A 227,676-nucleotide genomic window follows, 5' to 3' on the forward strand; every position below is an offset into this window, starting at 1 on the left:
CGACATGAGCCTCGCCGACATCACGTTCATCGGCGTCGGCGCGATGATCGGCGCGGGCGTCTTCGCGCTGACCGGATTCGCGGCGGGGCTGGCCGGCCCGGCGCTCACGGTGGCGTTCATACTCAACGGGCTGGTGGCGATGTTCACCGCAGTCTCCTACGCCGAGCTCGGGGCGGCGTTCCCCGAGGCGGGCGGCGGCTACCTCTGGGTGAAAGAGGCGCTGGCCGACCCCAACGGCTTCTACGCCGGGTGGATGAGCTGGTTCGCCCACGCCGTCGCCTGTGCGCTCTACGCGGTCACCTTCGGCGTCTTCCTCACCGAGTTCTTCGTGGTGTTCGCCGGCCTGCCCGACGGGTTCGTCCTGTTCGGATTGCTCGACCGCCTGCTCGTCGAGAAACTGCTCGCGGTCGTGATGGTGCTCGCGTTCGCGTACATCAACTACCGCGGGGCCGAGGAGACGGGGAAGGCGGGCGTCGTCGTCACGACCATCAAGATTCTCATCCTCGGCGTCTTCGTGGCGTTCGGCATCCTCGCGACGGTGCGCGAGCCGAACTGGACCGCGACGTTCCTCGACAGTCCGTCGTTCGCGCCGAACGGCCTCGTCGGCGTCATCGGCGCGATGGGCTTCACGTACATCGCCTTCGAGGGCTACGAGATTATCGTCCAGTCGGGCGAGGAGGTCGTCGACCCCGGCACCAACGTCCCGAAGGCGGTGTTCTACTCGATGGCAATCGTGGTCCCCATCTACGTCCTCGTCGCCTTCGCGGCCATCGGCGGCATCGACGTGACCGCCGAACTGGCGAGTCGCGCGGGGCTCACGACCGCCGCGCCGACGTGGCAGGTCCTCGGGAACCTCGGCGAACTCGGCATCATCGAGGCCGCCGGGCAGTTCGTCCCGTACGGCGTCCCGCTACTCCTGTTCGCCGGGCTCGCGGCGACGATGAGCGCGCTCAACGCGACCATCTACTCCTCGTCGCGGGTGTCGTTCGCCATGGGCCGCGACCGCGTCCTCCCGGGCTTCTTCGGGCGCATCCACGGCGACAAGCGGACGCCCCACTGGGCCATCGGCCTCTCGGCGGTCCTCATCGGCCTCATGGCCGTGTTGCTCCCCATCGAGAGCGTCGCCGCCGCCGCCGATATCATGTTCATCTTCCTGTTCATTCAGGTGAACTGGACCGTCGTCAAGATGCGGGCGACCCACCCCGACCTCCCGCGGACGTACGAGATTCCGTACATGCCGTGGCCCCCGCTCATCGGCATCGTCCTCCAGTTCATCCTGACGCCGTTTTTGCTCCTCGAACTCGGGCTGACGCCGGGGCTCGGCGCGGGGTCTGAGGGCTTCGTCGCGCTCGTGACCACGGCCGTCTGGATGGCGCTCGGGCTCGTCGTGTACTACGGCTACTCCGAGGGCAAGGAGGCCGAGAAGCTCGAAGAAGAGACCCCGACCGTCGTGACCGAACGCGCCCCCGAGCGGCGCGAGTCGCAGGTGCTCGTCCCGATTGCCAACCCCGACAACGCGGCGCAGTTGATGCGGACCGCCATCGACGTGGCCCGCGACCGCGACGCAGAGATTCTCGTGATGAGCGCCGTCGAGGTGCCGTCGCAGACGCCGATTTCGGAGGGGCGGCGGTTCGTCGACGAGAAGCGCGAGACCATCTCGTCGGTCATGGAGCTAGCGACCGACGCCGACGTGCCCGTCAGCGGGACGGTCAGGCTGGGCCACGACGCCGGGACGGCCATCCTCAACACCATCGAGGAACACGACAGCGACGTGGTGTTGATGGGCTGGCGCGGCCGGGGTCGCCGCCGCGACTACATCCTCGGGAGCAACGTCGACGAGGTCGTGACCAAGGCCCCCTGCGACGTGCTCGTCGAGCGTATCGGCCCGACGGACGGCGAGGTGGACTCGATTCTCCTGCCGACCGCGGGCGGCCCGCACGCCGAACTCGCCGCCGAGGTGTGCCGCGCCATCGCGCGGACCAACGACGCCGAGATTCACGTGATGAACGTCGTCGCGCCCGGCGCCGACGAGAGCGACCGCGAGGACGCCCAGCGCCGGGTGGATTCGACGGCCGCGGCGGTCGGCGACGACGAGGTCAGGGTGACGACCTCGGTCCGCGAGGGCGAGGACGTGTCGACGGCCATCGTCGCCGCGACCGAGGAGTTCGACCTGACGGTCATCGGGGCGACGAGAGAGGGGCTGCTCCAGCAGCTCGTCTTCGGCGCGATTCCGGAGACGGTCGGCCGCGACGCCGCGAGCACGGTCATCATGGCGAAGCGCGACCTCGGCGTCATCTCGTGGATGACGCGGTGGTTCAAGCGCCGCCGCGACGACTACCACGTCCGGAACGGCGACGAGTGAGCGGTCTCACTCGCGCCACGGGAGCAGTCGCGCCGAGAGCGCGAACAGCGCGACGGCGAAGCCGCAGAGGATAGCGAGGTCGGAGAGCGCGGTCGGGAGCTCGCCGCCGGCGACGGCGGCGCGCACGCCGCGTGCGAAGTAGGTGAGCGGGAGCGCGTCGACCACCGGGCGGAGCGCCGCCGGGAGTCTGGACGCGGGGACGAACGTGTCCGCGAGGAGGACCATCGGGATGCCGACGGCGTTGCTGGCGGCGATGACGCCGTCCTCGGAGTCCGCGAGCGAGCCGATGAGCGAGCCGAGCCCGCAGAACAGGGCGATGCCGACGACGAGAAAGGCGACGACCAGCGCGTCGCCGCCGAGCGAGGGGGCCGCGCCGAGGTCGCCGACGGCGGCGAGGACGCCGACGAGCAGGACGCCCGCGAGGCCGATGAGCGCGACGTTCACGGCCGCGTGCGCGGAGAGCCACTCCAGACGCGACAGCGGCGTCGTCGCCAACTTCTCGAAGCGTCGGGACGCCCGGTTTCGCGCGACGGTGCTCCCGACCCGCGACAGGGGCGTCAACACGACGACGACGCCGAGGTACGCGGGCAGGTAGTACGCGTCCGGGCGGGAGAACAGACCGCCGGTCGCGCCGGTCTTGACGAGGACGCCGAAGATGAGGACGATGAAGACGGGAAAGAAGAACGTGAAGAAGACGGCCGTCCGCCGCCGGAGGAACGCGCGCGTCTCGGCGACGGCCTCCGCGCGGACCCGGCGGGTCGCCTCGGCGAACCCGCGAGCCTGACTGCCGTCGGCCGCCTCTCTCGTCTCGGCCGCCGCGGCCGTCTCGTCCGCTCCGCCCGTCTCGGTCGTCGTCATCGGGTCACCTCAGCGTTCCCGGCGAGGCCCGCCGGACCGGCGCTGGCGATGCAGCCGTGGCCGCGCTCGCTGGCGAGGTTGAGGTACACGTCCTCCAGCGTCGGGCGGACGAGACTCACCTCCTCGTAGGCGATGTCGGCCGCGTCGAGGTGGTCGAGCATCGCGGTCAGGTCGTCGGGACCGGCGTCGAAAAAGCGGTACTCGTAGTCGCCGTACCGGCGGCCGTCGAGGGGCGTCGCGTCGAGGTCGAGCGCGCGGGGGCGCTCGGTCCGGACCGCGAGTCGGGTTTCGCCGCCGAAGCGCTCGACGAGGTCCCGGGGCGGGCCGACGCGGACGAGTTCGCCGTCCGTGAGGAGTCCGACGCGGTCGGCGAGGTGCTCGGCTTCGGCCATGTAGTGCGTGGTGAGCACGACGGCGGTCCCGCCGTCGGCCAGCGAGTCGACGAGGTCCCACACGTCGCGGCGGCCCGCCGGGTCGATGCCGGTGGTCGGCTCGTCCAGAAACAGGAGTTCGGGGTCGTTGACGAGCGCCGCGCCGACGCAGACGCGGCGCTGTTGGCCCCCCGAGAGGTCGGTGTAGGCGGTCGCCGCGTCCCCGGCGTCGAGGCCGACTCGGTCGAGCACCTCGTCGACCGGTCGCGGGTCCGGGTAGAGCCCGGCGTAGTAGGAGACGAGTTCGCGGCCCGTGAGCCGCCGGTGGGGCGAGAACTCCTGGGGGAGCACGCTCATCCGCGAGCGGTCGACCGCGGTCGGCGACTCGCCGAACACCCGAACCGAGCCCTCGGTCGGGACTCGCGTCCCCGTCAGCAGACCGATGAGCGTCGATTTCCCGGCCCCGTTCGGACCGATGAGACCGAACACCTCCCCCTTGCGAACGTCGAGCGACACGTCCCGAACCGCGACGGTGTCGCCGTACTGTTTCCTCACGGCCGTCGCCGTGACCGCCGGGCGCGTCGACTCGGCGGCCGCGTGTCTGGACATACTCGTGTTCGAGTCGGTAGTGACAGGGGCTTAGTCCTTGTCAAATTGGCCGGCTACGTATCGGTGACACAACTATATCAACCGTCGGGGAGACCATATCGTAGACAATGCCAAATCGGCGACACCGGCGGACGGCCCCGACGAACCGCGAACTCCTCTCGGTGACGGACGAGTTGGCTCTCGCGCGGAAGGGGAAACACATCCTCGAACGGCGGCGCGACGGCCTCATCTTCGTCCTCCTCGACCTCTTGGACCGGTGGACCGAACTCCGCCGCGAGACCGACGAGGCGTTCCGGGACGCCGCGGAGCTCCACGTGCAGGGCGCTGAGCGGGAGGGCGAAATCGCGCTTCGCGCGCTGTCGGAGGCGCGGGACTCCCACACGGAGCTCATCGTCTCCGAGACGAAGCTCGTCGGGCTGACCGTCCCGTTTTTCATGAGCACGTCGGCGCGGCGGTCGCTCGACGGGCGGGGGTACGGCGTCCTCGGCACGAGCGCGCTCGACGACGAACTCGTCGGGTCCTACGAGTCGGTCGTGGAGGACGTCGTCAGACTGGCGGAGATGCGGGCGGTCCTCCTGCGCCTCCTCGCGGAGATTCGACGGCTTCGGCTCCGCGTCAACTACCTCACCCAGCGGCTCATCCCGGAGTTGGAGGTGGAGAAACGATACATCCGGCGGTACCTCGACGAGCGCGAACAGGAAGAGCGCTTCCGACAGTTCCGGACCAAACGGCGCAACGAGCGACGGGAAGCAGAACGGCGAGAAGCGGAGCGGCAGGAAAACGAGTACCGAGAAGCCGAGCAACGGGAAGCCGAGCGACGGGAAGCCGAGCGAGGAGCGGAGACGCGACGACGAGACGAACGCGGCCGCGACGACGACTGAAACGGGGCCATCCGTCCGCCAAGCGTAGTCTTATTACCGTCGCGCCACCAGTTTCGTGCAACGAGACAATGTGCAAGGTCGACGTGGCAATCGAACGGTACGGGCTCGCCGCGCCGACCGGCAGGTACGACTCCATCGACGACTATCTGCTGGCGCGGTGGACCGGGGCTGACGGCGGCGAAAGCGAGGGGTACAAGTCGCTCACGACGTGGTTCAACAAGCGACTGCTCGCGCGCGTCTACGAGCGGAACGGTCGCGACGTGACCGACGTGCGCCTCGACGCGGAGTACGAGGCCCTCGTCGGCGACGACGACCTCGACTACGGCGACGTGGCCGCCGACCTCGCCACCGACGGCATCGACGCCGACGAGCTGACGGGCGCGATGGCGTCGTGGAGCACGATGCGACGCCACCTCAACGACTGTCTCGACGGCGAGAAGCCGACCGTCGAGGCGTCCTCGGACTGGGAGCGAAACAGCGTCGACATCGCGCGCGAGACGGTCAGACAGAAAGCCGAGTCGGCGCTCGCGTCCCTGGGGAAGAAAGGGCGACTCGCCGGAGCCGGAGACGCCGGCGTCGACGTGCAGGTGAAGGTGTCCTGCGCGGAGTGCCCGACGCGGGTCCCGCTCGAAGACGCGCTCGACCGCGGGTTCGTCTGTCAGGAGCACCACGTCGGTGCCGACGAGATGGCCGAGGAGGCCGTCCGCGAGACCGGCGTCGCGCCCGACGGCGGGGCCGACTCGGGCGGGCGGCTCCGGGCGGTGCTCCCCATCGGTGCGCTCTCCAGCGCCGGCCTCGCGCTCGGCGAGTTCTCCGGGGCGGCGCTCGAACTCGTCGCGGCCGTCGGAATGGCATGAGCTGGCGGCTCGACGTGGAGAACGTCGCCGGGATTCGGCGCGGGAGCGCGACGCTCGAACCGGGGTTGAACGCCGTCCGCGCGAGCAACTGGCAGGGGAAATCGAGCTTCCTCGCCGCGATAGCGACCGCCCTCGGGACGGCGTCGCCGCTGACCGAGGGCGCGACCGAGGGGCGCGTCTCGCTTTCGACCGACGAACGGGAGTGCGCGGTCGAGTTGACCCGAGACGGGGGGCGCGTCCGGACGACCGGGGAGCCGTATCTGTCCGACGAGGCCGACCGCGTCTGCGCCGACCTGTTCGCGTTCCTCGGCGAGGAAAACGAGATTCGGCGGGCCGTCCGCGAGGGCGACGACCTCGAACCCCTCCTGACGCGACCGCTCGACTTCGAGGACATCGACGCGAACATCGCCGAGGCGCGCCGCGAGCGCGACCGGGTCGACGAGGCGCTCTCCGAGGCCGAAGACGCCGCCGACCGCCTGCCGACGCTCGTCTCGCGGGTGTCGGAACTCGAAGCCGAGGTCGAGGAGTTGGAGGCGAAGCGCGCGGCGTCCGCGGACGCCGCCGGCGGGGACGAGACGCGCGAGGCGCTCAGCGACGCCCGCGCGGAGCGCTCCCGCGTCCAGAGCCGAATCGACCGGCTCGAATCGACCGCCGAGCGGGTGCGAGAACAACTCGAATCGAGCCGCGAGGAACTCGACGGACTCGACGTGGAAGACGACGAGGAACTGGCGCGCGAACTCGACGCGGCGAAGCGGGAACTCCACCGACAGGAACGCGATATCGAACTCCTGCGTGGCGTCTACGACGCGAACCGCCGCGTCGTGGCCGAAGACCGGACCGAACTGCTGACCGACGTGACACACGGCATCGTCGACGACGAACTCGCGTGTTGGGTCTGCGGTGCCGAGACGGACGCGTCGTCGGTGACCGAGCGGCTCGACGAGCTCGCCGAGCGTATCGAACGCCGAACCACGGCGGCCGAAGCCAGCCGAGAGCGCGTCGAGGAACTCACCGAGCGCGTCGAGACGCGCGAGAAGCGACGGCGGCGCGAACGGGAGCTTCGGACCGAAGTTCGGGAGCTACGCGAGCGCCGGTCGGACCTCGAACGCCGCCTCGACGACGCGCGCGAACGCGACGCCGAACTCGCCGAGCGCATCGACGACCTCCGCGAACGAATCGAATCAGACGTCGGACAGGTGACCGATATCGAAAGCGATCTGAAGTACGCGAAAGCGCGTCTCGACGACGCGAAATCAGAGCTCGAATCTGTAGAGACAAAAGCCGAAACGCTCGAATCACTGCGTTCACAGCGACAGTCGCTCACCGAGGAGATAACCCGTCTCCGGCGGCGGAAACAAGAGGTAAAGAAAGAGACACAAGACGCGTTCGACGCCTCGATTCGGGATATCGTCCCGCTGTTCGAGACGGGGTTCGAGAGCGCGCGGCTGACGAGCGAGTTCGAACTGGTCGTCGCCCGCGACGGGCGCGAGGCGTCGCTCGACGCGCTCAGCGAGGGCGAGGTCGAACTCCTCGGACTGGCGACGGCGCTGGCGGGCTACGAGGCGTTCGACGTGGGAGAGCGCGTGCCGGTCATGCTCGTGGACCGCCTCGGCGGCATCGCCGACGAGAACCTCGGTCGGCTGACCGACTACCTCTCCGGGAGAGCGACGTATCTCGTCATGACGGCGTATCCCGAACACAGCGCCGTCGAGGGCCGCGACATCGACCCCTCGGACTGGTCGGTCGTCTCGGACTCGGCCGCCGCAAAGGGAGCCGAGTAGCCCCCGATTCGACGGCGTTGGGGCGTGTTCGGTACCCGCGGTCCTCACTCCAGCGCGAGCGAGAACCCCCACGTCGCTTCTTGCCGCTCGTCGTCAGACCCCGAGAGCCCGCCGGTGGCGAAGTCCGCCTCGAAGCGGAACTCGCCGACCGGGAGACAGCTCGCTTCTTCTTTCTCGGACTGGGCGACGCCGTAGAGGTCCACCAGTTCCGACCGGGACTCGCCGGGTTCGAGCGAGAGAACCCGGTACTCATCGGTCACGGCGATGTGGTCTTCGAGCCGCCAACAGCCCGCCTCGGCGGGGTACTCGCCGTCCGCGGGGAGGAAGATGAGGTCGTTCGTCGTGTCCGAGACGTACTGGAAGAAGACGGTTCTCCCCTCGCCGACCTCGACCGTCTCGTCGCCGGTGTTCGTCAGCGTGATGCGGACCTGCGGCGGGTGCTCGTCGGTCGCGAGGTCCTCCGTTATCTCGACGTCGTGTTCGACGGGCACGTCGGGCGCGTCGTCGACGCCGACCAGCGAGATTCCGGGGCCGCCGGACGGGCGGGTGCCGCCGGTCCCGTCGTCGGTGCCGTTTCCGTCCGGGAGGTCGTCTGTCGTGTCCGTCGGCTCGTCGGTCGTCGTCTCGCCGTCGGTCGTCGTTCCGTCGTCAGTCGTCGTCTCGCCGTCGGTCGTCGTTCCGTCGTCCGACCCACCGTCGCCGACACAGCCTGCGAGGAGGCCGAACGAGAGGAGGGCGGTCGAACCGAGGAAGGTGCGTCGTGTCAGGGACATACTCGGTAATCGTCGCGGACGGGAATAACCCTACGCGAGAGTCAAATCGCGATTTGAGTCACGGGGCGGCGTCGCGGTGGCGGCGGTAGTGCTCCCACTCCGCGTCGGTGCCGTAGTGGACGACCAAGTCGGTCGCCGTCTGCTCGGCGACGCCCGACGCGCGCCTGAGCGCGGCGGTGTCGCGTTCGAGCACCGCGGCCGCGACGGCGTCCGCGCTCCCGAAGTGGTCGAACAGCGCCCGCGAGACGCGGTCGCCGGCGTTGGGAACCGGCGCGCAGGCCGTCCGGATGCGCGCCCGCTCGGCCCGGTCGTCCACGCGCTCGACCCACGTCTGGGCCCACGCGGCGACCGCCTCGCGCTCGTCGTCCGACGCCGGCGGCTCGAACTCGCGGAGCGAGTCGTCGACGAGGCCGCCGAACCGGGCGGAGACGGAGAGGCCACCCGGATGCGGGAGGACGTGCACGCCCAGCGAGTCGCCGGGGTCGATGCCGACGAGCACCGCGGGGACGGCCTTCTCGAAGCGGAGCGCGAAGTTCGCCGGCCGCGGCTCGCCGGGCGGGTAGATGACCCACTCGTCGCTCGGCAGCTCGACGCGCTCCGGAAGCCAGCCGAGCTCGTCGCTCTCTGAGGGGGCGTCGTCGTCGGTCGCCGGGTCTGTGTCGCGGGTCACGTCGATGTTCTCGGTCACCGGCGTCGCGGAATCGACGCCGTTCGTCGCGTGGAGGGTCCGAGCGGGCGCTGATAATTCACGCGGTTGCGACTGCCGTTCGACCCGGAGTGTCAGTCGCGGCGACCGATTGCGGCCACAACACGCGATTACTCACACCCGGTCGCTCAAGTATGTCGAGCACGAACGCGATTCTATGCCCGTCGTAGAAGTCAATCTCCCGGACGAACTGCTCGTCGAGTTCGAACAGCTCGTCGACGAAGAGTTCATCAGCGAAGAACAGGCCGTCGAGGAGCTCCTCTCGATGGGAATGGACGCCTACGGTGCCCCCGTCGACGACGAGGGCGGCGTCCAGTCGGACTTCGTCCAGAGCGCCCAGAACAACCTCTTCGACACCGCGGGCGACCCCGGCGGCCTCGACGACGACGTGCTCTGAGGCCGCCCGCCGCCTGAGGCGTCGACTCGCTCGGCACCGCGCCGAACTGTTCTTCTGTCGAGAGCGCCTGCCTCGCCGACTCGGCAGGTCATCGAGCGGCGCGGCAGTCTCGCCAACACCCCGGTATGCTGTGGATAACCGACCCGAAACCGTCGAATTTCTCGACTATCAGGAATCGAATCCGGTCCGTCGCGTTCGAACCCACAGGTCGGTCACCGGCGCGACGTTTGCGCGGCGGCGCGGTCCGGTCCCGTCTCGGGCGGACGCCGGCGCGCCGGCCACCGAGTCGGGCGTGGCGAACCCGTCCCCGTCTTCGGCCCCGAATCCGTTAGCGGACCCATACTAATTCGGTCATCGCGCGACGGTTCAGGTATGTCCAAGCGCGCGCACGCCCGGGGTTCGGTACTCGTTCCGTCGGGCAACTACACCTGCGTCCGGTCGCTCGGCGAACGGGGCATCCACACGGTCATGGCCTCCGAACACGACGACACGCCGGCGGCCTCGTCCCGATTCTGCGACGAACTCGTCCGCATCCCCGCCCCGAAAGACGACCTCGTGGCCTACAAGGACGCCCTCGTCGGCATCGCCGCCCGACCGGACGTGAAGACCGTCATCCCGACGCGGCCCGAAGACGGCTACGTCTTCTCGAAGTACCGCGACGAGTTCGAGCGATACGTCGACCTCGTCGTCCCCGACTTCGAGACGCTCCGCCGGGTCCACGACCGAAAGCTCCTCTACGAGGCCGCCGTCGAGGCCGGCGTTCCCATGCCGCGGACCCGCCTGTTCAGCGAAATCGAGTCGTTCGACGAGCCCTCGATTATCAAGCCGCGGTACAACGTCGTCGCCGGCGAGTACGTCGACGGCTACGACCCCCACGAGTACGACATCGTCAAGAGCGTCCACCACGTCCGACCCGGCGACCGCCCGGACAGAGACGAGATATTCGCCGAGATGAAACACGACCCCATCGTACAGGACTACGTCCCGACCGAGGACAAGTTCATGTTCGCGGCGCTGTACGACCACGGCGAACCGCTGGCGACGTTCCAGCACCTCCAGATTCGCGGGAACTCCTACACCGGCGGCGGCGGCGTCTACCGGACCTCGGTGTACGACCCGGAACTCGAATCCGTCGCGCGGAAGCTCCTCGGCCACATCGAGTGGCACGGCCTCGCGTGCATCGAGTACCTCAAGGACGCCGAGACGGGCGAGTTCAAACTCATCGAAATCAACCCCCGGATGTGGCAGTCGCTCCCCTCGACCGTCCGCGCCGGGGCCGACTTCCCGTACTACTACTGGCTGCAGGCGACCGGGCAGAAACACCGCATCGAACCGGGGTACGAACTCGGCGTCGGCACCCACTACCTCTGGGGCGAACTCGGTTACGTGATGAGCGTCCGCCGCGACGACTCGCCGCTCGTCGAGCGCCCGTCGTTCCTCAAGACCGTCTGGGAGGTCGCGTCGTCCATCTACCGCGAGCCGAGATTCGACCTCGCGCGCCTCGACGACCCGGTCCCCTTCGCCCGCTACGTGCACCACGCGCTGTTCAACCGCGGCGACGACGAAGGCGCGGAGGAATCGACCGCCGACCACGACCGCGGCGGCGACGAATCGGAAGAGCCGAGGACCGGCATCACGCTGACGCCGGGACTCAACTTCAGGGGTCGCTGAGCGGACCGCTCTTTTTTCGGTCGGCGCTCGTCAGGAGCACGCCTTCGCACGCTCGTGATACCACCCGCCGAACGCGCCGAGTGGAACGACCAACCAGCCGGCGACGATGACGGCGAAAACCACGCTCACAGGCAGCATGACGGCGATGAAGACCGCTGCCTCTCGGAGGACCATCTCACCGCGGGCGAGGTTCGAGACGCCGACGAGGAGAGCGGGGGCGAACGCGCCGGTAACGAGGCTCCCAAACGCAGTCAACCCGCCGAAAACAGCGCCGTACCACTGACGGTCTTCGTTGGCTCGCAGCCGTCGCCAGAGCAGCGTGCCCACGATAAACGAGGTCGGTATCGCTACCGGGACGGCCACCAGTCCGAGACCGAAGACGAACCCGAGTGTCCCGTTCATCGCGCCGACGAGAGTCAGCAGCCCCGCAGCACCGAACCAGAGGGTGATTGCCAACAACCCGGTTGCAGCCATCGCTATCCCGCCTCCGACGTCGTTTCGCCCGGCGTACGGGAGCCGTCCGGGACCGTACCGATAACAGAGCCGAACCATAGATCGAACTGCGGCGCACATCCCGATAAATGTTATTGCGGATACATTTTTCAGTTTGCAGCGGACCCGAGGGACCGGTATCACGCTGACGCCGGGACTCAACTTCAGGGGCCATTGAGCGGACCGCTCTTTTTTCGGTCGGCGCTCGCCGTGGCGCTGTTGAAACCTAGCGGTACCCCGGTTCGATGCGGTCGACGAGCCCATCGAAATCCGTGTCGAAACTCAACACGGCGTCGATGCCACGCGACTCACACAGAGAGACGATGGTCGCATCGGTGAAGCTGAGGTCGTGGTCCTCGTATCGACGGAGCGTCTCCAGCGACGCCCGGACGTCGTCCGGTTCGACGTGAACCATCTCGAACACGTTCGGAAACGGTTCCTCGCCGAGAATACGACCGGCGACGGTATCCGCTGCCTCGAACGAACCCGTTCGAGCGCGCGTGAGCGTCACCGTCTCGTCGAGGACGTAGTCGTTCGTGTACGGTTGTCCGAACTCCCCGTCGAACAGTTCGTCGAATGCGCTAACCGCCTGGTCGTGCCGGTCGGCATCCGTATCGTGGTGCGCAAAGAACACGCCGGTGTCGACGAAGACGCTCATCCGTACAGCACGTCGTCGATGTCCTCTTCCGTCGTCGTGACGCCGGACGAGACCATCCCGTCGTGGAACCGCTCGCGCTCGGATTCTGAAAGCGGGACGCGCTTCTCGCGGAACGAGTCGATGAGGTCAGCCTTGGACTCGACGGCGTTCTCGACGAGCCGTGCCAAGACTTCCTGCTGCGTCACTCGCGTCCCGGTCTTGAGCCGAATCTCGGCCTGTAACCGTTCGAGACGGGATTTCGTGTCGTCGTCCATCTTTACCGACGTGGCCATGTTCGCTGGTAGAACATACTACTGGGTAAGGTTTGCTACTGTTCTGACCGGTGAGACGGGGAGTTGCTGAACGCGTCCGCTACGTCTTGCACGCACCCTCGGCGAGAGCTGGGACACCCGACCGCGGCGAACTACCGACGAGTGGGAGTTCCGAGAGGCCCTTCGCCGACGCGCGGGCTCACGTCGCGGAACGCGCAGGTCGCGGTGTAGGTCACGTCGTCGAGGGCGAGTTCGACGCCGCGGGTCCGGGTCGGCGGGCCGCTGACGTTGATGCTGGTGTTTTCGATGGAGCAGCCCGACGCGCGGTCGACGAGCACGCCGCCGACTCGACCGTTCGGCAGGTAGATGCAGCTATCGACGATGCGGGAGCCGTTTCGGTTCTTGTCGACGACGACCGCAGAGCCGTAGGGCTGACTCTCGCACGCCCCCGAGATGGTGACGTTTTCGAGGACCATCCCCCACGGCTCGCGCGCGATGTCGGTGTCGACCGGCCCGGCGTGGATGGTCTGGACGCCGGTGTCGTTGACGATGCGGCAGTTACGCATCGTGAAGCCGCCGTGGCTCCCGTAGGTCGGGACGGTGATGATGCCCGGCGAGGAGGGACTCGACCGGAAGATGAAGTCGCAGTCCTCGATGAGGACGCCCGTGTACCCGTGGCCCGTCGAGTCGATGCGGAGGCCCTCGGGGCTGTCGAGTCGGTCCCCCTCGCGCGCGTGCTCGTTGAGGTTGTCCGCGTCGACGATGACGGTCGCGCCCTTGATCCACGAGGTCTTCGTGGGGTGGTCGCCCGCGGAGATGCGCATGTTCGTGTTGTCGTTGTTCTTGAACAGGCCACCCTCGACGCGGAGGACGCCGCGGGTGTGGGTCGCGCGGAACGACGACGACCCGAGCTGTTCGATGTGGCAGTCTATCATCCTGACCTCGCCGACGGACCGCTCGGTGATGCGAATCCCGGCGACGCCGTTCGGATAGCCGGGGAGCGCCGCGCCCTCGCGCATGTAGACGCGGCGGATGACGTTGACCCCCTCGACCGAGGTGCAGTCGAACAACAGCAGTTGGTCGCGCGCGTGGCTGTCGGTGGGGGTGCGGCCGAGCCACTCGACGTCCTCGATGAGCGCGCCGTCGTCGTTGGCGAGCCAGATGTCGGCGCTCGTGGTGTCGTCGTCGGTCTGCTGGATAGAGAAGTTCCGCAGGACGTGGTCTGTCCCGCTCGTGATGCGGAGCATCCGGAACCGCTCGCCGGGGTCCGCCGGGGGGAAGACGAACTGTACGTCCGTGTGCGAGTCGCCGAGGCCGACGAGCCGGAAGTTCGAGACGCCGCGGTCCCAGTCGTGCTCGCGGGTGATGAGGTAGTCGCCCGGCGGGAACTCGATGGCCGTGTCGTCGCCGTACGCCCCGTCGAGGATGTCGTCGACCGGCTCTTGTCCCGTCGGGTCCATCCCGAGGTCTTCGACCGCGTCGAGGACGGTGAGGTCCGGTTCGGGCGTGGGCGTCGACTCGGTTGGCGGCGTCCCGGTCGCCGTCTCGGTCGGCGATTCCTCGTCCGGCGTGTTGCACCCGGCGAGCGCGGCACCGACGCCGACCGCGCCGAGCGTCTTCAGGTAGGTTCTGCGCTTCACCGGCGGGAGACCTCCGCGCGCTCGGGATGTTCTCGGTGGCTGTCCAGCGTCCGTCGTGCATCGGAGTTGAGTCGCCGCGAAGGGCGAGATGAAAGCGGGAGAGAGAGGGACCAACGTCGGTTACACATGTTTCCAGTCAGTTGGACGGGAAAGGTGATTGGTAAACGGTGTGTAACCGCGGCTGACGGCGCGAGGGACGCGGAATCGAGGCTCGCCGGCGGCGGCGAAACGAGGGGGAGAAGACGTTCGAAAAGCCGGCCAAAATCGGCGTATTCGCTGTTCTCGACGTTTCAGTCCGAGACTACTGAAATTACGAGTCGCATTACTATCCACTCGTGACGACAGTTATCCGTATGAATCTGTCACGGCGTTCATATCTTGGACTGAGCGCCGCCGTGCTCAGCGGGTGCGTCGCGAGGGGCGGGGAACCGGCCGGCGCGACCGAGCCGACCGCGACGAGCGAGCCGCCGACGCCGGCGCCGACTCCGACCCCGCGATTCAGCTACGACGACCCCAGCGTCGACGCGGCGGGCGACCCGCTGGCGGTCGCGTTCAACAGCCGAGAGCGGTTCAGAGACGTGGGATGGCTCGTCGACGACTTCGAAGACGAGCGCCTCTGGGGGACGTTCGCGGGACGCTACGCCGTCGAAGAAGACGTCGTCTACTGCGGGTCGCAGTCGCTCCGCCTCGACGCGACGCCCGCCGACGAACGGGTGTGGATTTACCGGACGTTCGACGGCGGCATCGACCTCTCCGATGCGGACCTCTCGCTGGCCGTCAATCTCGTAACGCCCGACACCGAGGGCATCACGGTTCGCCTCGCCGCGCCCGACTACGACAACACGCTGCTTCTCGGCCGCCACGTCTGGGCGGCCGGCTGGCAGCGCCTCGACCTCGGGCCGCGGCGCGTCACCGGGTCGCCGGACCTGTCCAACGTCACCGAGATAAGCATCCAGCTGTACACCGGCGGCGGCACGACGGCGCGGTTCTACGTCGACTCCCTCCGGGCCAAACCGCGCGCCGACGCGGGCAAGGTGATGATTACGTTCGACGACAACACCCGGAGCCAGTACGACACGGCGTATCCGATACTGGAGTCGCACGGCTTCCCCGGCGTCGTCGGCGTCATCCCGTGGACCGTGGGGTCGAGCCACCGCATCCCGCGGTCGGGGATGGACGAGATGGTCGACTCCGGCTGGGACATGGTGAGTCACCCCCAGCGGTCGGACTCGTTCCGCGACCTCTCGCCGGCGGACCAGCGCGCGAGCATCAGGGAGTCGAAGGCGTGGCTCGTCGAAAACGGGTTCGAACGCGGGGCCGACTTCATCATCTGGCCGTACGGCCGGTACGACGAGTCGGCGCTCGACGCCGCGAGCGACTACCACTACCTCGGGTTCGTGACGGTCGGGGGGCCGACAGGTCCGGTGTCCGACCCGCAAATCGTCGGCCGAACCGACGGCGACGACGTGAAGAAGGCGAAGCAGGCGCTCGATTTCGCCGCGCAGTACAACCAGCTCGCGGTGCTCATGTACCACGACGTGACCGGGAAGGGGCGCTCCATCAGCCCGGCGGCGTTCGCCGAGACGATGGACTACGTGGACGAACTCGGGTTGGACGTGGTCACGGCGTCGAGCTACTGGGACTCGATTCGAGATTCCGTCTGAGGCGGCGACTCCCTCGGGACGGAAACGCGGTCGCACAGAAACGCGGTCGGCACGCCGACCCGAGCGCGCCGATATGCTGATTTTCCGGACAGTCGTTCCGAACGTGATTCGGAGTCTGTCAGTCACGTTTCTGAGAACGTTAGACACCCGTTCTAACCGTCAGAAACGCCTGAAATTCGTGTTTTCGTACGTGTTGCTGACGACTAACAAAGACCCGAACGGCCCAATCAGCGGGTCGAAGTATCAATGTTCCTACGCACTCTCCGACTCGATTCGTCGCCGCCGGGAGCGCCGTCTCACGGCGGCGGACCGGCCGGCGCTCGGCGGGCAACACAGGGGTCGCACGCGAGGGGCGATGTATCGCGGTAACGCCGTGGGCGTCGTCGTGCCCGCGTACGACGAGGCGCGGTTCGTCGGCGGCGTCATCGACACGCTCCCCGCGTTCGTCGACCGCGCGTACGTCGTCGACGACTGCTCGACAGACGGGACGTGGGAGGTGATTCGACGGCACGCCGCGCGCGCGAACAAGCGAGTGGCCGCGCCCGTCGTCGCCGCGGCCGACGGCGGCGCGTCGCTCGACAGGCGCGTCGTTCCGATTCGACACCCGGTCAACCGCGGGCGCGGCGCGGCCGTCAAGACCGGCTACGAGCGCGCGCTCGAAGACGGGATGGACGTCGTCGTCGTGATGGACGGCGACGGCCAGATGGACCCGGACATCATGCCCGCCATCATCGACCCCGTCGTCGGCGGAGACGCCGACTACGCCGTCGGCGACCGACTCGCCGCGCGGGACACCCGCCGGGGGATGCCGCCGTGGCGGCTGTTCGGCAACCTCCTGTTGTCGGGCCTGACGCGCATCGCCAGCGGCTACTGGCACATCCGCGACCCGCAGAACGGCTACACGGCCGTCTCGGCGGACGCGCTCGCGGAGCTCGACTTCGACCGGCTGTACGACCAGTACGGCTTCCTGAACGACCTGCTCGTGAACCTGAACGTCGCCGAAAAGCGGGTGGCGACCGTGCCGATGCGCGCGCGCTACGGCGACGAAGAAAGCGGCATCAGGTACTCGACGTTCGTCCCCGGGCTGTCGTTCCTCCTGCTCAGGGACTTCCTCTGGCGGCTCCGCGTGCGGTACCTCGGCGGCGGCGTCCATCCGGTGGCCGTCCTCTACGCGCTCGGCGTCGTGGGCCTCCTCGCCGGCGCGTTCCGGTTGGTCGGTGGGGTCGCGTCGAGGAACCGCGCGAATCGGCGGTCGTTCGCCGGGTCCCTCGCTTCGGCCCTCATCGGGGTCGGGTCGCTCGGGGGCGCGATGCTCCTCGACAGCCGCGAGAACGAACGGTTACGGGTCGCGGCGGAGCCGTCGGCGGCGTTCGAGCGGGGCGCACGGACCGACCCGCGGCCGGCTCGCGGCGGCGGCGGTGTCGACGAGAACGACGAGAGAGAAGAACGCGCCTCCGACGGAATCACAGAGCGCGAGATAACCGGGAGTTAGTCACCTCGTACCCGCGAAAACGGGGGTGTGAGGCGCTCAATAACAACACCCTAGACGCGTCATCTATCCAGTAATGGGGTCCACATCACACAGCAACGGGCGGTTGAATCGGGCACTCGGCGAACTCTCGCTTGACGTGCCCCTCGCGCTGTTCGTCGTCGTTTCGAGTAGTCTCGTCGCGGTTCTCGACGTGGTTCCGATCGCCCAAGCCCTCGTCGGACTCCCCGTACTGCTGTTTCTGCCCGGCTACGCGCTGTTGCTCGCGCTGTTCCCCGCAGGGTCGGCGGGCGCGACCGCCGAGGGCCCGTCGTTCGGTCGGTTCGAGTGGCAACCCGACCTCGGCCTCGGAGAGCGTTTCGCGCTCGCCTTCGGGATGAGCGTCGCGCTGCTGCCGGTCGTCGGACTGGCGCTCCTCTGGACCGGCGTCGGTCTGGACGCCGCGCCCGTCATCGCCGCGCTGTCGGCGGTCGTCGTCGTCGGCCTCGCCGTCGGCGAAGTCCGGCGGCGACGACTCCCCGAGGCGGAGCGGTTCCACGTTCCGATTCGGCGCTGGTGGGCCGACGTGGTCCGGTCGTTCGACCGGCCCTCGCGGGTCGATTCGCTTCTGAACGTCGCGCTCGCCGCCGCCGTCCTCTTGGCCGTCGCGAGCCTGAGCTACGCGCTCGTCGCGCCGGGAACGGGCGAGTCGTATTCGAGCCTGTCGCTTCTCACGCAGGACGCCGGCGGCGAGTTCGTCGCCGCCGACTACCCCGAGGCGCTGACGGTCGGCGAACAGACCGCCCTGTTCGTCTCCGTCGAAAACGTCGAGGGGGAGGCGACGAGCTACACGCTCGTGGCCGAACTCCAGCGCGTCGAGCGGGCGAACGGCGAGACGACGGTCGTCGAACGACAGGCGCTCGGCTCGCGGACGGAGACCGTCGAAGACGGCGAGACGTGGCGGACCCGCCACGGCTTCGCCCCGACGCTGACCGGCGAGGACCTCCGGCTCACGTACTACCTGTACGAGGGCGACGCGCCGTCGGAGCCGAGCACCGACACGGCGTACCGCTCGGCGTACGTCTGGGTCACCGTGACCGAGGAGCCGACCGACGGCGCGGACGCCGGCGACGACGCGGCGTAACTCGGGGGCACGCGGGCGTCGCTTCGTCGCTGAGTGCTCCGTCACGAAGTGTGGCGGTCGCTCGGCTGTCGGGTGGAAAACGAAAAAACCGCGTCGAAATGCGAACGTGGGTGCCTCTGTCGTCTGCGGCGTCACCGCGCGGGCGGCGCGCCGCGTGCTGTGCTGTCGTGTCGTTTTTCCGCCGTCGCCTCAGCCGTCGTTGTCCTCGAACGTCAGCGCCGCGTCGCCGGTCAGGTTCATCTTCGTGATGTCGCCCGAGAACCGGAAGGCGTCGACGTCGTCGGTGACCGAACCCTTCGCCTTGCCGCTGGTGACGCTGTCGGCGCTCTCGGTCGGCCCGACGAGCGGGTCGTTCAGGATGTCGCCGGAGACCATGAAGTCGTACGTCGTCTCCGAGCCGTCGCCCTCGACGACGAGGGTGTTCGGCAGGGAGAACACGGCGGGGTCGACCCGCGTGCCGTTGACGTAGACCTCGGCCTCGCCCTGGAGGAACGACAGCGACGTGATCGTACCCGTGAAGGCGTACACGTCCTCGACGCCCTCGGTGGTCACCCAGCCCGCCGCGGAGCTTTCGGACACGTCGTCCCACTCCTCGATGGTGTCGTCCGAGGCTTCGAGCGTACCGCTGACGGCGACTTCGTACTGCGTCTCGACGCCGGTACCGACGAGGCGCAGTTCGTTCTGGCTGTCGGTGGAGTTGTCGGTCGAATCGGTCGTGGAGTCAGTCGCGGCATCGGTGACCGTGCTCTCGGTCACCTGCTCGCCGTCGACGTAAATCTCGGCCTCGCCCTCGACGAAGCCGAAGGAGGTGACGCTCCCCGCGAAGTTGAACACGTCCTCGACGCCCTCGGTCGTGATCCAGCCCGCCGCGGAGGTGCCGTCGATGGTGTCCCACGACTCGATGGTGTCACCCGAGGCTTCGAGCGCGTCGCTGACGGTGAACTCGTACTGCGTCTGGGTACCCGTGCCGACGAGGCGCAGTTCGTGCGAGAGGTCGGGAGAGTCGGTCGTCGAGTCCGTCGAGCCGTCCGTGCTCGAATCGGTCGTCGCGTCCGTGACCGCGCTCTCGGACACCTGCTCGCCGTTGACGTAAACCTCGGACTCGCCTTCGAGGAACGAGAACGAGTCGACGTCGCCGGAGAACGTGTACGCGTCCTCGACGCCCTCGGTCGTAATCCAGCCGGTCGCGGTGCCGCTTTCGATGTCGTCCCACTCCTCGATGGTTCCGTCCGACGCCTGCAGCGAGTCCGTCACCGTGAACTCGTACTGCGTCGTCGTGCCCGTGCCGACGAGGCGAATCTCGTTCGGGAGGTCTTCGGTCGTCGAGTCCGTCGCGGAGTCGGTCGTCGAGTCCGTCGTGGAGTCTGTCGTCGAATCCGTCGTGGAGTCGGTCGTCGAGTCCGTCGTGGAGTCTGTCGTCGAGTCCGTCGTCGACGAGTCGCCGCCCGTGCTGCTGTCGGCGCTCGGAAGCGGACAGGAGTCGCCGCTCGTGATGTTGCTCGTGTCCACGTCGGCCCCGCTGAACACCGTCGCCTGCCCGGAGACGTTGATGTTCGAGTCCACAATCTCACAGCTCGTGGCGTCGTTGACGAGGACGCCGTCCACGTCGCCGTTCGGGAAGTGGATACAGCTGTTCTGGACGGTCGAGCCGTTGCGGTCGTTGTCGATGCAGACCGCCGCGCCGGACGGCTGGGACCGCGCGCTGCCCGTGATGGAGACGTTTTCGAGGTTCACGCCCCACGGCTTGTCCGCGGTGTCGGTGTCGACGGAGTCGGCGTGAATCGTCTGGACCGACGTGTCGTTCTGGATGCGGCAGTTGCGCAGGGTGAAGCCGCCGTGGCCGCCCCACGTCGGCGACGAGACGATACCGCGCGAGGTGGGACAGGACTTGAAGATGAAGTCGCAGTCCTCGATGAGGACGCCCGCGTACCCGTTGCCGGTGGAGTCGATGCGGAGACCCTCGGGACTGTCGAGGCTGTCGCCGTCGTGGGCGTGCTCGTTGAGGTTGTCCGCGTCCATGATGACGGTCGCGCCCTTGATCCACGAGGTCTTTTCGGGGTGGTCGCCCGCGGAGATGCGCATGTTCGTGTTGTCGTTGTTCTTGAACAGCCCGCCCTCGACGCGGAGGACGCCGCGGGTGTGGGTCGCGCGGAACGACGACGAGCCGCGCTGTTCGATGTGGCAGTCGACGAGGCGAATCTCGCCGACGGAGCCGCCCTGCACGCGGATGCCCGCGACGCCGTCGGGGTAGCCCGGAAGCTCGGCACCCTCGCGCATGTAGACGCGACGGGCGACGTTGACGCCGTCGACGGACGAACAGTCGTACGCGAGGAGCTGGCGGCGAGCGTCGTTGTCGGTGGGGGTGCGGCCGAGCCACTCGACGTCCTCGATGAGGCCGCCGTCGTCGTTTATCATCCAGATGTCCGCCGTGGTGGTGGCGTCGTCGGTCTGCTGGATGGAGAAGTTCTTCAGGACGTGGTGGTCCCCGCTGGTGATTTCGAGGAACCGGTACTTCTCGCCGTTGTTGCCCGACGGGAAGACGAACTGCACGTCCTTGTGAGAGCTTCCGGTGCCGACCATCCCGAAGCGGGACACGTCGTCGTTCCAGTACTGCGTCTCGGTGGCGAGATACTCACCCGGAGGGAATTCGATGAGCGTCCCGCTTTCGTACGCGGAATCGAGTTGGTTGTCTATCGGTTCGTTTCCGTTGGGGTCCATTCCAAGGTCGTCCACCGCGTTGACGACGCGGTCCCATTGGATACCGAAGCGCTCCTCTGGTCCAGACGCAGCCGACGCGACGCCGGCAGAGAGGGCAGTCGATGCGGCCATCGCACCGAGTTTGAGGTAGTTCCGCCTGTTGAGTTGCGATTCGAGGATGGAGTCTGAATCCGCCGCAGATTCGTCGTCGTCTCCATCGGTTAGTCGTGCCATACCCGAGGAAAGCCCTCGTTAAGGTGATAATCATTATTGCGAGGTATGACCGGGTTGGAGACGATTACTTACGGGATTACTTCGGATGGCGGCCAAATCAGTACCAGTTGCATTCCAAAGTCACACCATAAATTCGGAATAGATAGTCTCAACTAAAATTGAACATACCTCGGTTCGACCCCACGAAACAACCGCTTAATCGGTTGTGTTCGAGAAAAATCGCAATCCGGGGGTCGAACCGTATTCGAGCCGTGAATCGGCGCTACCTCGCAGATAATCAACTGTGAACTGGTAATTAATCGCCCACCGAATCTTGCGAGGGCGTTCGTTTCACCGCACCCACATTTACTGACGAGGTTCTGATAGGTTTGATTCACCGTCGAGGTTCAGCTAGCAATGAGAGTCAGTCGAATCGACCCCTCGTCGGACCCGTCGGGGGCGGCCGAGCGCCGGCGTCACCGCGTCACTTCGACATCACCGAGACGAGTTCCCGGAGGGTGTGTTTGACCCGCCAGTCGAAAAGCGTCATGAGCGACGCCGCGCTGAGGACGTAGGCGACGACGCCGACCGCGACGAGCAGTGCGAACTCGACGAGCGGCGACCCGACGCGGTTCTGCGCCGCGAGGACCGCCAGCGCCATCGCGCCGCTGGCCGCGACGGGGTACGAGAGTTCGCGGAGGAACCGCCGATAGGTCGTGCCGAGCGTCCGTTTCATCTCGCGCGCGTAGAGCGGGACCATCGGGAACGCGAGGATGCCCGTGACCGCGAGCGCCGTCCCCTCGATGCCGTAGGCGCTCGTCGCGGGAACGATGACGATGGCGAGCAGGGCGACCCTGAGGAAGCCGAGTTTGGTCTGGACGTCGGGGCGGCCGACGGCGCGCCAGACGGGATTGAACGTCGCGAAGAGCGTCCGGAAGAGCCCGTAGGCGACGAGAATCTGCATGGCGAGCACCATCGGGAGCCAGTCCTCGCCGAGGAACGCGCCGACGAATGCGGGCGCGACGAGGTAGATACCGACCGACATCGGCAGGGCGACGAAGGCGGTGAGCCGGAAGGTGCTGAAGAACGCCTCGCGGAGGGCGCGCTGGTCCTCCTGAAGCTTCGAGTACGTCGAGAACATCACGCTGGAGACGACGACGGCGATTTCGGTCGCCGGCGCGTTGGAGATGCGGTAGGCGAGCTGGTAGTAGCCGAGCGAGGTCGCCGTCAGGAGCCAGCCGACGACCGCGTCGTCGCCCTGTCCGTAGAGGAACTCGACGATGGACGACCCCGTGACCCACTTCCCGTAGCCGATGAGTTCGGCGGCGTACGCGCGGTTCAGCGCGGGGCGCGGACGGTACGGGTGCAGGAAGTAAGTCACGACCGACCTGACGCCGGCGTCGGCGAGGTAGCCGAAGACGAGCGCCCAGACCGTCGGGCTGACCGCGGCGTAGCCGAGCGCGACCACGACGTAGGCGGTCGTCCCGCTGACCCGGTAGGCGAACTCCTTGTGGAACGCGAGGTCCTTCTTGAAGTAGACCATCGCGGGGTTCCGCAGCGCGAGGAAAATCGGGACCAAGGCGATGGCGCGGATGAGGTCCCGCGCGGCCGGCTCGCCGAACAGCGAGGCGAGCGACGGGGCGGCGAGGTAGAGAACCGAACTCATCAGCAGGCCGCGGAGGAGTTCGAGCGTGAACGTCGTGTTCAGGTACTCGTCGACGTCGTCGTCGACGCGCTGGATGAGCGCGGCGTCGATGCCGAGGTTCGTCAGGCTCAGAAGCGCCGAGATGGTGAGCAGCGCGATGCCCATCAGCCCGATGGCCTCGGGGCCGAGCAGTCGCGCGAGGACGATGAACATCACGACCTTCAGCACCCGGTCGAGGACGTTCATCGCCGACACCCACATCCCGCTTTTCACCGTCCGCTCCGTGAGGTCGCCGCCGTCGTCGCCGGGGACGAACCGGCGGCGAATCGTCCGGACGACAGAGCGAATCTTATCTCTCATCGAAAGCACCTCTCGGGCCGCCGTCTCGGCGGCGACTCGGCGTATTCACGAACGGTAACACTCGGCTACACATCGGCTCAGGAGGCGATTAATTATTGACTCGCTACTGGTTCAGCGGGGAGCACGGCTCCCGCGGGCGCGGGAATTAGGCGCTCTTTGACGCCGGCGAGCGAGGGACACCGGCGAGTTCGAAGCCGACGCGAAACGAAACCCGGGTTCGGGGCGGCTACCCGGACACGTAGTAGAGGTCGGCCGCGCCGTTCGACATGACGCGGTTCACGTTCGGTTGGTCCCGGACGGCCGTGATGTTCGCCTCGGAGTACCGGAGTTCGCGGTAGGCGATTACCTCGCGGTCGTGGTCGGTCTTCGAGACCATCAGATACCGCGGGCCGTCGTAGTAACTCGGCAAGTCGGTGAGTGCCTCGTCGGGCGTCGTGAAGCCGAGCGCCGGCGTGGGGCTGTCGGGGAGCGCATCGACGAAGCGGTCGGGGTTCCCGCGGATGCCCACGTACCGAACGTCCTCGTCCGACATCCCGAAGGCGGTGTCGTACGCCCCCATCTGCTGGGCGGGGACGTGGTTCGACGGCAGGTAGATGTACGGCGACGGGAACATCACCATGAGCGTGAGCCCGATGACGAGCGCCGACGCGACGGGCGCGCCCGTCTTGACGGCCGCCCCGTACTTCGACCAGTACTCCGTCCCCGAGAGCCACTCGAAGGCGTAGAACAGCCCGACGCTCCCGACGACGGTCGCGAGAATCATCGCGAAGCCGACGTGGCGGAAAAAGAAGTTCGTCTCCGAGATGACGCCGAGGAGGTGCGCGAAGAAGTACGGCACCAACACGACGAGACTGAACGTCAGCGTCCGCAGGATAGTCCGGCCCTGAGCGGACAGCCGCGGGAGCCGCCCGAAGACGACGCCGAAGAGGACGCCGAGGGTTATCAGGGCGTACACCGCGTTCACGAGGAACAGCTTCACGAACACGTCGAAGATACCGCCGCCGACGGCGGTGACGGAGCCGGTGCGCTGGGAGATGGCCGTCCCGGCCTCGGAACTCCCCGAGAGAATCCCGATCACGCCCTCGACGAACAGGCCGCCGGTCGAGAAGCCGACGGTGTACTGCGTCAGCCAGTAGACGAACGCCGCGGCGAAGACGAGCGTCAGCCCGTACACCGGGCGCTGGTCGGCGACGGCGTCGGGGGTCCGCCAGCGCTGGACGAGCTGGATGGCCGCGGCGACGGCGAACAGCACGAGGTAGTTGACGGCGACCTGCAGGTGGTACGACACCAGCGCGACCGTCCCGATGGCGAACAGGACGGAGACGGGCGTGACGTGGCCGCGCCACCGGCTCTCGACGGCGTCGGTGCCGGAGAACTGGTGCTTGAAGAAGAGGTACAGAAGCACCAGTCCGAGGAACGACGCCAGCGAGTAGGGGAAGAACATGAGCTTGAACCCGTTGAGGTTCACCGGCAGGAACAACAGCGCCGAGAACACCGCGATGAGGACCGCCCGCCGGTCGGGGACGACGAGCGAGACGAGAAGCGGGACGAACACGAGGTAGACGACCGAGACGAAAAACACCACGAGCATCATCGCGGTGGTGAGTTCGACGCCGAGGGCGGCGCTGAACATCCCCGCCGACACGTGGCCGCTCGGGTAGACGATGTCCAGCGGGGTCAGCGACTCGGAGACGAGAGACCTCGCCCACCCGAGGTGCGTCAGCGAGTCGTTGAAACCGTAGAAGTAGTACTCCCTGACGAGCGGGAGGGCGGAGACCGCGGCTATCGCGAGCGCCCCCAGCGCCACTCCGCCGAGCGCGTATCGGCTGTCGGGTTCACGGACGACCACGGCCAGCGAGGACAGGACCGCCACCGCCACGCCGACCCAGAACACCGCCGGGGTCGACTGGTAGATTGAGACCTCGTACGCGCGCGCCGGCGATTCGCGAGCGACGAGGATACCGACGGCTATCGCGAGAAATCCGACGAGGAGGAGCGTTCTCGTGAGCCGCGAATCACGTTGCATCATCGCGTGAGAAGAGGCGAGTAGCGTAGTTTGTTATTGAGCGTGTAATCGTCTCAGAGGGCGTTCTGGGCGTTCTCACTCGATTTCGAATCGTCTCCGCCCGCCAGCCGTCGAGGTGCCGAGACCCGAGGAACCGGGGATTCACGACAGCGAGGCGCGCGCGGACGCGTTCGAGCACGCGATACCGGTCGGTGTCGAGCGCGATGCCGGTCGATGTTCGGGCGTCCGACGTCGCCTCGCGCCGTATAGGTGCGCGATAACAAAACCCGACGCGCGCGGATATCGGGCAACGATGTCACTCACAGCACTCACGCCACGGACCATCGAGCGAATCGGAAGGGAGGGCCGCCGATGACCGGCTTCGTCGGCGGCGCGCTCGACGCGGCGACGCTCGACGCCTGCGCGGCCGAACTCCACCGCGAAGACTGGTACGAGTCGGCGACGCGGTCGACCGGCCGGTTCGGCGTCTCGGTGCTCCACCACGGCGCGAGAGACCCCGCGGGCTGTACCGTCTGGGAGGACGGGCCGCGCGTGGGAGCGATATACGGCGCGGTGACGAACCGCGACGAACTCGGCCTCGACGTAGACGGGCTGTTCCGCCGGCTCCTGGAGGACCCGCACGCCCTCCTCCCCGAGCTCGACGGCTCGTTCCTCGTCGTCGCCGTCGACGGCGAGTCGGAGCGCGTCGTGCTCGCCAGCGACAAACTCGGGACGCGACAGTGCTTCTACGTCGCGGGCGAACCGTTCGCCTTCGGGACCGAGGTCGGCGCGCTGACGACCCTCCTCGACGACCCGCAGGTCGACGAACGCGCCATCAGCGACCTCCTCATGATCGGGCACGTCTGGGGCGACAAGACGCTCGTACAGGGCGTGAAGTTCCTCCCCTCCGGGACGGTCCTCGACTACCGGGCCGACACCGGCCCCGAAATCGAGTCGTACTGGCACCACACGTTCGAACAGAGCCCGGACGACTCCTACCTCGACGACCTCACCGAGGCCTACCGCGAGGTCATCGCCGACATGGCCGACACGATAGACGGCGATATCGGCCTGTGGCTCTCCGGCGGCCTCGACAGCCGCTCGATGGCGGGCGAACTCAGCCGCTACCACGACCTCACGACCTACACCTACGACTCGAACCCCGCCAACGGGAGCAACCTCGAACTCGCCGCGAAGGTCTCGGCGGTGCTCGGCCTCGAAAACAGGCGCGTGCCGGTCAATTCGGACGCGCTCGTCGACTCCCTCGACAAGTCGGTCCAACTGACCAGCGGGATGGTCGGCCTCTCGACGTTCGTCAACCTCGCGAACGTGTTCAACATCGAGGACATGCCCGACGTGCTCATCGAGGGCTGCGGACAGGGCGGGATGATGGGCGACGGCATCGGCCGTGCCGCCGTCGAAGGCAGCAAATCACCCGAGGCCGCGCTCTACCGCGCGAAACACCGCGTCGACGTCGACGACGCCCGCAGGCTCCTGCGGACCGACTTCGACCCGATGACGACCTACCGCGAGGAGGTGCGCAAGAGCGACCAACCGGACCTCTACAGCACCGCGATGGACTGCTACTACCGCAACTACTTCCCGCGGTGCGACTTCGCCAGCAACCCCATCGCCGAGAGCCAAGCCGGCACCCGCGTCCCCTTCAGCGACACCGCGTTCCTCCGGGCCGTGACGCGGATGCCGCTTTCGCACCGCGTCGGCTCGATTCCGTTCACCGACGGGAAGATTCCCGCCGGGACGGCCTACCCGAAGGTCGAACTGGTCCGCCGCCTCGACAGCCGACTCGCGGCCATCCCCTACGAGCGGACGAAAGTCCCCCCGGCGCGCCCGATGTGGCAACACGCCGCCGGCTTCGTCGTCGGCACCTCCGTCGATCGCATCCGCGAGCGCCTCGTCGGCGACGTCCACACCTACGGCGGCCGCTCCACCATCGGCGACTGGTACCGGACGAACCGCGCGCTCCGCGAGCGGGTCGACGACCTGCTCGACTCCGCATGCGAGCGCCCGTACTTCGACGCCGACGAGATTCGCCGCCTCCAGCGCGAGGAGCTCACGGGCGAAGCCGAACACATGAGCGCCATCTCCGGCATCATCACCGGCGAACTCTGGGTCCGCAAGTACATCGACCGCGAAGGCGAACGCGGAACCGCGAGTGTGGCGGAAGCCGAAGACGCACCGCAACCGGCCGACTGAGCCCGGGGGCTCTCGGTGGGGTTTTCTCGAATCGTACCGCTGGTCGCGAGGAGAGGAGCTTCGTTTCCGTCGACCCCCCGGGGGGTTCGGGGGAATTGAGGGTCGACGGAAACGTTCTTTTGAATTCGGTTCGTAAGCGGCATTACGCCCGTGGTTTCGGGACGGTTTCAGACGAACCCTTGTGGGATTGAAGCGCACATGATAGGCTACTAACCCCACCACCATAAACAGTTTCAGACGAACCCTTGTGGGATTGAAGCCATGTTGACGTATCGGCGTCGCGGTACTCCGCGGTGGTTTCAGACGAACCCTTGTGGGATTGAAGCGCCACCGGCCTCGGTCCTGATAAACTCCGTGTCCGGCGTTTCAGACGAACCCTTGTGGGATTGAAGCGGCGTATGTCGTCGGCGACGACCAACCGTTTAACTGCGTTTCAGACGAACCCTTGTGGGATTGAAGCGGAGCTGAAATATCGCATGGAGAATATACCTCTCGTTTCAGACGAACCCTTGTGGGATTGAAGCCGTCGATGTGGGAGTCCGCGAAACTGCCCGAACCGGTTTCAGACGAACCCTTGTGGGATTGAAGCAACTTTCGGTATCGCGGGTCGATTAACAACTTTGGTTTCAGACGAACCCTTGTGGGATTGAAGCTCGGAGTGCCCCTTCCGCGAAGTGACGGCCGCCAGCGGTTTCAGACGAACCCTTGTGGGATTGAAGCCTATCGAACTCGATGCGCGTGTAGGCCGGCCGCGGGTGTTTCAGACGAACCCTTGTGGGATTGAAGCGGTGAGTGTGTTGTCGAAGTCGACGAGGACGCGGTCGTTTCAGACGAACCCTTGTGGGATTGAAGCTCGCCCGGCGCACGCCACGTCGGCGTGCCGGGGAGCGGTTTCAGACGAACCCTTGTGGGATTGAAGCACGGAGACACGGCAAACGGATACATCGGCGACGACCGTTTCAGACGAACCCTTGTGGGATTGAAGCTCGCCCGGCATCGCCTCGACGCCGACCAGTGGCGGGGTTTCAGACGAACCCTTGTGGGATTGAAGCGTTTTTAAGAGCGTCCACGTCCTCGAAACGGACGGTTTCAGACGAACCCTTGTGGGATTGAAGCAACCTCTCGCACTCTATCCTCGCGACGCCGAACGTGTTTCAGACGAACCCTTGTGGGATTGAAGCAGCTCGTCGACGGTCGGACCGGTCGCGTCCGCATCGAGTTTCAGACGAACCCTTGTGGGATTGAAGCCTGTCGTCGGCTCACAGCAACAACCCGACCCACGCGTTTCAGACGAACCCTTGTGGGATTGAAGCTCGAAAATCGACTCATCGCACGGGTAGACCTCGCCCGTTTCAGACGAACCCTTGTGGGATTGAAGCAAACTTGCATTCGGAAGCCTCAACGGCAACTCAAACAACGAGTTTCAGACGAACCCTTGTGGGATTGAAGCGATGAGACGGTCGTCGACTGCATGACTGAGTTCGGGTTTCAGACGAACCCTTGTGGGATTGAAGCGACCGATAAGTGTGAGGCACGCAGTGAACTCACGCCGTTTCAGACGAACCCTTGTGGGATTGAAGCCCGGTGGAAATAGACGCCATCTGTGGGTCGTCGTGTTTCAGACGAACCCTTGTGGGATTGAAGCAACGACTGCCGCTACGTCCTCTGGAATTTCGTGGTTTCAGACGAACCCTTGTGGGATTGAAGCAGCCGACCACGTTCGAGTGGGCTGACCTCGTGAGCGCGTTTCAGACGAACCCTTGTGGGATTGAAGCGTCGGTCGCTCGACCGGCCGGAAAATGCTTGAGCGTTTCAGACGAACCCTTGTGGGATTGAAGCGCGGAGATGAAGGTCAAAACGCACAACGACAAGTCCGTTTCAGACGAACCCTTGTGGGATTAAGCGGAGAAAGCCATCCAATAAGGCGATCACCGAACATTTCAGACGAACTTCAGTTAGCACCGACCCGTCAAATGACGGGAATAACTTTATGTCGATTAGCCAACAATCGTGGAGACAGCAATGAGTACAGAAGGAGGTGTCGGATAACGGTGCGGGTCATGGCTCACTTATCGGCGCGCGCCGACGCCGCGTATCAGAACGATTACCATCACAAGATTCGCGGGCGGATATGGAACGCGCTCGATGGGACGCCCTACGGAGAGCGACACGACTCCGGTGAGCCACCGGGGTTCGCTTACTCGAATCCGTTTCCGCCCCGCGATATGCGGGAAGGTGACGACCGGAAGTTGCTGGTCGCGTCTCCCGACGAGGAACTGCTTGCGAACGTGGCGGCGAATCTGCTCGACGACCGAGAGTTCAACGTCGGTGAGATGCCGTTTCACGTCGACGAAGTGACGTCTCTCGAACCGGACGTGGGCGAACCCGGGACCAGAGGGACGCTCGAAACCGGAACCGGACTCCTCGTTCGAATCCCGCCGTGGCGGTGCGACGAGTACGGCATCGACCACCCCGGCGGCGATACCGCGACGTTCTGGCGACCGGAACACACCACGGCCCCGCTTCGAGAGCAGTTGGAGGCGAACCTCGACCAGAAACACGACCGGTTCGCTCACGACCATCTCCCCGGTCCGAGCGATGTCTCGGGCGACCTGTTCGACGGCTACGAACTATTGAAGACGTTCGCAATTCCGCTGACCGTGACCGAGGGACAGGAGATGACCTACGTCCTGAGCAAGTGGAAATTCGAGTACACCGTGCGCGACGACGACCATCGGAGGCATCTCAACCTCGCGCTCGACTGCGGGCTCGGTGAGCGAAATTCGCTCGGTCTCGGGTTTATGAACGTCACAGAGCGGACGCGCCCGGGTGAGACGAGAGGAGAGGAGCGCGATGCTTTCGCCTAACGAGTTCCGGGACCGCTATCCCGAAACCGAGTTAGCCGACGAACTCCCGGATTCGCCGGTCGGCTCGCTCCGCGATTTACAGTACCTCTACGGGAAACTCTACACGCTCGCCACGACGGGCGGGGGAGAGTACGCCCCGTACCTCACTCCAGACGCGGCACGAGACCTCGTAGACACGGACGATAGTCTGATCGCCGTTCGCGTCGATCTCTCGGGCGACGAGCCACGGTTGGCCGACGACAGTCTCGGACCCGTGCTGGTGACGCGATACACGAGCGATCTGATTCAGCAGGTAGGGCACTCGAAATATCCGGCCGCGCGTGGTATCGACCACAGCGTCACCCACCAAGCCGGGCGAAACAGCGACCCCGAAAAGCTCGCGCGATACGCCAAAGAACGGCTCACCAAATGGGCGACCGACGACGTCGTTGCGGCCGCCGCAAGCGACCACCCGGAGGGGTGGGTTATCGACCGTCTCGCCGAACTCGGGGAGCGCGACGCCGCGCTCGAAGCCATCGAAGAAGCGGTCGTTCGAGCGTTGGGCGGCGAATCCGCGACCGCGCTGTTGACGGTCCAGGTGAAGACCGAACGAGACGGCGCGTATCGTTGGCCCGGCGACATCGCCGCGTTCAACGAGGCGATGCGCCAACGCAAGCTCTCGAAGCTCGTCACGAAGAACAAGGCGGACGATTCGTCGGGCGACGCGACCGACCTCGTGACCGGGCACACCGCCCGGACGGTCGGAACCGCCGAAGACCCACAGAACTACTTCCTCGGCAAGCAGCTCGAAAAGTTTCCGGGACTCGATATCGAACACGCGTGGCGATCCCATCCGATCTCGGAGGACGCCGCGGTGACGGTGATGAACGCCGAGGCGTTCGTCGAGGCGTGTACCTATCGGACGTTCGGTGCCAAGGTGTACTACCTGCCGTATTTCTTCGGACAGCAGACGGCGGAGAGAGTATACCGCCTCTACGAGATGCTGTGTAGTGCAGTCGAGGGAGACGGCGACATGACTCCGGTCGAACGGGCGTACATGAGAGAGCGTGAAGGCGACACGGACGACGCCCGACTCCGATTCTACGTCTCTGCGGTCATGCCGCACCAGATGTCTCGGTACGACGTCTTCGGCGAGACGCTGAACGGTCGCTTGCACTACCCGAAAGAGCTCGCGTTCACCCACAACCAAATCGTCCGAGACGCGTCCGCGTTCAACGCGGACACCGACTGGACGGCACCGCTCCCGAAAAACGACAAGTGGGGGTTGCTGTCGGCGAACGACGAGCAACTCCACGCGGTTTCGACGGGGTGGTACTTCTATCAGACGTTCGCCGAGCGCGATGACGCCGAAGCGGATGCGGACGACCCGCGAATCGAAGCGCTCGTGAGCGTGCTGAGCGGGGACGCGATCGCCGTCGACGTGCTGCTCGAAGAGTACGTCACCCGCATCATCGACGGGGAGTCAGACGACGACTTCGAGGGGTTCCCGTCGTTTCTGGTCGCCAGCCAGTTCGCACAGCTCTGTGCGCTCGCCGATGGTGAGCTCGAACTGTTGAAGACGAGCGACCCCGCGAAAGACCAGATCACCCTCGAACCGACCTACGAGAGATTGACGATGCCAACACTAGACGAGATCCTTATCGCCGACGGGGGCCACCCCGCCGAACAGAAACTCGAATCGTTCATCACCGACACGCCCGCGCTCTCGCCGGCGCACGACGACGAGGAAGACTCCGTGACCGGCGAGCGCCGGGGAGCGTTCCTTCTCGGTGCGCTCGTCGGAGACATCGGAAGTTACCAAGAGTACTCCGAGGACCGGTCCACGACGCTCGTCGACCAGTACCCGGTCAAGTCGATCACGCGAGCGCGAATCAAGAAAGTCACGCAGGAGACCGTCGCCAAGACCCTGACCTACACGCGCCAAGAAAAGAAGAAAGGAAAGAGCTACCCGGGGACGAAAGCCGAACACATCGTCGAACGACTCCGAGAGACGGTCCTCGACCCCGACCCCGACGACTGGGAGATCGACACCGACGACCTCCGCTTCTACTACGCCCTCGGCGTGACCTACGGCATGAACGACCATCCGGACTGGAACCAACAGAACAGCGACGCGAACGACGAACGAACCACCGACGAGGAACACTGAGATGTCAGACACGAACGACGCCGTCACGAATCGCTCGGAAATCGTATTCCTGTACGACGCGGTCGACGCGAACCCGAACGGGAATCCCCTCAGCGGTTCTAATCGACCTCGAATCGACCCGCAGACTCAACAGGCCATCGTCACCGACGTTCGACTGAAGCGCTACCTCCGCGACCAGTTGGACGACGACGGCCACGGCGTCTACATCAGGAACGTCCAGCGCGAGGGGAACCAGTACACGCGGGGCGACCTTCTCGAAGACCGTCTCAAAGACGTCGAACCGGACGAGTACGATCTCGACGACGACGAGGAGTCCGAACGGTTCCGAGACGACGTGTTCGGCGCGTTCCTCGACAGCAGCGTCGACGTGCGTTACTTCGGCGCGACGATGTCCGTCGACACCGACGACGTGTACGCAAAGCACCTCCCCGACCACTTCACCGGCCCCGTGCAGTTCTCGCCGGGGAAGTCGATGCACGCGGTCAACGAAAACGAGGAGTACGACAGCCTCACGAGCGTCATCGCCACGCAGGAAAACAAACAGCAGGGAGGGTTCGACCTCGACGACCACCGGATACAGTACGGACTCATCCGGTTCCACGGACTCGTCGACGAACACGGTGCCGACGACACGAATCTCACCGTCGGCGACGTCGAACGACTCGACACGCTCTGTTGGCGGGCCATCAAGAATCAGACCATAAGCCGAAGCAAAGTCGGCCAAGAACCGCGGCTCTACTGCCGCGTCGAGTACGCCGACGAGAGTTTCCACCTCGGCGGTCTCGACAGGGACCTCGTTCTCGACGACGACCGTTCAAAGCCGGACGAGGAACTCCGGACGGTTCGGGACCTCACCCTCGAAATCGACGGGTTCGTCGACCGACTTGCGGCCGCGAGCGCCCGGATTAACCGGATTCGAATCGTCGCGAGCGACGTCCTCGACGTCTCGTACGACGGAGACGTGGGCAGTGTCGAACTCCTGTACGACGCGCTTCGCGAGGCCGTGGGAGACGACGCCGTCGAGGCCGTCGACGTCTACGAGGAACACACCGAGACGCTTCCGGCCGGCGACGCCGAATAAGATGGGACAGGAATCGTTGGACGAGTGGGCCGATGACGGCGGTGACGGCCGCCCGGACCGCTGTCTGTCGTTCACCGTCAGCGGGCCGTGGGGACACTTTCGGCGGGTCGAGGGGAACGTCGTCAAGCAGACGTACCGAATCATCCCGCGGACGACGGTGGCCGGACTGCTCGCCGCCGTGCTCGGAATCGAACGCGACGGCTACTACGACCTGTTCGCGTCCGGTTCGTCGGCGGTCGCAATCGAGCCGGCTCGGGAGGTTCGAACGCTCAACATGCCGATGAACACGCTGTCGACCGCGAGCGGGAACCTACAGTCGCTCAACGGCCGCGGGAAAATCAGCGTGAAGCTACCGAATCCGACGGCGCTCCGTCAACAACACAACTACGAGGTGCTCGTCGAACCCGCCTACCGGGTCGACGTGTGGCTCGCGGAAACGGCTCGGTACAGAGAGCTTCGGGAGATGCTGGAAGCCGGGAAGTCACACTACGTTCCGAGCCTCGGTCTGTCGGAACACCTCGCGGAAATCGACTATCACGGGGAGTTCGCCGTGGAATCCGTCTCCGGACCCGACCGGGTCGAAGTAGACTCCGCCGTTCCGAACGCGGTGGACGACGTCGTGCTTCGAGAGGGGACGCGGTGTCAGGTGGAAGAATCACCCGCGTTTATGCGAGCGGACTCCGGTGGCCGAACGACGACGGAGTTCACGACGTACGCGTACAACCCTGACGCGGAGCCGCTGGTAATCGATGGCGTCGACGCCGCCGAAGTCGACGGCCGGACCGTGGTGTTCGTCTGATGACTGGTCGGTACTCTCACCCGCCGAACGACGTTCACGACGGCGTTCCGCTGGTCGACCATCTCGGGGATGTCGCCGAACGTGTCGGATACGTCGTTCCGGCCGATGCGAAGACCCCGGCCGGCGAACCGCTCCGAGCGGTCGTCGAGACGCTCGCATACGTGCACGACTTCGGGAAGGCGACGACGTACTTTCAGGACTATCTGTTGCGGTCGAAAGAACCGAGATACGAGCAGTATCGCTACCACGCACCGCTCGGTTCGTTCGCCGCGTACTACGCGCTCAGCGCCCAGAATTTCGAGCCGGAGACCTGTCTCGCCGGCTTCGTCGCGGTCGCAAAACACCACGGTCGACTCCCCGACGTTGCGGCGTACGTCTTCAGCCGGGCGAACCGCCGCGAGAACGTTTCGAGAGGGAACCAAAACAGTGCCGAGCTGCAGCAGGCGGCGATTGCGAAGCAGATCCAAGATATCGACGAGCAAGCGCCGGAACTCGCCCGAGAGGTGTTTCAGAACGCGACCGACGGGAAGGGGTCGTGGTCGGCGTTCCGTGGGTCGTTCGCGGAACTCCTGACGGAAGTCAGGGAGTCGACGGGGTCGAGCGCAACGGCGATCAACCGGGAAACCCTCTCGGAGCGCTGTTACGGGCTCGTATTAGAGTGCTGGGGTTCGCTGGTCCTCGCCGATAAGACGAGCGCCGCAGCGGCCGCGAGCGGTGCCGACGCGTCCGCGGCGACCTACGACGCAGAGAAGCCGACGTTCGAGCGGCTCGACGAGTACATCGGGTCGATAGAGCGAACCGCCGACTCCGACCGACACGGGAGCCGAAGCGAGCGATTGAATTTCCTCCGAGCGAAAGCGAGGGCGTCCGTCCTGTCGAACGTAGAATCGTTCGCCGACGCCGACGGTGGGGTCGCGACGATCACGCTTCCGACAGGGATGGGAAAGACGCTCACCGGCCTGTCAGCGGCTCTCAGCGTTCGCGACCGACTCGGTGGGAAGCGCGTGGTGTACGCGCTCCCGTTTACGAGCATCATCGACCAAGTCGTCGCCGAGGTCGAAGAGATATATCAAGTCGATACGACCGGGCGGTTGCTGACCGCGCACCACCATCTCTCGGAGGCGACAATCGTCGATGAACGCGACGAGGACGCCGACGAAGCGGACGCGAACGACGACGTCGCCGGGATGCTGGCCGAAAGTTGGCGCGCCGGAATGACGGTGACGACGTTCGTCCAACTGCTCGAAAGCCTCGCCGGGCCGGCCAACAGGCAGTCGATGAAGCTCCCGGCGCTTCGGGACAGCGTCGTCGTGTTGGACGAACCGCAGAGTCTCCCGTTGGACTGGTGGAAGTTGGTTCCGCGGCTCGTGAGGATGCTCACCGAACAGTACGGTGCGACGGTTATCGCCATGACCGCCACGCAACCGCAGTTGTTCGACGACGCGACCGAGCTGGTCTCCACACCCGAGACGTACTTCGAGGCGACAGAACGCGTCCAGTACGTACTGGACGATTCAGCGACTCGATACATCGAATCGCGGGAAGAACCCAAATCGTATCCGGAGGCGGCAAGTGCGATAGTCGACGGGACTGCCGGAGGCAGCGGGACCGTGGCCGACGAGGCGAGTGCGGACGGGTCGGTGCTCGCGGTGTGCAACACCATCGACAGCGCCCAAGCGCTGACAACGCACGTCACCGATGCTCTCTCCGACGCGATATCGGTCGGTTCGGTCTACGCCGACGTGCTCGAAAGCGCCGACCGGAATAGTACGGACGTCGAGGTGGAGACAGTCGCAGAGCGAGTCGCCGACGCCGAGGGGCGGCCGGTGCTCCACCTCTCCACACGGTTACGTCCGGTCGACCGGCTTCGACTCATCGAGACCGCGAAGCTGCTCACCGAACGAGGTCGCTCGCTCGTCGTGGTTTCGACCCAGCTCGTCGAAGCCGGCGTCGACATCAGTTTCGACCGCGTCTACAGGGACCTCGCACCGATAGACAGCATCGTCCAAGCCGCCGGACGCTGCAACCGTTCGTTCGAGCGGGACCGCGGCCACGTCGTCGTCTGGTGGCTCGAAGCGCCCGACGAACAGGCGAAGACGCCGTCGGAAGCGGTGTACAATCGAGGAACGGCGCTCCTTCCCGTCGCGACCGAAACGCTCGACGATATCGGTGGGGCCGAAGGCACGATTCCGGAAGCGACTGTTTCGAAAACGGCCGTCGAAGAGTACTACCGGCGGCTCCACGATGAGAAGAACGTCGGCAAAGACGCGTACGTCGAGTACGTGAACGATGCGAGAGCGGACGAACTCGCGGAGTTGTCGCTGATCGAACAGCGGCGGAGCGTGGAGGTCGTCGTCTGTCGGACGACTGAAGAGCGAAAGCGAGTCGAAGCCGTCAGAGCGGCGTGGCAAAACTACGAGTTCGAAACGGTGCGCCGACTCGTGGACAGCCTGAAGGAAGCGAGCGTGTCTGTCCCGATATATCGGAGTGATTCACGGGAAGCACAGGCGCTCAGTGGCCTGGCGCGTCTTCACGAAGACACCGAGACGCGGTGGGTCGACGCGAGAGACGCCCGGCACGACAGCTACTTCGATTCGACGACCGGGCTGGTCACCGAAAGCAGCGTCGACAACCGAATATTATGACGACGAACGGCCCGGTCGACCGACTGCTCGCAACCGCGCGGGGAGCGCCCGTCGACGAGCCGTTTCGCGTAACCGGGGTGATGATGCAGTACTACTACGTCTGCAAGCGGGAACTCTGGTTCGAGAGTCGGAACCTCGAAATCGACCGCGAGAACGCGACCGTCGTGAGAGGAACTCGGGTCGACGAGACTGCGTACGAGGACAAACGGGAGAGCCTCCGCCTCGGAATGATCTCGCTGGACTTGCTCGACGACGGCCGAGTCGTCGAAGTCAAACCCTCGTCGGCGCTCACCGAACCCGCCGAAATGCAACTGTCGTACTATCTGTGGTACCTCGACAGAGTCGCCGACGTGCATCGAGAGGGCGTTCTCGCCCACCCGCGAGAGCGCCGCCGAGAGTCGGTGGAACTCACCGAAGAACGGGTGAAAAAAGTCGAATCATCGATTCGCGCGATTCACGACCTCGTACACCGACCCTCTCCGCCGCCGGCCGAGCGAAAGCCCTTCTGCGATTCGTGTGCGTATCACGACTTCTGTTGGTGCTAACAATGGACAGGAACTATCACGTCTTCTCCGACGGTCGACTCGAACGAAGCGACGACACGCTGAGACTCGTCACCGACGCCGGCGACAAGAGCTACGTCCCGATAGAAAACGCGGAGGCGTTCTTCCTGCACGGACAAATCGACTTCAACACCCGACTGATGTCGTTTCTCAACCAGCGCACGGTCGCGCTCCACGTCTTCGGCTGGGAAGATTACTACGCGGGCTCGGTGATGCCGAAGCGCGGCCAGACCTCCGGGCGAACGGTCGTCGAGCAAGTCCGGGCGTACGAGGACACAGCCCACAGGCGACGGCTCGCGGCGGCAATCGTCTCAGCGAGCATTCACAATATGCGGACGAACGTCGTCTACTACAACAACCGAGACCGAGAGTTAGAGACCGAAATCGCCGATTTGGACGCCGCGTCAGCGCGCGTCGACCAGACACGTCCGATTGACGAGCTCATGGGCGTGGAAGCGACTGCCAGAAAGGCGTACTACCGGAGTTTCAATCGGATTCTCCCCGACGAGTTCCGGTTGGAGCGCCGGGAATACAACCCGCCACCGAACGAGATTAACAGCCTGATTTCGTTCGGCAACGCGCTCGTCTACGCCAACTGCGTCACGGCGATTCGCGCGACTGCACTCGACCCGGCGATCAGCTATCTCCACGAACCCGGAGAGCGTCGCTACTCGCTATCGCTCGATCTCGCCGACCTGTTCAAACCCGTTCTCGCTGATCGCGTGCTGTTTCGCCTCATCAACAGAAACCAGATTACGCCGAGCGATTTCGATACCGAGCTCGGGTCCTGCCTTCTCAACGAAGGCGGTCGGAAAACGTACACGAAAGCGTTCGAAGAGACGCTTGAGCGGACCGTCGACCATCCGAAGCTCAACCGCAAGGTGAGCTACCAGTACCTGCTTCGTCTCGAAGCGTACAAACTGAAAAAGCATCTGCTGACCGGAGAGGAGTACGAACCCTTCGAACGGTGGTGGTGAGATGTACGTCGTGATGGTGTACGACCTCGAAGCCGAACGGACGCACAAAGCGCTCAAACTGGGGCGGCGCTATCTGACGCACGTCCAAAACTCCGTCCTCGAAGGAGAGATCTCCGAAGGTGACCTAGCGACACTTCGGAACGAGGTCGAAGACCTGTTGAAGCCGGGAGAATCCACGATTATCTACGAACTGTCCTCGGACGCGCTGCTCAACCGCTCGGTGTACGGCGACGATCCGACCGAGGAAAAGCGCTTCCTCTGAGTTCCGTCGACCCCCCGGTCAATTCGGGTTACTGACGGTCGACGGAACTTCTTTATCGTAGTCGTCCTTCAGAAGGTCTGTGTCCGTGATATCGGGCATGGTTTCAGACGAACCCTTGTTGGGTTGAAGCATCTCCACGGTACTCGCTTCCACCTTCCACGACGACCGTTTCAGACGAACCCTTGTTGGGTTGAAGCTAACTAATATCGATGCGAAAGGGGCTGAATCATCGGGTTTCAGACGAACCCTTGTTGGGTTGAAGCTCGTTGAGGACGACCGTTGTGGGATCAACTCCAATTGTTTCAGACGAACCCTTGTTGGGTTGAAGCCGTCGCGTCGAACACGACATTACTCGGATAGCGTGTTTCAGACGAACCCTTGTTGGGTTGAAGCCGGCGCCGGTCAAGTTTCCCACCGTCGACTCCTTGTGTTTCAGACGAACCCTTGTTGGGTTGAAGCTCGATATTCGACGCGGTAGCTCCCATAGTTGAGCGTTTCAGACGAACCCTTGTTGGGTTGAAGCGCCAATGAAGGCGACGGAGACGGTGTGTTCATCACCAGTTTCAGACGAACCCTTGTTGGGTTGAAGCCCGCGGCGCTCCCAGCGCTCGGCTTGGGTTTCGACAGTTTCAGACGAACCCTTGTTGGGTTGAAGCGTCTTACCCCACGTTTCGCGCCCGTGCAAACACGGTTTCAGACGAACCCTTGTTGGGTTGAAGCCCGGCGAGTGCCGTCCCGCGCGTCGGGTTCGACGGTTTCAGACGAACCCTTGTTGGGTTGAAGCGCGTGATGGCTTCGACGCCCTCGCCCGACACGTCGTCGTTTCAGACGAACCCTTGTTGGGTTGAAGCGCTCTGGTCGGCCACGAGCTTAGAGAGCGCGGGCCGGTTTCAGACGAACCCTTGTTGGGTTGAAGCATTGAGTGACCTCTGTCGCGGTTGGTTGTGCAACGTGTTTCAGACGAACCCTTGTTGGGTTGAAGCAACCGCGCAACTGAGGGCGGGGATTCGCTTGTGACCGGTTTCAGACGAACCCTTGTTGGGTTGAAGCGCGCGACAATGCGGCCAGCGGTACTGCCGAACCAAGGTTTCAGACGAACCCTTGTTGGGTTGAAGCATGTGTCTGGTTTCCTCACAAAGCAGACAAAACGGGTTTCAGACGAACCCTTGTTGGGTTGAAGCGCGCGGAACTCGTCTTCCGAAGCGCGAACCGAGTTTCAGACGAACCCTTGTGGGGTTGAAGCCAGAACGTCGTTAGCCAGTCCGTCGAATGCCCCAGGTTTCAGACGTACCCGTTGATGGAAACCACTAGAGAGAGCTAGGCAGTCCGTCGTCAGCCGAAACCGACGCGAAAAAGAGACCCTGACGCTACGCCGCCTCGGCGTACATCGCCACCAACTCCTCGGCGTTCGACTGCCACGAGTAGCGCTCTTCGATGGCCGCCCGGTTCGTCCGACCCATGCGGACGGCTTCCTCGGGGTCGGAGACGAGTCGCGCGAGCGCCCGCGCCAGTTCCTCGGCGTCGCCGGGCGTGACGAGAATCCCGCGGTCGTCGGTGATGACCTCGGGGATACTGCCGACGGGCGTGGTCACGATGGCGTTTCCGCCGGCCATGCCTTCGAGCATGGCGATTGGGAGCCCCTCTGCGTACGTCGGAAGGACGAACACGGTCCCGCGGCCGATGAGGTCGCGCTTGTCTTCCTCGGAGAGGAAGCCGAGGTACGAGACGTTGTCGTGGGCGGCGGCGACCGCCTCGGCGCGGTCCGCGTGGGGGCCGCGGCCGCCGATGCTCACCTCGAAGTCGAGGCCGGGCGTGGATTCGAGTATCTCGACGGCGTCGAGGAACTCGCGGATTCCCTTGCGGTCGATGAGGTTCGAGACGAAGACGAGATGGACGGGGTCGGTCGGGTACGTCGGGTCGTACTCCGCGGGTTCGACGGCGTTGGCCATGACGTGGACTTTCTCCTCGCCGGCGAGTCGGGAGACGAGGCCGCGCCAGTACTCCGAGAGGACGACCACGTCGTCGACGGCGTCGAAGACGAGCGACTGGAGTCGGCGGACGGCCCGCGAGTCGGTGGCGAGGAAGTCGTCGAACGACGAGCCGTGGATGTGGAAGACGACGGGGACGCCCCAGACGTACTTCGAAAACAGGGCGAAGAACGCCGCGCGGTAGAACGAGTAGGTGTGCGACGAGTGGACGTGGACGATGTCCGGGCGTCGCTGGAAGGGGAACAGGGCGACGGCGACGAGCGACGAGAGGAGCATCCGCGCGGCGAGTTCGAGCCCCTCGCCTTTCGGCGCGGTGTAGCGCGTGTAGACGCGCACGTCCATCCGGTCTTCGAGGTAGCGACGCTGTTCGGTGATGTATCGGTCGATGCCGCCGGTGCCTTTCGGGCCGACGATGAGGAGTGTTTGCTTGGGCTTCATGGGTTGGTTTTCGGGTCGTGGTCGGGAATCGCGGGCCGGGGAATCGCGGCTTCCGAGTCGCGGGACGCGTCGAGGCGGGCGCGAGCGCGCGCCGGTCGATACGCGAAAATTGGGCGGTTCGGCGGTTAGTTATGGGTCGATTGACCGTCTTCGGGGGAGAGGGGAGTGCCGAGCGGCATCGACTACGCCGGCACGGTGTGTCGCGTCAGCGAGTCGACCCTCTCGACGGAGCCGTAGTTCAGCGCCACCTGGACGATGACGTCGGTGAGGTTCACTTTGTCCGCGAGGAACGCGTCGCGTTTGTCGGCCCAGCGGGCCTTCGCGCCGTCGTCGGCGAGGAGTTCCTCGGCGCGGGCCATCACGTCGTCGAACGACTTGAGGTTGGAGATGAGCCCCTGCCGTTCGAGTTCGACGAAGTTGCCCATGTCGTCGTCGCCGACGAAGGAGTTCGACCGGATGGCGGGCGTCCCGAGGAGCGCCGCCTCGGTGACCATGGTCTGGGTGTCGGCGACGAGCAGGCTCGCCTCGGCGAGCACGTCGTGGACGAGCGCGGGGTGGAAGTCGAACGGGCGGGTGTCGAGGTCGCCGTCGCGGCGTTCTTCGCTCTCGTCGAGGACGAAGACGGTCGCGCGCTCGCCCAGCATCTCGATGAGTTCGCGGCGTCGCTCGGGGGTGAAGCCGCCGTGGCCAACGTCGTGGTGCGAGCCGAACGCGTTGAATCGGACGACGACGAACTTCTCGTCGGGGTCGAGGCCGAGTTCGGCCCGGATGTCCACCGAGGGCTCGTACACGTCGGGGTGGAGATAGGCCGTCTCTTTGAACCCGCGGAACTGGTAGTGGTTGTCCGCGAGGTCCTTCCCGAAGGTGTGGGGCGTCAGAATCGCCTTGGCGAACGGTCGGGAGACGACGTGGTCCAGCGAGGTCGGCTCGGAGTCGAGGAGGAGGACCACGGGCGTCCGCGAGACGGCCCCGGCGTGGGCCGCGTAGCCGCCCATCCCGAAGATGAGGTCCGGCTTGAACCGCCGCACGGCCCGGAAGATGTTGACGTAGTGGAACGGGAGCGATTTGAAAAGCGAGTACTTCGTCGTCCCGCAGGAGCCGTAAATCTCGTGGGGGAGGTCGTAGTATTCGAGGAGGTCCGTGGTACAGCCGTAGTCGCGGCCGAGGACGAGCACGTCGTGACCCATCGCCTGAAGCTCTCTGACGGCGTACTTGTAGAGGTGGACGTGCGCGGGCGTGTTGGTGAAGAACAGGTATCGCATACTCTCTGGACGTTCCACGCGCCCCGCGGGAGTAGTTATACGGCGTCTACCCGCCGCATTCGGGGGAATCGCCGCCCGTTTCCGGCCGCGAAAATCCCTCTGGAGCCGTTACGGTCGCCATAACAAAACCCGGACGAACACTCGGGTTCCCTGACCGGGCGCTCGCGCGCCGTTATCGCCTACACCGCACCCGACGCGGAACATCCGCACCCGACGCGGGCGGAACTCTCGCACCTCCACGACCGACCGCGACGCGCCCCACAACCCAGATGTTTCAGACACGTATCCCCACCACGCCGCGACGAGAAACTGACGACACGGACGCGACCGCCCGGAGCGACCGCTGATGTTCCCGTGGGAACACGCCGCCGTCGGCTACATCATCGTCTCGCTGTGGGCTCGGGCGACCGGCCGGAAGCTCGACGGCTGGGCCGCGCTGGCGGTGCTCGTCGGAACGCAGTTCCCCGACCTCGTCGACAAGCCGCTGGCGTGGTCGTTCGGCGTTCTCCCGAGCGGCATCTCCGCGGCCCACTCGATTCTCGTCTCGGTTCCGGTTTCGATACTCGTCGTGGCCGTCGCGCGGCGCTACCGGGCGGCGACGGTCGGCGTCGCCTTCGCCCTCGGCTACCTCTCGCACATCCCCGCGGACCTGCTGTACAACGGCTTTTTCTTCGGGAACTACGACGTGATTCGGGCGTTCCTCTGGCCGCTGTCCCACGGGAGCGAGTCGTCGATGGGCGGCTTCTTCGCCCAGACGTGGTTCTATCTGCGCCGCTTCGTCGTCTTCCTCGCACGGCCCGAGGCGTGGGTGTTGGTCGCGTTCGAACTCGCGTTGCTCGGCAGCGCCGTCTGGCTCTGGCTCGGCGACGGCGCGCCCGGCGTGGGGCTTCTCAAACGCTCGGTGACCGGAATCCGCCGCGGCGTTACGAAGTGACTGCGGCCGGATTTCGGGCGGCAATCACTCCATAACAAAGCCCTCACCGAGACTGAATTTCGCTAAGGCAGGCAGACTCCCCGCCGACATGATATGAGATTCCAGATTTTCCAGTCGATTCGGTCGTCCGCCGAGTCGACACAGACGGCCGACGGAGCGCGACCGACGCGAGGTGGACGCCGATGAGCGCCGAGGTGGGCGTCGAGTCCCACGTCGACGACGGCGTCACCATCGGCTACGGCGACGGCGACGACCCGGTCATCGGCGACCGGGCGCGAATCCGCGCCGGCACCATCGTCTACGACGACGTGACCATCGGCGACGACTTCGTCACCGGCCACAACGTCCTCGTCCGCGAGCACACGACCATCGGCGACGGGGTCCTCCTCGGGACCGAGACGGTCGTCGACGGCACCACGACCATCGGGTCGCGCGTGAGCATCCAGACGAACGTCTACATCCCCACCAACACCCGCATCGGCGACGACGTGTTCGTCGGGCCGGGCGTGGTGATGACGAACGACCCCTACCCGGTCCGCACCGACGCGGAACTCGTCGGACCGATAATCGAGAACCACGCCTCCATCGGCGCGAACGCGACGCTCCTCCCCGGCGTGACGGTCGGCGAGGGCGCGTTCGTCGCCGCCGGCGCGCTCGTCGTGAACGACGTGCCGCCGCGCACCCTCGCCGTGGGCGTCCCCGCCGTCCACCGCGACCTACCGGAGCAACTGCGGGGAGAAAACAGGATCCGACGATGAGTTCAGACCACATCTCAATCGCCGCACCACAACTCGGCGCGGCCGAACGGGACCGAATCGCAGACGTCCTCGAAAGCGGCATGATAGCCGACGGCCCCGAGGTTCGGGGCTTCGAGCGGGAGTTCGCCGACTACTGCGGCGCCGACCACGGCGTCGCCACCTCCAACGGGACGACGGCGCTTCACGCCGCGCTTCACGCGCTCGGTATCGGTCCCGGCGACCGCGTCCTGACGACGCCCTTCACGTTCATCGCGACGGCCAACGCCGTCGCCTTCGCGGGCGCGGAGGTGGGCTTCGTCGACATCGACCCGCGGACGTACAACATCGACCCCGACGCGCTCGAAGCGCGACTGCGGGCCGGCGAACAGGTGGACGCGGTCATCGCGGTCCACCTCTACGGTCTCCCGGCAGACATGACGCGCCTCGCGGAACTCGCCGAGGAGTACGACTTCCTGCTCGTCGAGGACGCCGCGCAGGCCCACGGCGCGGAAGTCGAGGGACGGCGCGTCGGCTCCCTCGGCGACGCCGCGTGCTTCTCGTTCTACCCGACGAAGAACATGACCACGAGCGAGGGCGGGATGATTACCACCAACCACGCGGACGTCGCAGAGCGCGCCGCCCGGTTCGTTGACCACGGCCGCGTCTCCGGCTACGAACACGCCGAGGTCGGCCACAACTTCCGCATGACGAGCATCGCCGCGGCCATCGGCCGGGTCCAGCTCGAACGCCTCCCCGAGTTCACTCGCGCGAGGCAGGCGAACGCCGCCGCGCTCACGGAGTACCTCGAAGACTCGCCGGTCACGACGCCCCACACGCCGCCGGACCGGACCCACGTCTTCCACCAGTACACCGTCGCCTGCGACGGCGTCGAGCGCGACGCTCTCAAGTCGTACCTCGACGCGAAGGGCATCGCCACGGGCGTCTACTACCCGAAGCCCGTCCACAAGCAACCCGCGTACGAACACCTCGCGGTGTCGGCCCCCGTCGCGGAGGAGGCCGCGAGGCGGGTGCTCTCGCTACCGGTCCACCCCGGGCTCAGCGAGGCCGACGTGGAGCGCGTCGGGACCGCGGTCGCCAACTACGCGGAGGTGGCGAGGTGAGCCGAGAACCCGCCGGACGCCGCACCGACGGCGGACAAGAGCGCCCGGTTCGCGCGGGCGTCGTCGGCGTGGGCTCGATGGGGACCAACCACGCGCGGGTCTACGCGGAGCTTCGCGGCGTCGAACTGGTCGGCGTCGCCGACGCGGACGCGGAGCGCGCCGCCGAGGTCGCCGCCGACTTCGGCACCGACGCGTACGGAGTCAAGGAACTCCTCGACCGCGTGGACGTGGTGACGGTCGCGGTGCCGACGCCCTATCACGAATCGGTCGCCCGGCAGTGCATCGACGCCGGCGTCCACGCGCTCGTCGAGAAACCCTTCGTCGACGACCTCGACGCGGGCGCGGAGCTGGCCGCGCTCGCCGAGGACCGCGGCGTCGTGCTCCAAGTGGGCCACATCGAGCGGTTCAACCCGGCCGTCCGCGCCCTCCCCGACCTCCTCGACGGCGTCGAACCAATCGCCATCACCGCGAATCGACTCGGCCCGCCGCTGAACCGCGAGATGGGCGACGGCGTCGTCATGGACCTCATGATTCACGACATCGACGTGGTGCTCTCGCTCGTCGACGCCGACGTCGACCGCGTGGCCGCGACCGCCACGCCAGACGAGCAGTACGCGACGGCGCAGGTGACCTTCGAGAACGGCGTCATCGCGTCGCTCACGGCGAGTCGGCTCACCCAGCAGAAGACGCGGACCCTCGATATCACCGCGCGCGACCGACTCATCCGGGTCGACTACCTGAACCAGTCGGTCCAGATTTTCCGCCAGTCGCGGCCGGACTACCTCCGGGACAACGGGGGCGTCCGCTACCGCCACGAGGTGGTCATGGAACAGCCGATGATTTCCACCGGCGAGCCGCTGAAGCGCGAGCTACAGGCGTTCGTCGACGCCGCCACCGACGGCGGCCCGGTCCTCGTCTCGCCGGCCGACGGCCTGCGCGCCATCGACCTCGCCCGGCGCATCGAGGCCGACGCCGAATCGACGGTTCGGAGCGTCGAGACCGCTGAGAACGCGGAGGCTGCGGAGACCGCGGAGAGCGCGGAGACCGCGGAGACCGCAGAGACCACGGACTCCTCGGAGGGCCGGCAATGAGCCGCGAGCGACCCGGGCTGTACGGCTCCGACCGCTCGCCCGACGAACAGACGCGGGCCCTGCGCGCCGGCGAGGTCCCCGTCGCGGTGTACGGCCTCGGCAAGATGGGCCTCCCGCTGGCGGCCGTCTACGCCCGCGCGACGGGCAACGTCACCGGCGTCGACATCAGCGAGGACGTGGTCCGCGGCGTCAACGACGGCGAGTGCCACGTGGCGAAGGAACCGGGACTGCCCGAACTAGTCGCCGAGCAAGCCGAACGCGGCGCGCTCCGGGCGACCACCGACGGCGTCGCCGCGGCCGAATCCGCGGCGATTCACGTCATCATCGTCCCGACCCCGCTGACCGACGACCGCGAGCCCGACCTCACGGCGTTCGAGGCCGTCCTCGACAGCATCGCGCAGGGACTCGCTCCCGGCGACCTCGTCGTCGTCGAGTGCACCGTCCCGCCGGGGACGAGCAAGGACCTCGTGGTCCCGTATCTCGCGGACCGAAGCGGCCTCTCGGCCGGCGAGTTCGGCGTGGCGTTCTGCCCCGAGCGGACCTCGTCGGGCCGGGCGCTCCGCGACATCACCGAGTCGCACCCGAAAATCGTCGGCGGCGTCGACGCCGAGAGCACCCGCGTCGCGGCGCTCGTCTACGGCGAGATTACCTCGAACGAGGTGATTCCCGTGCGCGACGCGACGACCGCGGAGGCCGTGAAACTGTTCGAGGGCGTCTACCGCGACGTGAACATCGCGCTCGCCAACGAACTCGCGCGGCTCCGCGACGACCTCGGCATCGACGTGACCGAGGCAATCGACGCGGCCAACACCCAGCCGTACTGCGACATCCACGCGCCCGGCCCGGGCGTCGGCGGCCACTGCATCCCGTGGTATCCGTACTTCATCACGAGCCGAGTCGAGGCCGAGACGCCCCTGCTCCTGACCGCCCGCGAGGTCAACGACAGCATGCCGGCGTTCACCGCGGACAAACTCCGCGACGAACTGGCCGCAGCGGGCCGAGAGATTCGGGGCGCGACCGTCGCCGTCCTCGGCGTCACCTACCGCCCCGGCGTCGCCGAGACGCGCGCGACCCCCGCCGCGGGCGTCATCGACCGACTGAACGACCTCGGCGCGACCGTCCTCGCGGTCGACCCGATGCTCTCCGACGAGGTGGTCGCCTCGTTCGGCGCGACCCCCGTCGCGCTCGCCGACCTGCCGACCCGCGCTATCGACGCGGCCGTAGTCGTCACGCCGCACGAGGAGTTCGACGGCATCGACTGGGCCGCCTTCGACGACCTCGTCGTCGTCGACGGCCGCGGCACCCTCGGCGACATCGGCCACCGCGTGTACGAAATCGGCGGCGGGCCGCGGGGCGGGGCATCCGAGACCGAGGCCGACCCCGAGGTGGCGGCCGACGCGCCGCGCGGAGGGCCGGGGCGATGAGCCGTCTCAAAGTGCTCTCGGTCGTCGGCGCGCGCCCGCAGTTCATCAAGGCGTTCCCCGTCTCCGACGCGCTCAGGCGCGACCACGACGAGGTGCTCGTCCACACCGGCCAGCACTACGACGAGTCGATGTCGGGCGTGTTCTTCGACGAGCTCGACATCCCGGAACCCGACTACAACCTCGGGGTCGGCTCGGGCGGCCACGCCGCCCAGACCGCCGAGATGATGACCCGGCTGGACGCCGTCGTCGCCGACGAAGCGCCCGACGTGGTGCTCGTCTACGGCGACACCAACTCCACGCTCGCGGCGGCGCTCGTGGCCGCGAAGCGCGACCCCGCGCTGGCGCACGTCGAGGCCGGCCTGCGGAGCCACAACTGGGCGATGCCCGAGGAGGTCAACCGCGTGCTCACCGACCACTGCTCGGACCTGCTGTTCGCGCCCTCCGAGTCTGCCGCCGAGACGCTGGCGAGCGAGGGCATCCGCGACGGCGTTTCCGTGACCGGCGACGTGCAGTACGACGCCGTCCTCCGGGTCCGCGAGGCCGCCCGCGAGCGGTCGACGATACTCAACGGACTCGACCTCCGAGACGGCGAGTACGTCCTCGCGACGGTCCACCGCGCCGCCAACACCGACGACCGCGACCGCCTCGAAGGCATCGTGGAGGGGCTGGCGTCGTCGGAACTCCCGGTCGTCTTCCCGGTCCACCCGCGGACCGAGGGGGCGCTCGAAGCCAGCGGCCTCTGGTCGCGGCTCGCCGACGCCGAGAACGTCGTCCTCGTGGAACCGGTCGGCTACCTCGACTTCGTCCGCCTGCTCGACGGCGCGGAGCGCGTCGCCACCGACTCCGGCGGCGTCCAGAAGGAGGCGTTCTACCTCGACACCAGGTGTCTCACGCTCCGCGACGAGACCGAGTGGACCGAGACCGTCGACGCCGGCTGGAACGCCCTCGTCGGCGCGGACGCGACCGCGATTCGGGCGGCGCTGGCCGACGAGAGCCCGCTCCCGGAGAAGCCCTCGCTGTACGGCGACGGGAGCGCCGCCGAGCGAATCGTCGCCGCGCTCTCGGAGTACGAGCATGCGTGAGAAGAAGGGAGACGCAGATGCGCGAGGTGACCCCCGCGTGACCCGCACGGAACCGAGCGAGTCCGGGCCGGGCTTCGCGGTCTGTCTGACCCACGACGTGGACCGCCCGTACAAGACGTATCAGGGGCTGTACTACGCGGCGAAGTCGAATCCGGGCTATCACCTCCGGACGCTCCTCCGCCGGGAGAACCCCTACTGGCAGTTCGAGGAGGTCATGGCGCTCGAACGCGACCTCGGCGTCCGCTCGTCGTTCTACTTCCTCAACGAGCCGAGCCTCCTCGAAACGGGGTCGCTGTCGGACTGGCTCGAACCGAAGAACTGGGTCGAACACCTCGGCCGGTACGACCTCGACTCGGCCTCGGTCGCCACCGCCGTCCGCGACCTCGACGAGGGCGGCTGGGAGGTCGGCATCCACGGCTCGTTCCGGTCGTGCGACGACTTCGACCGCCTCCGGACCGAGAAGCGCGAACTCGAAGCGGTGCTCGGCCACGAGGTCGTCGGCGGCCGCCAGCATCACCTCAAACTCGGGCCGAACACGTGGCGCTACCACCGCGAACTCGGCCTGAAGTACGACGCCAGCCCCGGGTCGAGTTCGGAAAACGGCTTCCAGCACGGCTACCGGCCGTTCAGACCCTTCGACGACGACTTCGTCGTCTTCCCGCTGACGCTGATGGAGGTGTCGCTTCCCGACCCTGGGTCGGCGTTCGACGAGGCGTGGGCCGAGTGCGAGCGCCTCTTGGACGAGGCCGAGGCGAACGACGCCGTGATGACCGTGCTGTGGCACCCGCGGTACTTCAACGAAGACGAGTTCCCCGGCTACCGCCGGCTCTACCGCCGCATCGTCGAGCGGGCGCTCGACCGCGGCGCGTGGGTCGGCCCCGTCGCCGACTACTACCGCGAGTTCCTCGCCGACCGCGAGCGCGGCGGTTCCGGTGATTCCGACGACGACGCGGACGAGAGGGCGACCGACAGCGCGACCACCGACAGCGCGACCCCCGGCGGCGCGGGTCGCTCGCTCTCTCCGTAGAATCCGGCGACGTCGGTCGGTATCGGCCCCATAACAAAGCCGCCAGCGGGCTTCCTCTCGGACAGCCAATACCCCTCAGAGAGGCTATTCTGTATCATGAATCCATCACCGAAGCAGTATCACCGCGACGGCGACGCCGACACGGAGCGACTCCAACGGTACGTCGACGTGCTCGACGACGTGCTCGACTACGCCCGCGAACGCGACTACAAGGGCTGGGACTACGGCGACGGCATGAGCAGCAGGCTCCTGCTTTCGGTCCCCATCGACAACCGCTGGTTCAACCTCGCGGTCCAGGAGTTCATCAAGCGCTCGCCCGTCAACGTCCGCCCGCTGTTCCTCGTGGAGCAACGCCGAAATTTCAAGGGCATCACGCTGTTCGCCATGGCGAACCGGACCCGTGCGCAGTTGGCCGAGTGGTTCGACGGCGACCGCCCGGCGGAGACGTACCGCGAGGACGCGGCGGCGCTGACGGAGTGGCTCGTGGAGAACCAAGCCAAAGGCTACAGCGGCTTCGCCGGCAGTCACCGCCACGTCATCCAGCACATCTCGGGTCGCAACGGCCCGCGGTCGGGGATTCCCCACTCGCCGAACATCGTCTCGACGTCCTACGGCGTCAAGGCGCTCCTCGCCGGGCGGGAGTTCGACCCGGACTACCCGGACATCGCCAAGACCGCCGTGGACGTGCTGCTCGACGACCTCAACTACCGGCCGAAGGACGACGGCGCGGTCATGGACTACTACCTCTCGCACCCGAAAGACAGCTACACGCTCAACGCGCTGGCCATCGGGGCGCGGCTGTTCGTCGAGCTGTACGACCACTTCGGTGACGAGGAGTTGTTGACGCGCGCCGAGAAGGTGTACGACTTCGTCGCGTCGAAGCAGACCGACCGCGGCGGGTGGTACTACCGCGAACCCGCGAGCGCCTCGCACCTCTCGATGGACAACCACCACAACGGCTTCATCGTCGAGTGCTTCCAGCGCTACGAGCAAATCGTCGGCAGCGGTCGGTACGACGACACCCTCGAACGCGGCCTCGACTTCTACGCCCGCGAGCTGTTCGACGAGGACGGCGCGCCCAACTTCGACGAGGAAAACCCCTACCCGCGGGACATCCACGCGACGGCGCAGGGCATCCTCGTGTTCACCTACGCCGGGCAGTACGACCGCGCCGAGCGCGCCATCGACTGGGCGCTCGCGAACATGTACGTCCCGTCCGAGGGTCGGTTCTACTTCCGCAAACACCGCTTTTACACCAAGCGCATGACGCTCATGCGGTGGTGTCAGGCGTGGATGGCCTACGCCATCGCCGAGTACGTGGCCACCAGAATCTCCGGGGAACCGACACACGGCTACGGCATCGACGCCGACGGTATCGAGCGCCTACGGGCGGCGGCAGAGAGTCCCTGACGGCGTGTAGGCCGGCGCGAACGCCGGCTAGTCGCTTCATAACAAATCCCCGTCCTCTCGTCACAGTAGTTCGAGAATGTCTTTTCGAATGATACACGCCGACGCGGCCCGACCGGACCGCGGGTCGATTTACGGGGCCGCCGCGTCCGCCGGTGAGTCGGCTGATTACGGTCTGTTCGGACGGTTTGAACGGGTCTGCCGAGACGGTCGGATCGGGCGGGACGGTCGAGGGGGGCGGGACGGTCCCGCCCCGTGTTGTCGAGGGCCGCGGACGCGGTGCGAACACCTGACGCCTTCCAGCCCATGACCATCGAAATCGCCGAGTTCGACCACGGCGACCGCGACGAGTGGGACACGTACGTCGAGCGGTCGAGTCAGGCCAGCTTCTTCCATCAGTACGAAGCGCTGCGGCTCCAAGCGAAGCACTCGAACTCGACGCTCCACCTGCTCGTCGGCTTCAAGACCGAAGAGCCGGTCGGGCTGTTCCCCGTCTTCGAGATTCGAAAGGGGCTGGTCAAGACGGCGTTCTCGCCGCCACCGCACATCGGCGTCCCGTATCTCGGACCCGTGATGCTCGACGCCGGCAACATCAAGAGCCGGAAGTTCGAGCGCCGCCGCAACCAGTTCATCGACGGCTGTACCGCGTGGATAGACGAACACATCGGCCCGAACTACACGCACGTCCGCGTCGGCGACTACTACACCGACATGCGGACGTTCCTGTGGGGCGGCTGCGACGTGTCGCCGAAGTACACCTACAACGTCGATTTGACCCGCGACGAGGACGAGCTCCTCATGTCGTTCAGCCGGAGCGCCCGCCGGAACATCCGCGACGGCCGAAAGCTCGTCTCCGGCATCGAGGAGGGCGACCGCGACGACATCTGTTCGATCCTCACGCTGGTCAAAGACCGCTACGAGGAACAGGACCTGTCGTTCGACGTACCGCCGCAGTTCGTCACGGACCTGTACGACTCGCTGCCGGCGGGGCAGGTCCGACCCTACGTCTTCCGGTACGACGGGACGTTCGTGAGCGGGATTCTCGCCCTCCAGTACGGGGACACGCTCTACCGCTGGCTCGGCGGCGTCCGGCCCCAGCGGGACTTCGGAATCGACGTCAACGACCTGCTGGACTGGCGAATCATGCGCGACGGCATGGACGCCGGGATGCGCCGCTACGACCTCGTCGGCGCGAACAACCACCGACTCAACCGTTACAAGAGCAAGTACAACCCCGAACTCGTCACGTTCTACCAGATCGAACACGGGGCGCTCCCGGTCAGAACCATCGCACACCTGTACAAGAGCCGCCTCGGTCCCGGCATCGAGATGTTGTCCCGGGGAAACGGGACGAGCCTCTCGTCGCGACTCGTTTCGGGGCTGTTCCACCGATGACGACCCGACCGCCGCACCGACCGACGACCACCAACCCGCACGACCACGACACATGTCACAACTCCGTATCGAAACCCTGAGCCTCGACGAGTGGGGAGCCGCGCTTCCCCCGTCGGGCACCGAAGTCTTCCACACCCCCGCAGTGCTCGCCGCCATCGACGAGCACTTCGACGGCGAGATGCACCTGTTCGGCGTCTTCAAGGGCCAAGAGCCGGTCGCGCTGTTCCCGACGTTCGTCCGCCGGAACCCCCTCGGACGGGTCGTCGTCTCCCCGCCGCCGTCGATGGCGATTCCCTACATCGGCCCGGTGATGATGCCGAACAGCCCGAAACAGAGCGCCTACGAGTCGGTGAACCGCGAGTTCGCCGACCTCGTGGTCGAGGAACTCGGCATCCGCTCGAACCGGACGTTCGTCCGCCTGCTCTGTTCGCCGGCGTACCTCGACCCCCGCCCGTTCGAGTGGACCGGTTTCGCGGTCAAGCCCTCCTTCACCTATCGGCTCGACCTCGACGGGCGCTCGCTCGACGAGATTCAAGCCCAGTTCAGTAGTAGCCTCCGCCGCGAGATTCGGCAGGCGCGCGAACTCGACGTCACCATCGCGGACGAGGGACTCGACGGGGCCCGCGTCGTCTACGACGACGTGGTCTCGCGGTACGACGAGCAGGACGAGCCGTTCGGGATGCCCTGGGAGTTCGTCGAGTCGATGGTCGAGAATCTCGGCGACCGGTGTCGAGTGTACGTCGCCCGCGACCCCGACGGCGAGTACCTCAGCGGCATGATAGTCCCCTTCTCCGCCGAGGTGGGCTACTTCTGGCTCGGCGGCGCTCGCGGGCAGTACGACGGGGTCAGCATCAACAGCCTGCTCCATTGGACTATCATCGAAGATATCGTCGAGGACGAAGCGCTCGCGTCGGTCACGAAGTACGACCTCGTCGGCGCGAACACGGAGCGGCTCTGCAACTACAAGTCGAAGTTCGGCGGCGAGCTCGTCCCGTACTACGTCGTCGAGTCGACCGGCGTCGGGATGAACCTCGCAAAGCGGACCTACCAGCTCCTGAACAAGGGGTCGGAGCGAATCGCCACGAAGTAGGCGGGACGCGAACGCGGACGCGGTCACCGAACGACCGCGCTCACGCCATCTGCTGTGTCTGAATGACGGTCCAGATGTTCTCGGCGTCGTCGGTGATGCCGTACACCCGCCCTTTTCGGCGCTGTTCCGGGACGAGAAGTTCCACGAGCGAACGGTCTCTGAGTTCCTGCAGCGCCCGCGAGACGTGGGCGACCGCGCTCTCGGAGTCGGTGGCGATTTGCGTCGGCGTCGCGGGGCCCTCGGAGAGCCTCTCAAGCACGGAGACGCGGTAGTGAGAGCTGATAACGAAGCCCACGTCGTCCCACGGTACGTCGTCGGTCCCGTCGACGGAACTCACGCAACGCCCACCTCGCTTGGGGAGACGGGTCGATAGGCGGTCGAGTCGGGGCGGTCTCTCGGGGTCGATAGGCGGCGAGCGCCGACGGCGGCCCGGCGGAGGCGACGGTTCGCATCGCTCGGGGCGGTGGCGGCGGTCGTGGCGGACGTGACGGTCGGCGACGAGCGGAGCACTGACAGTAGCGGAGACGTATCTACCGAAAACAGGCGCATTAACGGGAGGTTAACCGCGATGTCGGCGGGTGCCCGGCGTGCCGGCCGCATCGGTTCGATGCGCATTCGTTCGTTAGTACGAACTTAATTACATAAAGTCTCCGTTTGAATTATATTCTCTCGTTCGTGAGAGTCTCGAAGTTTTGAACGTCGCGTTGACAGGAGTTCGGTCGGTGCCGACCCCTGAGAGCGACGACGAGGCTCATATCCGTCTCGCCCGTACGACCGATATGGCACGGAATCGAAGGCTCGGACGACTCGGGGTCGTGACCGTCGGCGGCGCGCTCGCCGTCGGCGTTCTCCTCGCCGCAGTCCGAGCGCGGGCCGACGAGACGGCCGGCCGACTGCTCGATGCGCTCCGACGGGAGCGCGCCGAATCGACTCCTGACGTCGCCGGAACCGAGGCCGCCACGCCAGCGACCGCCTCCCTTCCCGACCCGGTTCAGCGGTATCTCGAACGCGTGCTCCCCGACGAACCCCCTCGGGTTCGGTCGGTTCGGCTCCGCCAGACCGGCGAGTTCAGACTCGGCGACGCGGACTCGCCGTGGAAGTCGATGACGGCGACGCAACACTACACGGTCGACCCGCCGGGGTTCGTCTGGGACGCCCGAATCGACCTCGTGCCGTTCGTGCCGTTCCCGTCGGTTCGGGTCGTCGACGCCTTCGTCGGCGGCGCGGGGACGCTCGAAGCGAGGCTACTCTCCGCGTTCACCGTCGCGGACGCCCCGCCGTCGCCCGAGTTGGACGAGGGCGAACTCGCCCGCTACCTCGCCGAGATGGTCTGGTTTCCGACCGCGTTTCTCCCCGGCCACGGCGTCAGGTGGGAGCCGAGAGACGACCGCTCGGCACGCGCGACGCTCGCCCACCGCGAGTCGACCGCGAGCGTCGTGTTCCACTTCGACGAGAACGACGAGATAGCGCGCGTCACCGCGGACCGGTGGCGCGAGACGGGCGGCGGCGAGTACGAGCGGCGTCCGTGGACGGGACGCTTCAGCGACTACCGCGAAGTGAACGGGATTCGCGTCCCCGCGGCGGCCGAAGTGGCGTGGACCCTCCCGACGGGCGACCTGCCGTACTGGCGGGCGACCATCGACGCCGTGGAGTACGACCCATTTTCGACGGCGGGACAGGGGTCGGCGACGCTGTCGGCTCAGAATCCGGAATAGCTACGGCGACCGGCGGAAACCCTCGACTCGATGACCGACTCCTCGTCTCCGCTTCGAATCCTCCTCACCAACGACGACGGCATCGACGCGCCCGGCATCGCCGCCATGCGCGAGGAACTCACCGCCGTCGGCGACGTGACCGTCGTCGCGCCCGCCGAGAACCAAAGCGGCGTCGGCCGCGCCCGCAACGAACACGCGGTCCGCCGCGACCACCCGTGGGGGTACGCCCTCGAAGGCACCCCCGCGGACTGCGTCGCCTACGGCCTCCGCGGTCTCGACGCCGACTTCGATATCGTCGTCTCCGGTATCAACGACGGCCCGAACGCCGGCAACTACGTCGTCGGCCGGTCGGGCACCGTCGGCGCGGGCGTCGAGGCCGCGTTCCTCGGGACGCCCGCCATCGCCGTCTCCAGCTACCACGCCCGGGACTTCTTCTGCCACCCGCCCGAGGAGTACGACTTCTCCCGCCCCGCGCGGGTCGCCCGCGCCCTGACCGAGCGCGTCTTCGGCACCGACGTGTTCGACGAGGTCGACCTCCTGAACGTCAACGCCCCCGCCGACGTTCCGAGCCCCCGGATGCGCGTGACCCGCCCCTTCGCGGACTACGACCAGCAGGTCGACCACCACGCCGACGCCGGCGCGCTCCCGGACGGCGACCGCGAGCACGACCTCGACGACGGCGAGGTTTACGTCCGCCTGCAGGACGTCTCGTGGCCGGACGCCGTCGGCTTCGAGAACCCGTTCCCGCTCGGCGACGAACACCGCGAGCGCTACCCCGTCGGCAGCGACCGCCGCGCGATGGTCGACGGCGAGGTGAGCGTCTCGCCGCTGGCGGTCCACCACGGCCACGCGACGGACCCGCGGCTGGCGAGCATCGTCGAGAGCCTCTCCGAGCAGGTGGAGTAGCGCGGAGTCGGGCAGAAGAGACCGCGTTACGACCGCGCTAGCTTTCCGGTCTGCGAGAGGTACGCGGCGAGGTCCGACGTGGCTATCATCCCGATGACGCCTTCCTCCTCGTCGACGACCGGCATGTGGTGAAAGCCGTGTTCGGTCATCGACTCCGCGACGGCGAGGATGGAGTCCTGTGCGCCCGCGGTAATCACGTCGGTGGTCATGTACCGCTCGACGGTTGTCTGGGCCTTCGGCTGGCTCTTGGCGACGATATCGACGAAGTCGGTCGTCGTCAGGATGCCTTTCAGTCGGTTCTCCTCGTCGACGACGACGACCGAACTGATGTTGTTGTCGAGAATCAACTGCGCCGCGTCTTCGACGAGCGTGTCCGGGGTGACCGTGTGGAGGGCCGTCGACATCACTCTCGCAACGAATACGTCTTCCATGGTAATTGCTGACAGACAGGGCGGATAAATGTTGGCTTCGCGTACAGTTTGGTCGGGAAATCCACGGGCTCGTCGGAACTCGTTCTCGAAGCGCTATGAGTTCGGGTTCGCAGTCGTCGGGGCGGACGGAAGCCTCGTCGCGGACGGAGCTCTCGGTTCCCACTGCCCCCGCCGCGGGGCTTAATTCCTCGGCGACGTAACCGGGACTATGGGAAGCACACAGACTGCGACGTTCGGCGGCGGCTGTTTCTGGTGCGTCGAAGCCGCGTTCAAGGAACTCGACGGCATCAGCGAGGTCACGTCGGGCTACGCCGGCGGCGAGACTGCGGACCCGACCTACGAGCAGGTCTGCTCGGGGAACACCGGCCACGCCGAGGTCGTGCAGGTCGAGTACGACCCCGCAGTCGTCGGCTACGACGAACTGCTCGACGTGTTCTTCGCGGTCCACGACCCGACCCAACTCAACCGACAGGGGCCGGACGTGGGGACGCAGTACCGCTCTATCGTCCTGTTCCACGACGACGAACAGGAGCGGCAGGCGTCGGCCTACATCGAGGCGCTCGACGAGGAGTACGACGACGACGTCGTCACGGAGTTGGTCCCGCTGGAGACGTTTTACGAGGCCGAGAAGCACCACCAGGACTACTTCGAAAAGAACCCCAACGACGCGTACTGCCAGTTCCACGCGAGCCCGAAAATCGAGAAGGTCCGCGAGAAGTTCGCCGACAAACTCGCCAACTGAACCGAGCGGACTGCCGACCCGACACCACCATGTCCGCAGTATCTGCTGGTCAGCAACGCTGAATTACCGATATTTTTCGGATGGCGGTCGGAATCGGACGGCGTCCGGAAGCGGAGTTCGAGCTGTCGAAACCGGGCGAGCCGTGCGGACGGTGTGAACCGTCGAGACGGTATAGACCGTCGAAGCGGCGCGGAGTGTGCGAACGGCGTAAACCGCGAGGGGAGTTCGAACAGCCCGAGCGGTTCAGACGGCGCGAACACCCCGGACAGTCGAAACTGTCGGCGGTGTTTGCACTGTCAGCGGATTTCGGACTGTCCATGAGTTTTAGAAGTCGAGGACAGCATAGAATTTGTAGAATTTGCAAAAATTGTAGAAAGTGTGGACTGCTCGCGCTGCGAGAGATTCGCCCAGTGTGAGAAATGTACGAACTGCGAGCGCTGTTCGGGAATCGGGCGCTTCGCGCGGGTGAACCCCTCCGAGGTGGCCGGAACGCGGGCGAGGAGCCGATCAATGACCGCGGATAGTCTACAAATTTTACAATTTTTAGAAAGTGTGAAAACTTCAGAGAGTGCAAAATGTAAACACATCTTCAACGGTTCAAAAGTCGTGGATAAAATTATGTGGCATGACGCGGAAGGTCCGTCCGAGCCCTCAAATGTCCGCACAGCTCGCAATTCAGGCAGAGTTTGCACCGCTCAGACAGCAGACACAGCGTATACTGTGTACAAATTGTGGAAATTGCTCGGCGGCGGAGGCCCGATAGATGTCGCGGGCCGTGAGCGTCTCGCTCCAGAAAGGCGGCGTCGGAAAGACGACGATTGCGATCAACCTCGCCGACGCGCTCGCCGCGCGGGGCAACGACGTGCTGCTCGTCGACCTCGACCAGCAGGGGAACGCGACCGAGGGCGTCGGACTGAAAGACGCCTACGAATCGTCGGAGTCGAACATCGGCGACGTGCTGACCGACGACGACCCAATCGACGTACACGAGGTGATACGCGACCGCGAGAGCTTCGACGTGCTTCCCTCCCACGTCGACCTCGACGACATCGAAGACCGCGTCCGGAACTCGACGTTCGGCGTGCTCTGGGTCCGCCGCCGAATCGTCGACCCGCTTCTCGACGACGACTACGACTACATCGTCATCGACTCGCCGCCGAGCCTCGGCCCGCTGTCCGATGCGGCGCTCATCGGAACCGGGAACGTCGTCGTCCCGCTGTTGATGAGCGAGCCGAGCGTGAGCGGCTTCGAGCGGATGTTCGAACAGCAGATCGGCCCGATTCGGCGCGAAGTCGACCTCGACATCCTCGCTATCGTTCCGAACGACCTCACCGGGAACAACGAGGAAAAACGCATCATCCGCGACCTCGAAGACTCCCCCTTCGAACAGTTCATCCCGCCGTTCGCCCGCTCGGAGCTGTTCGACGACACCGATTCCAAGGGACCGGGTATCAGACACCGAATCGCGTTCAGTCGCGCCTGGCGCGACGGGAAGACCCTCCGGGAGTACGACCCCTCGAACGACATGCTCGACCGACTCGACCAGCTTGCGGAAATCGTCGAACGCGGAGGAACCGACGATGCCTAAGGAGAACCGATTCGCCGGCCTCGGCGAGGCGATGGAATCGGAGTCAGAACCCGAGGACGAAGAAACACCGGACGAAGCCGCTCCCGACGAGTCGGAGTCAAAGCGTTCCGAACCGACGGTCGAAGCCGGGCCCGAAACCGAGTCCGAACCGGAGACCGAGTCCGACTCGGACGACGCGGGTGGAGACCCCGACAGCGAGGGAGAACCCGACAGCGAAAGCGTCGACAGCGATGGGCGGAGCGAAGGCGACGAATCTCGTGAGTCGACCGAATCGAACGCGGAAGCAGACGGCGCGGAGCGCGACGACGACGCGGAACAAGCGACAAAATCGGAGGGCGGTCCGGCGTTCGAGTTCGAAGCGACGACCGCGAAGAGCATCTACGTCCGGACCGAGACGCTCGACCGACTGGACGACGCCGAGTTCGAAGTCGAGTCGCTCCTCCGCCGAGAACACGACGTGCGCGACCTGACCGGCCGCGAGTTCCACGACGCACTCGTCCGCGTCGCCGCCGAGTTCCCCGAGGAAATCGCCGACGCCGTCCTCGAAACCCGCGACGAGTGATTCGCAGCGACCGACACCGACGGCGAGAGACCGATTGACGATGGCGCGCGCGGAGAGCAGAGCGAAATCGAGGCCGAGGAAACCGCTCGAACGCCCGAAGAACAGCGGACAACGTGGTGTTCGAGACGGAGGGCTCGGCCCCCGATCGCCGAAACAGCCGGTGACAATTAGTTCCAGAGCCGGGGCGATCAATCGGTCGAACACCGTGGCGTCCGCTGTTGTCGCAAACACGGTATGACGGGGCGATTCCTCACGTCGAAAGACCCGTCACCGAACACCAGTATGTCCGCTGTTGTGCCGATAGCGAGCCACGAAGAGGACCGCTACCGGGACGATAGTCCGCCGTGGACGGGTTGGAACACCACAATGTCCGCTGTTCAGACAAGCGGCGAAAATCGCCGATTTACTGCGGACATCGTGGTGTTCCGAGCGGTCGGGTACTGACAACGAAGGGATGAGTGCGTCCCACCGAACGGGCATTTTGAGGAACGACGAAAGCGACAGTTCTCCCGAAACGTGACGAAAAGGCGTCGTGGACCGGGTACACCACGATGTCCGCAGTAATCCGTGTCGGAGTGGGCTACTGCTCGATGAAGTCGTCGAGCGTGCTCGTCTTCTCTCCGTCGAGGAAGGGTTCGACCGTCTCGTGGACGCCCACGAGTTCGATAGTGTCGCGCATGGCCGAGACGATGAGCCCGACGTCCATATCGAGGGCGTACTCGCGGTACGTCCCGCCGCGTCGTCCCTCGTTTCGCTCGGTGACCGAGACGATGCCGAGCATCGCGAGTTCGCTGAGGTGGTCGCGCATCCGTCGCGGGACGAGGGGGTCGCGGTTGGCGAGTTCGGTAAAGCGAGTGTAGCGGGGGCGAACGTCGCGGGAGCGAATCGGCGTCTCGTCTTCAAGTTCGAGCGTCAAAAGCGAGTAGAGGACGAGGTGGCCGTGTTCGGTCAGGCCGTTGATTCCCTCTTTGATGCGGCCGCGTTCGAGGGCGCGCCGACCGCGCTTGACGTGTTCCTCCTCGATTCGGTCGGTGTCGTCGTCGCGGGCCAAGTCGCCGGCTTTCATCAACAGGTCGATGGACTGGCGGGCGTCCCCGGCGTCTTTCGCGCCGTAAGCGGCACAGAGCGGAATCACCTCGTCGGAGAGGACGCCCTCGCGGAACGCAACCTTGGCGCGCTGTTCGAGGATGGCGCGGAGGTTCTTCGCGTTGTACGCGGGGAAGTGAATCTCCTGTTCGCACAGGGAGCTTTTCACCTTCGGCGAGAGGTCGTCGCGGAACGAGAAGTCGTTCGAGATACCGATGAGGCCGACTTTCGCCGCGTCGAGGTTCCCGTTGGCCCGCGCCCGCGGGAGTTGGTAGAGGATGCTGTCGTCGTTGACGTGGTCGATCTCGTCGAGGACGATGATTATCGTCCCGCCGCAGTCGTCGAGTTCCTGCCAGAGCATCTCGTAGACGGAGCCGAGCGGGTAGCCCGTCGTGCTGATCTGGTTCGACTCCGACCGGAACTCGTTGACGAGACGGGTCGCAATCTGATACGAACTCGTGAGTCCGTCGCAGTTCAGGAAGACGACGGTGAGGTGGATGTCGTCGTAGTGACTCGCGTCTTCGCGGAGGTGACCGAGTAGGTACCTCGACGCGGCGGTCTTGCCGACGCCGGTCTTGCCGTAGAGGAAGATGTTGTTGGGCTGTTCGCCGTTGATAACCGGCTGCAGCGCGGCCTGGAAGGTGCGGAGTTCCTCGTCACGCCCCACGAGTTCCTCGGGTTGGTAATCCTCGCGGAGGGCGTCCCGGTCCCGATAGATCTCGGTGTCCCGCTCGAATAGGGGCATACTACCACGGTTCAACCACTTCATTCATAAAACCACCGTGTCCGGAGTGTCCGCTGTTCTCTCGGTTTATATACTTAGGCGGGAACACACCCCCTCCACTTTGTCCGCTGTTCTGGGAGACGAGGGTAACCGATGGAACAAGTGGACGAAAGTATTTGTTCTGAAATAGAGAAAGATTTATTAGACTATAATTTAAACTAAGTCCGTAATACAGGCAACTATACTAGTTAGATGGAGACTGTTTGAGGATGGTTACTTTCATTCGCCCTAGAACGGGGGTGAAATAACTCGCCCGGTTGGAACCCGACGGGAGAGAGCCGGCTCACGACGACGGGGGGTACCGCTTCACACCGAGAACAGCGGACAAAGTGGTGTGAGTGTTCCCCGCCTCACACCGTCTCGTCTTCACGTTCGCATCCGTCGAGAACAGCGGACAACATGGTGTCTGTGTCAACACTCACCGAACGCTTCTCGACCACTCGTTGACACGGGTCGTCACACAACCGTGGTTAGTTTCGTCCGGTCGAGTCGAACCGACTTCTTCGCTCGTCCTCGACCCCGACGAAAGCTGTTCTCCGTGGCTCTACGAAGCCCCCACGAATCGACAAAAGCGTCTTTTTAGGGGGCTGAAACGGTGAATAACTGCGGACACAGTGGTGTTGTAGGGGAATCATCGAGACCCACGTCACGCCCACCCGCTCTCAGTGACGACCCGATGATGGCCGACTACGAATGCGACCGACCACGAACGAGGTCTCCAGCGGACCTCGAACAGTCCGTGTGGACTGTTATTACGACCCATCCTCCTCTGCTGGCGGCCAATCTATCGAAAACAGCGGACAACGTGGTGTTCAAGGCTACGGTCACCCTGTTTCAATTCCATGACATTTGGTATCACGAGTATCCGATAAGTTATCCGTCTCCGTCCCCGAGCAAGACTGTGAGTGAAAATCAAGGGCGTCGAAACCTTCGAATGCCCAACGACAACGAGCTGTTCGCAGTCGTCACAGAGCACAACGGTGGCAATCACGTCCGAATCCGCTGTGAAGACGGAAAGAACCGTATGGGCCGCATCCCCGGCCGCATGAAGTACCGCACGTGGATCAACGAGGGCGACGTCGTGCTCGTCGAACCGTGGGACTGGCAGGACGAGAAAGCCAACATCGAATGGCGCTACACCGGCGAGGACGCGGACCAGCTCCGGCGCGAAGGCCACATTCAGTAATCATTTTCTCCGAAAGGAGAGTTTATCTCGCCTGACGAACAGCCGCGGCGCTGGGGTCGTCTCGAAGTGGTTTTGCGGGGTCTTACGGTTTCTCTTCGGTAGTTCGGACCCCGTTCCGACGGTGAAGAACAGCGGACATAGTGGTGTTGTTCTCGTCCGGTCAGCGGCGGAGCGTGCCGGGTGTTCGCCTCACTCGAACACGCCTCACTCGAACACGTCGACGAACCGCGGTTCGGAGAGCGTCCACAGGTCGTCCGGCGTGAGTCGGAACACCGCCTCGGGCGTCCCCGCGGCGGCCCAAATCCGGTCGAACGACTCGAACGTCGGGTCCGCGAGGACGGGGCAGTCCGTCGCGTGGCAGGTCGGCGGCACGCCGCCGATGCTCCAGCCGGTCGCGTCCTTCACTTCGCTGGGGTTGGCGCTGCGAACGGCCCCCTGTTCGACGCCGAACTCGGAGCCGAGCGAGCCCTCATCGACGCGGTTGGCACCGCTCGTGAGGACGACAACCGTCTCGTCGCCGACGCGCATGACGATGCTCTTGACGATTTGGCCGACGTCGCAGCCGACGGCCGCGGCCGCGTCGTCGGCCGTCTTGGTTCCCTCCGGAAACTCCTCGATGGTCACTTCGAACCCGTGAGAATCGCGTACTCTGTCGGCGAACTTGCGTGCCGTGGGATGCATGCCCTGCGGTTCCCCCTCGCCGGATATGAACGTTCACTGACGAGGCAGATTCTGCGGGGGAGTCAACGACCTCCCGCGAGCTACGGACGTTCTCGACGACCCTCGCGAGCTACGGAGCTACCATTCCCCGTCGAGTCCGTCGCGAAGCGCCGCCACGTCCGACTCGTCGTTGAAGTTGTGGAACGACGCCCGGACCGCTTTCGGCTCGGGGAGCGTCCGGACGACCACGCCGGCCGACTTGAGACGCTCGACCGCCCCCTCCGGGTCGGCGACTTCGAACGAGACGAGTCCCGATTCGGGGTCGTGCGGGCTCAACAGCCGACCCTCCGGGACGGCTTCGATGAACTGGCTCGCGAGATTTCGAATGTGTCGTTCGGTCCGGTCGAGGCCGACGCGCCCGGCGACGTCGATGGCCTCCCGGAGCGCGACGTGCGGCGCGGGATTGGTCGTTCCGACCTCGAAGCGCTTGGCTCCCGCCGCGAAGTCGAGTCCGTCGGCGTTCGGCTCCGTGACGCCGCGGTAGCCGACGGCGTGCGGTTCGATGTCTTCTGCGGCCTCGCGTCGGACGTAGAGGAAGCCCGCGCCCCACGGCCCGAGTAGCCATTTGTGACCCGCACCGGCGACCACGTCCGCGCCCCAGTCCTCCACATCGACGGGGTACTGGCCGAACGACTGGACCGCGTCGACCACCGACAGCGCGCCGGCGTCGCGGGCGATATCGGCGAGCTCGCGCACGGGGAGCCGCGTCCCGTAGTTCCACGTCAGGGCGCTGAAACAGACGAGTTTGGCGTCGGCGACGGCCTCGGCGTACTGGTCCATATCGAGCCGCCCCGCGTCGCTCTCGACGACGCGGACCTCGACGCCCTCCTGTTCGAGTCGCCGCCACGGGAGGATTCCGGCCGGGTGTTCGAGGTCGGTCCGGACGACCACGTCGCCCGGTTCCCAGTCGAGCGCGGTGGCGATGCGGTTGATGCCGTCGGTGGTGCTCTGGGTCAGCGCCACCTCTTCGGTCTCGGCACCGATGAACGCGGCCACGTCCTCGCGGACGGCCTCGTAGGCGTCGAACGCGGTCGGATAGGGACCGTCGTCGCCCGGCGACTCGTACTCGTGGTATTCGAGGAAGTCGGTCGCGCGCTCCACGATGGGGCGCGGGCTCGGGCCGTGCGCGCCGGTGTTGAGATACGTGACGTCGTCGAGGGCCGGAATCGTCGTTCGGAGTTCGTCGGGTGTCATAGTGCGTTATTGGGTGTCGTCGTGTGAATCATCGGGTGTCATTGCGAGTGATCTTCTCGTCGGTCGCGCCGCGAAGGAGTCGTGTCTGCTGGTGATGCGCCCGTCGAATCAAACGTTCTGGTACCGCTATCGAATTGCCGCAACAGCTCGTCGGGGAGGCGGGCGTACACCTCGGCGTTACCGACGAGCGCCCCGACCGTGGTGAACTCGTCGGCCGCGTGGGCCGTCTCGGTCCCGAGTCCGAACTCGACGGTCGGAACGCCGGCGTTCCGCATCCGTTTCGCGTCGCCGCCGCCGGTCGCGCTCCGGCGGTAGACGCGCCCGCCGGTGACGCTCTCGGCGACCGAGACCACGGCGTTCGCCAGCGGCCCATCGGGGTCTTCGAACGTCCCGACCGACCAGTCCGCGTCCGAAATCTCGACGCCGTCGTGACCGGCGACCACGTCCCGAACGGCGTCGAGCACCGCCGCCGTCTCGACGCCCGCCGTCACGCGAATATCGAGGTTCGCCCGCGCCGCGGCGGGAACGACGTTCACCCGGTCGCCGCCCGAGAGGACGCCCAGATTGGCCGACGGCCGCTCGAACAGCTCTCGCGCCGCGTCCGCGCCGAACCGCGGCGCGTAGTACTCGACGGACTCGTCGACGAGCGCCCGCACCGCGGGGTCGAGGTCGAACCGGACGTCGGCGAGCGTCGATTCGATGTCGCTCACGGCGCGGTAGAGTCGGTGAATCGCGTTCTCGCCGAGCATCGGCCGGGAGCCGTGGGCGGCGGTCCCCGTCGCTTCGAGTTCCAGCCAGATGCTCCCCCGGTCGGCGACGGTCACCGAGTGGCGGTCGCTCTCGCAGGTCGTCTCGCCGATGACGCAGGCGTCCGCGTCGAGCCCGCGCCGGTCGAGAAGCGTCGGCATCCCCGCGCTCCCGGCGACTTCCTCGTCGCTCACGAACGCGAACACGAGGTTCGTCGCCGGCACCGTGTCGGTTTCGACGTGCGCCTTCGCCACCGCGAGCATCGCGGCGACTGCCCCCTTCATGTCGGTCGCGCCGCGCCCGTAAAGCCGGTCGCCGACTCGCTCGCCGAGCGGGTCGCGCGCCCACTCGCCGGCCTCGAACGGGACCGTATCGAGGTGCCCCAGCAGGACGAGCGTCCGGTCTGTCGCACCCGGGAGCGTCGCCACGAGATTCGGTTTCTCGGGGTCCGAGGCGACGCGCTCGGTGTCGATGCCGAGTTCCGAAAAGAACGATTCCAGCCACGACGCGAGTTCCCGCGTGTCTCCCGGCGGGTTCTGCGTGTCGTGGCCGACGAGCGCCACCGCGAGGTCGACGACGTCCTCGCGGTGCTCGCGGAGGGAGGCGACGACGGCTGTCGGCTCGGGTGCGGACATTGGAGCTCTGTCCGAGCGTACGCACCGCGGACGAATAAGTTTGTGCTAGAAATACAATATTGGCGGGGGCGAGATACGGGTACCTCTGCGGAGTAGTTCCGAAAGAAATCGTTAGTCCGAACGGGGGTTGGTGGGGCTCGGTGCCGATTCAGCCAGCCCGCTTAGGCGTTGTAGGTCCATCGCTGCAGGGTCGCGGAGTTGGAGCCGGATTCGGAGGTCCAGACGACGCGGACGGTGTCGCCGTTGGCAAAGCCGTCTTCACCAGAGTCCTTGACGACAACGGACTCACCCGCGCTGATGGTGTCAGAGCCGAGCGTCGACCACTTGTTTGCGTCGCCAGTATCGGTGACGTTGACATCACCAGCGATGGTGACTAAATCGCCGTCAATCTGTGCGCCGCTTTCGTGCGTGATGGTTAGTTCCGTCCCGTCGTAGTCGAACGTGAAACTCGCCTGCGGGGCGGTGTCGCCGACCTGGTCGCCGAGACCGAGGACGAAGGTTCCGATGACGGCCGCGAGGATGACTGTAATCGCGACCATGAGGATGACACCGATGACCGGCGAGACTGCGCGTGATTCCGTGAAGATTCTCTTGATTTGCATATTCGTGTTTCTCCTAGGTGTGCCGGACGAGAGGCGACCGTTGAGAAAAATTCGAATCGGTCCTCGACGCCTGCTTTCCAACCTAACAGATAGTCTGACGTTCTCCGAAGCTATAAACTAGTACTGAGAAGGTGTTTCACGTCTCATGCGTGATTCGTACCAGAATCGGCTGGTGCTGTCGCTCACGGAGTGACGTTCGAAAAATCGAGGTTCGGTTGGCCGTGTCGCCGCGGACCGTTCAGTGCGTGTACGTCTGCAGGGTCGCGGAGTTGGAGCCGGATTCGGAGGTCCAGACGAGGCGCACTTCGTCGCCGTCGTCGAGGGTTTCACCGGTTATAAGGTCAACGACGATGGTCTCTCCGGCGTTCATGTTGTCGTCGGAGCCATCATTCTTCGAAACGGTTGGGGTCGATAAGTCCGACGGGATGACGACGCTCAGTTGGTCGCTGGCGATGGAGTCACCGCTTTCGTGCGTGATCGTGATTTCCTGTGCACCGTCGTAGTCGAAGCTGAAACTCGCCTGCGGGGCGGTGTCGCCGACTTGGTCGCCGAGACCGAGGACGAAGGTGCCGATGACGGCCGCGAGGATGACTGTAATCGCGACCATGAGGATGACGCCGATGACCGGCGAGACTGCGCGTGATTCGCTAAGGAATTTCTTGATATCCATTGTTCTACCCAGGACCGGCCTCAGACCCACCCACCTCGTGCCCACCTGCACGGGACTTCGAGCGGCCACATGTTCCGGCTCCTGTTGGCCTTCCGTATGTTCCGGATATATTTAATTTCGCAGCGACTTACCGGTCTATTCGAGGGGTTAGGGCGCTCCTAACGCCAGAATTCGGGATTTAAGCCGTTCCATCCCATCTGCGTACCATCGGGGGTGCAGCCGGTGACGAACCGGCCCGTTGGCGTTCGGCACGCCCGAATCTGACTCTCCCGCCCGCACGCCACGGCGGTTCGAACCGTCACACCCCGTGTTTCTGCGGACACGGTGGTGTGGGGTCGGGTGGGTCGTCGGCCGCGGCGCGCGCCGCTCGCGGGAGTAGAAAACGGGGAGGCGACCGAAAACGTCGGTGAAGAGCCTACTGCGGGGCGTTCCAGAACCGCGGCGTCGACTCGAAGTCTATCTTCGCGTCGGAGGGCGCGCGCTCGTAGAGTGCGTCGTGGACGGCCTCGTAGGCCGCCCTCGGGCCCTCCTGTGCGAGTTTCGGGTGGTCGCGCGTGTCGAAGACGACGCGCCACGTCCCGTTCGAGAGGTGGAGTCCGAGGATGTACTTCCCGCGGACGTTCACCACCAGTTGGTAGGCGTGCTGGACCGTCTCACCGTCGCGTTCGATGTTGTAGCCGCGGACGGCGACGGCCTGCTGAATCGCCTCTTTCGTTTCGAGTTCGGCGACGAACGATTTGGGGACGGCCCGTCCGGGGAGCGATTCGACGAACGGTTCGCTCACGGTCGCACCACCTCGCGTCGCGCACCTCTCGGTTCCATCGTATCCTACGTGGGCGGCCGAGCGGGTATATGCGATACGGTCTCCGGCGGCGGCACTCCGGCGGCGGCGCGGTTCCGAACGCGCGCCTCGCGCACGTCGCCCCGCGGTCCGAGCGAAGCGCCTTTGAGGCTCTGTGCGCGCAGACGAACCGTGAACACCAACGCCCACCACGTCGGCCTCACCGTTTCCGACCTCGATTCCACGCTCGCGTTCTACCGCGACGTGCTCGACCTGCCGGTCGTCTCCCGCTTCGAAGTCGGCGGCGAGGAGTTCGCAACCGCCGTCTCCGTCGACGGCGCGTCGGCGCGGTTCGCCCACCTCGACGGCGGCGACGTGCGCGTCGAACTCGTCGAGTACGACCCGGTCGGAGCCGACACCGACGAACCGACGCTCAACCGCCCCGGCGCGACCCACCTCGGACTCTCGGTGGACGATGTCGACGCCGCGGTCGCCGACCTCCCGGCCGACGCCGAGACGCTCAGCGAACCGCAGACGACCGAAAGCGGCACGCGAATCGCGTTCGTCCGCGACCCCGAGGGGAACCTCGTCGAACTCCTCGACGCCTGACCCGGCCGCTCCGCTCGCCGGCGTCGTCACCCGGAGATCGACGTTAGGATTGTTCTCATTCAGCAATACTGACTGCGGTCACTCCCCGTTCGGGAACCACGTCCGCGGCCGCTCCGCTCCGACCGGGAGCTTCAGCGTCACGGCGGTTCCCCCTGACGGAGACGCTTCTAACTCCATGCTTCCCCCTGATTTCTTGACGACCCAGTGGACCAGCCACAGGCCCATCCCGGTCCCGTGTTCGAGCGGCGTCTCCTCGCCGCGCTTGATGACTCGCCACTCCTCGTCGGGGATGCCCGGTCCGTCGTCGGCGACTCGCACGACGAGTTTCGAGTCGTCGTCTTCGGTTCGGCACACGTCGATGTCGACCGTCTCGCCGCCGTGTTTGAGCGCGTTCGCGATTAGCTCGTCGAGCGCCGCGCCGACGCGGCTATCGACCCGCGCGTTGAGTCCCGTCTCGATGTCCGTCCGCATCGTCGCTTCCGGATACGTCGCTTCGGCCCTCGACACGGCGTCCTCGACGAGCGTCGAGACGCGCCGCGGCGTCCCCTCGGATTCGAGTGCGTCCGAGACCGTCTGGGCCTTCTCGGAGAGCGCGACGAGTTCGTCCGCCGCTTCGATGATGGCCTCCGCGGCGTCGGTGAGTCCCTCGTCGGCGGCCACGGTCGCGTCTCGGTGAATCAGTTCCGCGTAGCCCTCGATGACGTTCATCCGGTTTCGGAGGTTGTGCCGGAACATCCGGTTGAGGACGACGAGCCGCTGTCTGGTTAGCTCCGATTCGGTGATGTCCGACTGGATGGCGACGTAGCCGTCGATGTCGCCGTCGTGCGTGAGGGGCGCGATGGTCTGTATCGCGGTGTAGAGTTCGCCGTTCTTCCGCCGGTTGATGATTCGCTCTTGCCACGTCTCGCCGGCCTGAATCGTCCGCCACAGTCGCTCGTAGTACGCCTCCGGCATCTCGCCCGAACTGAGCCGCGACACCGGCTCGCCGACCGCCTCCGCGGCGTCGTAGCCGGTTATCTCCTCGAACGCCGGGTTCACGTACGTAATCTCCCCGTCGGGCGTGGTGAGGTAAATCGCGTGACCCGCCTGCTCGACGGTCAGTTCGAACTCGCGGAGTCGGCGCTCCCGACGCCGCTGTGCTGTCACGTCGACGAAGACGCCGACGATTTCGGTGGCCTCGCCGTCGGCGTCGCGGATGACCGCCGTCGAGAGGCGAAATTCCCGGAGGTCGCCGTTCGAGCGCCGTCGCTCGACCGAAACGTCCGAGAGGCCGTCTTCGGCGATGGTCCGCCGGATAATCTCCTCGCTGCTCTCGCTGTTCTCGCCCGCGCTGTAGGGGAGCGGTTCGCCGAGCACGTCGTCGCGTTCCCAGCCGAACGCTTCCGAGGCGGCGTCGTTCCATCTCGTCACGCGTCCGTCGGGCGTAACCGCGATAATCGGGACTGGTGACGCGGCAACCACCGTTCGAAGCTGTTCCAGCGACGACCGAACCGACGCCTGTTGGCGCTCGATTCGTCGGTCCTTTCGGGAGACGAGAAACCAGACGAACGCCGTGGAGACGGCGACGAACGCCAGTCCTTTCACCAGTTCAGCTTCGGATGCGCGCGGCGCGCCCAACGCGACCGACAGGAGTAACTCGCCGCCGAGGATGCCTGCGACCCCGAAACCGAGGTACGCCAGCGCGATGGCGCGGGCGTCGAGACCGTCGAGCGGCGAGTCGTTCATCGTTCGAACGGAGCGCGACCGGAGATATAAACGTGATGCGGCGAACCGCGGTCGATAACGGTGACACCACCCATCGAAAGCCGATTCGGAAGCGCAACCGACATTGGCACCGGGCCGCTAGGGGAGCCAATCACCGTCTCGCGGGAGACGCGCGGCGGCACACCCACGGGCCGCCGAGGTTCGAGATACCATGAAACGACGAGACGCCATCAAGACGCTCGGAATCGGCACTCTCGCGGCTACCGCGGGGTGTCTCGGCGGGTTCGAACGACAGTCGGCGTGGCGCGACCCGCCGCTGGTCGAAGACCGGCCGGCGGCGGTCTATCTGCCCGCCATCACCGAGGGAATGATGATGTACGGCAAGACGACCGCCGGACCGTACGGCGTCGCGCTCACCTACTCGTACCCGCATCGATTCTGGACCGCCGCCAGTTCGGAGCTCCAGAAGACCGTCGTCGAGGCCGACGACTCGATTCACCTCATGGCGTCGCTGTGGGACGCCGAGACGGGGACCGTCCTCCCGCTGGACGCCGGCGTCTCCATCGAGATTCTCCGCGACGGCGACCTCGTGAGCGAGGAGGTCGCCTACCCGATGCTCTCCCAGCAGATGGGGATGCACTACGGGGCGAACTACGTCCTCGACGGCGAAGGCGACTACGAGGCCCGCGTCCGAATCGGCGGCACCTCGCTCTCCCGAACCGGCTCGTTCGCCGGGCGGTTCGAGTCGGCCGAGACGGCGACCTTCGAGTTCGCGTTCGAGACCGACGACCTCTACGACGTGGAGCTGCGACGCCTCGGCGACGAGGCCGGCTCGCGCGGCGCGATTCCGGCGATGGAGATGATGGGCGTCCCGACCGGCAAAGCCCCCGCCGTCGACGACCTGCCCGGTCGTCACCTCGGGCGACAGACAAGCGCCGACGCCCTGTTCGACGCCTTCGTCGTCGACGACGGCTCCCGGTTCGGCGTCGACGGCGCGTACCTCTACGTCTCGGCGCGGACGCCGCACAACGAGTTCGTCCTGCCGATGATGGGTCTCAGAGCCACGCTCGACCGCGGCGGCACCGCGGTCCTCGACGGCGCGCGACTCGCCCGGACGCTCGACCCCGACCTCAGCTACCACTACGGCGCGGGCGTCGAGGGCGTCGAACCCGGCGACGCGCTGACGCTCTCGGTGGACGTGCCCCCGCAGGTCGCGCGCCACGACGGCTACGAGACGGCGTTCATGACGTTCGAACCGATGGAGTTCGATGGTTGAGGCGTCGCTTCGATGTTCTCGACCCTCATCCCGTGCGGACGCCCGCGATGGAAACGTTCAGAAGCCAACCCCACCGAACTTCGAGTGACTCTCGGATGACCACGGACACAGACGCGACGCGCGACCGCCACACCTGCACAGCGTGCGGCGAGGCGTATCCGACCGAGCGACTGCTGGTCCTCCACCGGGGCGCGAGACACCCCGACGCCCTCGACGCCGAGGAGGTCGAGGCGTACCGCGAGGCGTACTACGAGGAGGACGCGGAACTCAAGTCGTTCCGCATCCGGGCGCTCGGCGTCATCGTGCTGCTGTACTTCGGCTTCCTCATGCTGTTTATCGTCTTCGCATCATGACCCGACTCCGACCCATCTCCCTCAGGCGATTCGGCCTCGGTCTCCTCGTGGCGAGTCTGCTGTCGCTCCTCGCGGACCCGGCGGCCGCGAGCAACGCCGCGGTCGGTCTCGCGGGCGCGTCGCAGGACAACCTCGCGGTCCCGCGGTGGCTCTATCTCGCCACCGGCGGCGCGACCGTCGGGGCGTCCGCGCTCCTCGCCAGTTTCGTCACCGACCGGCGGTTCATCGAGCGCGTCCACCTGTGGCGGACCGGCCCCGAAGCGGGCGTCTCCGACGGACTCCTGCGCGCGCTCCGGGCGGTGGGCGGCGTCCTCGGCCTCGCGCTCCTCGCGCTCGCGGTCTACCTCGGCTACACCGGGCCGCAGATTCCGACCGTCAGCTTCGCCGTTATCGTCGTTTTCGCCGGACTCCGAGCCGGCTACACGATGCTCTCGTACCTCGTCGCCGACACGTGGCGCGCGCTGAACCCGTGGCGGACCGTCGTCTCGGCGGTCCCGAACGGCTTCGTCGCCTACCCCGAGCGATTCGGCCGCTGGCCGGCGGTAGCGGGGATTCTCGCGCTCGTCTGGGTCGAGACCGCGACCGCCGTCACGACCCGGCCGTCGGTCCTCGCGACCGCGCTCGTGGTCTACTCGGTCGTCACCCTCGTCGGCGCGGTCGTCGTCGGCGCGGACGCGTGGTTCGACAAGGTAGACCCCGTCTCTGTCTTCCTGCACTTCTACGGCCGGGTCGCGCCGGTTCGCCTCGACGGCGACGGCCTCTCGTTCCGCCTGCCGGGGATGCGACTCGTCACCGACGACGACCTGACGGACCTCGGCGACGTGGCCGTCGCGGTCGTCCTCGTCTGGGAACTCACCTTCAGCGGCTTCGTCACGACCGAGCAGGGCGCGGCGGCCGTCCGGTCGCTGGTGGGCGTCGGCCTCCCGCCGCTTCTCGTCTACGGACTGCTCTACCTCGGCGGCTTCGGGGTCTTCCTCGGCCTCTACGTCCTCGCGGCGCGGGTGACCGCCAGCCGCATCGACACCTTCGAGACGCCGCTCGACCTCGCGGTCAAATTCGCACCCCCGCTTCTCGTCATCGCCGCCGGCTACCACCTCGCGCACTACTTCGGCTTCTTCGTCTCGCTGTCGCCGATGCTCGTCCACGCGCTGTCGTCGCCGCTGTCGTCGCCGGCGAACCCGGTCGTGCTCACGCTCCCCGCGTGGTTCGGCGGTCTGAACGTCGGGTTCGTCCTCCTCGGCCACCTGCTCGCGGTGTGGGTGGCGCACTCGCAGGCCTACCGGACCTTCCCCAGCAGACTGCAGGCCGTCCGGAGTCAGTTCCCCTTCGTCGCGGTGATGATTCTCTACACGATTCTCAGCCTGTGGCTCATCTCGCTGCCGACCGCGTCCCCGCCGTTCCTCTGATTAACAACTAAGCGGAGTCAATTTGTGAATTTACAATATCAAACCCCCCGTTTCTAACAGGTGGATTATTAATCCGTCACCGGCTACTGCCGAGTATGAGCGAACACGACGGACGCGACCCCGACCCCGGTACCGGTGACGAGGCGGACGCGTCCACGGACCCGCAGGAGGGCGACGAATGCGGGTGCGGCGACGCCTGTGAGGTCGAGTCCGCGTCTGCGTCGGGAGCGACCGGCGAGACGGGGACCGGCGACCCCACCGGTGAGTCCACCGGTTCGGCCCGCGCGGAGTTCGGCGTCCCCGATATGGACTGCGCCTCCTGTGCGAGCAAGGTCGAAACGAGCGTCCGGAAACTCGACGGCGTCGGCGACATCGACCCGCGGGTGACGACCGGAAGGCTCGTCGTCGACTACGACCCCGACCGGACCACGCCGGACGACATCCGGAGAAACATCGAGGGCGCGGGCTACGCCGTCGAAGGCGGCCCCTCGACGCGCGAGGTGTCGCTTTCCGTCCCGGACATGGACTGCGCCTCCTGCGCCGGGAAGGTCGAGAACGCGCTCCGGGACGCGCCGGGCGTGCTCTCCTACGAGACGCGCCCGACGGCCGGAACCGCGGTCGTCACGCTCGCGGCCGACGCGGACCTCGATTCGGTCGTCTCGGCCGTCGAATCCGCCGGGTACGAGGTCACCGGGACCGACGGCGACGACGGCGACAACGGTCACGGCCACTCTCACGGCGGTTCCGACGCGGACCGCGAGAGCGTCTGGCGCAGTACGCGCGCGGTCAAAACGTGGGTGAGCGGCGGCTTCCTCGCGGCGGGCATCGCCGCCGAGTACCTGCTCGGGCTGGAACTCGTCGTCGCGAGCGTCCTCGGCGTCTCGTTCACGGTCGCGGAGGTGCTCTACCTCCTCGGGGCCGCGGTCGGCGGGCAGGCCATCCTCCGCAACGGCTACTACTCGGCGAAGAACCGCAGTCTCGACATCGACTTCCTGATGTCGACGGCGATTCTCAGCGCCGTGGCCGCGAGCCTCATCTCCGGGCCGACGAGCCTCTACTTCGAGGCGGCGACGCTCGCGTTCCTCTTCAGCGTCTCCGAACTCCTCGAACGCTACTCGATGGACCGCACGCGCGACTCCCTCCGCGAGCTGATGGACCTCTCTCCCGACGAGGCGACGGTCCTCCGCGACGGCGTGGAGACGGTCGTTCCCGTCGAGGAACTCGAACTCGACGACGTGGTCGCCGTCAAGCCCGGCGAGAAGATTCCCGTCGACGGCACGGTCGTCGCGGGCGACAGCGCGGTCAATCAGGCCCCCATCACCGGCGAGTCCGTCCCGGTCGACAAGGCCGAGGGCGACGAGGTGTTCGCGGGCACCGTCAACGAGGCGGGCTACCTCGAAGTCCGCGTCGAGTCCGCCGCGGGCGACGACACCCTCTCGCGCATCGTCTCGATGGTCGAGGACGCCCAGTCCAACAAGACCGAACGCGAGCAGTTCGTCGAGCGCTTCTCGTCGTACTACACGCCCGTCATGGTCGTCGTCGCGGTCGCGGTCGCGGCGATACCGCCCATCGCGTTCGGCCTCGACTGGGTGACGTGGTTCGTCTACGGCATCACGATGCTCGTGCTCGCCTGCCCCTGCGCCTTCGTCATCTCGACGCCCGTCTCGGTCGTCTCGGGCATCACGTCGGCCGCGAAGAACGGCGTGCTCATCAAGGGCGGCACGCACCTCGAAGCGATGGGGTCGGTCGAGGCCGTCGCCGTGGACAAGACGGGCACGCTGACCAAGGGCGAACTCACCGTCACCGACGTGGTCCCGCTCAACGGCAACTCCGAAGAGGACGTGCTCCGGTGCGCCCGCGGCCTCGAATCCCGGAGCGAACACCCCATCGGCGAGGCCATCGTCTCCCACGCCGAGGGGACGGGCGTCGCCGGCCGCGAGGTCGACGACTTCGAGAGCGTCACCGGCAAGGGCGTCCGCGCCGACCTCGACGGGGTCCCGCACTTCGCCGGCAAGCCCGGCTTCTTCGAGGAGCTCGGCTTCGACCTCGAACACGTCCACGTCACCGGCCCCGGCGAGGAGCTTTCCGAGGACGTCCGACAGCTCTGTGACCGCCACGGCTGTCTCAACCTCGTCGAGGACACGATTCCGCGCCTCCAGTCGGAGGGCAAGACGGTCGTCGTCGTCGGGACCGAAGACGACCTCGAAGGCCTCGTCGCCGTCGCCGACGAGGTTCGCCCCGACGCCCGCGAGACGGTCGCGAAGCTCCGCGAGGCCGGCCTCTCGGTCGTCATGCTCACCGGCGACAACGAGGGGACCGCCCGCGCCATCGCCGAGCAGGTCGGCGTCGACGACTTCCGCGCGGGCCTCCTCCCGGAGGACAAGGTCGCGGCCGTCGAGGGCCTGCTCGACGAGTACGGCTCGGTCGCCATGGTCGGCGACGGCATCAACGACGCCCCCGCGCTCGCCACGGCCACCGTCGGCGTCGCCATGGGCGCGGCCGGCACCGACACCGCCCTCGAAACGGCCGACATCGCCCTCATGGCCGACGACCTCTCGAAGCTCCCGTACCTCTACGAACTCTCCCACCGGGCGAACAACGTCATCCGGCAGAACATCTGGGCGTCGCTCGCCATCAAGGCCGTCCTCGCGGTCGGCGTCCCCTTCGGTTACGTCTCGGTCGCGCTCGCGGTGCTCGCGGGCGACGCCGGGATGACCATGGGCGTGACGGGCAACGCGATGCGACTCGCCCGGATTCGCCCGGACGAGTGAGGCTCGCGGGGCTCGTCGCTCTCCATTCCCCGATTTTCGCTCTCTCGTCGCCCGATTCGCGTATCCGTGCCACTTAGTGGCGTGACACCATCAACGCGTCCGCAGTTCTTGCCACATGAGAATCGGCTGGCTCGGTTTTCCCGACGCCGCGCGTCAGAGATTGGCATGGAAGACGACGAGCGGACGCCACGCCGAGACGCGAGCGAGCGAGCGACGCGCGGTCGAGACGCCAATAGTGATGCCGACCATACCGTCGACACTGCTGACGCCGGCGAGTGCGCCCGCACCCGGAGACGGTTCATCTGGCTCACCGGGACCGCCGCGATGGCGGGGTTGGCGGGCTGTTCGGGCGGCGGTGGCGGCGCGACCGAGACGACGACCGCGACCACGACGCAGTCGTCGGGTTCGACCGGGGGCGTCCCCGAGGCGTACGCGACCGCCACGTCGCTCGACGGCACCCAGCGCAACCCCGACAGCCTCTCGTCGCAGGAGGCCGTCTCGTATCAAGAGGAGCCGAGCGAGGGCAGGCAGTGTTCGACCTGCCGGTACTACATCGAGGACAAAAACGGGGACGGCGCGGGCGCGTGCGCCATCGTCGCGGGCGAGATTTCGCCCGAGGGCTACTGCGTCTCCTACGTCGAGTACGAGGAGTGAATTGACATGGCTCTTTGATTTTTGAGAGCCATTCAAATTAGATGTGTGTTAGAATTATACTGTTCTATATGTTAATATAACTACATCTGTTTAGACTGTGCCTTTTAGTTAGTAATAGTCTGAGTCGCTATCTAACGCTGTACTAACCAATCTGTGGAGATTTCGAATAAAAAGTGGTCCGGAGTAACATTTTAATTGAGCGGTACATCTCCGTTTGTATGGAGTCTTTCCAAGGTATTGGTGATTGGTGGGTTCCTGGCTCCCCGAAGAAAATCAGTGGGGAAGTTAGCTTTTCTCCTGTTGAGGGTGTCACATTAGACCTAAACGGGAAATTGCCCGTTGAGGACGAGGTATCTCAGAGCGTTTCCCGTCAGAGTCTATCAAAGAGTTACCCTATTTTGTATGGCGACCTTGGTCGTGATGGTCCTGTTACTATACATCGTGCCACTATATCTTCTGCTAGCTTTGGCGGTAGCGAATCTGAGTCCTATTCTGCTAACCGAATGTTTGTCGGTGATCACATCTCTGATAGTGAATCTTTTGTTAGACTCAACCTTCATGTGGATGAGATCCCGGATTGGACTGGTGATTCAACTATTAGGCCAATAATTGATAAAAAATCTATAGAAGAATCAACTATTAGGCCAATAATTGATAAAAAATCTATAGAAGAATCAACTATTATAGACGATATTGAAGCAGTATACGCTTCTACTGAATCGAAAGAATATACTGCAGAATTCGAAGAACTACAAGTCAAATTTTCGAACAGTAGTCGCATCTCATCAAAAATTAATTCGGTAGAGATGGAAACAGTAGGTGTTCTCCAGATAGGCTCGGGGAGTAAACTACCTCTCCGAACATTTTTTGAATATGGAAACCACGCTCTGGCGTTTCTATCTTTTGCTGTCGGAACCCGGATCTATCCAGATAAAGCCAAGTTATATACTGATATAGATGAACAGCCGATTAATATCTATTACTCTATCCTCGACCACGGCACAGTTAGATCTCCATCAAAGTCTGAGTATCTATTCCGGCCAGCTGATGTAGACTTTGAGACAGCACTTCGAAGCTGGGTAGATAACCGCGAAACCGCTCCTGAAGTACATGATAATTATAGTCTGCTACTTAACCGTTCTAATCTTCCTCCTCGGCTTCGGTTCCTAATTATTGTGATTGCCCTTGAGGCGTACTATGACACAGAATATCAGAGCGAGACGCACATCCCAGAAGAAGAGTTCAACGATCTAAAATCTGAAATTCTCCAATTACTACCTGATGATAACAACTTACAAAATCAGATGTACGGGTTGCTTGAGAATGTTGCCAATACTCCATCGATCAAATCTAAGTTGACTATTCTCATGGAGTCTGAACAAAACCTAATTGAAGTGTTCTTTAATATCTCCGACTTAGCGTCAGAAGCTCGAAACCAGCGGAACTCCGTTGCACATGGAACCTCAGCCGCCACTCCCAAAGAGTTCTATGCCCTCTCAAAAAAACTTCAATTAGTTTTAGAGGCTATCTTGGCTAGAAGAATTGGAGTCGAAGAAGATGTATTGCTAAGTATGTTAGCATCACGGCATAAAATTGGATGAATACTGGGATATAACTAGATTATTTTAGGACTCCTCGTCCGTCGGCCCGACGGCGCTCTGAATCCGACAGCGGATGGACTCTTCGACGCCGTCGCGCTCGACCGGAACCACCCACTTCTCGCCGCAGCCGAGGACGGTCACCATCTCGCCGTCCTGTCGGTGTTTCACCGAGACGAACACCTCGCCGCGCTCGGGGTCGTAGTCCACGAGCTCGACGAGCACGTCCTCGCCGGCGATGAGGAGGTTCTTCGCGCCGTCCAACTCGGTGACGTACGACTCGGTGTGCCCGGTCGGGTCGGTGACGAACAGTTCGACCACCGGCACGTCCTCGCCGTCGGGGTAGCTCGCCTCGACTTCGATTGCCCCGTCTTCGAGCCGGATACCGTGTATCTCGACCAGCGACGCCGCGACGCCGAAGCTGTCAGCGACCTGCTGACGGAGGTCCCCCAACGGGATTCGAACCGACTCTCGAATCGTTCCCATGCCCGCCCCTACGAACGGGGGGTGTATGAGCGTGTCCGCTAGTCGTCGCCCCAGAGGGCGTCGGCGAGGCGCGACCCCGACGGGACGGCCTCGCGGAAGGCCGCCGAGTCGAACGCGAGCGGCCCGTTGAGGGACAGAAAGCCGAGTTCGCCCTCGGGCGCGCGGTCGAGGTTGGTCAGAAAGGCCACTTTGCGGGCGGCCTCGACGCCCTCGACGGTCGCGTCGGGGTCGACCGACTCGTACAGGGCGGCGTGTTCGCGGACGTGCTCGACGCAGCGTTTCGTCGGCGCGAACAGTAACAGCGCGTGGACGCCCGGCCCCTCGCGGCCGAGTTTCGTCCGGATGGCGTGTTCGTCGTCCTTGTAGAAGTAGCGCTCCATGCGGCGGTACTGGCGGAGTATCTCGTTCGCGCCGGTGGCGTGGCGGACGGCGGCGTCGGCCTTGAGTTCGATGAGGTAATCCACCGGCTCGGGCGTCCGCACCCGGACGTACACGTCGGCGACGCCGCGGTTCCCGTAGTGGTCGTACGGCTCTTCGAGGTGAATCTCCACGTCGTCGAAGGCCGCCCGGAAGTGCTCGACCACCCGCGTCGCCAACTCGTCCTCGCGCATCTGTCGGTCGAGACGAGGCGACCGTCGGGGAAATGTCCCGCGGTTCGGCCGGCGGCGACCCGGTGTATCGGAACACCCATACCGCCGGCGTTCGGTTGGAAAATCGACACATGTCCCTGCCGACTCGCAGACAGGTCCTCCGCGCCGGCGGCGCGTCGCTCGTCGCCGCGCTCGCCGGGTGTTCCGGCGAGGGGTCCAGTTCCAGTTCGGACGTGCCGTCCGGTCCCTCCCCGGACACGCTCGTCACCGACTACGACCAGCTCCAACTCCGAAACGACACCGAGAGCGCGATTTTCCGAGACGCCGCCCGCGACGACGACGGGGCGGGGTCGTCGTACCTCGACGACTTCCTCGTCACCACCGACGAGGAACGCGCAGACGTCGAGTTCGCGGCGGACCCCGACGGAATCGACGAGGCTCGCGCGTTCATCGACGAGACGGATTTCGACGCGCAGACGCTCGTCATCACCCAGCACCGGACGAACGCTTGCCACCGGGTAAAACTGCTGTACGTCACGAACCCGCCGGACAGCGCCGTCCACCTCGACTTCTGTTACCCGCTCCGGCCGGCGTCGGTCGAGTGCTCCGTGGACGACCGCCACGTCGTCGCCTCGCTGGTGCGACTGCCCTACTCGTCGCAGGGCGAGTCGAGTTGGGGACACGGCGGCGGAAGCAGTTGTCACCTCCCGCCGTCGCTCCGAACCGAGACGGAGGACGCCTGAGATGCCCCGAACGCGACGCGACGTGCTCGCCTCGCTCGCCGGGGTCGGCGTCGCCGGACTCGCGGGCTGTACCGCGCTCGATTCGAGCGGGTCCGACTCCGATAGTCCGACGCTCGACCCGGCGACGCTCCGGGAGGTCATGGAACTCGGGTCGCCGGCGTTTCCGGCCCGCGTCCCGGCCCCGATTTCCGAGTCGTTCCTCGAACGGGGCCGCGCTCGCGCCCGCGAACTCCTCGATTCCGTCCCCGAGACGATGTCTCCCGAGGAGGTGCCGAACGAGGCGGTCCGGGAAATCTACGCCGAGGCGTACGCGGACGCCGCCGGAGACCTCGGCCCCTCGGATGCCGACGAGTCGCCCTTCGAGGCGCTTCGGGGACTGCGCTACGTTCGCGGGGCCGCGGCGATGGCGAAGGGGACCTACGACGCCGCCGTCGGCGACCTCACCGAGTCGGACGTGCGTGACGAGGCCGAGGAGGTCCGCGCCGACATCGAGTCGTTCCGGCTCGGCACGCGCTACCTCGGCGACGAACCCGACCGGGCGCTCGTCGTGTACGAGGCCGTCGAGAACCTCGTCGCGGCCGCGGTCCGGTATCTCGACAACGCCGGCGAGTACGGCCGCTACGCCGACAGCGCCCCGCGAGTCGGTGAACTCCTCGACGCAGTGGAGTCGGCACGGGCGTCGCTCGACGGCGCGCGCCACGTCCGCGACCGCTACTTGGCGTCGATTGCCGACCCGATAGAGTTCACCGACGCGTTCGAGTCGACCGCGTCCTCGCTCGCCGGAATCACCGAGGACCGCCGGGCCGAGTACCCCCAGGAGGGGTTCGAATCCGTCGTCGCGGCCGAGGGGTTCGACACCGAGAAACTCGAATCCATGCCGGCCAAAGACCTGCTGGTGGAGACGTTCGTCGAAGTCGAACGCGGGCTTCAGGACGCCCGTGAGGGCCTCCGAAGCGGGCGGTTCGCCACCGCCCTCGTGGGTGTCCACACCGCCGAGACGCACCGCCGCGCGTTCGAGGAGGCCGTCACGGCGGTCAAGCGAGGCCGGTACGACTCCGTCGAGTCCGCGGCCGCGGTCAGGGACGCGAAACTCGGCGCGCTCGAAGCCCTCGAAGCCGCCCGCTCGGACGGGTCGAACCCGCACCTGACGCGTCGCGCGCTGGTCGATATCGCCTACCAGATCGGCCGCGGAGACGGCTACTTCCGCGACGACTACTACGAGGACGGCGACCCTCGGGCCGCGCGAAACGCGCTCGCGCAGTACGCGACCACCGAGTTCGCCGCGCGCGAGACGCCGGGTGCGAGCGCGTGGGTGCTCGGGACGCTCGCGGCCGAGCGCGGCGGCGTCGACCGCTGACGAGTCGATTCTGTCCGTCCCGGCACGTTCACGACCGTCGCCGGCGCGTCCGTGCGCCCGCCCCGCCCGGCCGGGGAAATTACGTGTCGGCGGGCGTACCACTCTCTCACGATGTCTGCCGAACCATTCGTCGTCGGCGGCGGCGACGCCGCCGGACTCTCCGCCGCGAGCAAGTTCGCCCGCGCCGACACCGACCGCGACGTCGTCGTCTTCGAGAGGGGCCGGTGGGTCTCCTACGCCCACTGCGGCACGCCCTACTTCGTCAAAGGCGAGGTCGAGAAGCTCACCGACATGCTCTCGCTGTCGCCCGAGGCGGCCGCCGAGCGCGGCATCGACCTCCGGCGCGAACACGAGGTCGTCGCCGTCGACACCGACGAGCGAGTCGTCACTGTCGAGGGTCCCGATGGGACGTTCGACCAGCCCTACGGCGACCTCCTCGTCGCCACCGGCGCGCGGGCGCTCCGCGACCCGATAGACGGCATCGACCTCGACGGCGCGTTCACGCTCCACGGACTGGACGACGCGGCGGCGATTCGGTCGTTCCTCACCGACCCGGACGAGGCCTCGGTGGCCGACCTCGGCGGCGGCGGGTTCGTCGACGAGGCGCGGGCGGCCCGCTTCGGCGCGATGGAACCGCCCGAGTCGGTCGCCATCGTCGGCGGCGGGTTCGTCGGCGTCGAGATGGCGGAGGCGTTCACCGCCCACGGCCTCGACGTACATCTGTTCCAGCGGTCCGGCCACGTCCTCAAGTCGTTCGGTGACGCCGTGGGCGAGCGGGTCGAAGAACATCTCGAAGCCCACGGCGTCACGCTCCACCTCGGCGCGTCGGTCGAGCGACTCCGCGGCGACGACGCGGACCGGGTCGAGGCCGTCGTCTGCGAGGGCGACGAACTCGCGGTCGACGCCGCGATGGTCGGCATCGGCCTCCGCCCCAACGCGGACCTCGTCGCCGACGCGGTCGACCTCGGCGAGACGGGCGCTATCGCGGTCGACGACTACGGGCGGACGAGCGCGGAGCGCGTCTACGCCGCGGGCGACTGCGCCGAAATCGACCACGTCGTCACCGGCGAGCCGACGTGGAACACGCTCGGCCTGCCCGCGAACCGCGCCGGGCGCGCCATCGGGCAGACCGTCGCCGGCGACCCCGAACCCATCGGGACCGTCGCCGACACCTCGGTCGTGAAGGCGTTCGACCTCGAATGCGGTCGTGCCGGCGTGACGGACCCCGACGAGGCCCGCGACGCCGGCTTCGACCCCGTCTCGGAGACCATCACCGCCGGCTCGCGGTCGGGCTACTACCCCGGCTCCGCCGAGACGACCGTCACGCTCGTCGCCGACCGCGACACCGGCCGACTGCTCGGCGGGACCATCGTCGGGGCCGACCGCGCCGCCGTCAGAATCGACACCGTGGCGACCGCGCTCGCGGCCGAGTTGACCGTCGCCGAGGTGGAGCGCCTCGACCTCGGCTACGCGCCGCCCTTCAGCCCCGTCTGGGACCCGATTCTGACCGCGGCGAAGGTCCTCCGGGGCTCGCTGTAGGCCGCGGCGGTTCGAAATTCGAACCGAACAGAACGACTATTATCGACTGTGTGGTAACGATACGCTCACGTGCTGGATATTCCTCCAACTGAACGCGGGCGTATCGAAACCGAGCCGGCAGAGCCGGCGGAGCCGCCGAGTCGGGCGCGGCCGCGTCGGCGACCGCCGAGCGGAGCGTGGTGTCGGTGAACGGCCGGGTCGCCGCCGGGCTGTTCGTGCTTCTGGGGCTCCTCTGGGGCAGTTCGTTCGTCGCCATCGAAATCGGTCTCGCGTACTTCCCGCCGCTGCAGTTCGCGGGGCTTCGGTTCTTTCTCGCGGGGCTCATCGTCCTCGGCTACGCCGCCGTCTCGACCGACTACTGGCGGCCGCACGGCCGGACCGACTGGACGCTCGTCGGCGTCTCCGGCGGCCTCCTCATCGGCGCGCACCACGCGTTTCTCTACCTCGGACAGGAGCACGTCCCCGGCGCGGTGGCGGCCATCGTCATCAGCCTCGGGCCGGTCCTGACCGCGCTGTTCGCGACCGGCATCCTCGGCGACCGCATCACGCCGCTCGGGGTCCTCGGCTTCGGCTTCGGCTTCATCGGCGTCGGTCTCGTCGCCCGACCGGACCCGAGCGCGCTCCTCTCCAGCGACGTGGTCGGCGTCGCGACCGTCCTCGTCGCCTCGGCGTGCTTCGCCCTCGGTGCCGTCCTGACGCGGCCCTTCTCCTCGGACATCCCGGCGCGGACGCTTCAGGCGTGGGCGATGCTGTTCGGGGCCGCGCTCCTGTCGGTCGCGGGCGTCGCCACCGGCGAGTCGCTCGCCGCCGTCGAGTGGTCCGGCGTCGCCGTCGGCTCCCTGCTCTATCTCGCCGTCGTCAGCGGCGCGGGCGCGTTCCTCATCTACTTCGAACTGCTCGGCCGCTTCGGCCCGACGCAGATAAACCTCATCGGCTACCTCGAACCCGTCTCCGCGACGCTCCTCAGTTGGGCGTTCCTCGGCCAGCTCATCGACTCCGTGACCGCGCTCGGCTTCGTCTCCATCTTCGCCGGCTTCGCGCTCATCAAGCGCCGGGCGCTCGGCGAGTCGCTCGCGAAAGCGCTCGGCGAGGCGGCAGACTGACGGCGAGGGCGCTCGCCTCGCTCCGGCCCGCCTTGACCGACTCTCTGCCCCCGCGAGCCGACGATTCGACGGTTGGACGAACATTCGACGATTGACCGAGTATTCGAGCGTTGGACGCGAATCCGTTTATCCGCCCTTCGCGACGCCTCGACACGATGCGAATCCCGCTTCCGAAACACACCCTCGTCGCGCTGGCGCTCGTCGGCGCGCTCCTGACGACCGTCGTCGCGGCGGGGCTGGTATCGCCCACGCTCCTCCCCGGAACCGACACGCAGACGCCGGCCGCCGGCGACCACGCCGCGGCCCAGTCGAGCGACGCGCCGACGCCGAACCCCGACTTCACGCCCGCGGTCCAGTCGAACGGCGACGGCGACGGTGACGAGGAACACGAAGAGGGCGGCGAGGAACACGAGGAATACGGCGGTGACGAAGAACACGAGGACCGCGACGACGAAGAACACGAAGTCGAACACGAGGGCGATGACGACTGACGTCGTCTCGCGGGCGCGCTCGGCGCTCGGCGAATCCACGGTGACGTTCGACTGCTGCGATACGGCGTTTCTGGTCCGCGCGGTTGGCCGGGGCGCGCCCGCGGCGGCCCGTCGCGCCCGCGACACCGCCTTCGACCTCGAACGAGTGCTCGACGCCTTCGACTCCCGGAGCGCCGTCTCACGGCTCAACCGGACCGGCCGAGTCGACGACGCGACCGTCGCGGCGGTCGTCCGTCGCGGCCTCGACTACCGCGAGCGGACCGACGGCGCTTTCGATATCGGTGCCGGCGCGACCGAGGCCCGAGTCAAGGAGTACATCGCCGGCGAGTCCTCTGCGCGCCCCGGCGGTGACGTCCCCGAGGAGTCGGCGCGGGTCTCCGTCGACGGCACGACCGTCGAGGTCGACGGTCGACTCGACCTCAACGGGCTCGCCAAGGGGTTCATCGTGGACCGAGCCGCCGCGGAACTCGACGGCTTCGCCCGGACCGGCTTCGTCGACGGCGGCGGCGACATCAGCGCCCCGACCGGTCCCGTCGCCGTCGGCTACAGCCGTCTCGCGGCGGTCGGCGACAGGGGCCGGATAGGAGGGTTTCCACCGGGCCGACCGCCGCTGGGTCCGTCGGTCGCCGCGGTGTGGTATCTATCCTGCAATATCCGAATCAAATCCGTAAATTTCGGGCGTTTCGAACCGAATAGCGGCAATGTGGGATTATCCACATTGATACCTTCTGCGAATACTTATCACTTTACTCCCACACGTTTTCGTATGGAAATCGAGCGAAATGAACGGGAGTCCGCGGCCGGAGACGGGGACGTCTCCCGACAGCACGACGCGTATTCAGGCGGTGCCGCAGCGGCGGCGACCGACGAAGTTCTCGACGACGTGGACGACGTGGACGACGCGACCGACGAAATCGGCACGGCCGTCGCCGAACTCTCCCGCGCCTCCGAGAGCGTGGCCGTCAGCGCACAGGAGATAAGCGACCTCGCGGGCGACCAGTCGACCAACATGCAGGAGGTCGCCGGCGAGGTGTCGAACCTGAGCGCCAGCGTCGAGCAGATAGCCTCCAGCGCCGACCAGACGAAGGCGATGAGCGACCAGGCGCGCGACCTCGCCGCCGAGGGTCGAAGCTCCGCCGACAACGCCGCGGACGCGATGGAGACCGTCGACGACGTGACCACCGACGTGTACGACGAAATCACCGACCTCCGCGCGAAGGTCGACCAGATAGACAGCGTCGTCGAGGTGATAAACGACATCGCCGACCAGACGAACCTGCTCGCGCTCAACGCTTCCATCGAGGCCGCCCGCGCCGGGGAGGCGGGGGCCGGCTTCGCCGTCGTCGCCGACGAGGTCAAGAGCCTCGCCGAGCAGTCCCGCGACAGCGTCTCCGAAATCGAGGCGGTCGTCGGCGACATCCAGGAGACGACCGAGACGACCGTCGGCAACATCGAGGAGGCCAACGAGGAGGTCAACGACGGCATCTCGGAGGTCGACGCGGCCGTCTCCGCGCTCCGGAACATCGACGCCGCGGTCGGCGAGGCCGCCGCCGGCGCGGAGGAGGTCGCCCGCGCGACAGACCAGCAGGCCGCGAGCACCGAGGAGGTGGCGAGCCTCGTCGACGAGACCGCTCGGGGCGCGGAGGAGGTCGCCGGCGAAATCGACCAGGTCGCCGCGGCCACCGAAGAGCAGACGGCGAACATCTCGGAGGTCGCGCTCCTCGTCGACCACATCGACGACGAGGTCGACGACCTCGAAGACGAACTCGACGCGGCGGAAGACGGGCTCTCCGCCCGGGGCGCGTAGATGTCGCTCACCGACGCGCCCGACGGCGCGCCCGCGGAGCCGACGCAGGTGCTCGAATTCGAACTCGGCGAGGAGCGGTACTGCGTCGACCTCGACGCAGTCACCGAAATCATCGACCGCAAGTCCGCGCGCTCGCTGCCGGACACGCCGCCGCACGTCGTCGGCGCGATGGACTACCGGGGCGCGACGACGATGCTCGTCGACACGGCCTCGCTCCTCGGCGTGGGCTCGAACCCCGACGCCTCCCGCGTCGTCGTCTTCGACGCCGCCGACGAGGAGGCGACCGTGTTCGGCTGGCTGGTCGACGAGGTCGACCGCGTGACGGAAATCGACCCCGAGACCGTCGACGACGCGCCGTTCGGCGACGAACTCACCCGCGGCGTCGTCAGGAGCGACGACGGCCTCGTCGTCTGGGTCGAGCCGCCGTCGGGCGAGTAGACCGACTGCACCGTACTTTCTTGGGCGCTCCCGCGAACCAGTCTGACGATGGGAACCCGCCGCGACGCCGTCGATAGCTTCGATTCCTTCCGGCAGTTCGTCGGACTCGAACGCGACGTGCTCGTCCTCTCGGTTGCGATGTTCGCGTTCAGCCTCTCGTTCCAGATGACCGGGCGGTACGTCCCGGAGTACCTCCGGGTGCTCGGGGCCGGCGCGACCGTCGTCGGCCTCTACGGGAGCGTCGGCAACCTCATCGGAGCCTTGTACCCGTATCCGGGCGGCGCGCTCTCCGACCGACTCGGGTCGCGCCTCTCGCTCACGCTGTTCGGCACCGTCTCCTCGGCGGGCTTTCTGTTCTGGTTCGTCGCCCCGCAGGTCCCCGAGGTGACGCTCGCGGGCGTCTCGCTCGAACCGTGGCTCTGGATTTTCGTCGGCCTCTTTCTCACGCAGGCGTGGAAGTCGTTCGGCCTCGGCGCGACGTTCGCCATCGTCAAGCAGAGCGTCCCGCCGGAGCGGCTGGCGATGGGCTTCGCGAGCACCGAGATTTTCCGCCGCGTCGGCTTCCTCCTCGGGCCGCTCATCGCGGCCGCGCTGTTGGCGGCGACGGCGACGTTCGTCGAGGGCTTCCGGTACGTCCTCGTCGTCGCCGCGGCGTTCGGTATCGTCGCCACCGTGGCCCAGCACGTCCTCTACGACGCGCGAGAGGACTCGCTGGGCAAGTCGTTCGAGGGGCTTGCACAGCTCCGCGACGACCTCCGGTCGCTACCGGAGACCCTCCGCCCGCTCCTCGTCGCGGATACGCTCGTCCGGTTCGCCAACGGGATGGTGTACGTCTTTTTCGTCATCGTCGTCACGGAGTTCCTCGCCGTCGGCTTCACCGGGTTCGGGGTCTCGCTCCGGCCGGACGCCTTCTTCGGCGTCCTCCTCGGCGTCGAGATGGTCGTCGCGCTCCTGACGAAGCTCCCCGTCTCGAAGCTCGCCGAGCGGACCGGACTCAAACCGGTCGTCGGCCTCGGGTTCGCGGTGTACGCCGTCTTCCCGGTCCTTCTCATCTTCGCGCCGGCGGACCAGTGGGTCGTCGTCGCCCTGTTTGCCTTCTCCGGGCTCCGGTTCGCCGGTCTCCCCGCGCATAAGGCGCTCATCGTCGGCCCGGCGGAGCGCGACGCCGGCGGGCGGGTGACGGGCGCGTACTACCTCCTGCGGAACACCATCGTCATCCCGAGCGCGGCGCTCGGCGGCTGGCTCTACGCGAGAGACCCGACGCTCGCGTTCTCGGTCGCGTCGCTCGTCGGAACCGTCGGCGTGGCCTACTTCGCCCTGCGCGGGAAGGAGTTCGAGGCGTACGCCGGCGGGGCCTGACGCTCGGTTCGGGCATCGGTTCGGTGTCGGGTCGGTCGTCGCTTCGGCGGTCCGTTCGGGTGTTCGTTCGGCGGCCTGCCGGGTAATCGCCCCCGAGGTCGGCTCGGACGAGTCGGCTACCCGCCCCGCCGACTGCTCGTCGCCCGCGGCGTCTCGACCCACGACGCCTCGTTGAGTGAACTGAATCTCCCAATCTCCGGAGTGGGGTGGGCTTCGACGCGATTTTGCGGCACATTACGAGTCGAACCCCGCCGAGACGAGGGGGTCGTCGGCCCCGCTTTGACCACGCAAAGATTCAACTTGAATAACATACATCTTTGTTCATGGACATCGGAATACTCGGCGCTGGCCGACTCGGTGGGACGTTGGCCCAACTCCTCGTGGAGGCGGGCCACGAGGTGGCGATAGCCAACGACAGCGGGGTCGAGTCGATGGCAGACCTCTCGGAGACGCTCGGCCCGCAACTGCGCGCGGTGGAACCGAAGCGAGCGATTCGGTTCGGCGACGTGGTCTTCCTCGCGATTCCGTTCCGAGAGCGCGACTCGCTGCCCGACGCGGACCAGTTCGCGGAGAAGATTGTCGTCGACGCGATGAACCCCTACACGGAGAACTTCCACGTCATCGACCTCGGCGACGACACCTCCTCGGAGCTCGTCGCGGCCCAACTCCCGGACGCGAAACTGGTCAAGTCGTTCAACACCATCCACTGGGAGACGTTACGCGACCTCGGACACCCGGACCTCCCCGAATCGGAGCGTCTCGCGGTGTTCCTCGCCGGCGACGACTCGGACGCCAAGGCGCGCGTCGCCGGCCTCATCCGCGATATCGGCTTCGGCCCCGTCGACGTCGGCGGTCTCGTTCCGGGCGGCGAACTACTGGAACCGGGGTCGGCCCTCTACAAACGCGAAATCACGGTCGAGGAGGCGCGGGAAACCGTCCGAACGCTTCGTGCTCGACAGGGCTGACCGTCGCCTCCGCGAAACTATCACGATTTTTGGTTGTGTATGGTGGCCACCAGATTGCTCTCGCGGATGTACCACTCCCGTATCCGTTCGATTTCGTGACGTTCACGAATTACAACTGTTCACAAATAGCATGGATTTAAGGGGCACCGTCGCACACAGACGCCTGTTAAGCACCCATGATGGTACAGACGAACGACTGGAGGGATTCGCGCGTGACGTACGACGATGCGACCGGGTCGTACCGCGTCGACCGCGATACTTCCGAACTCCTAAGCACGAATATTGTACTGAGTATTGCGGCAATCGAGGGCGTCCGACCGACGCAACTCCCACCGCTCGCACAGACCATCGACCCCGACGCGCTCGAAGCGGTGTTCGACTGTTCTAACGACGCGCTCCTCTCGTTTTCGTACGCGGGCTACCGCGTGACGCTCGACGCCCTCGGTTCTATCGAAGTGGTCCCCATCGGCGACATCCAGCCCCTTCAGTGAGGCGACGCGCCGCGTAACCGCCGACCACTTACCGCTCACTCACCCCGGCGAGCGGCAGCGCAGTCCCGCGGTTCGATGCGCCGGCACTGCGGTCCCCCCGCGCCCGCAGTAGGTGTCGCCTGACCGCCCGTTCGTGACAGTAGGCGAAACATACCAAAACGTCCCGTCACCGTCTCACACGGTATGTTCGGAACGAGTGGAATCAGAGGTCCGGTTGGCCGAACCGTGACCGCCGAACTCGCCCTTCGAATCGGCCGCGCGGTCGGCTGCGACGCCTGTACCGTCGTCGTCGGACAGGACGCTCGACTCAGCGGCGACGTGCTCGCGGACGCCGTGAGCGCCGGCGTCCGCGAGTGCGGGGCGAACGTGGTCCGACTCGGCGTCGCCTCGACACCCACGGTCGCCCGCGCGGTCGGTTGGGCCGGCGCGGACGCCGGCATCGGCATCACCGCGTCTCACAACCCCGCCTCGGACAACGGCCTGAAGCTCTGGACGCCGAGCGGCCGCGCCTTCGACAAGGCCCAGACGCGCGACATCGTCCACCGGCTCAACCGCGACGAGGTGTCGCTCGCCGCGTGGGACGAACACGGCGAAGAGCGCGAGTGGCCCGACGCGGCGGACCGCCACGTGAGCCACCTCGTCTCGTCGTTCGACGACCTCGACGGCGTCTCCGTCGCGTTCGACCTCGGCAACGGCACGGGCCGGGTCTCGGTCGACGCGCTCTACGAACTCGGCGCGACGGTCAACACCATCGACGGCCAGCGGGACGGCCGGTTCCCCGCCCGCAAGAGCGAGCCGAACGCCGAGACGCTCACGGCGCTCCGCCGGACCGTCCCCGCGCTCGACGCGGACGTGGGGCTCGCCCACGACGGCGACGCCGACCGACTCGTCGCGGTAGACGAGACCGGTGCGTACGTCCCCGGCGACGCGCTCCTCGCGCTGTTCGCGCGGGACGCCGTCTCCCCGGGCGACGCCGTCGCCGTCCCCGTCGACACGAGCCTCCTCGTGCAGGACGTGGTCGAGGCCGCCGGCGGGCGCGTCACCTACACGCCGGTCGGCGACGTCCACGTCGCCGAGGCGGTCGCCGAGGCGGGCTACGTCTTCGGCGGCGAGCCCTCCGGCGCGTGGATTTGGCCCGACGAGACGCTCGCGCCCGACGGCCACTACGCGGCGCTCACGCTCGCCGACCTCGTTGCCCGCGGCGCGCCGCTGTCCGAACAGGTCGCCGACCTCGGCGGGGCGGGCTACGCCACCCGCCGCGCGAGCCTCTCGTTCGACGACAAACACCAGGCGATGGACCGCATCGCCCGCGACATCCACGCGACGTACGACGACGTCGACACCATCGACGGCATCCGCGTCGACACCGACGACGGCTGGTTCCTCGTCCGCGCCAGCGGGACCGAACCGCTGGTCCGCATCACCGCGGAGGCCCGCGACGAGGGCGACGCCGACCGCCTGTTCGAGGACGTCCGCTCGCTCGTCGAGGGGGCACGCGTCGTCGCCTGACTCACCGCCGTTTGTCGTCTCCCTCGCGCTCGCGGTGCCGCCGCTTTCGGTCGGTTCGAAAACAACGGACGCTCGGGTCGCTCAGAAGGAGTCGTCGGGGACGCGGACACCGTCGACGTACACCGACACGGCGTCCGTCGACTGGAAGTTGGTGACGTCGCCCGCGAACTGGTAGCGCCGCGAGCCGTCGCTGACGGTCCCCTCGGCCGCGGGACCGACCGTCCCGGTCGTGCTGAGCGCGCCGTTCGGCTGGAGTGGTGAGATGGACCCGCTGACCGTCACTTCGAACGAAGAGACGGAGCCGGTGCCGGCGACGACGAGTGTGTGTCCGTCGGCGTCGACCGACTCGTCGACCTGTTCCGTCGCCGAGCCGACCCCAGAGAACCCCGCGATCGCACCGGCGGCCGATACCGACCCGCACAGCGCGAGGTACTTGCGTCTACCGACGTCGTCGTCAGTCGCCGTTTCTGGGTCCTGCCCGGTGGACCGTTCTCTTACCATGTCTCAGGGGTTGCGGATTATGCCCATAAATGTTGCGATAATTACATTAGTTGGAATACATGAATGTCTATCGATGATATTATTGCCGTTGTTACTGTTCGCATCACCGACGTGTTCTCGCGGTTCGGACAACGTACAAAAACGCCCGAAAGCGTCGACTTATTCTCGAATTAATCCGATTCTTATTCTCGAATTAATCTCCGATTCTCGGTGCTGGAATGCACATATTGGATGTGACATTTTCCACGATAACCGAGTGTAATGAGTTCTGATATATCTCTCCGGGATGTGCGTCGAATCCGTGCCGTCCGCGGCCCGCACGTCGGCTCACACCTCGAAATTTCGCCGGGTGAGACGGGCGAGGGCGGCGTCGAGCGTCACCCCGTCGCGTGGCGTGTCGTCGGTGGTCTCCGGTGGGACAAGCGACGGGGCGCCGACGACCACGGTCGCCGCCGGTCCAGCACCGACGCGGTCGCTGGGTCGACGCAGCTGCGGAAGGAGGAGGGACCGAACGAGACCGCGGGGACCGATGCGGCCACCAGCGACGAGCAGTTCTCGTCTTCGGTTTCTTCCGGGGCGAGCGTCCCACTCTCGCCCGCGGGCGTTCGAACGGACGGTTCGTCTCTCTGCGGGGACGACGGCGTGTTATCCGAGGAACCCGACGCGTCGGTCTTCCCAGTCTCGGCGCTCGACGATGGACTCACGTCCCTTCTCGGACATCTCGTAGAAGTTCGTCCGACGGTCGTGTTGTCCCTTGTTGACGTACCCCTGTTCGACGAGGGCGTCGAGGTTCGGGTAGAGGCGACCGTGGTTCACCTCCCCGACGTCTTTGCTGATCATCTCTTTAATCTCCTGCCCGGACGGGCGCTCTGCGCCGGCGATCACGTACAGCAGGTCGCGCTGGAAGCCAGTCAGTTCGAACATGTAGTCTCGAATCTAAGTATCGCCGTCATCGGGTATTGTTAGCCACCTCTATACTGGACAATTGGGTTCCTTACCGCCGTTGTCGCGAGTTTGCTCACGTTTCGGCCCGAGGGTTTTTCTCGAAACCGTTGAGATATGTAATCATCTCTGAGACCGAGATAACCCCCTCCCGCTGACGGTCTGCGCCCCGGTAACAATCGCGTGAAGATGAGCTTAATATCCGGTAGCGACCGACTCGGTGCCTCCCGGAAACGTCACGATAACAAAGGTCGGGTGTGGTGTAGTACGACCCAACCGGGTAGGGTCCCTCTTCACACCGCGTGCGGGACCACCCCCGCACACGACGATGACAACGCTATCAAAAGACGAGCTATTCCGAATCCTCAGTAACTCCCGGCGGAGGCAGATTCTCTACTTCCTCCATCGGGCGGGCGAGGCGATCTCGCTGAAGGAACTCGCGGCGATGGTCGCCGCACGGGAGAACGGAACGGCGGTCGAAGACGTGACCGACGAAGAGCGACAGCGCGTGTACATCTCGCTGTACCAGACGCATCTCCCGAAACTGGAGAGCGCCGGGTTGGTCGATTACGACGACGAAGAGCGGTCCGTCGAGCTCGTTTCGAACGTCGCAAAGCGGGGGTTCTTCTGGATGCAATCCGAGACGAACGAGCCGTGGAGCCGGTATTACGCGCTCCTCGGCGCGCTCAGTTGGGCGCTCATTCTCGGCCTGTGGGCGGGCCTCCCCGGGTTCGCGCTCGTCTCGTGGAGCGCCGTCGCGGTGTTCGTCTCCGCGGCGCTCCTCGTGTTGGTGTTCGCGCAGTACCGCTCCGAGCGGCGGGCGGGGACATCGGCCGACGCCTTCGAAGCGCTCGTGGAATAACCGCGGAATAATTCGTCTCCTCGCGGCCGTCGCAAACACCCGCTCCGAAGCGCTCGCGTATTCTCAACGGATGCTACTGCTGAATCGACGTATCCGTGAACCTAACTACCAACTGTGTTTTATATATTTCTCAGAACCGAGATAAATGAGAGTGAAAACGGCGTCCCTCGCGGCTCTCTGGTAGGATTCTCTTACTGTCGGAACTATTGAAAGTCTGAGTTAGTATAGATTGTTACAGTCACTTTACTCGCAGATTTTGCAACCCTAACAGTCGGAGAAATCAGAGTGTGGGATTGTCAGACAAGTATATATCCTCGCTTAACCTATTAGCTCACTGACCCTCTGTATCTGGGGCGCGCTTGGTGGGGCGCATCCAAAGGTTGTGGTCTGTGCAAACGCCTCGTGGTCTTCCCTCTCGACCGACCACGTGACACGGTAGCACCCGACCACACAGTGGGGGAGGAAGGAACAATGGTTACCGATTCACTACAAGCCGATACCGGCGTTGTCGACCAGACGACGAATGAACAGCCCGCGGAGACGACTGGTGGGTCTCACGCGCTCGCAGAACAGCAACAACAACCCGAAATCGAAGCGCTCTCGAAGGACGTCGTCTTCGAGATTCTGAAGAACCAACGCCGGCGCGACGCGCTCCGGTACCTCAAGGAGAACGACGGCGAGGCGAAGCTCGGCGACATGGCCGAGTTCATCGCCGCGAAGGAAAACGGCATCGAGATCAAGGCGCTGTCGTCGAGTCAACGAAAGCGCGTGTACATCGGTCTGTACCAGTGTCACCTGCCGAAGATGGACTCGGCGGGCATCGTCGACTTCGAGAAGAACCGCGGTGACATCACGCTTCTCGACACCGCGAAACAGCTCGACCAGTACCTCGACGGCGACATCGTCAGCACCGAGGACGACGAGCAGTCGGCGTCGCTCGCCGCGTCGCCGAAGCGGAACCTCGCTATCGCCGCCGGCGTGGCCGCGACCGTCTCCGCCGGACTGCTCGGCGTCCCCGGACTCGAACAGGTCCCGGCCGCCGGCTGGGCCGTGTTGAGCACCGCGACGCTCATGGCCATCACCGCGATGGAGTCGTACAAGAACCGCCTCGACCTCTGAGTCGGTCGGTTCTCACGCGTCCGCGACGATACCGATTTCCAACGACTGCACCCGGATTTTACTTCGCTCCGCTTTCGAACAGCCGCGGCATTCGGTCCCTCCCTTCTTTCCGCCCGCCGACATCTGCTCTCCTCGACTCCTCCACCGAGGTCAACTCTCCTCGACTCCTCCACCGAGGTCCGTTCTCACCCCGCGGTGTGGTTCGCAGTCCGTGCGACCGACGCGGCGGCTCGCCGCGCCGCGACACTGTCGGGGGAGCGCCCCCAGATTAGGCGCGTCCGAACCGTCTACTCCGCCGATTTCGGACTGCGGTCTCCGCTTGCAACAGTCTCACACGCGACCCTAACGCGAGACCGGTTCGGGGAACGCGCTGTATAACAATCCCCGTCGCCCTCCCTGTTTCCTTCATGACTTACATACCGTCACGGTCACGTTCCGAACGCCTGTCGCTCGCGGGAGGGCGCGAATGAACGACCGCATCACCGAGGCGGTCGTCCTCGCGGGCGGAGAGGGGCGACGGCTTCGCCCGCTCACCACCTTCCAACCGAAGCCGATGCTCCCGGTCGCCAACCGGCCGGTCGTCGAGTACGTCCTCGACGCGCTGTTCGAGTCGGGCATCGAGCGCGCGGTCGTCGTCGTCGGCCACCGCGCCGACCGCATCCAGTCGCACCTCTCTGCGACGTACCCCGACGCGAACATCGAGTTCGTCCACCAGGACACCCGGCTCGGAAGCGGGCACGCGCTCCTCCTCGCCGAGGAGCACGTCTCCGGCCCGTTCGTCGTCTGCAACGGCGACAACGTCATCGACGCCGACATCGTCACGACAGTGCTCGAACGCTTCTCGACGACCGACTCGGTGGCGACCGTCGCGGTCGCCGAGTCGGACACGCCCGAGGAGTACGGCGTCGTCGTCGAGGACAACGGCCGCATCGCCGACATCGACGAACACGCCGTCGACAGCGAGGGCTACCTCGTCAACGCGGGCGTCTACGTCTTCGACGACGCGGTGTTCGAGGCGCTCCGGCTCACCCCGCCGCACGACGGCGAGACGCGGCTTCCCGACGTGATTCACTACCTCGACGGGAACGTCACGTCCGTCCTCGTCAACGGCGGCTGGCTCGACCCCTCGCACCCGTGGGGACTCCTCTCCGTGACGGAGACGCTCCTCGCGCGCAGGCACGGCTCGGCCGTCGCCGGTTCGGCACGAATCCACGAGCGCGCGGTCGTCGGCGACCACGTGGTCGTCGGCGACGACTGCGACGTGGGACCGGGCGCGGTCATCAGCGCCGGCTCGTGCCTCCAGAACAACGTCTCGGTCGGCGCGAACAGCGTCATCGAGCGCTCCATCCTCTCGACCGATGCGCGGGTCGGCGCGGGGGTCGTCCTCCGCGACTCCGTCGTCGGCCCCGGCGCGACCGTCGGCGACGGCGTCGTCTCGCCCGGCGGCCGCGCCGACGTCATCCTCGAAGGCCGGCTCTACACCGACCGCCGCCTCGGGAGCATCATCGGCGACCGCGCCGAGGTGGGCGCGAACGTGACGCTCACGGCGGGCAGCCGCGTCGGCGCGGAGGCCGTCGTCGGGGCCGGCACGGTCTTACACGGCGACGTCCGCGAGCGCGTGGAGGTGACTCACTGATGTGCGGAATCACCGCCTGCATCGGCGCGGACAACTCGGTCGATTCGCTCGTCGACGGGCTCCAGCGGTTGGAGTACCGCGGCTACGACTCGGCCGGCATCGCCGTGAAAAACGGCTCGGGCATCTCGCTGACGAAGCGCGTCGGCGAGGTCTCCGAACTCGTCGCGGCCGTCGAGCAGAACCCCATCGCCGGCGACTACGGCATCGGCCACACCCGCTGGGCGACCCACGGCGGCGTCACCGACGGCAACGCCCACCCCCACACCGACGAGTCGGGCCGCATCGCTGTCGTCCACAACGGCATCATCTCGAACTTCCAGTCGCTCCGAAGCGACCTCGAAGCCCGCGGCCACGTCTTCAGCAGCGAGACCGACACCGAGGTCGTCCCGCACCTCATCGAGGAGAACCTCCGCGACGGCGCGACCCCCGAGGAGGCGTTCCGCGCCGCGGTCGGCAGTCTCTCGGGGAGTTACGCCATCGCGGCCATCATCGGCGACGAGGAGGCCATCTTCGCCACCCGCTCGGGGTCGCCGCTGGTCCTCGGCGTCGGCGACGGCGAGTACTACCTCGCCAGCGACGTGCCCGCGTTCATCCAGCACACGGCGCGCGTCGTCTACCTCCACGACGGCGACTTCGTCGTCACTCGCTCGGACGGCTACGACATCACCGACTCGGCCGGCCGCGCGGTCGACCGCCCCGTCGAACACGTCGAGTGGGACCCCGAGACGGCGACGAAGGGCGGCTACGAGCACTACATGTACAAGGAGATTCACGAACAGCCCGGCGCGCTCCGGCGGACCACCCAGAGCCGGCTGAACACCCACGCCGGCGGCGTCGAACTAGAGGAGTTCCCGCCGGAGTCGTTCGCCGACGTGTCGCAGGTCCACCTCCTCGCGATGGGCACCTCGCACCACGCCGGGATGTACGCGGCGTCGCTGCTCAACTCCCGCGGCATCCCCGCCTACGCGTTCATGGCGGGCGAGTACTCGGTCATCAAACCGCCGGTGACGTCCGACACGCTCGTCGTCGCGGTCAGCCAGTCGGGCGAGACAGCCGACACCCTCGACGCCGTGCGCCGCGCCCGCGCCGCCGGCGCGCGGACCCTCGCGGTCACGAACGTCGTCGGCTCGTCGATAACCCGCGAGTGCGACGACGAACTGCTCATCCGCGCCGGCCCGGAAATCGGCGTCGCGGCCACCAAGACGTTCTCGTCGCAGGTGACGGCGCTGACGCTCCTCACCGAGCGCATCGTCGAGGACGTGACCGGCGCGAAGTCGCCCGAAGCGCGCGACCTGATGGAGGCGCTGTCGCGGCTCCCGGGCGACGTACAGGAGGTGCTCGACACCTCGATGGCCCGCGAGATAGCCATCGAGTACGAGGGCAGCGACGCGTACTTCTTCATCGGCCGCGGGGTCGCCCACCCCGTCGCCCTCGAAGGCGCGCTGAAGTTCAAGGAGATATCCTACGAGCACGCCGAGGGCTTCGCCGCCTCGGAGCTCAAACACGGCCCGCTGGCGCTCGTCACGCCGCTGTCGCCGGTGTTCGCCATCTTCACCGGCCACGAAGACGAGGCGACGCTGAGCAACGTCAAAGAGGTACAGGCCCGCGGCGCGCCGGTCATCGCCATCACGAGCGACCGCTCGGGCGAGGTGACCGAGTTCGCCGACCACGTGCTCAGAATCCCGGACACCCACCCCGACATCGCCGGCGTCCTCGCCAACGTCCAGCTCCAGCTCGTCGCGTACCACGCGGCGGACCTGCTCGAACGACCCATCGACAAGCCGCGCAACCTCGCCAAGTGCGTCACCGTCGAGTGAGCGTCGGCGAGCGGTGCGGCGGGTGCCGCCGCGCACCCGCGTTTCACTCCCATTAATCCGCCGCCGACGTCCGATTTCGGCGGCCCCTCAGTTATTCTCAGGTGTTCGAGACCGTCCGGAGATAAGCGGAGATTATCTCGACTGTAGGCACCGATTACATATTACCCGCCCGCGTCAGGTAACACGCGATGACCAGACGCGACCTCGTGGACGACGTTCTTTCGGCCTCGGACGAGCCCCCCGGACCGCTGACTGACGAGAGCGACGCCGCCGCGACGGACGAGACCGACATCCCCCCGGAGTCGTCCGACGACGACCTCCTCGACGCGCTCGGAGACGACGTCTCCCGGGGCGTGCTGTTGGCGTGCAATCGCGCGCCGATGACCGCGGAGGAACTCGCCGAGAGCTGCGAGGTCTCCGAATCGACCATCTACCGTCGGCTCGAAACGCTTTCGGGCCTCGGGCTGGTCGAGCGGACCCAGCGGGTCGACGCGCCGAGCAAGACGTGCTACGAGACGGTCGTCGACGGCCTCTCGATTCACCTCGGCGACAGCCTCCGCGTCGAGGCGGGACCGAGCAACTACGTCGTCGACGCGATGCGCACGCTTCTGACCGCCATCGACGTCCAACAGCTCGCGTACGACCGCGAGCAAAACAGCGTGGACGTTCGGTTCCGACTGGCCCCGCATCTGCTGGACTCGCTCGTGGAACTGTACGTCAGAGACACGAGTTCGCGCGAGAAGTAGTCGGCCGGCCGCGATACGGGTTGTTCGACCGTCGTCCGCTCACCGCCACGACCCGTCGACTTCGCCGAGGACGAGCGCGAGCGCGTCCTTCGCTCGGCCGACCGCGATGAGTTCGCGGGCGGCCGCGGCGGTGAGCGGGCCGATGGACTGCGAGGACGCGAGTCCGTCGACGATGTTGGGTACTTCGGTCGTGAACCACGAGTCAACGTCCGTGCCGGGTCCGTCGCCGACTTCCGCGGACGACCGAGATCGGGGCGCGTCGGAAATCATACTGAATGTACACGCTCGCGGGGGATAGTTAGGAATCTGTGCGCCCCGGTAACGGCCTCGTAACCCGCCGGGAGTCACTCGGCTTCGCGTACTCTCTCATTGAGTCTCTCATGCCACATTATTGCAAAGAATCATAACCTGTTGTAGCGTTCCTTGGACCGGTAATGTCTCTCAGCGAACTCATCTCCGGCGTCGCCGCCGCGGAGCGAACTCTGACGGTGTTCAATCCGGCCCCCGGCGTCGCCGAGCGACTCGCCGAGCATTTTTCGGACCGAAACGTCTCGGTGGAGTCCGCGAGTTCCGACGAGGGCCCCTCGAACTACGCCGTGCTGGGGACCGGCGACAAATTCCACACGGCCGTCTCGGTCGACGACCTCCTCAGGCCCCCCGAGAACGTCGAACCGGGCTTCGAACGCGACTCGTACGCGCCGATTCTCGACCATCTCGACGAGACGCTGTTTACCTCGTACGACCGTCAGCAGATGCTCAACGCCACCCGCGAAATCGAGGACCGCGCGTGGCGCGTCGGCGCGGGCGAACTTCACTCTGGCTTCCAGTCGGGCGGCAACCTCCGCCCGCAACTCGACACGTACCGCCGTCTCGGCGGCCGCGACGACCTCTCGGTCCACGCGTACATCTACCCGAACGGCGAGGTCCCGCAGGCGGACCAGTTCCAACTCCACCTCGCGCGCACCGACGAGATTCGGAACTCCTGGTTCGTCGCCTACGACGGCAACGGCGTCGGCGACTACAAGTGCGCGCTCGTCGCCGAGGAGCCCGAACCGGGGTTCGGCTTCACCGGCTTCTGGACGTACGACCCCTCGACGGTCGACTACATCGTCAACCACCTCGTCTCGTCGTACTCGATTATCGAATCCGACGGCTCCGGCGACGGCGCTGACGGCCGTCGGCAGATGACCGCTCGACCGAACCCCCGGCGCTGACTCGACCGCGCCGGTTCGCGCCCCGTTCGCAGAATCAATTCGGAGAACTGGGCGCGAATACTTAGGGCCGCCCGCCCGGAACCGGGCGGTATGGTTGACGGAATCCTCCTCGACGCCTCGCACCTGAAAGGCAAGGTCAAGGGCGGTCGCGCCGGGGCCGAAATCGCCGGGATGAGCTACATCGGCTACGAACTCGCGGTCACGGAACGGAGTATCCACGTCTACGGCGACCACTGTAACGCCGACATCCAAGACGAGGAGTTCCGCTATCTCGTCGTCCCCCTCGACTCGGTCCGGGGCATCGAACTGAAGGACCTCTCGGACCGGGGCCGCTGTCTACAGATTCACGGGCCGGACGACGGAGTGACGCTCTTCTCGGAGAACCAGACGAGCCTCTCGAAGAACCTCAAGCGCGTGTTCCTCCTCCTCTCGCGTCTGCTCGCCTGAGCCGACCGGCGCTCCGGTCGAACCGGTCAGCCGGTCAGCCTGTCGGTCCGAAGCCGAATCAGGTAACGTTTCGAAAGCAGGTGTACTAACCGAACCGCTAAAGAGGGCCGGACCCGATGTGTGGGTATGGCCACGGATATGAACCTCGACGACGCCCCCTGTCCCATCATCGACTCGCTGAAGCAGATCGGGTCGCAGTGGCGTCTCATCGTCCTCCACGACCTCCAAGACGGTGAAAAGCGGTTCAACGAGCTGAAGCGCTCGACCGGCGCGAGTTCGCGGACGCTCTCTCGCGTCCTCGACGACCTGCAGGAACACGGCTTCGTCGACCGCCGGATGGAGGAGGACGCGCCGGTCGCGACGTACTACTCGCTGACCGACAAGGGCGTCTCGCTGTGTCCGGTGTTCGACGAGATACAGGAGTGGGCGACCGAGTGGCTCGACGCCGAACGCGAGGAGGAGTCGGCCGAAGCCGAGACGGTTCAGTCGACGGTCTGAACGGCGCTCAGCGCCGCGCTACGCTTCGAGCGGGTCGCCGCCCGCCGTCGCGACGATTTCCGCGTGGACGTCCGCGACGGTGACCGCGTCGAGTTCGTCGAGCATCGCCTGAATCGCCGGTTCGAGCAGTTCGCCGAGCACCGGCTGGATGTGTTCGCCGATAGTGCACTCGTCGTTCGGTTCGTTCGTGTGGAAACAGAACGGCTCGGCGTCTTCCACCGCCTCGTAGATGTCGCGAAGCGTGATGGCGTCCGGCTCGCGCGCCAGCGTGAAGCCGCCGGTCGGGCCGCGCTTGGAATCGACGAGGTCCGCCTCGCGGAGCGAACACAGGAGCTGACGGATGACCACCGGGTTCGTGTTGACGCTCCACGCGAGACGGTCGGAAGACAGCCGCTCGTCGCTCCGCACCGCCAAGTTAGTCAGCACGTGCGTCGCGACGACGAATCGGCTGCTGTTCGACATATACGTTCTTTGGTGCTACGGGCATTTTAGATTTCACGGTGCTGCGCTGATTTCGCCGGATTCGCCGCGGAACTGCCGTTTTTCAACCCCCAGTCCGGAACGGGGGTCCGATGTTCGAATCGGCCGGCAAGAATCGACCGGATGCGGCTCCGAACGGTCGAAAAGTAGACTCGTGAGCGAGAACGGTCCGGACGAGTTGCCCACGCCACGGTCGACTTACTCCTCGTTTCGCTCCGCCCGCGGCTTCGCGCGGCCTCCCCGTTTTTCCTCGCCCGCTCGCGTTCCGACTCCGCGTTCGTTTCTCTCCGTCTCGCCCGCTTCGGTCTCGGTCGCCCGCACGAGCGCGATGACCACGTTGTCGGCGACCTCCGCGGCGAACCTGCGTTCGTCGGTCCGCCACTGTCGCGGCTCTCCGACGTGTTCGTGACAGACGACGCCGACGACCTCGCCGCCCGACCTGACCGTCGCGTCGAGCATCGACGCGATGCCCTTCTGTTCGAGGTAGCCGTCCCGAAGCTCCGCGGTCGCGGGGTCGGTCTGAACGTCGTCGACGCCGAGCGACCGGTTCGCCGCCAGCGCCCCGAAGTACGACGGGTAGTTCGAGGCGGTCAGCGTCGTTCCGCGGTCGTGTCCGCCCGACGCCCGGTCGTACTGGTCGACACAGCGGAGCGTCTCGGCGTCGTCGAACAGCCAGACGCTCGCCCGCTCGACGTTCAGCACCGTCGCCATCGTCTCGGTGATTCGCGGCAGCGCCTCCTCGAACGAGCCCCCGATGACCGCCTCGTCGGTCGCGAGGTCGATGAGCGCCCGCTGTTGGCGCTCGCGTCGCTCCCGCTCGCGGTGCGCCTCGGTCACGTCGCGGAAGACGGCGACGACGCCCTCGACCGTCCCGTCGTCGGTCCTGATGGGCGACATGCTGTCTTCGATGTAGCGCTCGTCGCCGTCGCTCGTCGCGAGCTTCGTTCCCGCGGCGACTTCGACCGCCCCGCCCGCCGCGGCGACGCGCCGCATCGGGTCGACGGGCTCGCCGGTCTCGCCATCGGCGAGCGAGAGCACGTCCGACAGCGGTTCGCCGACGGCGTCGTCGGCGTCGTAGCCGGTTATCTCCTCGGCGGTCCGGTTCAGTTGGACGACCGTCCCGTCGGCGTCGGTGGCGACGACGCCCTCGGCGATGGAGTCGAGGGTGACGCGGAGGTACGCCTCGCGCTCTCGGAGTCGCCGTTCCGCGCGCCGGTGGTCCGTGATGCGGACGAGCGTCTGCCGGAGGACGCCGTACTGCGCCGTCGGGTCGCCGCCCTTCTGGAGGTAGCTGTCCGCGCCGAGGTTCAGCGCCTCGATGGCGACTTCCTCGCGGCTCCGCCCGGTGAAGATGACGAAGGGCACGTCGGAGCCGCGCTCCTCTCGGAGCACCGACAGCAGTTCCAGCCCGGACATCTCCGGCATCTGGTAGTCGGAGACGACCGCGTCGAACGACTCCGACGCGAGCAGTGCCAGCGCCCGCCGCGGCGAGCCGGTCGTCACGACCTCGATTCCGTCGCCCGACGATTCGAGAAACCGCTTCGTCAACGCTAACAGCCCCTCGTCGTCGTCGACGTAGAGCACGCGCCTCGTCGCCGACTCCCCCTCGGTCACGTCCATTACTGTCGTGCCGATTCGCCGTTGTGTCTGATAACTGTTTGGCGACTCACCTACCGACATCGTGGCAGCTGTCTGCTCCGAGGCGGATTCGCGTCAGTCCTCGCCGGCGGTCGCCTCGTCGTCGGTCGCCTCGCCGTCGGTCGCCTCGCCGCCGCCCGTCTCGCCGCCCGCGTCGTTCTCGTCCACGCGGTCGTAGAGGACGGACTCGCCGGGCTTGACCGTCCCGCCGGTCGGGATTCTGACGCCCGCGTTCAGCGAGGCGTTGATGCCGGTTTTCACCCCGTCGCCGAGGACGACGCCGTACTTCCGGCGGCCCGAGGAGACGAGTTCGCCCTTGAGCATCTGCCGGACGGGTTCGCCGTCGTGGCGGAGGTTCGCGACCTTGGTCCCCGCGCCGAAGTTCACGTCGCGGCCGAGGATGCTGTCGCCGACGTACGAGAGGTGGCCGACCGTCGCGCCCTCCATCAGGACGCTGTTTTTCACCTCGACGGCGTGGCCGACCTTGGCGTTCTCGCCGACGAGCGTGTGCCCCCGGACGTAGGCGTTCGGCCCGACGGTGGCCCCGCTGCGGACGAGCACCGGCCCCTCGATGACCACGCCGGAGCGGACTGTCGCGCCCGCCTCGACGACGACCGGCCCGTCGAGTTCGGCCCGCTCGGACACGTCGCCGTCGATTCGCGGTTCGAGCTCGCCGAGTTTCCACTCGTTGGCTTCGAGGAGTTCCCACGGCCGCCCCACGTCGAGCCAGCGGTCGAAGGCGACGCCGCGCACGTCGTAGGCCTCGCAGGTCGCCGCGAGCACGTCGGTCAGTTCGAGTTCGCCGCGGTCGCTCTCGTCCACGTCGAGCCAGCCGTGAGCCTCGGCCGGGAAGACGTACGCGCCGGCGTTGACGAGGTCCGACGGCGGGTCCGCGGGCTTCTCGACGACGCCGGTGACGAAGCCCTCGTCGTCGGTGTCGAGGACGCCGTAGGAACTCGGGTCGGCGACGCGGAACGACCCGACCGCGGGCGTGCCCTCGTACAGCGTCGACAGCGACGGCACGTCGTACAGCGCGTCGCCGTTGAGGACGACGAACGGCTCGTCGGGGTCGAGGTGGGGGGCCGCGGCGCGGACCGCGTCGGCCGTCCCGCGCTGTTCCGACTGGACGGCGAACTCGACGGGGACGCCGCCGCGCTCGTCGCCGAAGTAGTCGCGCACGTCTCCGGCCTCGTAGCCGACGACGAGGGTGATGTCCGTCGCGCCCGCCTCGACGGCCGCGTCGGCGGTGTGCGCGACGAGCGGCCGGTCGGCCACGGGGAGCATCGGCTTCGGTCGGCGGTCCGTGAGCGGACGCATCCGGGTGCCGCGGCCGGCGGCGAGAATGACAGTCTGCATACCTCCCTAAGGGGCTGCGCGGAAGAAATTCCTTCGGTCCGAACGATACCGAGGCGGGGACCAATCGCGGCGCTGTGGGTTGCCTCTGATCCACCTACCGTCGCCGACTTGCGGTGGTGCGGTCGACGCGGCAACCTCCCGTCAATCTTAATATTCGAAAACGTTTACGAACCCAGTTTCGAATTCGGGTCCGAAACTCCACCGTCGCGCGTCGCGGTCGCTCCGGGACGGTTCGAACCACACGGCCCGCGAACGGCGAATACGTTGGGGTTACGATGGGTTGGAGATTCGCACGAGACGCGGCGCCGTGTGTTAGTGAACGGACGAACGCCGGCGGGTAATAGTTTCGTTCCGCGGCGAGGCGAACCGCGTTCGTGGGCGTTATTACCGTCCCACCCTTCGGCTGTGGAGGGTTACGATGGAGATTCGCACAGGACTCTCTTACGGAGACGTATTGCTGGTTCCACAGCGCTCCCCGGTCGACAGCCGGAGCGACGTGGACCTCTCGACCAACGTGACGCCGGGCTTGCGCCTCGACACGCCGCTCGTCAGCGCCGCCATGGACACCGTCACCGAAGCGGACCTCGCAGCGGCGCTCTCCGGGCTCGGCGGCCTCGGCGTCGTCCACCGCTTCCTCGACGTGGACGAGCAGGCCGAACAGGTCCGCCGCGTCGCCGCGGCGGGCGGGACCGTCTCGGGCGCGGTCGGCATCAACGAGGACTACCTCGACCGGACCGAGGCGCTTCTCGACGCCGGCGCGGACGCGATTGTGATGGACATCGCTCACGGCCACATGGAGCGGTGTCTCGACGCGGTCGAGCGGATTCGCGACGAGTTCGACCCCGAAATCGTCGCGGGCAACGTCGTCACGCCGGCGGCCGTCGAAGACCTCTGGGAGGTCGGCGCGGACTGCGTGAAAGTCGGCGTCGGGCCGGGATCACACTGTACGACCCGCGAGGTCGCGGGCGCGGGCTACCCGCAGCTCACGGCCGTCTCGGAGTGCGCCGAGCGGGCGCACGACCTCGGTATCCACGTCATGGCCGACGGGGGGATTCGGACCTCCGGCGACGCCGCGAAGGCGCTCATGGCCGGCGCTGACACCGTCATGATGGGGAGCTTCTTCGCCGGGACCGACGAGGCGCCGGGCCGCGTGGTCGAGGTCGACGGCGAGGCGTACAAGCGCTCCCGCGGGATGGCCTCGACGGAGGCCGCCGACGACCGCGAGGACAAACAGAGCGACGTGGACGCCGGCGAGGGCGTCGAGGCGCTCACGCCCTACAAGGGACCGGTCGAACCGCTCGTCGAGGAGTTCCTCGGTGGGATTCGCTCCGGCGTGAGCTACTGCGGCGGCCACACGCTCGCGGACGCCCGCGAGAAGGCCTCGTTCGTCCGCGTCGCGGCGAGCGCGAAGGAGCGCGAGGGCGCACACGGCGTCGTCTTCGCCGAGGGACCCGTCGAGGTCGACGAGGAGGCCGAACGCGAGTTACAGGCCCCGATGGCCGACTGACGCTGGGCGTCGGGAACCGACCCGCGCCGCGGTACGCTTCGATGCGCCTCGGTACCTCGATGCGGTGCGCCGCGAGACACGGTGAATCACGACGCGACATGACGCGGCCCGCAGCGACGCGTTCGCTCCGGCGTGACCGCGCTGTCGCCTAGCGGCATCGCCGACCCTGCCGCCGCCGGCGGCGATGTCGCGTCCTAACTATTTCAGATTCGAAACTATATCTCCAACAATTTCTCCCTCTGGTAGTTGTGTGGAGTCTACGTACTGCTCCGAACTGAAGCGAACCGTTCCGCGGTCAGACTCGTCACACGCCGAATACTCAGTCTCTCACGTCGCAGCAGGCGTCTGCATTTCGTCCGAACTACCGCGTTAATAGCGCGGAAACTCCCGTTCGAAATGTCGAATCCACACCGGCCGACGCAAGTTCCGACCCGTCGATATCCGACCCCCGAACGCGACTCGCGCCGCCGTTTGCGTTTTAGGATGGGCATACTTATCAGGTTACTTAATGTATACGAATTTGTGACATGTTCGTCGGCAAACCTCCTTCGGAACCGACCGTCTCGCGGGGACGACCGCCCCGGCGTCGCGGGTCGCATGGTTCGGTCCGCTTTCTCGTTACAATCATAATTTTGTAATTCCAGTGCGGCGTTTTTCGGCTCGGATTCGAACGGCTTCGGGGGACGGACCGCGGGCCGACAATTATCGCCCGAAATACACCTGTGACGAACGTTCGTTCCGTATCGATGGATACCTACGAGTAGGTCGCGCGGATGCCGATGACGCGGGCGGCCTGCGTCACCATCTCGGGGACCTCCGTGTGGTACCACTCGCCTTTCATCCGGGTCGTCGGCCCGGAGACGCTGATTGCGCCGAGGATGGTCTCGTCGTCGGAGAGAATCGGCGCGCCGACCGCCCGCATACCGGTGATGCGCTCTTCGTCGTTGAAGGCGTAGCCGCGCTCGCGAATCGTCGCCAACTCGGCTTCGAGGGCGTCGCGGTCGCCTATCGTCTTCGTCGTCAGGCGCGTCAGTTCGCCGTCGAGAATCTCCTTTCGGCGCTTTTCGTCGCAGAAGGCGAGATAGGACTTGCCGACCGACGTGGCGTGGAGGTCGACGGTCGTGCCGATGTGCGAGTCGGTCTGGAGGCCCTGTTCGGACTTCACCTGATAGATGTAGACGCCCCGGCCGTTCTCCTCGACCATCACCTGTCCGCGCTCGCCGACGGCCTCGACGAGGTCGTCCATCTCGCCGATGGACGCGTGATACAGCGCGTGTCGCGTCCGGGCGTGGTCGCCGAGGTCGAGGAACTTCAGACCCAGCGCGTACTCGTCGCCCTGCCTGACGACGTAGCCGAGTCCCGCGAGCGTCTTGAGGTGGTTGTGGGCCGTGCTCTTCGAGATACCGAGGTCGTTCGCTATCTCCGACACCCCGCTCGCGTCGTGGTCTCTGATGTGTTCGACGATGCCGAACGAGGTTTTCGTAGCGCCGATTGACCCCGCGGCATCGCGTCCGTCCGTGTCCATAGTTATCACTGAGAGAGTGAGGTAATAATTGTTGCCGTCTCGTTCGGACGGGCCGAACGAGTGTTCGGATTACTCTCGCGTCAGCGCCGCGACGGTTTCTCGAACCGGCGTCGAACCGACCGACGAGAGCGCGTCGAGCGCCGCGTCCGCGGCGTCGTCGCCGAGGCCGAACGCGAGCAGGTCGCGGTTGCGCGCGTCGAGGTCAGTCGCCGAAAGCGGGTCGCGGTAGTCGCCGCGTGGGTACTCGCGCTCGCCGACGTAGCGGCTTCCGTCGCGGGCGGTCACCTCGACGCGCGCGCCCCAGTCGTCGGGGAACGCCCGCTCGAACGCCTCGTCCGCGTGGAGATGGACGCGCTCCGTGAGCGCTTGGACGGCCTCGTCACCGAGCGCGTCGTCGAGGAAGTCGTCGAGTTCGACGCTCCCGTCGGCGACCCAGCGGGCGAGGACGTACGGCGTCGAGAACTTCGCCGCGGTGAGCGTCTCGGGCCGCGCGTGACTCATATCGACGCCGTTGCGGTAGGTGTACACGTCGATTCGGTCCACGTCGCCGGGCGCGAGGTCGGCCGCGCCGGCGTCCCGAAGCGCGTCGAGCGGGGCGTGGGTGTAGCGACACGACGGGTACGGCTTCTGGTAGGCCTCGGAAATCCACCAGTCGTCGCCGAGCGAGTCGAACAGCGCGGTGAACTCGCCGTCCGCGAGGAGCGTTTCGAACGGGTCGTAGACGCTCTCCATCGCCGCGGGCGACCCGCGGAGGCCGGCGGCGGTCAGCGTCGCGGCGCTCACGCCGGCCTGCGCGGAGAATCCGGCGGTGACGTTCCGCGACGGCGCGCCCTCCGCGAAGGGGTCGTGCATGGAGACGACCGCGAGGTTCAGCGCGGTCCGGACCGTCTCGCGCACCCCGTCGGGCGACTGTCCCGCGCAGACGGCGGCGGTCAGCGCCGGTCCGAGCGTCGTCCACGTCGAGTGCGGGTCGCGGACGAGCCACGGAATCGCCTCGTTCATCCGGGCCTTCATCGCGAAGATGGCGTACTCGAAGCGCGCGCAGAGCTCGTAGGAGCGGACGCAGGCTTCCACGAACGTCTCGCCGTCCACGTCGTGGGCCTCGGCGACGCCGACCGCGCCCGCGACGATGCTCGCGCCCACGTGGCCGCCGCGGTTGTGGCCCTCCTCTATCTCCTGTGTTATCGCGGCCGTCGCGTTCAACAGCGCCGCCTGCGACGGGCCGACGCGGCGGTCGGTCCCGAGGACGGACGCCGGGCCGTCGGCCAGCGCCGCGTCGCGGAAGACGCCCGCGTGTTGCGGGGCGGCCGCCCCCGCGACGGTCGCCGCGAGCACGTCCGCGACGATTCGCTCGCCGTCGGCGCGCACGTCGTCGGGTAGCTCGTCGGTCAGAAAGCCGTGCACCTGTCGTTCCCAGTCTCGGACTGGTTCCTGTGAAATCATGGTCTGAATACGTGGTCGCAGGGCGGCTCAGGCCCGAGTGAGGGCGCAGAGCACGCGGGGGGCGGCGGGTTCGGTCGCCGCGGTCCAGAGGCCGTCGACGCCGCCGTCGCCGATGACGGGCGCGACGAGTCGGTCGAACTTCGCTCGGAGCTCCGATTCGGTGAACGGGTCGCGTTCGCCGCCGCGGGCGGCGCGCACCTCGCGGGCGTACCGTTCGCCATCGACCGTTTCGACGGTGACGCGCGCGCCGCGCTCGTCGGGGGCGCGGGTCGCGAACTCCTCGGTGGCGACCACGTCCACGCGGCGGGCGAACCCGAGCGCGGTCTTCGTCAGCGCCTCGTCGGTGAACGCCTCCTTGCCGGTCTCGCCGGTCGTCAGCGCCGACGCGACGGCGAAGGGAATCGAGAACTTCGCCTGCAGGGCGTTTTCGGGCGCGGGCTCCGACAGCGCGGCCGCGGCGGGGTACGTCTCGACGGTGACCGACTCGACGTCGGCCGCGACGACGCCCGTCTCGTCGACGAGGGGCGCCACGGCGTCGAGGGCGGCGTGGGTGTAGCGGCAGGCCGCGTGGACCTTGAAGTAGCCGCGCTCGATTTCCCAGCGCTCGCCGAGTCCGTCGTCGAGGGCGCTCCGGTCGGGGCCGTCCGCGGCGACGGGTTCGAGGTGTCGGACCACGCCGTCGTCGAGGCCGGTGAACCCGGATTCGGCTTGATCGACCGCGAGCAGCCCCGAGAGGTTGCTCATCCCGACGTAGCCGTTTCTGACGGTCGCGCCCTCGGTGGCCGCCTCGAACCGGGTGTGCTGGGCGTAGTTCGCCGCGATTCGCATCGCGTCGAGCGTCGTCTCGGCGTCGAGGCCGCGGAGTCGGGAGACGGCTGCGGCGGTGCCGACGCCGCCCCACACGCCGTGGGGGTGGAGGCCGTCGGCGAGCGGGACGACCGTCTCGGCGGCGCGGACCGCCGCCTCGTAGCCGGCGACGAACGCCGTCAGGAACTCGTCGCCGCTGCGGTAGGCCGATTCGCCGTCCGCGAGGAGCGCCGGCAGGACGTGAATCGCGGGGTGACCGGCCGCGAAGCGGTGGCCCTCGTCGAGTTCGAGGACGCTCCCGGCGGCCGCGTTGACGAACGCGGCGCGGTACGCGGTGGTCCGCTCGCCCGCGGTCCCCATGATGGTCGATTCGCCGCCGTTCTCGTCGGCCCACCGGCGCGCCAGCGCGGCGACCGCGGGGTCCGACGCGCCGCCCAGCACCGCGCCGATGGTGTCAGCGACGACGAGGGACGCGCGCTCGACGACCGACGCGGGGAGGTCGGTCCGGTCGAGGTCGGCGACGAACGACGCGAGCGATTCGTCCGTCATCTCACACCCCGAGGTACGCCTCGACGACGCCCTCGTCTTCGAGGAGGTCGTCGCCGTCGGCGGTCATGCTGATGCGGCCGTTCTCCATGACGTAGCCCCGGTCGGCCAGCTTGAGCGTCTGCTGGACGTTCTGTTCGACCATGAGCACCGTCATGCCCTGCGCGTGGATGTCCTCGATGACGTCGAACACCTCTTGGACGAGGTGCGGCGCGAGGCCGATGGAGGGCTCGTCGAGGATGAGCAGGTCGGGTTCGCCCATGAGCGCGCGGGCGAGGGTCAGCATCTGCTGTTCCCCGCCGGACATCGTGCCGGCGCGTTGGTTCTTGCGTTCCGCGAGTCGGGGGAACAGCCCCAGCATCTCGTCGAGGTTCTCCTCGCGGTTCGCCTTCGCCTCCTCGGTCTGCGCGCCGAGAAGCAGGTTGTCGATGACGGTCATGTTGGTGAACAGGTCGCGGTTCTCGGGGACCTGCACGATGCCGCGCTCGACGATTTCGTGGGACGCCTTCGAGTGAATCGCCTCGTCGCGGTAGGTTATCTCGCCGCGGCTCGGCGAGAGGATGCCGCAGATGGTTCGCATCGTCGTGGTCTTGCCCGCGCCGTTCGAGCCGATGAGTGCGACGATTTCGCCCTCGTCGACGCGCATGTCGACGCCGTGGAGCACCTCGATGTCGTCGTAGCCGGCGCGGACGCCGCGCAGTTCAAGCATCGACGTCGAACCCCCCGATGTAGGCCTCGATGACGCGGTCGTCTTCGACCACCGTCTCCGGCGCGCCGAAGGCGATGCCCTTCCCCTGGTCCAGCACTTTCACGTAGTCCGAGATGTTCATGATGGCTTTCATGTCGTGTTCGATGATGAGGAGGCTCGTCCCGCGCTCGCGCAGTTGGCGGAACAGGTCGAGCATCTGCTTCGACTCCGACGGGGTGAGCCCCGCCATAATCTCGTCGAGGAGCAGAATCTCCGGGCGCGTCGAGACGGCGCGGGCGAGTTCGAGGCGCTTCTGTGCGCCCACGGTGAGTTCGCCCGCCTCCTCGTCGGCCTTGTCCGCGAGCCCGACGAATTCGAGGTTCTCCATGGCGATTTCGCGCGCCTCGCTCCGGCGGCGCGTGTGTATGTGCGCGCCGACCATCGCGTTCTCGACGACGGTCAGCTCCTCCAGCGGGCGCGTGATTTGGAACGTCCGCGCCAGCCCCGCCCGCGCGACTTTGTGCGCCGGGAGGCCGGAGATGACCTCGCCGTCGAGTCTGACGGTCCCGCTCGTCGGCGGGAACGCCCCGCTGATGCAGTTGAACAGCGTGGTCTTGCCCGCGCCGTTCGGCCCGATGAGGCCGATAATCTCGCCGCGGTTGACGGTCATGTCCACGTCGTCGAGCGCCTGCAGGCCGGAGAAGCGCTTGCCGACGCCCTCGACCGACAGAATCCGCTCGCCCTCGCGCTCGATGTCTGCATCCGGGTCGTCGACGCTCTGCGCGGTCGTCTCGTCCGCCGACATCACTCGCTCACCTCCTCGTCGTCGCGGACGCGCTCCCAGAGGGCGCGCGCCTGACTCGGCCAACTCACGACGCCGCGCGGCGAGTAGATGACGATGGCCACGAGGAACGCGCCGTAGATGATGCGGTCGAGGCCGTTGATGTCGGAGAACGTCGTCCGCGCCACCTCGCTGACCGGCGTGACGATGAACGAGCCGACGATGGGGCCCAGAAGCGTCCCCGGGCCGCCGACGACCGCGGGGAGGAGCAGTTCGACGTTCTTGAACAGCGCGAACACGGTGTCGGGGCGGATGGTGTTGAAGTACATCGACCAGTAGGCACCGCCGAGGGCGGTGAAGAAGGCGCTGACGGCGACGCCGATGAGCTTGTACCGGAAGCTCGGCACGCCGACGCTGGCGGCGGCCCGCTCGTCCTCGCGGATGGCGAAGAAGTACAGCCCGACCCACGAGTTCTTGATGAGCCACGAGACGAGCGTCACGACCAGCAGGAAGCCGACGATGAGGTAGTAGTACGGCAGGTCGCTCTGGAACTGGAAGGCCGCGAGGCCGTACTCGGCGCCGTAGTCGCGCGGGAACGGCTTGAAGTAGCCGTTGGCCCCGTGGAGTTCGGACATGTTGGTGACGACGAAGCGGAGCAGCTCCGCGAACGCCAGCGTCGCCAGCGCGAAGTAGTGGCCCTGCAGGTTGAAGCGGAACGACAGCGCGCCGATGACGAGGCCGTACCCCGCCGCGAGCACGCCGCCGACGAGCATTCCGACCCACGGGTTCACCGCGAAGTCGACGACGAGCGCCTGCGTGGCGTACGCGCCGACGCCGAAGAACGCCGCGTGCCCGAACGAGAACTGCCCGGTGTAGCCGGACATGATGTTCCACGCCTGCGCCGTGTAGGCGTAGATGACCGTGAGGATGAGCATTCGGAGGCTCAGCGTCGCCGCGAGCTCCATCCCGGCGACGTCGATTTCGATGAGCGTCGGGAGCGCCGCGAGCAGGCCGAACAGCGCGACGCCCTTCACGAGCGGGGCGTACCGCCCGTCGTCGAACGTCCGGTAGCGGTCGCGGACCGTCTCGATTGCGCTCACGCCTCAGCACCTCCGAACAGGCCCTCGGGCTTGACGAGGAGCGTCCCGATGAAAAGCAGGAAGATGAGCACCTGCGCGGTGGTCCCGGGGAGGTAGTAGCCGCCGAACACCTGAATCAGCCCGACGATGAGGCCGCCGACGAACGCGCCGGGGAACGAGCCGAGGCCGCCGAGGATGACGATGACGAAGGCGTTGATGAGGTACGTCTCGCCGGTGAAGGGGTCGAACCGCTGGAACAGCGCGATGGAGCCGCCGGCCACGCCGGCCAGCGCCGCGCCGATGCCGAAGGTGAGGTAGTTGATGCGGCGGACGTTGATGCCGACGTAGCGCGCGCCGTCGCGGTTGTCGGCCGTGCCGCGAATCTTCCGGCCGAGGTCGGTCCGGTTCAGGAACGCCCGCACGGCGAGCATCGTCCCGAGCGCGATGACGAGCGCGTAGAACTGCCCGAGCGGGATGAACACGCCGCCGACCTGTATCGACCCGAGCGAGAGTTCGACCTGCTGGGGGTCGGGCGTGAACACGATTTCGATGGCCGACTGGACGATAAAGAGGACGCCCAGCGTGGCGATGAGCTGGTTCTGCTGCGGTGCCTCGATGATGGGTTCGACCGTGAGAATATGGACCACCACCCCGAGGACGAACAGCACGGCGGCGGCGATGGGGATACCGATGAACGGGCTGATACCCGCCGTCTCGGAGACTAACCACACCGAGTACATCCCGACGACGAGGAAGACGCCGTGGGCGAAGTTGATGACGTCCATCACGCCGAATATCATCGTCAGCCCGAGCGCCGTCAGCGCGTAGACGCCCCCGAGCAGGAGGCCGAACGCGAGCAGCTGCAGAAGGACGGGCTCCAGATTGGTGATGTCTGTCAGGAACTGTGCGAACGGGTCGATGAATCGGCCGAGGCCCCCGCCCTGCAGCGGCAGCGGCGCGACCGATGTGACTAGGTGTCCCATGCGGTTTCTACGCTCGGGAATTGTTGGCATCCCCCATAAAAGGTGCTATCGTTCGGGACGGTTCGTTGACGTGACGGCGCGCGCGGGTAGCGGTTAGACCTGCGGTTCGGCCTCCGCGTACTCCTCGGGGTAGACGACTCTGACCGAGAGGTCCTGGACCTGGTTCACCGGGCCGAGCGCGTTGACGTTCTCACCCTGGTCGTCGAACTCGATAGCGCCCATCGCCGAGATGTGGTCCTCGTAGCTGAGGCCCTTGAGCGCCTCGTTGATGTCGTCGGGGTCGACGCTGCCGGCCTCCTCGACCGCCTGGATGACGACCTCCGCCGCGGTGTAGGACATCCCGACCGACGCGGAGAACTCCTGGTCGTAGTTGTCGAGGAACTGCGAGCGCACCTCGGCGGTCTTGTCGACCGTCGGGTTCAGCGCGTAGTTGTTGTCCAGCACGCCGTTTGCGAACTCGCCGATGTCGCTGACGGCGTCGTCGTCGGTGAACGTCGCGGACGCGGACGCGGTCAGGTACGGCGGCCGGTAGTCCTGGTCCTGCAACGCCTGTGCGAGCAGGACGCCGCCGGCGACGTACGTCGTGGCGATGATGGTGTCGGGGTCGGCGCTCCGGAGCCGCGACACCTGCGTGTTGGCGTTCGACGCGCCGAACTCGATGGCCGTCTCCTCGACGATTTCGACGTTCTGCTCGGGGAGGAACTCCCGGAGGCTGTCGCGAATCGCCTGCCCGTAGCTGTTGTTGATGTAGAACAGCCCCGCCGTGTCGATGGTGCCGCCGCCGTCGCGGATGACCGATGGCACGAGGTCCGCGTAGTCGCTCGCCAGCCGGCGCGCCGGGGGCTGGGGCCGGTAGACGTAGTTGAAGTCGCGGCCCTGCAGGATGTTGTCCGCCGCCGCGATGGAGATGACGAAGGGGACGCCCTGTCGCTCCGCGACCTGCGTCGCCGCCGTCGTCACCGGCGAGGAGTAACAGCCGGTGAGCACGTGCGCGCCCTCGCTCAGCAGCTCCTCGCTGACCTGTCCGCCGAGCTCCTGTGCGCCCTGGTTGTCGCCCTCGATGACGGTCACTTCAGCGCCGCCGAGCGACTCGATGCCGCCCTCCTCGTTTTTCCGCATCGCGGCGAGTTTGATGGCGTTGCTCATCCCGACGCCCGTCGCGGCGAGACTGCCCGAAAGCGGGTGGTTCGAACCGATGATGACCTCGTCGACGGACTGCTCGGGCGTCCCCGTCGTGGTGCCCGTCTCGCCGCCGGACCCGCCCGAGTCACCGCCGGAGTCGCCCGACCCACCCGAGTCGCCGCCGTTTCCGGCGTCGTCGCTCGCACAGCCGGCCAGTGTCAGTGCCGCGACGCTCGCGCCCGTTGCTTTGAGGAAGCGCCGCCTGTTGCTCGTCGAAGACTTGAGAGTCTTACCCATGGCAATCGGTATCGAGGTTGGTGCCTACTGTAATAAATGCTATCGTACTCGTGTTGTCACGTTCTGTGGATGTTCCGGTGACGAATCAGTTCCGGACGGCAGTCCGACCCCGGAAACGTGAACTTCGGGCCGTCTCAGAACTCGGAACGCAAAACTCGGGTCGGTGCCCTCGACGCGGCGTCAGTCGAGCGATTCGCGGGCGTGGATACCGGCGAGGCGGCCGTAGCCGAGCGCGGTCGTCAGCCCGTTGCCGGAGAGGTAGCCGCCCGCGCCGTGGCCGCTGATGCCGCAGGCGGTGCCGCCGCCGGCGTAGAGGTTCTCGACGGTGCTTCCGTCGGTCCGGAGGACGCGCCCGTGTTCGTCGACGACGAGGCCGCCCTGCGTGTGGAAGAGCGCGCCGGTGACCTTGGTCCCGTAGAAGGGCGCTTCCAGCGGGGTCGCGCCGTCGACCCGACCGACTTCGTCCGGCTCGCCCGCCGCGGCCGCCTCGTTGTAGTCGGTGACCGTCTCCGCGGCGCGCTCGCCGTCTGCACCGAGTCGCTCCGCGAGGGCCGCGACCGAGTCGGCGGTGTGGTAGGTCCCCCGCTCGATGGCCTCGTCGAAGTCCTCGAACTGCCCGCGGAGCTTCTCGAAGATGCGCTCGTCGAACAGCTGAATCGCCTGTTCGCCGGGCTGTTTCAGCACCGAGATGGCGAACTCGCTGTAGCCGGCGGACTCGTCGCCGAACCGCTCGCCGTCCCGATTCACGAGGATGCCCCCGTTCATCGTGACCGCGTAGGTCGAGAGTACGCCCGTCTGACTCGCCACCGTCGCGTGGCCCTGATAGGCGTCCATGCAGGCGAGTTCGCCGCCGAGTTCCGCGCCGAAGCGGACGCCGTCGCCGGTGTTGCCGTCAGCGCCGAAGTACAGCGCCCGCTCGACGTCTTCCTCGCAGTAGTCGGTGACCATCCCGCGGTTGCCGGCGAAGCCGTCGGTGGCGAGGATGACCCGCTCGGCCTCGATGGCCTCGTCGTGGCCGAGGCCGGCGACGACGCCCCGGACCGCGCCGTCGTCGGCGACGAGCCTCTTCACGGGCGCGTTCGTCAGGAGTTCGATGTTCGGCGTCGACTCGACGCGCTCGACCAGTTCGGCGACGAGGTTCTCGCCGTTTCGACCCTCCGGCGCGTGCATCCGGTACTCGGAGTGTTTGGGGTACTTGAAGTCGTCCACGATGTGGAGCGTGACGTCCCAGTCGTCGACGAGCCAGTGGATGAGGTTCGCGCTCTCCTCGCAGAGGTACCGGACGCGCTCCTCGTCGGCCTCGTAGTCGTTTTTCTCCAGGATGTCGCGCGCCATGTCCGCGGGCGTCTCCTCGATGCCGGCCTCGCGCTGGAGGCGCGTCCCCGCCGCGGGGACCATCCCGGTCGAAAGCGACGTGTTGCCGCCGCACTCGGGCGCTTTCTCCAGCACCGTCACGCGAACGTCGGGGTTCTCGCTGGCCGCGAGCGCGGCGACGAGGCCGGTGCCGCCGCCGCCCGCGACGAGCACGTCCGTGTCGATGTCCCACTCGATGTCGTCGACCGAGACGACTTCGGCGACGCCGTCGCTCGGCGTCCGCCGGGCTAGTTCGTCCATGCACTCTGCTAGGTAGACTCTATCGTAAAACTACCGCCTCCGGCGGCGTCGGCGTCGCCGCGGCCCTCTCGCGTCGTCGCCGTGTCCGTCGGTTTCGTGGGCGCACGTGAGAACAATCCCCCCGTCGCTCCTGCGGCCGCGTCCGCCGTCGCGCCGACTCGAACGTTCAGGAACGACAGATTGTCGGGAACGACGGAGTGAAAAACTATGTGTGTCGAGAACACCCATACCGCATGGACTCGCCACGAGATATCGTCGAGGAGTTCTTCGACCGCATGGAAGACGACCGCAGGAACACCGTCGGCGACCTGTTCGCCGAGGACGCCGTCATCTCCCTGCCGGGGGCGACCTTCGAGGGACCGACCGCGGCCTACGACTTCCTCGCGCACCTCGAACCGCGGTACGAGTGGGCGGCAAAGGAGTTCGACCGCTGGATGGAGGCGGGCGACACCGTCGTGAGCGTCGGGTCGCTCTACGGCGTCGACAACGACGGCGCGGAGTTCTCGGACGTTCGCTACGTCGATATCTACGTCGTCCGCCGGGGGCTCATCGAGCGCCTCGACATCTGGAACGACCTCGCCGTCGACGGCGTCGTCCCGGTCCCGGCCGACGATGCGCCCGCGGTTCCGGCGGAGGAATGAGCGAGCGAACCGGTGTCCTGTTCGCGCTCCGCGACGACCCCTCGCTCGTCGTCCGCGCCGAGGAACTCGGCTACGAGTCGGCGTGGGCCGCCGAGGGACAGGGCAAGACCGCCTTCGGAAAGCTCGAACGCTGGGCCGTCCACACCGACGAAATCGGCCTCGCGACCGGTATCGTCAACGTGTTCTCGCGGACGCCGGCGGCGCTCGCGGCGGCCGCGGCGACCCTCGACGACCACTCCGACGGGCGCGCGATTCTCGGCCTCGGCGTCGCCCACCCCGGCGTCGTCGAGGCGTTCCACGGCGTCCCCTTCGACCGCCCGCTGTCGCGGCTCCACGAGTACGTCGACCTCGTGCGGCGCTACCTCCGGGGCGACGCCGACTCGTTCGACGGGGAGTTCTTCTCGCCCGAGCGCACGAGCTTCTGGGACGCCTTCGAACCCGTCCGCGAGGAGATACCAATCTACAACGGCGCGCTCGGCCCCGCGAACGTCCGGCTGACCGGGCAGGTCGCCGACGGCTGGCTTCCGAACCTGTATCCGCGCCCGCAGTTCGAGGAGGCGCTGGGGTGGCTCGACACCGGCACCGCCCGAAGCGGGCGCGACCGAAGCGACGTGGACGTGGCGATGTACGTCCTCACGGCCGTCCACGACGACCCCGACGAGGCGCGGCGGGCGGCGGCCGAACACGTCGCCTACTACCTGCGGGACGTGCCGGGCTACTACGACCGCGCGGCCGAGCAGGCCGGCTTCGCCGGCGAGGTCGAGGCGGTCCGGGCCGCGCCGACGACCGAGGCCGGAGCGCGCGAACTCTCGGCCGACTTCCTCGACCTCGTGGCCCTGGTCGGCGCGCCCGACGACGTGCGGGGACGGCTCGGCGAACTCCGGGAGATGGGCGTCGACCTCCCGGTCGTCCGCGCGCCCGCCGGCGTCGACCGCGAGTGGGTCGCCCGAACGCTGGAGGTGTTCGCCCCGTAACATGACGCCGGCGGACCGTGCCGTACTTTTATGCTGGATGCCACCGCATCTCAGGCGAAGCGAGTCATGACAGACCGTATCTGGGAGGACCTGCTATCCGAACAGGATAAACAGGTCATCACGAAGGCTGGTTACGACAGGGAGGGCGCCTCGTCGTGGGAGTCCCGCGGCATGGGCGAGAACCCGATGGTTCTCGTCATCGACATGCAGCGGCTCATCGTCGGCGAGAACGTTCCCATCCTCGACGCCATCGAGGAGTACCGCACCGCGATGGGCGACGTCGCGTGGGACGCCATCGAACACATCGACCCGTTCCTCGACTTCGCGCGAGAACAGGGGCTTCCGGTGACGTACACGCGGGTCGTCCCGTCGAGCTACGACGACCCCGACCACCCCGACCTCGACATCGTCGACCCGGTCGCGCCCGAGGCGGGCGACACCGTCGTCGACAAGTCCTACGCGTCGGCGTTCTACGGGACCGACCTGCTCTCGCGGCTCGTCCGCGGGGGCCACGACTCGGTCGTCATCGTCGGCAACTCCACGAGCGGGTGCGTCCGAGCCACCGCGGTCGACGCCAAGCAGAACGGCTTCAGCGTCGTCCTGCCGCAGGAGTGCATCTTCGACCGCATCGAGGCGTCCCACAAAATCGGCCTCCTCGACCTGTGGATGAAGTACGCCGAGGTGCTGGAGACCGAGGCGGTCAAGGAGTGGGTCGAGACGCTATGACTCACGACCTCGTCATCTCGAACGGCACCGTCGTCACGCCCGAACACGGCACCTTCGAAGCCGACGTCGCGGCCGACGGCGAGACCATCTCCGCCGTCGCCGCCCCCGGCACGCTCTCCGGCGAGACGGAAATCGACGCGACGGGCAAGCACGTGCTCCCGGGCGCAATCGACCCGCACACCCACCACGGCATCTACCGCGGGCTGGAGGCGGACGCCGAGTCCGAGTCCAAGTCCGACCTCGTCGGCGGCGTGACCACCATCGGGAACTACTTCCGCCGGGCCGGGGCCTACGAGGACATCATGCCGGGCTACTTCGACGAGGCGGAGCCGAACTACTACCACGATTACTTCTTCTCGCTGGGCCTGCTCTCGATGGAGCACATAGAGGAGATTCCGACTATCATCGACGAGTTCGGCATCACGACGTTCAAGTGGTACATGAACTACAAGGACGCCGCCCGCGAGAAGTTCGGCGTCGACTGCGATATGCACGACGACTTCGGCGATGCGTTCGTCCGGAAACTCGCCGAACAGGACGTGCCGACGACGCTCGGCTACCACTCCGAGAACGTCGAAATCACGAACGCGCTCGCCGGCGGCAACGTCTACGTCACCTCGGAGTCCGACGACACCGACGCCGACGCCGACGAGGGCTACGAGGTGATGGTCGAGGAGTTCCCCGGCTACGCCGAGACCCAGAGCATGGTCGCCGGGGCCGCGCTCGCCAAGGTCCACGGCTACGACGACCGCTTCTACGCGGTCCACATCTCCGCCGGGGGGACCGCAGACGAACTCGCCGCGCTCCACGACGCGGGCTACCGGGCGTGGGGCGAGACGTGTATCCACTACCTCGCGCTCACAACCGAGGAGTGCGACGAGCGCATGAAAGTCAACCCCCCAGTTCGGTCGAAAGCCGACCAAGAGACGCTCTGGGAGCGCCTCGCCGACGGCACCATCTCGACTATCGGGACCGACCACTGCGCCAACCTCGCGGAGAACAAGTTCGGCGAGGGCATCCGCGACAGCCTGCTCGGCTTCCCCTCGACGCCCGTGATGCTCCCGCTCATCCTCTCGGAGGGCGTCAACGAGGGCCGCATCTCGCTGGAGCGCGCCGTCGAGGTGACGAGCACCAACGCGGCGAAGGCGTTCAATCTCTACCCCAAGAAGGGGACAGTCCGGGTCGGAAGCGACGCCGACCTCGCCGTCGTCGACCTCGACGAGACGAAGACGGTCACGCCGGAACTGTTACACAGCGTCAGCGGCTACTCCCCCTACGAGGGCCGAGAGGTCACCGGCTGGCCGACTCAGACCGTCGTGAAGGGCGAACTCGCCTACGACGACGGCGAAATCGTCGGCACGAAAGGGCACGGAACCCACATCGACCGCCCGGTGTGAGCCGGCGGCGACCGACCCGAGCCACGAACGCGGACTGACCGGCCACGCGGAACCGGGCACACGTCCCGACGGGCACGCGGACGCGCACACGCACCACCACACGACCACCACACGCGACACAGAACGAGAAGACACACACGACATGACGAACGACACGAACGGACCACTCGACGGCCTCGTCGTCCTCGAAGCCGGGTCGATGATATCCGGCCCGACCGTCGGCCGCTTCCTGGCCGACTTCGGGGCGACGGTCATCAAAATCGAACACCCGGCGTTCGGCGACCACATCCGCCGCTTCGGTCCACAGAAAGACGGCGTCGGCCTCTGGCACAAGTACCTCTCGCGGAACAAGCAGTCTATCACCCTGAACATCTCCACCGACGAGGGCGCGGCGGTGTTCGAGGACCTCGTGGGCGAGGCCGACCTCCTCATCGAGAACTTCCGGCCCGGCACGCTCGAACGCTGGAATGTCGGCTGGGAGCGCCTCTCCGAGGTCAACGACGACCTCGTGATGCTTCGGATGTCCGGCTTCGGTCAGACCGGCCCGTACGCCGAGCGCCCCGGCTTCGGGACGCTCGCGGAGGCGATGTCCGGCTTCGCCTACCTCAACGGCTTCCCCGACTCGCCTCCGTTGCTCCCGCCGACCGGCCTCGCCGACAACATCGCGGCGCTGTTTTCGACGTTCGCGGTGATGTTCGCGCTCTACCACCGCGACGTCCACGGCGGCGGCGGCCAGTACATCGACACGAGCCTCATCGAACCCATCTTCGGCCTGCTCGGCCCGCAACCGCTCCGCTACGACCAACTCGGCGAAATCGAGTCGCGGTCGGGCAACCGCTCGACCTCGTCGGCCCCGCGGAACGTCTACCGGACGGGCGACGACCGCTGGGTCGCCATCTCCGCGAGCGCCCAACCGCTCGCCGAGCGCACGTTCGACGCCATCGACCGCCCCGACCTGAAAGACGACCCGCGGTTCGAGACCAACGAGGACCGACTGGAACACGTCGACGAACTCGACGCCATCATCCAAGACTGGATGGACGACCACAGCCGCGAGGAGGTTCTCGACGCGTTCGAGGCGGCCGACGCGACGCTCGCGCCCGTCTACAACGTCGAGGACATCCTCAACGACGAGCACTACGCGGCGCGCGAGGCGTTCCTGACGGTCGACGACCCCGACCTCGGCGAGGCGGTCGTCCAGAACGCCTTCCCGAAGTTCTCGGAGACGCCGGGGCGGGTCGACCACCTCGGTCCGTCGCTCGGTGAACACAACGACGCGGTCTACCGCGACCGACTCGGCTACGACGAGTCGGTGCTTTCGGACCTCGAAGCGGAGGACGTGATATGAGCCTCCTCGACTCGCTTCCCGAGCGCGTCCACGTCGTCGAGATGCTCCCCCGCGACGGGTTCCAGCGCCTCGACGAGTTCGTCCCGACCGACGAGAAAGTCGAGATAATCGACGCCCTCTCGGACACCGGCGTCGACGAAATCGAACTCTCCTCTTTCACCCACCCGAAGGCCGTCCCGACCCTGCGGGACGCCGACGAGGTGGCGACGCGAATCACCCGCCGCGACGGCGTGACCTACCGGGCGCTCGTCCCCAACCTCCGGGGCATGGAGCGCGCCGTCGAGGCCGAGGTTGACAAGGTGAACGCGCTCGTCACGGTGAGCGAGACGTACACCGCGAAAAACCAGAACCGCACCCGCGAGGAGGTGCTCGCGGAGATGGACGACATCGTCGACCTCGCCCACGACCACGGCATCGAGGTCGAAGCCGGGATGGGCACGAGCTTCTACTGCCCCTACGAGGGCGCAATCGACCCGGCGGAGACGCTCGCGGTCGTCGACAGCGTCGTCGACTCCGGCGTCGACGAGGTGACGCTGGCGACGACGATGGGCCTCGCGAACCCGGTCGAAATCACGGAGCGCTTCACCGCCGCGTTCGAGGCGCACCCCGGCCTCGACATGGGCCTGCACCTCCACGACACGAACGGGATGAGCCTCGCCAACACGCTGGCCGCGATGGCGGTCGGCGTCGACCGCTTCGACGCCTCGGTCTGCGGCCTCGGCGGCGGCGTCGTCCTCCCGGGCGACATGTCCGGCGTCGGCAACACGCCGACCGAGGACCTCGTCCAGATGCTCGAACGCATGGGCGTCGGCCACGGCGTCGACTTCGGCCGCATCGAGGCGGCCGCTCACGACGTGTCCGACCGACTGGGCCTCGGCCTGACGAGCCACGTCCTCGCGGGCGGCACCGTCGAGGGCGTCCTCGACACCGTCGCCGCCGACGGGGAGGAGAACTGACATGTCCGGCAAGACCCTCGCGGAGAAGTTGCTCTCGGAGAAATCGGGAACCGACGCCCGCGCCGGCGACTACGTCGAAGCCGACGTGGACGTGGCGATGGCCCACGACATCACCGGCCCGCTCGCGTTCCAGACGTTCGACGAGGTGACGGGCGACGACGGCGAGCTGTTCGCGCCCGACCGGACCGTCTTCACCATCGACCACCACGCCCCCGCCGACGGGGTGCAGGCCGCGAACAACCACAACGCGGTCCGCGAGTTCGCGGCGAAACACGGCGCGCACCAGTTCGACGTGGGCGACGGCATCTGCCACGCCGTCCTCGTCGAGGAGGGCTTCGTCGGCCCCGGCGACCTCGTCATCGGCGCGGACTCCCACTCGACGACCTACGGCGGCATCGGCGCGTTCGGGACCGGCGTCGGCTCGACCGACCTCGGAACCGCGCTCGCGACGGGCGAACTCTGGTTCCGCGTCCCGAAGACGCTCCGCTTCGAGGTCGACGGCGAGCTTCAAGACGGCGTCTACGCGAAGGACCTCATCCTCCGCTTTATCGGCGACGTGGGCTTCGACGGCTGTACCTACATGGCAGCCGAGTACGCCGGGAGCGCCGTCGAGTCGCTCCCGATTCACGAGCGCCTCGTCCTCTCGAACATGGCCATCGAGATGGGCGGCAAGGCCGGCCTCGTCGCGCCCGACGAGCGGACCGAGTCGTACCTCGAACGCCAGACCGGGAACGAAATCGACCTCGGCGACGCGTTCGTCTCCGACGACGACGCCGACTACGAGGCGGTCCACACCTACGACGCGGCCGCCCTCGCCCCGCAGGTTTCGAAGCCGTCGAACCCCGAGAACGCGGTGGACGTGACCGAGGTCGCGGGCACCGAGGTCGACCAGCTGTTCGTCGGCACCTGCACGAACGGCCGGTACGAGGACATCAAAATCGTCGCGGACATCCTCGCGGGCGAGACCATCGCCCCGAACGTCCGGATGGTCGTCGTCCCCGCCTCGAAGTCCGTCTACCAGCACATGCTCGGGACGGGCGTCTTCCAGACGCTCACCGACGCCGGCGCGGTCATCCAGAGCGCCGGCTGCGGCCCCTGCGCGGGCTACCATCAGGGCGTCCTCGGCGACGGCGACGTCTGTCTCGCCACGGCGAACCGGAACTTCCCCGGCCGCGAGGGGTCGATGGAGTCGTCGGTCTACCTGTCGAGTCCGGCGACCGTCGGCGCGAGCGCGCTGTACGGCGAAATCACCGACCCCCGCGAGGTCGAGACGAACCGCTACGACGACACGGTGTTCGCGGAGGTGCTGCCATGACGGGAGCCGCCGGCGGTTCCGGCGACGGCCGCCCCGACCCCGCCGAACCCGGTCGCGCGTGGGTCTTCGGCGACAACATCGACACCGACCAGATAACGCCGTCGCGCTTTATCGTCTCGTCGGACCCCGACGAACTCGCCAGCCACGCCTTCGAGGACCTCAGACCCGAGTTCTCGGCGTCGGTCGAGACCGGCGACTTCGTCGTCGCCGGCGAGAACTTCGGGAGCGGGTCGTCGCGGGAGCACTCGCCGCTGTCGCTCGTCGGCGCGGGCGTCTCGGCGGTCGTCGCGCAGTCGTTCGCGCGCATCTTCTTCCGCAACGCCATCAACCTCGGCCTGCCGGTGCTCATCTGCTCCGGCGCGGACGCCATCGAGGACGGCGACGAGATTCACGTCGACCTCGACGCGGGCGTCGTGACGAACCACACGCGAGACGAGACGTACGAGGCGGAGGCGCTCCCCGAGTTCCTCCAGTCGCTCGTCGAACAGGGAGGACTGAAAGCCTACACGAAGGCGAAACTCGACGGCTGAGCGGGCACTCGACTCACGTCATCCGTTCCGCCGCACCGACCGCCGACCGCCGACGCCGACCGAACAGAGGCACCCCCGAACGCCATTCCCAGACGGCTGTTTTCCACGATTTTACGCTCCGAACGACCAGTTACCGCTTCCGCGCGTCCCAGTAGAGGAGTCCGGCGGCGACGACGAGACAGACCGCGAGCCCCGCGAACGCGGCGACGTAGCTCGCGTAGGTGGCGACGATGCCGACGTACGCCGGGCCGACCGCGTTCGCGCCGAGGAACAGCGCCCGCGCGGCCCCGAGGTCGGCCCCGCGGTCGGCGTCGGGCGCGTTGTCCATGATGATGGCGTCCGCGAGGGGGAACTCCGTCTTGTAGCCGGCCGCGAGCGCGACGACGGAGACGTAGATGAGCGGGCGCGCCGCCACGGCCGAGAGGACGGCGAGCGCGCCGGCGGCCACGAGCATCCCGACGACGGCGATTGACTCGCGGCGGAACCGGTCGCTCAGGCCGCCGGCGACGGGTTTGATGGTGATGCCGACGGCGAAGACGATGGCGAACGTCGCGCTCGCCAACTGCTGGTCGAAGCCCTTCGCCTCGATGAGGTAGGTCGGAAAGAAGTTGATGAAGCCGCCGACCATGAAGTAAAACAGCCCGAACGCGAGGAGCGTCCGGCGCTGTTCCGCGCTGGCGAAGAGGCGTCTGAGCGTCCCCGAGACGTGGAGTTCGGGCGACCCCACGGCGTAGCCGTCTCGCGACCAGAGCGCGTAGAGCACCGTGAGTCCCGCGAGGACGACGGCCACCGGGAGGAACGGCGTCCGCCACGTCGCGTAGGTCAGCGCGAGGATGGCGAGCCCCGAGGAGACGAGGCCGCCGAGGTCGGTGCCGGCGGCGTAGACTCCGAGCGCTCGGCCGCGGCGTTCGACGAACAGGTCCGACAGGAGCGCCCGCGAGGGGATGGCGAAAAGCCCCTTCCCGAGTCCCGTGACGACCGCGGCGGCGACGAAGCCCGCGAGACCGCCCGCGAGGCCGAACGTGGCAAAACCGAGGACGAGGATGCCCAGTCCGGGGACGATGAGCGTCGTCCGCGTCCAGCGGTCGGAGTACTCGCCGCCGGGGTACTGGGTGACGGCGTAGACGCCCTGAAACAGCGCCAGCGCGATGCCGGCGGTCGCCTCCGTTATCTGTAACTCCTCGATGATGGTCGGCAACAGCGGCGACAGGAGGAACCGCCCCGTCTGAAGGACCGCCCACGCCAGCGACACGGTGACTAACATCCGACCCGGGTAGCCCGCAAGCAAGCGCTCGTCGGATGTCGGCTGTTGGTTCACACCCTCCGTTCACCCACCTGCTACCAATGGGTTACGATTGCGGAACGTCGGTTCCGGTTGTCGGCGTCGCGGTCTCCCGAGGCGATGAAGTATTAGTAAATAATTAGAAGTTTATATTAGACAAACTCAGAAAAGCCATCGAGAGAATAACTCGTTGAAACGTCTCTATTACTGTACAATTTTTACAAATTCTACAATTTCTAAAAATTGTAGACTTTTAAACTCAATTCAGTTTATCTATGCCCCATTTCAGCGCCCCCCGTCCTCGATAGCCGCCGCACGAATTTTTACCATCTTCCCCCGCGACGGTGCGGGCATGGACGCGACGGCAATCGACCACGTGAACCTCCGCATCCCCGCCGACGGCCTCGACGCCGCGGTCGGGTTCTACCGCGACGCGCTCGGCTTCGACATCGAGAACCGCGAGTTGTTCGAATCGGGCGAAAAGCCCTTCTTCTCCGTCCGATTGACCCCGGTGAGCGTCATCCACCTCCGGCCGGCCGAGAACTTCGAACCGCCGACCGAGACCGCCTTCGACCACGTCGCCATCGAGTTCGCCCACGACATCGACGAACTCCGCGACCATCTCGACGCCGGCGGCGTCGAAATCGACCGCCAACTCGAACCGCTCGGGGCGACGGGCGTCGCGCCCGCGGTGTACGTCACCGACCCGTTCGGCTACACGCTGGAGCTGAAAGCCGCGCCCGACGACGGCTGAGCCTTACAGCACGTACTGCGCGACCGAGTCCATCACTTTTCGCTCCGCCCGGCGCAGGTGTTCCTCGGCGGTGCGCCGCGAGACGCCCATCTCGTCGGCGATGGTCGCGGTCTCGATACCGCGCGGGAGGTCGTAGTAGCCGCCGGCGCGGGCCAGTCGGAGCGCCTCGCGCTGGCGGCCGGTGAGTTCGGGCATCGCGTCGGCGGGTGCTAAAAGCGGGCCGCTCCCGCTGGCGAACGACACCGCGCGCTTGGACTCGACGCTCACGTCGAAGCCGCTGTCCACGAGGTCGCGGAAGCACGCCGTCAGGTCGTCGGCGGAGACGGCGAGCAGGCGACAGACCTTCGCGCCGTCGCGGTAGCGAAGCGGCGGCACGAGCAGTAGCCCGTGTTTCTGCACGTAGCCCTCGATGTGGTCTATCTCGTGGTCCCGGAGGCAGTCGGCGGTGACGACGACCAACTCGTCGCCGCGCTCGACCGACGCCGCCACGCCGACGGTGTCGCCGACGCGGTCGAGCACGTCGCTTCCGACCTCGCCGCTCACGTGGAGCATGTCGCAGTGCTCGTTGCACCACAGTTCGACGCTCGCGGCGTTGCCCGCCGTCGCCGCCGCGTAGGCGCTGTCGTCCCGGATTCGGAGGCTCGCCTCGTACATACTCGGACCGTGGGGCCAGCAGTACATATAAACACCACGCCGCACGGTGGGGGAATCGCTACCCGTCTCGCGCCCGATGTGTGAGGTATGCACGACCAGCAATCGTCGGCGCGCCGGGACCGCCTCGGCGACCCGAGCGACGAGTGGCGCGCGTATCAGGGCGCGCCCACCGGGACGGACATCGAGTGCAAGGGGTGGCGACAGGAGGCGGCGCTCCGGATGCTCAACAACAACCTCGACCCCGAGGTGGCCGAGCGCCCCGAGGACCTCGTCGTCTACGGCGGGACCGGTCGCGCCGCCCGCTCGTGGGACGCCTACGACGCCATCCTCGCCGAACTCCGCGACCTCGACGACGACGAGACGCTCCTCGTCCAGTCGGGCAAGCCGGTCGGGCGCTTTCCGACCCACGAACGCGCCCCGCGCGTCCTCATCGCCAACTCCAACCTCGTCGGCCGCTGGGACGACTGGGAGCACTTCCACGAACTGGAGGCCGAGGGGAAGATCATGTACGGCCAGATGACCGCCGGGTCGTGGGCGTACATCGGCACGCAGGGCATCATTCAGGGCACCTACGAGACGCTGGCCGAACTCGCCCGCCAGCACTACGACGCCGACCTGCGGGGCAAACTCGTCGTCACCGGCGGCCTCGGCGGGATGAGCGGCGCACAGCCCCTCGCGGTGACGATGAACCGCGGGGTCTGTATCGCCGCCGAGGTGCAGGCCGACCGCATCGAGCGCCGGGTCGAGACGGACTACCTGATGGAGTTCGCCGACTCGCTGGACGAGGCGCTCGAAAACGCGAAGGCGGCCATCGACGCGGGCGAACCCTACAGCGTGGGCGTCCAGATGAACGCCGCGGACATGCTCGAAGAACTGCTCGCGCGCGACGAGATTCCCGACGTGGTCACAGACCAGACCAGCGCCCACGACGAACTCGAAGGCTACTACCCGAGCGGCTACACCGCCGACGAGGCCGACCGACTCCGCGAGGACGACCCCGAGAAGTACGTCGAAGCGAGCCTCGACACGATGGAGCGCCACGTCCAGGCCATCCTCGACTTACAGGACGCGGGCGCAATCGCCTTCGAGTACGGCAACAACATCCGCGGGCAGGTCCAAGACCACCGCGGGATGACCACCGCCTTCGACTTCCCCGGCTTCGTCCCGGCGTACATCCGCCCGATGTTCTGCCGCGGGCGCGGGCCGTTCCGGTGGGCCGCGCTCTCCGGCGACTCCGCCGACATCCACCGCACCGACGAGGCGATTCGAGCGCTGTTCCCCGAAAACGAGTCGCTCATGCGCTGGATAGACCTCGCACAGGAGCAGGTGTCGTTCCAGGGGCTCCCCTCGCGCGTCTGCTGGCTCGGCTACGCCACCGACGACGAGGGACTCACGGAGCGCGCCCGGTTCGCGCTGAAGATCAACGACCTCGTCGCCTCGGGCGAGGTCTCCGCGCCGGTCGTCGTCACCCGCGACCACCTCGACGCCGGGTCGGTCGCCAGCCCGTACCGCGAGACCGAGGCGATGCGCGACGGCACCGACGCGGTCGCCGACTGGCCCATCCTGAACGCGCTTCTCAACACGGCCGCGGGCGCGGACATCGTGAGCGTCCACGACGGCGGCGGCGTCGGCATCGGCAACTCGCTGCACGCGAACAACCACGTCGTCCTCGACGGCTCCGACCTCGCGGCTGAGAAGGCCCGCGCCGTCTTCACGACCGACCCCGGCATGGGCGTCGTCCGCCACGCCGACGCCGGCTACGAGGACGCGCTGGACGAGGCGACCCGGTCGAACGTCCGAATCCCGATGCGGGACCACGACGCGGACGACGAACCCGCCGCCCGAGGTGACGAATGAGCCTCACCGACCCGCCCGCGTGGGAAGGGACCTCGTCGGACCCGAACGACGAGCAGTTCGGCCGCGTCGTCTCCCCGGCCGAAATCGAGGACGCGGGCGACTTCCGAGCCGTCCTCGTGGGCGAACCCTACGACGGGGCCGTCATCGGCCGGCGCGGTGCCCGCGAGGCCCCGGCCGCGATTCGGCGCGCCCTCGCCGGCGTCAAGACCCACCACTTCGACGAGGGGCCGGTCGCCGGCGTCGCCGACCTCGGCGACCTCCCGGTCGAGGCGTACAACGACGCGGACGACCCCGAGAACCACGTCGCCGACGTGCAGGCCGTCGTCGCCGACGAGGCCGCGGCCGTCTACGAGCGCGGCGCGCTCCCGGTCTTCCTCGGCGGCGACAACTCCCTGACGGTCGGGAACGTCACGCCGCTTCTCGCCGGCGACGACTCGGTCGGCGTCGTGAGCTTCGACGCCCACCTCGACTGCCGCGAACCCGCCGACGGCCCGACGAGCGGGACGCCCTACCGCCAACTGTTCGACGCCGGCCTCGACCGCCTCGCCGTGGTCGGCGCGCGCCACTTCGAGACCTCGACCGCCTACGCCGACTTCCTGCGCGACTCGGGCGGGACCATCCTCACCGCCGACGAGGTCGGCCGCGGCCCCGTCGAGACGGCCGACTTCGCCCTCGATGCGCTGGCCGCCTGCGACCGCGTCTTCGTCAGCCTCGACGTGGACGTGCTGGACCAGACGGCCGCGCCGGGCGCGAGCGCGCCGACCCCCGGCGGCGTCACCACCCGCGAACTGTTCTCCATGCTCCGCCGCGTCGCGGCCGACCCCCGCGTCGTCGGCTTCGAGGTCGTGGAGTGCGCGCCGCCGCTGGACGACGAGGACGGCCGAACCGTCGGCGCGGCCGCCCGCGCGGTCGCCCACTTCCTCGCGGGGGTGGTGTCCCGTGACTGACGCGGGTTCCGCGGCCGGCCTCACGGTCGTCCACGGCGCGGCCGAACTGGTCGTCGGCCCCGACGAGGGAACCGGCGTCGTCGTCCTCGAAGACGCCGCGTTCGCCGCGCTCGACGGCGAGGTCGTCGCCGTTGGACCCACGGCCGAAGTGCTCGCGGACTACCCCGTCGCGGACGCCGAGACGGCCATCGACGCGACCGGCAAGACGGTCTTGCCGGGCTTCGTCGACCCTCACACCCACGCGCTCTTTGCGGGCGACCGCTCCGACGAGTTCGTGGCGAAGCTCCGCGGCGCGACCTACGAGGAGATTCTCGCCGACGGCGGCGGCATCCTCCGCACCGTCGACGCGGTCCGCGAGGCCACAGACGACGAGTTGGTGGCGAACCTCACCGAGCACCTCGACGCGATGCTCGCCCACGGGACGACGACGGTCGAGGTGAAGACCGGCTACGGCCTCGACACCGAGACCGAACTACGGATGCTCTCGGCCGTCGACGCGGCCGGGTCGGACCACCCGGTGGACGTGATTCCGACGTTCATGGGCGCACACGCCGTCCCCCGCGGCGTGGACGCCGAGGAGTACGCCGAGTCGGTCGTCGCCGACCAACTCCCCGCGGTCGCCGAACAGGGCATCGCCGAGTTCTGCGACGTGTTCTGCGAGCGCGGCGTGTTCACCGCCGAGCAGTCCCGTCGGATTCTCGAAGCGGGCCGCGACCACGGCCTCGCGCCGAAGATTCACGCCGACGAGTTCGCCGCCATCGGCGGCACCGACGTCGCGGCCGCGGTCGGCGCGGCCAGCGCGGACCACCTGCTTCACACCGACGAGGCGGGCCGCGAGACGCTCGTCGACGCCGGCGTCACGCCGGTCATGCTTCCCGGCACGGCGTTCGGCCTCGGAGCCGACTACGCCGACGCCCGCGCCTTCCTCGACGCGGGCCACGAGGTCGCGCTCGCCACCGATTTCAACCCGAACTGCTTCTCCCGAAGCATGAGCTTCGTCGCTACTCTCGCCAGCGTCGGGATGCGAATGACGCCCCACGAGGCGATTCGGGGCGTCACGAGCGCCGCCGCGGGCGCGCTCGACCGCGACGACGGCACGGGCACGCTCCGCGCGGGAGCCCCTGCCGACGCCGTCGTGCTCGACGTGCCGACCGCGTCGCACCTCTCGTACCGGTTCGACACGAACCCCGTTTCGACCGTGCTGAAATCGGGGGTGGTCGCCCGTGAGTGACGCCGCGTCGCTCCCCGAGTCGGTCACGCTCGACGGCGCGTCGCTGGCGCCGGAAGACGTGGCGGCCGTCGCCCGCCACGACGCCCCGGTCGAGCTCGCCGCCGAGTCGCGCGAGCGGATGCGCGAGTCGCGCGAGCGCGTCGAGTCCGTCCTCGACTCCGGCGAACCGGTGTACGGCGTCAACACCGGCTTCGGACACCTCGTGGAGACCCACATCGACCGCGAGGACATCGAGCGCCTCCAGACCAACCTCGTCCGCAGTCACGCCGCCGGCGCGGGCCGCGAACTCGCCCGCGAGGAGGTCAGGTCGATGATGGTCAGCCGGGCCAACACGCTCGCCAAGGGCTTTTCGGGCATTCGGCCCTCGGTGGTCGACCTGCTCGTCTCGATGCTCAACGAGGGGGTTCAGCCGGTCGTCCGCTCCCGCGGGAGCCTCGGCGCGAGCGGCGACCTCGCGCCCCTCGCGCACATGGCGCTCGTCCTCATCGGCGAGGGCGAGGCCCGCGTCGACGGCGAGCGACTCCCGGGCGACGAAGCCCTGCGAGCGGTCGGCTTGGAACCGGTGACGCTCGCCTCCAAGGAGGGCCTCGCGCTCATCAACGGGACGCAACTGACGGTCGGCCTCGCCTCGCTGTTCGTCGTCGACGCCGAGCGAACCGTCGAGGCCGCCGACGCCGCCGGCGCGCTCGCGACCGAGGTCACGATGGGGACGACGGCGAACTGCGACCCCGCAATCCACGAGGTTCGCCCCCACCCCGGTCAGAAAGAGAGCGCGGCCGCGATTCGCCGCCTCACCGCCGGGTCGACCGTCCTCGAATCGCACAAGGACTGCGAGCGCGTGCAGGACGCCTACTCGATTCGCTGTCTCCCGCAGGTCCACGGCGCGGTCAGAGACGCCGTCTCGCACCTCCGCGAGGCCGTCGAGGTCGAACTCAACAGCGTCACCGACAACCCGCTCGTCTTCCCGGCCGGCGCGGTGGACGAGCGCGCGCCCGGCACCGACGCGGCCGCCGTCGTCTCCGCCGGCAACTTCCACGGCGAACCGCTGGCGCTCCGACTCGACTACGCCGCCGGCGCGCTGACAGAACTCGCGGCCATCTCCGAGCGCCGGACCGACCGGATGCTCAATCCCGACGTGCAGGAGTCGTACCTCCCGCCGTTCCTGACCGAACGCAGCGGCCTCCGCTCCGGGTACATGATTGCGCAGTACACCGCCGCGGCGCTCCTCAACGAGTGCCGGTCGCTCGGTCGCCCCTCCATCGACTCGACGCCCGTCAGCGGCGGGCAGGAAGACCACGTGAGCATGAGCGGCCAGAGCGCCCTCAACGCCCGCACGGTCGCCGAGAACGTCGCGACCATCGTCGGCGTCGAACTCCTCTGTGGGTCGCAGGCCGCGGAGTTCCTCGGCGACGGCCTCGAACTCGGCACCGGCACGGGAGCCGTCCGCGACGCGATTCGGTCCGTGGTTCCGCCGCTGGACGAGGACCGCCGCCTCGACGGCGAACTGGAGACCGCGGCCGACCTCGTCCGGTTCGGCGCGATTCGCGCGGCTATCGCGGACGCCGGGCTCTCCGACTGACCGCCGGGCGCGTCGCCGTCGACGCCGTTCGCGCCGCCGCCGACGAGGCCACGAGGTCGCCCCGACGAGATGTCCGCGGTCGCCGACTCAGAGATTGCCGTTGATGATGTCGGCGACGCGCTGTCGGTCGAATAGCTGTTCTTCTTCGGGAATATCGGGATACGGCCCCTCGCTGTACTGGGGCCACGCGCCGAACTGGTCCGGATAGAGCTGTTTGGCGGTCATCTCCAACTGGAACAGATTGAGTATCGGCCCCTGATAGCGGCCGGCCTGCGCGTAGACGCGGTCGTTCCGCACGGCCGAAATCTCGGCACCGACGGGGTCGTCGCGGAGGCCCGCGCGGATGTCGGGCATGCTCGTGTTCGGATGCATCCCGCCGAGCGTGAGAATCACGTCGGGGTCGGCTTCGAGGAGCGTCTCGAAGTCGACGGTCGAGCCGGACTCCACGTCGTCGCCGAACGCGCTGACCGGCTTCAGCGGGCGGGTGTGAGCGGTCAGGAACCCCGGCGTGCTCAGGTTGTACGCGTAGATGGACTCCAGGTCGCTCGGGCCGAGGAGCACGGCGGTCGGGCGGTCGGCCTCCGCGGGGAGGTCCGCCGAAATCGCCGCGAGCAGTTCCTCGCGGACCGCCGCGAGCGCCTCGTACTTCGCCTCCTCCTTGAGCACCTGCGCGACCTTGGCGAATATCTCCCAGAGGCCGTAGTACTCGTAGGCGTCGGCCCACTCGGTCGGCGGCGCTTGGTGGCGCGCGCTGAAACTGTTGCCGAACCACGGGCCGACGTTCTCCTCGATTTCGTCGAGGTCGGCCTGACTCCAACTGCCGAGCGCGGAGACGCTGGCGGGGTCGGCGAGGTGCACGTCGCTGTCGAGTTCGTAGAGCCGCTCTTTCGACGGCTCCCACGACGAGTACAGGCCGGTCCAGTCGAGTTCGACGCCGGGGAGTCGCGGCGTGAACTGGTTCCACAGCGCGTCGTAGTAGTCGGGGGCGTGCATCGAGTTGACGGCGTCGCCGTGGCCGAGCGCGAACGCCATCCCCGCGTGGTGGGTCAGCCGCGTGAAGATGCTCTCGGGGACGCCCTCGAACGTCACGTCGCCCATCGGTGCCATCGACACCGTGTACGAACTGCCGTCGGCCGTCGACTCCGCGGTCGACTCGCTCGTCGCCGTCGATTCGGCGGTCGCGGCGGTGTCCGCCGCGGCCGCGTCCGTCGCCGTCGCGTCCGACTCGGACGAACCGGTACAGCCGGCGAGCAGTCCGCCGGCGGCGACCGAACCGCCGTAGGTCAAGAACTTCCTGCGCGTTGGTCCGTCGCTGTCTGCCATCGTATTTTTAGGCCCGCCTAATACATATAGGCGTACCGATTTAGGCTCGCCAAAACTCCGAAACGGATTTATCCGTTTAGGGTTGCCTAAAACCATGGGCGAAGACTTCACCGACCGGGCGACACCCACGCGGCGCGCGTATCTCAAAAGTGGCGGCGCGCTGCTCGCCGGCGGCCTGCTGGCTGGCTGCGCCGGGGGGAACGACGCGAGCTCGCCGACGGACGCGACAGAGACGGCCGCGACGACGACCGCGACCGAAGCGGCTTCCGACGCGGAGACTGCGGCCGACGGCGACTCCGCCGGGTACGCGGTGTCGATGTCGCCGGCCGGCGACGTGACGTTCGAATCGGTCCCGGAGCGCGTGATGGTGTACAACCTCGTCTACGCCGACGCCGCGGTCGCCTTCGGCCACGGCGACGCGGTGAACTCCCTCGGCTTCGACAGCGACGCCGGCGGCCGGACGCTCGACGCCTACTACGAGCGCCTCGACGGCGTCTCGTTCGACCGGAGCGACCTCGCGCAACTCAACTCGGGGTCGGGGAGCGTCAACATCGACAAGGAGCTCGTCTACGAACTGGACTCCGACCTGCACCTCGTCGACCCGGCGCTCGTGGCCGGATTCGACGGCTGGGACCAGTCGGACGTCGAGGAGATTCGCGAGCGGGTCGGCCCGTGGTTCGGCAACGCTTACAGCCGCACGCACGCCCAGCCGCCCGAGCCGTACGCCGCCGACTACGAGTACTACACGCTCTGGGAAATCGTCGAGAAAGTCGGGCAGGTGTTTCAGGAGGAAGACCGCTTCGCGGCGCTCGAAGCGGTCCACGGCGACCTCCTCGGCACCATTCAGTCGGACCTCCCGCCCGAGTCGGAGCGGCCGACCGTCGGCGTCGTCATCTACATGGACGAGACGTTCTACCCGACGAAAATCGACGCACCCGGCTTCGCGACCTCGCACATCCGCCCGCTCGGGGTCACCGACGCCTTCGCGGCCGGCGACGTGACGTTCGAGACGTCCTACGACTTCGAGACGATGCTCGAAATCGACCCCGACGTACTGCTCCACAGCTACGGTATCGACTCGTACTACGACGTGGCGTCGATTCGCCAGCGCCTCGAAGACCACCCCGTCGGGAGCGAACTCAGCGCGGTCCGGAACGACCGCGTCTATCCCTCGGGGACGCCGGTGCAGGGGCCGATTATGAACCTGTTCCAGCTGGAGATGACGGCGAAACAGCTCTACCCCGACCGGTTCGGCGCGTGGCCGGCGTACACCGGTGGTGCGTATCCCGAGATTCCCGAGGACGAACAGCTGTTCGACCGCGACCGCGTCGCCGACATCGTCACCGGCGACTGAGGCGACCGGCGCTTCGGCGGCCCCCTTACCAGAGTTGGACCGCGGGCGTCCCGCAGTCGTCACAGACGATGGCGTCGTTGTCTTTGTAGCTCCCCGCCACGAGGTCGCCGTCGCAGTAGGTGCAGTCCTCTTCGTCGAACGAATCGAGCAGGTACGCAGATTCGGGCATATCTGACGATTTGGCTCCAGTGGTAAGAACATTTCTACGGTTCGATATATCGCCCGCCGTGACACTCCGGCGGGCGACCGGGTTCGCGGCGTCGACTCGTCGGCGACAGTCGTGACTCGCGGCACGAGACACGCAAAACGGGGGATTGGGGAATGGTGGTGGGTCCCCGGGGAAGCGGTGGTGATGGATTGTCCGGGCGCAGGAAGCTTCCCCGGCCGAGCGTGGGGACGCGTCGAGGGGAACGACGAGTCGGACTTAGTAGCCCAGTTGCTCGCGGATGAGGACGACGGTGGTGCGGCCCTCCTCGACTTCCTGCCGGAAGATGAGTTGCTTCGCAATCATGGACTCGACGCCGTAGGCCTCCTTCGCGCGCTCGTTTTCGAGCGGGTACGCGACGGATTCGAGGCGGTCGAGCGCGTCGTCGAGCGTCGGGACGATTTTGTTGATGCCGCTGACGATGACGACGTTGCTGGCGGCGAAGGGGTACGCGCCGATGCGACTGCCCGAGAGGTCCGCGGCGACGAGGTCGCCCGTCTGCGAGATGGCGTTGATGCCGCCGAGGAAGTAGTCGGCGGTCTGGGAGTCGCGGCGGGCGGCCTGTCGCTCCGCGTCGTCGTCGATGCTCCAAATCTGGTCCGGCAGACTCTCCCAGTCGTGGTCGCCCTCGCTGAGGTAGTCGTCGAACCCGATCTCTTCGAGGGTGGTCGAGTGGCCGTTCATCACGGAGACGCCGGCGGGGATGTGCGACCGCAGGGTTTCGAGCGCCTCGTCGGCCGTGTCGACGACGACGACGTCGAACCCGCTCGCTTCGAGGTTCTCGACGGTCACTTCGATGGCCTCGTCCTCGGGGAGTCGGTCGAGGTCGGCGTCGATGTCGGCGTCGTCTGCGTAGTCGGATTTCTGTTGAGACATGTGTGAGTGTGGTGGTGGAGTTCGGTGGGTGCTCCGACGAACGTGTGTAGCGCCTATTAGGTGTTAAACGCTCGCTGACGGCGGTGTCAGGTGGTTACGGGCGTGTTACCGGCCTCGTCGGAGACGGGTTTACGCGTCGCCGCGTTGGCGACTCCGCCACTCCAGTCCGAGCGCGTCACGGAGCGCCGCCACGTCGAGGTTGTCGGCGACGAGCGCGGCGGCGCGGTCGTAGGGGTCGCCCGACGCGCCGGCGTCCGCGTCGGCTCCGAGCGGGTCCGTCGCCGGCCGGTCGCGCCCGGCCGACTCGTACACGGCGTCCACGAACGCGTTCCGCGGCGAGTCGTTGGCGAACAGGTCGTGGATGTACGTCCCCGCGACCCGCCCGAGCGCCGCGCCGTCGCCCGAAACGGGGCTCGCGTCGCCGACGATGCGGCTGTCGCCCATGTGTATCTCGTAGCCGTCCACGGTCCCCGTCGCGCCGGCCAGCGGTCCCGCGCCGTCGAACTCGACGGCGACGGGTTCGACTCGCTTGTCGTGGGAGAACCGCGTGACCACCGGCAGGAGGCCGAGCCCGTCGACCGTCTCGTCGTCTCCCGAACCCTCGATATCGGCGTTCTCGATGGTCTCGCCGAGCAGTTGGTAGCCGCCGCAGATGCCGACGACCGGGCCGTCGAACGCGGCGAGTTCGTCGCCGAAGCCGGCGTCGCGGAGCGCGAGCAGGTCGTCGACCGTGTTCTTGCTTCCGGGGAGGACCACTCCGTCGATTCCGTCGAGCGTCGCGTCGAGCGGGAGGTAGGCGACCCGGACGCCCGGCGTCTCGGAAAGCGGGCCGAAGTCCGTCGCGTTCGAGATGCGCGGGAGTCGCGGCACGCCGATTGTGACCGCGTTCTCGGCCGCGACGCCGTCGTCGTCGCCGACGGTGGCGCGCTCGCCTTCCGCGGGGAGCGCGAGGCTGTCCTCCTCCGGGAGGCCGGGGTCGTCGTAGGGGAGGACGCCGAGGACGGGCACGCCGGTCCGCTCCTCGATTTCGTCGAGCCCCGGTTCGAGGAGGCTCGGGTCGCCGCGGAACTTCGTGATGACCGCGCCGACGACGCGGTCGCGCACGTCCTCGGGGAGGAGTTCGAGCGTCCCCAGCAGGCTGGCGAAGACGCCGCCGCGCTCGATGTCGGCCGCGAGGAGGATGTCGGCGTCGGCGAAGCGGGCGGTCTCGACGTTCGCCAAATCGCGGTCGTGGAGGTTTATCTCGGCGATGGAGCCGGCCCCCTCGGCGACGACCACGTCCGCCTCGCTCGCCAGCCGACGGTGTGATTCGACCGCCGCCTTGCGGGCGTCCTCCCAGTGGGTCGCGTAGTAGTCGCCGGCGGCGTTGAGCCCGACCGCCCGGCCGTGGACGACCAGTTGCGAGGTGCCGTCGCCGTGGGGCTTGAGCAGGACCGGGTTGTGGTCGGTCGTCGGCGCGACCCGCGCGGCGCGAGCCTGTACGTACTGCGAGACGCCGATTTCGCCGAAATCGTCGCCGGCGGCGGTCGCCACCGCGCGGGCGTTGTTGCTCATGTTCTGGGCCTTGAACGGCGCGACTGAGAGGCCGCGGTCGGCGAACAGGCGACAGAGCCCGGCCGCGACGGTGCTCTTGCCAACGTGGCTCGCGGTCCCCGCGACGAGGAGGGTCGGCGTCGTCATCTGCCGGGAGTCAGGGCCGCGCGGTTCAAAGGTGTTCGTTTCGGCGTCGGGCGGGCGCGGCCCCGTCGCGTCCGGCGGCGCGTTCGACTCCCTCCACGACCTCCCCGTCATACTGTGGTGGTCACGTCGGCTCTGTGAAATGTTGCCGGAAGTGGTGCGTTTAGTTCGCTCGCCCGCCCGGTCTATCATGAATGAAGAAACAGTTACTCGTGACGGACTTCCTCGACCGGGCCCGGACGTACTACGGCGATTACGAGGCCGTCGTCGGCGTCGACGGCGAGCGCTTCACCTACGCGGAGTTCGGCGAGCGGGTGGACAGGTTTTCGGCGGCGCTACAATCCCGCGGCGTCGAGAAGGGCGACCGGGTCGCGGTGCTCGACCCCAACACGCACTGCCACCTCGAAGCGGCCTTCGGCGCGATGCAGTGCGGCGCGCTTCACGTCCCGCTGAACTACCGGCTCACGACGGAGGACTACGAGTACCTGCTTTCGGACTCCGGCGCGAGCGTGGTCTACGCAGACTACCAGTACGCGGGGAAAATCGAGGCCGTCCGCGACGACGTGCCCGCCGAGGTGTTCGTGACGAACGACCCCGCCGCCGTCGACGGCGACTGGCTCGACTTCGAGGCGTTCCTCGACGAGGCCGACGCCGACGACTACGAGCGCCCCGAGATGTCCGAGGACGAACTCATCACCATCAACTACACCTCGGGGACGACCGGCGACCCGAAGGGCGTCTGCCGGACCCACCGCACCGAGTCGCTCCACGCCCAACTGGTGACGATTCACCACCACATCGCCGACGACGACGTGTATCTGTGGACGCTCCCGATGTTCCACGTCAACGGCTGGGGCCACATCTACGCCGTCACCGGCCGCGGGGCGAAACACGTCTGCACCCGCGGGGTCGACGCCGAGCGGGTGTTCGACGCCATCGCCAACGAGGACGTGTCGTTCTTCTGCTGCGCGCCCACCGTGCTGTCCATCCTGCGCGAGTACGCCGAGGAGCACGACCCGGCGTACGCCGGCGACAACCCGGTCCGCGTGACCGCCGCCGGCAGCGCCGCCCCGAGCGCGACGATTCGCCACACCGAATCGGAGTTCGGCTGGGAGTTCACGCAGCTGTACGGTGCGACCGAAACCGGCCCGCTCATCGCCACCTCGGACGCGAACCGGCTCATCCCCGACGAGGGCGGCCTTCGCTTCTCGCTCAAACAGCGGCAGGGCGTCGCGCCGCTCGGGACCGACCTGCGCGTCGTCGACGACGATGGCGAACAGGTCCCGCGCGACGACGCCAGCATCGGCGAGGTGGTCGTCCGCGGCAACCAGGTGATGGAGCAGTACTGGAACAAACCCGACGAGACCCACGACGCGTTCAACGACCGCCTCGAAGGCTGGTACCACACCGGCGACCTCGCGGTCGTCAACGAGGACGGGATGATAGCGATTCAGGACCGCAAGAAGGACATCATCATCTCCGGCGGCGAGAACATCTCCTCGGTCGAACTGGAGGACGCGCTGTTCGACCACGACGCCGTCGGCGACGTGGCGGTCATCCCCGCGCCGTCCGACAAGTGGGGCGAGACGCCCAAGGCGTTCGTCGTCCCCGCGAACGGCGACGTGGAGAACCCCGGCGTCACCGCCGAGGAACTGACCGAGTACACCCGCGACCGCCTCGCCGGCTACAAGGCCATCCGCGAGTTCGAGTTCGTCGAGGAGATTCCCAAGACCGCGACCGGCAAGATTCAGAAGTACGAACTCCGCAAGCGCGAGTGGGACGACGAAGAGCGGATGGTCGGACAGGGGTAGGCCGCGACGGCGCGTCGACCACTCGCTCGCCCGGCCGTCTTCGACTCCCGTCCCTCGAAACTCCGACCGTTCGCCCGCAAGATATTATTGGCTCTCTGAATATCTCCCATTTAACATGTCTCCCCCGAGTTCAGGGGGCACCGCCGCCGGCGCGATTCTCTACGTCGCGGCCGACGGCGTTGTCTCCGATTCGGTCGTCTCGGCGCTCCGGGACGCCTTCGAGCGTCCGGTCGAGCGCGCCGAGAGCGCCGCCGCCGCGCGCGCGGCGCTCGCCGACCGGTCCGTCTCCTGTCTCGTCGCCGCCGCGGACCTCCCCGACGGTCTCGAACTCGATGCGCTCGCCTCGCCGGACGACTCCCCCGCCGGGTTCCCGGTGGTCGTCTACGCCGCCGCCGGAAACGAGGCGTTCGCCGCCCGTGCGGCCTCGGTCGGCGTCGACGACTATCTGGTCCGCGACGACGCCGACGACTCCCACGCGGCGCTCGTCGAGTCGGTCCGGTCGCTCTCCGACCGGGACGAAGCCGGCCGCCGCCCCGAGACCAAAAGCTACCGCGTCATCGTCGAGGCGATGGAAGACGGCGCGTTCGTCCTCGACGAGGACCGCCGCGTCGAGTACGTGAACCCCCGAATCGAGGAGATAACGGGGCACGCCTCCGAGGCGCTCCGCGGCGAGCAGTTCGAGTCGCTCGTCGACGCCGGGCTGTTCCCCGCCGACGAGTACGAGCGCTACCGCGACGCCGTCTCGCGTGTGCTCTCGGAGGGCGTCACCGAGCGCCTCGACGTTCGGTTCGTCGACGCCGACGGCGACCCGCGGCTGTTCGAACTCTCGTTGTCTCCGGCCGGCGACGGCGAGCGAGTGACCGGCGTCGTCGGCATCCCGCGGGACGTGACCGACCGAGAGGTCGCCACCACCCAGCGCGGCGAACTGCTCGAACGCATGACGGACGCCTTCTTCGCCCTCGACGCCGACTGGCGGTTCGTCTACCTCAACGACCGCGCGAGAGACGTCTTCGGCGAGGTCCGAGAGCCCGACCTCGGCGAGTGCATCTGGGACCTGCTCCCCTCGCCCGCCGCCGACACCGAACTGTACGAGAAGTACCACGAGGCGATGCGGACCCAGGAGCCGGTGACGTTCGAGACCTTCTCCGAGCCGTACGACGGCTGGTTCGAGATTCGGGCGTACCCCTCGCCGTCGGGGCTGTCGGTCTACTTCCGCGACGTGACGACGCGGAAGCGCTACCTTCAGGCGCTCGAATCGACCAACCAGCGCCTCGAAACGGTGTTGCAGAACCTGCCGGTCATCCTCTCGGCGTTCGACGCCGAGGGCGTGTTCACCATGTCCGAAGGGGCCGGACTGGAGTCGCTCGGCCGCGAACCCGGCGAGGTGGTCGGTCGCTCCGCGTTCGACCTGTACGACGACACGCCCGCGGCCACCGACGCCATCGCCCGCGGCCTGTCGGGCGAGGCGGTCGACACCAGAATCGAGTACCGCGGCTCGATTTACGACGCCTGGTACCGCCCCGTCTTCGACGACGACGGCGAGGTGTCGGAACTCCTCGGCGTCGCCATCGACGTCACCAACCGCGCGCGGCTCGAAGACGGTCTCCGGTCCCTGCAAGCGGTCACGCAGGACTTCATCCTCACCGAGAGCGTCGAGGAGGTCGCGGCGCTCGCGGCCGACGCCGTCCCCGAACTCGTGACCGACGCCGAGGCCGCCGTCTGGCTCGCCGACGACCACGGTTCCCTGTCGCCGGCCGCCTCGACCGCGGGCCAGTTCGACTCGGAGGCGCGAACCGAGACGTCTCCGGGCGGCTTCGAGTCCGAGACCGTCACCCGGGTCGACGCGGTGGCGTTCGACGACCGGCTTCTTCCCCCCGAATCCGACGCGGCGTCGGTCCTGCGCGTCCCGCTCGGGAGCCACGGCCTCCTCGTCGTCTCGACCGCCGACGCGTTCCTCGACGCCGACGAGGACCTGCTCGAACTCCTCGGGTCGACGGTCACCTCCGCGCTCTCGGGAACCGTCCGCGAACAGGAGCTTCGCAACCGCGAGGCGGACCTCGCGGCGGCCAACGAGCGGCTCGACGACTTCGTCTCCATCGTCGCCCACGACCTCCGTAACCCGCTCGCTGTCGCCACCGGCTACCTCGACCTCGGGATGGAGTCGGGCGAACGGGAACACCTCGAACGCGCCGCCAACGCCGTCGACCGGATGTCCAAGCTGGTCGATGACCTCCTCGACCTCGCCCGCCAGCGGACGCCCGTGCTCGACGCCACGCCCGTCGACCTCGCGCGCGTCGTCGACCACGCGTGGCGCTTCGTCGACACCGGGGACGCGACGCTCGTCCGCGAGGAACTGTTCGTCGTCGACGGCGACGACGGCCGCCTGCTCAGGCTCTTCGAGAACCTGTTTCGGAACTCGGTCGAGCACGGCTCGACGGGCAGTCGGGACTCTCCCGACGACGCCGTAGAACACGGCACGCCCCCCGACGAACCGCTCACCGTCCGCGTCGGCTCGCTCGACGACCGCACCGGCTTCTACGTCGCGGACAACGGCGCCGGAATCCCCGAGAACATCCGCGAGCGGGTGTTCGACCACGGCTACACCACGACGCCGCGGGGAACCGGCTACGGCCTCGCAATCGTCGACGACATCGCCGACGCCCACGGCTGGTCCGTCTCGCTCGGCGAGTCGGCCGAGGGCGGCGCGCGGTTCGAGTTCGTGACCCAACCCGTGCGGGCGGCGACCGGGTCGGCGGAGACCGACGAGTGACACACACGATATCTGTCGCCGAGGGCGCGTCCTCGATACCGGCCGTGCCGAGCCACGGCGCTCTCGACTCGGCCGGAAAGTGACGACTCGGCTTCACGATGCCGCGCTTGGTTCGCTTTCCGCACCAATCACCATTTGAGCACCCCCCGACTAGCTTGGCGTATGTGCCACGACTGCGACCGAACCGTCGCTCGTCGGACCGTGTTGTCCGCTGTCGGTGCCGCGGGCGTCGCCGCTACGGCGGGGTGTCTGGGCGGCAGCGGAACCGACGGCGGCGGCGACGCTCCCGAGGCAATCGCGTTGACCGGCGGCGAACAGTGCGACGCCTGCGGGATGGTCATCGACCAACACCCCGGCCCCGCCGGGCAACTGTTCTACGCCGACCACAGCCCCGAGGGCCACGACAATCCGGCGCGGTTCGGTAGCGCTTGGGAGACGCTTTCCTACGCGCTGGACCGCGAGGACGACGGGTGGAATCGCGCCGGCGGCTACCTCACCGACTACAGTTCCGTCGACTACGACCTGTTCGACGACGGCGGGAAGACGTTCATCTCCGCGCACCTCGACCCCGACGCGTTCGCGCCGATGGACGACCTCGTCTACGTCGTCGGCACCGAGGTCAACGGGTCGATGGGCCGCGATTTCGTCCCGTTTTCCGACGACGGCGACGCCGAGGCCTTCGCCGACGCGCACGACGGAACTGTCTACGAGCGCGACGAGATATCTCGCGACCTCATCGCCCGGCGCTGAGGGCTCAGACTCTCTTTTTCGGTCGTTCTCGATTCCTTAGATTCGGAAATCACGCTCCATTTATATACCCTCAACGGTCGTTCGTTCATTTGTTAGGTGAAAGACAATGGCCGCTAACTCACAAATCGAGATGCTGGGGAACAGAATGGACTTCGACTACTCGCAGGGCGCGACGGGCTACGTCCTCGTGCTGACTCGCCTCATCACCGGCTACTGGTTCCTCCACGCCGGCGTGACGAAGATCGTCGGCGAGCCGTTCAGCGCCGCGGGCTACCTCGCGAACGCCCCCGCCGCGTCGCCCCTCCAGGGCTTCTTCGCGTGGGCCGCCGCGACCCCGTGGCTCCTCGACTTCACGAACTTCATGGTTCCGTGGGGTGAGGCCCTCATCGGTCTCGGACTCCTCGTGGGTGCACTCGTCCGGCTCGCCGCCTTCTTCGGCGGCGTCCTGATGGTGTTCTTCTACCTCGGGAACGCCGACTGGGCCCACGGCGTGGTCAACGGCGACCTGTTCGGCCTCATGATGTTCGTCATCGTCGGGACGCTCGCGGCGGGCCGCATCCTCGGCCTCGACGCCATCATCGAGAAGATGGAGTTCGTCCGACAGCGCCCCGCGCTCAAGTACCTCCTCGGCTGAGCGGGACATCTTTCCCCGCGCGGCCCTGTCGGTGCGCCGCGGTGACCCACCAACGCCACCGCACCCGGCGCGCTTCGACAAGAACTGCGAGACGAGACTGATTTTCGTGGTGTTACTGCTTTTCGCTGAGCCGATGGCGTTTGCCGGGACGACCGCTCGGACTTCTACTTATAGCTGTCGCCGAGTTGCGGCCGCCCGCACTCGATAGCTCGGTTATATGCTCCTGTCGGGTGACCGCTACGTTGCCGCATGTCCCCTGACGACTCTCGGCCCTCCACAGGCTCGACGCGACGACAGTTCCTCGCCACGGGAACCGCCGCGGCGGCCGCGTCGCTCTCCGCGCTGACTGCCGGTTGCCTCTCGGACCTTCCCCCGCTCGGCGGTGCCCAGCGCTACGGTCGCCTTGAGATCCCCTCGACGCCTGCCCCGGCGTATCGGCGCTGGCTCCCCGCACCGTCGAGCGTCGAGCGCCCGCCCGACAGATACTATTTCAGTTCGTCTCGGAAGCCGAGGATGCGGCCCGAAGCTCCGCCGCTCTTCGTCACCCGGCAGGCGCACGACAAGGCGGCGCTGGACTACTTCGGCATCGGTTTCGACCGATACGACCATCTCGTGGACTCGGTCTTCGGGAGCGTAATCGAGGCATCTTTCGAGCGCTCGTCCGTCGGTCAGACGCTCACCGAAAGCGGATACGACCGGTCCGGTGCGTACCGCGGCTACGACGTGTTCGACCGCGACGACGGTCCCCGCCGGGTCGCCGTCGGCGACGATACCATCGTGTTCACGAGCGCGAACCTCCACGACGAACCGAATCTGGAAGCCCTCGTCGATACTGGCGCAGGCGAGCGACCCCGGTACCACGAGATCGACTCCGACTTCGAGCAGTTGACCGCGGCGGCCGGCGGGCCATCTCACGTCGGCGTCAACACGACGATTCACGGCCCTACGGGACGACCAGCGATGCTCGCCGACGGCTTTCGGTTCGACCGCGAGAACGTCTATCAGGTCGTCCACTACCAGTACACGACCGACCGCGTTCCCACGAAAGAGGCGATCGAATCGGAGTTCAGGCGAGAGCACTATCGCTTCGCCGACGCCGCCGAGACCTTCGACGTGTACATCGACGGCCGGCTCGCCACGGTCGAGACGCGCGTGCCGCTCCGGCCCGACGGCGAAATCGACCCGCGGTACCGGCTTCCGCAGGTGACGTGGGGGTTGGCCTACGACGAGGCGACCGACTGCGTTACGGTACGCCACGAGGCAGGCGAGACCGTCCCCGCTGACCGACTCTTCTACGACCTCTCTCTTCCCGAAGCTCCCGGGCGCGTCGAGAAAAAGCCGCTCTGGCCGGGAGCCGAGACGGTCGCGCCCGGCGCGGAGGCAACTATCGACCTCAGCGACTCTCCCGGTGCCGACCGAGCAAGCGTCGTGTACTCGATAGGCGGCACGCACTTCACCGTCCTCTTCGGCCGCGAACTCGGCGGTGAGACCGATGCGTGACGCTGTCTCGTGCGCCCGGGTCGGCCGCTTTCGACACCGCTGTTCTCCCCCGTGCCAGCCTTCCGTTCCCCCTCACCGGCCTCACCTCCCGCCGCGCCCACCGTTTTCTCCGAGCGGCGGTACGACTGGCTTCGATTTCCACACCAGCGATGAGACACAGCACCTATGGACGAGTCGGATGACCCGTAGAGACGAGATGGCAGACGTCGACCTGGCGACCGTCGTCGCGCTCCTCGACGACGAGCACGTACGGTCGATTCTGGTGGCGACAAGCGAGTCGCCGCGGTCGGCGAAGGAACTCAGCGAGCGGTGCGGGCTTTCGACCTCGTCTATCTACCGCCGTCTCGACCGGCTCGTCGACGCGGATCTCGTCGCCGAGCGGACGCGACCCCGGGCCGACGGTCACCACGAAACGGCGTACGTCTCCCAACTGGACCGGTTCGAGGTGACGGTCCGCGGCGGCGACCTCTCGTGGGAACTCGACCGCCGGAGCGACGACGTGGCCGACCAACTGACGCGCATGTGGGGGAAGTTCTGATGGCGCTCCCCGGCTTCGGCACTCCCATCGGACTCCTCGCCGGCGGCGCGGCGACGCTCTCCGCACTCGTCGGCCTCTACATCGGCTATCAGGCCTACCGCGGCCTCCGACGGAACGACGAGCGGTCGATGCGGTGGCTCTCGGTCGGCATGATTCTCCTGTTCGGCGTCACCTACACGCTCGCGGTCGCGGGACAGGGTCTCGTCGCGTTCCGCCTCGTTCCCATCCACTTTCAGGGGGTCTTCCGGCTGCTCGTCAGACTGACGCAACTCGCTGGATTGGGCTGTATCGCCTACTCACTCCGTATCGCGACGGGCCGGTAGGCGTCAGTTTCCACCCGGGTCTCGGAATTGACTACTTCCTGTCGAGCCTGCTGAGGCCCTGCCAAATCGCCTCGATGAGCCGCGCTTCTCCGTCGGGTTCGCCCGTCGGGTCGCCCGCTCCCGCCGTCTCGCTCTCGCCCGCCGTCTCCCCGCCATCAACGTCGTCCCAGCCGCGGGCGATGGCGTCTTCGAGGACGGAAAGCGAGTGGTTCTCGAAGTTGTTCATGCCTCTGAACGATTCGAGCGCCTCCGCGGCCTCGTCGTCGAACTCGTCGCTCGGCGTCCCGTCGTAGAAGCCGAGTTCGGAGAGCGTTTCGAGCACCGCCTCGGCCGTCTCGCCGGACAGCGACCGAGTTTCTGCGGGCGATTCGCGCTCCAAGAGCGTGATGTCGTACAGCTTGAACACGCGTTCGAGCTCGTCTATCGGGCGGTCGTGGTCGTCGACGCGCACGTCGACCCAGCGGTCGTTGCCGCCGTCGTAGCCCCCCTCGGGCTTGGCGATGTACATCGCCGCGGACTGCTCGCCGCGCTTGTCGCCGCCGGCGTCGTTGCCGGCGTGGAGCGCCGCGAGCAGGCGTTCCGGGAGCCCGCCGTCGGTCGTCTCGAACGCCTCGGCCATCGCGTCGAGCGTCGCCTCGTTTTCGAGGATGTTCCCCTGGACGGTGTAGTGCTCTCCTTGGATGTCGCCGGCCACGTCGAAGCACTCGTCGCCGGTGAAGGCCGCGACGCTCCCGTCGGCCCCCACGACGCCGACCTGTCTGCTCGGGGCCTCGTCGTCGGCGTCGGTCAGTTCGGCGACGACTTCCTCGGCCGAGCGCCCCTCACGCAGGAGGTCCAATCCGTCGGGACCGTAGGCGACGTTCGCGAAGCTCTGGGTGGCGATTGCGCCGGCGTCCGCGCTGACGAACGGGACGACGGAGCCGACGCTCACGAACTTCGATTGGACGGCCACGCCGACGGCGTCCTGTTCGGGGTCGCGGGCGACGATGGAGAAGGTCGACGGTCGCGGTGTCATGGTCGGAACCGACGGACGCCGGGCGAATAAGGGTTCAGGTGACCGGGCGGAGCGCCCGCTCGGTCACGCCGAGATACGGTCGATGTGCGAGTCGATTGCCGCCCGGAGCGACTCGATTGACTCGTCGGGCTCGAACACCGTCACCCGGCGGGCGCGCGTCCCGGTCAGAATCGAGAGGAACAGTTCGGCCTCGGCGTCGGGGTCGATGGCCTCGAACTCGCCGGCCTCGATTCCGCGGACGAGGATGTCCCGTAGGTGCGCCGTCAGTTCGTCGTCGATGTGGCGGTACTCCGCTCGATAGGCCTCGTCGTGCCGGGCGTTCATCCGGAGTTCGAACATCGACAGTTGGAGCCGATAGGCCTCCTCGGAGAGCGTCTCGGGCAGGAGCGCGTCGACCAGCGTTTCGAGTTCCTCCCTCGGTGTGCGGTCCCCCCGCGGGAGGCCGTCGAGGAACTCCGCCAGGACGTAGTCGAGGAAGTCGACCAGTAGCTCGTCTTTCCCGTCGTAGTGATAGTACAGGAGCGCCTTGCTGTTCTCGAACTCGTCGGCGATGTCCTGCGTCGTCAGGTTGCCGTAGCCGCGTTTCTGTAGCGCCCTGTACGTCGCCTCCATGATTCGCCGCTTCGCCGGCTCCAACTCCTCGGCGCGCCCGTCCTGCGTCATGCTCCGGCCGTTCGCGTTCGACGGACGTGTCGCTTTCGGGTCGTCGCGGGGAGTTCCGACGGCCGGAGGTCCGAAGGAACTTTGTGCTTTTAGGCCAGCCTAAAATCATGACAGGCGACGACAGTCACGGACCCGAACCGACGCGGCGGCGGTATCTCAAGTACGGTGGCGCGGTCGCCGCCGGCGGATTACTCGCCGGTTGTGCGGGCGGTTCGACGGAGTCGCTAACCACTGGGTCTGCGGACACAGACGCGTCGGGGGACCGGACCGCGACCACGACGACGACTTCCACCGAGACGGAGACGACGACCGACGACGAGGCGGACGGCGGTTCGTACTCGGTGTCGATGGCCCCCGTCGGTGAGGTCGAGTTCGACGCCGTACCGGAACGCGCCCTGACCTACTACCCGGTGTCGGCCGACGCGACGGTCGCCTTCGGCCACGGCGATGCCATCACCGGTATCGGCTACGATAAGGAACTGTTCGGCAACACGGTCGATTACTACTACGACGCGCTCGACGGCGTGGACTTCGAGTGGGAGGACCTCGGCCGCGTCACGCCGGCGTCGAACCCGAACGCCCTCGACAGGGAACTGTTCTACGAACTGGATAGCGACGTTCACTTCCTCGACCCGGCGCTCCTCCGGAGTTCCTCCTTCGACTGGACCGAAGACGAGGTCGCGTCAATCGCGTCCGACGTGGGTCCGTGGTTCGGCAACTACTACAGTCGGACGAACGCCGAACCGCCGGAACCCTACCGCGACCGCTACGAGTACTACACGCTGTGGGAGTACCTCGGTCACATCGCGGCGGTGTTCCGGGAGGAGGCGCGCTACCGGGCGTTTAAGTCGATCCGGGACGACCTCGTCGCCCGAATACAGGCCGACCTCCCACCGGCGTCCGAGCGGCCGTCGCTCGCCGTCGTCGCCTACACCGGCGGGACGTTCTGGCCGTACGACTTCACGCAGGACGGTTACCTCTGGGCGCACCTTCGACCGTTCGGGATGCCGAACGCCTTCGCGGCCACCGACGCCGAGACCGGGTCGGGCGGGTCGTACGACTACGAGGCGATGGTCGAGACCGCGCCCGACGTCGTCCTCCGGTACTGGGGGACCGCGCTCGGCGACTCGTTCCGCTCGAACCGCGAGGAGGTGCTTTCCGACCCGCTCGCGGACGAGGTCCCCGCGTTCCGCGACGGCCGGTACTTCCCGTCCGGAAACGGGATGCAGGGGCCGATTATGAACCTGTTCCAGTTGGAGATGACCGCCAAGCAGCTCTTTCCCGACCGCTTCGGCGCGTGGCCCGGCTACGGCGACGGAGAGTCGTACCCCGAGATTCCGGCGGGCGAACGGCTGTTCAACCGCGGCCGCGTCGCCGACGTCGTCACCGGCGAGTTCTGACGGCCGCCCGAGTGACTGCCGGTCGAACCAGTTCGAAATCGGGATACGGACCGCCGATGGCGAGGCGGTGCCGTGCCGCGACCACGTGGGCCATCTGCCCTACGAGAGCGAGGAGTTCCGCGGTTCGGCCGGCATCCTCCGGGACCTCTCCGGCGAGCGGGTCCGCCGGGACGAACTCGCGCGCGACGAGCTCTTCACCGAGTCGGCGACGGTCGCGGGTTTGTCCGCCCGGCGACGGCGAAGCGACGACTGACGCCCGCGTCGCCGCTTACAATTTCTAAAATTTTCACACTTTTCGGACGGCTACGTTCGGTTCGTCAGCCGTTTTCGGCTCACGGCGGGCGTCTGCACATCGCTTAAGAACCCCTCCGAGAGTTAGACACTCATGGTCACGAATCGCATCACCGTGTCGCTGGACGAGGACGCCCAGTCGGCGCTCGACGGCCTCGCCGGTCGGACCGACAAGGCGCAGAGCGAACTCGTCCGCGAGGCGCTCGTCTTCTACGCGGCCAACTTCGAGGCGGCGACAACCGACGCCGGCCCGAACCTCGAAGCCTACCACCAGATGCTGTCGAGCGGCGAGCACGTCCTCCTCGACGTGGACTTCCTGCACACGTTTCTCGACTACGTCGAGGACGCCGACGGCGACCCGGACCCGGAGTTCCTCGACGCCGTCGACCGGGTCGCGGCGTTCCACGCCCACGAGTACCGCGACCGGTTCGAGTCGCTGGGCGAACTCCTCGACTGGCTGTCGTTCTGCGGCTTTCTCACGGTCCGCGCCTCCGAGGGAGACACCTTCCACGTCGTCTTCCCCACCGAGTCGGTCAAGTGGTTCATGTCGCGGTTCATCGCGCTCAGCACCGAGCAGTCGCCGTTCGACATCGAGGTCGAAGCGGGCGTCTCGAAGGTGCTTCTCACCGAGGTCCGGTGAGGGTCGCGTCCGGCGCGGACCCGAACCGGACGCCGGTCCCCCGAACCAGTCGCCGGTCCGGACCCGCCGCTGACTTCATACTCGTTCATACTCGTTCACACGCACTCTCCCCGCCGTACACGCCGTTCTCAACCGGGATTTATCAACCAGAGTTTGATACGTCAATCCACCTCACAGGGAGAACCATGAACTTCATCGAACGTCTGAAATCTATCGGCCCGGGCGCGATGGTCGCCGCCGCGTTCATCGGCCCCGGCACGGTCACGACCGCGAGCGTGACGGGCGCTCGATTCGGCTACGCGCTCGTCTGGACCATCGCCTTCTCGATAGTCGCCACTATCGTCTTACAGGAGATGAGCGCCCGACTCGGCCTCGTCTCCCGCGAGGGGCTCGGCGAGGCGCTCCGCGAGCAGTTCGACAGCCCCGCGCTGTCGGGGCTGAGCATCGCCCTCGTCGTGAGCGCCATCGGCATCGGCACGGCCGCCTACGAGACCGGGAACATCCTCGGCGGCGCGGCCGGGTTGGAGGGCCTGACCGGAATCAGCGCCAACCTCTGGGGGCCCGCGATGGGCCTCGTCGCCGGCGTCCTCCTGTGGTCCGGCAAGTACAAACTCATCGAGAAAGCGCTCGTCGGCCTCGTCTCCGTCATGGCCGTCTCCTTCCTCATCGACGCCATCCTCATCGGCCCCGACCTCGGCGCGCTCGCCCGCGGGTTCGTCCCGAGCGTTCCGCAGGGGTCGGCGTTCCTCATCACCGGCCTCATCGGGACGACCGTCGTCGGCTACAACCTCTTTCTCCACGCCGGGAGCGTCCAAGAGCGGTGGGCCGGCCCCGAGGAGTTGAACGAGTCGCGGGCCGACACGGTCCTGTCTATCGTCCTCGGCGGCTTCATCACCATCTCGATTCTCGTCACCGCCGCGGCGGCGTTCCCCGTCGGGACGAACATCCAGAACGTGAGCACGATGGCCGAACAGCTCGAACCCCTCGTCGGCACGCAGGCGAAGGTGTTCTTCGGCATCGGGCTGTTCGCCGCGGGCTTCACCAGCGCGACGACCGCTCCGCTGGCCGGCGCGTACGCGACTGCGGGGGCGCTCGGCTGGGACACCGACCTCAAGTCCACGAAGTTCCGCGCCGTCTGGGGCTCGATTCTGCTCGTCGGCATCGTCTTCTCCGCGGTCGGCTACAGCCCCGTGCAGGCCATCGTCTTCGCGCAGGTCGCAAACGGCGTCCTGCTTCCCATCGTCGCCGTCTTCCTCATCTACGTGATGAACGACCGCGACATCCTCGGGTCGTACGCCAACTCCACGCTCCAGAACGTCGTCGGCGGGCTGGTGACGCTCGTCGTCGTCTGGCTCGGTCTCCGAACGCTCTATACGGTCGCCGCCGATATGGGGGTGTTCTGATGGACGCAGAGACGCGAATCGGCGTCGACGTCGGCGGCACCTTCACCGACGTGGCGCTGTTGACTCCCGAGGGACGGCTCGTCACCGCGAAGGTCCCGAGCACGGACGACCAGAGCGTCGGCGTCGTCCGCGGCATCGAGAAGGCCTGCGACGACGCCGGCATCGACCCCGCCGAGGTGGACGCGTTCACCCACGCGATGACCGTCTCGGTCAACGCGCTCCTCGAAGACGACGGCGCGACGACCGCGCTCGTCACCACCGAGGGTTTCCGCGACGTGCTCGAAATCGGCCGGCAGGCCCGCCCCGACCTCTACGACGTGACCGCCGACAAGCCCGACCCGCTCGTCCCGCGCCGCCGCCGGTTCGAGGTGACGGAGCGCGCGACGGTCGATGGCATTCAGACCGAAGTCGACGAGTCGGAGGTCCGCGCGCTCGCCGACGACATCCGCGACGCCGGCGCAGAGAGCGTCGCCGTCTCGCTCCTGCACGCCTACCAGCACCCCGAAAACGAGCGCGTCGTCGCCGACGTGCTCCGCGAGGAACTCGACGCGCCGGTGTCGGCGTCCCACGAGGTGCTCGCCGAGTTCCGCGAGTTCGAGCGCACCTCGACCACCGCGGTCGACGCCTACGTGACGCCCGCAATCGACAGCTACCTCGGTCGCCTCGAATCCCGCGCGGCCGACCTCGGCGTCCCGGTTCCCGAAATCATGCAGGCCAACGGCGGCATCGCCCCGGCCTCGACGGTGCGCGAACACGCCGTGACGACCACGATGTCCGGGCCGGCCGCGGGCGTCGTCGGCGCGGCGGAGACTGCGACCGGGTCCGGCGACGACCTCGCCGGCCTCGTCACCTTCGACATGGGCGGCACCTCCAGCGACGTGAGCCTCGTCCGCGACGGCGAGGTCGAGCGGACCACCGACGCCGAAATCAACGGCCGACCCATCAAGACGCCGATGGTTGACGTGAACACCGTCGGCGCGGGCGGCGGCTCTATCGCGTGGGTCGACTCGGGCGACGCACTCCGGGTCGGGCCGCGCTCGTCGGGCGCGAACCCCGGCCCGGCCTGCTACGGCCGCGGCGGCACCGACCCGACCGTGACTGACGCGAACGTCGTCCTCGGCTACATCGGCGGCAGTTCCGCTCTCGGCGGCGAACTCTCCCTCGACGTGGACGCCGCCCGCGACGCGCTCGCCGGACTCGCCGACGGGGCCGGACTGGACGACGCGCTCGCGGCCGCCCGCGGCATCTACCGCGTCGCCAACGCCAACATGACGCGGGCGATTCGCGCCGTGACCGTCGAGCGCGGCCACGACCCGCGGCAGTTCGGCCTCGTCGCCTTCGGCGGTGCCGGCCCGATGCACGCCGCCGCCCTCGCCGACAGCCTCGACATCGAGACCGTGGTGGTCCCGCGGGCCTGCGGCGTCCTCTCGGCGTACGGCCTGCTCGCGGCCGACCAGAAACACGACTCGGTGCGGACGCTCCGCCGCCCGCTTTCCGACCTCGACGGGGAGGCGGTCGACGCCGCCTACGCCGACCTCGAAGCCGACACGCTCGACGACGTGGCCGACCCCGACGAGGCGACGGTCCGGCGCGCCGCCGACCTCCGGTACGTCGGCCAGAGCTTCGAACTGACCGTCCCCGTCGGCGAGGCGTTCGACGCCGAGGCGGTCGAGGCGCGGTTCCACGAGGCACACGAGAGCGCCTACGGCTACCGCCTCGACGACCCGGTCGAACTCGTCAACGTCCGGGCGACCGCCGTGGTCGAGCGCGACCCGCTCGACGTGACCTACCGCGGCGGCGGCGACGCCCGCAAGGACACCCGCGAGGCGTTCTTCGACGGCGTGTTCCGCGAGACGCCCGTCTACGACCGCGACGGCCTCGGTGCGGGGGCGACCGTCGAGGGACCGGCCATCCTCGAACAGCACGAGAGCACCGTCGTCGTGCCCCCGGCGTGGGGCGGGACGGTCGGGGCCGACGGGACGCTCGTCCTGACCAGCGGGGGTGACGGCGAATGAGCGACCGCGAGGTCGACCCCGTGACGCTCGAAATCATGCGCAACCAGTTCGAGAGCGTCGCCGAGGAGATGGGGCAGGTGCTCATCACCTCGTCGTACTCGCCGAACATCAAGGAGCGCCGCGACTGCTCGACGGCGCTGTTCGACGCCGACGGCCGCCTCGTCGCGCAGGCCGAACACATCCCGGTCCACCTCGGCGCGATGCCCGAGGCCGTGGAGACGGTCCTCGACTACGACCCGGAACCCGGCGACGTGTTCGTCCTCAACGACCCCTTCGAGGGCGGGACGCACCTCCCCGACGTGACGATGGTGTCGCCGCTCGCGGTCGACGGCGAGGTGCTCGGCTACGCCGTCTCGCGGGCGCACCACGCCGACGTGGGCGGGATGACGCCCGGCAGCATGCCCGCCGGCGCGCGCGAAATCTATCAGGAGGGGCTTCGACTCCCGCCGGTCAGACTCGTCGCCGGCGGCGAGACCAACGACGACGTGCTGTCGCTCCTCCTCGCCAACGTCCGCAACCCCGGCGAGCGCCGCGCCGACATCCGCGCGCAACTCGCGGCGAACGAGCGCGCCGAGGAGCGACTGGCCGACCTCGTCGCGGAACACGGTCGAGCCCGCGTCCTCGCGGCGTTCGACGCCGTGATGGACTACTCCCGGAACCGCGTCACCGCGGAACTGCGCGACCTGCCCGACGGCGAGTACCGCGCCAGCGACGTGCTCGAAGGCGACGGCGTGACCGACGAGGACATCCCCATCGAGGTGACCGCGACGGTCGACGGCGACGCCGTCGCGTTCGACTTCGACGGCACGGCCGACCAGGTCGCCGGCAACGTCAACGCGCCGCTCGCGGTCGCCAAGAGCGCGGTGTACTTCGTCGTTCGCTGCGTCACAGACCCCGAAATCCCGCCGAATCAGGGCTGTTACGACCCCATCTCGGTCGAGGTTCCCGATGGCTCGCTCCTCAACCCCGACGCGCCCGCGGCGGTCGTCGGCGGCAACGTCGAGACGAGTCAGCGCGTGACCGACGTGGTCTTCTCGGCGCTCGCCGACGCGGCCCCCGAGCGCGTCCCCGCGCAGGGACAGGGGACGATGAACAACCTGACCATCGGCAGTCGCGCCGGCGGGTCGGACGGCTTCACGTACTACGAGACCATCGGCGGCGGCTTCGGCGGCCGCGCCGGCGGCGACGGCATGGACGGCGTGCAGGTCGGGATGACGAACACGCTCAACACGCCGGTCGAGGCGCTGGAAGCCGAGTACCCGCTTTTCGTCGAGGCGTACGGCCTCCGCGAGGGAAGCGGCGGTCGCGGCGAGTTCCGCGGCGGCCTCGGCATCGTCCGGTCGGTCACCGTCGAGGCCGACGCGACCGTCTCGCTTCTCACCGAGCGCCGGCGGGTCGCCCCTCGCGGCATCGCCGGCGGCGAGGACGGAGCGACCGGACAGAACCTCGTCGACGGCGAGACGGTTCCGTCGAAGACGACCCGCGACGTGCCCGCCGGCACGACGGTCACGGTTCGGACGCCGGGCGGCGGCGGCTACGGCGACCCCGACGACCGCGATGCCGACGCGCGCCGCCGGGACCGCGAGGACGGCAAGGCGGAGTAGCAACCGAAGGTGGTTGTGGCGGTCTCTGACCGCCTTTACACGCGAGAATTAGTTATTCTGGCACTGTTGACGCCTGCAGTCGCTGAGTGTTTGTCGAGTTCATGCTGAATAGAGCGCGCAGCATCCAGCGTACGAGATGAAACGTGAAAAGGACAATTTCTAAACACGCTCGCCCCTCTTTTTCAGTATGCCCTCCGAAACGGCCGAAAAACTCCAGTCAATCCGTACCCAAACGGACCTCCAGACGTTGATTCATGCCCTCGCACTGATTGTACTTGCTGATATTGGGTACTTCGTTTCCGATGGTAACGAACACTTCTTCCTGTTTGCCACAGTTGGAATTGTTGGTGGTATCATCGCCGTTAGTGCCGCCATCTCTGTCATACGCCGATTCTGATTCCGCCGGCCGTCGTTTGCAATGCTACGCGGACGCGTCCGTCGGGTTGGATTGACGTCCTTTGGTGATGCTGAACGCGCCCTCTCTGTGTCACCCGTATTCTGTTAGATTCTGGTGTGGTTAACAGAGCCGGATGACATTATAGACAACTGATTGGTCTGGTGTTTGATATTGGCGAAACGCTGATTTTGGAGTGCCTTTGGGTACTATCTGAATATAGTACGAGAAGATGAGGGCAACTAGGAGACAAATTTCATAATTTGTAAAATTTGTAGAAATCCCACAAACACATATCAACGTTCAGTAATCGATAACCGTTATCTCCTCGACGGGCCACTGGCTGAGCAGTTCGACGCCGTCGTCGCGGACGACGACCATCTCCTCGACGCGGACGCCCTGTCTCCCCGCCGGTTCCTGTGTCTCGACGGCCATCGTCATCCCCGCCTCGATTTCGATGGGGTGGTCCGGCGAGAGGCCGCGCCAGATGAGCGGTACTTCGTACAGTTGGAGGCCGAGGCCGTGGGCCCAGTGGTTGGTCGTCAACTGCCAGTGGTCGTCCGCGCCGTACCAGTCGGCGTGTTCGCCCGCCATGTCCGGGAACGCCGCCGCGATTTCGTCGGTGGTCTTCCCCGGCTCGATTTCGTCGAGGACGGCGTAGAGGTTGTCGCGGGCCGTCTCGTAGGCGTCGCGCTGTTCGTCGGTCGGTTCGCCCATCGAGAAGGTCCGGTAGTAACACGACCGGTAGCCGAGGTAGCCGACGTTGTAGAAGTCGGCGTAGACGAGGTCGCCGGGGCGAATCAGTCGGTCCGTCGTGTTCGCTTGGTGCTTCGGCCACGTGTTCGGCCCCGACGTGAGATAGCCGCCCTGCGCCATCGCGCCGTGCCGCCAGAGTTCGCGGACGGCGTCGCCCCACACCTCCGACTCCCGCGCGCCCGGCTTCGCGTTCTCGACGATGGCCTGGAAGCCCGCCTCGCAGATGGCCGCGACCTGTCGCAGACATTCGATTTCGTCTTCGGTCTTGGTCTTTCGGGCGTCCTCCATCACCGCCGCGCACTCGGCCGGCCGGGCGTCGATGCCCTTCGATTCGAAGGCGTCGAGCAGTCCCGCGTGGCCGGTGTCGATGCCCATCGCCTCGTTCGCGAGGCCGTACTCATCGAGGGCGTCGACGACGGTCTGGGCCATCTTGTCGAGGAGGAACGACCGGGCCGAGTCGCGGCCGGAGGCCCGCGGGACGTTCCCCAGTCCGGGACAGGCGTAGCGAACGTCGGTCAGCCACGGGCAGTTGTACCGCTGGTTGCTCGCGTGGTCGGCGGTGTCCCAGTGGACGACCGTGCCGTCTTCCAGAAGCAGCGAGTAGTGGTCCGCGCCCGACCCGCCGGTCATCGCCAACCCGGTCACGTACCGGATGTTCGGGTCGTCGATGAGGAGCATGCTCCCGAGGCCCGCCTCGCGCATCCGCGAGAGGGCGCGGTCCTTCCGCTCCTCGCGCATCCGCTTTACGTCGATGCGCTGTTCCCAGTCGACGGCCATCGTCCCGCGGGTCCCGCTCATGAACCCCCGCTCGTGGAAAGGCATACGCCCACCACTCGTGACTATCACATTAATTTGTTGTAGATGGGCGTTGCGAACACACCTCATGATTTATTGTCTCATACGTGAATCGACAGGTGTACGCATGTACAAGCACGTAGCCCTGCTTGTCCGCAAGGCGGGGATGAGTCACGACGAGTTCGTCACGTACTGGCAGGACAACCACACGCCCATCGCCCGCGACATCGAGGGCGTCGTCCGCTACCAGACGGTCCTCCCCGTCGACCCCGAGGCCTCCGAGTTCGACGGTCTCGCGGAACTCTACTTCGACGACCTCGACGCCCTCCACGACGCGCTCGGCAGCGAGGGGTCTCGCGACTACGACCCGGCCAAAGGGAAGGCAAGGGAGGCGAGAGCCGACGTGGACAACTTCCTCGACGTCGAGCGACGCCCCCGAATCATCGGCGAAGAGGTCGTCGAGAAAGACGAGACCGGCGGCGACACGACGGACCTCTACAAGCACTCGGCGTTTCTCGTCCGCAAAGCCGGGATGAGCCACGACGAGTTCCTCGACCACTGGGCGAACACCCACGTCCCTCTCGCCCGCGAGATTCCCGGCGTGGTCCGGTACGCCCGCGTCGTCCCGACCGACCCCGAACGCGCCGAGTTCGACGGCGTCGCAGAACTCTACTTCGAGAGCCTCGACGCGCTCCGCGCGGGCCTCGGCCACGAGTCCTCGCGCGACTACGACCCCGACCACCCGAAGGCGAAAGCGCCCCGCGAAGACGTTGACAACTTCCTCTCCATCGGGGACCGCCCGCGGTTCGTCGGCCGCGAGACGGTTCAGAAAGACGCGAGTGGGGGCCGCTGAGCGATGTCGCACGACTACCGCGCGCAGGTCGAGGCCGCCTTCCCCGAACTCGACGACATCGAGGACGACGGCCTCCGCGACCGGGTCAGAGAGGCCTGGTGTCTCGGTCTCGCCCGCGGCGGTTGGCGCGACATCGAAGACATCCCCTACGCGTGGAACATCCACGAGGTGACGAACGTCGAGCACGTCCGCGGCGTGACGCGAATCGCCGTCCGCGCCGCCGAGGAACAGCGGGATTTCCACGGCGCGGACCCGGAGTTCGACGTGGTCCGCGCGGCCTGCCTCCTCCACGACGTGGGCAAGTGCTACGAGTACGTCGATTTCGTCGACGACGACGTGCTCGACGACCCCAACCCGGAGTACGCCAGCGGGGAGATTCCGCACTCGCTTTCGGGCTACGCCCTCGCCCACGAGGTCGGCTGTCCGCTCGCGGTCCAGCGGGCCATCCCCCACTTCATCGGCGAGATTCCGACCCGGACGCTCGAAGCCGAACTCGTCAAGAGCGCGAACTCGGCGTCCTCGAACGCCATCACGCAGGCCGCGATGGGAATCAGCTTACAGGAGTGGGTCGAAGAGTACTCCCAGACGCAGTAGTGCGACAGCAGTTCCCGCGGCAATCGTCACCACAGCTATTATCCCGTCCTTCGTAGCTCGCGCCGATGTACGAACACGTCAACCTCGCGGACTATCTCACGCCCGCCGAGCGCGAGCGCTACGACTCGGGCGAGAGCCTCGTCGACCTGCTGTCGCCCGACGACATCCGCGACCTGCTGGACGGTCCCGAGACCGAGGGTGCCGGCGACGTTCGGCGGCCGTGACCGGCTCCGCGGCGACGTTTCGGCCGGTCGGACCTTGGCCCGTCGGGTCTCGGCTCAGACCGGCTCCAACCCGTTTTCCTTCCGAAGCACGTTGAGGTAGTCGCGGAACCCGGCTTCGAGGTCGTACTCCGGGTCGTAGCCGAGGTCGGCTTGCGCCTTCGTCATGTCGAGTTCCTGGGTCCACGGGAGTTCGCCCTCGTCGGAGACCGTGAGGTCGGCGTCGGGGAGGAGCCGCCGGACCGTCTCCGCGGCCTCGCGAATCGTCGCCAACTCCCCGCGGACGTTGTAGACGCGTTGGGTGAGGTCGTCTTCGGGCGCGAACGTCGCCTTGCGGAACGCCTGCGCGATGTCGCGGACGTGTTGCCAGTCGATGACCTGGTCGCCGTAGTCGACGCTGAAGGGCTCGCCGAGCGCCGGTTTTTCGACGATGTTCGCGAGGAACGCGGACCCACCGGTCTCGCGGTACGGGCCGTAGGCGACCGTCGGTCGGAGCGCGACGTGCGAGACGCCGAAGTCCTCGTAGTACACTCGGGCCTGATGCTCGTTGTACTCCTTGGTCGCCCCGTAGAGCGTATCGGGGTAGACGAGGTCGGACTCGGTCACGAAGTCGCCGCCGTAGTTCGCGGGCGGGGCGTACACCGCCGCCGACGACGCCCACGCGACGCGCTCGACCTGCTCGGGGAGGGCGCGCGCCGCCTCGAAGACGTTGTTCGTCCCTTGGACGTTCACGTCGAGCGCGGCCCGCGGGTTATCCCGCGCCGTCGTCGTCAGGAGCGCCGCGAGGTGGACGATGTGCGTCGCGCCGGTCTCTCGCACCGCCCGGAACACGTCAGTCGGGTCGGTCACGTCGCCGCGGCGTATCGTCACGTCGTCGGCGACGCCGAGTCTGTCGAGGATGTGCGGGTCGGTCGAGCGGTCGTAGGCGACCACGTCGTGGTCGGCCGCGGCGAGGTCCGACGCGACGTACGAGCCGATGAAACCGGTCCCGCCCGTAACCATCACGGTCGATGATGACATGCCCTCGTAGTTCTACCTGCGCGCGAGAAAAGTGTTTCCCGAGCGCGGCCGACGACGGCCGACTCGTCACCGCGCGCTATTCGTGGAGCCCCCCGACCGACGCGTAGAACGACGACTGGAGCGTCGCGGCCATGTCCTGACTGCGGTCGATGCGGGCGTCGATGACCGTCGGGAGGCTGTGCGTCTTCGCGTCGGCCAGTGCGTCACCGAGTTCGTCCGGCGTCTCGACGCGGGCGCCCGTCGCGCCGAACGCCTCCGCGACTCGCGCGAAGTCCGTGTCGTGGAACTCGACGCCCGCGATGTCGTCGGGGCCGCGTTGCATCTGTCGGACCATCCCGAGGCTGGTGTCGTTGAGGACGACGAACGTCGGCGCGACGCCGTGTTCGACCGCCGTCTCGACGCTCGTCATCGTCATGGCGAAGCCGCCGTCGCCCGCGACGCCGACGACGCGCTTGTCGGTCGCCAGCGCGGCCGAGACCGCGGCGGGGGTCGCCCAGCCCATGCCGCCGACGCCGCCGGAGCCGAAGTAGGTCCGAACCGCCGGCGTCTGGAGGTAGTTGAGTAACCAAAAGCGGTTGTTACCGGAGTCGGCGGTGACGATGGTGTCCTCGTCGACGACGTTCTCGATTTCCTTGACGGCCCGCTGGGGTAGGATTGGCGCGGCGTCCGACTCGCACTCGGGCGCGTGGAACGACTCGCGGGCCTCGCGCGCCCGGTCTTCGGCCCAGTCGTTGTCGGCTCCCCCGGCGGCCGCGAGTTCGCGCAGCGATTCGGACGCGTCGCCGACGAGTCCCACGTCGGCGGGGTAGACCCAGCCGGCGTTCCGCGGGTCGATATCGGCGTGGATAATCGTCTGCTCGTCGGGGCGGATGAAGTCGGGGGCCTGCCAGTTCGTGTCCATCGGGTTCATGCGACAGCCGACGACGAGGAGCGCGTCGGCCTCGCTGACGAGTCGGTTCGCGCCCTCGTGACCGAACGAGCCGATGACGCCGCCGGCGAGACGGTGCGTCTCGGGGAACGTCGATTTCCCGAGGTAGGAGGTGACGACCGCGGCTTCGTAGGCCTCGGCGACCGCCGCGAGTTCGTCGTACGCGCCGGACGCGTGGACGCCGTTGCCTGAGACGATGACCGGTCGCTCGGCCGCGTCGAGCGCCTCGGCGGCGGCGGCGAGGTCGCGCGCCGTCGGCGCGGCGGTCCACGTTCTGGTCTGTGCCTCGTCGTCCCAGACCGGCGGTACGGACTCGTCCGGGTACGGTTTGGTGACGGCGTCGCCGTCGAGGATGACCGCCGTCGGGCCGGGGCGACCCGCGACGGCGTGTTTGAACGCGAGTTGGAGGCTCCGAACCGTCTCGGTCGAGGTCCGCGGGAACCAGTGTTCCTTCGTCACGGCGTCGAGAATCTTCGGGAGTTCGAGGCCGCCGTAGTCGCCGCGGGACTGCTGGTAAGGCGCGAGCGTCGAGTAGTTCCCGCGCTCGGAGGCCTCGGTGATGACGACCATCGGCGACGAGGCGAGGCGCGCCTCCATCTGCCCGATGAGGCCGAGGCTTCCTATCCACGGTCCCTGTCCGGCGAGGACGCCCGGTTCGCCCGTCAACCGACCGTGCATCTCGGCCATGACGCTCGCCTCGCGCTCGTCGCGGGGGCGCACGAGGTCGATGTCCGACTCGGGAAGCAGGTCGAACAGTTCGATGACGCGGCCGCCGGGATAGCCGAAGATTCGCTCGACGCCGAGCCGTTCGAGGCTCTCGACGAGCCGTTCGCTCGTGTTCATGGATTCAGGACCTGTCGAGGTGGACCGTCTCCTCGACGTAGAGCGTCGGTCCCCGTTCCACGTCGGCGAACGAAGACGCGTCGGCGTTCACGCGCTGGCCGACCTCGGAGTCGAACGCCGCCTTCAGAGCGGCCATGTCCTCGAAGTAGAGTTCGACGATGCCGTCGTACTCGGACCGCTCGGGGTCGGTCGGGACGCTCGTCGCGTACTTCACGAGCCCCGGAAGCTCCCTCGCGAGGTCCGCGTGGCTCCCACGCCACCGCTCGACGAACTCCTCGTGCGTGTAGTCGTCGTCCCGGACGAGCATATTCACCAATTTAATCATGCACGTTCGCTATCCAATCGGACGCTACTTTGCTCTATCGCCGACTCGCGGTTCGAGCGGCCGTCAAGGGCGTTCGAGTGAATGGAACTGACGTTCGAAACATTCGAACAGATTTATCACGAATGAACACCAAAGATGGGTGATGACAGACGACGAACAGCGCCGACCGGTGACGACCGCCGCCACGTCGCTCGGTATCCTCGAACAGCTCAAATCGGGGGGACCGATGGGGCCGACGGGGATCGCCTCGGAGCTCGGATTGGCCAAGAGCACAGTCCACCGGCACCTGAAGACGCTCGAACGCGAGGGGTTCGTCGTCCCCGACGACGACGGCTACCGGGTCGGCCTTCGGCTCCTCGACTTCGGCATCTACGCGCGCGACCAGCACCAACTGTACGAGGTGGCCAAGCCGAAACTGGACGAACTCGCCGAGCAGACCGGCGAGAAAGTGTGGTGCGTCACGGAAGAGCAGGGCCGCGGGTTCCACCTCTACGGCGCGGCCGGCGCGCACTCGGTGCGGACGCCAGCGCGGGAGGGGACGCGCTCGTACCTCCACCAACTCGCCGCGGGCAAGGCCATCCTGTCGGCGTTCTCGGACGAGCGCGTCCGCGACATCGTCGACCGACACGGCCTCCCGGCGAAGACGCCGCAGACGATAACCGACTCGGACGCGCTCTTCGAGGAACTGGCGACGATTCGCGAGCGCGGATTCGCGCTCAATCGCGAGGAAATCGTCCCGAAACTCCACGCTGTCGGCGTCGCCGTCACCGACAACGAGGGCCACCCAGTCGGGGCGATAAGCATCTCGGGGCCCTCGAACCGGCTTCGAGGTGACCGACTGACCGGCGACCTCGCGGACCTCCTCCTCGGCGCGGCCAACGAGGTCGAGATCAACCTCAACTTCTCCTGACCCGGTGTCTCGTCCCGCCGGCGAACCGAGTATGCGGAACGTTCGTTCGAACCGTTCGAACTCACTCAGCGGACGTTCTCTCGTTCGAAGTCCGAGATTCACGCTTTCGAGGCGCTGAGACGACGATTCAATCCGACAATTGCTGTTCGAACTGCTCGAACATATTGTGGTTATACACTTATTATCCTATCGTAGACTGTCGCGGTGGGAACGCGAGCAATTACAAAATTAAACCTGTCACGGACTGTGGCGTGGGAGACGAACCATCCGTCTGCTGTCCTGTGGACCGGACACGTCGTCGCTGGGCCTCGCTCGTCTCGAAACCGCCGTTCATCCGTAATTCGAGACTCGGTGTTCGTTCGAGCGCGAGACGGTCTCGATAGCGACTGCCGACACGGCGGCGTAACTCGATTACTGACTCGCGTTCGAGAGGACGGAACGCTCGGTCCACCACCGCTGCGTCCCCCGATTCGGCCTCGCTCGCGGGTGGGTCGCTCTCAGAGACGTGTTCGCGTCGTGAAACTAGCTCTCGTGCCTGCGCTGTGAGTTCTCGTCTGACGGTCGCGGCGGTTCCGAAGCCGTTCGAGCAGTTCGAACGACGCGGTCGAGGAGTCTATCGCTCGCGCTCGTGCCATTCGGGTTCGCGGTCCTCGAAGAACGCGTCGATACCCTCGTCCTTGTCTGGCGAGCCGAACAGCTGGGCGAACAGTTCTGCCTCGTACTCGATGCCCTGTTCGAGGTCCGTCCGCGACGCGGCCTTGACGGCCTTCTTGGCGAACTCCAGGGCCACGGGGCTCTTCGTCGCCATCAGCTCTGCGAGTTCGTACACTCGGTCGTCGAAGGTATCGTCGCCGTGGACCTCCTCCACGAGGCCGATGTCCGCGGCCTCCTCGGCGGAGATGAGCTCGCCCGTCAGGATGAGTCGCATGGCGTGTCCCTCGCCGACGAGACGCGCGAGTCGCTGGGTGCCGCCCCCGCCGGGCATGATGCCGAGGTTGATTTCGGGTTGGCCGAGTTTCGTCCGCTCGTGGGCGATGCGCACGTCGCAGGCCTGCATCAGTTCGCAGCCGCCGCCGAGGGCGTGGCCGTTCACGCGGGCGATGACCGGCTGTCGGAGGTCGTCGACGCGCTCGTACACTCGCGGTCGCTTGCTCGCCTCGCGCTGTTCGAGCATATCGCGCTCTCGGAGCTCTTTCACGTCCGCGCCGGCGACGAACGCCTTCGCCTCGTCGGACCCGGTGAGGACGACGACGCGGGCGTCGCTGTCCTCGATGGCGTCGAGGACGCGCTTGAGTTCTGCCCGGAGCGTCGCGTTGAGCGCGTTCCGCGCGTCGGGGCGGTTCAGCGTCACGGTGACGACGCCCTCGACGCGGTCGCCGACGACGGCGTCGACCGTCTCGCACTCGGCGGCGACCGACTCGACGGTCGACGGTCCGCCGTCAGCTCGGGGGCCACCCGTCTCTCGGTCGTCGACACTCGGCTCGTCACCACTCATCGGTCCATCACGTCCTCGGACGCGCCGACGATTTCGCCGTCCTCCCAGACGTAGAAGCCCTCACCGGTCTTCTTGCCGAGCTTGCCGGCGCGGACCTTTCGCTTGAGAATCTGCGGCGGGCGGAAGCGCTCGCCCAGTTCCTCGCGCAGGTATTCGAGGATGCCGAGGCGAACGTCGAGGCCGACCACGTCGCCGAGTTCGAGCGGCCCCATCGGGTGGTTGTACCCGAGCTCCATCGCGGTGTCGATGTCCGCGGGCGACGCGACGCCCTCCTGCACCATGCGCATGGCTTCGACGCCGAGGGCGACACCGAGCCGCGAGGAGGCGAAGCCGGGCGAGTCACCGACCTCGACGGCCGTCTTGTCGATGCCCTCGACGAACTCGGTGGCGAACGCCAGCGTCGATTCGCTCGTCTGTTCCGCGACGACGACCTCGACGAGCCCCATGATGTGAACCGGGTTGAAGAAGTGGAGCCCGAGGCCGCGTTCGGGACGTTCGAGGGCGCTCAGTATCTCGGTCACGGAGAGCGACGACGTGTTCGACGCGATGACGGCGTCGTCGTCGACGAGGGACTCGACCTCCGCGACCGTCTCGCGCTTGAGTTCCATATCCTCGGGAACCGCCTCGACGACGAGGTCGGCGTCGGTGACGGCCGCCTCCAGCGAGGTCGTCCCCGAAAGCCGGTCGAGCGTCGCCGCCATCTCGTCGGGCGTCACCTTGTCTCGGTCGACCCCGCCCCGGAGATTCGACTCGATGGCGTCCAGTCCGTCGTCGACGTACGCCGCTTCGATGTCGCGCATCGTCACCTCGTGACCGGCCATCGCGGCCACCTGCGCGATGCCGTGACCCATGGTTCCCGCGCCGAGTACACTCACTTGCATCACCGAAAGGGGTTCGGGAACCATCATAATCGTTTGCCCTCGTTTCGGTGTCGGTGACCCGGTTCTGCTCCCGCGGCCCCGGCCGATTACTCCCGCCGCGCCTCGGTCGGGACGACCTTGAAGCCGTACCTGACGACGCCCTCCTGCTCGTAGATGCGGCGCGGGACGGCCTCGACGCGGTCGCCGATCGCGGGCGTTCCGGCGGGCGAGTGGACGACCTGTGCGGGTGCGCTCACGACTCGGCCGGCGGTCTCGCCGCCCTCGCCGCCCGGCCCGTCGAAGGCGACGACGGCGACCGGGAACGATCCGGCCCGCTGCTGTTGCTCGACGAACTCCGGCGGCGCGCCCCCCTGTCCGATGGCGGTCGCGGCCTCGACGACCCCCGTTCCGGGGAGCGTCACGTCGTCGTAGCCCGCGAGCGACCCGCAGTCGACACACGCCCCTTCCGGCGGGAACGAGAGCGCCCCGCACTCGGCGCACTCGCCGGCGACGAGGCGGTGGCGCTGCGGAATCGTCCGCTTCCACGTCGGCACGCTGACGTACGCGCCCCCACCCGCCGGCTCCCCGCCGGTGATAGTCCCGCGCCGCCGGAGCGCCTCCGCGTAGGTGAGCTCCACGTCGCCGTCGAGGGCGGCCTCGACCGGGACGACGGAACTGGCGGCGGCGTTGGTGTCTGTCGTTTCCGTGCTGAGCGCGAGCGCGGTCGCTCCCGCGCCGCCGCCGTAGCCGACGAGGAGTACCGAGGTCGCGGGGGACCGACTGTCCGACTTGTCGGCTCCCGCGTCGCCCGCGGAGTCGAGCGCCGACGCGAGTCCGAGAACCGGCCCCGCGACGCCGGCGTCACCGGTTCGCGAGACGACGGTCCCGGCCGCGATTCGCGCCGGTTCGACGTCGAGCGCGTTGGCCGCGCGGTACGGGAGTTTCCCGTTCGGCGCGGTGAGCGCCACGGCGTCGGGGTCCAGTTCGGCGACGTCGATACCGAGGGCCTCGACCGCCCCGCCGACCGCCCGCGTGTAGGCGTCGCGTTCGTACTGCGTGACGCCGATGGACTCCGTCTCGGCGCTCCCGAACCCTCGGAACCGCGTACCGGGTGCGGGGTCACCGAACTCGCCCACGGCGTCGATGACGAGCGGTCCGTCTTCGGCGAGGACGAGCGCGGCCGCCCCCGCCCCGGCACCGGCCGCCTCGTCGCTTTCGGGCGCCCCTCGCGGGCTGTCGGCGACGATGACGAGCCTCGGGCCAACCGTCCCCGTCCCCGTCCCCGTTCCCGAACCCGAACCTGCGCCCGAGCCTCGGGTCGCCTCGACCGTCGCCGATAGCGCCACCGCGCCGGCGCGGGTGCTCCCGCCGAACTGCCGGGTCGGAACCGACGGGTCGACGCCGAGGAGCGAGGCCAGCCGGACCGCGCTTTCTTCCTCGTCGTTCGGCGGCGTCGTGGTCGCAAGGGCGAGATGGTCGATGTCGCCGGCGTCCACCCCGGCCGCGGCGAGTGCGCGCCCGCCCGCCTCGGTCGCCATCGTCAGTGTGTCTTCGTCGGCGTCGGCGACGGCGACCCGGTCGACGCCCGGTGCGCCGCCTTTGTCCCACGCCTCGCGGTAGGCCGACGCGGGGAGATAGAATCTGGGGACGTACGCGCCGACGCCGGCGATTCCGAGGGTCGCTCGGGCCGAGCCGTCGGCGCTCATAGCGCACCTCCTTCGAGGACGTGGACGACGGCGGCACCGCCGGACCCGCCGACGTTGTGGGTGAGGCCGACGCTCGCGCCCGCGACTTGCCGGTCACCGGCCCGCCCGGTGAGTTGTTTGAACGCCTCCACGACCTGCCCCGCGCCCGTCGCGCCGATGGGGTGACCCTTCGATTTCAGGCCGCCGGAGGGATTGACGGGCAGGTCGCCGCCGAGTTCGGTCGCCCCGGAGTCGACCAGTTCGGGCGCGTGTCCACGCTCGCAGAAGCCGAGGTCCTCGTACGCCAGCAGTTCGGCGATGGCGAAGCAGTCGTGGACCTCCGCGAAGTCCACGTCGTCGGGGCCGAGACCGGCCATCTCGTAGGCGGCCGCGGCGGCCCGCTCGGACGATTCGACGGCGGTGTAGCTGTCGCGCTGGAACAGGCCGACGCGCTCGGAGGCGGCACCCACGCCCGCGACGCGGACCGCGTCGTCGCACGCGCTGGCAACGTCCTCGCTGGCGACGAGAACCGCGGCCGCGCCGTCGGAGGTCGGACAGCAGTGATAGAGGTTCAGCGGGTCGGCCACGACGGGCGCGTTCCGCGCGTCGTCCAGCGAGCACTCGAAGCCGAGATGCGCCTTCGGATTCTTCGCGCCGTTCGCGTGGTTCTTCACCGCGACCTTCGAGAAGTGGTCCGGCGAGGCGTCGTAGGCGTCGAGGTACGCCGAGGCCATCTGGGCGTAGACGCCCGCGAACGTCGTCCCGGTGAGCCGCTCCCACTCCGTCTCGCCGCTGACGCCGAGCCAGTACTTCGCCACGTCGCCGCTCATGTCGGTCATGACCTCGTAGCCGCCCGCGAGGGCCACGTCCGCCATCCCGCTTTTGACCGCCTGCACCGCCTGTCTGACCGCGTAGCCGCTCGCGGCGCAGGCGTTTTCGATTCGGGAACAGGGGACGCCGTGGAGGCCGACGTGCTCCGTCACGGCCGGCCCCGATAAGCCGAGTTGCCGCCCGCCGACGCCGAGCGACCCGACGACGGCCTCGTCGATATCGGCCGCCTCGACGCCGCCGGCGCTCCCCAGCGCCTCCTCGAACGCGGTCGCGAACAGCGACCGATAGCTCTCGTCCGGAAACGCGCCGTACTTCGATTGGCCCGCTCCGACGATGTATACGTCTCGCATGATAGTCGATTACGTATCCCTCGCGAAATAGGTTCGCCCCACAGTGCGGTCGGGCGACCGCACCATTTTTATCATATTCTATCATCGACTTCAAACGTATATGGTATTCGATAGCATGGAGACCGCCTCGCGGGAGGAACTCCGCGAGGTGCAGGACGGTCGCCTGCGGGAGACGGTTCGGAACGCGTACGAGAACGTCGAGTTCTACCGCGAGACGTTCGACGAGGCCGGACTCTCGCCCGCGGACATCGAGAGCGTCGAAGACCTGTCGAAACTGCCGTTCACGACGAAAGAGGACTTCCGCGACCACTACCCCACGGGGATGTTCGCGGTCGACATGGACGACGTGATTCGCGTCCACGCGTCGTCGGGCACGACCGGCAAGCCCAAAATCGTCGGCTACACCCGCGAGGACCTCGATGTGTGGAGCAAGGCCGTCGCGCGGTGTCTCGTCGCGGCCGGCGTCGGCCCGGGCGACGTGGTGCAGAACGCCTACGGCTACGGCCTGTTCACCGGCGGCCTCGGCCTCCACCAGGGCGTCGAAGCGCTCGGCGCGACGGTCATCCCCATCGGCGGCGGCAACACCCAAAGACAGGTGGAACTGCTCTCCGACCTCGGAAGCGACGTCATCGCGTGTACCCCGTCGTACGCGCTCTATCTCGCCGAGGTCGCAGACGACATGGGCATCGACGTCCGCGACCTGCCGCTTCGGACGGTTATCTTCGGCGCGGAGCCCTGCACCGAACCGATGCGAAACGAAATCGAAGAGCGACTCGGCGTGACCGGCATCGACATCTACGGCCTCTCGGAAATCGTCGGCCCCGGCGTCTCCGTCGAGTGCGAAGCGCAGGACGGCCTGCACATCTGGGAGGACTACTTCTACCCCGAGGTGGTCGACCCGAACACGGGCGACCCCGTCGAGGAAGGCGAGGAGGGAGAGCTCGTGTTGACGACTCTCGCGAAGGACGCGCTGCCGGTTCTCCGATATCGCACGGGCGACCTGACTACGCTGGACTACGGCACCTGCGAGTGCGGCCGAACCTGCGTCCGCATGGACAACATCACGGGCCGGTCGGACGACCTGATAATCGTCCGCGGCGTGAACTTCTACCCGAGCGAGGTCGAGTCGGTCGTCCTCGAATTCGACCAAATCGCGCCGCACTACCGCATCGACCTCCGCCGCGAGGGGAGCCTCGACCGGGTCGAAATCACGGTCGAACTGGTCGAGGAGTTCGACGGGTCGCTGTCGGACCTCGAAGGGCGGATTCGAAAGCGGCTCTCGAACGTGCTCTCGTTTACGCCCGATGAACTGAACCTCGTCGAGTACGGCGACATCGCGCGCACCGAGGTCGGAAAGGTCCAGCGCGTCTACGACCACCGCGGCCAGTAACGCGCGTCGTCACCGACCGCCGGGCTTGTAGACGCGCCCCCGAAAGGTCGCGATTCGCTCGCCGTCCCCGCCGGAGACGACGACCTCGTACTCCGCGGTCCGTCCCCCGAGATGCGTCTCCTCGGCGACCGCGCGGAGCGTTTCGCCCACCTCGGCGGCCGCGAGGTACGAGATGTTCGTCTCCAGCGCGAACGCGGCGTCGCCGTGGCTGTTCGAGGCGGCCGCGAAGGCCGCGTCCGCGAGGCTGTACACCGCGCCCCCGTGGGGCGTCCCGTGGAAGTTCAGGTGGTCTTCGGCCACGGTCAGCGTCGTCTCCGCGTATCCGTCGCCGACCTCGGCGAGGTCGATGCCGACGCGCCCGCAGTAGGGGTCGTTCGAGGCGCGTTCCCGTATCTCCGCGTAGTCGTCTTGCTCCGACATGCGACCACACGTCGTCCTGCGCTCCCCAAGTAGGCATCGACTGTCAGGAAAGATAGGTATGTAAACTACTTTATCTGATGGCGGTGACGGTGAGGTATGGCATACAGCTACGAACCGCACTACTTCGAGGACTTCGAGGAGGGCAAAGAGTTCCAGAGCGTCGGTCGCACCGTCACCGAGGCGGACTTCATGATGCACTCCGCGCTCTCGGGCGACTGGACCGAACTCCACACGAACAGCGAGTACGCGGAAGACACCCAGTTCGGCCAGCGAATCGCCCACGGGCCGATGACGTTCGTCCAGTCGACCGGCTTCGTGTACCGGTCGGGCATCGTCGAGCGCACCGCCATCGCCTTCCTCGGGATGAACTACATGGACCTGCCGAACCCGGTGTTCATCGGTGACACGCTCTCGCAGACGATGGTCGTCTCGGAGCGGAAGAACCTCGGGAGCCGGGACGACGCCGGCTTGGTCGTCCTCGAAATCGAGATGACGAAGCAGGACGACACGGTCGTTCTCGAAGGCGACATGAAGTTCCTCATCAAGACGAAGTCGGCCGCGGAGTAAGGCGGCTTCCCGACCCGGAGACTCACGAATCTAACCGCTCGCCGCGCACGAACAACGCGTCGTCGGCCCCCTTCTCGCCGTAGTCGTCGTGGTACTCCATCAACTGAAAGAGCGCGCCGGTCGGGTTTCGCGGCGAGACGAACGCCTCGGTCCAGCCGTCTTCCACCGCGTCCCCCACGACACGCTCGCCCGCGGCGTCGAGGGCGGCGACCATCGCGTCGATGTCCGACACCTCCAGCGTGACGTGGTGGAGACCGGGGCCGTGCTCGTCGAGGAAGGTCGTCAGAAACGACTCCCCGTCGACGCGCGCGGCCGGCGGTGCTGGCTCCGTCGCGGTCGCAGTCGTCGAATCCGAGGCTGCCGAGTCCTCGGGACTCATCTCCGACGAACCCCGTGTTCCTAACTATTAATAGCTAAGGTGCGAACTCAGAGTCATGAAACTCGGGACGGGGCTGTTCACCTGCCAGCGGCGGCCGGACGACGACCGGCCGATGGCCGACCTGTACGACGAGATGCTGACGCTCGGGCGGGAGATAGACGACGCGGGCCTCGACAGCGCCTGGGTGTCCGAACACCACTTCATGCCGGACGGCTACCTCTCGGGGACGATGCCCGCGCTCGGGGCGCTCGCGGCGTCGACCGAGTCGGTCGAACTCGGGACGTGTATCGCGCTCGCGCCGCTGTACGACCCGATTCGGCTCGCAGAGGACGCGGCGACGGTCGACCTCATCTCGGGCGGACGAACGACGCTCGGCCTCGCAATCGGTTCGAACCCCCGCGAGTTCGACGCCTTCGGCGTTCCGCGAGACGAGCGCGTCGACCGTCTCGCCGACGCCGTCTCCCTCCTCCGCGACGCGTGGTCAGACGGTCCGATAACGCACGAGTCGCCGTTTCACGAGGGTGCGATCGGTGTCGACGTGACGCCCAAACCGGCACACGACGTACCCCTCATGCTCGGTGGCGCGGCCAAGCCCGCGGTTCGCCGGGCGGCCCGGACGGCGGACGCGTGGTGTGCGCCGTCGTCGCTCTCCCTCGACGGCGTGCGCAAGCGCGTCGAGGACGTCTGGAGCGTCCGGGAGGCCGAGGGACTCGACGGTGAGTTCACGATATACGTCCTCCAACACGGTTTCGTCGGCGACTCGAAGACCGAGGCGTGGGACGCGATGAGAGACGGCTACCTCTACCTCCAGCGCCGGTACGCCGAGATATTCTCCGGCGACGAGGTCGCCGAACTGTCCGACGAGCGCCGGGCGGAGCTCAAAGCACAGGCCATCTTCGGCACGCCCGACGACGTGGTCGCGGAGCTCGACCGCTACCGCGACGCGCTCGGCGACGACATCCACTTCATCTTCCGCACCTACCACCCCGGCATCGGCACCGACCGGATGGTCGAGTGCGTCCGCCGACTCGGCGACGAGGTCCGTCCGCGACTCGTCTGACCGACGAAACGAACTTAACGCACCTGTGCGAACTGGTGGCATGGACATCGAGGAGTTCTTCGAGAGCATGCCGTTCGCGCGGCTCTTGGGCGTCGAAGTCACCGAGGCCGCAGACGGGCACGCGGAGGGCCGCATCGAGATGCGCGAGGAACTGTCGTGGAACGCCGACCGGGTGATGGCCCACGGCGGCGTGACGTTCACCCTCGCGGACACGGTCGGCGGTGCGGCGCTCGTCAGCGAGGTCGACCAGCCCGTCCCGACTATCGACATGCGAATCGACTATCTCAACGCGGGGACCGGTGACCTCCGCGCCGAGGCTGACGTGGTTCGACTCGGCGGCGACGTGGGAACCGTGGATGTGGACGTGTACGCGACGGACGGGAATCACGTGGCGACCGCGAGGGGAGTCTACAAAACCGGTTGAGTTCTCCGCCCGTCGCAGAGTCAGTAATCAAAAATAGTTAATATCTCGCGCGAAAAGGGGTATTTCGTAATGGAATACAGTGGCCCGACCAGTCTCTACATCGACGGAGACTGGGTAGCCGCGGCATCGGACGAGACCATCGAGACGCGCGACCCGGCGACCGAAGCGCCGTACGCCGAAGTCGCCCGCGCGGGCGAGGCGGACATCGACGCCGCGGTGCGGGCGGCGAACTCGGCGGGCGCTCGCGGCGGCGAGTGGGAGACCACGAGCGCGGCCGAGCGCGGCGAGAAACTGCGCGCGATGGCCGACTTCATCGAGGCGCAGAAAGACGAGATAGCGCTCGTCGAGTCCCACGATAACGGCAAGACGCCGTTCGAGGCCGGTATGGAGGTCCAGATGGTTATTGACACCTTCCGCTACTACGCCGGATGGACCGACAAGGTGACCGGCGAGTACAACCCCGTCCCCGGCCAGCGCGTCAACTACACGACCCGCGAACCGCTCGGCGTCACCGGACACATCGTCCCGTGGAACTACCCGTTCCAACTCGCGGGGCGCAGTCTCGCGCCGGCGCTCGCCTGCGGCAACACGGCGGTGGTAAAGCCCTCCAGTCAGACGCCGCTTTCGGCGCTCTACTACGGCCTCGCGGCCGAGGAAGCCGGCCTCCCCGACGGCGTGGTGAACGTGGTTCCCGGACGCGGGTCCGAGGCGGGGTCGGCGCTCGCGTCGCACCCCGACGTGGCGCACGTCACCTTCACCGGCAGCACCGAAATCGGCACGGACGTCATGGCCGACGCCGCGGCCAACGTGTCCGGGGTCACGCTCGAACTCGGCGGGAAGGGCCCCAACGTCGTCTTCCCCGACGCCGACCTCGACGCCGCCGCCAAGGGCGTCCACTACGGTATCTTCATGAACGCCGGCCAGATGTGCTGGGCCGGGTCGCGCCTGCTCGTCCACGAGGACGTGGCCGACGACCTCGTCGAGCGAATCGTCGCGCGCGCCGAGTCGACCCCGCTCGGCTCCGGCATCGACGACGACGGCCGGATGGGGCCGGTCGTCAGCGAGTCCCACTGCGAGGACGTGTTGGAGTACATCTCCCTCGGCGTCGAGGAGGGCGCGACCGTCGCCTGCGGCGGGGGCGTCCCCGAGGACAAAGACACCGGCTACTTCGTGGAGCCGACGGTTCTCACCGACGTGACGAACGACATGACCGTGGCCCGCGAGGAGATATTCGGCCCGGTCCTCGTCGTCACCGAGTTCTCGGACCGAACGGAGGCAATCGAACTCGCCAACGACTCGCCGTACGGGCTTCTCGCCGGCATCTGGACCGAGGGGCTCTCTCGCGCCCACCGCGTCGCCGACGCGCTCGACTACGGAATGGTCAGCGTCAACGAGTACCCGGTGACGTTCCCGCAGACGCCCTTCGGCGGCACGAAACAGAGCGGTCACGGCCGCGAGCAGGGAGCGGAGGCCGTCCGCGAGTTCACGCAGGCGAAGAACGTGAACCTCAACCTCGGCTGATTCGCCCGAGACTTCGGCCCGCAACTCGCTGAACGGTTCGGTGCTTATCCCGCCTCCCCTGCACGCTCCTGCCCTCGACCCGCCGTCCCCGGAGTGACCGCCTCGGCGCTCCGCGGACGCCGTTCCAAAAAACCGCTCTTCTCCGGTCTCTCTACCGACGTTATTCGAACCGTTGGAACGGCTCTTGACAGTCGTTACAGAAGTGCATCGACCGGCACAGTCCCGGCCCTTTCGGATGCTCGCGGACGGTGTTCGTGCCGTCGCAGTACGGGCACTCCGCGCCCGATGCCTCGCCCGTCGTCTCGGTGCTGGGGTCGAAACGTCGCATCGCTCACACCCCCAGCCCGAACTCGCGGAGGGCCTCGCGGCCCGCCTCGGTCACCATGTCGACGGTCCACTCCGGCGTGAACCGGAGCCGCACGGACGCCTCGTCGACGCCGGCCGCCAGAGTCGCGCACTGCACGTCGTTTTCGAGGTAGTCGCGCGCCGGACAGCCGGTGTACGTCAGCGTCATCTCGACGATACCGAGCGTCTTCGCCTCGCCGTCTTCGCCCTCTCGCTCGACGACGCGAACGTCGTAGATGAGGCCGAGATCGACGATGCTCACCGGCATCTCTGGGTCCTCGATTTCGTAGAGGGCGTCCCAGATGTCGGCTTCGACGCCCGCGGCTCCGACGCCCGTCTTCGGGAAGCCCTCGGGCACCTCGCCGTCGACGTACTCCGTGTAGCCGCAGGCGGTCGCGTCGGGGGTGTCGTCGGCGCTCACGTCAGACACGCTCCCTACCGATTCGCGCCGGTTCGGGGGCTTCGAGCTCCTCGTACGTCCGCCGGAGCTCCGCGGCCAGTTCGTCCCAGTGGTCGGTGTGGGTGCCGTCGCGGCCGCGGGCGCTCGGGCGCTCGATTTCGTCGGGTTCGGGCACGTCGAGCCCGAGCGATTCGAGGTACGGGATGACCGTCTCCAGCCACTCGATGCGGAGGTCGGCGGTGGACATCGTCCGGAAGCCGTTGTCGACGATTGCGTCCTCGTGGTCGGGCTCGGCGAAAAGCGAGAGCGCGTGGGGGAACAGCCGGTCGAGCGCGTCCTGCACGCGGTCGCGGCTGTCGCCCTCGGCGAGGCGGTCGAGCCAGCTCTGGGCGTTTTCGAGGTGGTAGCGCTCCTCGCTCAGCACCTTGCCGACGCGGTCGGCGAGCGGCGCGTAGCTGGTGTCGACGAGCGCGTCAAGGCGCAGGCGCTCGGCGGCGTCGTAGAGGTAGCTCCGCAGGACCACGTCGGCCCAGTCGCCCTCCGCGAACGGGAGTTCGACCAGCGTAGCGTGTCTGAACTCGTCGGCGGGGCGCTCCCAGATAAGTTCCGCCTCGGTGTGGCCGAGTTCTTCGAGCAGGTCGTACCACAGCCGAGCGTGGCCGAACTCGTCCTGTGCGACGTTCGCCAAGGCGAGGTCGGACTCCAACGTCGGCGCGTAAATCTGCCACTCGATGAGGCGCTCGCCGTGGACGTACTCGTCGTCCGCGAGGCGGAACAGCAGTTCTTCGAGCGCGGCGCGCTGTTCGGCGTCGAGATCTTCGGGATTGAGAGCGTCGGGCATGGTTAGCTGTCCGCCTCAAGCGATTTCTCCACGTCGGCCTGCTCGGCCTCGCTTTCGGCGACTTCCGGCGCGGCCGGTTCGATGTCCGTGTACGAGGTGGCCCACCGGTAGGCCTTGTCGGTCGTCCCGCCGAAGCTCGTCTCGTCGGCGTCGATTTCGCCGATTTCGTCGTGCGGAACGACCCACAGGCTGTGGGTCTTCATCCGTCGGCCGTGCTGGACGGCCGCGAACTGGAGTGCCAACTCGCGGTCCGGCGCGTGGACGTTGCCGCAGTGTTTGTGGTACGCTCCCGGTTTGTCCTGTCTGAACACTTCCCAAATCATGGTTCTTAGTCCGCCGCCTGCGGGGTTTCGGCCCCCGACGCGCCCTCCCAGCCGTGCATCGATTCGCGCACCCACCCGACCGCCTCCTGCGCCTTCGCGCGGGAGTTAATCTGCTCGTGACTCCCGTCCGAGGCGTTCTTGGCGATGGTCCAGAACTCGTCCCAGTTCAGGTCGTCCTCGTTGACGTGGTAGGTGTCGAGTTCCTCGTCGTACTCGATGCGTGGGTACTCGGGGACGACGAGGCCGTACTTCTTCGCTTTCGGGACGTAGGTGTCGAGGAACGTGTCGCGCAGTTCGTCGTTGGACTTCGTCTTCAGGCCGACCTCCTGTGCGAAGTCGTTGTGGACGGACTTGTCGTTGGTCGGGCCGAAGAACTGGATGATTCGCGGCCACCACGTCTCGAAGGCGGCCTGCGTCTTCTCTTGGGTCGCCTTCGACCCGTTCATCAACTCGGAGAGGATGGACTCGCCGTGTTTGACGTGGAATCCCTCCTCGAAGCACACCTTGTCCATCGCGTGGGCGTACGGCGTCCACGACGTGTTCTTGAGCGTCGCCTGCCGGTGCATGGCCGCACCGTCGACGAAGAAGGCTATCATCGGCACCTCGTGCCACGACTCCATCGGGTAGTGGAAGCAGTTGAGGAACTTGCCGTCGCCGCGGGCGAGTTCGTCCAGCATCTCGTCGCGCGTCTTGACGCCGAGGGATTCGGCCGCTCGGTAGAGCAGTTGCGCGTGGCCGATTTCGTCCTGCACCTTCGCCGAGAACGCCAACTTTCGGTCGATGCTCGGCGCTTGCCGGATGAACGGCTTTTCGAGGTACCCGCCCATCACCTCGCTGTTCGCGTGGAACTGAATCATCCGCGTCGCGGCCTTGCGGTACTCCTCGGGCATGTCGTCTTTCGGAGCGAACTGCCGCGGGCCCGCTCGTTCTTTGACGGTTTCGAGGTCCATTGGTCTATCAGGAACTATCATCTATAACTACTTACGGATTGACCCGTCCATAGCCTGCCTTTTTATATCACTGTCGCGTACACACACGCCGATGATAGCGGAGTGCTTGGTGGCCGAGTTTCGCATCGACGGCGACGACTGCCCGCTGGCGCGGGCGACCGACGCGGTCCCCGTCGCGGTCGACGCGAACGCGCCGCAACTCCGCGCCGACGGCAATGTCTTGCTACATTTTTCGGCTCCCGCGGACGACCGACTCCCCGAGGCCCTCGACGATGACGACGCCATCCGCTACCTCCACGTCACCCGCGGCGACGACACGTACACCTTCCGTTGTCTCTCGAAACACCCCTGCGTCGTCCACGAGCTCGTCGACGCCGGCTTCCTCGTCGAGTCGATGCGGTACGACGAGGGCGGCGCGACGATGCGCGGGGCGGTCGTCGGCTACGACGTGCTCCGTGGCGTGATGGAGACGGCCGGCGGCACCGTCGGTATCCAACTCCAGCGCGTCTCCCTCCTCCGGGCGGACGAGGAATCGCCCATCGGTCGAGCGTGGGACCTCACGCCCGCGCAGGAGGCCGCCCTCCGGGCGGCCGTCGAGATGGGGTACTTCGACCTCCCCCGGAGTATCACGGCTCAGGACGTGGCGGACGAACTCGGAATCAGCAAGTCGGCGTTCCTCGAACGGCTCCGCCGGGCGCAACAGTCGGTGTTTGGGGCGCTGCTCGCGTGAGCCGGAACCGCGGGCGACTCGCTCGACTCGCCCGGCGGTCCGCCGGCGAGGCTATTTACCCCGCGTCCCCGTAGCGCGGGTATGCGAGTCGACGACGCCGACGGCGTCCGGACCGTGACGTTCGACAGACCCGAGGCGAAAAACGCGTTCACCGCCGACGTGGCCCGAGAGCTCTCGGCGGCGCTCGAAGCACTCTCTCCTGAGGCGTTCGACGCCGCGGTGATAACGGGCGACGGCGACGCCTTCAGCGCCGGCGGCGATATTCAGGCAATGGCCGAGCGCGACGAGACCGCCCGCGAGGCCTACGAGCGCGTCCGCGGCACCCTCGGCCGCGCCGCCGAGGCGATTCTCACCGCCCCGGTGCCGGTCGTCGCCCGCGTCAACGGCGACGCCGTGGGCGCGGGGACCTCCGTCGTCGCCGCCTGCGACTTCGCCTACGCCGCCCGCGACGCCCGCTTCGGCGCGTCGTTCGTCAACGTCGGACTCGTCCCCGACGCGGGCGCGACGGTGACGCTCCCCCGGTTGGTCGGCCTCCGCGCCGCGAAGGAACTCGCGTTCACCGGGAAACTCATCTCTGCCGACCGTGCCGCCGAACTCGACCTCGTGAACGAGGCAGTCGACGCCGCCGACCTCGACGCCGTCGTGGACGAGTTGGTTGCGACCCTCGCGGCGCAGCCCACGGAGACGCTCGCGCTGGCGAAGGAAGCGATACACGCGAACCTCGGCCGGTCGTGGGCGGACGGCCTCGAACGCGAGGCGCACGCCCAGACGCTCGCCTACGACACCGACGCCCACGAGGAGGGCGTTTCCGCGTTCTTGGAGAAGCGACGGCCGGAGTTCGAGTAGCTTAGGCGCGCTTCACAACGTAGTACAGTGATGCAACAACTGGTACGAGAAATGACGCTATTGGCCACACGACTCTGTTTGGCCGGTCGGACACCTGCTCGGCATGTTGTAACTGAGCATCAGCGAAGATTAAGACAGGCGTGACTATCCAGGCGCAGAGAAACACGAGTAACGCTTGGTCTCCACTTACTGCGCCGCTATTTGGGCCGCCAAACGCATACAATATGCCCCAAAACTGGACACATAGGCTCGCGATTACCCATTTCAACCTGCCGCCCGCAGACCTCTTTTCTGATTCGACGGCTACCGCAATTGTTCCATCGTCGTTGAGCTTGTCTGGGTCGTAATTTCGCAACGTCTCTGATACGTGTGAATCAGAGCAACCGACGGCGGTTGCTATGCGCGTGTTGGACCAGTCCGGGTTGTCTCTCTTTTTATAGAGAATTGCCTGTTGCTTCGCAGTAAGCTGTCTATCCTCGTACTTCATCGCCCGCCCCAACTATGCTGCATCTGAACGTTAACTATCCCAATCCCCATACGAAAACGCATTCAGAACACATATTGAATGTTACTGAACTAGAGCATCCGATATATCTATACATCGAGGAACCGCTCCGCGTTCTCCCAGAGGAGCTTTCGCTTCACCTCCTCGGAGGCGTCGAAGTGCTCCTCGAACGACTCGAACCACCGCCCCGGTCGAATCATCGGGTAGTCGGTGCCGAACATCACCTTGTCCTGCAAGACGGTCTTGGCGTAGTGAAGCACCTGCTCATCGATGTACTTCGGCAGCCACCCCGAGAGGTCCATGTAGACGTTGCCCTTCTGCTGGCAGATGGCGAGTTGCTCTCTTTCCCACGGGTACGCCGGGTGAGCGATGAGAATCTGGAGGTCCGGGTGTTCCGCGGCCACGTCGTCGATGAGCATCGGGTTGCCGTACTTGATTTTCAGACCGCGGCCGCCGGGCGAGCACGCCCCGAGCGTGGAGTTCCCGCCGTGGAAGACGACCGGCACGCCGAGGTCCTCGATGGTGTCGAACAGCGCCCTGTGTTCGTCGTCGCTCGGGTCGAACCCCTGTGCGATTTGCTGGAACTTGAACCCCGAGAGGTCGAGGTCTTCGACGCATCGGACCGCCTCCTCGACGCAGTCGTCTTTCAGGGGGTCCACGCTCCCGAACCCGACGAAGAAATCGGGGTGCGCGTCTCTGACTTCGGCCACGTAGTCGTTCGGAACCGGCGGATTTCCGGTGTTCGTCTCGGCGTCCCACCCGAGGAGCACCGCCCGCCCGATGTTGTGCTCGCGGTACTCGGCTATCATCTCCTCGTAGCTCCACGTCTCCATCTCCGCGCCGAACCTGTTCGCCGCGTCCCGCATCATCTCGCCGCCGGCGTCTTCGAGGAACTCCGCGGTCGGCTGGTGGGCGTGCGTGTCGATGATGCGCGGCTCGTCGGGCCAATCTAACACGGTCATTCGTGTATGACCGTCGCGGAGCGATAAAAATCGAACGGACGGAGCCAACCGAATGATGGCGCGGCGGCGTTGGCGTACCGCCACGGGAGGTGATTCGACGCGCAACCCAATCAGTCATTGGCCAATCCCGTTAGGGTCGCCGGTCAGTCGTCGTCTCGGTTCGAACTTTCTCCTTCGTCCTCGTCGAGGGCGCGCGTTCGCGGGTCGATGGCGGGGTCGCGCTGCTGCTTTCGAGCGCGACGCTTCGCTGCCCCGACGAGCGAGTCGTCGCCCGATTGCGTCTCGACGAACGTCTCGTCGCCGATGGCGCTCTCTGCGATGTCTCGAAGACTTCCGAGTTTCTCGCGGTCGCCCGGTGACCGACCCCGGGCCCGCCCGCCGCCGCGTCCCGACCCGTGGACGCCTTCATCCGACGACGCGAGCTGAGTGAACTGCGTCGCGTCCGTTATCAGCAGCTGTACTTGGTCTTTCGCGCGGTAGTGGTGGTCCTTCGCACCGGCGAACTCGAACCGCGCGCCCTCGCCGAGGTACGGGTGGCTCACGCCCTCGGGGACGACGAACACGACGCCTTCGGGTGCGCTCTCGTCGGTGAGGTAGCCGAGGATGTCCGGCGTCTCGGGGTCGTTCTTGTTGACCCACGCGACCTCGTCGACGGTCGCCTCCACCGTCACGTACGCCCCGCTCCCGGTGAGTTCCGAGAGCGTTCGGGTCGGATTCCGAGTCCCGGTGTCGCCTGAATCTGTGTTCGAGGCCGCAACTCCGTCCCGATTCGCCGACGGTTCCGTGGCCTTGGAACTCGAGCTCGATGGGTCGTCTCCGATTGAGGCGAAAAGGTAGTTCACCTCGTTGCCGCGCCCTCTCATGTAATTCGAGACGATGATACTGACTCGTTGGGGGCCCGACGAAGCCGAGAGCGAGCTGTCGTCCTCAAAGATACATTTCACGTCAGATTCGGACTCGGCTGATTGTAGAAACCACGCACCGTCGCGCTCTTCGATGGTCACCTCTCCCGTCGAACCCGATTCAGCGAACCAGTCCGTTGACATACCATCGGTTCGAACCCGAAAGAACATATGTGTTTCTCAGATTAGAGAACCGAATCCGGGCGGGCCGGTAGTCCGACTTCGTGTCCGGGACATCGTTCGGACCCTATCTGCTCTCGCCGACCGACCGGTCCGGGGGGAGCGTTGAAAAACAATATTATTCGAACACTTTCTCAAAAGAAGACAGCGCGTCGCCGGGCAGTCTCGCAACGGATATTTAGATAAACTACCTTTCAAATCCATATTACGTTTCTAACTCTACCGTCGGTGCCCTGAAAAAGCGGTCTAATATCGGGTGTGAGCGCAATTCAACTCGGAATAAAAAGACGAGTGTTTCAGAAACTCTCTATGATTTATTTTACTTCGGTCGTTATAACGCGCATCAGGAATCCTATGCCACTCCCGATTTGGTGTGTCGGTTTTGTTATTTTTCTATTCCTCTCTCCGCGGATACGACTGCGCCCCGCCCCGCGTGTTCCGCGCGATAATCGTCGCCGTCGCGGACTGTCGGTCGTCGCGCGATTCGGTCGATTCGTCGTAGTAGAGCACCGTGAGGTCGAGACAGGCGCGGAGCAGTTCGTTCGAGTCGAAGCGGTATCTGTCGGTGCTCGGCCCCACCGTCGCCGGCGGGTCGGCCCGCAGGTGGTGTTGGTAGAACAGGACGCCGCCGGGCTTCAGCGCCGCCTTGATGTCGGCGAGGCGGTCCAGCGTCCGGAAGTAGCTGATTGTGACGAGGTCGTACGTCGACTCGGGGAAGTCGTGGGTCGTCGCGTCGGCCCGAATCGTCTCCACGCGGTCGGCGAACCCGCGGGACTGCGCGCGCTCGTCGACGATGCTCAGCCCCTCGCTCGACTGGTCGAGCGCGTCCACCCGGTAGCCGTTCGCGGCGAGAAACAGCGCGTTGCGGCCGTTGCCGGCCGCCACGTCGAGCGCGCGGCCGTCGGGCAGTTCGTCGAGGTACGCCCGGAGCACCGGCGACGGCTCCGGGTCGGTCGGGTACGTTCCGGTCCGGTAGCGTTCGTCCCACTCCATACGGGCGCTACGCGGACCGCCGTGTTCAAGCTACGGCGTCGCTCCCGGCGGGCGGGACGCGGAAGCGCCAGCGCTTTCCGCGGCAGCGACGTGGTGGTATCCGTGCCCTCGATTCGCCCCGACGAGCTCGACGCCCGCCTCGCCGACGGGAACGGCCCGTTCGTCCTCGACGTCCGTCCGGAGTCGAACTACCGACGCGGCGCAATCGACGGGAGCCGAAACGTCCCCGTCTACGACGATCTCCGGTCGGGCGACGACGCCTCGCTTCGGAGTCAACTGGACGAGATACCGCGGGACCGCGACGTGGTCGTCGTCTGTAAGATGGGTATCGTCGCAAAGCGGGCGACGGGGCTCCTCCGCGAGGAGGGGTACGACGCGGCGACGCTCGCGGGCGGCATGAGCGGGTGGAACGGCTACCAGCGCGGGTCGCTTGGCTACAGACTCCGGTCACTCATCTGGCGACTGTTCTGAGGCCGTCGAGGAACTCCCGGAGGGCGTCCTCGAAGAACGCGGGGTTGTCGAGGTTCGACGCGTGGCCCGCGTCGGGAACCGCGCGGACCGTGACGGTCGGAATCCCATCGCCGAACGTCGCGGCGTGCCTGCGCACGAACGGGAGTTCGTTCTCGCCGTACAGGACCAGCGTCGGCACGTCGATGTCGCCGAGGACGACCGACGAGTCGGTGAACCGACTGACCGCCCGAATCACTTTCGCGAACTCGTCGGTCGCCATCGGCGGGCCGTCCTCCCGAAGACGCTCGACGTTTCCGTAGTCGCCGCCCGCGGTCGTTCCCGACAGCCGCTCTTGGAACCAGACCATGATTCTCTCGACGCGCTCGTAGCCGACGAGTCGAACGAACGGAATCGCCAACCGGGGGACGACGAGTCGCTGGAACCGTTCGAGGCGGTCGAAGACGACCGGGGAGAACGTGTCCGCGAGGACGAGCCCCGAGAGCCCGTCGGGGTACCGCATCGCGTACGCTTGCGCGATACAGCCGCCGGTCGAGAGCCCGCAGACCACGGGTCTGTCGAGACCCAACTCCGAGACGAGCGCGGCGAGGTCGTCGGCGAACAGCTCCATCGAGTACGTCGCCAAGTCGGACCCGCCGGTTCGGCCGTGTCCTCGAACGTCGTACGAGACGGTGGTGTAGCCGTCGCACAGCACCTCAGTCTGGCGGTCCCACTGACCGTGGTCGAGAACCGCCCCGTGGACGAAGACCACCGGCGTCCCCTCGCCTCGCCGCTCGTAGTAGGTGTCGATACCGTTCGTTCGGGCGAACGCCACGCGACCTAGTGGCGCGCCGAGAGCATGAGCGCGCGCCTCGATGTGACAGTTCACTCACACTCTCGGCGATAGTACGGCCACTTATCCGTCTCCGGCAGAGAGTACGCGGTATGACGATTGAAACCGGCGACTCCGTTTCGCTCGAATACGTCGGACAGCTCCCGGACGGCACGATTTTCGATACGTCGCGTCAGGACGTGGCCGAGGCCGAGGGTCTCGCGGAGGCCCAGCCCGACCGCGACTACGAACCGCTCGCGGTCGAGGTCGGCGCGGGAACCGTCATCGAGGGGCTCGACGAGGCGCTCGTCGGCATGTCCGTCGGCGACGAGGAGAGCATCGAAATCCCGCCGGAGAAGGCCTACGGCGAGTACGACGAGGACCTCGTCCGCGAGCACGAGACCGAACAGCTCCGCGAGGTGCTCGGCGACGAGCCCGAGGAGGGCCTGTACGTCCAGACCCAGCAGGGCGGCCTCGGCGAAATCGTCCACGCCGACGACGACGTGGTCCGCATCGACTTCAACCACGAACTCGCGGGCGAGACGCTCGTCTTCGACGTCGAAATCCTCGACGCCAACTGAACTGCTGAACCGAACTGAGCCGCAATCTCGCGGCTCGGTGCGTTTTTTCTCTCGCTACTCGCGCCACCACGCGACGGCGTACAGCGCGCCCCCGACGAGAATCAGGACCGCGCCGACCCCGGCGACCCCGAGGCCGACGACGAGCTCGATTCCGAAGCCGAAGTCGTCGACGTGGCCGTAGACGGTGATGCTGTGGAGCGTTCCATCCTTCTCGACGAGCGCCGGGAGGCGGTCCACGAAGGCGTCGTTCACCCGCGGTCGGTAGCCGAAGTCCTCATCTGAGGAGTTCCGAAGGATTCTATCGACCGTCTCTCTCGCCCCCGGCGAGAGGTTCTCGTAGCGATACGCCCCTCGCTCGACGGTGGCGTTTGCGACGCGCTGGAGCGTGGCGTTTCGCGCGGTGACGAGCGAGCCGTTTTCTTCCACGCTGAACCGGTAGTACTGGTCGCGCTCGCCGTAGGCGTCGTGGACGTACGTGTTGTTCCGCGCTATGGCTTGGAGGTCGGCTCTCGCGCCCGCCGCCGCGGTCCGGGCGGTGCCGCTCCGCATCGCCGCCGCCAGCGTCTCGCGGGTCTCGTTCGGCGCGCGGTACTCGCCGGCCGAGTACCGGTGGCTGACCTGGTGCACCGAAATCGAGACCGTCCGCCCGTGGCGACTCACGATAGTCTCGACGTCGGATTCGTTCGCGAGCGACACGGTCTCGGCTCGGTACGACTGCGAGGTTTGCGGCGGCGGCGACGTCGCGTCCGCCAGCGCGGGCAGGTACACCGGCGCGGGGAGGCAGACGAGACCGACCACCGCGAGAAGGAGGGCGAGTTTCCGGAGACGCATTACCGGGAGTTCCGCCGAGTCGGGTAAGTGCTTTTTGTCGCCGTCCGGCTGCCCGGTCTCGCCGCCGCGGTCGCCGGGCGACGCTCAGTCGTCCAGCGGCGGGTTCGCGTCGAGGCAGTCTTCGACCCGCTCGCGCTCCTCGCGGGCGTCGGCCAACTCCTCTTCGACGACGCCCCGCTGGAGCCGCTCACGCTGGTCTTCGGTGAGTTCGGCGCGGGCGACCGCGGCGTCGCGGAGGCGGTCGTACGACTCCCCGTACGTCAGTTCGTGGACCTCTCGGGCGCGGGCGACCGTCTCGTCGTCGGCGAACCGACTCACGACGGCGACGAGTTCCTTCGTCCGCCAGCGGAGTTCCGAGGCGGGTTCCGGGGGCCACGACACGGTCAGCGGGTCGGCGTCGAGCGTCTCCAGAAACCGTTTGTTCGTCCCGACGGCCGCGGAGAACCGCTTCGGGTCGTCGACGTAGTGGTCGAGTTTCGACCGCGAGTAGCCGGCGTACTCGACGAGCGTGGGAATCGGCTCGTCGCCGATGGCGGCGGTTTCGAGGTACTCGCGCAGTCGCTCGGGCGGACTGGGCGTCCCGACCAGCGGGTACGACTCGGCGGCCGCCAGCCACGAGAGCACGTCGCCGGCCGACGACTCGGCGCGGAACCGCTCGAACGCCTCGGTGACGGCGTCGTCGTATCGCTCGATGGGGTCGCGGAGTTCGTCTACCGGCGCGTCGATGTCGGCCTCGCCGAGTTCCCGCACGCGTTCGAGGCGGTCGATTCGCGCGTCGAGTTCGTCCGCGCGCTCCCGCAGCCGCCGGCGGGCGCTCCGGTAGTCCTCTCTCGCCTCGTCCAGTTCGTCGAGGAGCGCCGCCTCCTCGCGGGCGGGGGCCAACTCGCGTCTGGCCTGCTCGAAGTCGGACGCCGACAGCGACGAGGTGATGCCGGTCGTGAGCGACTCGTTGGCGTCGATGAAGGCGTCGCTGTGGCGCACGTCGGCGGGGACCTCCTCCAGCCGGTTCGACAGCGCCTCGCGGAACGCGACGTAGCCTTCGAGGTCGTCGGTCGCCTGCTCCTCGTGTCGGTCGAGAATCCCCGTCACGTCGCGGACGGCCGACGCGAGCGTTCGAAGCTCCTCGCGGCCGACGTCGTCGACCGCCTCGCGCCGGTCGCGGAGGGTGTCGGCCGCCGTGCGGAGCGCCGTCACGGGGTCGTCGGCGAGCGCGGCGTCAGCCACGCCGCGGCACCTCGGGCGGGCGTCCCGGTCGCGGAATCGGTGTCATGCCCGACGAGTCGGTGCGCGAGGGTTGAAAACTTGATGCCCGCGGACGGCGGCGGGACGGCCGCGGAGCTGAGAGGCCGTCAGCGACGGTCTCGCCCGCTCATCACGTCGAACGCGGCGGCAACCGCGACCGCGAGCACGCAGAGCGCGACCGACGGCGCGAGGGAAAACAGGTCGACCGTGCCCGGGAACGCGGCGACGACGAGGAGCGAAACGGCGTAGTAAGCTCCGGCGGCCGCGGCCGACGTGCGGGCCGGCGCGGCGCGCAGTCGTGGGAGCGCGAGCATCGCACAGAGCGCGACGCCGCCGGCGACGACGACAGAGCCGACGAGTCCCGCGCCGGCGAGGTCGGCGCGCGCGCCGAGGAACGTCCCGAGGCCGAGCGTCGCGTTCAGGTAGGCCGCTCGGCGGAGGAGAAAGCCGTAGCCTGCGTCGGGCCCGAGACCGAGTTCGCTGTCCTCGATGCGGTGCCACGGCGCGCCGACGGAGACGGCGTTCATGCGGAGCGCGCCGATGGCGAGGCAGGCGACCGCCAGCGAGACGACGGCCGCGGTCGTGACCGCCACGGGCGTCGAGACGGTCATGAAGGCGACCCAGAGCATCGGCAGCGCGAGGAGCAGGTGCTGTCCGAGCCCGAAGTACACCGTCGCGTCGAGCCACGCGTCGATGCCGGTCTCGTCGTCGTCGCGTCGCTGGCGTCGCTGTCGTCGGTTGCGTCGCGGCCGCGTACCGCTTTCGTGCGGAGACTCGTCCGTCGGTGCCATGGCCGTTCGATTGTGACTGTCCGATGATAACTGTGTGGCCCGGTTGGGGTCAGCGACGCCGGGGACGAGGGTCTGCGGACGCCGTCCGGCGAAAGGACTTACCGGCGACCGGGTGTATGACAAGCCATGTACGAGCGCATCCTCCTGCCGGTCGACGAGAGCACGTCGTCGAGCGCGGTCCTCCACCACGCCAGCGAACTCGCCCACTGGGACGACGCGGAGATTCGACTGCTCTTCGTCGCCGACACGACCCGCGACAGCGTCACCGTGGTCGGGAACGACGTGGTCGACGCGCTCGAACGCGAGGGCGAGAGCGTCGTCGAGGAGGCGTCGCAGACGCTCCAGAACCTCGGCGTCGACTACTCGACGGACGTGGTGCAGGGCAACCCCGCGCCCACCATCGTCGAGTACGCCGATGAGTACGACTACGACCTCATCGTGATGCCGACCCACGGACGGGAGGGCATCTCCCGACAGCTCCGCGGGAGCGTCACGGAGAAGGTCGTCCGCCTGTCGGACCGACCGGTCCTCACCGCCCGCATGAAGCCCGACGAGGAGCTGACGTTCCCCTACGAGCGCATCCTCATCCCGACCGACGGCAGTCGCTCCGCGAAGCGGGCGACGAGCCACGGCCTCGCGCTCGCCGCCGAACTCGACGCGACGGTCCACGTCCTCTCGGTGGTCGACGACTCCGCGCTCGGGTTCGACGTGCGGTCGATGCTCTCCGGCGAGGAGAGCGAACGCGGCGCGAACGAGGCGATTTCGCAGGTCGTCGAGGAGGCGAACGAACACGGCGTCACGAAGCTCGCCGAGACCATCGAACACGGCTCGCCGAGCGAGGCGATTCGGGAGTACGTCGCGGACAACGACATCCACGCCGTCGTCATGGGGACGACCGGGCGGAGCGGCGTCGACCGCATCCTCCTCGGGAGCGTCGCCGAGGAGACGGTCCGGAGCGTTCCGGTTCCCGTCATCACGGTGTCGCCGGCGGAGGAGTAACCCCACCGGGTCGCTGACGGCGGGTCGTCCGACTCGGGATACAGCTATTACCCGCGGGCGACGTATCGGCGCAGTAACCGTGGTCGAACAGGACCGTCTCGGACGCCCGTCTATCCCCGACAGCCGGAGGTCTCGATAGCGATGCTCCGCGCGACCATCCTCCTCGAACTGAACGAGGACTACGTGCTGTCGCACGTGAGCGACCTCGTCGACGGCCCGGTCGTCGTGACGAACTGCGAGGTGCTCGGCGAGACGGACATCCGCTTCGTCGTCGACGCCGGCGAGCACCGCGACGAGATGGCCGAGCGGCTCGCCGCCAGCGAGGTCGTCAGCGACCTCGAACTCGTCGGCGACGACCAACTGCTCATCACGAAGCGGTCGTCCGGCGCGCTCCCGATCATCCGCGAGAACCACGGGATGCTCCAGCGGATGAGCCAGTTCTACGGGCGCTCGCGCGTCTTCGACGTGGTCGTGTTCCGGCGGGCCGACCTCAAGGCAATCATCTCGGGACTCCGGTCGCTCGGGACCGTCGAACTCCGGCGGCTGAAACCCTTCGTCGGCCCCTCCACGCGGCTCTCGAAGCGGCAGGCCGAGGTCGTCGGCTACGCGCTCGAACGCGGCTACTACGACTGGCCGCGGGGCGTCACGGTCGAGGAAATCGCGGCGGCGTTCGAGGTGAGCAGGCCGACCGTGTTGGAACACCTCCGCCGGGCCGAAAAGAAACTCCTCAGCGACGCGCTCGCCGACGCGACGACGCCCGCGAACCCCGACAGCACCTGACCTCCGACTCCTCCCGGCTCCTCTCGACTCCTTCCGGTTCCTCTGGACTCCTTCCGGTTCCTCTGGACTCCTCCCGGTTCCTCCCCGACTCCCACCGGTTCCTCCCCGACTCCCACCGGTTCGGCCCCCAGCGCGCCGCGAGCCGGCTTTTAAGCGCCTAGTACACCTGAAATACGTCACCATATCTTCGAAAACCAATATAAAGAGCCAACAGGGGTAGGCACTACTCCCGTGCCCTCTTCCGGTGTACGTATTGTTTGCAATTACCATGATAAATGGGAATCACTCACGCGGTGGCGACGGGCGGAAAACGCGCGGGTCGTCGCGCCGGACGTTCCTCGCGGCGGTCGGGAGCGCGGCGGCGGTGACGACGGCTGGCTGTCTGGGCGGCGGCGGTGGCGGTGGCGGCGGTTCCAACGAGCCGATTCGATACCTCTCGGACCGGGGCGACTCGAAGGACGTGATGGACGAAATCATCGCCGAGTTCGAGGAGGAGACAGACCACACGGTCGAGATGATTTACACGGCGAAGGGGACATCTTCGGACGCCGAGATGCAGAAGATGGTCGCCGCGGGCAACCCGCCGGACCTGCTTTTCGACACCTCGACGGACGCGTATCGGCTCCAGCGCGACGGCGTCCTCGCGCCGGTCACGGGGGCCGTCCAAGATAACGACCTCCCCGACCCGGTCACCGTCGGCGGCGAGTCGTACTTCGCGGCCGCGATGGTCGAACCGCTCATGGGCTGGTACCGAAACGACGTCTACTCGGAGATGCCCGCGTCGTGGAGCGAGTGGGTCGAGGCCGCCGGCGAGGTGTCGGACAACGGGTCGATGGAGGGCTACGTCGTCCAGTCGGGCCAGACGAACAACGCCGACACCCAGATGACGCAGTACCTCTGGCAGAACGACGTTGAGATTTACGGCGGCCCCTCCGACGGCATCGAGGTCAGACTCGACGACGGCGACAACCGACAGGCGGCCGTCGAGACGTTCGAGTGGGTCCAGTCGATGGCCGAGCACTCGCCGAACGGGTCGGGGTGGGCGTGGGGCGACGCCATCGGCGCGCTCCAACAGGAGAACGCCGCGGCCATCGCCAGCGTCGGCGGCCTCCCCATCCTCACGATTCAGGCCAACCGCCCCGACCTCGTCGAGAACCTCAGTCCGATGCCCTTCCCCGTGCCGAGCGGGGCGGCACAGGACAAGTGGTGGTCGTACATGGAGGGCCACCTCGTCCGCAACGACGGCCAGAACACCGAGGGCGCGCAGGCGTTCGTCGACTTCTTCACGAGTTCGTCGCGCTTCTTCGACTTCGTGCTCTCCGCGCCGCTGTTCCAGTTCCCGCCGACGCGGGAGCAACTCGACGCGCCCGAGGTGACCGAAAACGAGGTCATCCAACAGCACCCCGACGTGATGAACCTCGTCCGCGACAACTGGGACGCCTTCACGAGCGTCCTCGCGACGGGCGACGACGGCGCGCCGAACATCGTCGCGGCCGACGCCTACAGCGAACAGCTCTTCGGACAGGCGGCTGACCAGCTCCTCGTCGGCGGGCTCACGCCCGACGAGACGGCCGACTGGCTGGCCGACCAGCTCCGCGGATTGCAATGAGTACGGCCCTCAAATCGCGGTTGGCGGCCGCCGGGTCGGCCCTCCGGGAGCGCGACGTGGACGGCACGACGCTCCTGTTGGCGGCGTGTTTCGTGCCGATGCTCGCGTTCTTCGTCGTGGTCTGGGTCATCCCCATCGTCTACGCGCTCGGGATGAGCCTGTTCGCGTCGCCCGTGCGGAACCCCGAGTTCGTCGGCCTCGGCAACTACGCCGAACTGCTGGGCAACGGCGCGTTCTGGGGCTTCCTCTGGAACAGCGTCGTCTACGCGGTGGCGACGACGGGGCTGAGCCTCGTCATCGGGCTGGGGCTCGCGCTCGTCATCAACCAGCGCATCCGCGGCGGCGACGCCCTGCGGACGCTGATGATTTTCCCGTACCTCCTGCCGACGCTCGTTGTCATCTTCATGTGGAAGTTCATCCTCGACCCCAACATCGGGATTCTGAACCAGTTCCTCGTCGATGCCGGGCTCATCGACAAGCCGATAGCCTTCTTCTCGACGCTGGAGTTCGCCATGCCGGCGGTCGTCGTCACGAGCGTCTGGAAGTTCGCCAGTTTCGCCTTCTTCATCCTGCTCGCCCGCCTGCAGGCCATCGACCCCGACCTCTACGAGCGGGCGCGGGTCGAGGGCGCGACGACGTGGCAGGCGTTCCGCGACATCACCTTCCCGCACCTCCGCGGCGCGATTCTCATCATCCTCCTCGTCAGGGGCATCTGGATGTTCAACAAGTTCGACATCATCTACCTCTCGACCCGGGGCGGCCCGCTCCAGCAGACGACGACGCTCCCGATTCGCGTCTACCAACTCGCGTTCAGCGAGGTGAACTTCGGCATGGCGACGGCGCTCGCCGGCGTCATGTTCTTCCTCCTCGCCGGCGTCGCGGTGGTCTACTTCCGGGCGTTCGCCCCCGAACAGGAGGTGGCGTGAGATGGCGACCTCCACCGGTCGGGGCCTCGTCTCCCACGACACCCAGAAGCGCCTCCAGCGAATCGCCGTCTACCTGACGGCGCTTCTCATCTCGGTGTTCACCGTCATCCCGGTGTACGTGATGGTGGTCATCGCCATCCAGTCGCCGGCGACGACGTTCGCCGGCGGGCGGGTGAACCTGCTTCCCACCGAGCCGTCGCTCCGGAACTTCCTCGTGCTCCTCGGGTCGACCGACACGGTCCGGTACTTCGTCAACAGCCTCGTGGTCACCCTCGGTTCGACCGTGCTCTCGACGACCATCGCGGTCGCGGCGGGCTACGGCCTGACGCGCTTCGAGTTCACCGGGAAGTCGCTGGCGGCGCGGGCGGTGCTGTTCTCGTACATGTTCAGCCCCATCGTCCTCGCCATCCCGCTGTACGTCGTCTTCTCGACGCTCGGCCTGCTCAACAGCCACTTCGCGCTCACCCTCGCGCTGACGGCCATCTCCGCGCCGTTCTGCATCTGGCTGATGTGGCAGTACTTCCAGACCGTTCCCATCGCGCTCGAAGAGTCCGCGTGGGTCCGCGGCGCGAGTCGCTGGCGCACCGTCAGAGACGTGGTCCTGCCGGTCGCCCGGCCCGGCTACATCTCCGCGGCCATCTTCGCGTTCGCCGTCGCGTGGAACGACTTCACCATGGCGCGCGTCGTGATGAGCCGCGACGAGATGTACACCATCACCGTCGGCGCGTCGCTGTTCTTGGACCGCGTCAGCATCGGCTGGGGCGAGACGATGGCCGTCTCGCTTCTCATCTCGATTCCGCCGTTCCTCATCGCACTGTTCCTGCAACGATACCTCCTCCAGGGCTTCAGCGTTGGAGGCCTCGAATAATGGCAACCAGCATCCACCTCGACACCGTCAGAAAGGAGTTTCGCACCCTCGGAAACACGCACGTCGCTGTCGACGACCTCAGCCTCGACATCCCCGAAGGCTCGTTTACGACCTTCGTCGGCCCCTCCGGCTGCGGGAAGACGACGACCCTGCGCATGTTGGCCGGGTTGGAGACGCCCACCTCGGGCACCGTCTCGTTCGGCGACGAGGACGTGACCGACCTCCCGCCGCAGGAGCGCAACGTCTCGATGGTGTTCCAGTCCATCGCGCTCTACCCGCACATGTCGGTCCGCGAGAACATCGGCTACGGGCTGAAGATTCACGGCGTTCCGAAGGCGGAACGCGACGAGCGCATCGACGAGGCCGCCGAAGTCCTCCAAATCGAGGCGCAGTTGGAGAAGATGCCCGCCGAACTCTCCGGCGGCCAACAACAGCGCGTCGCCCTCGGCGGCGCGTTCGTACAGGACCCCGACGTGCTGCTTCTGGACGAGCCGATGTCCGACCTCGACGCGAAGCTCAAATCCGACCTCCGCGTCGAGATTCAGCGGCTCCACCAGGAACTCGACACGACCGTCGTCTACGTCACCCACGACCAGACCGAGGCGATGACGATGAGCGACCAAGTGGTCCTCCTGCGCGACGGCGAACTCGCGCAGGTCGACCCGCCGAAACGGCTGTTCGATTACCCGAACTCGGAGTACGTCGCGCAGTTCATCGGCATGCCCTCGACCAACGTCGTCGACTGCACGGTCGAGGCGAACGACGGCGGGACCGCGCTCGTCGGCCCCGGATTCGAGCTTTCGCTTCCGGCCGGCGTCGACGCCCCGACCGCTGGTCGCGTCAGACTCGGAATCAGGCCGCAGTACCTCGACGTGGGCTCCGAGGGGGCGTGTCGGCTCTCGGTCGACGTGGAGGTCGTCGAGACGCTCGGGACCGAGTCCGTGGTCCACGGCCGCCTCGAAGACGGCACCTCCTTCGACGTGGTGAGCGACGCCGTCGACGACGCGGTCGCGGGCGACCGACTCGACGTGTCGTTCGACCTCGCCGACGCGTTCGTCTTCGGCGAGGACGGCGAGACGATACTCTTCGGCTCCGAGCGCGCCGGCGAGCGCTCGTCGTCGCCGGCGGGGACGGGGGGCGTCACTCCATGAGCGGCGACAGCGCCGAGCGCGCCAAGAGCGCCAGCGCCGAGACTGCCGCGGACGCGACCGGCTCTGCGACCGCGTCGGCGACGTCCGGGCTTCCGCTCGACGGCGTGCGCGTCCTCGAACTCGGCCACATCATCGCCGGGCCGTTCTGCTCGATGCTCCTCGCCGACCTCGGCGCGGACGTCATCAAGGTCGAACACCCGAAGGGCGGCGACCTCATCCGCGGGTCGTCGCCGGTCGGAAACAGCTCGTTCAACTACGTCAACCGGGACAAGCGGAGCCTTACGCTCGACCTCAAGTCCGACGCGGCGCTCGACGCGTTCTTCGACCTGCTCGACGAGACCGACGTGGTCGTCGAGAACTACGCGCCGGGAACCGCCGAGCGACTCGGCATCGGCTACGAGCAGTTGCGAGAGACGCATCCGGGGCTCGTCTACTGCTCCATCAAGGGGTTCAACCCCGGCCCCTACGAGTCGTACCCCGCGCTCGACCCCATCGCCGAGGCGCTGTCCGGGCTGATGAGCGTCACCGGCCACGAGGGGATGCCCCCGGTCCGGTCGGGCACGAGCATCGCCGACATGGCCGCGTCGTTCTACGGCGCGATAGCGGTCCTCGGGGCGCTCTACCGCCGCGACCGGACCGGCGAGGGGTCGAAGGTGACCGCGCCGCTGTTCGAGTCCACCGTCTCGATGATGGGCTACTGGCTCGCGTACACCGAGGCCTACGACGATGTGCCGGGGCCGATGGGCGCGTCGCACCCCAACTGGGCACCCTACGACGTGTTCGAGACGGCCGACGACGAGTGGGTGTTCATCGGTCCCTCCGGCGAGCGCCAGTGGGCGGCGCTCTGTGAGGCGCTCGGGCTCGACCTCCACGAGGACGACCGGTTCGACACGCTCCCGGACCGCCGGGAGAACCTCGACGAACTCATGGACCTGCTCCGCGCCGAGTGCGAGACGCTCCCCGCGGCCGACCTCGTCGCCGGCCTGCGGGAGGTCGGCGTCCCCGTCGCCAAGGTGAACTCGATGGACGAGGTCGCCGCCGACCCACACCTGCGGGCGACCGACTTCTTCACCGAGGTCGAGACTGCCGAGGGAACGTCGCGGTCGGTCAGCGTCCCGCGGTTCCCCGTCGTCGCAAGCGGCTTCGACCGCCCCGAATCGACCGACCCGCCGAAGCTCGGCGAGCACACCGAGGCCATCCTCTCGTCGCTCGGCTACGACGACGCCGACATCGACGCGCTCCGGCGCGCGGGAGGTGTCTGAATGGCCGCCGCGGAGCCGGTCCTCCTCGACGTGACCTGCCGCGAGGGCGAACAGCGACCCGGCGCGTCCTACACGACGGAGCAGAAAGTCGCGGCCGTCCGCGCCCTCGACGACCTCGGCGTCGACTACGTGCAGGTCGGCTTCCCGATTGCGGGCGCACAGACCGGAGCGGTCTGCGACGCCGTCGACGTGGAGACGAAACTGACGGGTATCGCCCGCGCCGTCCCGAAGGACGTCGAGGCCGCGGTCGACGCCGGCGTCGACGTCATCGACGTGTTCGCGCCGACCAGCGAGCGACAGCGGACCGAACTGCTCGGCAAGAGCGAGGACGAACTGCGCTCGCTCGTCGGCGAGACAGTCGATTCCGCGGCCGAGACCGGGCTGGAAGTCCACTTCACCGCGATGGACGGCTTCCGGACCGACCCCGCGTTCCTCGCTGGCCTGTTCGACTCGATAGACGCGACGTACCTCACTATCGCGGACACCGTGGGCTCGAAGACGCCGTTCGAGGTGTCGTCGTTCCTCCACGACCTCGACGCCGACCCGACTCGCCTCGGCGTCCACTTCCACGACGACCTCGGCGTCGCCACGGCCAACGCGCTCACCGCGGTCGCCCACGACGTGCAGAAGGTGGACGTGTCGGTCGCCGGCATCGGCGAGCGCGCCGGCAACGTCCCCGTCGAGGAGTTCGTCGTCGCGGCCGAGACGAGCCGCGCCGTGAACCGCCCCGCGCTCGACCCCGCGACGCTCATCCCCCGGGCAAACGACGTGTTGACGGCGCTCGGCGAGTCGGTGTCGGCGGAGAAATCGGTGCTCGGCGCGGACGTGTTCTCCCACGAGTCCGGGCTTCACACCGCGGCGATGCTCGATGACCCGGCGACGTTCGAGCCGTTCGACCCGGCCGTCTTCGGCGGGTCGCGGACGCTCTACTTCGGCCCGCAGAGCGGGACCGGCGCGGCCCGACGGCTCTTGGAGCGCGTCGGCGACGACCCCGACGAATCGCGGGTCGCGGCGCTCGTCGAGACGTTACGGGCGCTGGACGAACCTGTTCCGACCGACGAGGCGCTGGACATCGCCCGACGGCTCTGAGTCGGCGCTGTTTCGGCGCTGTTTCGGCGCTAAATTCGACGCTACGTCGGACCGGCCGACGCTCTCAGTACTCGGTCCCCTTTCTCGCGCGCTGGCCGGCGTCGATGGGGTGTTTCCCCTTTCGGACGTTGGTCACGAGGTCCGCGGCGTCTTCGAGGTAGGTCGGCTCCTCGTGGCTTCCGGTCAACACGAGTTCGAGGGTTTCCGGTTTCCGCTCCACGAGGTCGAGCACGTCGGCCTCGTCGAGCAGTCCCATCGCGACGGCGTAGAGGACCTCGTCGATGATGAGGAGATGAACGCCCGCTTCCGGCGGGCCGTCGAGGTCGAGCGGTTCCGAGAGGTCGGCGTCGGCCGCGGCGTCGACGACTTCGCGCGCCCGGTCGAGGCCGGCGGCGACCTGCGCCTCGTGGTCGTCGTCGTCGCTCCCGTCGGCCATGCCGGCCCAGCCGTAGTGGCCGAGGTTCTCGAAGGAGAAACCGGGCATCGCGTCGATGGCGTTGTACTCGCCGCGGACGGCCTCGACGGAGTCCGCGCCGCCCTTCAGGAACTGGAGCATGTGGACGCGGTAGCCGTGGCCGGCGGCGCGAAAGCCCATGCCCATCGCGGCCGTGGTCTTGCCCTTGCCGTCGCCCCACCACACCTGCACGAGGCCGAAGTCGTCGGGCGCGGCGGGTTCGATGGCGGCCGCCTCGGGGCGGACGCCGCGGCCGGGCGTGTTCGCCCGGACCGCGTCAGGGGTGGTCTCGTCGTCTGTTTCGGGGGTTTCGTCGGGTGTGTCGGTCATCGTTGGGTTCGAAGTCGGTGTCGCAGTCGGTCGTCGGTTGTCGGTCGGTGCTTGTCGCAGTCAGTCCGTCAGCCGCGAGACGAAGCGGTCGAACGCCCCGCTCTCGGGGTGGACGTGCGCGTACGTACCGAGAGTTCGGTACTCGGTGAGTCCCTCGCGGCCGTCGATGCCGGTCCCGCGCTCCACGTCGAAGGCGAACCGGGCGTCCGTCGCCGGGTCCGCCGACGAGTAGTGGAACTCGTGGCCGCGGAGCGTCTCGCCCGCGTCGGCGGTCAGCGTCCCGTCGGTCGCGCGGAGTTCCACGTGGTCGAGCGCCTGATAGCGCTCCCGCATCGTCACGTCGGCGGGGAGGATTCCGGCCATCTCGTGGGTGTCGCCGTCGGTCGTCGTCAGCGACTCGGAAAGCGCCATCAGCCCGCCGCACTCGCCGAACACCGGCAGGCCGTCGGCGGCGCGGTCGGCGAGCGCCGGGAGCGTCGGCGACGACGCGAGGTCCGCGGCGAACCGCTCGGGGTAGCCGCCGGGGAGGTAGACGCCGTCGCAGTCGGGGAGGTCGTCGCCGGCGACCGGCGAGAAGTACGAGACTGCGCCGAGCGATTCCAGTCTGTCGAGGGTCGAGGGGTAGACGAAACAGAACGCCTCGTCGCGGGCGACGGCGACCGTCGGGCCGTCGGAATCCGTCGCTCGGGCCGCCTCGGCCCGAACGCCAACTTCGAACTCCTCGGTGTCCCAGCCGGGTTCCCGAGCCACCGCCGCGAGCGCGTCGGCGCGAATCCCGTCGGCCGCGGCGTCGAGCGCCTCGTCGGACAGCGGGGCCTCGTCGCCGAGGTGGAGGCCGAGGTGGCGCTCCGGGATTTCGAGGTCGTCGCTCGGCGGGATTCGGCCGAGATACGGCAGTTCCTCGGGGAGCGCGTCGCGGATGCCCTCGGCGTGGCGGCCGCCGTGGGCCCGAGAGGCGATGACGCCGGCCACGTCGGCGTCGATGCCCATGCGGTCCGCGTAGGTTCGGAAGCCGTAGGCCGTCGCCGCGACGCTCTGCATCCCGGCTCTCGCGTCCGCGACGAGGACCACGGGGAGGTCGAGGAGGGCGGCGACTCGGGCGGTCGACGTGTCGCCGTCGTACAGGCCCATCATGCCCTCGACGACGCAGATATCGCCCTCGCCGCGGGCGTAGGTCCGGCGCATGCCGTCGTCGCCTTCGAGCCACGGGTCGAGACTCCGCGAGGGCTTCCCGACGACGGCGGCGTGATGCGAGGGGTCGATGAAGTCGGGCCCGGCCTTGGCCGGTTGGACCTCGTAACCCTCCCGTTCGAGCGCGCGGCACACCGCGAGCGTCGTGACCGTCTTCCCGACGCCGGAGGCCGTGCCGGCGACGACGACGCCTCTCATCTGGTCACCGCGGTCCGTGCCGCGGACGGGACTTCCGGCGGGTCGCTCGCGAGTCGAGACGGGCGTTCGGCAGTCATATCACCAAGTGGAATTTCAGTAGTCAAAGTTGTGTTGGGTTCTCCCGGCGTCGCCGGGTCGGTCAGGCGACTCGCGTTCGGCTCAGTTCCAGAGGTCGTACATGTCGTCTTCGACGCCGTCGGCGTGGTGAACCCCGTCGTAGACGACGCCCGCGGCCGATGCGGTCGAGTCCGCACCGTCGTCCGCGTTCGTGCCGTCGCCCGCCGCTTCGACGGTTCCGACGACCGTCGCCTCGATTCCCTCGGCGTCGAGGGCGGCGAGAACGCCGTCGGCCTCGTCTTCGGGGACCGCCGCGAGGAGCGCGCCGGAGCCGAGAATCCGCATCGGGTCGACGCCCATCGCGTCGCAGAGCGCCCGCGTCTCGGGGCGGACGGGCACGTCGTCGCCGTCGACCTCGATTCGGACGCCGGAGGCGCAGGCGAGTTCGACCAGTCCGTTGAGGACGCCGCCCTCGGTCGGGTCGTGCATCGCGGTCGCGGCGGGCGCGAGCACGGCGGATTCGGGGAGGACGCTGATGTCGTCGAAGAAGTCCGCGGCGCGGTCGACCGTCTCGGAATCGACGCCGGCGGCATCGAGGTCGGCGCGGAAGTCGGTGGCGAGGACGGCGGTGCCCTCGATTCCGGCCCCTTTGGTGAGAATCACCGCGTCGCCGGGGTCCGCGCCGCTCGTCGGGACGTAGCGGTCGGTCGGCCCCATGCAGGTAAGCGAGAGGAGCGGCCGCGAGAGCCCGGCGACCGTCTCGGTGTGGCCGCCGACGATGCTGATGCCGAGTCGTCGGGCCTCCGCGTCGAGTTGGGCGGTGATGTCGTCGAGGAGGTCCACGTCCGGTTCGGGGAGGAGAACGGTGCTCACGAGCCACTCGGGGACGCCCCCGCAGGCGGCCACGTCGTTGCTGGCGATGGCGACGCCGAGGGTGCCGATGCGCTCGGCGGCGAGCGAGATGGGGTCGGTGCTGACGACCATCGTTCCCTCGCCGGTGGCGACGGCGGCGGCGTCCTCGCCGTAGCCGGCCCCGACGAGCAGGTCGTCGTTGGGGGCCCCCGTCCGCGAGAAGACGTAGCGGTCGAGGTCCGCAGGTGAGAGCTTGCTCATACACGTGGCTGACGGCGAGGGCGCTTTTGTGCCTTCCCGTCCGTCGTCGGTGCGGACGGCCGCGTTCGACGCCCGCCGGTCGTCCGCATCGACCGCGACCGGTCGGCGTCGCCGAGGCGGTCGAGCGCCCGCCGCCGATGCCGTACTGCTAAGACGCTCTGTTCGCTACGGGGAGGCATGCTGATGACACCCGGCCCCACGGCCGTCCCGCCGCGGGTCCGCGACCGACTGAGCGAGCCGATGCCGAACCCCGACATCGAGCAGTCCTTCTTCGACACCTACGACGGCGTCTGCGAGAAGCTCGGGCGCGTCTACGGCACCGACGACGACGTGGTCGTCATGGGCGGCGAGGGCATCCTCGGCCTCGAAGCCGCCATCGCCTCCACGGTCGCCCCCGGCGACGACGTGCTCTGCGTCTCGAACGGCCTCTACGGCGACGGCTTCGCCGACTTCGTCGAGAGCTACGGCGGCGAACCGACCATCGTCGGTGCCGACTACACCGACCCGCTCGACGTGGCGGGCGTCGAAGCCGCGCTCGACGAGGGCGAGTTCGAGGTCGCCACCATGGTCCACTGCGAGACGCCGACGGGGACGCTCAACGACATCGCGCCGGTCCTCGAACGCCTCCACGACCACGGCGTGTTGACCGTCGTCGACGCCGTCTCCTCGCTCGGCGGGACGCCCGTCCCGAGCGAGCACATCGACATCAACCTCGGCGCGTCGCAGAAGGCGTTTAGCTCGCCGCCGGGACTGACGACGGCCGCCGTCAGCGACCGCGCGTGGGAGGTCATCGAGGAACGCGACCCCGATTCGCTCTACACGAACCTCCTCCCGTGGCGCGACACGAGCGAGGGCTTCCCGTACACCCACCTCGGCGCGAACGTCGCCGCCCTCGACGAGTCGCTGTCGATGCTCCTCGAAGAAGGGCTCGACGCGGTCTACGAGCGCCACGAGGAAGCCGCCGCGCACTGCCGCGAGCGCGGGGCCGACCTCGGCCTCGACCTCTACCCCGACGCAGAGCGGAGCGCCCCGACGGTGACGGCGTTCCACCTCCCCGGCGAGGCGAAGCGCGTCCGAGCGGAACTCGAAGCCGAACACGACATCGTCCTCGCAACCGGGCTTGCCGACCTCGCCGACGACATTCTCCGGGTCGGTCACATGGGCTACAACGCCGACGTGGAGAAGGTCGACCGCGTGATGGACGCGCTCTCTTCCGTCGTCTGAGACCGCCGTCCCGTCTGCGACCGACCGCCGTCCGGCTGTCAACGTTTTTACCCGACGCCGACGACAGTCCCGATGAGAACGACCGTGACCGAGACGAGCGATTCGACGGGGCGGCGGCGGCGACCGGACGACGGAATCAGATACGCAATCGTCGTCGTGTTTCTGACCGGGCTCCGCCGTCGCAACCCGGCCGCGATGGTGAACGCCGCGTTCGCGCTCGCGGGCACGTACCTCCCCGACGCCTTCGAGCGACTGGTCGGCGTCGAGTTCCGCCCGTGGCAGCGCCTCTACGTCGAGTCGGCCATGCTGACTCACTCGGTCGGGATGCTCGGCCCCTACGACGACGTGTGGTGGTGGGACCACCTGACTCACGCCCACTCGGCGACGATTCTCGGCGGGGTCGTCCACGTGCTCTCGCGCCGCCGCGGCCGCGACCCCTCGACCCGCGTGCTCGCGGTCGTCGTCTGCGCCGGCGTGCTCTGGGAACTCGCGGAGTACGCCATCCATCGCGGGGCCGACGCGCTCGGCATCGACCCCGTGCTCGTCTCCTACGGCCGAACCGATACCGCGCTCGACCTCCTGTTTAACCTCGTCGGCGCGGCGCTCGTCGTCCTGTTCGGCGACCGCGCCCTGACGAATCTCGTTCCGCTGCGGGAGGACTCGGTGGCCGAGTAGGTCCCGTTCCGGTCCCGCGCGTTCGATAGCGGCACTGGGCGAATCACGCTCGACGCGCTCGAAGCGAAAGCGGCGACGCCGGACGCGCGGCCGCGGATTCGACCGCGCCTAGTTTCCTGCGCCACCCCTGTCGTTGCCGTCATCACCGTTAGCGCCCGAACCGTTCCCGCTGCGACCGTTACTCGCACTGTTCGCGACGTCGGGCCTGTCGATCACGTTCAGCGTGACGGTTTGGCGGATATCTCGCGACGAGTGGCCGACGAGCAGTTCGAACCGCCCGGGTTCGGTGACCCACGCCTCGTCGTCGGGGTGGAAAAACGCGAGGTCGTCGGGCGTCACTTCGAGCGAGACGGTGGTCCGCTCGCCGGGGTCGAGCGAGACCGTCTGGAAGGCGACGAGTTCCTTCGGCGGACGGTCGACGCTGGCCTGCACGTCTCTGGCGTACACTTGGACCGTCTCCGTCCCGGCGACGTCTCCCGTGTTGGCGACGTCGACGGAGAGCGAGGCGGTCTGGCCGTCCCCGACCGCTCCGGGGCTGAGCGTGGCCCTCCGGTACGCGAACGACGTGTACGACTCGCCGGCGCCGAAGGGGAACAGGGGTTCGATGGCCTCGTCGTCGAAGTGTCGGTACCCGACGTAAATCCCCTCGTCGTAGTAGACGTGGTTGTTCTCCCCGGGGAAGCGCCGGTCGGAATCCGGCTCGTTCGCGGGGTAGTCGTAGAGGTCAGCGCCGAACGTGACCGGCAACCTGCCGGCGGGGTTCGCGTCGCCGAAGAGGAGATTCGCGAGTGCCCCACCGCCCTCTTGGCCGGGGAACCACATCTGGAGAACCGTCGGGACGGCGTCGACCCAGGGCATCACCACGGGACCCCCGGTGTTGAGAACGACGGCGGTCGCGTCGTTGGCCTCGGCGACGGCCTCCACGAGTTCGTTCTGATTCCCGCCGAGACGCAAGTCCTCGCGGTCTTCGCCCTCCTCTGAAGACCCCTTCGCGATCACCACCGCACCGTCGGCGCTCGCCGCGGCCTCCGTCGCGAGGTCGAGGGGGTTTTCGTCCGGTCGGGCGATGCGGACGCGGAGATACGGTTCGTCGGTGTACTGGGTGCCCGCGACTTCGATAGTGACGTCGTACGCCTCGCCGTCTTCGACCGAGACGTCCCCGGTCGTCGATGCGCTCCCTCCGAGCGTACCGCCCTGATTTTCGACCACCTGCTCGCCGTCAATCAGGAGCCTGCTCGCGCTCGAACTGGCGACTTCGAACGAGACCGTACCGGACACCGGGGCGGTCCATTCGCCGGTCAACCGCGCGGAGAACTCGCTCGGCTCGACGCCGCTGACGGCCTCGATATCCTCGGAAAACAGGGAGTTCGACCGCATCGACCGCGTCGTGACCGGCTCACCGTCGAACGACGTGTTATCGAAGTACGCCGCTCGGAAGCCCGAGTCCCCCGTCTCCGGGTGTGCGACCGTCGAGACGTCGAGTGGCTGGTGTTCGGACGCTTCGACCGGCGTGACGGTGACGTCGTCGCCGACGAACGACTCGATACCTTCGAGCGGGCCGACGCGGCGTTCCGGCACCACGTCGGAACTCCCGCCACCGCCGATTCGGAAGCGGGACGGCGTTTGTCCGATGACCGCGAGTTCGTCTAGCTCGTCCGTCTCGAACGGGAGCACGTCGCCCTCGTTTTTGAGGAGGACCGCCCCGCGTTCCGCCACGTCCCGCGCGACTCGGCGCTGTGCCCGCCTGTCCACCGAGACGTCGGGCGCATCCCGTGTCTCCAAGCGGCCGAACCGCGCCAACTGCCCGAGCAGCCGTCGTACTTTGTCGTCGATTTCCGCCTCGTTGACGTAGCCGTCGTTGACGGCCTCCAGCAGGTCGTCGCCCCAGTAGGCCGGCCAGTTGAGGTCGAACGCGGGGTTCTCTCCCGGCGTCTCGACGTCGAGGCCGTTGTTCGCCGAGGCGACCGTCGAATGGACCGCCCCCCAGTCGGACATGACGAGGCCGTCGAAGCCCCATTCCTCTTTGAGAATCTCGTCAAGCAGTTTCGCGTGTTCGGTGGCGTACGTCCCGTTGATACGGTTGTACGCCGCCATGATTGCGCCGACGTCGCCGTCTTCGACGGCCTGCCGGAAACCGGGCAGGTATATCTCGCGAAGCGCGCGCTCGCTCACCTCCGCGCTCACACCGGGCAGGTCCTGCGACGGCCCACCGCGGTTCGTCTCCTGATTGTTGGCGACGTAGTGTTTCGCCGTCGCGATGATTCCCTCGGATTGAATGCCGTCGATGAACGCCGTCGCCAGTTCGCCGGTCACCGCCGGGTCCTCACCGAAGTACTCGAAGGCTCGCCCCAGTTGCGGCACCCGAACGATGTTCAGCGCCGGTGCGAGGTGGACGTCCTGATTGTTGGCGACGGCTTCGCGAGCGATGGCCGTCCCCTCCGTCTCGACGAGGCGCTGGTCGAACGTCGACGCCGCCGAAATCGTCGCCGGGAACGCCGTCTGCTGTCCCCGTCGAAGCCCCAGCGGACCGTCGCTCATCCGGACTTCGTCGATTCCGAGACGCTCGTTCGGCGGGAGATAGCCGGTGTCTTCGAGGAACGCGTCCTGTCCGGTGACCTGTGCCACCTTCTCTTCGAGTGTCATCTCGTCGATGAGCGATTCGACGCGGTCCGACGTCTGTGCGGCGCCGGTCTCCGTCGCCGACAACCCGAACGTGAGCGCCGCGGCACTCGCCGCACTCCCCCGCAGGAAACTCCGTCTGTCTAACTCCGTTTCGTCTGCCGTGTCTGTGTTCTCCTCTGACATCGCAAACGGGCAGATTAACCACATTAAAATAAATGTACATGATATATGAGGTAGTACTCGTTGAGAGTTTTATTTTGATATCGGATAGCTATTTTTTATTCTCAGTGAACGGCGATGAATGAACGGACGCCCCCGGATATAGTTTCAGAGAAACTGCGACAGACGCGATACACGTGCCGAATATCGGATTATTCCGATATCGGAACACCGCTTAGGATAACATTTATCCTCCGACGAGTAAACTATCGATGCCTAACTTGGTACAGATGTCTAATCCCGACGCGCTCCGCGACGACTTACGGCGGTTCGGCTTCTCCGAGAAAGAAATCGACGTGTATCTCTCGCTCGTAGAGCGAGGCAGCGCCGAACCGAAGACGCTCGCATCGGACGCCGGCGTTTCGACGAGCTACATTTACGAGGTCGTGACCCAGCTCGATTCGAGAAATCTCGTTCGAATCGAGGAGCATCAGTCGCCGGCGGTCGTCCACGCTCGACGACCCTCTGAGGCGTTTCAGACGTTATCTGCGAGACTCGACCGAATCGAGGACGCCGTCGAAGAGCGGTATCAGCAGCCACGAGCGGAGCCGATGTCGCTCGGCGTCATTCAGTCCCGACCGACGTTTGCGAGTCGACTCCGCGAGCTGATCTCACAGGCGGACTCGGAGATCCGACTCTCTCTGCCCTTTGCGTTTCTCTCCGAAGTCGAAGCGTCGCTCAAGTCCGCAGTCGAAGACGGCGTCTTCGTCGTCCTCCTGCTCAGTGAATCCGACTACGAGGCCCGGTCGGGAGCCGTTGAAGACGTCGCAACCGTCGTCAACCGAATCGATGCACAGTTACCCGCTTACGTCGCAATCGACGATGCTCGCGGACTCATCGCACCGCTGTCAGTCCTCGCGTGGGAACACGGTCCAGAGGAAGCGATCGAATTCACCAACCCGACCGTGACGGGCGTCGTCTCCGTCGCGTTCTTCGGTCTGTATCAGTCCTCGACGACGGTCATGCTTCGCCGCCCGAACACGCTTCCCCGGCGATACTCCGGTATTCGGCCGGCCGTCTACGACGCGGAGCTGGCGCGACGCCGCGGGCGGTCACTCCACGTGCGTGCGACGGTCCGCCCAACGGGAGCCGACGACGAGACCGAGACGATAGAGGGGCCGATAACCGAGATTCGGCAGAGCTTGATCGCTCCCACGAACAGCGAGCTGCTATTCGAAAACGCCTTCGAGGTCGACGTCGGGAATCGACGCGTGAGTATCGGCGGTGTCGGCGCGTTCATGGAGGATTACGAGGCCACGAGTCTGCTTCTGTACGCCGACACGTAATCGTCGGTCCCAACCGCCCCGTATTCGACAGCGTTCTCGCAAAGCTCGCAGTCACTGCTCACTTCGGGAGCGCACCTCCACGGCCGGTTCAGGCGCTCTAGAGTCGTTCGGACGTTCTGGAGTCGTTCAGGCGCTCTGGGTGTGTTCCGCTGACTCGCGGCCGCCCTCGCCGACGGGCCGCTCGTCCATGTTGCGAGTTCGGACCGCCGTTCTGAGTCCGACCTCGGCGACGTTGCCGACGTGTTCGGCCGTCCGTTCGAGCGCGTGGAGGGCGTGCGCGAACCGGTAGTCGACCTCGGCGTCGCGCTCCTCGAACAGCCGCCGTTCGACGTCTTCGACGCCCGCGCGGACCCGGTCGCGCGCCGAAAGCGCCTCCCGCGCCGCGTCGGGGTTCTCGCCGTCGAACGCGACCTGTACCGCGGCTTCGAGCGCCTCGGGGACGAGCTCGGCGAGTTCGGACACCTCGTCGGCGACCCCCTGGGGTAGGGAGGCGGGAACCGCCGACGCGACGGCCGCGATTCGCTCGGCGTGGTCGGCGACGCGCTCTAACTCGCGGGCCGCGGTGTGGAGGCGGAACAGCTCCGGGCGCGTCTCGCCGAGGGCGTCTATCTCGTCGAGGCGGTCGAGCCCGCGGGTGAAGTGCCGGTCGACCATCGCAAACAGCCGGTCGGCGCGGTCGTCGCGCTCCGCGAAGCCGTCGAGCGGGGCGGCACCCGTGAGCGCGGCGGTCGCGTCGCGGTGCATCGAGACGGCGACGAACTGGAGCTGTCGGACCGACTGGCGGATGGAGACCTCGTTCGCGTCGAGGACGTTCCGCACCGTGACGGCCGCGTCCGACTCCTCCGTGATGGTCACGCCGACGAGGTTGCGGGCGACCCGCCTGACGGCCTGTCGCTGTGCGGCGTCGAACGTCCCGTCGGCCTCGACGACGACCTGCTTCGACCCGGCGGCGTAGGCCGCCCGGAGCGTCTGTTCGAGGAAGTCGCCGGCGGCGGAGTCGCGCCCGCCGCCCGCGTCACCCCCGCCGACGGTCACCGTGAACTGCATCGACGCGTCGTCCTCGCGCTCGGGTGCCTGTACGACCAGCACCCCGTCGATGTGCGTGTGGAGGTTGACGACGGTGCCGGCGGTGATGCCCTCGCCGTCCGCCCACTCTCGGGGGAGCGAGACGGTGAACGTCCCGTTGCTGACCTGCTGTATCTTGCGTGTCTCCATTGTGTTGGCGTGTCTGAAACCGTGTTGTCTGCGTGCCAGTTCCGCGGTGACGCCGACCCCGCCGCAGGGAGTGACTCGACTGACGAAAAGCGAGCGTCGCCGCCGACTGTCCGGCTTCGACGGCCGCAGGTCGTCGAGAACCGTCGTCACGTCGGGAAGTCGAAGTCGGCGTCGTCAGCGCGGGGACGCTCGGCGCGGGTCGGCGTCGGGTCGGGCCGGGGTCAACCCCGAACGTCACCCGAACTTGCCGCTGATGTAGTCCTCGACGCGCTGGCTCTGGGGGTCCTCGAACACCTGGTCGGTGTCGCCGTACTCGACGAGCTCGCCGCCGGTGAGGAACACCGCCGTCTGGTCCGAGATGCGCGCGGCCTGCTGCATGTTGTGGGTGACGATGACGACCGTGTACTCCTCCGCGAGGTCGTGGACGAGGTCCTCGATTTTCGAGGTCGCGATGGGGTCGAGCGCCGACGCCGGCTCGTCCATGAGGAGCACCTCGGGGTCGGTCGCCAGCGCGCGGGCGATGCAGAGCCGCTGTTGCTGGCCGCCGGAGAGCCCGAGGGCGTTGTCGTCGAGTCGGTCCCGCACCTCGTCCCACAGCGCCGCCTGCCGAAGCGAGCGCTCGACGAGTTCGTCGACCGCGTCGTCGTCGCTCCGGCCGAGTAAGTTGGCGAGCAGGCCGGTGTCGAGGTCGCCGTGCTTCCGCGGTCCGTAGGAGATGTTGTCCGCGATGCTCTTCGGGAACGGGTTCGGCGACTGGAACACCATGCCGACGCGTTTGCGGAGTTCCACGAGGTTGACGCCCTCCTGGTAGATTTCCTCGCCTTCGAGCCGGACCGAGCCGTCGATGCGCGCGGCCTTGATGCGGTCGTTCATCCGGTTGAGACACCGGAGGAACGTCGATTTCCCACAGCCCGAGGGGCCGATGAGCGCCGTGACGCTGTTCTCGGGAATCTCCATCGAGACGCCTTTCAGCGCGTGGTCGTCGCCGTAGTACACGTCGAGGTCGGAGACCGAGAGCTTCGCGTCGCCCTCGAACTCGTGTTCGACCCACTCCTCGCGGGTCCGCTCGCGCGTCTCGCCGCTCGTGACTTCGAGCGGCTGGTCGGTGCCGGGGCTCGCGCCGCCGGCGAGTTCGCCGTCCGCGGTCTGTGCGTCGTCCGTCGTCGCCTGTGCGTCGTCCGTCGTCTGTCTGGTTTCGCTCATGGTTAGTCGTGCTGAAGTTTACTCCGGAAGTAGTACCGCGTCGCGATGCCGACCGCGTAGAAGCCCAAGACGACCACGAGCAGGATGAGCGCCGTCGCCCACCGGAACTCGTCGATGGCGCTGATGTTCGACGACTCCCCGACGCCCGCGGTGATAAGCGAGTAGAGCTGATACGGGAGCGCCGAGGTCGCCCGCATCAGTTCGGGGTTGGTCACGAACGGCGGCGAAAGCGAGAACTGGAAGCCGCCGACTACGTCGACCGTCTGGCTCCCCGGCGGAGCGACGCTCCCCGACATGGTCAGGAGAATCGGGGCGGTCTCGCCCGCGATGCGGCCGACGCCGAGGATGATGCCCGTGACGATGCCCGGAAGCGCCGCCGGGAGGACGATGCTCCGAACCGTCTGCCACTTCGTGACGCCGAGGGCCGCGCTCGCGTCGCGGTACTCGTCGGGGACCGCCAGCATCGACTCCCGACTCGTGATGACGACGAGCGGGAGGAGCATGAAGCCGAGCGTGAGCATCCCCGCGAGAAGCGACTTCTGGTTGCCGAGCCGGGGGACGAGAAACGCCAGCCCGAACAGCCCGAAGACGATGCTGGGCGTACTCCACAGCCCGTTGGTGGCGACTTCGACGACCTGCGTGAAGCGCCCGCGGTCGGCGTACTCGGTGATGAAGACGGCCGCGCCGACGCCCAGCGGGACGGCGAACAGCACCGCGCCGACGACGAGCCAAACCGTCCCCGCGATGGCCGGGAGGACGCCGTTCACGTCGTTGAGGAGCGCGACGCCGTTCATGACGAACGGCCACGAGACGGGCAGCGAGAACGTCACGCCGACGAGCGTCACTTCGGGGCCCGCACCCGCGCCGAGCGCGAGGCCCTTGAACAGCCCCGGCAGGCCCTTCAGGACCGTGAACGCGACGAGGAGGAACAACAGCGCGATGATGGAGATGGCGTTCAGGTAGACGAGGACGTACGCGCCGACGTGGCGGCCGCGCGCGCCGAACCCGCCGTAGGCCTTCGCGGCGGCCCAGCCGACGAGCAGGGAACAGAACGCCGTCACGACCGGAATCGTGAACTCGGCGTTGAACGACGCCTGCTGTTCCCACCCGAGGTCCCACGCCCACGACGGGCCGATGACGCCGGTGAGGAAGACGACGCCGGCGAACGCGGCGAGCGCGCCGGCGGGGAGCGTCGAGCCGATGTCCTCGCGGGGGAGCGCGCTCACCGCGAACGCGACCCCGCCGCTGAGGAGCGACGCGGCGACCCACCCGGCCGTCCCGAGCCCGAGCGTCTGCGAGGCGACGAGGCCGCCGACGACGAACCAGATGAGCGCGAACGCGCCCGAGGCGACCAGTCCGGCGGTCGGTCTGGGGTTGGTGGCGACGTAGCCGAGTCGGGAGCCGACGCCGAAGCCGACGACGGCGAGCCCGAGGAGGACCAACAGCCCGCCGAGGAGCGCGACCATCGGCACGCCCGCGACGGGGTCGGTGATGGTCACGAGTTCGAACACCGACGCGAGCGAGAGGGCGAACAGCACCGCCGCCAGTCCCACCGCGCCGGCGGCGACCGCTTCTGTCTCGGAGGTGTCCTCGCTGACGAGCGCGGTGTCGGTCGCGCCCGCCATCAGTCGGCACCTCCGAGCTTCCGGCGCATGCGCGCCTCGATGTACTGCGACCCGATGCTGAGGAACAGCACCGTGACGAACAGGATGACGCCCGCGACGAACAGCGCCGAGAGCTGGAGGCCGTCGGCGTCGCCGTAGTTCGCCGCGATGAGCGACGTGAGCGTGTCGTTACCGTAGAAGACGTTGTACAGCGGCTTCGTGAGCTTCGGACTGCCGCGGAGCATCACGGTCGCGGCCATCGTCTCGCCGATGGCGCGCCCCACGCCGAGGAGGACCGCGGCCGAGACGCCCGAAAAGGCCGCCGGCAGGGTGATGGAGGTCATCGTCTGCCAGTCGGTCGTGCCGAGCGCGAGCGACCCGCTTTTCATCGATTCGGGGACGCTGTTGAGCGCGTCTTCGGCGACCGAGACGACCGTCGGGAGCGCCATCAGGCCGACGACGATACCGACGAACAGGTACGTGCCCTGCCCGAGGATGTCGAACTGGTCGGCCGCCCACGGGCTGAGGATGGTGAAGCCGATGAAGCCGTAGACGATGGAGGGGATGCCCGCCAGAATCTCGACGCCCGGCTTGACGACCTCGCGGACGGTCCGCGGCGCGATTTCGCTGAGGAAGAGCGCCGCGGCCACGCCCAGCGGGGCGGCGACCGCCGTCGCGATGATGGTGACGAGCACCGTCCCGTGAATCATCGGGACGAGCGAGTACCGAATCGGCGGCGTCACCGGGCTCCAGCGCGTCTCGATGAAGAGCCGCAGGCCCGGAATCGGCACGCCGAAGACGTTCACGGTCGCGTACTGCACGGTCGGCCACGCCTCCGCGAAGATGAAGACGAGGATGAGCCCGAGGACGAGGATGGTCGAGACCGTCGTCGTCAGCGTGAGCACGCGCGCTGTCAATTCTTGGTGTCTGAGCCAGCCGTAGCCCGTCGCGACGAGGAACACCGCGAACGGGACGGCCGTCAGCGACGAGACGGCCAGAAAGCCCGCGAACGCCGCGAGGAGCGACACCGCCGCGACCGCGACCGTGACGAGTGCGCCCGGCGGCGTCTCGTCGACGAAGTCGCGACCGCGCCGGAGCCCTCGCCGAGCCGCCGCTCGGAGGCCGGCACCGTCGGAGTCTGGAAGTACGTTCATGATTGGAGCGTCGATGAATGGAAAGAACGAGGTTCAGGAACCGCGACCGCGTCCGAGCCGCGTTACGCTTGGCTCGGAAGCTTGTCCTTCTCGGACTGGAGGTCCTTGTCAGGCAGCGGGATGTAGTTGTTGTCCTCGACGAACAGCTTCTGACCGAACGTGGTCAGGAACATGTTCATGAACGCGGCTTCGCGCATGTCCGTCCCGCTCGGGGTGTCCTCCGTGATGGTCGTGTACTGGTGGAGGTCCCGGTTCAGCGGGTAGTCGCTGTCGAAGATGGTGTGCTCCGCGCTCTTGTCCGGCGCGTAGAGCGTGCCCTCGAAGTCGATTCCGACAGGGATGACCTCCGGGCCGGTGAACGCGAGTGCCATGTACGCGATGGCACCGTCGTTCTGCTGGACGACGGTCGCGACCTGCTGGTTCTGGCCCTTCCGGGTGTCGACGCCCTCCATCGAGGCGTCGGCGCTCCCGAGCATGTTGAGGCGGAACGAGGTGTCCGTCCCGGAGCCCTCCGCGCGGCCGACCACGTAGATTTCCTGGTCGTGACCGCCGACTTCGCTCCAGTTGGTAATCTCGTTCTGGTAGATCTGGCGGACTTCCTCGCCGGTGAGCTCCGTGACACCCGCGTCGTGAACGTCCTTCGAGACGACGACGGGCTGGCCGTCGCGGCCGAGGACGTGGTCCACGTAGTTCGCGTCGCGCTCTTCTTCGCTGATGCCGAGTTCGGCCGTGATGGGGCCCGACGAGTTACCGATGTCGACGAGGCCGTCGCGGACGGACTTACAGCCCGTCCCGGAGTGGCTCAGGCCGATGGACGTTGCGAACGCGGGGTTCGCCTGCGTCTCGGTCGGCTCGAAGCCGTAGAGGGATGCGAAGTAGTCTGCCAGACGCATGTCCGGTGCGCCGAGTTCGTCCCAGCCGGGGACGGTAGATTCGTCGCTCGAACCCCAGTACTCGCCGTCGCTCGGCGGCGCGTTGGAGTTCCAGTAGGAGCTCCCCTTGTTCGCGATGGGGTACACCGTCGAGGAACCCTCGGCGGTGAGCATCTGCGGCGCGCTCGATTCGCTCGTCTCCTCGGGGGTCGAGGTCGTGGTCTCCGGAGCGTCGGTCTCCTCTGCTTCGGTCGCCGGCGCGTCGGTCTCGGGGCTGGACTGCCCCGAACAACCGGCGAGCCCCGCGACGCCCGCCGCGCTCGATGCGACGAGGAACTGCCGACGTGATACGCTGCCTGCCAACTTCTTGGAATCTTGCGCCATCACGTGGTCAGACCCGGTTTTAAATAAAATGCGTTTATAATACCACTTTAGTTCTATCAGAGTCCCACGTAACACTAAGAGACGAAATAGTTCGATATTAGCGCACACATCAGTACGGAGAACTATATACGCGAACGTAATCGAGACGACAGAAAATATAACGGGTGCCGAGATACGTACGCACGATGGCCCAGCAGGACCGAAACATAGGATCCGAACGTATCGTCGGTCTGTCGAAATCCGCGGCGGTCGAGCGCGTCGTGGACGCGGACGAGTCCCGAGACCCCGACACCGTTCGGGCGGTACTCAGTCACGTGACCGAAGACGGCGTGGTGACGGCCGACGGCGTCGATTCGGCGGTCACGGACGCGTCGATGATTCTCTCGACCGCGGAGACCCGCGTCGAACTCGCGTCTATCGACCTCGACGACGCCCGCGAGGCCGCCGGCGACGACGCGGCCATCGGTGCCGTGCGGTCCCGTCTCGACGTGTTCGAGGCGACGGTCGCGAACGCGAACGACCGGGTCGAGTCGCTCGGCGAGGAGCTACGGGGGCTCTCCGACTGGCGCGACGACCCCCGGTCCGTCTACGACGTCGTGCTCGGACTCCGGGAGGTCGCGTCCGAGTCGCAGGCGCTCACCGCGCACGCGGACAACGTACAACTCGACATCGAGGAGTTCGAGCGGTGGCTCTCGAACCGCGACGTTCGCGTGCGCGGGGTCAACGGCGACGTGGCGGCGCTCGAACAGTCGCTCGACGGACTCGAAGACCGGGTCGAGGCCGTCGCCGACGCGGAGAGTTCCGAAGACAGCGCCGACGCCGCCGAGGACGCTAACGACGACCGCGCGACCGAGTGGTGCAACGCCGCGCTCCGCGCCCGCGTCTCCGACCTGTTGGTCGAGGACGTGCGGGCCGAACTCGCCGACCTCCGGAAACTGGCTCCCGAGTCGGACGCGGAGACCGACGGTCTCGACGAGGCCGCCGCCGACCTCGCCGACCTCGACGCCCGCGTACAGCGCCTCCGCGGGCGACTCGACGACCTCGCCCGGTCGCCGTGGACCGACGAGTACGGGGCGCGAATCGAGTCGTTCGAGGCGACGCTGGCGGCGTTCGAACCGCCGGTGTCGTGGGGGGAAGTGCAGGCCGAACTCGACGACGCCAGAGTTGATGACGAGGGGTAAGCGAGCGCCCGAGACCATTTGAAATCACACATATCACATCCACTACGTAAATCGCGTTCAGCGAACGTACATATGTGTTCGGTCCCTCGGTCTAACTGCGAACACCAATGTCAGACTACGAACTCGACCCCCTCCCGTACGAGTACGACGCGCTTGAGCCCCACATCTCCGAGCAGGTGCTGACGTGGCATCACGACACCCACCACCAGGGCTACGTCAACGGCTGGAACGCGGCCGAAGAAACTCTCGCCGACAACCGCGACGCGGGCGAGTTCGGCTCGTCCGCCGGCGCGCTCCGCAACGTCACGCACAACGGCTCCGGTCACATTCTGCACGACCTGTTCTGGCAGAACATGTCGCCGGAAGGCGGCGACGAGCCCTCGGGCGCGCTCGCAGAGCGCATCGCGGAGGACTTCGGCTCCTACGAGGCGTGGAAGGGCGAATTCGAAGCGGCGGCCGGCGCGGCCGGCGGCTGGGCGCTCCTGGTGTACGACTCGTTCTCGAACCAGCTTCGGAACGTCGTCGTCGACAAGCACGACCAGGGCGCGCTCTGGGGTAGTCACCCGATTCTCGCGCTGGACGTCTGGGAGCACTCGTACTACCACGACTACGGCCCGGCCCGCGGTGACTTCGTGAGCGCGTTCTTCGAAGTCGTCGACTGGGACGAACCCGCCGCTCGCTACGAGCAGGCCGTCGAACTCTTCGAGTAACGCCGCATCGCCGACCCGGCGCGCTTCCCGCGCGACCACCACAGGTTACCGTGAAAGGGTGCCTCACCGAGGGCATCCGGCGGGGTGGGTTCACCCCGCCTGACCGGCACCCTTCTGCCGAACGTCCGGCGTATCTCCCGGCAAGCGGCGCGACCGGGCGCGCTCGGAACCCACTTTGTTTCAATCAAAATTCATAACTACGCGGGAGGGGATGTGCGGGTAATGAGCAACCCACCGTGGACCGCCGAATTCGCCGCGCTGAAGTCCGACTGTGCCGCCGAACTCGCCGCGCTACTGGAGGAATACCCGCAGCCGGTCGTCTACGAGGTGATGAGCGAGATGCTTCGCCGCGAGATGCGCGACCAGTTCGCCGTCTCGTTCGCCGAGTCGCAACTGGAGGAGTAGACATCGAAGCGTCACGTCGGTCGGTTCCGGGCTCGGCCGACGCGGCGAATCGCCTCGCCGGTCCGTGTTCACGAGGAGGACGCCGAGGACTGCGCCGAGACGCACGCCCGGGGTAGAACGTAACCGAGAGGAACACAAAATATCCGCTTTACCGAGGTTCTTTATCGAGTGCGCTAGTGCATTGGGCATGGCAGACGTAATCGTCATCGGCGGCGGTCCCGCTGGTCTGACAACCGCTCTCTTCACCGCCAAGAACGGGCTCTCCACGACGGTCTTCGACACCGACGAGACGTGGATGCACAAGGCGCATCTGTTCAACTACCCCGGAATCGGCTCCGTCGACGGTTCGGACTTCATGGAGACGCTCCGCACGCAGGTCGACCACTTCGCCGCGGAACGCCATCAGGGCGAGGAAGTCACCGACGTGAGCGAGAGCGACGACGGGTTCGTGGTCGCGACCGACGACGGCGAGTACGAGGCTGACTACGTCGTGCTCGCCACGGGCGCGAACCGCGACCTCGCCGAGGCGCTCGGCTGCGCGTTCGACGACGGAATCGTCGACGTGGACGTGACGATGGAGACGAGCGTCGAGGGCGCCTACGCCACGGGCGCGATGGTCCGCGCCGAGGAGTGGCAGGCCGTCATCTCCGCCGGCGACGGCGCGGCCGCCGCCCTCAACATCCTCTCGAACGAGAAGGGCGAACACTACCACGACTTCGACGTGCCCGCCGACGCCGAGTCCACCTTCGGCACCCTCGTCGACGAGGTCTAATCCACGCACTCGGTCGCGTCTCGACCGCGGCCACGCACGCTCGTTTTTTCTTCGCCGACCCCCCGAGACCCGTCTGTCCAGTCAGTCGAGTCGCTCGATGAACGAGTTGGTAACCCGGACTTCGTCGTCGTTGATGGCGTGGCCCAGTCCCTCGTACAGCCGACTCGTCGCGTCGGCTCCGCGCCCCGCGAAGATTCGGGCCGACGCCTCGACTCGGTCGGCGTCGACGCGGGGGTCGTCGCGGCCGCTTCCGAAGAAGACGGGCGTGCCGCCGAGGCCGCCGTCGCCGGTTCGACTCCCGAGGTCGGGTCCGAGAAGGCTCCCCGAGAGCGCGACGAGGCCGCCGTACCGGCGGGGGTTCCGAACCGCGAACTCGGCGGCGAGACACGCGCCCTGCGAGAACCCGAAGAAGACGACTCGCTCGGGCGGAACTCCGGCGTCGGCGGCGATGTCGAGCGCGGCCGACACCCGGCCGAGCGCCGAGGAGAGCCACGGTTCGTTTCGCTCGATGGGACCAGCGGCCGGGGCCGGATACCACGAACTTCCGGCGGCCTGCGGCGCGAGATACATCACGCCCCGATGGAGGAACTCGTCGACGAGCGTGAGGGCGTGCCGCGCTTTCGACCCGCGGCCGTGGAGCACGACGACGGCCGCGTCGGCGACCTGCGGCGGCGCACCGGCCGTCGCAATCTCCTGTCCTTCGTGGGGGTCGGTCGCGGACCGAGGCGCGGTCGGTCGGGGTGACATCAGTTCGACCCGCCGTCGCTACTGGGTCCAACGCCCGCGGTGCCCTCGTCCTCACCGTCGTCCCCGTCGTCGCCTCCAACGCCAGTCGGCAGGTCCAGCGGACGCAGTTGGCTCCGTATCATCTCGCGGTCCTCCTCCAGCCACGGCGGGAGGTACAGCGACTGACCGAGCGTTTCCGGGTCGACATCGAACGTGAGCCCGGGGCCGTCGGTCGCGAGCTCGAACAGGATGCCGCCCGGTTCGCGGACGTACAGCGAGTGAAAGACGTGTCTGTCTTTCACCCGCGACACGTCGTAGCCGCGCTCGCGGAACAGGTCGTGCCACTCGTACAGTTGGGCTTCGTCCTCGACGCGGACCGCGACGTGATGGATGCTCCCCGCGCCCTCGCGGCCGAACTCGCCGTCCCGGTCGAGGAGGTCGACGGTGGTCGCCCGGTCGCCCGGCGCTCGGTAGCGGACGCGGTCGCCCTCCTGTGCGACGAGGTCGAACCCGAGCGTGTCGAGGACGCTGGCGGTCACGAAGGGATTCGTCGAGTGGAGCGTGACGCCGTGGATGCCGCGAATCGCGCGCTCCGCGGGGACCGGGCCGTCGGTCCACGGTTCGACCGACGATTCGCCGGTGACGAGTTCGAGGTCGGTCCCGTCGGGGTCGGAAAACCGGATGACCGTCTCGCCGAACCGCTCGAACGGGCCGTCGACTTCGATGCCGCGGTCGGCGAGGCGGTCGGCCCAGTAGTCGACGGCCTCGGGGGGAATCACCAGCGACGCGGTCCGAATCTGCGGCGTCCCGGGGCGTCCCGGCTCCTCGGCGGGGTACGGGAAGAACGTCAGGGCCGTTCCGGGCGACCCGGTCTCGTCGCCGTAAAACAGGTGGCGCGTGAACTTCTCGTTGAAGTTCACCGTCTGCTTGACGAGGCGCAGGCCGAGCGTCGTCGCGTAGAAGTCGACGTTCGCCTGCGCGTCGCGGACGATTCCCGTGACGTGGTGGATTCCGGCGGTGTCTGTGAGCATCGAGTTGGGTGGAGTGTTCTGAGGGACGGCGGGAGCGATGGCGATGGCGCGACGGGGACGGTTCGGCGCGTCGGGACCGCGGTCAGCGACCGATGGTCCCCTGTCGGGTGACGGGCGCGTCGGGGTCGACGAGGAAGGCAACGACGGTGGCGTCCTCGTCGGCGGTGAGCGTCACGCCGGCGTCGTCGACGAGCAGGCCGCTTTCGGTCTTCCCGAAGCGCGTGCCCGCGGCCTCGACCGCGCCGTCGAACACGTAGAAGTACGCGTCCCGGCCCTCGATTTCGGGGAGGTCGGCGCTCGACCCGGCGTCGAGACGGAGGTCGAAGAGGTCGACCTCGTTGCGGACGAAAAGCGGCGCGTCGGAGCCCTCGGGGCCGAACAGGTGCCGCCACTCGCCCTCGACGGGGGCGTCGATGGGTTCGTGTTGGACGTTTGGCTCCAGCCCGAGACTGTGGGGCCGGACGAACATCTGGAGCATCCGCAGCGGCGGGTCGTCCGCGCGGGTGAACTCCTCGTGCCAGAACGTCTCGCCCGCGTTCATCACCATCAGGTGGTCGGCGTCGGTGACGAGGTCGTTGCCGTCTTGGTCGCCGTGGCGCATCACGCCCGCGGGCACCCACGAGATGATTTCCTCGTCGCGGTGGGGGTGCATCGCGATGTGCGTGTCGGGGTCCATGAACGACTCGACGATGGTCGCGAGCGGGCCGTAGCCGTGGTCCGCGTGGTCCGGGAGGGCGCGTCCGGGGAAGTTGAAGTAGGTCCGGAACTTCCCCTGATTCTGGGAGACGTCGGTTCGCTCCGCCTTGTAGAGCTTCGTCTCGGAGCCGACTTTCATTACGTGCGCACCTACGCGTCGACTCTATATACCTTCTCGGCGACGTGACCGAAAGCAGGTGACGTCGGTGTCACCGGCGACGGGTCTCGGAACCACCGACGAGTGACGGTCGCGAGTGGCGGACGGCCACCGGCGTCGACAGTCTGGTTCCGGCTCGACCACCCGGTGGCAAACGTTTTGTTCCGACAGCCGACAGGATAGCTGAATGGAGACGAGTCGATGGACGCCGCGGCAAAGCTGGCTGTTCGTCGTACTGAGCGGCATCGTCGCGACGGGAGTGGTCTCCGTATTCGGCCCGGCCGACGCTGGCGTCCCCGCGTCGGTGGCCGTCGGGGGCGTGGTCAGTCTCATGTTCGCGGTCGGCTACGCGGTCTCCAACGAGCGGGTGAAACAGGTACTCCTCGATTTGCTGTCGCTTCTGCCCTGAGACCGCCCTCCTGAGCGGCCCACGCCGTCACCACCCCTGCCGAAGCACGAAGGCGGCGTGCCCGAACACGGCCAGCAGGAAGGGAACCGAACCGGCGGGCCAGACGACGACCGTGCCGAGCGGAATCGCACCGAAAAAGAGCGCGGTCACGGCGAACCGAACCCACACCCAATCGGCCGATTTCGGCGTCGAATCCGCACGAATCGACACGTCGTGTCGTCGGAGCGTTTCGCGGAACCGGGATTCGACCCCGTCCGGAACGAGAAACATCGAGGGCTTGTTGACGACCGATTTCCCGTAGGACAGTCGGACTGCGGTCCGGTCCCTGAGGGTCACGAACCGAGCGGCTTCGACGTCCGCGAGCGACGTGGTCACGTCCTCGTCGCTCCGAAACAGCGAGGGGTCGCCCATGTGGTAGGTGCTTTCGAGCCCGCCGGCGTCCCCGTCGACCGTGACGCTCATGCGGACGAACCGCTCCGAACTCTGGAGGACTGCCGTCAGTATCACCGCGCAGTACATACTGTACACGAACGGGCCGCTGTCACCGGCCAGCGCCCCGAAAATCAGTAACGCGAGGGGAGCAACGGCGAACACGCCCCACCACAACACGCGGCCGAAGTCGACGCCGTTGAACGCGATTCGCATCGGGAGACCCCGCAGTCCGTTCACGTCCGCGGTCCACGCTATCTCGGGTTCGGTCTCGTTGGAATCGCTCACTCGTCATCGGATTGCGCGCGCTGGTATAATCCCCGCGGTACTCTCGGGGTGCCACTTCCGCGACCGTAGTTCGTCCGGCATTTTGTGCGGTTCTAATACTATTTTTTTCTGATATATCTTACATAATATTGTGTTTTGAATGATTTCTGTGAAACGTCGACTGACTCCTTCACACACGCGAACTGGTGTTCATACTCCGCGATATTTTAGGAAATAAGCCGTCTATCGGTTGAATATCAGCGGATACCATCTGGGTGGAACGCTCTCGACCGCGACGGAGAGCCTCTCGCTGTCATCGACGAGCGACACAATTTCCGACAGACGACAGTTCAAAAATCCAGCGGTAGAACGCTCCTGTCTGGAATTTTCGTATCGGTTGTATATCCGGTTGGAGATAACTCCTCCAGAGATTATTGCACTAACTATAAAATACTGAGTTAACAGTTTAACAACTTTTTTCGGCTTCGACCACCGTGACGTCGTCGCCTCCATTCCGATGTAGTTTCACTCGTAATGCGCCCATTACTAGCGCGATTCATCCTCGGGGGCTTACCTCCCGGGGCACGGACGGTGAAACGTGACAACGGGGGTCGATTCGAGCACGCCCGACTACCGTCCGGCTTGGGACTCGAAACACACTGAATTACAGATGTATCTGTGTCATCTCTCACATGTGTTCAGACCGATACCGACGTTATTACTGGTTTTTGGTAGTCGACGTCCAGTCTCGGTTCCGAAAGTATCACTCCGTTCGTCGAACACGCGGCGTGGTGGGCGCTCTGCGGGCCATTAACGCGGCCGGCCGAACACCGCGTTCGAACCGAACGAAGGCTCTATTTACGGCCAATCAAGGGACGTCCGGGCGTGTCGAGCACCCCCGCAGTGTCGCCGCGCCGTCGAAACGCGGCCCCGGGGGGGAACTGTTCGAAGCCGATTAGGGCTGGACCTGGTCGAGGGGGCGGATGAGAACTTCGTTGATATCGACGCGCGCGGGCTGGGTGACGACGAACGTGATCGTCCGCGCGATGTCCTCGGGCGCGAGCGCGTCCATCGTGCCGACGTAGTCTTTGACGTTCTTTTGGACCTCGTCGTCCGGGATGTGGTCGAGCAGTTCCGTGTCGACCGCGCCGGGTTCAATCGACGAGACGTGGATTCCGGCCTCGGCGACGTCGAGTCGGAGCGAGTCGCTGAACATCTTGACGCCCGCCTTCGCGGCGTTGTAGTGCGAACTGTTCGCCTGCAGGAACCGGCCGACGACCGACGAGAGGTTGACGATGTGGCCGCTTTCCTGTTCCATCATCGTCGGGACGACCGCGTGCGTGAGCGTGATGAGGCCGGTCAGGTTCACGTCGATGGTCGTCTGGAGCGTCTCGCGGTCCGCCTCGCCGATGTGCGCCAGCGGCATCAGACCGGCGTTGTTGACGAGGATGTCGATGCGACCGTACTCGTCGAGGGTCGCCTCGACGAGGTTGTCGATGTCGTCGTCGACCGTGACGTCTGTCGGGACGACGAGAGCGTCTCCGCCGTCGTCTTCGATGGTTGCGGCGAGCTCTTCGAGTTCGCCTTCGCGGCGGGCGGCGACGACGACGCTGGCACCGCGCGAGGCGAGGGATTTGGCGGTCGCGCTGCCGATACCCGACGAGGCGCCGGTGACGATTGCGACCTGCCCGTCCAGTTCCGAACCGAATTCTTCTGACATCACCTGTTAGTAGTCACCTTACTGGCTTCCCGGTTATGCTATCTGGAATGGGTGTTTAAGTAATCCCGTTCCCGAGCGCCTCGTCTCCCGGCGGTACCCGCGGTGGCGGTACGGTGACTCGGACCAGAAAACTCGGCTCCCGCGGTCGGTACGAACCGGGTTGCGGTCGCGTCTCGCAGAAAGGCTAAAACCGACCGCCTTGTGCCGTGCGGCGCTCGTCAGCGGAGCGTCACTGATCAAATCGCAATTGGTCGGACTCATCTCCGTGGTCGTGGTCGGCGTTGTCGACGCGATGCCTCGCTGATTGGGTTCGTCGGAAACTCAAGGTTGCTTCCGATGAGATTCGCCGTGGATGAGTCGGCAGAACGGTACGGCAGTCTTGGTTCCCTGTTTCAGTTGACTGTTCACTTAACCGAACAATTATGTCGGTGATGGGTGAGTGACGAGTACAGATGCGTACGAGGAACGCGTTCACCCGAGGGAAGATACTCGGACTCAAGGGCGTCGGCGTGTTCGCCGACCACCGGCGTTTGCTGTTATTCCCGCTTTTCATCGTCGCAATCGGGTCGGTCATCTTCGGGGGAATCTACGTCGGCTACGAGAGTCGGTGGCTCGGTCGTGTGCTGCCGGGCCTTCCGGCTGGGCTGCAGTTCGCGTTGCTCGTCGTGGGTGGTCTCGACCTCCTTCTCGTTTGTTCGGTCGTCGTCAACGCGTGGCTCGTGGCGTACGTGGCTCCCCTGCTTCAGACTGGCGAGGCGTCGTTCGGTACTTCCCTGTCACGCGTCGGCCGCGCGTGGCAATCGGTCTGCTTTCACGCGGCCGTCGTCGGCGTCATCGGTGGGCTGCTCACCATCCTTGAGCGTGACCGCGGGTCGGTCACGGCGACGCTCACCGCGACGGTGCTGTCTGCCTCGTTTACGACGCTTTCGTTCTTCGCCATCCCGTCGGCCGTGCTCGATGATGCAGGTGTCTTCGAGATGTATCGCCACAGTCTCCGGACCGTTCGGTCGAATCTCGGCGAGACACTCGTCGTCGCACTCGGTGTCAAGACTTTCTTCGCCATCCTCGGACTCGTCCCTCTCATTATCGGGCAACTCGGCGTCGGGATTGTCGTCTACCTCGGCGCGGCGGAGTTCCAGCAAATCGTTGGACCAGTAGTTGGGGCAGTCCCCGCGTCCGACCTCGTTCCCCTTCTGGGTGCGCTCGTGGTGTTCGGCTCGATGTTCCTCACGTGGACCGCAGGGACGGCCGTTTCGAGTGTCGCGAAGACGGGGCTATATCTTACCTACACGACTGACTACGAATTTATCGACATCTCGTCGCTCCCGACGGGGCGGTTCTTCGAGACACAACCGACTCACACGACGCCCATCTCAGACGCCTAAACGGCCATATAGTCTCTCGAATCGCGTTATCTGGACGTGCTGTTCACGATACTCGATTGGAGTCGCGAACGGGTGTCTCGGGTTCACGACTCCCAGTGACGGCATCCCTCTCCTGAGTTCGAGGAGTCGTTCGTGGCGTTGAGCGTCGCATCGTCGTTGTTCACAGCGCCCGGTGACCCGTACACGAAACTGCTCTGTTCGAACGTATTGTTGTGGATGGTGACGATATCAGCACCCTCGGGACCCGGACCACACAGCGGTGGTTCGAGCACTTCGATTCGGTGGCACATAGATACCAACAGGTTCAACTGACCGACTGCGCGCTGTATTCAGCACGGCCTCAGCAAACGATCAGCGGCAGAGGAGTTCAACGAGCTGTTCTCCCTAACAAATGACGGTGTTCCTTCTCCGGTGCTGGCGCATCACTAGACGCCGCGGTTTCGATTGGGTGAACTTGGGAGATGGACGGAGATTGGCAGGCGCTACTGAGAAGTTGATTCTTCCTCACCGATGCTGCAGCTAAGTCACGCATCAAAACCATCCTCCGAAACTGCGGGCCTTCAGCCGCGATATTTGATATAGCGAAATATGATTCATCATTAGAAACCGATGGCTGGCCGATGTTTTACTAAACCTCGTTGTCCAGATGCGACAACGATGCACTAGATAAAGTCAACTAATCAATATCTGTCGCCTACAAGCCGAAACCGAGACGCACAGAATCACCACGGGGCGAGTTCCGCTCTTTCCGCCGGTCGGTCCCCGGTCAGATGCGCCAGTTCAGCGAGTACGAACTGTCGGTCATGGTCTCGTTCGTCTCGGTACCGTTCGTCATGGTCTCGTTCGTCTCGGTACCGTTCGTCATGGTCTCGTTCGTCTCGGTACCGTTCGTCATGGTCTCGTTCGTTCCGGTGCTGTTCGTCGTCTCGTTCGTGGAACTCGAAGCCGACCTCGTCTGTTCGGCCGGTGTGCCCGTACCGGCCGTGACGGTTCCGCTCGTCAGTTCACTCAGCGGGGCCTGAATTGCATAGCTCGGCGTCTCGACCTGAATCGTGCTCTGCGCGTCGACCTGCACGAACTTCAGTTCGAGCGTGTACGTGCCGTCGGATTCGATTTCGGTCGCTTCGACCTGATCGGTCTGCGGATGGAACGCCCATGCCGTCTCGCCGGCGTCGAGTCGGTTGGTCTCGCCTTCGATGGTCCGAACCGTGTAGTCCCGGTTCGTATCGGACCCCGCAAGCGGGTAGTTGCGGTCGAGCCACGACTGGAAGCCTTCGTCGATGGCGTACACGTTCTCGAAGCCGGTCGAGAGCAGCATCGCCGCTCGGAGCGACGACAGGTGGTGCGGACAGTGGCAGTAGGTCACCACGCGGTCCGCCTCGTTCCAGTCGCTCGTGGGGTCGAGCGCACGCCCGTCCGGTGCAGGGCTGAGAACGGACCCGAAGATGTGAGAGACCTCGTATCCGGTCTCGCTGCGGGCGTCGACGAACCGCGCCTCCCCGCGCGCGTACCAGTAGTACGCGTCTTCGATGGGAACGAGCGGGACCTCGACGGTCACGCCTTGAACCTCTCGGGTGAGCGTGTCGTAAGCGCTCGTGTCGATAGACCGCTCTTCCGGCACGGTGTCGAACTCCGGCGGGTAACCGTCCGAGGGCTTGGAGTCGGTCGGCAAGTCGTCGCCCTCGCGTGGCCCACGCATCTGGTTTTCCGGCGCGGCCGTGGTCGTCTGCGTCGTCTGCGTGGAGGCGGAGGTGGTCGTCCGGGTTGTGGTCGTCGTCTCGTCCGAAGACCCGCTCGAACAGCCCGCGAGTCCGGCAATCGTCGCTGCACCGGTCAACTGAAGGAACCGTCTGCGGCTCGACTGTCGTTCTGTCATCACCAGCCACTACTAATCATCAGATGTTTATTATATACAGAATAAGGGTCGAGCGTCCTCGATATCTCTGGTGAGCAGTTCGGAGGCTGCGAACCTATCGGACCACTAAATCACCGCTCACGCGGTCTGCTTGAGAAACCGTTGCTCCCAGCGGCGGCGTTTTTCGACCGCGTCGCGGCCCTTGTCAGTCAGCGAGTACTCGTTGGTCCGTCCGTTCTTGCTCCCCTTGTTGACGAGGTCTTTGTCGACGAGCTCGTTCAGGTTCGTGTACACGCGACCCGTGAGCAGGTCACGCCCCTGTGTCTCTTCGAGTTCGGTCTTTATCGTCTGCCCAGACGAGTCGCTCATTCCTCGCACAACGAACAGTAAATCGCGTTGAATCGCGGTTAATTCGTGTACGCACATAGGAGATGCCACGAGCGCACCCTATATGAACTTCGGAGATAGTTGTGACCCTAAAGAGACCCTAGAACGGATGAAACGGTCGTTTCTCGGATTACACCCACCACAACGGACGTCGACCGTCCGAATAAACACATCATAAGCCGAAGCCGGTTCGGTCTCCCGAAGCGCGGTATCTCGCGGATTCGGGCGACTGCGCCAGCACGCCGCGACTGCCGACCGCCGGACGCCGCGCGATGACGGCCCTCCTCGGCCGCGGCCAGCCGGGAGCCAACTCGCCGTCGAGCGGTTTCTTACTCATCCCATAGTAAGGAACCCCGCAGCCTACTTGCGGAGTATGTTTGGAACGAGCGGCGTTCGAGGCCCCGTCGGCGAAGGCGTTACGGCGGAACTGACGCTCAGTATCGGCCGTGCCCTCGGTAGCGAGGTCTCCGGGCGCGTCGTCGTCGGCCGCGACGCGCGCGAAAGCGGGACGATGCTCGAACACGCATTCGTCGCCGGACTCATGGAGTGCGGAGCCGACGTAATCCGGCTCGGAACCCAACCGACGCCGTCTATCGCGCGCGCCGTCGAGTGGTTCGACGCCGACGCCGGCGCCGTCATCACCGCGTCGCACAACCCGCCGACCGACAACGGCGTGAAGCTCTGGGCCGCGTCCGGCCGGGCGTTCGATGCGGACCGGCGCGCCGCCATCGAGCGACGCATCGAAAACGAGGACTACCAGTTCGCCGCGTGGGACGGCGTGGGGTCCGAACGACGCCGGTGCGTGGAGGACCGCCACCGCGACGCGCTCACATCGAGCGTCGACCTCGACGACACCTGCTCCGTCGTCGTCGACATCGGAAACGGGACGGGACGGCTCACGGCGGACGCGCTCTCCGACCTCGGGTGTACGGTGTCGACGCTCAACGGCCAGCGCGACGGCCGGTTCCCCGCCCGTCCGAGCGAACCGACCGACGAGACGCTTCGGGGGCTCCAAGCCCACGTCGCCGCGACCGACGCGAGCCTCGGTATCGCCCACGACGGGGACGCGGACCGGATGATGGCCGTCGACGGCGACGGGAACTTCGTCGACGGCGACACGCTTCTCGCCCTGTTCGGGCGCGAGGCCGCGTCCGAGGGCGACCGAATCGCGGTTCCGGTGAACACGAGCCTCGCCGTCGACGACGCGGTTGCGACCGTCGGCGCGGACGCGGTCCGAACGCGCGTTGGAGACGTGTTCGTCGCCGAGAAGTGCGCCGAACCCGGCGTCGTCTTCGGCGGCGAGCCCTCCGGCGCGTGGATTTGGGCCGACGAGACGCCGTGTCCAGACGGCCCGCTCGCGGCGTGTAAGCTCGTGGAGTTCGTCTCGCGGCGCGGCCCGCTGGCAGACCTCGTAGACGGTGTCGACAGCTACCCGCTTCGCCGCGAGAGCGTCGAGACGACCGACAAAACGGGCGTCCTCGACCGCGTCGAGAGCGCTGTCCGCGAGGAGTACGACGACGTCGACATCGACGACCGCGACGGCCTTCGCGTCGAGACCGACGAAGGGTGGTTCCTCATCCGGGCGAGCGGAACGCAACCGCTCGTTCGGGTCACCGCCGAGGCGCGAACCGAAACGGCGACCGACCGACTGTTCGACGAGGCGCTGACCCTCGTCGAGTCCTGCGCCGACACCGTCCCCGCTTGAATCGGGGGGTCGGCCCTTGTAGGGGCTGGGCTCCGCGCAGCCGTTCGAAAAGAAACAACTTTGACAGTTCTGGGAGAAGGAGAGCCGTGCCCTCCCCAACCACGACGCGGCGACGACTCCTCGCGACCGGCGGAACACTGCTCACAGCGGCGCTTGGCGGTTGTTCACAGGCCCTCTCGGATTCGGAGACCGGCTCGCGGCAACTCGTCTTTTCGTTGTTCCCGTTCGATGGCTCGCTTCGAGAGCGGTACGTCGTGGACCTGGCCGAGACGCGACCTCCGTGGGACGAAGACGCGTTTAACACCACACTCAACGGCACGGAGTACACGACGCAGTCTCGTAGGCCGTTCCCCGCTCGGGGAGACGATACCCCGACCTACGCGCGGCGCAACGGGACGTACTACCACCTCGATGCGCTCGTCGTCGGTGAGGAGACTGTCACCCATCCGGTTCTCCGGTTGTTCGAAGTCGGCCGCACTGACAAGCTCGAACACGTCCCGGACCACGTCGCACATTCGTCGCTCCCCGAGGTCGACCAACAGGCGGTACAGGTCGCGTTCTTCGCCGCGCGAGCACGAGGCAACACCGGTGGCGTTCCGAACGGACTGGTCCAACGCGACGGTTACGTTTACCGGGACGACGACGCAGCGGGGGCGAGCGACCTCATCGGCGAACGCGGCGCGTCTCACGTCGAATATCGGGACATTATCTACGAAGTCGAACTCACCCGAGAGACGTTTCACGAAGCGGTCTATCGGGCCGACGTCGACCCCGTCGCCGAGTCTGCGGCCGAAATCGAGACGATTCTGCAGGCGGCGGTCCTCGACGCGCGGGTGACGCGAGAGGAACTCTCGCAGGCGGAGCGCGAGGTTCTCCGGCAAGCGACGGCCGAGCCGTACCGTGAGTCACACCCGTACTCGACCGCCTTCGAATCGCTCCTGAAAAAGCTCGGTCACTGGGTGTATCTCGATGGCAACGTCGAGAAAGACGCTGACGTCGACCCAGACCTCGAACGTCGGTTCCTCCGGTACGATGACCGCTACTTCAGTTACACACTCAGGTTCACCACCGAATGATGCGACCGGAGAGCCCGCTCTCACGGCCGAACACACAGTGAGTGGCGGCGCAGGGCGTTCAGTCAATCCCTCCGAGTAGTGCGCGCTTGAACTTCTGGGGGCGCATTCGCCTCGCGAACTGGTAACATACCGTAACGCGGCGAGGTTCGATACGGTCAGTTTTTGCGATAGTATAAAAAAGCTGAATATGTGAAGGCTGTGACTTTCTCGAATCCGTAACGTTCAGTGAAATGAACATAAATGGATACTCAATTCACCCGCCGTAACTTTCTCACCGCCTCCGGCGGACTCGCGCTACTTGGAACTATCGGGACTGGAAACGCGGCCGCGGCGTTCTCGCCGGGCGTCGTCGGGACCGCACCGTATCTCCGCGACAGACTCTACCCGACGATGGGCACCGACGAGGAGAACCCCACCCTCGTCGTCTACGTCAACTTCCTGTCGGACTCCTCGCAGTACTTCGTCCAGCACAACCTCGAAGACGTCGTCCGCGAGTACGTCCTCACCGGCGACCTCAACCTCGAACTCAGATTCCTCTCGTACCGCCCCGACGCTATCGACACCTACCTCGTCGGCGACGACGAGGGCGAAGCCCGCGCCGCCCGCGCGGCTCACGGCGTCTGGGACGTCGAACCCGAGAACTTCTGGCAGTTCTTCGAGTTCATGTTCTGGA

The 227,676-nt window shown here is 66.9% G+C and carries 208 protein-coding genes, 2 pseudogenes and 2 CRISPR repeat arrays (1 of these 212 running past the window's edge); of the genes and pseudogenes, 123 read left to right on the plus strand and 87 right to left on the minus strand.

The genetic code is table 11. The annotated features are described in order from the left end of the window. Window positions 1-2,362: the 3' portion of an amino acid permease gene (locus NDI65_RS13410; RefSeq protein WP_310893736.1), read on the plus strand. Its footprint begins 74 nt before the window's first position; the window shows 2,362 of its 2,436 coding nt (coding positions 75-2,436); its start codon lies off the left edge, out of view; it ends in the stop codon at window positions 2,360-2,362. A gap of 6 nt (window positions 2,363-2,368) precedes the next feature. On the opposite strand, the gene NDI65_RS13415 is transcribed toward NDI65_RS13410, so the two are convergent. Then, entirely contained in the window at window positions 2,369-3,220 is an 852-nt protein-coding gene (locus NDI65_RS13415; RefSeq protein ID WP_089781084.1) for an ABC transporter permease, read from the minus strand. Further along, a complete protein-coding gene (locus tag NDI65_RS13420; RefSeq protein ID WP_089781086.1) occupies window positions 3,217-4,200 on the minus strand; it encodes an ABC transporter ATP-binding protein in 984 nt (327 codons plus the stop codon). The genes NDI65_RS13415 and NDI65_RS13420 overlap by 4 nt, the downstream gene beginning before the upstream one ends. 107 nt (window positions 4,201-4,307) lie before the next feature. Between NDI65_RS13420 and NDI65_RS13425 the strand changes: the two genes are divergently transcribed. The 3 genes from NDI65_RS13425 (at window position 4,308) to NDI65_RS13435 (ending at window position 7,719) form a co-directional block, all read left to right on the plus strand. Beyond that, window positions 4,308-5,081: a V-type ATP synthase subunit D gene (locus NDI65_RS13425; protein WP_089781088.1), complete on the plus strand. Its 774-nt coding sequence runs from the start codon at window positions 4,308-4,310 to the stop codon at window positions 5,079-5,081. Between the two features lie 68 nt (window positions 5,082-5,149). Then, window positions 5,150-5,938 carry a rod-determining factor RdfA gene (rdfA, locus tag NDI65_RS13430; RefSeq protein ID WP_089781090.1) on the plus strand — a complete coding sequence of 263 codons (789 nt, stop codon included), beginning with the start codon at window positions 5,150-5,152 and terminating at the stop codon, window positions 5,936-5,938. After that, window positions 5,935-7,719 (plus strand): archaea-specific SMC-related protein, encoded by a 1,785-nt coding sequence (locus NDI65_RS13435; protein ID WP_310893737.1) that lies wholly within the window; start codon window positions 5,935-5,937, stop codon window positions 7,717-7,719. Before rdfA ends, NDI65_RS13435 begins: the two co-directional genes overlap by 4 nt. A 44-nt stretch (window positions 7,720-7,763) precedes the next feature. Here NDI65_RS13435 and NDI65_RS13440 read toward each other — a convergent pair whose 3' ends face one another. After that, the gene (locus NDI65_RS13440) at window positions 7,764-8,492 is read right to left on the minus strand and encodes a hypothetical protein (RefSeq protein ID WP_310893738.1); all 729 of its coding nucleotides are present in this window, start codon (window positions 8,490-8,492) and stop codon (window positions 7,764-7,766) included. A 58-nt stretch (window positions 8,493-8,550) separates the two neighbouring features. Continuing rightward, the gene (locus NDI65_RS13445; protein WP_089781289.1) at window positions 8,551-9,162 is read right to left on the minus strand and encodes a hypothetical protein; all 612 of its coding nucleotides are present in this window, start codon (window positions 9,160-9,162) and stop codon (window positions 8,551-8,553) included. Between the two features lie 193 nt (window positions 9,163-9,355). On the opposite strand from NDI65_RS13445, the gene NDI65_RS13450 reads away from it, so the two are divergent. After that, window positions 9,356-9,595, plus strand: a complete 240-nt coding sequence (locus tag NDI65_RS13450) for a hypothetical protein (RefSeq protein ID WP_058572429.1) — start codon at window positions 9,356-9,358, stop codon at window positions 9,593-9,595. A gap of 372 nt (window positions 9,596-9,967) precedes the next feature. Then, on the plus strand, window positions 9,968-11,266 hold the full coding sequence (locus NDI65_RS13455) for an ATP-grasp domain-containing protein (RefSeq protein WP_089781098.1): 1,299 nt from the start codon (window positions 9,968-9,970) through the stop codon (window positions 11,264-11,266). 30 nt (window positions 11,267-11,296) lie between these two features. On the opposite strand, the gene NDI65_RS13460 is transcribed toward NDI65_RS13455, so the two are convergent. From NDI65_RS13460 to NDI65_RS13475, 4 genes are all read right to left on the minus strand, one after another. Next, window positions 11,297-11,740 carry a hypothetical protein gene (locus tag NDI65_RS13460; RefSeq protein WP_089781291.1) on the minus strand — a complete coding sequence of 148 codons (444 nt, stop codon included), beginning with the start codon at window positions 11,738-11,740 and terminating at the stop codon, window positions 11,297-11,299. Window positions 11,741-11,984: 244 nt separating this feature from the next. Beyond that, window positions 11,985-12,416, minus strand: coding sequence for a PIN domain-containing protein (locus tag NDI65_RS13465; protein ID WP_089781100.1), 432 nt, complete (start codon window positions 12,414-12,416; stop codon window positions 11,985-11,987). Beyond that, on the minus strand, window positions 12,413-12,688 hold the full coding sequence (locus NDI65_RS13470; RefSeq protein WP_167344169.1) for a hypothetical protein: 276 nt from the start codon (window positions 12,686-12,688) through the stop codon (window positions 12,413-12,415). The genes NDI65_RS13465 and NDI65_RS13470 overlap by 4 nt, the downstream gene beginning before the upstream one ends. 131 nt (window positions 12,689-12,819) lie before the next feature. Next, window positions 12,820-14,307 carry a twin-arginine translocation signal domain-containing protein gene (locus NDI65_RS13475; protein ID WP_089781103.1) on the minus strand — a complete coding sequence of 496 codons (1,488 nt, stop codon included), beginning with the start codon at window positions 14,305-14,307 and terminating at the stop codon, window positions 12,820-12,822. A 395-nt stretch (window positions 14,308-14,702) separates the two neighbouring features. Between NDI65_RS13475 and NDI65_RS13480 the strand changes: the two genes are divergently transcribed. The 3 genes from NDI65_RS13480 to NDI65_RS13490 all read left to right on the plus strand — a co-directional run bounded on the left by NDI65_RS13480 (window position 14,703) and on the right by NDI65_RS13490 (window position 18,583). Continuing rightward, a complete protein-coding gene (locus NDI65_RS13480) occupies window positions 14,703-15,971 on the plus strand; it encodes a polysaccharide deacetylase family protein (RefSeq protein ID WP_089781105.1) in 1,269 nt (422 codons plus the stop codon). 355 nt (window positions 15,972-16,326) lie between these two features. Next, window positions 16,327-17,463 carry a glycosyltransferase family 2 protein gene (locus tag NDI65_RS13485; RefSeq protein WP_089781108.1) on the plus strand — a complete coding sequence of 379 codons (1,137 nt, stop codon included), beginning with the start codon at window positions 16,327-16,329 and terminating at the stop codon, window positions 17,461-17,463. A 73-nt stretch (window positions 17,464-17,536) separates the two neighbouring features. Continuing rightward, on the plus strand, window positions 17,537-18,583 hold the full coding sequence (locus NDI65_RS13490) for a DUF1616 domain-containing protein (RefSeq protein WP_310893739.1): 1,047 nt from the start codon (window positions 17,537-17,539) through the stop codon (window positions 18,581-18,583). Between the two features lie 189 nt (window positions 18,584-18,772). Here NDI65_RS13490 and NDI65_RS13495 read toward each other — a convergent pair whose 3' ends face one another. The 3 genes from NDI65_RS13495 to NDI65_RS13505 form a co-directional block, all read right to left on the minus strand. Further along, on the minus strand, window positions 18,773-21,514 hold the full coding sequence (locus NDI65_RS13495; protein ID WP_310893740.1) for a hypothetical protein: 2,742 nt from the start codon (window positions 21,512-21,514) through the stop codon (window positions 18,773-18,775). A 463-nt stretch (window positions 21,515-21,977) separates the two neighbouring features. Further along, window positions 21,978-23,498 carry a lipopolysaccharide biosynthesis protein gene (locus NDI65_RS13500; RefSeq protein WP_089781114.1) on the minus strand — a complete coding sequence of 507 codons (1,521 nt, stop codon included), beginning with the start codon at window positions 23,496-23,498 and terminating at the stop codon, window positions 21,978-21,980. Between the two features lie 226 nt (window positions 23,499-23,724). After that, window positions 23,725-25,527, minus strand: coding sequence for a hypothetical protein (locus NDI65_RS13505; RefSeq protein WP_310893741.1), 1,803 nt, complete (start codon window positions 25,525-25,527; stop codon window positions 23,725-23,727). A 348-nt stretch (window positions 25,528-25,875) separates the two neighbouring features. On the opposite strand from NDI65_RS13505, the gene NDI65_RS13510 reads away from it, so the two are divergent. From NDI65_RS13510 to cas2, 9 genes are all read left to right on the plus strand, one after another. Then, window positions 25,876-27,717 carry an asparagine synthase-related protein gene (locus NDI65_RS13510; protein ID WP_089781118.1) on the plus strand — a complete coding sequence of 614 codons (1,842 nt, stop codon included), beginning with the start codon at window positions 25,876-25,878 and terminating at the stop codon, window positions 27,715-27,717. Window positions 27,718-27,881: 164 nt separating this feature from the next. Then, window positions 27,882-29,622: a CRISPR direct-repeat array (repeat unit 30 nt; unit sequence GTTTCAGACGAACCCTTGTGGGATTGAAGC). Window positions 29,623-29,777: 155 nt separating this feature from the next. Beyond that, window positions 29,778-30,584 carry a CRISPR-associated endoribonuclease Cas6 gene (cas6, locus tag NDI65_RS13515; protein WP_188424431.1) on the plus strand — a complete coding sequence of 269 codons (807 nt, stop codon included), beginning with the start codon at window positions 29,778-29,780 and terminating at the stop codon, window positions 30,582-30,584. Then, window positions 30,571-32,733, plus strand: coding sequence for a type I-B CRISPR-associated protein Cas8b/Csh1 (gene cas8b, locus NDI65_RS13520; RefSeq protein WP_310893742.1), 2,163 nt, complete (start codon window positions 30,571-30,573; stop codon window positions 32,731-32,733). The genes cas6 and cas8b overlap by 14 nt, the downstream gene beginning before the upstream one ends. Before the next feature lies 1 nt (window position 32,734). Next, window positions 32,735-33,814, plus strand: coding sequence for a type I-B CRISPR-associated protein Cas7/Csh2 (gene cas7b, locus NDI65_RS13525; RefSeq protein WP_089781124.1), 1,080 nt, complete (start codon window positions 32,735-32,737; stop codon window positions 33,812-33,814). 1 nt (window position 33,815) lies between these two features. Further along, window positions 33,816-34,613: a type I-B CRISPR-associated protein Cas5b gene (gene cas5b, locus NDI65_RS13530; RefSeq protein WP_089781125.1), complete on the plus strand. Its 798-nt coding sequence runs from the start codon at window positions 33,816-33,818 to the stop codon at window positions 34,611-34,613. Then, window positions 34,613-37,258, plus strand: a complete 2,646-nt coding sequence (locus NDI65_RS13535; protein WP_089781127.1) for a CRISPR-associated endonuclease Cas3'' — start codon at window positions 34,613-34,615, stop codon at window positions 37,256-37,258. The genes cas5b and NDI65_RS13535 overlap by 1 nt, the downstream gene beginning before the upstream one ends. Then, entirely contained in the window at window positions 37,255-37,803 is a 549-nt protein-coding gene (gene cas4 / locus NDI65_RS13540) for a CRISPR-associated protein Cas4 (RefSeq protein ID WP_089781129.1), read from the plus strand. The genes NDI65_RS13535 and cas4 overlap by 4 nt, the downstream gene beginning before the upstream one ends. 2 nt (window positions 37,804-37,805) lie before the next feature. Beyond that, window positions 37,806-38,798 (plus strand): type I-B CRISPR-associated endonuclease Cas1b, encoded by a 993-nt coding sequence (gene cas1b, locus NDI65_RS13545; protein WP_089781131.1) that lies wholly within the window; start codon window positions 37,806-37,808, stop codon window positions 38,796-38,798. A 1-nt stretch (window position 38,799) separates the two neighbouring features. Further along, window positions 38,800-39,060, plus strand: a complete 261-nt coding sequence (gene cas2, locus NDI65_RS13550) for a CRISPR-associated endonuclease Cas2 (RefSeq protein WP_089781134.1) — start codon at window positions 38,800-38,802, stop codon at window positions 39,058-39,060. Between the two features lie 100 nt (window positions 39,061-39,160). Beyond that, window positions 39,161-40,368: direct repeats of the CRISPR family, unit length 30 nt; unit sequence GTTTCAGACGAACCCTTGTTGGGTTGAAGC. 59 nt (window positions 40,369-40,427) lie between these two features. Here the strand turns inward: cas2 and NDI65_RS13555 are convergent. Both NDI65_RS13555 and NDI65_RS13560 read right to left on the minus strand, forming a co-directional pair. Further along, on the minus strand, window positions 40,428-41,486 hold the full coding sequence (locus NDI65_RS13555; RefSeq protein WP_310893743.1) for a glycosyltransferase family 4 protein: 1,059 nt from the start codon (window positions 41,484-41,486) through the stop codon (window positions 40,428-40,430). A 182-nt stretch (window positions 41,487-41,668) separates the two neighbouring features. Continuing rightward, a complete protein-coding gene (locus NDI65_RS13560; RefSeq protein WP_089781138.1) occupies window positions 41,669-42,748 on the minus strand; it encodes a DUF354 domain-containing protein in 1,080 nt (359 codons plus the stop codon). Window positions 42,749-43,094: 346 nt separating this feature from the next. Between NDI65_RS13560 and NDI65_RS13565 the strand changes: the two genes are divergently transcribed. The 10 genes from NDI65_RS13565 to NDI65_RS13610 all read left to right on the plus strand — a co-directional run bounded on the left by NDI65_RS13565 (window position 43,095) and on the right by NDI65_RS13610 (window position 54,056). Next, window positions 43,095-43,682: a metal-dependent hydrolase gene (locus NDI65_RS13565; RefSeq protein WP_089781140.1), complete on the plus strand. Its 588-nt coding sequence runs from the start codon at window positions 43,095-43,097 to the stop codon at window positions 43,680-43,682. Between the two features lie 182 nt (window positions 43,683-43,864). After that, entirely contained in the window at window positions 43,865-44,440 is a 576-nt protein-coding gene (locus NDI65_RS13570) for an acetyltransferase (RefSeq protein ID WP_042661982.1), read from the plus strand. Beyond that, window positions 44,437-45,540: a DegT/DnrJ/EryC1/StrS family aminotransferase gene (locus NDI65_RS13575; protein WP_089781142.1), complete on the plus strand. Its 1,104-nt coding sequence runs from the start codon at window positions 44,437-44,439 to the stop codon at window positions 45,538-45,540. Before NDI65_RS13570 ends, NDI65_RS13575 begins: the two co-directional genes overlap by 4 nt. Continuing rightward, window positions 45,537-46,631, plus strand: coding sequence for a Gfo/Idh/MocA family oxidoreductase (locus NDI65_RS13580; RefSeq protein ID WP_310893744.1), 1,095 nt, complete (start codon window positions 45,537-45,539; stop codon window positions 46,629-46,631). Before NDI65_RS13575 ends, NDI65_RS13580 begins: the two co-directional genes overlap by 4 nt. Continuing rightward, a complete protein-coding gene (locus NDI65_RS13585) occupies window positions 46,628-48,055 on the plus strand; it encodes a nucleotide sugar dehydrogenase (protein WP_310893745.1) in 1,428 nt (475 codons plus the stop codon). The genes NDI65_RS13580 and NDI65_RS13585 overlap by 4 nt, the downstream gene beginning before the upstream one ends. Next, window positions 48,052-49,137 (plus strand): UDP-N-acetylglucosamine 2-epimerase (non-hydrolyzing), encoded by a 1,086-nt coding sequence (gene wecB / locus NDI65_RS13590; RefSeq protein WP_089781147.1) that lies wholly within the window; start codon window positions 48,052-48,054, stop codon window positions 49,135-49,137. The genes NDI65_RS13585 and wecB overlap by 4 nt, the downstream gene beginning before the upstream one ends. A gap of 37 nt (window positions 49,138-49,174) precedes the next feature. Further along, window positions 49,175-50,164 carry a polysaccharide deacetylase family protein gene (locus tag NDI65_RS13595; protein ID WP_089781294.1) on the plus strand — a complete coding sequence of 330 codons (990 nt, stop codon included), beginning with the start codon at window positions 49,175-49,177 and terminating at the stop codon, window positions 50,162-50,164. A gap of 96 nt (window positions 50,165-50,260) precedes the next feature. After that, a complete protein-coding gene (locus tag NDI65_RS13600) occupies window positions 50,261-51,574 on the plus strand; it encodes an antibiotic ABC transporter permease (protein WP_089781149.1) in 1,314 nt (437 codons plus the stop codon). Between the two features lie 303 nt (window positions 51,575-51,877). After that, complete coding sequence (locus tag NDI65_RS13605; RefSeq protein WP_042661988.1) at window positions 51,878-52,966, plus strand: GNAT family N-acetyltransferase; 1,089 nt, start codon at window positions 51,878-51,880, stop codon at window positions 52,964-52,966. Between the two features lie 52 nt (window positions 52,967-53,018). Beyond that, complete coding sequence (locus NDI65_RS13610; protein ID WP_089781151.1) at window positions 53,019-54,056, plus strand: GNAT family N-acetyltransferase; 1,038 nt, start codon at window positions 53,019-53,021, stop codon at window positions 54,054-54,056. A 40-nt stretch (window positions 54,057-54,096) separates the two neighbouring features. Here NDI65_RS13610 and NDI65_RS13615 read toward each other — a convergent pair whose 3' ends face one another. Then, complete coding sequence (locus NDI65_RS13615; protein WP_089781153.1) at window positions 54,097-54,393, minus strand: winged helix-turn-helix domain-containing protein; 297 nt, start codon at window positions 54,391-54,393, stop codon at window positions 54,097-54,099. A gap of 442 nt (window positions 54,394-54,835) precedes the next feature. Between NDI65_RS13615 and NDI65_RS13620 the strand changes: the two genes are divergently transcribed. Together NDI65_RS13620 and surE are read left to right on the plus strand one after the other, a co-directional pair. Next, window positions 54,836-55,771, plus strand: a complete 936-nt coding sequence (locus tag NDI65_RS13620) for a DUF6544 family protein (RefSeq protein ID WP_089781155.1) — start codon at window positions 54,836-54,838, stop codon at window positions 55,769-55,771. A gap of 30 nt (window positions 55,772-55,801) precedes the next feature. Then, the gene (gene surE, locus NDI65_RS13625) at window positions 55,802-56,677 is read left to right on the plus strand and encodes a 5'/3'-nucleotidase SurE (RefSeq protein WP_089781158.1); all 876 of its coding nucleotides are present in this window, start codon (window positions 55,802-55,804) and stop codon (window positions 56,675-56,677) included. Window positions 56,678-56,703: 26 nt separating this feature from the next. Here surE and NDI65_RS13630 read toward each other — a convergent pair whose 3' ends face one another. Continuing rightward, on the minus strand, window positions 56,704-57,108 hold the full coding sequence (locus NDI65_RS13630) for a CBS domain-containing protein (RefSeq protein ID WP_042661993.1): 405 nt from the start codon (window positions 57,106-57,108) through the stop codon (window positions 56,704-56,706). Window positions 57,109-57,316: 208 nt separating this feature from the next. Between NDI65_RS13630 and msrA the strand changes: the two genes are divergently transcribed. The 3 genes from msrA to NDI65_RS13645 all read left to right on the plus strand — a co-directional run bounded on the left by msrA (window position 57,317) and on the right by NDI65_RS13645 (window position 60,000). Next, window positions 57,317-57,850 (plus strand): peptide-methionine (S)-S-oxide reductase MsrA, encoded by a 534-nt coding sequence (gene msrA, locus NDI65_RS13635; protein WP_089781160.1) that lies wholly within the window; start codon window positions 57,317-57,319, stop codon window positions 57,848-57,850. A gap of 763 nt (window positions 57,851-58,613) precedes the next feature. Beyond that, window positions 58,614-59,438, plus strand: coding sequence for a ParA family protein (locus tag NDI65_RS13640; protein WP_089781162.1), 825 nt, complete (start codon window positions 58,614-58,616; stop codon window positions 59,436-59,438). Further along, complete coding sequence (locus NDI65_RS13645; protein WP_089781165.1) at window positions 59,431-60,000, plus strand: hypothetical protein; 570 nt, start codon at window positions 59,431-59,433, stop codon at window positions 59,998-60,000. The genes NDI65_RS13640 and NDI65_RS13645 overlap by 8 nt, the downstream gene beginning before the upstream one ends. 580 nt (window positions 60,001-60,580) lie before the next feature. Here NDI65_RS13645 and NDI65_RS13650 read toward each other — a convergent pair. Then, window positions 60,581-61,831: an orc1/cdc6 family replication initiation protein gene (locus NDI65_RS13650; protein ID WP_042661998.1), complete on the minus strand. Its 1,251-nt coding sequence runs from the start codon at window positions 61,829-61,831 to the stop codon at window positions 60,581-60,583. A gap of 940 nt (window positions 61,832-62,771) precedes the next feature. Between NDI65_RS13650 and eif1A the strand changes: the two genes are divergently transcribed. Beyond that, window positions 62,772-63,056, plus strand: a complete 285-nt coding sequence (eif1A, locus tag NDI65_RS13655) for a translation initiation factor eIF-1A (RefSeq protein ID WP_013035036.1) — start codon at window positions 62,772-62,774, stop codon at window positions 63,054-63,056. Window positions 63,057-63,260: 204 nt separating this feature from the next. Here eif1A and NDI65_RS13660 read toward each other — a convergent pair whose 3' ends face one another. From NDI65_RS13660 to NDI65_RS13685, 6 genes are all read right to left on the minus strand, one after another. After that, complete coding sequence (locus tag NDI65_RS13660) at window positions 63,261-63,737, minus strand: YbaK/EbsC family protein (RefSeq protein WP_310893746.1); 477 nt, start codon at window positions 63,735-63,737, stop codon at window positions 63,261-63,263. Window positions 63,738-63,854: 117 nt separating this feature from the next. Beyond that, window positions 63,855-64,970 (minus strand): aminotransferase class V-fold PLP-dependent enzyme, encoded by a 1,116-nt coding sequence (locus NDI65_RS13665; RefSeq protein ID WP_089781169.1) that lies wholly within the window; start codon window positions 64,968-64,970, stop codon window positions 63,855-63,857. A 38-nt stretch (window positions 64,971-65,008) separates the two neighbouring features. Continuing rightward, complete coding sequence (locus NDI65_RS13670; RefSeq protein ID WP_310893747.1) at window positions 65,009-66,352, minus strand: M20 family metallopeptidase; 1,344 nt, start codon at window positions 66,350-66,352, stop codon at window positions 65,009-65,011. 161 nt (window positions 66,353-66,513) lie between these two features. Next, window positions 66,514-66,954: a type IV pilin N-terminal domain-containing protein gene (locus tag NDI65_RS13675; RefSeq protein ID WP_089781173.1), complete on the minus strand. Its 441-nt coding sequence runs from the start codon at window positions 66,952-66,954 to the stop codon at window positions 66,514-66,516. Window positions 66,955-67,192: 238 nt separating this feature from the next. After that, on the minus strand, window positions 67,193-67,624 hold the full coding sequence (locus NDI65_RS13680; RefSeq protein WP_310893748.1) for a type IV pilin N-terminal domain-containing protein: 432 nt from the start codon (window positions 67,622-67,624) through the stop codon (window positions 67,193-67,195). Between the two features lie 415 nt (window positions 67,625-68,039). Next, complete coding sequence (locus NDI65_RS13685) at window positions 68,040-68,408, minus strand: hypothetical protein (RefSeq protein ID WP_042662003.1); 369 nt, start codon at window positions 68,406-68,408, stop codon at window positions 68,040-68,042. A 189-nt stretch (window positions 68,409-68,597) separates the two neighbouring features. On the opposite strand from NDI65_RS13685, the gene NDI65_RS13690 reads away from it, so the two are divergent. Beyond that, window positions 68,598-69,014, plus strand: a complete 417-nt coding sequence (locus NDI65_RS13690; RefSeq protein ID WP_089781177.1) for a VOC family protein — start codon at window positions 68,598-68,600, stop codon at window positions 69,012-69,014. A gap of 78 nt (window positions 69,015-69,092) precedes the next feature. On the opposite strand, the gene NDI65_RS13695 is transcribed toward NDI65_RS13690, so the two are convergent. After that, a complete protein-coding gene (locus NDI65_RS13695; RefSeq protein WP_089781179.1) occupies window positions 69,093-70,739 on the minus strand; it encodes a PAS domain-containing sensor histidine kinase in 1,647 nt (548 codons plus the stop codon). Between the two features lie 190 nt (window positions 70,740-70,929). Between NDI65_RS13695 and NDI65_RS13700 the strand changes: the two genes are divergently transcribed. From NDI65_RS13700 to NDI65_RS13725, 6 genes are all read left to right on the plus strand, one after another. Continuing rightward, window positions 70,930-71,994 (plus strand): iron transporter, encoded by a 1,065-nt coding sequence (locus NDI65_RS13700; protein WP_089781182.1) that lies wholly within the window; start codon window positions 70,930-70,932, stop codon window positions 71,992-71,994. 95 nt (window positions 71,995-72,089) lie between these two features. Further along, a complete protein-coding gene (locus NDI65_RS13705) occupies window positions 72,090-72,347 on the plus strand; it encodes a hypothetical protein (RefSeq protein ID WP_042662007.1) in 258 nt (85 codons plus the stop codon). After that, window positions 72,344-73,753, plus strand: coding sequence for a hypothetical protein (locus tag NDI65_RS13710; protein WP_089781184.1), 1,410 nt, complete (start codon window positions 72,344-72,346; stop codon window positions 73,751-73,753). Before NDI65_RS13705 ends, NDI65_RS13710 begins: the two co-directional genes overlap by 4 nt. Before the next feature lie 95 nt (window positions 73,754-73,848). Further along, window positions 73,849-76,524 (plus strand): heavy metal translocating P-type ATPase, encoded by a 2,676-nt coding sequence (locus NDI65_RS13715; RefSeq protein ID WP_089781186.1) that lies wholly within the window; start codon window positions 73,849-73,851, stop codon window positions 76,522-76,524. Between the two features lie 165 nt (window positions 76,525-76,689). Next, window positions 76,690-77,178: a high-potential iron-sulfur protein gene (locus tag NDI65_RS13720; RefSeq protein ID WP_310893749.1), complete on the plus strand. Its 489-nt coding sequence runs from the start codon at window positions 76,690-76,692 to the stop codon at window positions 77,176-77,178. Between the two features lie 218 nt (window positions 77,179-77,396). Next, window positions 77,397-78,779 carry a HEPN domain-containing protein gene (locus tag NDI65_RS13725; protein ID WP_139043142.1) on the plus strand — a complete coding sequence of 461 codons (1,383 nt, stop codon included), beginning with the start codon at window positions 77,397-77,399 and terminating at the stop codon, window positions 78,777-78,779. Between the two features lie 24 nt (window positions 78,780-78,803). Here the strand turns inward: NDI65_RS13725 and NDI65_RS13730 are convergent, their stop codons facing one another. Together NDI65_RS13730 and NDI65_RS13735 are read right to left on the minus strand one after the other, a co-directional pair. Next, the gene (locus NDI65_RS13730) at window positions 78,804-79,262 is read right to left on the minus strand and encodes a hypothetical protein (protein ID WP_089781192.1); all 459 of its coding nucleotides are present in this window, start codon (window positions 79,260-79,262) and stop codon (window positions 78,804-78,806) included. Between the two features lie 38 nt (window positions 79,263-79,300). Continuing rightward, entirely contained in the window at window positions 79,301-79,873 is a 573-nt protein-coding gene (locus NDI65_RS13735; RefSeq protein ID WP_089781194.1) for a hypothetical protein, read from the minus strand. A 110-nt stretch (window positions 79,874-79,983) separates the two neighbouring features. Here NDI65_RS13735 and NDI65_RS13740 point away from each other — a divergent pair, with 110 nt between their 5' ends. The 12 genes and pseudogenes from NDI65_RS13740 to glmM (NDI65_RS13795) all read left to right on the plus strand — a co-directional run bounded on the left by NDI65_RS13740 (window position 79,984) and on the right by glmM (NDI65_RS13795) (window position 91,654). Continuing rightward, window positions 79,984-80,595 carry a hypothetical protein gene (locus NDI65_RS13740; protein ID WP_188424495.1) on the plus strand — a complete coding sequence of 204 codons (612 nt, stop codon included), beginning with the start codon at window positions 79,984-79,986 and terminating at the stop codon, window positions 80,593-80,595. Window position 80,596: 1 nt separating this feature from the next. Then, the gene (locus NDI65_RS13745; RefSeq protein WP_089781198.1) at window positions 80,597-81,952 is read left to right on the plus strand and encodes a hypothetical protein; all 1,356 of its coding nucleotides are present in this window, start codon (window positions 80,597-80,599) and stop codon (window positions 81,950-81,952) included. Window positions 81,953-82,063: 111 nt separating this feature from the next. Next, window positions 82,064-83,491, plus strand: a complete 1,428-nt coding sequence (locus NDI65_RS13750) for an FAD-dependent oxidoreductase (RefSeq protein WP_089781200.1) — start codon at window positions 82,064-82,066, stop codon at window positions 83,489-83,491. A gap of 185 nt (window positions 83,492-83,676) precedes the next feature. After that, window positions 83,677-84,594 carry a DMT family transporter gene (locus NDI65_RS13755; RefSeq protein ID WP_089781202.1) on the plus strand — a complete coding sequence of 306 codons (918 nt, stop codon included), beginning with the start codon at window positions 83,677-83,679 and terminating at the stop codon, window positions 84,592-84,594. 155 nt (window positions 84,595-84,749) lie between these two features. Continuing rightward, complete coding sequence (locus NDI65_RS13760; protein ID WP_089781204.1) at window positions 84,750-85,085, plus strand: hypothetical protein; 336 nt, start codon at window positions 84,750-84,752, stop codon at window positions 85,083-85,085. Then, window positions 85,075-85,593, plus strand: a pseudogene (locus NDI65_RS13765) (FAD:protein FMN transferase); the annotation flags it as partial. The gene NDI65_RS13760 and the pseudogene NDI65_RS13765, both read left to right, overlap by 11 nt. Window positions 85,594-85,851: 258 nt before the next feature. Next, complete coding sequence (locus NDI65_RS13770) at window positions 85,852-86,892, plus strand: methyl-accepting chemotaxis protein (RefSeq protein ID WP_089781220.1); 1,041 nt, start codon at window positions 85,852-85,854, stop codon at window positions 86,890-86,892. Further along, window positions 86,893-87,330 (plus strand): chemotaxis protein CheW, encoded by a 438-nt coding sequence (locus NDI65_RS13775; RefSeq protein WP_089781223.1) that lies wholly within the window; start codon window positions 86,893-86,895, stop codon window positions 87,328-87,330. It abuts the gene before it with no gap. A gap of 48 nt (window positions 87,331-87,378) precedes the next feature. Beyond that, on the plus strand, window positions 87,379-88,689 hold the full coding sequence (locus NDI65_RS13780; protein ID WP_089781225.1) for an MFS transporter: 1,311 nt from the start codon (window positions 87,379-87,381) through the stop codon (window positions 88,687-88,689). A gap of 323 nt (window positions 88,690-89,012) precedes the next feature. Next, on the plus strand, window positions 89,013-89,654 hold the full coding sequence (locus tag NDI65_RS13785; protein ID WP_089781227.1) for an NADPH-dependent F420 reductase: 642 nt from the start codon (window positions 89,013-89,015) through the stop codon (window positions 89,652-89,654). A gap of 176 nt (window positions 89,655-89,830) precedes the next feature. Beyond that, on the plus strand, window positions 89,831-90,145 hold the full coding sequence (locus NDI65_RS13790; RefSeq protein WP_089781229.1) for a HalOD1 output domain-containing protein: 315 nt from the start codon (window positions 89,831-89,833) through the stop codon (window positions 90,143-90,145). A gap of 183 nt (window positions 90,146-90,328) precedes the next feature. Beyond that, window positions 90,329-91,654, plus strand: a complete 1,326-nt coding sequence (gene glmM / locus NDI65_RS13795) for a phosphoglucosamine mutase (RefSeq protein ID WP_089781232.1) — start codon at window positions 90,329-90,331, stop codon at window positions 91,652-91,654. An 81-nt stretch (window positions 91,655-91,735) separates the two neighbouring features. On the opposite strand, the gene NDI65_RS13800 is transcribed toward glmM (NDI65_RS13795), so the two are convergent. Together NDI65_RS13800 and NDI65_RS13805 are read right to left on the minus strand one after the other, a co-directional pair. Further along, window positions 91,736-92,155: a hypothetical protein gene (locus NDI65_RS13800; RefSeq protein ID WP_089781234.1), complete on the minus strand. Its 420-nt coding sequence runs from the start codon at window positions 92,153-92,155 to the stop codon at window positions 91,736-91,738. A 645-nt stretch (window positions 92,156-92,800) separates the two neighbouring features. Next, a complete protein-coding gene (locus NDI65_RS13805; protein WP_089781238.1) occupies window positions 92,801-93,079 on the minus strand; it encodes a PadR family transcriptional regulator in 279 nt (92 codons plus the stop codon). Between the two features lie 346 nt (window positions 93,080-93,425). Here NDI65_RS13805 and NDI65_RS13810 point away from each other — a divergent pair, with 346 nt between their 5' ends. The 5 genes from NDI65_RS13810 (at window position 93,426) to NDI65_RS13830 (ending at window position 99,277) form a co-directional block, all read left to right on the plus strand. Continuing rightward, window positions 93,426-93,959 (plus strand): hypothetical protein, encoded by a 534-nt coding sequence (locus tag NDI65_RS13810; RefSeq protein ID WP_007276256.1) that lies wholly within the window; start codon window positions 93,426-93,428, stop codon window positions 93,957-93,959. A 471-nt stretch (window positions 93,960-94,430) separates the two neighbouring features. Continuing rightward, window positions 94,431-95,078: a hypothetical protein gene (locus tag NDI65_RS13815; protein ID WP_089781242.1), complete on the plus strand. Its 648-nt coding sequence runs from the start codon at window positions 94,431-94,433 to the stop codon at window positions 95,076-95,078. Window positions 95,079-95,544: 466 nt separating this feature from the next. Then, window positions 95,545-96,714, plus strand: a complete 1,170-nt coding sequence (locus NDI65_RS13820; RefSeq protein WP_310893750.1) for a sugar phosphate nucleotidyltransferase — start codon at window positions 95,545-95,547, stop codon at window positions 96,712-96,714. Next, window positions 96,714-98,531, plus strand: coding sequence for a glutamine--fructose-6-phosphate transaminase (isomerizing) (glmS, locus tag NDI65_RS13825; RefSeq protein ID WP_310893751.1), 1,818 nt, complete (start codon window positions 96,714-96,716; stop codon window positions 98,529-98,531). Before NDI65_RS13820 ends, glmS begins: the two co-directional genes overlap by 1 nt. Before the next feature lie 188 nt (window positions 98,532-98,719). Next, on the plus strand, window positions 98,720-99,277 hold the full coding sequence (locus NDI65_RS13830) for a helix-turn-helix domain-containing protein (RefSeq protein WP_089781245.1): 558 nt from the start codon (window positions 98,720-98,722) through the stop codon (window positions 99,275-99,277). Between the two features lie 39 nt (window positions 99,278-99,316). On the opposite strand, the gene NDI65_RS13835 is transcribed toward NDI65_RS13830, so the two are convergent. Further along, window positions 99,317-99,547 carry a harpin-binding protein gene (locus tag NDI65_RS13835; RefSeq protein ID WP_089781247.1) on the minus strand — a complete coding sequence of 77 codons (231 nt, stop codon included), beginning with the start codon at window positions 99,545-99,547 and terminating at the stop codon, window positions 99,317-99,319. A 164-nt stretch (window positions 99,548-99,711) separates the two neighbouring features. Here NDI65_RS13835 and NDI65_RS13840 point away from each other — a divergent pair, with 164 nt between their 5' ends. The 3 genes from NDI65_RS13840 to NDI65_RS13850 all read left to right on the plus strand — a co-directional run bounded on the left by NDI65_RS13840 (window position 99,712) and on the right by NDI65_RS13850 (window position 101,436). Beyond that, window positions 99,712-100,491, plus strand: a complete 780-nt coding sequence (locus tag NDI65_RS13840; protein WP_310893752.1) for a DICT sensory domain-containing protein — start codon at window positions 99,712-99,714, stop codon at window positions 100,489-100,491. Window positions 100,492-100,581: 90 nt separating this feature from the next. After that, window positions 100,582-100,938 (plus strand): hypothetical protein, encoded by a 357-nt coding sequence (locus tag NDI65_RS13845; protein ID WP_089781251.1) that lies wholly within the window; start codon window positions 100,582-100,584, stop codon window positions 100,936-100,938. Between the two features lie 126 nt (window positions 100,939-101,064). After that, window positions 101,065-101,436, plus strand: a complete 372-nt coding sequence (locus NDI65_RS13850; protein WP_089781253.1) for a helix-turn-helix domain-containing protein — start codon at window positions 101,065-101,067, stop codon at window positions 101,434-101,436. Between the two features lie 18 nt (window positions 101,437-101,454). On the opposite strand, the gene NDI65_RS13855 is transcribed toward NDI65_RS13850, so the two are convergent. The 3 genes from NDI65_RS13855 to glmU form a co-directional block, all read right to left on the minus strand. Then, the gene (locus NDI65_RS13855) at window positions 101,455-101,898 is read right to left on the minus strand and encodes an Rrf2 family transcriptional regulator (RefSeq protein WP_089781255.1); all 444 of its coding nucleotides are present in this window, start codon (window positions 101,896-101,898) and stop codon (window positions 101,455-101,457) included. Window positions 101,899-102,114: 216 nt separating this feature from the next. Beyond that, a complete protein-coding gene (locus NDI65_RS13860; RefSeq protein WP_310893753.1) occupies window positions 102,115-103,536 on the minus strand; it encodes a response regulator in 1,422 nt (473 codons plus the stop codon). 93 nt (window positions 103,537-103,629) lie between these two features. Beyond that, the gene (gene glmU, locus NDI65_RS13865) at window positions 103,630-104,910 is read right to left on the minus strand and encodes a bifunctional sugar-1-phosphate nucleotidylyltransferase/acetyltransferase (protein ID WP_310893754.1); all 1,281 of its coding nucleotides are present in this window, start codon (window positions 104,908-104,910) and stop codon (window positions 103,630-103,632) included. A gap of 418 nt (window positions 104,911-105,328) precedes the next feature. Here glmU and NDI65_RS13870 point away from each other — a divergent pair, with 418 nt between their 5' ends. Further along, a complete protein-coding gene (locus NDI65_RS13870) occupies window positions 105,329-106,417 on the plus strand; it encodes a guanosine monophosphate reductase (RefSeq protein WP_089781260.1) in 1,089 nt (362 codons plus the stop codon). Between the two features lie 754 nt (window positions 106,418-107,171). Here NDI65_RS13870 and NDI65_RS13875 read toward each other — a convergent pair. The 9 genes from NDI65_RS13875 to NDI65_RS13915 all read right to left on the minus strand — a co-directional run bounded on the left by NDI65_RS13875 (window position 107,172) and on the right by NDI65_RS13915 (window position 117,302). Beyond that, on the minus strand, window positions 107,172-107,942 hold the full coding sequence (locus tag NDI65_RS13875; RefSeq protein ID WP_310893755.1) for an IclR family transcriptional regulator: 771 nt from the start codon (window positions 107,940-107,942) through the stop codon (window positions 107,172-107,174). 69 nt (window positions 107,943-108,011) lie between these two features. Next, on the minus strand, window positions 108,012-109,385 hold the full coding sequence (locus NDI65_RS13880; protein WP_310893756.1) for an MmgE/PrpD family protein: 1,374 nt from the start codon (window positions 109,383-109,385) through the stop codon (window positions 108,012-108,014). Window positions 109,386-109,412: 27 nt separating this feature from the next. Then, on the minus strand, window positions 109,413-110,741 hold the full coding sequence (locus NDI65_RS13885) for an MmgE/PrpD family protein (protein ID WP_089781813.1): 1,329 nt from the start codon (window positions 110,739-110,741) through the stop codon (window positions 109,413-109,415). A 1-nt stretch (window position 110,742) separates the two neighbouring features. Further along, window positions 110,743-111,447 (minus strand): ABC transporter ATP-binding protein, encoded by a 705-nt coding sequence (locus NDI65_RS13890; protein WP_089781811.1) that lies wholly within the window; start codon window positions 111,445-111,447, stop codon window positions 110,743-110,745. Beyond that, entirely contained in the window at window positions 111,440-112,231 is a 792-nt protein-coding gene (locus tag NDI65_RS13895; RefSeq protein ID WP_089781809.1) for an ABC transporter ATP-binding protein, read from the minus strand. Before NDI65_RS13895 ends, NDI65_RS13890 begins: the two co-directional genes overlap by 8 nt. Further along, window positions 112,231-113,307 carry a branched-chain amino acid ABC transporter permease gene (locus tag NDI65_RS13900; protein WP_089781806.1) on the minus strand — a complete coding sequence of 359 codons (1,077 nt, stop codon included), beginning with the start codon at window positions 113,305-113,307 and terminating at the stop codon, window positions 112,231-112,233. Before NDI65_RS13900 ends, NDI65_RS13895 begins: the two co-directional genes overlap by 1 nt. After that, entirely contained in the window at window positions 113,304-114,269 is a 966-nt protein-coding gene (locus tag NDI65_RS13905) for a branched-chain amino acid ABC transporter permease (protein ID WP_089781804.1), read from the minus strand. The genes NDI65_RS13900 and NDI65_RS13905 overlap by 4 nt, the downstream gene beginning before the upstream one ends. A 93-nt stretch (window positions 114,270-114,362) precedes the next feature. Next, window positions 114,363-115,688, minus strand: a complete 1,326-nt coding sequence (locus tag NDI65_RS13910; protein WP_310893757.1) for an ABC transporter substrate-binding protein — start codon at window positions 115,686-115,688, stop codon at window positions 114,363-114,365. Between the two features lie 180 nt (window positions 115,689-115,868). Further along, entirely contained in the window at window positions 115,869-117,302 is a 1,434-nt protein-coding gene (locus NDI65_RS13915; protein ID WP_310893758.1) for an FAD-dependent oxidoreductase, read from the minus strand. Between the two features lie 233 nt (window positions 117,303-117,535). Between NDI65_RS13915 and NDI65_RS13920 the strand changes: the two genes are divergently transcribed. The 8 genes from NDI65_RS13920 (at window position 117,536) to NDI65_RS13955 (ending at window position 125,189) form a co-directional block, all read left to right on the plus strand. Continuing rightward, a complete protein-coding gene (locus tag NDI65_RS13920) occupies window positions 117,536-117,943 on the plus strand; it encodes a nuclear transport factor 2 family protein (protein ID WP_089781798.1) in 408 nt (135 codons plus the stop codon). Beyond that, window positions 117,940-118,917: an LLM class flavin-dependent oxidoreductase gene (locus NDI65_RS13925; protein ID WP_089781796.1), complete on the plus strand. Its 978-nt coding sequence runs from the start codon at window positions 117,940-117,942 to the stop codon at window positions 118,915-118,917. The genes NDI65_RS13920 and NDI65_RS13925 overlap by 4 nt, the downstream gene beginning before the upstream one ends. Window positions 118,918-118,983: 66 nt before the next feature. Continuing rightward, window positions 118,984-119,643 carry an isochorismatase family protein gene (locus NDI65_RS13930; protein ID WP_089781794.1) on the plus strand — a complete coding sequence of 220 codons (660 nt, stop codon included), beginning with the start codon at window positions 118,984-118,986 and terminating at the stop codon, window positions 119,641-119,643. Then, entirely contained in the window at window positions 119,640-121,040 is a 1,401-nt protein-coding gene (locus tag NDI65_RS13935; protein WP_089781792.1) for an amidohydrolase family protein, read from the plus strand. Before NDI65_RS13930 ends, NDI65_RS13935 begins: the two co-directional genes overlap by 4 nt. Before the next feature lie 142 nt (window positions 121,041-121,182). After that, the gene (locus NDI65_RS13940; RefSeq protein ID WP_004967838.1) at window positions 121,183-122,388 is read left to right on the plus strand and encodes a CoA transferase; all 1,206 of its coding nucleotides are present in this window, start codon (window positions 121,183-121,185) and stop codon (window positions 122,386-122,388) included. Continuing rightward, entirely contained in the window at window positions 122,385-123,344 is a 960-nt protein-coding gene (locus NDI65_RS13945; protein WP_089781790.1) for a hydroxymethylglutaryl-CoA lyase, read from the plus strand. The genes NDI65_RS13940 and NDI65_RS13945 overlap by 4 nt, the downstream gene beginning before the upstream one ends. A gap of 1 nt (window position 123,345) precedes the next feature. Then, on the plus strand, window positions 123,346-124,659 hold the full coding sequence (locus NDI65_RS13950) for a 3-isopropylmalate dehydratase large subunit (protein ID WP_089781788.1): 1,314 nt from the start codon (window positions 123,346-123,348) through the stop codon (window positions 124,657-124,659). Continuing rightward, on the plus strand, window positions 124,656-125,189 hold the full coding sequence (locus tag NDI65_RS13955; protein WP_089781786.1) for a 3-isopropylmalate dehydratase small subunit: 534 nt from the start codon (window positions 124,656-124,658) through the stop codon (window positions 125,187-125,189). Before NDI65_RS13950 ends, NDI65_RS13955 begins: the two co-directional genes overlap by 4 nt. Before the next feature lie 130 nt (window positions 125,190-125,319). On the opposite strand, the gene NDI65_RS13960 is transcribed toward NDI65_RS13955, so the two are convergent. Continuing rightward, window positions 125,320-126,453: an MFS transporter gene (locus tag NDI65_RS13960; protein WP_089781784.1), complete on the minus strand. Its 1,134-nt coding sequence runs from the start codon at window positions 126,451-126,453 to the stop codon at window positions 125,320-125,322. 370 nt (window positions 126,454-126,823) lie between these two features. Between NDI65_RS13960 and NDI65_RS13965 the strand changes: the two genes are divergently transcribed. Beyond that, on the plus strand, window positions 126,824-127,225 hold the full coding sequence (locus NDI65_RS13965; RefSeq protein WP_310893759.1) for a VOC family protein: 402 nt from the start codon (window positions 126,824-126,826) through the stop codon (window positions 127,223-127,225). Window positions 127,226-127,228: 3 nt separating this feature from the next. Here the strand turns inward: NDI65_RS13965 and NDI65_RS13970 are convergent, their stop codons facing one another. After that, on the minus strand, window positions 127,229-127,879 hold the full coding sequence (locus tag NDI65_RS13970) for a helix-turn-helix domain-containing protein (RefSeq protein ID WP_089781780.1): 651 nt from the start codon (window positions 127,877-127,879) through the stop codon (window positions 127,229-127,231). A gap of 87 nt (window positions 127,880-127,966) precedes the next feature. Between NDI65_RS13970 and hutU the strand changes: the two genes are divergently transcribed. From hutU to hutH, 4 genes are read left to right on the plus strand one after another with little or no spacing between them, the layout of a single operon-like run. Beyond that, on the plus strand, window positions 127,967-129,736 hold the full coding sequence (gene hutU / locus NDI65_RS13975) for a urocanate hydratase (RefSeq protein ID WP_089781778.1): 1,770 nt from the start codon (window positions 127,967-127,969) through the stop codon (window positions 129,734-129,736). Further along, window positions 129,733-130,683: a formimidoylglutamase gene (hutG, locus tag NDI65_RS13980; RefSeq protein ID WP_089781776.1), complete on the plus strand. Its 951-nt coding sequence runs from the start codon at window positions 129,733-129,735 to the stop codon at window positions 130,681-130,683. Before hutU ends, hutG begins: the two co-directional genes overlap by 4 nt. Continuing rightward, on the plus strand, window positions 130,676-131,914 hold the full coding sequence (gene hutI, locus NDI65_RS13985; protein ID WP_089781774.1) for an imidazolonepropionase: 1,239 nt from the start codon (window positions 130,676-130,678) through the stop codon (window positions 131,912-131,914). Before hutG ends, hutI begins: the two co-directional genes overlap by 8 nt. Beyond that, window positions 131,907-133,493 carry a histidine ammonia-lyase gene (gene hutH, locus NDI65_RS13990; RefSeq protein WP_089781772.1) on the plus strand — a complete coding sequence of 529 codons (1,587 nt, stop codon included), beginning with the start codon at window positions 131,907-131,909 and terminating at the stop codon, window positions 133,491-133,493. Before hutI ends, hutH begins: the two co-directional genes overlap by 8 nt. A gap of 87 nt (window positions 133,494-133,580) precedes the next feature. Here the strand turns inward: hutH and NDI65_RS13995 are convergent, their stop codons facing one another. Next, the gene (locus NDI65_RS13995; protein WP_089781769.1) at window positions 133,581-134,816 is read right to left on the minus strand and encodes an ABC transporter substrate-binding protein; all 1,236 of its coding nucleotides are present in this window, start codon (window positions 134,814-134,816) and stop codon (window positions 133,581-133,583) included. 94 nt (window positions 134,817-134,910) lie between these two features. Here NDI65_RS13995 and NDI65_RS14000 point away from each other — a divergent pair, with 94 nt between their 5' ends. Continuing rightward, window positions 134,911-136,170 (plus strand): ABC transporter substrate-binding protein, encoded by a 1,260-nt coding sequence (locus NDI65_RS14000; protein ID WP_310893760.1) that lies wholly within the window; start codon window positions 134,911-134,913, stop codon window positions 136,168-136,170. 25 nt (window positions 136,171-136,195) lie between these two features. Here NDI65_RS14000 and NDI65_RS14005 read toward each other — a convergent pair whose 3' ends face one another. From NDI65_RS14005 to NDI65_RS14015, 3 genes are all read right to left on the minus strand, one after another. Next, window positions 136,196-136,339, minus strand: coding sequence for an HVO_A0556 family zinc finger protein (locus tag NDI65_RS14005; RefSeq protein ID WP_188424546.1), 144 nt, complete (start codon window positions 136,337-136,339; stop codon window positions 136,196-136,198). Between the two features lie 255 nt (window positions 136,340-136,594). Next, window positions 136,595-137,251, minus strand: coding sequence for a lactate utilization protein (locus NDI65_RS14010; protein WP_089781765.1), 657 nt, complete (start codon window positions 137,249-137,251; stop codon window positions 136,595-136,597). A gap of 129 nt (window positions 137,252-137,380) precedes the next feature. After that, window positions 137,381-138,931, minus strand: coding sequence for a cobyric acid synthase (locus NDI65_RS14015; RefSeq protein WP_089781763.1), 1,551 nt, complete (start codon window positions 138,929-138,931; stop codon window positions 137,381-137,383). A gap of 191 nt (window positions 138,932-139,122) precedes the next feature. Between NDI65_RS14015 and NDI65_RS14020 the strand changes: the two genes are divergently transcribed. The 7 genes from NDI65_RS14020 to NDI65_RS14050 all read left to right on the plus strand — a co-directional run bounded on the left by NDI65_RS14020 (window position 139,123) and on the right by NDI65_RS14050 (window position 147,254). Then, window positions 139,123-140,739, plus strand: coding sequence for a long-chain-fatty-acid--CoA ligase (locus NDI65_RS14020; protein ID WP_310893761.1), 1,617 nt, complete (start codon window positions 139,123-139,125; stop codon window positions 140,737-140,739). A 115-nt stretch (window positions 140,740-140,854) separates the two neighbouring features. Then, a complete protein-coding gene (locus NDI65_RS14025) occupies window positions 140,855-143,509 on the plus strand; it encodes a PAS domain-containing protein (protein ID WP_310893762.1) in 2,655 nt (884 codons plus the stop codon). A 162-nt stretch (window positions 143,510-143,671) separates the two neighbouring features. Further along, window positions 143,672-144,259, plus strand: coding sequence for a nitrous oxide reductase accessory protein NosL (locus NDI65_RS14030; protein WP_089780794.1), 588 nt, complete (start codon window positions 143,672-143,674; stop codon window positions 144,257-144,259). A 145-nt stretch (window positions 144,260-144,404) separates the two neighbouring features. After that, window positions 144,405-144,893 carry a DoxX family protein gene (locus NDI65_RS14035; RefSeq protein ID WP_089780796.1) on the plus strand — a complete coding sequence of 163 codons (489 nt, stop codon included), beginning with the start codon at window positions 144,405-144,407 and terminating at the stop codon, window positions 144,891-144,893. 249 nt (window positions 144,894-145,142) lie between these two features. Beyond that, window positions 145,143-146,393, plus strand: a complete 1,251-nt coding sequence (locus NDI65_RS14040) for a hypothetical protein (RefSeq protein WP_089780798.1) — start codon at window positions 145,143-145,145, stop codon at window positions 146,391-146,393. A gap of 196 nt (window positions 146,394-146,589) precedes the next feature. Continuing rightward, a complete protein-coding gene (locus NDI65_RS14045) occupies window positions 146,590-146,931 on the plus strand; it encodes a winged helix-turn-helix domain-containing protein (protein WP_089780800.1) in 342 nt (113 codons plus the stop codon). Further along, window positions 146,931-147,254, plus strand: coding sequence for a hypothetical protein (locus tag NDI65_RS14050; RefSeq protein WP_050460310.1), 324 nt, complete (start codon window positions 146,931-146,933; stop codon window positions 147,252-147,254). The genes NDI65_RS14045 and NDI65_RS14050 overlap by 1 nt, the downstream gene beginning before the upstream one ends. A 31-nt stretch (window positions 147,255-147,285) precedes the next feature. On the opposite strand, the gene NDI65_RS14055 is transcribed toward NDI65_RS14050, so the two are convergent. Both NDI65_RS14055 and NDI65_RS14060 read right to left on the minus strand, forming a co-directional pair. Continuing rightward, entirely contained in the window at window positions 147,286-148,269 is a 984-nt protein-coding gene (locus tag NDI65_RS14055) for a DUF1028 domain-containing protein (protein ID WP_089780802.1), read from the minus strand. A gap of 63 nt (window positions 148,270-148,332) precedes the next feature. Then, window positions 148,333-148,932, minus strand: a complete 600-nt coding sequence (locus tag NDI65_RS14060) for a TetR/AcrR family transcriptional regulator (RefSeq protein WP_089780804.1) — start codon at window positions 148,930-148,932, stop codon at window positions 148,333-148,335. Window positions 148,933-149,039: 107 nt separating this feature from the next. Here NDI65_RS14060 and NDI65_RS14065 point away from each other — a divergent pair, with 107 nt between their 5' ends. The 7 genes from NDI65_RS14065 (at window position 149,040) to NDI65_RS14095 (ending at window position 156,682) form a co-directional block, all read left to right on the plus strand. After that, a complete protein-coding gene (locus tag NDI65_RS14065; protein ID WP_310893763.1) occupies window positions 149,040-150,332 on the plus strand; it encodes an ABC transporter substrate-binding protein in 1,293 nt (430 codons plus the stop codon). An 85-nt stretch (window positions 150,333-150,417) separates the two neighbouring features. Next, the gene (locus NDI65_RS14070; protein WP_167344158.1) at window positions 150,418-150,585 is read left to right on the plus strand and encodes a hypothetical protein; all 168 of its coding nucleotides are present in this window, start codon (window positions 150,418-150,420) and stop codon (window positions 150,583-150,585) included. Between the two features lie 132 nt (window positions 150,586-150,717). Continuing rightward, on the plus strand, window positions 150,718-151,263 hold the full coding sequence (locus NDI65_RS14075; RefSeq protein ID WP_089780811.1) for a ribbon-helix-helix protein, CopG family: 546 nt from the start codon (window positions 150,718-150,720) through the stop codon (window positions 151,261-151,263). Window positions 151,264-151,448: 185 nt separating this feature from the next. Then, a complete protein-coding gene (locus NDI65_RS14080; RefSeq protein ID WP_089780813.1) occupies window positions 151,449-152,666 on the plus strand; it encodes an Nramp family divalent metal transporter in 1,218 nt (405 codons plus the stop codon). Further along, a complete protein-coding gene (locus tag NDI65_RS14085) occupies window positions 152,666-154,681 on the plus strand; it encodes a hydantoinase/oxoprolinase family protein (RefSeq protein WP_089780815.1) in 2,016 nt (671 codons plus the stop codon). The genes NDI65_RS14080 and NDI65_RS14085 overlap by 1 nt, the downstream gene beginning before the upstream one ends. After that, on the plus strand, window positions 154,678-156,285 hold the full coding sequence (locus NDI65_RS14090) for a hydantoinase B/oxoprolinase family protein (RefSeq protein WP_310893764.1): 1,608 nt from the start codon (window positions 154,678-154,680) through the stop codon (window positions 156,283-156,285). The genes NDI65_RS14085 and NDI65_RS14090 overlap by 4 nt, the downstream gene beginning before the upstream one ends. A gap of 187 nt (window positions 156,286-156,472) precedes the next feature. Then, a complete protein-coding gene (locus NDI65_RS14095) occupies window positions 156,473-156,682 on the plus strand; it encodes a hypothetical protein (protein ID WP_050460302.1) in 210 nt (69 codons plus the stop codon). Between the two features lie 300 nt (window positions 156,683-156,982). On the opposite strand, the gene NDI65_RS14100 is transcribed toward NDI65_RS14095, so the two are convergent. Continuing rightward, window positions 156,983-158,257, minus strand: a complete 1,275-nt coding sequence (locus NDI65_RS14100) for a M24 family metallopeptidase (protein ID WP_089780819.1) — start codon at window positions 158,255-158,257, stop codon at window positions 156,983-156,985. A gap of 100 nt (window positions 158,258-158,357) precedes the next feature. Between NDI65_RS14100 and NDI65_RS14105 the strand changes: the two genes are divergently transcribed. The 3 genes from NDI65_RS14105 (at window position 158,358) to NDI65_RS14115 (ending at window position 159,901) form a co-directional block, all read left to right on the plus strand. Further along, window positions 158,358-159,083: an EthD family reductase gene (locus NDI65_RS14105; protein ID WP_089780821.1), complete on the plus strand. Its 726-nt coding sequence runs from the start codon at window positions 158,358-158,360 to the stop codon at window positions 159,081-159,083. A gap of 3 nt (window positions 159,084-159,086) precedes the next feature. Beyond that, window positions 159,087-159,677, plus strand: coding sequence for an HD domain-containing protein (locus tag NDI65_RS14110; protein WP_089780823.1), 591 nt, complete (start codon window positions 159,087-159,089; stop codon window positions 159,675-159,677). A 65-nt stretch (window positions 159,678-159,742) separates the two neighbouring features. After that, window positions 159,743-159,901 (plus strand): hypothetical protein, encoded by a 159-nt coding sequence (locus tag NDI65_RS14115; protein ID WP_167344157.1) that lies wholly within the window; start codon window positions 159,743-159,745, stop codon window positions 159,899-159,901. A gap of 54 nt (window positions 159,902-159,955) precedes the next feature. On the opposite strand, the gene NDI65_RS14120 is transcribed toward NDI65_RS14115, so the two are convergent. From NDI65_RS14120 to NDI65_RS14130, 3 genes are all read right to left on the minus strand, one after another. Further along, window positions 159,956-160,900: an NAD(P)-dependent oxidoreductase gene (locus tag NDI65_RS14120; protein WP_193310973.1), complete on the minus strand. Its 945-nt coding sequence runs from the start codon at window positions 160,898-160,900 to the stop codon at window positions 159,956-159,958. Window positions 160,901-160,994: 94 nt separating this feature from the next. Next, window positions 160,995-162,689 (minus strand): thiamine pyrophosphate-binding protein, encoded by a 1,695-nt coding sequence (locus tag NDI65_RS14125; RefSeq protein ID WP_089780827.1) that lies wholly within the window; start codon window positions 162,687-162,689, stop codon window positions 160,995-160,997. A 4-nt stretch (window positions 162,690-162,693) separates the two neighbouring features. Next, window positions 162,694-162,996, minus strand: a complete 303-nt coding sequence (locus NDI65_RS14130) for an EthD family reductase (RefSeq protein ID WP_226908793.1) — start codon at window positions 162,994-162,996, stop codon at window positions 162,694-162,696. Between the two features lie 160 nt (window positions 162,997-163,156). Between NDI65_RS14130 and NDI65_RS14135 the strand changes: the two genes are divergently transcribed. Then, window positions 163,157-163,924 carry an IclR family transcriptional regulator gene (locus NDI65_RS14135; protein WP_089780831.1) on the plus strand — a complete coding sequence of 256 codons (768 nt, stop codon included), beginning with the start codon at window positions 163,157-163,159 and terminating at the stop codon, window positions 163,922-163,924. A 613-nt stretch (window positions 163,925-164,537) separates the two neighbouring features. Here NDI65_RS14135 and NDI65_RS14140 read toward each other — a convergent pair. From NDI65_RS14140 to NDI65_RS14155, 4 genes are all read right to left on the minus strand, one after another. Then, window positions 164,538-165,419 (minus strand): enoyl-CoA hydratase-related protein, encoded by an 882-nt coding sequence (locus tag NDI65_RS14140; protein ID WP_089780833.1) that lies wholly within the window; start codon window positions 165,417-165,419, stop codon window positions 164,538-164,540. Next, window positions 165,416-166,300: a 3-hydroxyacyl-CoA dehydrogenase family protein gene (locus NDI65_RS14145; RefSeq protein ID WP_089780835.1), complete on the minus strand. Its 885-nt coding sequence runs from the start codon at window positions 166,298-166,300 to the stop codon at window positions 165,416-165,418. Before NDI65_RS14145 ends, NDI65_RS14140 begins: the two co-directional genes overlap by 4 nt. Window positions 166,301-166,386: 86 nt before the next feature. Further along, window positions 166,387-167,985 carry a zinc ribbon domain-containing protein gene (locus NDI65_RS14150; RefSeq protein WP_089780838.1) on the minus strand — a complete coding sequence of 533 codons (1,599 nt, stop codon included), beginning with the start codon at window positions 167,983-167,985 and terminating at the stop codon, window positions 166,387-166,389. Continuing rightward, entirely contained in the window at window positions 167,982-169,145 is a 1,164-nt protein-coding gene (locus NDI65_RS14155; protein ID WP_089780840.1) for a thiolase domain-containing protein, read from the minus strand. Before NDI65_RS14155 ends, NDI65_RS14150 begins: the two co-directional genes overlap by 4 nt. A gap of 100 nt (window positions 169,146-169,245) precedes the next feature. Between NDI65_RS14155 and paaK the strand changes: the two genes are divergently transcribed. Further along, a complete protein-coding gene (gene paaK / locus NDI65_RS14160; protein WP_089780842.1) occupies window positions 169,246-170,535 on the plus strand; it encodes a phenylacetate--CoA ligase PaaK in 1,290 nt (429 codons plus the stop codon). 9 nt (window positions 170,536-170,544) lie between these two features. Here the strand turns inward: paaK and NDI65_RS14165 are convergent, their stop codons facing one another. Then, a complete protein-coding gene (locus NDI65_RS14165; protein ID WP_089780844.1) occupies window positions 170,545-170,955 on the minus strand; it encodes a hotdog fold thioesterase in 411 nt (136 codons plus the stop codon). A gap of 96 nt (window positions 170,956-171,051) precedes the next feature. Here NDI65_RS14165 and NDI65_RS14170 point away from each other — a divergent pair, with 96 nt between their 5' ends. Continuing rightward, window positions 171,052-171,522, plus strand: coding sequence for a MaoC/PaaZ C-terminal domain-containing protein (locus NDI65_RS14170; protein ID WP_089780846.1), 471 nt, complete (start codon window positions 171,052-171,054; stop codon window positions 171,520-171,522). A 22-nt stretch (window positions 171,523-171,544) separates the two neighbouring features. Here the strand turns inward: NDI65_RS14170 and NDI65_RS14175 are convergent, their stop codons facing one another. Further along, window positions 171,545-171,901: a VOC family protein gene (locus tag NDI65_RS14175; protein ID WP_089780849.1), complete on the minus strand. Its 357-nt coding sequence runs from the start codon at window positions 171,899-171,901 to the stop codon at window positions 171,545-171,547. A gap of 55 nt (window positions 171,902-171,956) precedes the next feature. Here NDI65_RS14175 and NDI65_RS14180 point away from each other — a divergent pair, with 55 nt between their 5' ends. From NDI65_RS14180 to NDI65_RS14190, 3 genes are all read left to right on the plus strand, one after another. Next, window positions 171,957-172,961, plus strand: a complete 1,005-nt coding sequence (locus tag NDI65_RS14180) for an LLM class flavin-dependent oxidoreductase (protein WP_089780851.1) — start codon at window positions 171,957-171,959, stop codon at window positions 172,959-172,961. A 40-nt stretch (window positions 172,962-173,001) separates the two neighbouring features. Beyond that, window positions 173,002-173,385: a PaaI family thioesterase gene (locus NDI65_RS14185; protein ID WP_004978316.1), complete on the plus strand. Its 384-nt coding sequence runs from the start codon at window positions 173,002-173,004 to the stop codon at window positions 173,383-173,385. A gap of 69 nt (window positions 173,386-173,454) precedes the next feature. Beyond that, window positions 173,455-174,906 carry an aldehyde dehydrogenase family protein gene (locus NDI65_RS14190; RefSeq protein ID WP_089780853.1) on the plus strand — a complete coding sequence of 484 codons (1,452 nt, stop codon included), beginning with the start codon at window positions 173,455-173,457 and terminating at the stop codon, window positions 174,904-174,906. Between the two features lie 160 nt (window positions 174,907-175,066). Here NDI65_RS14190 and paaE read toward each other — a convergent pair whose 3' ends face one another. From paaE to paaA, 5 genes are read right to left on the minus strand one after another with little or no spacing between them, the layout of a single operon-like run. Then, window positions 175,067-175,234, minus strand: coding sequence for a 1,2-phenylacetyl-CoA epoxidase subunit PaaE (gene paaE, locus NDI65_RS14195; protein ID WP_167344159.1), 168 nt, complete (start codon window positions 175,232-175,234; stop codon window positions 175,067-175,069). Between the two features lie 3 nt (window positions 175,235-175,237). After that, window positions 175,238-175,681: a 1,2-phenylacetyl-CoA epoxidase subunit PaaD gene (gene paaD / locus NDI65_RS14200; RefSeq protein WP_089780855.1), complete on the minus strand. Its 444-nt coding sequence runs from the start codon at window positions 175,679-175,681 to the stop codon at window positions 175,238-175,240. Beyond that, a complete protein-coding gene (paaC, locus tag NDI65_RS14205) occupies window positions 175,674-176,492 on the minus strand; it encodes a 1,2-phenylacetyl-CoA epoxidase subunit PaaC (protein WP_089780857.1) in 819 nt (272 codons plus the stop codon). Before paaC ends, paaD begins: the two co-directional genes overlap by 8 nt. Before the next feature lie 2 nt (window positions 176,493-176,494). Next, window positions 176,495-176,815 (minus strand): 1,2-phenylacetyl-CoA epoxidase subunit PaaB, encoded by a 321-nt coding sequence (gene paaB, locus NDI65_RS14210; RefSeq protein WP_089780859.1) that lies wholly within the window; start codon window positions 176,813-176,815, stop codon window positions 176,495-176,497. A gap of 5 nt (window positions 176,816-176,820) precedes the next feature. Continuing rightward, a complete protein-coding gene (gene paaA, locus NDI65_RS14215) occupies window positions 176,821-177,765 on the minus strand; it encodes a 1,2-phenylacetyl-CoA epoxidase subunit PaaA (protein WP_089780861.1) in 945 nt (314 codons plus the stop codon). A gap of 91 nt (window positions 177,766-177,856) precedes the next feature. On the opposite strand from paaA, the gene NDI65_RS14220 reads away from it, so the two are divergent. Beyond that, entirely contained in the window at window positions 177,857-178,495 is a 639-nt protein-coding gene (locus tag NDI65_RS14220) for a helix-turn-helix domain-containing protein (protein ID WP_089780863.1), read from the plus strand. An 81-nt stretch (window positions 178,496-178,576) separates the two neighbouring features. Next, on the plus strand, window positions 178,577-179,341 hold the full coding sequence (locus NDI65_RS14225) for an enoyl-CoA hydratase-related protein (protein WP_089780865.1): 765 nt from the start codon (window positions 178,577-178,579) through the stop codon (window positions 179,339-179,341). Between the two features lies 1 nt (window position 179,342). On the opposite strand, the gene NDI65_RS14230 is transcribed toward NDI65_RS14225, so the two are convergent. From NDI65_RS14230 to NDI65_RS14245, 4 genes are all read right to left on the minus strand, one after another. After that, entirely contained in the window at window positions 179,343-179,828 is a 486-nt protein-coding gene (locus tag NDI65_RS14230; protein WP_089780867.1) for a hypothetical protein, read from the minus strand. Window positions 179,829-179,935: 107 nt separating this feature from the next. After that, window positions 179,936-180,808: an amidohydrolase family protein gene (locus NDI65_RS14235; protein ID WP_089780868.1), complete on the minus strand. Its 873-nt coding sequence runs from the start codon at window positions 180,806-180,808 to the stop codon at window positions 179,936-179,938. Between the two features lie 143 nt (window positions 180,809-180,951). Further along, window positions 180,952-181,854, minus strand: coding sequence for a hypothetical protein (locus NDI65_RS14240; RefSeq protein WP_089780870.1), 903 nt, complete (start codon window positions 181,852-181,854; stop codon window positions 180,952-180,954). Window positions 181,855-182,283: 429 nt separating this feature from the next. Further along, window positions 182,284-182,883, minus strand: a complete 600-nt coding sequence (locus NDI65_RS14245) for a class I SAM-dependent methyltransferase (RefSeq protein WP_089780872.1) — start codon at window positions 182,881-182,883, stop codon at window positions 182,284-182,286. A gap of 102 nt (window positions 182,884-182,985) precedes the next feature. On the opposite strand from NDI65_RS14245, the gene NDI65_RS14250 reads away from it, so the two are divergent. Then, a complete protein-coding gene (locus NDI65_RS14250) occupies window positions 182,986-183,354 on the plus strand; it encodes a rhodanese-like domain-containing protein (RefSeq protein WP_089780873.1) in 369 nt (122 codons plus the stop codon). Here the strand turns inward: NDI65_RS14250 and NDI65_RS14255 are convergent. Further along, the gene (locus NDI65_RS14255; protein WP_089780876.1) at window positions 183,335-184,165 is read right to left on the minus strand and encodes an alpha/beta hydrolase; all 831 of its coding nucleotides are present in this window, start codon (window positions 184,163-184,165) and stop codon (window positions 183,335-183,337) included. The genes NDI65_RS14250 and NDI65_RS14255 overlap by 20 nt on opposite strands. Window positions 184,166-184,275: 110 nt before the next feature. On the opposite strand from NDI65_RS14255, the gene NDI65_RS14260 reads away from it, so the two are divergent. Beyond that, window positions 184,276-184,743, plus strand: a complete 468-nt coding sequence (locus NDI65_RS14260; protein ID WP_089780878.1) for a peptidylprolyl isomerase — start codon at window positions 184,276-184,278, stop codon at window positions 184,741-184,743. A gap of 54 nt (window positions 184,744-184,797) precedes the next feature. Here the strand turns inward: NDI65_RS14260 and NDI65_RS14265 are convergent, their stop codons facing one another. The 3 genes from NDI65_RS14265 to NDI65_RS14275 form a co-directional block, all read right to left on the minus strand. After that, a complete protein-coding gene (locus NDI65_RS14265) occupies window positions 184,798-185,574 on the minus strand; it encodes a hypothetical protein (protein WP_089780880.1) in 777 nt (258 codons plus the stop codon). Window positions 185,575-185,658: 84 nt separating this feature from the next. Next, window positions 185,659-186,798 carry a hypothetical protein gene (locus NDI65_RS14270; protein ID WP_089780883.1) on the minus strand — a complete coding sequence of 380 codons (1,140 nt, stop codon included), beginning with the start codon at window positions 186,796-186,798 and terminating at the stop codon, window positions 185,659-185,661. 125 nt (window positions 186,799-186,923) lie between these two features. Next, a complete protein-coding gene (locus NDI65_RS14275) occupies window positions 186,924-187,607 on the minus strand; it encodes a hypothetical protein (RefSeq protein WP_310893765.1) in 684 nt (227 codons plus the stop codon). Window positions 187,608-187,733: 126 nt separating this feature from the next. On the opposite strand from NDI65_RS14275, the gene NDI65_RS14280 reads away from it, so the two are divergent. The 8 genes from NDI65_RS14280 (at window position 187,734) to NDI65_RS14315 (ending at window position 196,291) form a co-directional block, all read left to right on the plus strand. After that, window positions 187,734-188,606 carry a universal stress protein gene (locus tag NDI65_RS14280; protein ID WP_089780886.1) on the plus strand — a complete coding sequence of 291 codons (873 nt, stop codon included), beginning with the start codon at window positions 187,734-187,736 and terminating at the stop codon, window positions 188,604-188,606. Between the two features lie 141 nt (window positions 188,607-188,747). Beyond that, window positions 188,748-189,386 carry a helix-turn-helix domain-containing protein gene (locus NDI65_RS14285; RefSeq protein ID WP_007276311.1) on the plus strand — a complete coding sequence of 213 codons (639 nt, stop codon included), beginning with the start codon at window positions 188,748-188,750 and terminating at the stop codon, window positions 189,384-189,386. 364 nt (window positions 189,387-189,750) lie between these two features. After that, window positions 189,751-190,995 (plus strand): extracellular solute-binding protein, encoded by a 1,245-nt coding sequence (locus NDI65_RS14290; protein ID WP_310893774.1) that lies wholly within the window; start codon window positions 189,751-189,753, stop codon window positions 190,993-190,995. Next, window positions 190,992-191,921 (plus strand): sugar ABC transporter permease, encoded by a 930-nt coding sequence (locus NDI65_RS14295; RefSeq protein WP_089780888.1) that lies wholly within the window; start codon window positions 190,992-190,994, stop codon window positions 191,919-191,921. The genes NDI65_RS14290 and NDI65_RS14295 overlap by 4 nt, the downstream gene beginning before the upstream one ends. Before the next feature lies 1 nt (window position 191,922). After that, complete coding sequence (locus tag NDI65_RS14300; protein ID WP_089780890.1) at window positions 191,923-192,789, plus strand: carbohydrate ABC transporter permease; 867 nt, start codon at window positions 191,923-191,925, stop codon at window positions 192,787-192,789. Continuing rightward, a complete protein-coding gene (locus NDI65_RS14305) occupies window positions 192,789-193,940 on the plus strand; it encodes an ABC transporter ATP-binding protein (protein WP_310893766.1) in 1,152 nt (383 codons plus the stop codon). The genes NDI65_RS14300 and NDI65_RS14305 overlap by 1 nt, the downstream gene beginning before the upstream one ends. Then, window positions 193,937-195,202 carry a CaiB/BaiF CoA-transferase family protein gene (locus NDI65_RS14310; protein ID WP_089780894.1) on the plus strand — a complete coding sequence of 422 codons (1,266 nt, stop codon included), beginning with the start codon at window positions 193,937-193,939 and terminating at the stop codon, window positions 195,200-195,202. Before NDI65_RS14305 ends, NDI65_RS14310 begins: the two co-directional genes overlap by 4 nt. Beyond that, window positions 195,203-196,291 carry a LeuA family protein gene (locus NDI65_RS14315; RefSeq protein ID WP_310893767.1) on the plus strand — a complete coding sequence of 363 codons (1,089 nt, stop codon included), beginning with the start codon at window positions 195,203-195,205 and terminating at the stop codon, window positions 196,289-196,291. It abuts the gene before it with no gap. 64 nt (window positions 196,292-196,355) lie between these two features. Here the strand turns inward: NDI65_RS14315 and NDI65_RS14320 are convergent, their stop codons facing one another. The 3 genes from NDI65_RS14320 to NDI65_RS14330 all read right to left on the minus strand — a co-directional run bounded on the left by NDI65_RS14320 (window position 196,356) and on the right by NDI65_RS14330 (window position 199,634). Next, window positions 196,356-197,075 (minus strand): cob(I)yrinic acid a,c-diamide adenosyltransferase, encoded by a 720-nt coding sequence (locus NDI65_RS14320; protein ID WP_089780898.1) that lies wholly within the window; start codon window positions 197,073-197,075, stop codon window positions 196,356-196,358. Window positions 197,076-197,135: 60 nt separating this feature from the next. Further along, entirely contained in the window at window positions 197,136-198,464 is a 1,329-nt protein-coding gene (locus tag NDI65_RS14325) for a cobyrinic acid a,c-diamide synthase (protein WP_089780900.1), read from the minus strand. A gap of 159 nt (window positions 198,465-198,623) precedes the next feature. Next, a complete protein-coding gene (locus NDI65_RS14330; RefSeq protein WP_089780902.1) occupies window positions 198,624-199,634 on the minus strand; it encodes an AIR synthase family protein in 1,011 nt (336 codons plus the stop codon). 177 nt (window positions 199,635-199,811) lie between these two features. Here NDI65_RS14330 and NDI65_RS14335 point away from each other — a divergent pair, with 177 nt between their 5' ends. Together NDI65_RS14335 and NDI65_RS14340 are read left to right on the plus strand one after the other, a co-directional pair. After that, window positions 199,812-200,858: an alanine--glyoxylate aminotransferase family protein gene (locus tag NDI65_RS14335; RefSeq protein ID WP_089780904.1), complete on the plus strand. Its 1,047-nt coding sequence runs from the start codon at window positions 199,812-199,814 to the stop codon at window positions 200,856-200,858. 72 nt (window positions 200,859-200,930) lie between these two features. Continuing rightward, window positions 200,931-201,533 (plus strand): hypothetical protein, encoded by a 603-nt coding sequence (locus NDI65_RS14340; protein WP_089780906.1) that lies wholly within the window; start codon window positions 200,931-200,933, stop codon window positions 201,531-201,533. Between the two features lie 108 nt (window positions 201,534-201,641). On the opposite strand, the gene NDI65_RS14345 is transcribed toward NDI65_RS14340, so the two are convergent. Then, window positions 201,642-204,338 carry a glycoside hydrolase family 3 C-terminal domain-containing protein gene (locus NDI65_RS14345; RefSeq protein WP_167344160.1) on the minus strand — a complete coding sequence of 899 codons (2,697 nt, stop codon included), beginning with the start codon at window positions 204,336-204,338 and terminating at the stop codon, window positions 201,642-201,644. A gap of 266 nt (window positions 204,339-204,604) precedes the next feature. On the opposite strand from NDI65_RS14345, the gene NDI65_RS14350 reads away from it, so the two are divergent. Next, complete coding sequence (locus tag NDI65_RS14350) at window positions 204,605-205,660, plus strand: TrmB family transcriptional regulator sugar-binding domain-containing protein (RefSeq protein ID WP_310893768.1); 1,056 nt, start codon at window positions 204,605-204,607, stop codon at window positions 205,658-205,660. A 126-nt stretch (window positions 205,661-205,786) separates the two neighbouring features. Here the strand turns inward: NDI65_RS14350 and NDI65_RS14355 are convergent, their stop codons facing one another. From NDI65_RS14355 to NDI65_RS14375, 5 genes are all read right to left on the minus strand, one after another. Beyond that, entirely contained in the window at window positions 205,787-206,875 is a 1,089-nt protein-coding gene (locus NDI65_RS14355) for a PhoU domain-containing protein (protein WP_310893769.1), read from the minus strand. Between the two features lie 234 nt (window positions 206,876-207,109). After that, the gene (pstB, locus tag NDI65_RS14360; protein WP_089780914.1) at window positions 207,110-208,078 is read right to left on the minus strand and encodes a phosphate ABC transporter ATP-binding protein PstB; all 969 of its coding nucleotides are present in this window, start codon (window positions 208,076-208,078) and stop codon (window positions 207,110-207,112) included. 2 nt (window positions 208,079-208,080) lie between these two features. Next, window positions 208,081-209,703, minus strand: coding sequence for a phosphate ABC transporter permease PstA (pstA, locus tag NDI65_RS14365; RefSeq protein WP_089780917.1), 1,623 nt, complete (start codon window positions 209,701-209,703; stop codon window positions 208,081-208,083). Continuing rightward, entirely contained in the window at window positions 209,703-210,836 is a 1,134-nt protein-coding gene (gene pstC, locus NDI65_RS14370) for a phosphate ABC transporter permease subunit PstC (RefSeq protein ID WP_089780919.1), read from the minus strand. Before pstC ends, pstA begins: the two co-directional genes overlap by 1 nt. 62 nt (window positions 210,837-210,898) lie before the next feature. After that, window positions 210,899-212,092, minus strand: a complete 1,194-nt coding sequence (locus NDI65_RS14375) for a substrate-binding domain-containing protein (protein ID WP_089780921.1) — start codon at window positions 212,090-212,092, stop codon at window positions 210,899-210,901. A 185-nt stretch (window positions 212,093-212,277) separates the two neighbouring features. Between NDI65_RS14375 and NDI65_RS14380 the strand changes: the two genes are divergently transcribed. The 4 genes from NDI65_RS14380 (at window position 212,278) to NDI65_RS14395 (ending at window position 215,160) form a co-directional block, all read left to right on the plus strand. After that, window positions 212,278-213,273, plus strand: a complete 996-nt coding sequence (locus NDI65_RS14380) for a halo transducer protein (RefSeq protein ID WP_089780923.1) — start codon at window positions 212,278-212,280, stop codon at window positions 213,271-213,273. A 107-nt stretch (window positions 213,274-213,380) separates the two neighbouring features. Next, window positions 213,381-213,983, plus strand: a complete 603-nt coding sequence (gene sod, locus NDI65_RS14385) for a superoxide dismutase (protein ID WP_310893770.1) — start codon at window positions 213,381-213,383, stop codon at window positions 213,981-213,983. Between the two features lie 222 nt (window positions 213,984-214,205). Beyond that, on the plus strand, window positions 214,206-214,388 hold the full coding sequence (locus NDI65_RS14390) for a hypothetical protein (protein ID WP_042665527.1): 183 nt from the start codon (window positions 214,206-214,208) through the stop codon (window positions 214,386-214,388). A 187-nt stretch (window positions 214,389-214,575) separates the two neighbouring features. Beyond that, complete coding sequence (locus tag NDI65_RS14395) at window positions 214,576-215,160, plus strand: NAD(P)/FAD-dependent oxidoreductase (RefSeq protein ID WP_042665525.1); 585 nt, start codon at window positions 214,576-214,578, stop codon at window positions 215,158-215,160. An 81-nt stretch (window positions 215,161-215,241) separates the two neighbouring features. Here NDI65_RS14395 and NDI65_RS14400 read toward each other — a convergent pair whose 3' ends face one another. From NDI65_RS14400 to NDI65_RS14410, 3 genes are all read right to left on the minus strand, one after another. Continuing rightward, window positions 215,242-215,907, minus strand: a complete 666-nt coding sequence (locus NDI65_RS14400; RefSeq protein ID WP_089780928.1) for a dienelactone hydrolase family protein — start codon at window positions 215,905-215,907, stop codon at window positions 215,242-215,244. Beyond that, window positions 215,907-216,917, minus strand: coding sequence for a ring-cleaving dioxygenase (locus NDI65_RS14405; RefSeq protein ID WP_310893771.1), 1,011 nt, complete (start codon window positions 216,915-216,917; stop codon window positions 215,907-215,909). The genes NDI65_RS14400 and NDI65_RS14405 overlap by 1 nt, the downstream gene beginning before the upstream one ends. 82 nt (window positions 216,918-216,999) lie before the next feature. Then, window positions 217,000-217,752 carry a pirin family protein gene (locus NDI65_RS14410; protein WP_089780932.1) on the minus strand — a complete coding sequence of 251 codons (753 nt, stop codon included), beginning with the start codon at window positions 217,750-217,752 and terminating at the stop codon, window positions 217,000-217,002. A 205-nt stretch (window positions 217,753-217,957) separates the two neighbouring features. On the opposite strand from NDI65_RS14410, the gene NDI65_RS14415 reads away from it, so the two are divergent. After that, entirely contained in the window at window positions 217,958-218,179 is a 222-nt protein-coding gene (locus NDI65_RS14415; RefSeq protein ID WP_042666572.1) for a hypothetical protein, read from the plus strand. 27 nt (window positions 218,180-218,206) lie between these two features. Here the strand turns inward: NDI65_RS14415 and NDI65_RS14420 are convergent, their stop codons facing one another. After that, a complete protein-coding gene (locus tag NDI65_RS14420) occupies window positions 218,207-218,896 on the minus strand; it encodes a hypothetical protein (protein ID WP_226908783.1) in 690 nt (229 codons plus the stop codon). A 934-nt stretch (window positions 218,897-219,830) separates the two neighbouring features. Next, window positions 219,831-220,595 (minus strand): SDR family oxidoreductase, encoded by a 765-nt coding sequence (locus NDI65_RS14425; protein ID WP_042666569.1) that lies wholly within the window; start codon window positions 220,593-220,595, stop codon window positions 219,831-219,833. Between the two features lie 452 nt (window positions 220,596-221,047). Between NDI65_RS14425 and NDI65_RS14430 the strand changes: the two genes are divergently transcribed. Next, the gene (locus tag NDI65_RS14430; protein WP_089780934.1) at window positions 221,048-221,980 is read left to right on the plus strand and encodes a hypothetical protein; all 933 of its coding nucleotides are present in this window, start codon (window positions 221,048-221,050) and stop codon (window positions 221,978-221,980) included. 766 nt (window positions 221,981-222,746) lie between these two features. Here NDI65_RS14430 and NDI65_RS14435 read toward each other — a convergent pair. Both NDI65_RS14435 and NDI65_RS14440 read right to left on the minus strand, forming a co-directional pair. Beyond that, window positions 222,747-223,856 carry a rhodanese-like domain-containing protein gene (locus NDI65_RS14435; protein ID WP_310893772.1) on the minus strand — a complete coding sequence of 370 codons (1,110 nt, stop codon included), beginning with the start codon at window positions 223,854-223,856 and terminating at the stop codon, window positions 222,747-222,749. Window positions 223,857-223,973: 117 nt separating this feature from the next. Continuing rightward, window positions 223,974-224,204, minus strand: coding sequence for a PadR family transcriptional regulator (locus NDI65_RS14440; RefSeq protein WP_082256491.1), 231 nt, complete (start codon window positions 224,202-224,204; stop codon window positions 223,974-223,976). Window positions 224,205-224,595: 391 nt separating this feature from the next. On the opposite strand from NDI65_RS14440, the gene glmM (NDI65_RS14445) reads away from it, so the two are divergent. From glmM (NDI65_RS14445) to NDI65_RS14455, 3 genes and pseudogenes are all read left to right on the plus strand, one after another. Then, entirely contained in the window at window positions 224,596-225,927 is a 1,332-nt protein-coding gene (gene glmM, locus NDI65_RS14445) for a phosphoglucosamine mutase (RefSeq protein WP_089780936.1), read from the plus strand. Between the two features lie 86 nt (window positions 225,928-226,013). Further along, entirely contained in the window at window positions 226,014-227,003 is a 990-nt protein-coding gene (locus tag NDI65_RS14450) for a hypothetical protein (protein WP_226908784.1), read from the plus strand. 240 nt (window positions 227,004-227,243) lie between these two features. Further along, window positions 227,244-227,676: pseudogene (locus NDI65_RS14455) on the plus strand (thioredoxin); the annotation flags it as partial.

It is taken from the genome of Haloferax sp. S2CR25, from assembly GCF_031624535.1.
Taxonomy (GTDB): Archaea; Halobacteriota; Halobacteria; order Halobacteriales; family Haloferacaceae; genus Haloferax; species Haloferax massiliensis.

Bases quoted from the DNA above. Each gene is read 5' to 3' on its own strand.
- NDI65_RS14120 (WP_193310973.1), bottom strand. From the start codon at position 160,900: ATGGTTACGGGCGGGACCGGTTTCATCGGCTCGTACGTCGCGTCGGAC.
- NDI65_RS13805 (WP_089781238.1), bottom strand. From the start codon at position 93,079: ATGTTCGAACTGACTGGCTTCCAGCGCGACCTGCTGTACGTGATCGCC.
- NDI65_RS14140 (WP_089780833.1), bottom strand. From the start codon at position 165,419: ATGAGTGGTGACGAGCCGAGTGTCGACGACCGAGAGACGGGTGGCCCC.
- NDI65_RS14080 (WP_089780813.1), top strand. From the start codon at position 151,449: ATGAACTTCATCGAACGTCTGAAATCTATCGGCCCGGGCGCGATGGTC.
- NDI65_RS14225 (WP_089780865.1), top strand. From the start codon at position 178,577: ATGCGAGTCGACGACGCCGACGGCGTCCGGACCGTGACGTTCGACAGA.
- NDI65_RS14060 (WP_089780804.1), bottom strand. From the start codon at position 148,932: ATGACGCAGGACGGGCGCGCCGAGGAGTTGGAGCCGGCGAAGCGGCGA.
- NDI65_RS14110 (WP_089780823.1), top strand. From the start codon at position 159,087: ATGTCGCACGACTACCGCGCGCAGGTCGAGGCCGCCTTCCCCGAACTC.
- NDI65_RS13780 (WP_089781225.1), top strand. From the start codon at position 87,379: ATGGGAACCCGCCGCGACGCCGTCGATAGCTTCGATTCCTTCCGGCAG.
- NDI65_RS13675 (WP_089781173.1), bottom strand. From the start codon at position 66,954: ATGCAAATCAAGAGAATCTTCACGGAATCACGCGCAGTCTCGCCGGTC.
- cas2 (WP_089781134.1), top strand. From the start codon at position 38,800: ATGTACGTCGTGATGGTGTACGACCTCGAAGCCGAACGGACGCACAAA.
- NDI65_RS13830 (WP_089781245.1), top strand. From the start codon at position 98,720: ATGACCAGACGCGACCTCGTGGACGACGTTCTTTCGGCCTCGGACGAG.
- NDI65_RS14275 (WP_310893765.1), bottom strand. From the start codon at position 187,607: ATGGCACCGACGGACGAGTCTCCGCACGAAAGCGGTACGCGGCCGCGA.
- NDI65_RS14075 (WP_089780811.1), top strand. From the start codon at position 150,718: ATGGTCACGAATCGCATCACCGTGTCGCTGGACGAGGACGCCCAGTCG.
- NDI65_RS13450 (WP_058572429.1), top strand. From the start codon at position 9,356: ATGCCCGTCGTAGAAGTCAATCTCCCGGACGAACTGCTCGTCGAGTTC.
- NDI65_RS13905 (WP_089781804.1), bottom strand. From the start codon at position 114,269: ATGGGACACCTAGTCACATCGGTCGCGCCGCTGCCGCTGCAGGGCGGG.
- NDI65_RS13955 (WP_089781786.1), top strand. From the start codon at position 124,656: ATGACGGGAGCCGCCGGCGGTTCCGGCGACGGCCGCCCCGACCCCGCC.
- NDI65_RS13785 (WP_089781227.1), top strand. From the start codon at position 89,013: ATGGACATCGGAATACTCGGCGCTGGCCGACTCGGTGGGACGTTGGCC.
- NDI65_RS13420 (WP_089781086.1), bottom strand. From the start codon at position 4,200: ATGTCCAGACACGCGGCCGCCGAGTCGACGCGCCCGGCGGTCACGGCG.
- NDI65_RS14000 (WP_310893760.1), top strand. From the start codon at position 134,911: ATGGGCGAAGACTTCACCGACCGGGCGACACCCACGCGGCGCGCGTAT.
- NDI65_RS14310 (WP_089780894.1), top strand. From the start codon at position 193,937: ATGAGCGGCGACAGCGCCGAGCGCGCCAAGAGCGCCAGCGCCGAGACT.
- wecB (WP_089781147.1), top strand. From the start codon at position 48,052: ATGAGCCGTCTCAAAGTGCTCTCGGTCGTCGGCGCGCGCCCGCAGTTC.
- NDI65_RS14355 (WP_310893769.1), bottom strand. From the start codon at position 206,875: ATGGAGACACGCAAGATACAGCAGGTCAGCAACGGGACGTTCACCGTC.
- NDI65_RS14005 (WP_188424546.1), bottom strand. From the start codon at position 136,339: ATGCCCGAATCTGCGTACCTGCTCGATTCGTTCGACGAAGAGGACTGC.
- paaC (WP_089780857.1), bottom strand. From the start codon at position 176,492: ATGCCCGACGCTCTCAATCCCGAAGATCTCGACGCCGAACAGCGCGCC.
- NDI65_RS14055 (WP_089780802.1), bottom strand. From the start codon at position 148,269: ATGACACCGCGACCGTCGACCTTCTCCATCGTCGCCCGCGACCCCGAA.
- NDI65_RS13970 (WP_089781780.1), bottom strand. From the start codon at position 127,879: ATGTACGAGGCGAGCCTCCGAATCCGGGACGACAGCGCCTACGCGGCG.
- NDI65_RS13790 (WP_089781229.1), top strand. From the start codon at position 89,831: ATGATGGTACAGACGAACGACTGGAGGGATTCGCGCGTGACGTACGAC.
- NDI65_RS13640 (WP_089781162.1), top strand. From the start codon at position 58,614: ATGTCGCGGGCCGTGAGCGTCTCGCTCCAGAAAGGCGGCGTCGGAAAG.
- NDI65_RS13870 (WP_089781260.1), top strand. From the start codon at position 105,329: ATGGAGATTCGCACAGGACTCTCTTACGGAGACGTATTGCTGGTTCCA.
- NDI65_RS14045 (WP_089780800.1), top strand. From the start codon at position 146,590: ATGGCAGACGTCGACCTGGCGACCGTCGTCGCGCTCCTCGACGACGAG.
- NDI65_RS13670 (WP_310893747.1), bottom strand. From the start codon at position 66,352: ATGTCCGCACCCGAGCCGACAGCCGTCGTCGCCTCCCTCCGCGAGCAC.
- pstC (WP_089780919.1), bottom strand. From the start codon at position 210,836: ATGAACGTACTTCCAGACTCCGACGGTGCCGGCCTCCGAGCGGCGGCT.
- NDI65_RS14010 (WP_089781765.1), bottom strand. From the start codon at position 137,251: ATGTCTCAACAGAAATCCGACTACGCAGACGACGCCGACATCGACGCC.
- NDI65_RS13465 (WP_089781100.1), bottom strand. From the start codon at position 12,416: ATGAGCGTCTTCGTCGACACCGGCGTGTTCTTTGCGCACCACGATACG.
- NDI65_RS13920 (WP_089781798.1), top strand. From the start codon at position 117,536: ATGGACTCGCCACGAGATATCGTCGAGGAGTTCTTCGACCGCATGGAA.
- NDI65_RS14285 (WP_007276311.1), top strand. From the start codon at position 188,748: ATGCTCCGCGCGACCATCCTCCTCGAACTGAACGAGGACTACGTGCTG.
- NDI65_RS14125 (WP_089780827.1), bottom strand. From the start codon at position 162,689: ATGAACACGAGCGAACGGCTCGTCGAGAGCCTCGAACGGCTCGGCGTC.
- NDI65_RS13885 (WP_089781813.1), bottom strand. From the start codon at position 110,741: ATGACGGACGAATCGCTCGCGTCGTTCGTCGCCGACCTCGACCGGACC.
- NDI65_RS13840 (WP_310893752.1), top strand. From the start codon at position 99,712: ATGTCTCTCAGCGAACTCATCTCCGGCGTCGCCGCCGCGGAGCGAACT.
- rdfA (WP_089781090.1), top strand. From the start codon at position 5,150: ATGTGCAAGGTCGACGTGGCAATCGAACGGTACGGGCTCGCCGCGCCG.
- NDI65_RS13915 (WP_310893758.1), bottom strand. From the start codon at position 117,302: ATGGACGAACTAGCCCGGCGGACGCCGAGCGACGGCGTCGCCGAAGTC.
- NDI65_RS13490 (WP_310893739.1), top strand. From the start codon at position 17,537: ATGGGGTCCACATCACACAGCAACGGGCGGTTGAATCGGGCACTCGGC.
- NDI65_RS13715 (WP_089781186.1), top strand. From the start codon at position 73,849: ATGAGCGAACACGACGGACGCGACCCCGACCCCGGTACCGGTGACGAG.
- NDI65_RS13510 (WP_089781118.1), top strand. From the start codon at position 25,876: ATGACCGGCTTCGTCGGCGGCGCGCTCGACGCGGCGACGCTCGACGCC.
- NDI65_RS14115 (WP_167344157.1), top strand. From the start codon at position 159,743: ATGTACGAACACGTCAACCTCGCGGACTATCTCACGCCCGCCGAGCGC.
- NDI65_RS13760 (WP_089781204.1), top strand. From the start codon at position 84,750: ATGCGAATCCCGCTTCCGAAACACACCCTCGTCGCGCTGGCGCTCGTC.
- paaK (WP_089780842.1), top strand. From the start codon at position 169,246: ATGGTATTCGATAGCATGGAGACCGCCTCGCGGGAGGAACTCCGCGAG.
- cas8b (WP_310893742.1), top strand. From the start codon at position 30,571: ATGCTTTCGCCTAACGAGTTCCGGGACCGCTATCCCGAAACCGAGTTA.
- NDI65_RS13930 (WP_089781794.1), top strand. From the start codon at position 118,984: ATGACAGACCGTATCTGGGAGGACCTGCTATCCGAACAGGATAAACAG.
- surE (WP_089781158.1), top strand. From the start codon at position 55,802: ATGACCGACTCCTCGTCTCCGCTTCGAATCCTCCTCACCAACGACGAC.
- NDI65_RS13560 (WP_089781138.1), bottom strand. From the start codon at position 42,748: ATGCGATACCTGTTCTTCACCAACACGCCCGCGCACGTCCACCTCTAC.
- NDI65_RS14335 (WP_089780904.1), top strand. From the start codon at position 199,812: ATGCTGATGACACCCGGCCCCACGGCCGTCCCGCCGCGGGTCCGCGAC.
- NDI65_RS13960 (WP_089781784.1), bottom strand. From the start codon at position 126,453: ATGTTAGTCACCGTGTCGCTGGCGTGGGCGGTCCTTCAGACGGGGCGG.
- NDI65_RS14375 (WP_089780921.1), bottom strand. From the start codon at position 212,092: ATGGCGCAAGATTCCAAGAAGTTGGCAGGCAGCGTATCACGTCGGCAG.
- NDI65_RS13535 (WP_089781127.1), top strand. From the start codon at position 34,613: ATGACTGGTCGGTACTCTCACCCGCCGAACGACGTTCACGACGGCGTT.
- NDI65_RS14065 (WP_310893763.1), top strand. From the start codon at position 149,040: ATGACAGGCGACGACAGTCACGGACCCGAACCGACGCGGCGGCGGTAT.
- NDI65_RS14015 (WP_089781763.1), bottom strand. From the start codon at position 138,931: ATGACGACGCCGACCCTCCTCGTCGCGGGGACCGCGAGCCACGTTGGC.
- NDI65_RS13700 (WP_089781182.1), top strand. From the start codon at position 70,930: ATGAAACGACGAGACGCCATCAAGACGCTCGGAATCGGCACTCTCGCG.
- NDI65_RS14350 (WP_310893768.1), top strand. From the start codon at position 204,605: ATGTCTAATCCCGACGCGCTCCGCGACGACTTACGGCGGTTCGGCTTC.
- NDI65_RS13945 (WP_089781790.1), top strand. From the start codon at position 122,385: ATGAGCCTCCTCGACTCGCTTCCCGAGCGCGTCCACGTCGTCGAGATG.
- hutU (WP_089781778.1), top strand. From the start codon at position 127,967: ATGCACGACCAGCAATCGTCGGCGCGCCGGGACCGCCTCGGCGACCCG.
- NDI65_RS14295 (WP_089780888.1), top strand. From the start codon at position 190,992: ATGAGTACGGCCCTCAAATCGCGGTTGGCGGCCGCCGGGTCGGCCCTC.
- NDI65_RS13605 (WP_042661988.1), top strand. From the start codon at position 51,878: ATGACCATCGAAATCGCCGAGTTCGACCACGGCGACCGCGACGAGTGG.
- NDI65_RS14185 (WP_004978316.1), top strand. From the start codon at position 173,002: ATGGACATCGAGGAGTTCTTCGAGAGCATGCCGTTCGCGCGGCTCTTG.
- NDI65_RS14440 (WP_082256491.1), bottom strand. From the start codon at position 224,204: ATGAGCGACTCGTCTGGGCAGACGATAAAGACCGAACTCGAAGAGACA.
- NDI65_RS14135 (WP_089780831.1), top strand. From the start codon at position 163,157: ATGACAGACGACGAACAGCGCCGACCGGTGACGACCGCCGCCACGTCG.
- glmS (WP_310893751.1), top strand. From the start codon at position 96,714: ATGTGCGGAATCACCGCCTGCATCGGCGCGGACAACTCGGTCGATTCG.
- NDI65_RS14395 (WP_042665525.1), top strand. From the start codon at position 214,576: ATGGCAGACGTAATCGTCATCGGCGGCGGTCCCGCTGGTCTGACAACC.
- NDI65_RS13620 (WP_089781155.1), top strand. From the start codon at position 54,836: ATGGCACGGAATCGAAGGCTCGGACGACTCGGGGTCGTGACCGTCGGC.
- NDI65_RS14085 (WP_089780815.1), top strand. From the start codon at position 152,666: ATGGACGCAGAGACGCGAATCGGCGTCGACGTCGGCGGCACCTTCACC.
- NDI65_RS13470 (WP_167344169.1), bottom strand. From the start codon at position 12,688: ATGGCCACGTCGGTAAAGATGGACGACGACACGAAATCCCGTCTCGAA.
- cas7b (WP_089781124.1), top strand. From the start codon at position 32,735: ATGTCAGACACGAACGACGCCGTCACGAATCGCTCGGAAATCGTATTC.
- NDI65_RS14430 (WP_089780934.1), top strand. From the start codon at position 221,048: ATGCGTACGAGGAACGCGTTCACCCGAGGGAAGATACTCGGACTCAAG.
- cas1b (WP_089781131.1), top strand. From the start codon at position 37,806: ATGGACAGGAACTATCACGTCTTCTCCGACGGTCGACTCGAACGAAGC.
- NDI65_RS13600 (WP_089781149.1), top strand. From the start codon at position 50,261: ATGAATCCATCACCGAAGCAGTATCACCGCGACGGCGACGCCGACACG.
- sod (WP_310893770.1), top strand. From the start codon at position 213,381: ATGTCAGACTACGAACTCGACCCCCTCCCGTACGAGTACGACGCGCTT.
- NDI65_RS14145 (WP_089780835.1), bottom strand. From the start codon at position 166,300: ATGCAAGTGAGTGTACTCGGCGCGGGAACCATGGGTCACGGCATCGCG.
- NDI65_RS13710 (WP_089781184.1), top strand. From the start codon at position 72,344: ATGACCCGACTCCGACCCATCTCCCTCAGGCGATTCGGCCTCGGTCTC.
- NDI65_RS13645 (WP_089781165.1), top strand. From the start codon at position 59,431: ATGCCTAAGGAGAACCGATTCGCCGGCCTCGGCGAGGCGATGGAATCG.
- NDI65_RS13910 (WP_310893757.1), bottom strand. From the start codon at position 115,688: ATGGGTAAGACTCTCAAGTCTTCGACGAGCAACAGGCGGCGCTTCCTC.
- NDI65_RS14390 (WP_042665527.1), top strand. From the start codon at position 214,206: ATGAGCAACCCACCGTGGACCGCCGAATTCGCCGCGCTGAAGTCCGAC.
- NDI65_RS13485 (WP_089781108.1), top strand. From the start codon at position 16,327: ATGTATCGCGGTAACGCCGTGGGCGTCGTCGTGCCCGCGTACGACGAG.
- NDI65_RS14240 (WP_089780870.1), bottom strand. From the start codon at position 181,854: ATGTCAACGGACTGGTTCGCTGAATCGGGTTCGACGGGAGAGGTGACC.
- NDI65_RS13995 (WP_089781769.1), bottom strand. From the start codon at position 134,816: ATGGCAGACAGCGACGGACCAACGCGCAGGAAGTTCTTGACCTACGGC.
- NDI65_RS13745 (WP_089781198.1), top strand. From the start codon at position 80,597: ATGCCCCGAACGCGACGCGACGTGCTCGCCTCGCTCGCCGGGGTCGGC.
- NDI65_RS14415 (WP_042666572.1), top strand. From the start codon at position 217,958: ATGGAGACGAGTCGATGGACGCCGCGGCAAAGCTGGCTGTTCGTCGTA.
- NDI65_RS14220 (WP_089780863.1), top strand. From the start codon at position 177,857: ATGATAGCGGAGTGCTTGGTGGCCGAGTTTCGCATCGACGGCGACGAC.
- NDI65_RS13425 (WP_089781088.1), top strand. From the start codon at position 4,308: ATGCCAAATCGGCGACACCGGCGGACGGCCCCGACGAACCGCGAACTC.
- cas5b (WP_089781125.1), top strand. From the start codon at position 33,816: ATGGGACAGGAATCGTTGGACGAGTGGGCCGATGACGGCGGTGACGGC.
- NDI65_RS14405 (WP_310893771.1), bottom strand. From the start codon at position 216,917: ATGCTCACAGACACCGCCGGAATCCACCACGTCACGGGAATCGTCCGC.
- NDI65_RS13835 (WP_089781247.1), bottom strand. From the start codon at position 99,547: ATGATTTCCGACGCGCCCCGATCTCGGTCGTCCGCGGAAGTCGGCGAC.
- NDI65_RS13660 (WP_310893746.1), bottom strand. From the start codon at position 63,737: ATGCATCCCACGGCACGCAAGTTCGCCGACAGAGTACGCGATTCTCAC.
- pstB (WP_089780914.1), bottom strand. From the start codon at position 208,078: ATGAGCGAAACCAGACAGACGACGGACGACGCACAGGCGACGACGGAC.
- NDI65_RS13875 (WP_310893755.1), bottom strand. From the start codon at position 107,942: ATGGACACGGACGGACGCGATGCCGCGGGGTCAATCGGCGCTACGAAA.
- NDI65_RS14190 (WP_089780853.1), top strand. From the start codon at position 173,455: ATGGAATACAGTGGCCCGACCAGTCTCTACATCGACGGAGACTGGGTA.
- NDI65_RS13610 (WP_089781151.1), top strand. From the start codon at position 53,019: ATGTCACAACTCCGTATCGAAACCCTGAGCCTCGACGAGTGGGGAGCC.
- NDI65_RS14100 (WP_089780819.1), bottom strand. From the start codon at position 158,257: ATGCCTTTCCACGAGCGGGGGTTCATGAGCGGGACCCGCGGGACGATG.
- cas6 (WP_188424431.1), top strand. From the start codon at position 29,778: ATGGCTCACTTATCGGCGCGCGCCGACGCCGCGTATCAGAACGATTAC.
- NDI65_RS14155 (WP_089780840.1), bottom strand. From the start codon at position 169,145: ATGCGAGACGTATACATCGTCGGAGCGGGCCAATCGAAGTACGGCGCG.
- NDI65_RS13880 (WP_310893756.1), bottom strand. From the start codon at position 109,385: ATGATTTCACAGGAACCAGTCCGAGACTGGGAACGACAGGTGCACGGC.
- NDI65_RS14425 (WP_042666569.1), bottom strand. From the start codon at position 220,595: ATGTCAGAAGAATTCGGTTCGGAACTGGACGGGCAGGTCGCAATCGTC.
- NDI65_RS14320 (WP_089780898.1), bottom strand. From the start codon at position 197,075: ATGACCGACACACCCGACGAAACCCCCGAAACAGACGACGAGACCACC.
- NDI65_RS14090 (WP_310893764.1), top strand. From the start codon at position 154,678: ATGAGCGACCGCGAGGTCGACCCCGTGACGCTCGAAATCATGCGCAAC.
- glmM (WP_089781232.1), top strand. From the start codon at position 90,329: ATGTTCGGAACGAGTGGAATCAGAGGTCCGGTTGGCCGAACCGTGACC.
- NDI65_RS13925 (WP_089781796.1), top strand. From the start codon at position 117,940: ATGAGCGAGCGAACCGGTGTCCTGTTCGCGCTCCGCGACGACCCCTCG.
- NDI65_RS13440 (WP_310893738.1), bottom strand. From the start codon at position 8,492: ATGTCCCTGACACGACGCACCTTCCTCGGTTCGACCGCCCTCCTCTCG.
- NDI65_RS13575 (WP_089781142.1), top strand. From the start codon at position 44,437: ATGAGTTCAGACCACATCTCAATCGCCGCACCACAACTCGGCGCGGCC.
- NDI65_RS13495 (WP_310893740.1), bottom strand. From the start codon at position 21,514: ATGGCACGACTAACCGATGGAGACGACGACGAATCTGCGGCGGATTCA.
- NDI65_RS13650 (WP_042661998.1), bottom strand. From the start codon at position 61,831: ATGCCCCTATTCGAGCGGGACACCGAGATCTATCGGGACCGGGACGCC.
- NDI65_RS14380 (WP_089780923.1), top strand. From the start codon at position 212,278: ATGGCCCAGCAGGACCGAAACATAGGATCCGAACGTATCGTCGGTCTG.
- pstA (WP_089780917.1), bottom strand. From the start codon at position 209,703: ATGGCGGGCGCGACCGACACCGCGCTCGTCAGCGAGGACACCTCCGAG.
- NDI65_RS14025 (WP_310893762.1), top strand. From the start codon at position 140,855: ATGTCTCCCCCGAGTTCAGGGGGCACCGCCGCCGGCGCGATTCTCTAC.
- NDI65_RS13730 (WP_089781192.1), bottom strand. From the start codon at position 79,262: ATGGGAACGATTCGAGAGTCGGTTCGAATCCCGTTGGGGGACCTCCGT.
- NDI65_RS13775 (WP_089781223.1), top strand. From the start codon at position 86,893: ATGTCGCTCACCGACGCGCCCGACGGCGCGCCCGCGGAGCCGACGCAG.
- NDI65_RS13750 (WP_089781200.1), top strand. From the start codon at position 82,064: ATGTCTGCCGAACCATTCGTCGTCGGCGGCGGCGACGCCGCCGGACTC.
- NDI65_RS13500 (WP_089781114.1), bottom strand. From the start codon at position 23,498: ATGAGAGATAAGATTCGCTCTGTCGTCCGGACGATTCGCCGCCGGTTC.
- NDI65_RS14260 (WP_089780878.1), top strand. From the start codon at position 184,276: ATGACGATTGAAACCGGCGACTCCGTTTCGCTCGAATACGTCGGACAG.
- NDI65_RS13630 (WP_042661993.1), bottom strand. From the start codon at position 57,108: ATGGAAGACGTATTCGTTGCGAGAGTGATGTCGACGGCCCTCCACACG.
- NDI65_RS14175 (WP_089780849.1), bottom strand. From the start codon at position 171,901: ATGAGTCCCGAGGACTCGGCAGCCTCGGATTCGACGACTGCGACCGCG.
- NDI65_RS13735 (WP_089781194.1), bottom strand. From the start codon at position 79,873: ATGCGCGAGGACGAGTTGGCGACGCGGGTGGTCGAGCACTTCCGGGCG.
- NDI65_RS14265 (WP_089780880.1), bottom strand. From the start codon at position 185,574: ATGCGTCTCCGGAAACTCGCCCTCCTTCTCGCGGTGGTCGGTCTCGTC.
- NDI65_RS14280 (WP_089780886.1), top strand. From the start codon at position 187,734: ATGTACGAGCGCATCCTCCTGCCGGTCGACGAGAGCACGTCGTCGAGC.
- NDI65_RS13455 (WP_089781098.1), top strand. From the start codon at position 9,968: ATGTCCAAGCGCGCGCACGCCCGGGGTTCGGTACTCGTTCCGTCGGGC.
- msrA (WP_089781160.1), top strand. From the start codon at position 57,317: ATGGGAAGCACACAGACTGCGACGTTCGGCGGCGGCTGTTTCTGGTGC.
- NDI65_RS14035 (WP_089780796.1), top strand. From the start codon at position 144,405: ATGGACTTCGACTACTCGCAGGGCGCGACGGGCTACGTCCTCGTGCTG.
- paaB (WP_089780859.1), bottom strand. From the start codon at position 176,815: ATGATTTGGGAAGTGTTCAGACAGGACAAACCGGGAGCGTACCACAAA.
- NDI65_RS13680 (WP_310893748.1), bottom strand. From the start codon at position 67,624: ATGGATATCAAGAAATTCCTTAGCGAATCACGCGCAGTCTCGCCGGTC.
- NDI65_RS14130 (WP_226908793.1), bottom strand. From the start codon at position 162,996: ATGCTCGTCCGGGACGACGACTACACGCACGAGGAGTTCGTCGAGCGG.
- NDI65_RS13800 (WP_089781234.1), bottom strand. From the start codon at position 92,155: ATGGTAAGAGAACGGTCCACCGGGCAGGACCCAGAAACGGCGACTGAC.
- paaE (WP_167344159.1), bottom strand. From the start codon at position 175,234: ATGCGACGTTTCGACCCCAGCACCGAGACGACGGGCGAGGCATCGGGC.
- NDI65_RS13845 (WP_089781251.1), top strand. From the start codon at position 100,582: ATGGTTGACGGAATCCTCCTCGACGCCTCGCACCTGAAAGGCAAGGTC.
- NDI65_RS13555 (WP_310893743.1), bottom strand. From the start codon at position 41,486: ATGAAGCCCAAGCAAACACTCCTCATCGTCGGCCCGAAAGGCACCGGC.
- NDI65_RS13720 (WP_310893749.1), top strand. From the start codon at position 76,690: ATGGAAGACGACGAGCGGACGCCACGCCGAGACGCGAGCGAGCGAGCG.
- NDI65_RS13665 (WP_089781169.1), bottom strand. From the start codon at position 64,970: ATGACACCCGACGAACTCCGAACGACGATTCCGGCCCTCGACGACGTC.
- NDI65_RS13965 (WP_310893759.1), top strand. From the start codon at position 126,824: ATGGACGCGACGGCAATCGACCACGTGAACCTCCGCATCCCCGCCGAC.
- NDI65_RS14050 (WP_050460310.1), top strand. From the start codon at position 146,931: ATGGCGCTCCCCGGCTTCGGCACTCCCATCGGACTCCTCGCCGGCGGC.
- NDI65_RS13855 (WP_089781255.1), bottom strand. From the start codon at position 101,898: ATGTCGAACAGCAGCCGATTCGTCGTCGCGACGCACGTGCTGACTAAC.
- NDI65_RS14330 (WP_089780902.1), bottom strand. From the start codon at position 199,634: ATGAGCAAGCTCTCACCTGCGGACCTCGACCGCTACGTCTTCTCGCGG.
- NDI65_RS14315 (WP_310893767.1), top strand. From the start codon at position 195,203: ATGGCCGCCGCGGAGCCGGTCCTCCTCGACGTGACCTGCCGCGAGGGC.
- NDI65_RS14150 (WP_089780838.1), bottom strand. From the start codon at position 167,985: ATGAGCGCCGACGGCTCGGCCCGAGCGACCCTCGGAATCGCCGGCGTC.
- NDI65_RS14165 (WP_089780844.1), bottom strand. From the start codon at position 170,955: ATGTCGGAGCAAGACGACTACGCGGAGATACGGGAACGCGCCTCGAAC.
- NDI65_RS13890 (WP_089781811.1), bottom strand. From the start codon at position 111,447: ATGCTTGAACTGCGCGGCGTCCGCGCCGGCTACGACGACATCGAGGTG.
- NDI65_RS14030 (WP_089780794.1), top strand. From the start codon at position 143,672: ATGTGCCACGACTGCGACCGAACCGTCGCTCGTCGGACCGTGTTGTCC.
- NDI65_RS13460 (WP_089781291.1), bottom strand. From the start codon at position 11,740: ATGGCTGCAACCGGGTTGTTGGCAATCACCCTCTGGTTCGGTGCTGCG.
- NDI65_RS14095 (WP_050460302.1), top strand. From the start codon at position 156,473: ATGCCCTCCGAAACGGCCGAAAAACTCCAGTCAATCCGTACCCAAACG.
- NDI65_RS14180 (WP_089780851.1), top strand. From the start codon at position 171,957: ATGAAACTCGGGACGGGGCTGTTCACCTGCCAGCGGCGGCCGGACGAC.
- NDI65_RS14340 (WP_089780906.1), top strand. From the start codon at position 200,931: ATGAGAACGACCGTGACCGAGACGAGCGATTCGACGGGGCGGCGGCGG.
- glmU (WP_310893754.1), bottom strand. From the start codon at position 104,910: ATGCAGACTGTCATTCTCGCCGCCGGCCGCGGCACCCGGATGCGTCCG.
- NDI65_RS13770 (WP_089781220.1), top strand. From the start codon at position 85,852: ATGGAAATCGAGCGAAATGAACGGGAGTCCGCGGCCGGAGACGGGGAC.
- NDI65_RS13820 (WP_310893750.1), top strand. From the start codon at position 95,545: ATGAACGACCGCATCACCGAGGCGGTCGTCCTCGCGGGCGGAGAGGGG.
- NDI65_RS14170 (WP_089780846.1), top strand. From the start codon at position 171,052: ATGGCATACAGCTACGAACCGCACTACTTCGAGGACTTCGAGGAGGGC.
- NDI65_RS14245 (WP_089780872.1), bottom strand. From the start codon at position 182,883: ATGGAGTGGGACGAACGCTACCGGACCGGAACGTACCCGACCGACCCG.
- NDI65_RS13415 (WP_089781084.1), bottom strand. From the start codon at position 3,220: ATGACGACGACCGAGACGGGCGGAGCGGACGAGACGGCCGCGGCGGCC.
- NDI65_RS14325 (WP_089780900.1), bottom strand. From the start codon at position 198,464: ATGAGAGGCGTCGTCGTCGCCGGCACGGCCTCCGGCGTCGGGAAGACG.
- NDI65_RS14305 (WP_310893766.1), top strand. From the start codon at position 192,789: ATGGCAACCAGCATCCACCTCGACACCGTCAGAAAGGAGTTTCGCACC.
- NDI65_RS13860 (WP_310893753.1), bottom strand. From the start codon at position 103,536: ATGGACGTGACCGAGGGGGAGTCGGCGACGAGGCGCGTGCTCTACGTC.
- NDI65_RS13585 (WP_310893745.1), top strand. From the start codon at position 46,628: ATGAGCCGCGAGCGACCCGGGCTGTACGGCTCCGACCGCTCGCCCGAC.
- NDI65_RS14230 (WP_089780867.1), bottom strand. From the start codon at position 179,828: ATGAAGTACGAGGATAGACAGCTTACTGCGAAGCAACAGGCAATTCTC.
- NDI65_RS14300 (WP_089780890.1), top strand. From the start codon at position 191,923: ATGGCGACCTCCACCGGTCGGGGCCTCGTCTCCCACGACACCCAGAAG.
- NDI65_RS14040 (WP_089780798.1), top strand. From the start codon at position 145,143: ATGTCCCCTGACGACTCTCGGCCCTCCACAGGCTCGACGCGACGACAG.
- NDI65_RS13435 (WP_310893737.1), top strand. From the start codon at position 5,935: ATGAGCTGGCGGCTCGACGTGGAGAACGTCGCCGGGATTCGGCGCGGG.
- NDI65_RS13705 (WP_042662007.1), top strand. From the start codon at position 72,090: ATGACCACGGACACAGACGCGACGCGCGACCGCCACACCTGCACAGCG.
- glmM (WP_089780936.1), top strand. From the start codon at position 224,596: ATGTTTGGAACGAGCGGCGTTCGAGGCCCCGTCGGCGAAGGCGTTACG.
- hutG (WP_089781776.1), top strand. From the start codon at position 129,733: ATGAGCCTCACCGACCCGCCCGCGTGGGAAGGGACCTCGTCGGACCCG.
- NDI65_RS14435 (WP_310893772.1), bottom strand. From the start codon at position 223,856: ATGACAGAACGACAGTCGAGCCGCAGACGGTTCCTTCAGTTGACCGGT.
- paaA (WP_089780861.1), bottom strand. From the start codon at position 177,765: ATGGACCTCGAAACCGTCAAAGAACGAGCGGGCCCGCGGCAGTTCGCT.
- NDI65_RS13695 (WP_089781179.1), bottom strand. From the start codon at position 70,739: ATGAACGACTCGCCGCTCGACGGTCTCGACGCCCGCGCCATCGCGCTG.
- NDI65_RS13950 (WP_089781788.1), top strand. From the start codon at position 123,346: ATGTCCGGCAAGACCCTCGCGGAGAAGTTGCTCTCGGAGAAATCGGGA.
- NDI65_RS14020 (WP_310893761.1), top strand. From the start codon at position 139,123: ATGAAGAAACAGTTACTCGTGACGGACTTCCTCGACCGGGCCCGGACG.
- NDI65_RS13505 (WP_310893741.1), bottom strand. From the start codon at position 25,527: ATGATGCAACGTGATTCGCGGCTCACGAGAACGCTCCTCCTCGTCGGA.
- NDI65_RS13895 (WP_089781809.1), bottom strand. From the start codon at position 112,231: ATGTCGGCGGACGAGACGACCGCGCAGAGCGTCGACGACCCGGATGCA.
- NDI65_RS14400 (WP_089780928.1), bottom strand. From the start codon at position 215,907: ATGTCACCCCGACCGACCGCGCCTCGGTCCGCGACCGACCCCCACGAA.
- NDI65_RS14105 (WP_089780821.1), top strand. From the start codon at position 158,358: ATGTACAAGCACGTAGCCCTGCTTGTCCGCAAGGCGGGGATGAGTCAC.
- NDI65_RS13740 (WP_188424495.1), top strand. From the start codon at position 79,984: ATGTCCCTGCCGACTCGCAGACAGGTCCTCCGCGCCGGCGGCGCGTCG.
- NDI65_RS13565 (WP_089781140.1), top strand. From the start codon at position 43,095: ATGTTCCCGTGGGAACACGCCGCCGTCGGCTACATCATCGTCTCGCTG.
- NDI65_RS13725 (WP_139043142.1), top strand. From the start codon at position 77,397: ATGGAGTCTTTCCAAGGTATTGGTGATTGGTGGGTTCCTGGCTCCCCG.
- NDI65_RS14345 (WP_167344160.1), bottom strand. From the start codon at position 204,338: ATGTCAGAGGAGAACACAGACACGGCAGACGAAACGGAGTTAGACAGA.
- NDI65_RS14235 (WP_089780868.1), bottom strand. From the start codon at position 180,808: ATGACCGTGTTAGATTGGCCCGACGAGCCGCGCATCATCGACACGCAC.
- NDI65_RS13570 (WP_042661982.1), top strand. From the start codon at position 43,865: ATGAGCGCCGAGGTGGGCGTCGAGTCCCACGTCGACGACGGCGTCACC.
- NDI65_RS13935 (WP_089781792.1), top strand. From the start codon at position 119,640: ATGACTCACGACCTCGTCATCTCGAACGGCACCGTCGTCACGCCCGAA.
- NDI65_RS13940 (WP_004967838.1), top strand. From the start codon at position 121,183: ATGACGAACGACACGAACGGACCACTCGACGGCCTCGTCGTCCTCGAA.
- NDI65_RS13810 (WP_007276256.1), top strand. From the start codon at position 93,426: ATGACAACGCTATCAAAAGACGAGCTATTCCGAATCCTCAGTAACTCC.
- NDI65_RS14410 (WP_089780932.1), bottom strand. From the start codon at position 217,752: ATGAAAGTCGGCTCCGAGACGAAGCTCTACAAGGCGGAGCGAACCGAC.
- NDI65_RS13815 (WP_089781242.1), top strand. From the start codon at position 94,431: ATGGTTACCGATTCACTACAAGCCGATACCGGCGTTGTCGACCAGACG.
- cas4 (WP_089781129.1), top strand. From the start codon at position 37,255: ATGACGACGAACGGCCCGGTCGACCGACTGCTCGCAACCGCGCGGGGA.
- NDI65_RS13850 (WP_089781253.1), top strand. From the start codon at position 101,065: ATGGCCACGGATATGAACCTCGACGACGCCCCCTGTCCCATCATCGAC.